The organism is Flagellimonas halotolerans (genome assembly GCF_035818535.1).
GTDB lineage: Bacteria > Bacteroidota > Bacteroidia > Flavobacteriales > Flavobacteriaceae > Flagellimonas > Flagellimonas halotolerans.
In genome coordinates this window covers 519,044-687,250 of sequence record NZ_JAYKYV010000001.1, presented here as the reverse complement: position 1 = coordinate 687,250, position 168,207 = coordinate 519,044, and the positions used below count along the sequence as shown (strand labels likewise).

Genomic DNA, 168,207 nt, shown 5'->3' with positions numbered 1-168,207 from the left:
GGGTTACGGTAAAAACACCGTCCGTGACAGCTCCGCCCCCATTTTCAGAACCAGCCGATGTCCCCGCTATGCTAACGGTAGCAGTATCATCATCGTTTATTGTAATGCTGGCGGTAAGGTTCGCAGGCGCAGGGTCCAACGTAGCAGACCCACTGGTGACACTCGTCAAGGTCACCTCCACGGTCTCATCGCCCTCGACCACAAAGTCCTCGAGAACGGGCACCGTTATGTCGGCACTGGTAAGACCAGCCGTTATCGTAACTGTGCCGCTCAATGCAGTATAATCAGCCCCGGAGGTGGCCGTGCCGCCAACCGTATAGGAGACCTCCGTATCGCTCGCCGATGGCGAAGTCTGGGTTACGGTAAAAACACCGTCCGTGACAGCTCCGCCCCCATTTTCAGAACCAGCCGATGTCCCCGCTATGCTAACGGTCTGCCCATACCCCACACCAATACCAAGCAGTAAAAAAAGAACAAACAATAGTCCACCACGAACTATGGCAGTCCTGGGTTTATTTGGGGCATTATTATATAAGGTTGACATCACCAGTTCAATCAGTTTCAGTTTGTCCAAAAGCTATATATAGGTCGGTGATTTGGGGCTACCAATATTACAAAAAAAGGCAAGGAATATCCTTGCCAATTAGTTTAAACCTCAATTTATTCGGATAAAGTGTTTTCCTTACCTATGAAACTGTCGCCGAACTGGTTTCGGCCTCGCGGTGGATTTTTTTAACCAAGCCTTGCAACACCTTGCCAGGCCCTACTTCCACAAAGGATGCAGCTCCATCTTTTACCATTTGTTGCACGCTTTGCGTCCACTTTACGGGAGCCGTTAATTGTAGTATTAAATTCTTCTTGATTTCCTCAGCATCGGACACGGCCGTGGTCGTCACATTTTGATAAATAGGGCAAGTAGGTGTTTTGAATTCCGTAGATTCAATCGCTGCCGCCAATTCTTCCCTAGCCGGTTCCATTAAAGGGGAATGAAATGCTCCTCCAACCGGCAACAACAAGGCTCTTCTTGCCCCGGCCTCCTTCATTTTTTCACAGGCTATGTTTACTGCATCCACCTCTCCAGAGATCACCAATTGCCCTGGACAATTATAGTTGGCGGGAACCACAATACCTTCCACTTCGGTACAGATTTTTTCCACCACCTCATCTTCCAAGCCCAAAACAGCGGCCATGGTACTGGGTTGAACTTCACAAGCCTTTTGCATGGCAAGGGCACGTTGTGAAACCAATTTTAGGCCATCTTCAAAATTTAAGGTTCCATTGGCTACCAAAGCGGAGAATTCCCCCAAAGAATGCCCGGCCACCATATCTGGTTTAAAAGCATCTCCCAACACCTTGCTCAAAATCACGGAGTGCAAAAAGATGGCGGGCTGGGTCACCTTGGTCTGTTTTAGATCTTCGGCAGTGCCCTCGAACATGATATCGGTTATGGAAAACCCTAGAATTTCGTTGGCTTTTTCAAAAAGTTCCTGTGCTTCGGAATGGTTTTCGTAGAGGTCCAAGCCCATACCTACAAATTGTGCTCCCTGTCCCGGAAAAATATATGCATTCATAGTTGTCGAATTTTTGAGTGGGACAAAAATAGGGATAATTTGTTTGCTTACCCTTCTTTAAACCAGCTGGAATACTTTACATAGTTGTTGGCGATTCTATCTATCTCTCCCTTGGAAAGCTCCGGACTGATGTCCTTTATCCTTTTAGCAGGCATACCCGCATAAATACTCCCGGCCTCTACATGTGTACCTTTGGTAACCACTGCTCCTGCAGCAATAATGGAATTGCTTTCCACCACGCAATCATCCATAATAATGCTCCCCATACCCACAAGCACATTGTCCTTAATGGTACAACCGTGCACTATGGCATTATGTCCAATGGAAACGTTATTTCCGATAGAGGTCGGGGATTTTTCATAGGTACAATGGATCACGGCGCCGTCCTGCACATTGACCTTGTTTCCCATTTTTATATAATGGACATCGCCCCTGATCACGGCATTGAACCAAACGCTGCACTGGTCGCCCATACATACCTCACCAACAATGGTGGCATTTTCAGCTATAAAACAATCTTTTCCTATTTCTGGGGATTTGCCCCTTACGGATTTAAGTATCATTCTTTTAAATTTTAAGAAGTAGAAACATCTCGACAGCTCAATATGCAAATTATTGAAAATGCGACAATAAATCGGCTTTTTTGGAAGCTGAAACGGAAAGTTCCTTGCCATTGGAAAGCACAACGCTTCCTCCTTTCCCCTTTTTGTACTTGACCACTTCCGCAACATTTACCAAATAGGATTTATGGATGCGGGCAAAGGAATAGGATTTCAATGCCTCTTCAAAATATTTTAGTGTTTTGCTCACCACTATTTTTTTCTTTTCCAGATAGATTTCGGTGTAGTTATCATCTGCTTTACAAAAATAGATATCCGATACATCCAACACTTGAAAGCCGTCTAGTTGGGGCAGGGTTATTTTTCCCTCTGCACGAACGGGCCATGCCTGCAGCACTTGTCCCTCCAAGGCATTTTCTTTCTCCTTGATGGCCCTAACGTAGTCCACTGCCTTGATCAATTCATCAATATTGATGGGTTTCATTAAATAATAGGCTGCATGGTGGTTCAGTGCATCCATGGCATATTGATTGTAGGCCGTAACAAAAATGGTCTCGAATGTACGGTCGGGAATTTGGTCCAGCAGGTCAAAAGCATTGCCAAAAGGCATTTCCACATCCAAAAATACCAAATCCGGGTTATGCTTTTTGATTTGGGCCAACCCCTCATCAATGGTTGCCCCCTCGCCCATCAAATCAATGTTTTTGCAGTATTTGGTCAAATAGTTCCGAAGTATTTCGCGGCTATTGGCTTCATCTTCAACTAGGATCGCTTTAAGGTCCATCACTATTTTTTGAGTTTTAAGGATACCCGTGTACCCGTTCGGTCGTTATTTAAATCAGAAATGGATACATCTACCCGGTTTTTGTACATATCGTTCAAAATTTGGATTCGCTTTTGGATATTGCCCATCCCTTTTGATTTCTGTTTCTTTTGATTGGTGGTCTTCAGGGCCGCCGATTTTTTCCTTCCAATACCGTTGTCCTCAATACAGATTTCGAGCAAATCATTGGTGACCTGCCTTACCTTTATTTTTAAGAATCCTTTTTCTTCTTTGTAGCGCAAACCATGCCATATAGCATTTTCAATATAAGGTTGAAGCAGCATGGGCGGAATCTGAAAGGCAGCTATGTCGATTTTGTCGTCTACCTCAATTTCATAATCAAACTTATCCGAAAATCGCGAATGTTCCAGTTTTACATAAAGTTTCAGCAACTCCAATTCTTTGGCCAACGGAATAAAGTCCTCTTCGGAATTTTCGAGTACGTTGCGCATCAATACGGAGAACTCGCTCAAAAAGCGGTTGGCACTTCGCTCGTCGCTCTTAGCAATGTAATTGTTCACGGAATTGAGCGCATTGAAGATAAAATGGGGATTCATTTGGGTTCGGAGCGATTTCAACGCCAAAAGGTTATTGGTCAATTTTTGCTGTTTGTTGCTCCGGTAATACAGAAATGCAGTGAGCGCCATAAGGGCTATCCCGAATATCAAGGAGTAAATGATCCATTTTTGGCGCTTGCTGGTCTCTTCGTACAACTGTTGCTCCGTAACGGCCAAACTGTACTTGCTTTGGCTGAGCTCCCGTTCCTGTTCCAAACTGGAAATGCGGTTTTGCGTGTTTGCTATCTCCCGATTAAAGCGGGCGGCCTGTGAAATTTCCTGCTCTTTTCGCACATACAAACTGTCCACCACAGCCACATAATCTTGGTAAGACTCCAATGCCTTGGTATAATTGCCCTTGTAGCGATACACTTCGGACAATTTCCGCGTAGCGTCCTTTTGCACGATCAAATCATCGTCCTTATCGGCCTCAACAATGCTTTTTTGCAGGTAAGGTATGGCCTCATCCAATTTATCCTGGGCGATATATGCATTGGCTATTTTATAATTGATGCGCTGTGAGGTAATGGTGTCCCCTGCAGAGACTCCCTCCTCATTTGAAGGAACATTGGATCGGGGCAACTGTTCCAGTTCGTCCAGGTTTTTTTTGCGCAACTGGATCTCGTCATCATACCGGTTTTTTCGATTGTAAAAATCCGCTACTTTCTCGCTTTCCTGAATCAACCGTTCGGGTGCCACTTGCTTGGATAGGTTCAAGGAATTTTGATAATAGCCTTCGGCCTCGACCACCCTGTTTTCACTGGCAAAGGCATCGGCAATTTTGGAACTTAAATCTATTTCCTTCGGAGAGATTTGGTTTTTTTCGGCAATGACAAGTCCTTGCCGGTAATAGTTTTGTGCATCTTTAAGGTTGGACAACTCCATGTTGGCATCTCCCAGCGCTTCAAAAAGTTCCACCCGCTGATAGGGCACCATGTTTTTTTCCCCGACCAAGGGTTCCAAAATGGAAATTGCGCTTTCGTGGTCACCGTTCAGCACATACGCCTGCCCCAATAGTAATTTTGTTTTGTTGGATTTCAGGGCGGTCAAGGCATCCTTAAAATTTGTAATGGCCAGATCGTACTGCTTGTGATACATGTAAATTTCTCCAAGAGTTCGAAGGGATGATGAAAACTCCCGCTTGTTTCCTATGCTCCCCAATGGCTCCATGGAACGGGCAATAAAATCGATACTTTTTTCAAGGTTCTTTTTCTTGTAGAAATTGGCCGAATCCAAAAAGCGTTGGTGATCCATCAGATCATTTCTTGAACTGGATACTTCACGCTTTTGCGTTTGGGAGGAGGTTGAACGGCCATAGCCCTCCACCAATACATCCACGTCTTCATTTGATTTAATGCGGTAACGGACCGTTTCCAATTCCGGCCCTTCAATGATCAACATATCCCCAATGGATGCCTTGATGGCAAACTCGCCCAAAGCATTGGTTCTGGTGTAAGCCCCCTTATCCGTGGAAACTTGGACCCCAGAAATGGGTACATAGTTCTCCTTGCCCTTTACGGAACCTTTGATTTCCATTTGCCCTTGCACATTTCCAACTTGCGCCAAACTGCTCAAGGAAGTCATCAACACCAATAATACTATGTATGCTTTGCGAATCATAACTTAGGTAAACATACTGCTTCCCAAGCATTTTAAAAAATAGGTTCTAGCTGGATTAGGTTGAAAAGCATCACAATTATCCTTGGTTACGAAGTGATCCGGTCCGGTCGCTCATTTTAAGTGCCGTGTTAATCATTCTGGATTTTTATTGATGAAAGATGCAAATACATTTACCTCAACTTTAAAAATTATTGCACCATGAAACATATAAATCATTTATTGGGCACGGCACTTTTGCTATTTATGACGGGTACAAGCTACGGTTGCAACCTTAAGGCCCAAAACAACGAAAAAACTACATTGGTCACTCAATATGCCGAGACAAATCCAAAGGAACAATATGTCAAAATCGCCTTGTTATTGGACACCAGCAATAGTATGGACGGACTTATCAACCAAGCCAAGGCTCAATTATGGGATATTGTAAACGAATTTACCCATGCCAAATGTGGCACCGGTGTTCGGCCATCCCTTCAAATTGCGCTTTATGAGTATGGGAATGACAAGCTTTCGTCCCGGGAAGGGTACATAAGACAGGTTTTGGGATTTAGCAATGACCTGGACGAGATTTCAGAAAAATTGTTCTCTTTAACCACCAACGGTGGCGAAGAATATTGCGGACAAGTAATCCATACCTCATTAAAACAATTGGATTGGGGCAATAACGCCGATGACCTTAAAATGATCTTTATTGCGGGCAACGAACCTTTTACGCAAGGGAAGTTGGATTATAGGGATGCAGCCGCCAATGCCAAGGAAAAAGACATTATTGTGAACACCATTTTTTGCGGCAACTACGACCAAGGCATTGCTATCATGTGGAAAAAAGGAGCCACACTTACCGGTGGCGAGTATATGGCAATCGACCACAATAGGCAGGTAGTCCATATAGATACGCCTTACGATGACATTATCATTCAGCTGAATTCCAAATTGAACGACACTTACATCTCCTATGGTTCCATTGGGAGGCAGAAAAAAGAGCTTCAATCCAGGCAAGATGGCAATGCAGCGGCCTTGGAAGAAGTGGTAGTGGTAAAACGTGCCGTGAGCAAAAGTTCAAGGTTGTACAAAAATTCACAATGGGACTTGGTGGATGCCGTAGCGGATGATGAAGCGGTCATATCCAAATTGAAAGACCAAGATTTGCCAAAAGAACTTCAGGGAAAAACCGAAAGTGAGGTCAAGGCTTATATAGAGCAAAAGAAAACGGAACGGGAAGAAATTCAAAAGAGGATACAGGAACTCAATACCAAACGTGAGGCCTTTATTGCCGAACATCAAAAAGAAGAAGCAGGAGAACTTGAAAATGCCATGCTTTCGGCCATTAAGGCCCAGGCTTCAAAGAAAAACTATACTTGGGATAAAAATTAGAATTGCCAATCAAAGGCACGTTGTCACATCGAGCGCAGTCGGGATGTCTTTAAAAGTTCTCGACTGCGCTCGAACCGACATTCATTCCCTTATCTCAACAACTAATTATTAGCCGCAGGGCAATAACAGTCGTAACGGTTGCCGTCATCACTCTGTCCAAAGTCGTACCCTAAGGTAATTTGGTGGAACCCTCCGTTATCAAAACGGATATCCCCGGATTGGTAGGAATAATTGTATGAGAACATGAATCTATTCACATTAACCCCGATAATCGGCGTAAACAATTGCAAGCGTTGTTCCCCGAAATTTCCGTTGGATTGAAATTGTGCCCCATCAAAACTACGTCGGTACGACAAACCGGCCCATACTGTACCAAAACTAACATCTCGATACACTTTAGCATTCAAATCTACAGTTTTCTCTTTGGTAAAATCCGTCATCTGGAACAAAATGGATGGTTCAATCCGTGTATTTTTTCCAAAAACATATCCAACGGAGAACAGGTAACGTCTCAAGTTGTCAAATTCAGCTGCCGTGTATAGGTCACGTCCACTGCCCAAAATATTTAAAATAGCAGCATGTGCATAAAACTCGAACAAATTGTAGGAAACACCCAAATCCACATTAAAATAGCTCGCCGTGTTCTTTACCCCGGTAACAACAGGGTCTGGAATCACGGACCTAAATTCCGTTTCATCCAAACTACTGAGTATAATGCCTGCACTCAAACCTAAAGAAAGCTGGTTGAGCGTTCTAAAATCGCCGCCCAATTGCAAATGGTGTGCGTAAGTCGCTTTGAAGCCCGTTTGGGAGTGGTACCCATTGGAGTCATTAAACAGTATGCCTCCTACCCCACTGCGCTCACCAACCCTGGAATTTATGTTCAGTGTCTGCAAGCTTGGTGCTTCATCAACATTAAACCACTGTTTCCTGGCTGTAAGGCGAACCTTGGTCCCCTCGGCGATACCTGCCATGGATGGATAGACCAAGTAATAATTGTCCGCCAAGTAATCAAAATACACGGGAATTCCTTCCTGTGCTTTGGCCACGGACCCAAAAAACAGGGTTAGGATAATTGAGGTTAAAATACGTCTCATGTGACGGTTGGGGCTAGAATGGTTGCTCAATACAATAAAACACTAAGATAACGGCAAGCAACACACATTATTATAATATTTTGCTGCGCATCCTAACTATTGGTACTTTTGCATCAAAGATTCAAGATGAAAGAATACAACATTACGGTTGTTCCTACCAACAACCCCAAGATAATCAAGTTGGAAGCCAACCATTTTTTGGTTAAGGGCAACTATGAATATAAAAACATAGACGAGGCCAAAAACTCCCCCTTGGCACAACAACTCTTCTATCTTCCATTTATCAAAACCGTGTACATTTCCAGTAATTTTGTGGCATTGGAGAGGTTTGATATTGTGGAGTGGAACGATGTTAAGGACGAAGTGGCCCAGCAATTGGTAGAGTACCTTAATGCTGGAGAACCTGTGGTAAACGAAGAAGATGTTAAAAAGAAGCAGCCCATTACCGTTTATGCGGAGGTGACCCCCAATCCTGCGGTGATGAAGTTTGTCTCCAACAAGCGTATTGTTCCCAGCACTTACGAATTCAAGAATATTGATGAAGCGAAAGATTCGCCTTTGGCCATAGAATTGTTCCATTTTCCCTTTGTAAAAGAGGTTTTTATGGACGAGAACTATGTTTCCGTCACCAAATATGAGGTTGCGGATTGGGAGGAAATCAATATGCAATTGCGTGAATTCATCCGGGATTACTTAGCAGATGGAAAAGATGTGGTTACGGCAGAAGCGATCCAAAAAAGCAAAGAGACCGTTGGGCAAAAAACCACGCAAACCCAATATGATGATACTTCCCAACAAATTATAGACATTTTGGAAGAATATGTAAAACCGGCCGTTGCCAGCGATGGCGGAAACATTCTTTTCCAATCTTATGAAGAGCAAAGTGGAACGGTTAGCGTAATCCTTCAAGGTGCCTGTAGTGGTTGTCCATCTTCTACATTTACCCTGAAAAATGGCATCGAGACCATGCTCAAGAACATGATGGGCGAAAAAATCAAGGAAGTAGTGGCTTTAAACGGCTAATTAACTTCATTTTACTGCCGGATTTCCATCAAAATTTGTTAAATTCAAGGGAATCTAAAAAATACATTGACCATGGCAGTTTTAAAAGTTATCGAAGTATTGGCGAATTCCAGCAAAAGCTGGGAAGATGCAACCAACAAAGCGTTGGACCAAGCATCAAAATCCGTCAAGAATATTCGTTCCATCTATATCAACGAGCAAAGTGCCACGGTAAAAGATGGAAAAATTGACGACTACAGGGTAAACGTAAAGATTACCTTTGAAGTTCAGTAGAAAATTTGAAGAAAAGAAAATGCGTCCCGCAACGGACGCATTTTTTTATGCTTAAAATGTTCAGTTAATGAAAAAAGTGCTTTTCTTCATAATAATTACAATCGCAACCCTAAGTTGCAAACAAAAACCTAAGGAAGTGACCCACGAACATACCAATGCACTCATCCATGAGACTAGTCCCTATCTTCTGCAACATGCCCACAATCCCGTAAATTGGGAAGCATGGCACCCCAATGTGTTGGAACGGGCAAAAAAAGAGGATAAGCTATTGCTTATCAGTATTGGCTATGCCGCTTGTCATTGGTGCCATGTGATGGAAAAGGAATGTTTTGAAGACGCGGAAGTGGCCGAGGTGATGAACGAAAACTTCATCAACATTAAAATTGACCGTGAGGAGCGTCCCGATGTGGACCAGATCTACATGGACGCCATCCAAATGATATCTGGACAAGGTGGGTGGCCCCTAAACATAGTTGCCCTACCCGATGGAAGGCCTTTTTGGGGTGCTACGTACGTACCCAAGGACAATTGGATAAAATCGTTGGAGCAGCTCGCAGAACTCTATAAAAAAGATAAACCACGGGTAACCCAATACGCCACGGATTTGGCCAATGGGCTCCAAGCCATCAATTTGGTGGAAAACGATAAGGACAGTGACCTGTATTCTTTGGACCAACTGAATGTGGCAATCCAAAATTGGACCCAATATTTTGATACATTTTTAGGTGGCCACAAGCGCGCCCCCAAATTTATGATGCCCAACAACTGGGACTTTTTATTGCACTATGCCACCGCCATGGACAAACCTGAAATTATGGGGTTTGTTGACACCACGTTAACCCGAATGGCCTACGGTGGTGTATACGACCATGTAGGAGGAGGGTTTTCCAGGTACGCCGTGGACACTAAATGGCATGTGCCTCATTTTGAAAAAATGCTGTATGACAATGGTCAGTTGACAAGCCTTTATGCCAAGGCCTATGCCGTAACCAAAAACGAATTGTACAAAAGCGTAGTGGAGGAAACCATCCACTTTGTTCAAGAAGAACTTTTGGATCGCAGTGGCGGTTTTTATTCCTCTTTGGATGCCGACAGTCTTGATGAAAACGGCGAATTGGCAGAAGGTGCCTATTATGTTTGGACCAAAGAAGAGCTTACCCGTTTATTGGGGGATGATTATGAGGTCTTTCAAGCGTATTTCAACATTAATTCCTATGGACATTGGGAAGAAGGCAACTATGTGCCCATTAGGGATAAAAATGATGAAGAAATAGCCGAAAAATTCAAGATTACAGTGCCAACACTGATAACAAAAATAAACGAGAGCTTGGCCATACTCAAAAAAGAAAGAAGCAAGCGTCCCAAACCCCGATTGGATGATAAAATTTTGACATCTTGGAATGGTTTGATGCTAAAAGGCCTGGTTGATGCATACCGTTATTTAGGCAATGACTCCTATCTAAAACTTGCGCAAAAAAATGCCGGGTTTATTGAGCGTGAAATGATCAAAAATGATGGCTCGCTTTACCGCAACCACAAAGCTGGTAAAAGCACCATCAATGGTTTTTTAGAGGATTATGCCTCGGTAATCGATGCCTATTTTTCGCTCTACGAGGTCACTTTTGACGAAAAATGGCTCGATTTGGCCAAAAACCTCCTTGATTATTCCAAAAAACACTTTTTTGATGAAGCTTCCGGCATGTTCTTTTATACTTCGGATGAAGATCAATCTTTGATCAGAAGAACCATAGAGGTGGACGATAATGTGATATCTTCCTCCAACTCCATCATGGCCATCAATTTGTATAAATTTCATAAGCTCTACCCTGGGGAAGGCTATGGTGCCTTGTCCGAGCAAATGCTGAAAAACGTCCAAAAGGATTTTGATCGCAGGGCACAAGGTTTTGCCAACTGGTTGCATTTGGTGCTGTTCCAGAATCAAGATTTTTATGAAATCGCCATACTTGGCGAGGACTACAAAAGTTTGGGGCAACAAATTGGCAAGGAATATGTACCCAACAGTATTTTGGCAGGTTCCAGAAAAGAGGGAAATTTGGAACTGTTAAAAAACAGGGAAAACCCTAACAAAACCCTAGTTTATGTTTGTATAGAAGGGGCCTGTAAACTCCCTGTAACAAAAGTGGAAGAGGCTTTAAAACAACTGTAGGCAACATTAACATTTGTTTAAAAACCTTTTCTTTTATATCAGTTGAATATTAACTACGTTGCCATTTTAACTAAAAAACCATTATGGAAGAACTAGAGAATTACCAAACATACATTGATCAGGCCATGGATTGGGCCGTGGGCATTTTACCAAGTCTTATAACGGCCATCATCACATTTTTCATAGGTCTTTGGGTCATCAAATTTTTCAATCGAATGGTCCGTCGCTTTTTTGTAAAAAAGGATTATGATAAAACCTTGGAATCCTTCTTACAGAGTTTTATTAGTATTACCCTAAAAGCATTACTCTTTGTTTTGGTGATTACGCAATTGGGCGTTAAGACCTCTTCCTTGGTCGCCATTGTGGGTGCCGCGGGCCTTGCTGTTGGTTTGGCATTACAGGGATCTTTGGCCAATTTTGCCGGTGGGGTACTTATCCTCATTTTTAAACCTTTCAAGGTAGGGGATTGGATTTCTGCACAAGGTGTGGATGGCACTGTAAAGGAAATTTCCATTTTCAACACTAAGTTGAGCACTTTTGGCAACCAAATTGCCATTATCCCGAATGGACAACTGTCCAACGGCAACATTGTAAACTATAACATGGAAAATACCCGAAGGGATAAATTTGATGTAGGTATCGGGTATGGGGCAAACATTAAGGAGGCCAAAGAAATCTTGTTACAGATTTGTGCAGACAATCCGGACATTAATACTGAACCCGCTCCAGAGGTTTATGTAGGTGCCTTGGGTGATAGTTCCGTAAACCTAACACTACGTTTTTGGGCCAATACCGATGTATTTTGGTCCGCACACTTTTATGTGATCGAGCAAACAAAATTACGTTTTGATGCCGCTGGAATCGAAATTCCATTCCCACAAAGGGTTATGCACAAGGCTTTGGAAGATTAATTTTTATTCTTTTTCTGCTGAAGGACAAAGTCTTTGAGGTAGTAAGGTTCAAAATAGGCCACATCCTCAAATTGACCGGCTTTGTATTTCCTGAATGCAATCGAGGCCATATCCTTGGCAGAAGGGACTATGGATTCATCAAAAACAAAATTGGGGTGTTGCAGGACACCCCTACATTTTTCTGCACCACTGCCCACTACATATACTTTGATATCCGAAACATAATCGGCAAAAGATTCCTCATTGACAATCTCTGCACGGGTCTCTCGTACTTCTTTATGATCAGAACCGTAGATACAGGAATAGACTTCCATGCGTCTGGCATCCAGTACAGGAATCACCAGTTCATCAGGTTTCAATTGCACCTGATGCGCCATACTTTGCAAAGTAGGCACGGAAATCAACGGTATGTCCAGAGAAAAGCACAGCCCTTTGGCAGCGGACACCCCTATCCGGAGTCCTGTGTACGAACCGGGTCCTTTACTTATAGAAATGGCATCCAGGTCCGAAAATGACAAAGAAGCCTCTTTCAAGGCTTCTTTTATAAATACATGCAATTGTTCCGAATGCGAATAGCTCGCTGCATTGTTCTCCTTTAGGACAACAATTTCATCATCCTTTGATATGCTCACGGAGCAATTGGTGGTCGCGGTTTCCAAATGTAGTAGTATAGCCATAGCGGCCACAAAGATACTAGTTTAATGCAATGGGTAACCCAAAGTAGAATTCCAATATTTTCAACCGGAAGATATAATCGTACTTGGCTCGAATCACATCGGCTTGGGCATTTTCCACTCTGGACTGTGCCTGACTAAAGTCAAAAGCGTTCATTAACCCAACATCAAAACGCTCTTTGGCATATTCGTAGGCCAAACGTCTGGCTTCCAAAGTTTTTTCTGCTGCGATATAAGCCTTTTCAAACGTACTTACATCCACATAGGCCTGTTGGATAGTGTTTTCCAAGTCCAGCTTATCCTGTTTAAATTGCAATTTTGCTTTTTCCAAACTAATCTTAGATCGCATCACGTTGTTACGAGTGCTCCACCCGTTAAATATGGGTATGTTCAATTGTGCCCCGTAACTTATACCATCAAAAATCCATAACTGGTCCGTTAGGTTCGGCGTATAGGGAATTCCGTCACCGTCAGGTATTTGGGTCACATCGGAATATCTAGTACCATATTGGAAAAATGCAGACAAGGTCGGCAAATAAGCACCTTTGGCAATCTTAAGGTCCTGTTCGGCCAAATCCACATTGGATTCGGAGAATTTGATATCGTTTCTAAAACCCAAGGCCTTATCAAAAATTACCTTTGGAGAGTTTTTAAGGATATCCGAAGGTGGAATTTCGAACTCCTCTTCTGCAATATCAAAGTTTTCGTAATCGGTTATCTGTAGCAATTGTGCCAAATTAACACGAGCGATCAAAACATTGCTTTCACCGTTCACGATCTGCTGTTCTTGATTGGCAGCGGTTGCCTCAATCTCCAAAAGATCGCCCCTTGGCACAACTCCAGATTCCACCAGCTCCTTGGTCCTTTTCAAGTCTTGTTCCGTAACGGCGTATTGCGCTTTAAAGGTTTTTAATTGCTCCTTGTTGGAAAGTACCTGTAAATAGGCATTGGCCACATTTAAACGAATATCGTCCTTTAAATTATCCAAACGATATTGGTTGGCAATGGCATTCATTTTTGCCCTGTTCAATTGGTGTATGTTCCTCAAGCCATCAAAAAGGGTTACATTGGAGCTAACACCAATGTTCATGTTATTTGCCGTACTGTTTGTGGGCAGGTTGTTTGTTGGGTTAATGGAGAAACCTGTATTACTCGATACCGATGTTGATCCATTTAAGCTAGGAAGCATATTTCCTAGGGCATCGGACTTATCTATTTTAGCGTTTTCCAGATCTAGTTCAAATTGTTCTACGGTCAAATTGTTCTCCACCGCGTATTCCACACACTCCAGAAGCGTCCATTGACGTACTTGGGCACTGGTCAAGGTAACGGCGAACAATAATAGTAGTAACGTTATGCTATTTTTCATTCGTTTCTTGATTTTGGTTTGTATAATGATGGTCAGCATAGATCAATCCTCTTCAGATTTCTTCTCGAGCTTGTTCCAGACTTTGATCTTATCATCTTCGCCAATGCCTGAAACAATTTCTACGTCTATACCATCACTGACGCCCAACTCAAGATCTTTGCGTTCGAATTCGTTTTCGCCTGTCTGTACTTCCACGTATGGTTTTTCGGTCTCCTTATCAAACTGAAGCAAAGCTTCTTTTATGGCCAACACATCCTTTTTCTCTTCCAAAACAATGGAAGCGTTTGCACTGTACCCGGCCCGCACATACGAAGTGCTATCGCTTTCCTTTACATCCAAATCACCTTCGATCTTAAACTGAACGGCACCTTCTTCTTCCACACCTTTAGGCGCAATGAATTTTAATTTGGCATCGAACTTTTGCTCTTCCAAGGCACCAAGGCTTATTTCCAATGGCATTCCCACTCTTAACTTCCCAACCTCGGCCTCGTCCACTTCACCTTCAAAGATCATTTTGGACATATCGGCGATGGTGGCGATGGTGGTCCCTTCGTTAAAGTTGTTGCTTTGTATCACCTGATCTCCTTCTTTTACAGGAATCTCAAGAATAGTTCCGGAAACAGTTGCCCTTATGTTGGTGTTTGCACTGGCGGAACCTCCCGCGGAGCCTTTTCTGATAATCTGATAATCGGCCTGGGCATTTTTTAATTCTTGCAATGCCTGGTCATAGGTCAACTTTAAGTTGTTAAAGTCCTGACTGGAGATAACACCTTTGTCAAACAGCGTTTTGTTCCTATCGTATTCTATTTTGGCATTGTTAAGGGCCAATTCCGCATTGCGGACCCTTCCTGCGGCTTGGTTCACGGATTGCTCGTTGGGAACCACTTTTATTACCGCGATAAGGTCACCGGACTTTACCTTGGCACCTTCTTCCAATAGGATTTTGTCTATAATCCCGGAAATTTGGGGTTTGATGTTGATTTCATCCTCAGGTATTACCTTCCCGGTAACGATTACTTTATTTACGATGTCCTTTCGTTCTGCTGTTTCAGTCTTATACAGCTCTACAGGAGTACTGTTCTGCTTTAAAAAGTAGACAACGGCGGCCAAAATACCAATGACCACTACCCCTATCAATCCGTATTTTACATACTTGTTCATTCTTGCTTATTTGATTCGTTATTTAATTGTATTGATGATTATTCCTCTCTTAGTGCATCTATGGGCTTAATTTTTACAGCACGGTTGGCAGGCAATAGGCCTATGAGCACACTTAGTCCTACCATTAAAATAAATGATACGATAAACTGTGGGATGCTTATCATGGGCTGCACGAAAGGGAAGTTCTCCCCGCTGCCAAACATGGCATCCAATATGGATAATATTCCCACTGCAACCGCAAATCCTACCAAACCAGCGAATGCCGTCAGAACAATGGCCTCCACAACAATTTGACGTTTTACGATGACCGGGGTTGCGCCCAAGGCCCTACGTACTCCTATCTCTTGTGTACGCTCCTTTACCGTAATCAACAGAATATTGCTGATGGCTATAACGCCCGCCAGTAATGTGAAGATTCCCACAAAAAAGGAAAATCCTTTTAGAACCGTTGTAAATGCCGTGATATTATTGAATATCTCCGACATATCGAAGCTTCCTATGGCACGCTCGTCATCTGGGTGGATATCGTACTTGGCCTTTAAAATGCTCTTAATCTGACTTTCTACAAAAGGTACTGGTGTATTCTCTTCGACCGCAATGGCCATCCATCCCATCCTATCGCCGGAATTAAAGGCTTTTTGAAAAGTGGTAAAGGGTATAAATACTGCATTTTCCCCATCAATATTAATGTTGTTGTTGGGCTTGTAAATTCCCACCACACTAAAATATACGCCGTTGATACGGATATCCTCGCCTATGGCCTTATCCCCTTTATCAAATAGAAGTTTATAGGTTTCTTCGCCAATAACACATACTTTTTTGGAATGTTCGATATCGGTCTGGTTCAAGAACCTGCCTTCCACCAGCTTCTTTTTGGTGATGTTGTCTATTTCCGGAAAGTCCCCGTACACTGCAGAACCACTTGTCTGTCCATTTCTGTAAACGGTTACGGTTCCCCTGTGATTGGCCAGCTCAATTCGTGGTGCCAGGACCTCAATCTCTGGAATCTGTCTCTTTAAGATGTCCGCGTCTTCGAGCTTGTAACGGATTCTTCGCCCACGTTCAAAACCCTTGTAGGGTTCGGAAGTGGATTGTCCCCAAACAAACAGGCTGTTCGAGGCAGTTCCGGCAAAAAGCTTGTTGAACCCGTTGCTCATTCCATTGGCCGACCCCAATAACAGCACCAAGATGATCATGGCGAAAATTACGCCCAACATAGTTAGGAAGGTTCTGAACATATTCTTGCCCAGCGTATGAAAAATCTCTATCCACAAATCCTTATCAAATAACCACATAACTATATATCACTTAGTGCAACAATGGGTTTAACATTTGCAGCTTTCATGGCGGGCAACAGCCCTGCCAATACTCCTGCAATTATCAAAATAATGGTGGCCGTAACCACGGTGGAAAGATTTACCGAGGGATTGCTAAAGGCAGGTGTCTCTATCATGGGGCCTACCGCGGCCAAAATCATCCAAGCGAACAACAATCCCACAAAACCAGAAATGGTGGTAATAAAAACGGATTCCAACAATACCAAGTTTATAATTTGACGTGGTCTTGCCCCAAGTGCTTTCCGAACCCCGATTTCCTTTGTCCTTTCCTTGATCGTAAATACCATAATATTTCCGATGCCAACGATTCCTGCAACGAGGATCAAAAAACCTACTCCGATACCGATACCTTTTAAAACCGACGTAAAACTGCTGATATTTTCAAAGGCTTCTGCATAGTTCCAAACATTAAGGCCTGCTTGATCGTCCGGAGCGATCTTATGGCGTCTTTTCATCAATATTTCCAATCTTTCGGAAAATGCCAATGCCTCTGTCAAATCATAATTGGGATTATAGGTCAAGGCAATACTGGCAATTTCGTTGGTGTTGCCATAAATGCGCTGATAGGTACTCACCGGTGCATAAATTCTTCTTTCCGCATTATCATCGCCATCATCGGTAAAAATCCCGATTACCCTAAAGGGCAAACCATTGAACTCTATAAACTTTCCAAGGGGGTCTTCTTTTTTGAACAGATCTTCGGCCACTTTTCTGCCGATGACTGCTACTTTGGCCTTATTGACAATATCTGCCTCATTAATATACCTACCGGCAACAACCAAGGTTTTTTCTATGGCCTGATGATCGGGATGGGTCGCTTGCACGGAATATGAGCCCGTTTCCTCTTTATATCTTGCCGCTGTATTGGCATAATATCGGGCGCTTATATATTCAATATCTTTAGAAAAGCTCTGCTTGATATACTCTAAATCATCATTTTTTAATTGAATGCGTCTGCCAGCTTCAAAACCACCATACGCCTTGGAAGTAGTTCCTGTCCGGACAAAGATGGAGTTGGTGGCATCATCGTTGAACTGACCGACAAAACCGTTTTGCATACCGTTTACCGAAGCGAGCAACATTACCAAAATAAAGATGGCCCAACCCACGGAGAAACCTGTCAAAAATGTTCTCAGTTTATTGGTTTTTAGCGTATTGAATATTTCCTGCCAAACGTCACGATCAAACATACTGTTCTGCTCTTACTTGTTCGATTTTCTTGTCCTCCACAATAATACCATCCTTAAGGTGTACTATACGTTTGCACATATGGGCTATATCTTCCTCGTGGGTAACCACCAAAATGGTATTTCCGTCATCGTTGATTTTTTGGATAAGGTCCATGACCTCATAGGAAGTTGTACTGTCCAGGGCACCCGTTGGCTCATCCGCCAAAAGAACTTTGGGTTCCGCAGCCATGGCTCGCGCAATGGCCACCCTTTGTTTTTGACCTCCGGAAAGTTCACTGGGCAAGTGGTCCGCCCATGGTTTTAAGCCAACTCGCTCCAAATACTTCATGGCCTTTTCTTGGCGTTCCTTTCTGGGCACTTTTTGATAATAGAGCGGAAGGGCCACATTCTCCAAGGCACTTTTATAATTGATCAAGTTGAAGGATTGAAAGATGAATCCCAAGAATTTGTTCCTATATTGGGCAGCCTTGGTTTCGCTCAGGTTTTTGATCGGCACACCATCCAAGGTATACTCACCGGAATCCGCTCCGTCCAACATTCCCAAAATGTTCAACAATGTGGATTTTCCAGATCCCGAAGACCCCATAATGGCCACAAGCTCCCCTTCTTTTACTTTAAAATTTATCCCCTTTAAAACATGGAGGGAATTACTCCCCATCTTATAGGATTTATGAAGATCTTTGATTTCAATCATGATTGATGATGTTAGCTATCTTACGTTTACCTCTGCAAGTAAGACAGTAATGTTGTTAAATTGTTACAAGATTTTTTACTTTTTTTTCCAAACGACGCATTTAATCACCCATTCCTTGGCAAAATCCAGGTAGGATTACCCAAATAGAGATGCCCGTGGCAACAGATAGTACGCTTAAAAAAATGTAGTTGATTCTTTATTGGGGTGCCAAATATTTTGGCCACTGTTCCAGGTCGAACAAGGTCGGCTATTTTGATCAATGAGCCACGCAGGCGTCTATCAATAAGACAATCAAACCCACTAAACATTACAGTCTAAGCTAAGACTTGAGCAGAAAAACTGTTTTAGCTTCTCATTTTTCTATAAATGAAGTAGAAAAGGCCAGCCACCAATACATAGGGCACGGCCATTAGGTAAACAATTCCGTTATTGATCGCCTCTGCAGTTTTTCCATCGGATTCACTTTCCACAACCGCACGGCACATGGCGCATTGGGCTTCCGACACAGTTGGGAAAACCAATATAACAAGTAGAATGAACAGCAATTTTGTTTTCATGGAAAAATCAATATTGATAATAGGGTGAAATCATAACATAGACCAAAACCCCGGTAACCGCAACATATAGCCATATCGGAAAGGTGTATTTTGCCCATTGCCTATGACCTTCAAAATCGTCCAAATACACTTTTGAATATGTGATCAACACCAAAGGAATTACCGATATGGACAAGACAATGTGCGTCATTAAAATAAAGTAATAAACAAATTTAATGGGACCTTCTCCACCAAAAACAGTCGTTTCAGAGGTCATATGGTAGGCTACATACATGATCAGAAACAATGCTGACAGTACAATATTGGTCGTCATCAACCTACGGTGTATCAATTGCCTGCCATTTTTAATGGCTATAAATGCAAGAATGAGCAAGATTGAGGTCAAACCATTGATTGCCGCATATATCGGTGGCAAAAAAGATAATGGTTTTGCATTTGGGATCTTGTACCTAAACAATACGGCAACCACTAAAGGTATTGCAATGGAAATTACGGTTATCAATCTATTATACCGTTTTTCCTTCAAAGAAATTTCATCGGTCATTCTGCCAATAGTTTTTTAATGTCCTCCTTTAATATCGTAATCTGTTGGGTTTCCCCGTCTGAGTTTACTCCTTGCTCTTCTGTAATGGTACCGCGATAATAGATCAAGGGGTTGCCAAACCCATCTTTACGCGAACGAATATATCCATTTTTATCCACCAATGCGAACATACCGGAATGCTCAAACCCGCCCGGGGCATCTTGGTCTTGGTTTGCAAAGATGTAAAATCCTTCTTGTGCCAATTGATAAATCTTGTCCTGATCACCTGTCAACAAGTGCCAATCCTTATCCGTAATCCCATATTTTTTGGCATACTTGGTCAGCACAGATGGTGTATCATACCGTGGGTTAATGGTAAAGGATGCCACCCCAAAATCCTCATCTCCCTTAAAGGTTTCCTGTAGTTCCACCAAGTTCTTGGTCATTACAGGGCAAATGGTCGGACAGGTGGTAAAGAAGAACTCCACCACATAGACCTTCCCCAAATAATCCTCGTTGGTAACAATTACGCTATCCTGATTGTAAAATGAAAAGTCGGGGACTCTGCGTTTTTCTCCCTGATTTACCACAAAACCTACTTTGGTGTTTTTGTTTGGAACACTCATACGGTCGTTTTCCACGACTGTGTTCCCTTTTATCCGTTTTGTGATCTCGTACACGGCAAAAATCCCAAAAATCAAGATGATTGCGGATACCCAAATGTAGGTGTACTTCTTTTTATTATTTGCTCCTGTCGGCATTGTTCTTTTTTAGGGCCAGACGGTATTCTGCCAAGATAATCTTGACATCGTCCACCATTTTATTGTTCAGTTCTGCAACGGAAGAGGTATCAAATCCATATTTGACGCCTTCATCTTCATCGTCGGTACGTCCGCGTAGGCTTAGGTCTTTGTCAACTATAAAAACATTGGGGGTAGCCAAATCATCGCCCAAATCAACATTGGTTTGCAATGATTCAAAAAGTGACTTGATTTCGTCTTCGGTACCAAAGGCAAAGTGCCATTTATCCACGTTGGACAATTTCCCCAATTCATTCTTCAACTCCCCCACTTGCCCTTCATTGCCTTGGGGAACGACCATGATCATTTGAAAATCGTTGAATTCTCCAAATCTTTTGTAAATCTTTTGATTTAGATTGAAAGCATTCCCTTGCATTTTTTCCACATTGTTTCCCAAAAAACCGAGAATGGTAATCTTGTCTTTAAACTGAACGTTGGGATCCATTTGGGAAACATCGGATATTTTTTCGGTAAGGATTGGCAAACGTCCAAAATTGTTTACCCCCGATGCAAAAAACAGATAGACCACGACAGGGAGCACAAAAAGGGTTGCTAATACGATTTTCTTTTTCATAGTGTTTTCAACCGTACAAAAATAAAAAAAGACGGTTGGAAAACCGTCTTTTAATTTTGTTAAATACTTTCTTAGAAGTCCCAGGTTATGAATCCCTCGGTATATACATTATAAATGTAATCTGCTTCGAACAGCAGAATGAATATTAAATAACATATCAGGAATATGGGGGTCCATACAATTACCCTTCTTAATGGTGTTTTTTCGTCCCTAAGGTGCATAAAGTCCCACGCAATGTAATAGGCTTTCACCAAAGTTAGGATGATAAAAATCCAATTGAGCAATTTCATCCCCAAAAAGTAGCCGTGGGTCAAAAATTTTGGTTTAACAATACCCAAAGCAACTTCAATAGTGGTGACTATTGTGAGGAAGATAAGCACGCCCCAAATTTTTTGGGTGTTCGACTTAAATTTTAAAAGTCCTCTAAAAATCTCAAGTTTATGTTCGTGTGCCATTTAGAATCAATGTTTTTATACCAAATAAAAGAATGTAAATACGAATACCCATACCAAATCCACAAAGTGCCAGTACAGCCCAACTTTCTCCACCATTTCGTAATGGCCCCTACGTTGGTATGTACCCAAAATCACATTAAAGAATATGATGATGTTGATCACTACACCCGAGAATACGTGGAATCCGTGGAATCCTGTGATAAAGAAGAAGAAATCCGCGAACAGTCTGTGACCGTATTCGTTGTGGACAAGGTTGGCACCTTCCACCACTTGATTGGCTTCCAATATTTTGGCCAAAGATTCTTTTCTGTCCAAAAGGGTCTTTTCCCCCTCTTCATTCAATTTCTCGGTACGGATCAAGATATTTGGTGTTGCCTTGAAACCTTCCACAACTTCATTTAGGGAGTAGGATGTTTTGTAACCTTCGCTCTCAAACCAAATTCCTTGGTTTGCTTGGTGCTTTATTCTTTCTTCCGGTAGGGTTTCGGCAAAATCGGCCAAGGCAGCTCTTTCCCCGGTTTCCGCATTCACAAACTGAAGAATTCTTCCTGAGTTTGTTTCTACAGCTCCGTAATCGCCCTTTATAAAAGTTGCCCATTCCCAAGCTTGCGAGCCAACAAAGATGGCACCACCGATAATGGTAAGGAACATGTAAAGGATAACGCTTTTCTGTTTCATTTTATGACCTGCATCCACGGCCAATACCATGGTCACGGAAGACATAATCAAAATAAAGGTCATAAAGGCCACATAGTACATGGGGTAGTTTCCATGGAAAAAAGGCACGTGGGTAAATACCTCATCGGCAATTGGCCATAGCTCTATAAACTTAAATCTTGAGAAACCGTATGCCACCAAAAAACCAGAAAAGGTCAAGGCATCCGACATGATAAAAAACCACATCATCATTTTTCCATAGCTAGCGCCGAGGGGTTTATTTCCACCTCCCCAAACGCTGTCTTCCGTACCGGTACTTACCGTTGCATCCATATAAAAGGTCGTTTTATTAAAACTTTCACAAATTTACATTTTTTGATGTATTGTAAAAGACAAACTTGATTGAAAACTGCACCAATCAAAATTTATTTCACGAAATACATAAATAGAATTAGATATACCCAAATAAAATCCAGAAAATGCCAAAAAGTGGCCCCTAATTCCATCCCCAACATGTTCTCCGGGGTATATTTACTTCTGAGTTGTTGCACCAAAACCACCGAAAGCGATATTAATCCTGCCACGACGTGGGCAATGTGCACCGCTGCCAACAAAAAGACGTAGGACATTTTTATGTTGCTCGTGGGACCTGTAAAATAATAGCCATCTTCCAACATTTGGGAAAACCCTACAAATTGTAAGGATATAAATGTTATCCCGAGCACCAATGTGATGAGCAAAAATACTGTCCCGTTCTTTTGATTGTTTTTGGCTACGGCTTTTTTGGCCACGAAATAGGTGATACTGCTCAAGATAATCATGGCGGTACTGATGAAAAATGCACTGGGCAGCTCCAAATCGCTTACCCAATCTTCCCGTTTACTACTTACAATGTAGGCACTAGTCCAACCGGCAAAGCCCATAATCAAACTCACAATACCGAACCAGAGCATCATTTTTTTTGCCCGCCTGTTCTTTTCTTCCGCTGTTCCTTGGGTTAAATCCATTTTAGTTTATAAACTTATCTATTACGTACACTACTTGAATCAATGATATATAGGTGACACTGGCCAACATCAATTTTCTTGCTGATGGATTGTCTCTTTTTTCATATAGTTTGAAGGCGAAAAACAACATGACCAATCCAGACAACAATACAATTGCAGCTGCTGGAATGGAAAGGTGCAATCTTCCCGTAAACCCAAACACTGGAATTATGGAGATAACGATCATCCAGATGGTATATAGGATTATCTGCAGGGCCGTACCCTTATCCTTTTTGCCCGTAGGCAACATTTTAAAGCCTGCTTGTTTGTAATCTTCATCCAACATCCAACCTAAGGCCCAAAAATGTGGGAACTGCCAAAAAAACTGGATCATGAACAACGTTCCTGGTTCAATGCCAAAATCATCGGTTGCCGCTACCCAACCCAACATAAAGGGTATGGCTCCTGGGAATGCCCCAACAAATACCGCGAGTGGCGACTTTGTTTTTAAAGGCGTATAAACACTTGTGTACAAAAATATGGAGATGGCGCCGAACATGGCTGTTTTGGGGCTAAGTGCAAAAAGGGCCAGCACTCCCAATACCGTTAAAAACACGGCAACTACCAAGGCAGTTTTTACCGACATTCTTCCCGAAGGAATCGGTCTGTTCTTGGTACGCTTCATTAAAGCGTCCAAATCTTTTTCTATGATTTGATTGTACGCGTTTGACGCCCCTACCATGCAGTACCCCCCAAACATCAACAATAACAAGGATACCACATCAATCTGATAGGCACCCAAAAAATAGCCCGCAACGGAGGAGAAAACCACACTAATGGCCAGTTTGGCCTTGGTAATCTCCTTAAAATCGGAAAATAATAAGGAAAAGGTATTGTTTTTTACGGAACCTACGGCAGATTTCATCCACATCTTTATTGGCTGGCAAAGATAACGCCAGTACGCATCTTTTGCAACCAAAGCTAAAGTTTTATGATTCTTGGAGTTAAATCCATAAAAAAAGCCCGAATGAAATTATCATTAGGGCTTTTCCATTCCTGCCTAGACAGGAATTATATAATTCTTATTACTGTAGCTTAAATGTAATTGGAATACTGAAAGGTACTTTTACGGGTCTACCCCTTTGCTTTCCAGGAGTCATTTTAGGCAATTTTTTGATAATTCTCATTGCCTCAGCTTCTAAGTTTTTATCCGGTCCGCGCATTCTAATGTTTCCGATACTTCCATCTTTCTGGATAACGAAAATTACGCTAACCCTACCCTGAACACCCATTTCTTGGGCTATTTCCGGATAACGGAAGTTATTACGGATGTGCTTCTGCATCATTTCCTGAAAACATGCTTTTTTATCGCTTGCATTTTCACAACCTGGGAAAACGGGAACGTCCTCAATTACGGCAAAAGGAACGGAAATATCTTCTTCTACCTCTTCCACTACAACTTCCTCGACTTCGATTACCTCTTCCTCTTGGCTAGTTTCAGTAGACTCGATTACGGTCTCTTCCACTTCCTCTTCATCTTCTACGACCTCGATTACTTCGGGGGCAGCAGGTGGCGGTGGTGGTGGTGGAGTTTTGATCTGCTCGGTCATTGGCACTTCTTCGTCCAATTGATCTTCAACATTCATAGAAATGTCGTAGTCAGCTACTTTATCATATTTTTTCCACTCCATGGCACCGTAGACCAATGCCAAAACAGCTGCCAATCCTATAACAAAATATAGCGTACTGTTTCTTCCTACGTCTGCTTTCGGGTTCTTTTTTGGTTCCATCCTTTTTCTCCTTTTCTAAATTTAGTGTTTGCTAATTTAATTATTAATTGGTTAAATAAACAATTAAAATTTCCATTTTAACGGGTTTTTCTTGGAAAAAACCCACATAATAAGCCCAATTCCTGCAAATGCGCCCAATGCATTGGCCAAAAAATCGCCAATTTCGGCCATTCGATCAGTTGTGACCGCATACTGTAATACTTCAATAATCATACCATATACGATTGCCAAGCCCACAACAATTTTTGTGGTCTTGCCCAGTCCAAGGCCTCCCTTGGTTCTTTCCCGAAAACTCAAACAACCTACAAATCCGAAGACCATATAAAATATGAAGTGTGTGATTTTATCGGCATAGGGAATGTTCAGGTTACCTGTATCCAAGTCCATATCCGAAAAAGAAAATAAGCTGAGCATCGTAATGACGATCACCCAGCTTACAAACAATAAGGTATATTTATTTTTTTTAAGCACCTATCAATGCCTTGTAATCGTCGGCACTCATAAGGTCATCCACCTCGGAGGGCTCGCTTATTTTGATTTTTACCATCCAACCATCGCCATAAGGGTCGGAGTTTACTTTCTCGGGCTCATCTTCCAAAGCTTCATTAAACTCAATAATCTCCCCGCTCAAGGGCAAAAACAGATCGGAAACCGTTTTTACGGCTTCCACGGTTCCGAAAACCTCTTCTTTATCCAATGTTTCGTCCAAAGTCTCCACTTCCACATAAACTATATCCCCTAGTTCACTCTGGGCGAAATCCGTAATTCCAACGGTTGCGATATCCCCATCTATTTTGACCCACTCATGGTCTTTCGTGTACTTTAATCCTGATGGTATGTTCATTACTATATATTTGAATTAGTCAATGGACAAATGTAACAGATTGCGGAAAGCTTTTCAAAGAAACTTTGCGACAAAATGGAAGAAAAGCGGATAACCTTATGTATTAGTTTCCAAAGTTGTACCGCAACGTAAAGCCCGCATTGATGGTTGTTTGTGGAAATGCCGTGGAAACCGCGAATTCCGAGAAGGAATGATCATAGAAGAACAGCGCGTTCAAACTTTTGCTCAGGGCGTAATCGGCAGTGAACTTGATGGACATTAATTTTTGCCCCGAGGTGATTTGGTTGTTGTCGACATCCAAATTACGGATTATGGTAATGTTATCGCGCAGTGAAAGATCCGCTTTCAGGTTCAGGTCCCCTTTCAACCGGGTTTTCTCACCTCCAATGTTGGTTACGAATTTTACATCCTTAAAACGATAACCAAGCCCCAGGGTGTATTCGTTTCCGTTGATTTCCGTCAACAAATTGTTATCAAAACTCAAGGACAAGGTTCTACTGGTTCGCACTTCGGCCAAGAAGCTGAAGGAGTTCTGCATTTCAAAATCCACGCGCATCAACGGACTGAACTCATCCGTAAGCACCACGTTATTAATTAGTGTTTTGGGAAGCAAATCCCCATTTTCAGCATCAAAAGTGGTATTCTGACGTTCCAAGTTGGTCTGAAATGAATTGACACTGTATGCTGCACGGTACCCATGACTCAAGGAAAAACGCTTGAATTTCTTTTTAAACCATCGGTTGTTCATCAATCCTGTATACTTAATGTTCCAGTTGGGGATTGGAATATCACGGAAGGCATCCATATTTACACGTTCTACATCCTGTCCGGTGTAGGCAGCGAAGAATGCGGGAAGCAATACTTCCTGCTGTGTTTTACCATAACGCTCCGGGAAACCATCCTCATCCAATTCCCCTGGACTCTCGCCTCTATCGGATACCAATCTGTTGGCAATGGCTATTCTATTTTGTTTGAATTGTTCAAAAGTCTCCGAATCGAACTCGTCGCTTTTATTGAAGACCGTTCCGATCATTACCGTGGAGATACTAAAGTTGCCCATTTCATTGATCAGTCCATCCTGCCCGTTCATCCATGCTTCTGGACTATAACTTTCTTGGGAAGAACTCATATAATTTCTATCGGCACTCAAATCTATGGTCAAATCTTGGGTGGGCTGTGCCGTAGCGGTAATGTTCAATTGCCTGTTGGTGTTTTGCATAAACTGACGGCTATACTCGGGATAATCGGTCAACCATCCGTTACGTGCAGCTTCAAACCTCACATCGGCCTGACTTCCGAACACAAAGCCCAAAGTTGGGCGAGTTGTACCAATGAATCCAATGGATTGGGTATACCCCGGGAGCACGGTACCGCGGTTTTCGCTATAGTTTACGTTAACGCGCTTTACCATGGTAACAATATCCACCAAGGTATTGAAACCCTTACTTGTTTTTCTTGGTGGATCGGCAGCAGTTTCGCCATTTGCGGGATTACCCGCTTTATCCCTTCTGATTGCAGCTTGGTTTGCCGTAACTTTGCCATCACGCTTCTTTAGACCCAAAAAGTCATAAAAACGCTGCATGCTCATATTGGCCGTTAAATTATGGGTACTGGCGTTCTGGACGGTGTTAATGTCTTCGTTGGCTACCTCGCGCAATGCATCGCCCCCGCGTTGCCAATCAAAATTACTGGTGTAGGTGTACTGTGCATTTATAAAATTGAGGAAGGGTATCTTGCTAAAGGGCAGTTCGTAGTTCAACTGCATTTGCTGTGCATGTCTGTTTGGCTCGCCTATATCAAAAAACCCATCCCAAAGGTCAAGCGCATCGTTTATACCGGAATCGGGATTTTCATCCACATTAAAATAATTGCGGACAATATTATTGTTGGACGCGGTCAGATTCAACCGCAACGATTTTGTAATGCTATAATTGAGGGCATATTGCCAGTTGAACAAGTAATTTCGTTGTTGCAGCAATGGCAATTCCAACGCATCTACGCCAGGCTCCAGCACATCCCGATATCGCTGTTGGTTAAAAGACCGGTTGTAATTTGCATTTACGGAAAGACTTGTTGGCAACGCATTAAAGTTCAAGTCCTTTAACCATTGCCAATATTTGCCCGTAAGCATGGAATCCTTTTTGGCAAAAGGTGCCACGGGAGCAGGTTTAAAGTTGTGGTTGTACACAAATCCGGTGGAAACATTCTGGTCACGAAGTTCCGCAATCTCAAAATCCCTGTGATCTGTTTCGTTATAGGAGTAATTAAAAGTAAGGTTTTCCACATCGAAGAAGTTTTCCTCGGCTTCCTCTCCCCTATTTTTCCGTACACCGATCAAGTTGATACTGGTTCGTTTCGTATAATCTTCGGCCTGCTCTTCTATATCCTCTGCCTCTTCTGCCGTTGAAGCCGCTGCAACCCTATCATCCAATCTTAAGTCGTCATAAACGGGGTCGAACTCTGGAGTAATGAGTGTTTCGGATATCCCATAATTGAACGGCAATTGCAGGTTCCATTTCTTTGGAAACAACTGCCCCACATTTACATTGGTCACCACATCGTAAGAAATGGCATCTTCCAAGGAACGCTCCGTAGGAGTTTGGTCAATGGAACCAAAGCCCGATGTGCTTCTGCTTCCTGTTGCCGTCACATTGGCAAAATCGGCCATGTTGGCGTCCAAAGCAGCGGTAGCGGCCCACCCTCCATTATTTTCAAGACCTGCCAAACGAAGCTCATTGAACCATACTTCCCCACGGGCCGGAATATCATCAATGTTTTTAATACCGACCATCATGCCACGAATACTGCCCAAAGATGGATTACCACGAATACCGATACGAACGGTGCCCGGGGTTCTTGGGGCAAACCCATCCACTGGCACGGCCTCACCGTCAACAATTTCGTAGTATTTGATTTCGTCCAAGGTCTGATCGGATATTCCTTTGGATTTAACTTTGCCCAAATCGCTCAATGCGACGTCAATTTCATTTACATCGGGCCAAATTTCATCTGCGGATGAAGCCCCAAATGGGGTAAATTGAAGCGGTAGCTCTATTTGATAGAAGTTTTCGGAGAAATCGGTACCTATCCTCAGAAAACCGACCAGTGGTGTATCACTATCCGAATAATCGGTATTGAATATTTTTTCGGCGTGCATGAACATTTTAAGGCGTTCGTACTGTCGTACATCAACATTTACATTTTTGAACACTCCTCGGGAATCCTGAGACTCCAAATTTTCAACAACAAAGGACAAGGATTGCTCATTCTGGCGGATAATGGTATTGTTATTGTTCAATTGTTCCCGCACAACGCCCGGTGGCAATACATAAGGTATGGGTTGCCTTCCGTAGTTTTCTTCAATATTCACGGTATTCACATCGGTTACCGTGCCATCATCCGAAGGATCGTTGTCCAGATTGGGCTGTAAGGAGTTGGTATAGGTCCTCCAATCACCACGCACCAAATCCAAGGTTGCAAAACGCAGTACCACATCATCCGAGAATCCGGTAAGGTACATCCTCATAAAGCTAATGGATCTAAAATCCGAGATTCCACCTATGGCATCGGTAAAATCGCTCAATGGTATTTTATATTGTATCCACCTACGGTTCAGTTGTGTTCCGTTGGGCAGTGTCGGGGTTTGTCCTTGGCGTATATCCGTTACATATTTGTCGTCGATGGTAGTGTTGGGCTTTATCTGAATACGGTATTCGTAGTAGCTGTTCACCGTGTTCATGGTCAAATCCCGGTCAATATCCTCCACATCGGGCAAAGTTGTGGAACCTCTATTGGTATTTGTTACGGAAACCGGGGAATTCCCTTGCGTATTGTTAAAGTCAAAATAACGGTCCAAGATGCCACCTTCCCTATCCAAGTAATATTGATAGTTATCCAAAGCAGGGTCTTCCGCCGGACCATTATAAATTGCAGCCTCTTGGGCGTCACCATAGCCATCCAGACCAAGGTCTTGAGCTGTTCTGTTGGCCTCATCGGCATCAAAGGCATACACCAAAGATTGGGTCGATGGCACTTGGCCCCAAGCGGTTTCCCTTGGCACTTCGTTGTTCGTGCTTGCGGGAAGTCCGTTTTCATATTGCTTACGACCATCTTTTAAAATGTCCTCGGAGATATTGCCCAAATTAAGCACCAATTCTCCCGCATTGGCATCGGTTGTTTCTCCATCAATATAGGGATCCAATACCCAAAACTGGACAAATTCCACATTGGATTGCTCAAAGTTGGTACTGCTCAATGGACGCATGATACCGCCCCACTTGGCATCCGGGGTTTCGGATTCAAAACTTGGATTGGCATTGTAGGGCCCTTTTTCGTTTGGGTAATACACAATATCCAGTGTGCTTTGCACCTGCGTTTGCCCTTGGGCAATATCGGTTTCGGTAAATACCTCATCAATAAATACCCTACGGGTGGAGTTCAGGGAAATATCGTTGTCCGACAATCCTGATGGCCTCTGATTGGTATAGAAAATAGGGTCTATGGTGTACCACGCCATTTTTGCACGCTCGTAGCCTACATCAATTCCCGTTTTATCATCCATAAACTCAACTGGCGGACTCGCCAAGGTCCATCCCAAAGAGGAACGGATATCGATTAAGGCCTGTGCTCCTTCAAAATCATCCAGGTAGGTGGTGGTTTCACCCCTAAAATCAGCATTTTTTGGTGAATTGGGCCGCAAAAAGGCCACTTCGCCCCTCAACGAGAGGTTGGAGGGCACATCGGTATCAATATTTGGCAATTTGTTTGCCAATCTGGTCAAAAAAGGGATTTCGGTACTGAAGTTTCCATTAAGTCCAAAAATGGTATTGTTAACAGGTTCTATCCCGTAATTTGATTTTTGGGTAAGGGGACGCTCGTTCAAATTGAGCAAGGTACCGCCCAAAACAAATTTATCGTTGAACTTATGTTCCACATTGACCCCTGCAAATCGACGTGTTTGTTGTCCAAATACGGCATTGTTCTCTACAGAAATATTGATGGGGGTATTGGATGCCTCTAAGCTTGGGTCCAAAAGTTGCACCGTTCCCGCTTGATAGTTCACCGTATAATCGATGCCTTCTTGCAATTGACGCCCCCCTGCGGTAACAGTAACGGAACCTTGTGGCACATTAAAAGCCCCGATGGGAATACCATTATTGGATTGGGAGGTGTACCTTCCCTTTATCTGAAAGCGGTTTTTTTCGGCGTTCTGCAACGAAGCCGCCTTGGTTTTTGCGTACATGTTGCGGAATACGTAACGCCTTTGGTTGGGGTTGTACCCTTGGTCGTTATCCACATCGTAAACCCCACCTCCCAATTTCTCAAAAAGGTATTCCCCAAAGGGTTCGACCTTTGTAAAAATAATCCGTCCGGATTGTGAGTCAACAGTGATTCCTTCCACATAGTCAAAAAATCCATCCCCGCCCGGTTGTACATCATTATAGGTATTCAAACGGTCTAAATTGAACACATTGAGCAATATCTGGTCCTCCAAGCCCGAGGGCCAACCTGCATTGGGGTCTACCGGCGTAATATAGTTTCGTGGTGTTGGGTCGGAATAAAGGATGTTCAACTTAAAATCCTCTTGGTTCAATTGATAGGCCCCTGTTGAGTAGATGTTCTTCATCATCAAATCCCAAATAGGGTCCTCCACATTGGTAATGTTGCTTTTCAGTAATTTTAAGACCAATGAATTATTTTCGACAAAACTTGTGTTGGCCGAAACCGATGTCGCATCAACCCCACCATTGGCAAATTCCCCCACCTGATAAACCTCGCCATTGTACGTATACTGAAAAGCCACACCCAGTACCTCATCATTGCTCAAGCTCTGGCTCAGGGAGATATATCCCAATTGGGAATCGAACTCATAATCCCTTCCCGCCTCCAATTTCCTGGCATTTTCAAGAATCGCATAATCAAAACCTTGGTTTACGGTATATCCCGGAACATTGAATCCGGAATCCACCGTAGCGATATCTCGAATGGACTCTGTCAGCGCCCCGCTTCCGATTTGATTGGGGTCATAGGCATTGGCCCCGTTCTGAGGAAGCCCACTTGCCACAGCAGAAGGATTAAAAAACCCTGCCGGGTCACCATTGTTGGCCCCAATTCGGGTATTATCCGAAATGGCCTCTCCCAAATCCTGAATGGCCACTACATTTCTAACATTTTGTGTTTGCTGGTTTCGGTTGGTCACCCAAACCTCCAAACGGGTAATTTGCACTTGCGTTTGTACAAAGGGATAAAATTCCAATGCACGATCATAATTATCGCGAAAATAATGGGCCAGGAAAAAGTGCCTGTCCTCATCGTAATCCAATGCGGTCAGGGAAAACTCGTTTACAGTACCCCCACCTTGGGCAACTACGGTATTGTTTTGTGATCGTTGTTCGGAAAAAACAGCGGTAACCGTTGTTTTTCCAAACTGGAGTTGTGTTTTTATCCCGAACAAACTCTGTGCGCCCGTAATCAAAGAACTGTTAAGGGGCATACTTACGTTACCCACTTCAATTTTTTGAAGAATATCATCCTCGGTCGGGCTATAATCGAGTTTTACCAAATTCTGGAAATCGAATGTGGCTTCGGTGTCATAATTTGCAGTTACCTGAAGACGCTCGCCCACTTTTCCCAATAAACTCAAACTGATGCGTTGGTCAAAATCAAAAGAAAGATTGGTTCTGTTCCTGGGGGATAGGGCGGGGTTGTCATTTTTTTGCCATAAAATCCCCAAATCCATGGCAACCGACCCTTGTGGGATCACCTCAATGCTGTTCCCTCCAAAAATGGTCTCAAAAAAGTTGCTGTTCACATAAAAGTTGGGCAACAGGTTTCTTCTTGCCTCTTCACTTCCTTCTTTCTTCCCTGCATAGGCATCTGCCTTTTGCTTAAAGTAGGATTTCATCTGCTCCTTTTCAACAAGGTCGTAATATTGTTCCGGGGTAAGGATTACAGGATAGTTCACGTTAAAATCCCCTATACTTTCCCTGTAAACGTACGTATTGGTTTTGGGGTCGTAGGTGTATTTTGCAACAATGCTATCGGGGTTTTCCATGATAAGACGGCCAAGCTCAACTCCCGTCTTGACAGAATCCTGAGCCTGCTCGTTGGTTTCCTGTGCCATCAGGTTGGTTATGGACAGCAAACAAACAACAAAGAATATGTACTTAAAGCGCGTTGGTTTAAGTATTGGTTTTGCCCCTTTTTTCAAACTAGTTACAAATTTTTCAGCGCCAGTTTAATAATGTTCTCTACGCTTAGCGAAGTATCTTGGGAAACTACCTTGTCCACCACCTTTTCAGATTGCTTTCTGGTATAACCAAGAACCTCTAATGCAGATAACGCTTCTTCTTTATTTGTATTGTTTGATTGTTGTGAAACTTCGCCTATGTCGTAGACTTTTAAAATCTTGTCTTTAAGATCCAAGATTACACGCTGGGCCGTTTTGGCGCCAATCCCTTTAACGGACTGGATTGTGGGCACATCCCCATTGGCTATGGCATCCCTTACATCGGACGGTGAAAGCGAGGATAACATGGTGCGCGCAGTACTGGCACCAACCCCTGAAACCGATATCAATAAACGGAACACTTCGCGCTCCGCTCGCTCCGCAAAACCGAACAGGGTATGGGAATCTTCCTTTACCAATAAATCGGTATAAATAAATATGTTTTCCTCATCCGGAAGCAGGGAAAAGGTGTGCAACGAAATGTTTAAAAAATACCCAACCCCATTGCACTCCACAATGGCATAGGTTGGATTTTTCTCTACTAGTTTTCCTTTTAAATGGGTAATCATTTTTCAACCACGGTTTTTGGTTATTCCCCTTGCATTTTCGCTATTTTTCTTTTCTCTCGTTCTTGGGCATCTATAACGGCCACCGCAGCCATGTTCACCATTTCGTCCACACTGGCTCCCAACTGTAAAATATGGGCGGCTCTTGTAAGCCCAACCATAATTGGCCCGATGGAATCGGCATTGTTGAGACCTTTCAACAATTTGTAAGTGATATTGGCGGATTCCAAGTTAGGAAAAACCAACGTATTCACTTTTTCACCCGATATTTTGGAGAACGGGAAGTTTTTGCTGCTCATCTCGGGATCTAATGCAAAGTCGGTCTGAATCTCTCCATCGACCACCAAATCCGGGTTTCTTTCGTGCAAGATTCTCACTGCCTCCCTCACTTTCTGTGCATTCGGGTGGCTGGATGAACCAAAGTTGGCGTAAGAAAGCAATGCCATTACTGGATTAAAACCAAAGGTCTTGGCTACATTGGCCGTCATTTGGGCAATTTCCGCCAACTCTTCGGCATTGGGATCAATATTGATGGAGGTATCGGCCAAAAAGAGGGGCCCTCTGTCGGTTATCATAATATTTACCGTACTCGCATTTTTCACATTTTTGGCACGCCCCAATACTTCAAAAACAGGACGAAGCACTTTGGGGTAAGATCTTGAGTAACCGGAGATCATACCATCGGCATCCCCTTCCTTGAGCATCATGGCGCCAAAATAATTACGTTTGCCCATGTTTACCCGAGCACTGTACTTGGTCTCGCCCTTTCTTTTTCTCAGTTCCCAAAGTTTCAAGGCATATTGGGTCCTCATCTCACTGAATTCATCGGAGCGAGGGTCTATAATGGGAACTTCAGCGTCAAATTCGAGTTCCGCCTTTAAATTTTCTATGGTTTCCTTATTTCCTAAAAGGATCGGGATACCTATACCCTCATCATGCACAATTTGGGCCGCCTTCATTACGTCCAAAAGTTCAGCTTCAGCAAAAACAATGCGTTTTGGATTCACTTTGGCCCTATTGTGAAGCAACCGGACAACCTTGTTGTCATTACCCGATCTTTGGTAGAGTTCCTCTTCATACTTTGCCCAATCCTGTATGGGGAATTTCGCCACGCCACTGTCCATGGCCGCTTTGGCCACAGCAGGTGGAATTTTGGTGATCAAACGGGGATCAAATGGTTTTGGAATGATGTAATCACGTCCAAAGGTCAACCTAGTGGCATCGTAAGCGATATTTACCTGTTCCGGCACGGGTTCACGGGTCAAATCGGCCAAGGCCCTTACTGCGGCCATCTTCATTTCCTCGTTGATCTTGGTTGCCCGCACATCCAAAGCCCCTCTAAAAATAAAAGGAAAGCCCAACACATTGTTCACCTGGTTAGGGTGGTCGGAACGGCCTGTTGCCATAATAATGTCGTCCCTGGTCTTCATGGCCAAATCGTACTCAATCTCGGGATTAGGATTTGCCATGGCAAAGACAATGGGATTTTCGGCCATGGAATTCAGCATTTGCGGGGAAACAATATCGGCAATGGAAAGTCCAATGAACACATCGGAATCTTTCATAGCCTCCTCCAAGGTATCTATCTTCCTATCGGTGGCAAACTCTTTTTTCTCCTCGCTCAGGGTTTCCCTATCACTTCGGATCACTCCCTTACTGTCCAGCATTACAATATTCTCTGTCCTGGCCCCAAAGGCTTTGTAGAGCTTTGTACAGGAAACCGCCGCCGCTCCCGCTCCACTTACTACAATTTTAACTTCTTCAATTCTTTTTTCGGCAATCTCCAAGGCATTCAGCAAAGCTGCGGCGGAAATGATCGCGGTCCCGTGCTGATCATCGTGCATTACGGGAATATCGAGTTCTTCTTTCAACCTACGTTCAATCTCGAATGCTTCGGGAGCCTTGATATCTTCCAAATTGATGCCCCCGAATGTCGGGGCAATCGTCTTAACGGTCTCTATGAACCTATCCACATCCTTGGTATCCAGTTCAATATCAATCCCGTCGATGTCGGCAAAGATCTTGAAAAGCAAGCTCTTCCCTTCCATAACGGGTTTAGAGGCTTCCGGCCCAATATCCCCCAAGCCCAAAACTGCGGTTCCGTTGGAGATTATGGCAACTATATTGCCTTTTGCGGTGTACTTGTACACATCGTCCTTGTTCTTTTCAATCTCCAAACAAGGTTCGGCCACCCCCGGGGAATAAGCCAATGCCAGGTCCCTTTGCGTAGAATAGGGTTTTGTTGGTACAATCTTGATCTTGCCCGGTTGTGGTTTTGCGTGGTAGAGTAACGCTTCCCTTCTTTGTTTTTCCTTGCTCATATTGTCGAAAATGAATGGGTAAAGTTAGGGTATTCCAAGGTTTTATAGGAAGATCTATGGCAATCAATTTTTTATTGGTGCTTTATGTACAAAACGAACGGTTTTTCAATTCGTTGATTTTGTTTTCAATATAAATATGAGCAAAGGATAAAATGAAGGTGTTCGTTTATTTTTTTAAGAAATCGACATTGCGTTTAAGGCCGGACAGTTTTGTTCTTTTTACCGCTGATTTTTTGAAGATTTTTTTAAAGACATCCTCTGTAATCTCTTCCCAGTCCTTTTTGGTGAAGGCCAATAATTCTGGGTTTGGATTAAAAAGAGGTTCGCTATGGGATTTGGAAAAGCGGTTCCATGGACACACATCTTGGCAAACATCGCAACCAAACATCCAATCATCCAATTTACCATCAAATTCGGAGGGGATTTCGTTCTTTAGTTCAATGGTCAGGTACGATATGCATTTGCTTCCATCCACCACATAGGGTTGCACAATGGCATCGGTTGGGCAAGCATCCATACAAGCAGTGCAGGTGCCGCAGTGGTCGGTTACGGGGGTATCGTATTCCAGGTCCAGGTCCACGATCAGTTCAGCTATAAAATAAAAGGAGCCTACTTGCTGGGTAAGCAGATTGCTGTGCTTACCAATCCACCCCAGACCACTTTTTGCGGCCCATGCTTTGTCCAGTACAGGCGCAGAATCTACAAAGGCCCGCCCATGCACCTCCCCGATTTCTTCTTGAATAAAGTGGAGCAGGCTTTTGAGTTTGTCCTTTATCACAAAGTGATAATCCATGCCATAGGCATATTTGGAAATTTTGTAGGAATCCGGATTTTGCTCTTCGGATGGGTAATAATTCAGCAATAGGGAAATAACGGATTTGGAACCCTCTACCAATTTTGTTGGATCAAGCCGTTTGTCAAAATAGTTTTCCATATACTGCATTTCGCCATGCATGTTCTGGTTGAGCCATTTCTCCAAACGGGGCGCTTCTTCTTCCAAAAATTCGGCCTTCGAAACACCGCACGACAAAAAACCGAGGCGCTTGGCTTCGGTTTTTATTAGTTCTGTATTTTTTTTCCTGTTAGGCATGTCCTTGTCTATGCAGGGAACGAATTTAACGGATTAATATCAATTTGCCGTTTGGGACCTATATCCGAGCCTGTTTCCTTAATTGGGGCAACGGGAAACCACCTTGTCGACCCATCCGGTATTCGCTGCCCAGCACAAACAATATACCTTATCGTCCACCACATAACTGTTCAAGCATTCAAAATCCGGCATTTTTTCAAGGACGGAGCAGGGTTTTTGGAGATTCCCTTGAGCCCATCTTGGGTGAGTTGGCCCGCATTTGGGATATCCCTCTCGATCAAATAGGCTTTTAATACACACTTGGGCTTGGTCGGATATTATATGTAAATACTCTTTTAAAAATGAAAAACCGAGGTGGTCTTCCCTCGGTCTTTGTCCACTAAAGACAAATTGATCACTGAGCTTCCTTAATATAGCCCCAGCCTTGTTTTTGCTTTATGACCAACTCATAAATGCCATCGGGCACGGAACCTACTCCGGGAATGAGGTCGTCCATGGTCATTTTATGCTTTTTCATGGTCTGTTCACAAATCACTATGGACACATTGTCCCTATTGACTATAGTTGACAAGGTTTCACCGGCCACAGATGACTTTTTATCCACCATTTTAAAGGCGCCACTGTAAACCACCAATTCAAACTCCGATTCTGGATAGGCTTCGGCCATTAATCTTAAATGCTTGGCCGCTGTTCTATGCACATCGGGATTACTGCTGGTTACATCAAATACTACTTTGATGGGTTCGTTTTGTGCCAAAATCAATCCTGACACCATCATCACTAAAAATAAAAGTATGTTTTTCATCTTTTAAATCGTATTTCCTGCAAAAATGTATCCACAGCCTTCCTCTTGGGCCCTGCCCAGTGCCCAAACGCCAGAGGGGACAATCTGAATTTCGGGCAGAACAGCTGCTTTCCACTCTTCGTAAACTTCATTGGGATCCTTGCCCATTTGTTGTGCAACTGCGCCACTGTATACATTTAGCGCCAGATTGCACACGCAGAACATAGCCCCTCTATCCATCAGATCTTTGATTCCTTGAATGACCGGCAGCGGAAAATCACCCTCCTGTGGTTCGTAGTATGGATTGCGATCGTATACTGTACCATCGGCTTTTTTTACATGGAACATTTCACCCAGTGGGTATGCTTTCCAAAGGTCATCGTGCAAAGCAAATGGAATGGCGTCATGCCTTAGAACGGTCATCGCCGTAATTTCATCATCGGTCGATCCCATTTCATTGTTTGATAGGTAATAGGCCCAGTTCCATATAATGGGAAAGCCGCTGTGTGGATACGAGCCATCATAAACAATACGGTGTTTCCCTTTTATTGATTTCATCCAAGCCTCGGCATCATTCATTTCTAAATGTGTAAAATCCGTCATTCCCGCAAAAGCAGGATTGGTAAAAGCCGACAATGTGGATGCCGTGGCACCCAGCATCATCGCTCCCATAAAATTCCGTCTTGATCTTGTTGTTTTCATTGTTACTAGTGTTTATTTGGATTTACTTAATTGATATTCTTTTTGGTAATACTCCATAATAGGCTGGAAAGGTCCTAACTGATGTTGTTCTTCAGAAAAAGGGTCCAAGTAGGGACCATAGGGAGTGGATACGGGCTTTTTGACCAAGTCTGGAAAGTCTGCCGCCCTATTGGGCTTTGTTGGTCGGAGTTTTTGGTTGATGTAACCTGCTACATCATAGGCCTCTTCATCGGTAAGTATGGGGTTGTCAAAGGTGACACCAAAAGGCATATTGCCCTTTATAAACTGGGCCGCAGTGATAACGCGGGTCATTCCGGCACCGTTATTGTAAGAATCGCCCCCCCATAAAGGAGGGTATAGGTATTGATCGTTTTCCGCCAAAAGCTGTCCTTGACCATCAGCACCATGGCATTCTACACAGGTATTTTCAAAAACCCTTTGCCCATGGACTAGATCAACGGCTCTATTGGGGATTTCAACTTTTAAAAAGCCTTGCCCTTCTATTTTACCGTTTGATGGAGCTGCTCTGCCCAACCAATCCATATAAGCAATAAGAGCTTGCATTTCAACGCTGGATTCCGGCATTGTCCTGCCATTCATGCTTCGTTCCATACATCCATTGATGCGTTCCTCAATGGTTCCCATTTTGTTTTCGCGCCCGCGAAACTGGGGAAAGCGTTTAACGACTCCGATCAAAGGAGCTGCATAGGGCTTGGTGCCGCCGTTTAAATGACAACTGGCACAGGCCAAATTATTTCGTGCAAATGCTTTTGAAGAATCCTTTTGTTTGGGGCCAATATGAAGCGATGTATTCCTGAAAATATCGAAACCCAACTTGATTTCTTCGTTTTTTCCGGAAAATGGAAGATTGTTCACATTATAGTCCATGTAATACACATCGTCGGGGAACTCCACGTAATGATTATTCGCTCCGAATCCAAACCCTGCCATAAGAACGGCAAATGCCAAAACAATGATCAACCCCATACAAATACCGATTTGCATGCACAACCTTCTTATTTGTAGAGATAAGGATTGGAAATCTCCCTTTTCGGGGACATTGTTTTTCTTAGAGTGTTTCTTCATGGTTCCCTATAATTTCACCACTAGCATACAGCTTTAATGGTAAATATTTGGGAAGTTCAGTGTATATGATCAGTGGTTATATTGGGCAGGACCATCTATCCAAAAAAAATAAAGCCATTATAATCAAAGAAGCCTATTAAAGTACAAAAAGTTATGGTATAACAGTTTCTTTTCACCAAGAATTTTTTTGTAGGTAAAAGGGGGTTAAAACAAACCTCCCTGAGTACCGCCCTTTACCTTTCCCAAATGGGTATAGGCGAGCTCGGTTACTTCACGGCCCCTTGGGGTGCGCATAATAAACCCTTGTTGAATCAGAAAGGGTTCGTACACTTCTTCCAAGGTTTCCGCACTTTCGGACACCGCCGTGGCAAGTGTAGTGATTCCTACAGGGCCTCCCTTGAACTTATCGATAATGGTCGTCAATATCTTGTTGTCCATTTCATCCAGACCATGGGCATCCACATTGAGGGCTTTTAGCCCGAATTGTGAGATTTCAAGGTCAATGTTTCCATTGCCCTTTATTTGGGCAAAATCCCGAACCCTGCGCAGTAGTGCGTTGCATATTCTGGGAGTTCCCCTGCTTCGTCCTGCAATCTCTATGGCTGCATCGTTTGTAATGGGTACCTGAAGTATTTCCGCACTACGTTCCACAATGGTGGACAACAGCTCGGTGTTGTAATATTCCAACCGGCTCTGAATTCCGAATCTTGCCCGCATGGGCGCGGTAAGCAATCCAGACCTAGTGGTGGCCCCTATCAAGGTAAACGGACTAAGGTTAATCTGGACGGTTCGGGCGTTGGGGCCCGATTCGATCATAATGTCGATCTTATAATCTTCCATGGCGGAATACAGATATTCCTCCACTATGGGACTCAACCTATGGATCTCATCAATAAAAAGGACGTCGCGTTCTTCCAGGTTGGTCAACAGTCCGGCCAAATCTCCCGGTTTGTCCAAAACAGGGCCAGAGGTAACTTTAATGTTCACACCAAGTTCGTTGGCCAAAATATGGGCCAAGGTGGTCTTTCCAAGCCCTGGAGGACCATGAAAAAGTGTATGATCCAAGGCTTCGCCCCTTAGGTTGGCCGCTTGCACAAAAATCTTGAGGTTTCCCAATACCCGGGCCTGCCCGGTAAAGTCATCAAAACTAACGGGCCGTAGAGCTCTTTCTATATCGAATTCTTCCGGGGAAAGATTTTCACCTGTTGGATCTAAATTCTCGTTCATAGTTCAACAAATATAACTGAAAACCCTATCCACCTAAAACTATATCCACAAAAATACCCGTAGGGATGGAACTTAAAAATCTAAACCTTACCTTGGAAAGGTATAATTGCATCAACACAACTTTATATGATTGCCACAGATTATTCCATAGGAATCTTACAATACATCCCTTTTTTCTATGTGATTTGGTCCGATGATTTGCTATCTGCTTCAGAAATCTCGGTCGTACAAAAAGTGATCCAACTGGATACATCTTTGAATGCGGATGAAAAACATCAATTACTGAGATGGTTAAAAAGAGATGCCCCTCCTTTTGATGATGAAATCAAGAACTGGAAACAGACCATTGCCAATTCCAAGGTAAAATTGATCGAAAGCGACACCTACCCGCTTTCTTCCCTTAGCCAACGCTTGGTCAATGGTGAAAATCTGAACGATCATTTAAAACATATTGAAGTCCATTTGGGCATTCAGCCCAATCACTACAATCATTTGTTTGATGTGGAAGTAGTACATGAAAAAACTTCCGATGAATATGAGGCCAACATTCTGGATGAAATTTTAAAGGGAGAACATGCTAATGTGGTTGATGATTTCAGGTGTTTTTTGGACAAGCCCGATTTTTCATGGCAGGTTTTAAGACACAAAGAAGATTTTAGGAACAGGGTTTTGCATCAAGTCCAGCTTTTGGGGGAAGCAGGGTATGGCGCCTTGGCCTACCCAGCTGAATATGGCGGAACCGGGAACATGCCTGCCTATGCGGCTATTTTTGAGCACTTAATGTTTGTGGATGGTAGTTTGGCCGTAAAATTTGGGGTGCAATTTGGTCTTTTTGGAGGAAGCATCCAGAAACTGGGCACAAAAAAACATCACGATCAATACTTGGCCCAAGCCGGGGAAACCAAGTTATTGGGCTGCTTTGCCATGACAGAAACCGGGCACGGCTCCAATGTGCGTGGCATTAAAACCACCGCTACGTATGAGAAATCTTCCGATTCGATTATTATACACACGCCCGGAAAAAATGACAACAAAGAATACATTGGCAATGCCTTACATTCCAAAATGGCCACCGTTTTCGCCCAATTGATCGTAAATGGCAAAAATGAAGGCGTTCACGCCATTTTGGTTCCACTCAGAAATGAAAACCATGATACTTTGAAAGGCATTACCGTTGAGGACAATGGGTACAAGTTGGGGTTAAATGGCGTTGATAATGGAAAAATCTGGTTCAACAACGTAAAGGTGCCGAGACAAAACCTGCTTGACAAATACGGGGAAATACGGGATGACGGTACTTACTTTTCCTCCATTAAAAATCCGAACAAGCGATTTTTCACCATGCTGGGAACATTGGTCGGCGGACGCATTTGTGTGGCCCGTGGTGCCCTTGGAGGTAGCAAAATGGCCTTGTCCATCGCTGTAAAGTACGCCCTGGACCGCAGGCAGTTCAATGATAATGTAAAGGTTCAAGAAGATTTGATCATGGACTATCCCACGCATCAACTAAGGCTTACTCCGGCGATTGCTGGCGCTTATGTGTACCATTTTACCCTGGAAGAGATGATGAAGCGTTACAGTGATGATTCCCAACCCGATAAAAGAAAAATTGAAACCCAAGTGGCGGGTTTAAAATCCATTATAACCTGGTTTGCCAATGAAACCATCCAAGAATGTCGAGAGGCATGCGGTGGGAAAGGGTATTTATTGGAGAACCGAATTGCCGATTTAAAAGGCGACGTGGATATTTTTACCACATTTGAAGGTGACAACACCGTATTACTGCAACTGGCGGCCAAGGGCATTCTTTCCGATTTTAGGGCCGAATTCAACAGTGCAGGTTTTGCATCGGTATTAAAACTTTTGCAGACACAGCTTTCGGATAAACTGACAGCCATTAATCCGTTGTACTCCAACAAAGTTGATGCGAAGCATCTGTACAATCCAAAGTTTCACAAGCACGCTTTTGACTATCGTACCCGAAGATTGACCTATAGCTTGGCGATGCGGATTCGAAACTATATAAAAAAAGGGATTCCTTCCTATCAAGCTTTCTTAAAGGTACAGACCCATTTATTGGCTTTGGGAAAAGCCTACAGTGTGGAATTGGCTTACAACATCTTCTGTGATCACTATCAACAACTGGAAGATTTAAAATACCGTGCATTACTGGAGAAGGTAGGGTGTCTCTATGCACTCGATCAAATTAACCAGGATGCCAAATGGTTTTTGGAACAGGGGTATGTAGGCGGAACAAAATCAAAAGCGATCCGACAACGGGTAGAGAGGTTATCAACTGAGCTCAGACCGCATATCGAAGTCTTGGTGGATGGTTTTGGCATTCCAGAACATTGCCTAACCGCCCCGATCACAAAGTAATTTTTATTCTTCCTTTTTGATTAGTTGGGAGGTATTCAAAAACTCCGATATGGTAATTTTTGGGGTTCCATAAAGGTATATTCCGGAATTTCCCGTGGCGTTGATATTAATATCGCCAAATGCATACACCCTGGCATTGGCATTTCCGGCAATCGTAAGTGTACAGGAGCCTATTTGCATACCTTCGCCCCTGTACTTGGCAGATTGCAGTAAATTTACCTGTAATCGTTCGGATGTGCCCTCCATGGTCAAGGAGGAATTGCCCTCGAGATCCAATGCTCCAGTATTGAGTTGGGCATAAACATAGGCTTGGGCCCTTTTGTTCAGGTCAATGTTCAAAGAATCTACTTCCACATGAAAATCCCCGCTGCTCGTATCTTCCAGATTTATATCCATTACTGCAGCATTGGCCTTTATGTCGAATTTGGTGTTGTTGAACCCATCCACAAACAATTCGTTGGATTGAATTACATCCTTGGAGAGAATACTGCCATTTTTTAAGGTGATTGCCTGCAGTTCGGTATAGTTAACGGTTATTTGCAATTCTTTTCTGGCCGTAATATTGTAATAAGAACTGATTACCAAAGTTCCATCTTCCACTTCAAATTTTAGTATGTCGACCAAATTATCATCCGCGATAAGGTGATAACCTGGACCCAATGCTCTATTGAGTGTGATTTCAAGGTCATCATTTAACATAATGGCAGTAAAGGGCGGAAGTTCCTCGCTTATTTCAGTAACGATTCTACTGCCTTTTATTTTGGGTTTACGTTGGGCAATGGAAAGTATCGGGGTCAATATCAACAGTAGGATTAGTAACTTTTTCATGACGGTTCTCTTTTTGATGAAGGGAAATGCTTTTTAAAGATATGCAATTCACTTCAAAATCTATTCCAACAAAAAAAGCCCATCCAAAAACGGACGGGCCTTCTCACTAATATAAATGTAATCTTAATGGTTGAGTTCTTCTTCGTTCTCTTGAAGCGGAACGTTTTGCGGAACAAAATCCTGCCCTGCAATAATGTACTCTCCATTTTCGTATGTTTTGCTATAATCGTAGGCCCAACGGTAAACATGTGGAATTTCTCCCGGCCAGTTACCGTGAATATGCTCTTGAGGGGTTGTCCATTCCAATGTATTGGCACCCCATGGATTAACAGGTCCTTTTTTACCATAGAAAATACTGGAGATAAAGTTGTAAACGAATATTAACTGGGCAAAACCAGCAATAATCGCAAACACGGTCATCAAAACCTGTACATTGGTCAGTTCATCGAACATTGGGAACGCCGTATTCTCATAGTAACGTCTTGGCACACCGGCCATACCCACAAAATGCATTGGGAAAAAGACACCGTAGGAACAAACTGCAGTAATCCAAAAGTGGACATAACCCAAATTTTTGTTCATCATTCTTCCATGGAACATTTTTGGGAACCAATGATAAATGCCCGCAAACATACCATACAGGGCGGATATACCCATTACCAAATGGAAGTGGGCAACAACGAAGTATGTATCGTGAACGTTGATATCGAGCGTACTGTCACCTAAAATGATACCTGTTAAACCACCTGTAATGAAAGTGGACACCATACCTATTGAAAAGAGCATTCCAGGATTGAGCTGGAGATTACCCTTCCATAAGGTGGTAATCCAGTTAAATGCCTTCACCGCAGAAGGAATAGCTATCAAAAGTGTCGTAAACGTAAATACTGACCCCAAAAACGGATTCATACCGGACACGAACATGTGGTGGCCCCATACTATAGTGGATAAAAATGCAATGGCCAGAACAGAGGCAATCATCGCCCGATATCCAAAAATTGGTTTACGTGCATTAACGGCCATTACCTCCGAAACTATTCCCATAGCAGGAAGAATAACGATATATACTTCCGGGTGACCCAAGAACCAGAACAAGTGTTCGTACAATACCGGGGACCCCCCTTGATAATGCAATACTTCACCTTGAATAAAGATATCCGACAAGAAGAACGATGTACCAAAACTTCTGTCCATAATCAACAACAAGGCTGCCGAAAGCAATACCGGGAACGAAACTACACCGATTATTGCGGTCACAAAAAATGTCCAAATTGTCAAAGGCAGACGTGTCATGGACATTCCCTTGGTCCTAAGATTGATAACGGTTACGATATAGTTCAATGACCCCAACAATGAAGATGCGATAAATATGGCCATGGATACCAGCCAAAGGGTCATACCCATACCAGAACCTGGCTGAGCCATGGGCAGTGCACTCAATGGTGGATAGATGGTCCAACCTGCTGCTGCAGGTCCAGCTTCCACGAACAATGAAATAATCATGATCACAGAGGATACGAAGAACATCCAGTAAGAAACCATGTTCATGAACCCAGATGCCATATCCCGTGCACCGATTTGCAATGGAATCAACAGGTTACTGAAAGTACCACTCAATCCCTGCGTTAATACAAAGAACACCATTAATGTACCGTGAATGGTAACCAATGCCAAATAGATATCGGCATCCATTACACCGTCTGGGGCCCATTTGCCCAAAACAGCTTCAAAAATACCGAAAGATTCGCCTGGCCAAGCCAATTGCATTCTAAACAACAATGACATGGCTATACCTATGAATCCCATGATCAGACCCGTAATGAGATATTGCTTGGATATCATCTTGTGGTCCTGACTGAAAATATATTTTGTTATGAAGGTTTCCTTATGGTGATGTCCGTGATCATCGTGGTGATCATCGTGATTTACATGGGCTACTTCAGACATATTCCAATTAATTTATTTCGTTATTCTCTTTTGTTTGTTATTCTACCGAAGCTGTTTCGCTCAATTCAATATCAGCGTCATCTTCCAAGTTATGTGCTTGCTCCGTTTCATCGACCATAACAGTTTCTTTAAAGGTTTTCTGTTCGGCAAGCCATTTATTGAACTCTTCCTCGGTTTCCACTATAATCTTCATCTGCATGTTATAATGGGATTTTCCGCATATTTTGTTGCACAGCAATACGTAATCGAACTCCCACGGTTCGTTATTTGGTATCCCTTCTGCTGCTTTTTGTGCCCTAATGGCATTGGTTCTTTTTACCTTGTCCACAACATCTGGGTTTAAACGCATTTCTTCTGTTGTAACTGTTGGTGTAAAAGAGAACTGGGTAATCATACCGGGCACACAGTTCATCTGCGCCCTAAAGTGGGGCATGTATGCAGAGTGCAGTACATCTTGTGACCTCATTTTAAAGTTCACTTTTCTTCCTACGGGCAAGTGCAATTCTTTTACAATAATGTCATCTTCTGCGTTGGGGTCGGACTCATCCAAACCGAGTACATTGGCATTGGCAATATCAATCAAACGAACATTGGCTTCACCAAGAACGTTGTCGTCTCCACCGTATCTAGCAGTCCAGTTAAATTGTTGTGCGTAAAGTTCCACAATCAACGGATCATCATCTTCGTTGATGTCCATGATATTGGTCCATGTGTACAATCCCCAAAGAATCAAACCAGCCAGTACAATTACTGGAATAATGGTCCAAATGAACTCCAATCTGTCATTATCCGCAAAAAAGAGTGCTTTTTTACCCTTTTGTCCCCTGTACTTATATCCAAAATAGTGGAGCAAAGCTTGTGTTATGGTTTGAACAAAGAATATAATTGCGAAAGAAACCCACATCAATTGGTCGTAATCTGCCCCGTGCTCGGATGCAGCCTCAGGCAAAAGCATCTTATAATACTTGGCAAAACTGAAAATAGTTATTCCGTAAATAAAAATCAGGAAGGCGAATAATAGGTAGCCGTTATTTTTATTATCGGAATCGTTCGCAATCTCATCGTGCTCTGTTTTTGTTTGCGATAATTCAAAAATTTTGGTCATCTGCCAAATTGCAATCGCAACCAGTACTAAAACAGTTAATGTTAATAATGCAGTCATCGTATATCTATCTAAGACTTAAATCGTCGTATTGTATTAATAATGAAAATGTCTACTCTCCTCAATAAATGGGTTTCGTTTGGGCTGTAATGGTGCCTTTGTCAAAGCAGTAAACACCCAGTAAACGAACAAACCTCCGAAGAACAAAATACCACCAATCTCTGGCAATCCAATAGACCATTGGTCACCAACCGTTGCAGGCATTATCATATTAAATATATCCAAATAGTGGCCAAATAGAACCACAATACCTGTCATGATCACAAACCAGTTGATTCTCTTGTAATCACTGTTCATAAGCACCAATAACGGGAACACAAAGTTCAAGACCAACATTCCAAAGAACGGCAGTTTATAATCTTGAATCCTCGCCACGAAATAGGTTACCTCTTCTGGTATATCAGCATACCAAATCAACATGAATTGGGCGAACCAAAGGTAGGTCCAGAAGATACTGATACCGAACATAAACTTGGCCAAATCGTGGATATGGCTGTCATTTACATCTTCCAAATATCCTTTTGACTTTAAGTAAACGGTTACCATTGCAATTACTGTAATGCCCGAAACGAACATACTGGCAAACACATACCATCCGAACAGGGTGCTGAACCAGTGTGGATCTACACTCATGATCCAGTCCCAGGACATCATGGATTCGGTTACCAAATAGAATACCAAGAAACCAGCGGACCATCTGAAGTTTTTCACAAAGTTGCTGTTATCATCGGACTCATCCTGTGCCAAGGACAGTTTTCTTGAATATTGGCGGTAAAAAATCCATCCACCCAAGTATATGGCCGCTCTTATCAAAAAGAAGGTCGGGTTCAAGTATCCGGCTTTACCTTGCAGCAATTTATCGTGTGCCACTACTTCGGGATCCATCCATACAAACATGTGGTTCATGTGCAATGTGGACAACAATAAAATCACAAATACGATGATTCCGCCCGGAACCAGATAAGCTGTAATTCCTTCCATGACCCTAAAGAGCAATGGGGACCAACCTGCTTGTGCGGCGCGCTGTATGGCATAAAATGCCAAGACACCCAATGATATCATAAAGAAAAAGAATGCAGCTACGTATAGTGCGGACCATGGCCTATTTTGCAATTGGTGCAATAAATGGGTGTCGTGGGATGTGTCGTGTGCTTCCCCATGCGAAGCTTCTGCACCGTGACCTTGTTCTTCACCATGGCCATCGGTTGCTTCCTCTGCATGCCCTCCACCATGACCATCGTCATGTACTGCTACCATGGCCTTGGCCTCTTCTACAGTTGATGGGGCAGACATAAAACCAATTACAAGGAATATAAATCCAAGCCCCATGGCTATGAAAGATCCTATTCTAAGTTTGTTTGAAAAGGTGTACATAGTTTCTTCTTATCCTATTATTTTGTTAGGTCTTCCTTTAACTTCATTACATATTCGGACACTTGCCACATCTCCTCCTCACTGGCAAACTGAGAGGCGTATGAGCCCATGGAGTTCAATCCGTAATAGATTGTGTGATATGTGGTTCCAACTGTAATATCCCTAGCTACGTCATCATAGCTGGGAACACCCAATATTTTTTCTCTCTTCACAAGATTGCCCTGCCCATCTCCTTTTGGCCCATGGCATACGGCACAATAAATTGCATAAAGCTCTGCTCCTTTTGCCAAGTTCTCTTCTTGTTTCAGGGAATCCAAAGGGCTTTTGTTCAATCTTGCTAGTTCCTTACCTTCCGGAGTGTTTTCAAACCCATAGGGCATGTATCCTCTGGAAATGGTACCCTCTGGTGGCAAAAGGGCCTCTGTCCCATCGGGGAACAACCCATTGTCCACACCTTGATAGGTCTCATATCCTACAGGTTCGTACATGTTTGGCATGAATTGGTAGTTTGGACTGTTCTTGTCCGCGCAAGAAGTTGCGAACATCACCAAGACCAAAGCAACACTTATTTTACCTAATTGCTTCATATTATTAAGACTCCTTTTCTGTAACTTTTACTTCTACCGCACCTGTTTCCCACAACAAATCGGCAAGTTCATTTTCGTTATCGTGCAACCCTATTTCCATTAAAAAGTGGTCGTCGGTTGTACGTTTATCGGGGTTTTCCGCTTTTTTGAACGGCCACATTCTACTTCTTAGGTAAAAGGTGATCACCATTAAGTGGGCTGCAAAGAAAACCGTAAGCTCGAACATGATCGGAACAAAGGCCGGCATGTTTTCCAAGTAACTAAAGCTTGGCTTGCCACCGATGTCCTGTGGCCAATCCTCGATCATGATATAGTTCATCATAACTACGGCAACCGTCAACCCCAAACATCCGTACAGGAAAGAGGTAATAGCTATCCGGGTATCCGCCAGTCCCATCGCCTTGTCCAGACCGTGAACAGGAAACGGAGTGTACACTTCCTCAATATGATGGTGCTCTGCCCTAACCCTTTTTACGGCATGCATCAACACATCGTCATCGTTGTAAAGTGCTTGTATAACTTTTGATGCCATAATTATTTTTTATCGTTTAACAACTTTGCTTGACCGGCCCAATCATCGCGCTGTGCACGACCTGGGAATCTTCCTGTAATGGAGTCCAGCAAATCATACTCTTTTTCTGTCATTCTAGCGACCTGTACATAGGTAAAAATACCTATCTCGTTCAAGGTACGTTCCATTTCAGGGCCCACACCTTTTATTTTTTTCAAATCGTCGGGGGTTTCTGTTGCCGAATCAAAAGTTCCGATAGCGCTCAACAGTTCAGAAACTCCTACTTTATCGCCAACCGTTGGTTTGGGCTCGCCCATCAAAACATCATCGGCAATAGGCTCATCGTAGCTGACCACCTTGTTTACACCTTGTGGCATTTGATACAAAGGTTTTCCCGCATCCCTTAGTTTTTTGTATTTCTCCCCCGATGATTTCAAGATTGATTTTACCTCAGCCTGTGCAATTACAGGAAATGTCCTTGAATACAACAGGAACAGTACAAAGAAGAATCCGATGGTTCCGACAAAGATTCCGATATCCACAAAAGTCGGGGAGAACATGGTCCAAGAAGACGGCAAGTAATCCCTGTGCAATGAGGTTACGATAATTACGAAACGCTCGAACCACATACCAATATTCACTACAATAGAGATAAAGAAAGAGAACATGATGCTGGTACGCAATTTTTTGAACCACATAAACTGTGGGGAGAACACGTTACAGGTCATCATGGACCAGTAAGCCCACCAGTAAGGTCCTGTAGCCCTGTTCAAGAAGGCGTACTGCTCGTACTCCACACCGGAGTACCATGCAATGAACAACTCCGTGATATAGGCACATCCTACGATGGATCCCGTAATCATGATTACAATGTTCATCAATTCGATATGCTGTACGGTGATATAGGCTTCAAGGCTGCACACTTTTCGCATAATGATCAAAAGTGTGTTCACCATGGCAAATCCAGAGAAAATCGCACCTGCAACAAAGTACGGTGGGAAAATCGTGGTGTGCCATCCTGGAATTACCGAGGTAGCAAAGTCAAAGGATACAATGGTGTGTACCGAAAGTACCAAAGGCGTGGCCAAACCGGCCAATACCAAGGAAACCTCCTCAAAACGCTGCCAATCCTTTGCGCGACCTGTCCAACCAAAGCTCAACAGGCTATATATTTTCTTTTGGAACGGTTTTACCGCTCTGTCGCGAATCATGGCAAAGTCAGGTAAAAGACCTGTCCACCAAAATACCAATGATACCGAAAGATAGGTTGATATCGCAAACACGTCCCAAAGCAAGGGCGAGTTAAAGTTCACCCAAAGCGAACCGAATTGGTTAGGAATGGGAAGTACCCAGTAACCCAACCATGGACGTCCCATGTGGATAATCGGGAACAAACCTGCCTGTACAACCGAGAAAATGGTCATCGCCTCTGCAGAACGGTTAATCGCCATTCTCCATTTTTGACGGAAAAGCAAGAGTACAGCCGAAATAAGTGTACCTGCGTGACCAATACCTACCCACCATACAAAGTTGGTGATATCCCAGGCCCAGTTAACGGTTCGGTTAAGACCCCAAACCCCAATACCCGTGGAAATGGTATAAATGATACATCCTAGACCCCAGAGGAATGCCACTAATGCAATGGAGAATACAATCCACCATTGTTTATTGGCCTTTCCCTCAACCGGACGGGCAATGTCCACTGTTACATCGTGGTATCCTTTGTCTCCGACCACTAAGGGCTTTCGAATAGGTGCTTCGTAATGCGACGCCATAATTTATCTTCTAGTTACTTCTTTTTTATTGATTAAGCCTCGTTGGTGTTTCTAACCTTCACATGGTAGAACACATTTGGTTTTGTTCCTACATGCTCCAACAAATGGTACATTCTATCATCTTCTTTCAAGGCTGCCACTTTACTGTCGTGGTCATTGATATCACCAAACACCATGGCTCCACTGCTACATGCTGCGGAACAGGCTGTTTGGAACTCACCATCCTTGATCACTCTTCCATCTCTCTTGGCATCCAAAATGGTTTTTTGGGTCATTTGAATACACATGGAGCATTTCTCCATAACACCCCTTGAACGTACATTAACATCTGGGTTAATAACCATTTTACCCAAGTCGTTGTTCATGTTAAAGTCAAACTCGTCGTTATCACTATATAAGAACCAGTTGAACCTACGAACTTTATATGGACAGTTGTTGGCACAATATCTAGTACCTACACATCTGTTATAAGCCATATGGTTTTGACCTTGCCTACTGTGCGATGTAGCAGCCACTGGACAAACCGTTTCACAAGGTGCATGGTTACAGTGCTGGCACATTACAGGTTGGAAAGCCACTTGTGGGTTGGCAGATGGATCTTCCATCTCCCTGAATCCGCCAAGAGAACCTTTTTCTCCCCAAAGACCATCCATGCTTTCCTTCTTCTCGTTATCCTCTTCAAAGGTCTCTTCGGAAGAATAATACCTGTCGATTCGCAACCAGTGCATATCCCTTGAACGACGCATTTCAGCTTTACCAACAACAGGAACGTTGTTCTCTGCATGACATGCTATAACACAAGCACCACATCCGGTACATGCATTTAAGTCGATGGACAAATTAAAGTGATGTCCAATGCTTCTATCAAATTCATCCCATAGATCCGCATCCGGCGAAGTCACTGGAATTTCTTGGTGATTCAATGATACGTGAGGCATTGGGTTCCACTCCGCATGGTCTTTGGTATTGAATATTTCCAAGGAGGTTTCCTTGATGATATCCCCTCTACCCATCAATGTTTTATGTGATTGGATACAAGCAAACTCGTGTACCCCGTCCGACTTTTCGACAGTTACGGACTGGACATTGGAGAAGTTTCCATACAAAGTATATGCGTTGACCCCAGTGGCCATCTCCTCTTGCATTCCAGCTTTTTTACCATAACCAAAAGATAGACCAACAGTACCTATTGCCTGACCTGGCTGGACAATTACCGGAACACTATCCAACACTTTACCATCCACGGTCAATTTCACGTAGCTACCATTAACACCACCGTCGGCCTCAATTGTATTTTCAAGTCCCCAAGATTCTGCATCAGCTTTGGAAACCGTTACATAATTGTCCCAAGACACCCTGGAAATAGGATCGGGGAACTCTTGCAACCAAGGGTTGTTGGCCTGACGGCCATCACCCATCCCAACTTTGGAGTAGAGCACCAACTCAGTGCCCGGGCTTGTTGAATTTACCAAAGAACGGATTGCTGAGGCTATCGGAACTATTTCAGGCTGACCTTCTTCAGATGCAGTAATAGTTGTTGCCTCAGTATCTTCAATAGCCACTGCAGGTGCGGCGAACACACCATCTTGCAATGCTTGGTTCCAAGATCCACCCTGAAGCACATCTGCACTCCAAGTTTCCTTTATGTACTCGTAGTATGTTTTCTCGACACCCATCCATGTCAAAAGTGCTGTTTGAAACTGTTTTGTATCAAACAACTCGCGAATGGCTGGTTGCATCAAGCTGTATTCTCCTTTTTTGAACTGGGCATCACCCCAAGACTCCAGATAATGTGAAGCTGCAGCCACATAACTGGACGCTTGTGCCGTTTCATCATTGATATATGCAAAGTCAACCGACACGTCCACTTGCTCAAGCCCGGAGAGGAACTCTTCAGCATTTGGCAATGTATACGCTGGGTTAACGCCGTCCATGATCAATGCCCCAACACGTCCTGCGTTCATATCGGCAACCAATTTGGCCACTTTTGCAGCATCACCTTGGCGTACATATTTTGGTTTTTCAGGATCAAAGGCTTCGCTGGCCAATAATTTGTTGATGGCCAACACAACAGTCTGTGCATTTTCGTCATTAAGACCGCTTACAACAACTGCTTTGCTACCTGCTTTTTTGATCTCGGCCGCAACTTTATCAACAGCTTGATCAACATCAGAGGTACCTCCACCAACACTACTGCCGTTCAACTTACCATACAATTTGGCAAGGGCAATTTTTTGCTGTGTAGGCGTCATCGGATATCGCTTGTCGGCATTGGCACCCGTCAAAGACATGTTAGCCTCCAACTGAACGTGTCTCGACATTTTTCCATTTTTTGGAACACGCCCTCTGGCATAGCCAGAGTCGTAACCCCCACCTTGCCAATCCCCAAGAAAATCCGCTCCGAAAGAAACGATCAAATCGGCCTTCTCAAAATCGTAATCGGCCAAGGCACGCTCACCATAAGCTTTTTGGTATGCATTCAATGCGGCATCTTCGGAAATGGCATCGTAAACCACATGGCTCACATTTTCTCCGTAAGTTGCCTTAAACTCAGATATTAATTTTGCAGTTGAGGGACTGGCGTGAGTCTGCGTCAACAAAACCACCTGCTTGCTTGAACCCTTCAAGGCATTCAACTTGGCCCTAACGGTTGCATCCAACACCTTCCATTCCACGGGCTCACCATTGGCCATTGGCCCCTGAACCCTTTTGCTATCGTACAAGGTCAAAACAGAAGCCTGCACCCTTGCATTGGCACCTCCGTTGACCTTGGCCTCGGCATTGTTTTCAATTTTGATGGGCCTTCCCTCCCTGGTCTTCACCAAGATGCTGGCAAAATCAAAACCGTCCGCAATGGTAGTGGCATAGTAATTGGCCACTCCGGGAACAATACTGTCCGGCTGCACCACATAGGGAATGGATTTATGAACAGGGCCCTCACAGGCCGCCACTGTAGCGGCTGCCGTACTAAAACCTACATATTTCAAGAAATCCCTACGGGATGTGTTCGAGGAAGACAGGTTTTCCTTGTCGCCCAAAAATTCATCAACGGGAATCTCTTCGGTAAACTCGTTGTTTTTTAGCGCCTCAACAATGGAATCGTTCGGATTCAGCTCCGCTTCACTTTTCCAATATTTTTTGTTTGATGCCATACGATATATCTGAGATTATCTTCTTTTAATTCTTAATAGTGACACTTTCCACATTCAAGACCACCCATCATGGCGGCGGTCAATTTCTCTACCCCATACTTCTTGGACAACTCCTCGTGAATCGCTTCGTAGTAAGCATTGCCCTGAACCTTGACATTGGTCTCGCGGTGACAATTGATACACCACCCCATGGTCAATGGAGCGAACTGCTCCACAACCTCCATTTCCTCGACCGGGCCGTGACAAGTCTGGCACTCGACACCGGCAACAGAAACGTGCTGGGAGTGGTTGAAATAGGCAAAATCGGGCAATTGGTGAATCCTGACCCACTCTACAGGTTGTGTCTCGCCCGTATAGCTTTGGTTTTCTTCATCCCAGCCTACTGCCTTGTATAATTTTTTGATTTCCCCGGTATAAAATTCATTGGTATGGCCTGCTGCCAAATCCTCTGCAGATGGACCTTCCGGATTACCGGTGTATTCGTATATGGATTTGTGACAGTTCATACAAACATTCAAAGATGGAATCCCTGAAGTTTTTGACACCCTAGCAGAAGAATGACAGTATTTACAGTCAATATTATTGTCACCAGCGTGAATTTTGTGCGAGAAATGGATTGGCTGCACAGGGGCATAACCTTGATCCACACCAATTTGCATCATCCAACCATAGGCGAAATAGGCACTGGCCAATAGCAAGAACACCACACTTACCAAAACCAAGAACTGGTTTTGGACAAATGCTTTCCAAAGAGGCAAACGCTTTTCTTTTTCCTTCTCAAGAACAACCCCATTGGCTTCGGCGATTCTTCGCAAGGTCTTGTTCACCAAGACCAACATGACCACCAAAAGACCGAATACCAAGGCCAAGGCCCCAAGAATCATCTCATTGGATATTCCCGAACTCGAACCAGTTGCCTCTCCTCCAGCCGTTGTTGCAGTTGCAGTAGCTGCAGGTGTAGATGGAGGTGCGGCTGTATAAGCCAAAATATCGTCAATATCCTCGTTCGACAATGTTGGAAATGGCGTCATTGCCGCCTGATTGTACTCTGCGTAAATCTTGTTTGCATAGGCATCGCCGGAAGATATAACAGCAGGACTGTTTTTTATCCACTCATAGATCCATTCTTTATCCAACCCCTCATCTTCCATCAACCTTGTTTCCACATTGGCCAATGCAGGACCGGTCATTTTCCTGTCCAAGGAGTGACATGCAGCACAGTTCTGGTTAAACAATTGCTTCCCCTTTACCGGGTCGCCCCCAACAGCATCGGCAGTTTGTTCCGCTGCAGCATCCGTAGCGACCTCAGCCTCTTCCTGTGCATAAAAAGATGATGAGAACAATAGGAAAGTTAAACCTAAAACTTTAGAAAATAGATGGCGGTATAAAACCTTTTTCATATTCGTGAAATTTCTATCGAAATCTTTGGCATGATTCTTTCTATTGAGTTTGAGAGCAATAGCTTTTTACCCTGCCAAGAATGGCAACAAAAGTAAGACATACAGTCATTTTTTGAAATGTTAAGGTATTTATAACTTATAATTTATAAGGATTCTAAATAACATTGCTCCCACATGATTAACCCATAATAATCTACATTTGCAACAAGCGTAAACGATACAACAAAGGAACAATATGAAAACCACTGTATTTGCAGCAATTTTAATTGGCTTAACAACGCATCTTTCGGCTCAGAACGCCCAAGTGAACATTCAACAAGACCCAAAGATCGATGAATTGGTAAAACTCTACACCAAGGTTAGCTCCAATACCGGATATTATCAGATTCAAGTAGGTTTTGGCAACTATAAAAAAGCATTGGATCTCTTGAACCAAGTGGAAGTTGATTTCCCGGACTGGTATTCCAAAATAGAGTTTGAATCCCCCACCTACCGAGTTAGACTGGGACGGTTCAAGACCAAATTGGAGGCCGAAAGGAAGTATTTGGAGGTGCGTAAAAAATATCCGCATGCCATGCTACTAAAACCGAAAGAAAAAGAATCTTAGCCATAAAAAAATCCCGCTTTAAAGGCGGGATTTTTTTTATTCGATCATCTCTTCCTACAGCTTTTTCTTCACTGCTACTTCTTGGAAGGCTTCTATAATATCACCCTCCCTAACATCATTGTAGTTTTTAACCTGTAGTCCACAATCATATCCTTTGGACACTTCCTTGACATCATCTTTAAATCGTTTCAACGAGGCCAATTCCCCAGTGTAGATCACTACACCGTCCCTGATCAACCTGATGCGTGAGTTCCTGAATATTTTACCACTGGTGACCATACAACCGGCAATGGTTCCGATCTTGGAAATCTTGAAGGTTTCCCTAACTTCGGCGTTACCCGTGATTTCTTCTTTCATCACTGGGGACAACATACCTTCCATGGCATCTTTAAGGTCGTTGATCGCATCATAAATGATGGAGTACGTCCTGATATCGATTTCCTCCTTATCCGCAATGGTCCTGGCATTGCCCATTGGCCGTACGTTAAATCCGATTATAATCGCATCGGAAGCACTTGCCAACAACACATCGGACTCTGTTATGGCCCCAACTCCTTTATGGATAATATTCACCTGTATCTCGTCGGTGGACAATTTTTGGAACGAATCCGTCAAGGCCTCCACCGAACCATCCACATCACCTTTAAGGATAATGTTCAATTCCTGGAAGTCGCCCAAGGCGATTCTACGTCCAATTTCATCCAAGGTGATATGGCGTTGTGTTCTTACGGATTGCTCACGTTGCAACTGCGAGCGTTTCGCTGCAATCTGTTTTGCCTCACGCTCATCTTCCAACACATGGAATCTATCACCTGCCTGTGGCGCTCCATCCAATCCCAAAATTGAAATTGGCGTGGATGGCCCGGCACTTTCTATGTTCTTACCTCTTTCATCGTGCATTGCCTTGACCTTACCACTACAGGTTCCGGCCAAAACGTAATCACCTATGTTCAAGGTACCGGTCTGCACCAAGATCGTGGCCACATACCCTCTACCTTTATCCAAGAAAGCTTCTACAACCGTACCGGATGCAAGCCTGTTCGGATTTGCTTTAAGTTCCAACAACTCGGCCTCCAACAGTACTTTCTCCAACAGTTCTTTAACCCCTTCCCCTGTTTTGGCAGAAATATCGTGGGACTGAACTTTTCCTCCCCAGTCTTCCACCAACAGGTTCATACTGGCCAAGCCCTCTTTGATCTTATCGGGGTTTGCTGTAGGTTTATCAACTTTGTTGATTGCAAATACAATCGGCACCCCCGCTGCCTGGGCATGGCTTATCGCCTCTTTGGTCTGAGGCATAATATCATCGTCCGCGGCAATTACAATAATGGCAATATCCGTTACTTGGGCGCCACGGGCTCGCATTGCGGTAAACGCCTCGTGACCCGGTGTATCCAAGAATGTTATTTTTTGTCCATCTTCCAACGAAACTCCGTAGGCTCCGATGTGCTGTGTAATTCCACCGCTCTCGCCAGCGATTACGTTTTCTTGACGAACATAATCCAACAAGGATGTTTTACCGTGGTCTACGTGCCCCATAACGGTAACTATGGGTGCACGGGATTTTAAATCCTCAGGGACATCCTCTACCTCTTCGATGGTTTCTTCGATTTCAGCGGTTACAAATTCAACTTCGTAACCAAATTCATCAGCCACGATGGAAAGGGTTTCGGCATCCAAACGCTGGTTCATCGTTACCATGATACCCAAGGACATACAGGCCGAAATAATCTGGGTCGTGGAAACATTCATCATGGTTGCAAGCTCATTGACCGTAACAAACTCGGTCACCTTGAGGATTTTGCTCTCCATTTCTTGTTTCTCAAGATCTTTCTCCGTTTGTTGACGGTGCTGATCTCTCTTTTCCCTACGATATTTGGCGCCTTTGCCCTTACTGGATTTGCCTTGAAGCTTCTCCAAGGTTTCCCGTACTTGTTTTTGTACTTCCTCCTCGGTTGGCTCTACTTTAGGCGCAGTTGAACGCTGTCCTTTTCTTGCAGCACCTCCTCTTATATTTCGGCCACCACCAGCTTGTGGGCCATTCTTCACAATTCTTCTTCGGCGTTTTTTACGCTCTCCGGCATCGGATGAACCGCCTTTGGCTTTTTGGCTATCCTCTTTCTTCTTTTTGGCAGGTTTCTTGAACTGGGAAAGGTCAATTTTATCCCCGGTTATCTTGGGGCCTGAAAGCTTTTGGTATTTTGTCTTTATGGTTCCGTTTTCGGCTCCTTCGGACTCTTCTTTGCTTTCGGCACTTTCTTCTTTGGCCTCAGCCTCTTTCTTTTCTGGGGCCTCAGCTTCCAACTTTTCAGTCTTTTCTTTGGCTGGCGCCACTTCTTTTACTTCTTCTTTGGCTTTTTCAGGCTCAGCTTTTGGCGCTTCTTCCTGTTTCGGCTCCTCTTCCTTGGGTTTATCTGGTTTTTTATCCAAATCAATTTTACCCACGGTCTTGGGCCCGGAAAGTTCGGCCTTGGCTTTTACAACTTGCTGTTCCGCTTCTTTTTTCTCTTTGGCCAATCTGCGCTCTTCTTGTTCTTTTTCCATTCGGATTCGGATGGCCTCCTTTTCCTTGCGCTTTTCTTCACCAACTTCCTTGGAAGCAACCTTTTTGCTCTTATCCGTTTGGAATTCATCCAACAGAACTTGATACACCTCATTGGATATTTTAGTGGTAGGACGCGCCTCTACCTCGTGCCCCTCCGAGGCTAGGTAATCGACTGCCCTATCCAGTGAAATGTTCAATTCTCTAAGAACTTTGTTAAGTCGTATTGTTGGATTTTCTGCCATAAATAATTTTACTTGCCCTAAATTTTCGCTGCTAATATAAGCCTAATCTTCAAATTCTTCCTTGAGGATGCGAACGACCTCTTGGATTGTTTCTTCTTCTAGATCGGTTCGCTTTGCCAAATCTTTTACATCTTGCTCCAAAACGCTACGTGCAGTGTCCAGTCCGATCTTCTTGAATTCTTCGATCACCCAGCTTTCTATCTCATCGGAAAACTCGGTCAACTCCACATCTTCCTCCACACCTTCGCGGAACACATCTATTTCGTAACCAGTCAATTGACCTGCCAATCGTATGTTATGCCCACCCCTACCAATGGCCTTGGAAACTTCCTCTGGCTTAAGGTATACTTGAGCTGTTTTTTTCTCGTCGTTCAATTTAACGGACGACACCCTAGCAGGACTAAGTGCCCGGGTCACCATTAATTGTGGGTTGTTGGTCCAGTTGATCACATCAATGTTTTCGTTGCCCAACTCACGCACAATTCCGTGGATTCGGGACCCTTTCATACCCACACAGGCTCCAACGGGGTCAATTCTATCATCGTAAGAATCCACTGCGACCTTAGCTTTTTCACCAGGGATACGAACCGCTTTTTTAATGGTGATCAATCCATCGAACACCTCAGGAATTTCCTGGAAGAACAATTGCTCCAAGAAAATCGGTGAGGTTCTGGACATGATAATGGTAGGCTTGTTCCCTTTAAGCTCCACACTCTCGATAATACCACGAACGTTGTCCCCTTTACGGAAAAAGTCGGAAGGAATCTGTTTTTCTTTTGGAAGGATGATCTCGTTTCCCTCATCATCCAACAAAATAACCGCACGATGCCTTATATGGTGCACCTCGGCCGTATAGATTTCACCTTCCAAGTCCTTAAATTGTTTGTAGATGGTGGTATTGTCGTGCTCATGGATTTTGGAGATCAGGTTCTGACGCAATGCCAAAATCGCCCTCCTACCCAAATCAATCAGCTTCACCTCTTCCGAAACGTCTTCGCCCACCTCAAAATCGGGTTCGATTTTTCTAGCTTCGGACAAGGATATTTCCTCGTTGGGTTCTTCTACTTCACCATCTTCAACAACCACACGGTTTCTCCATATCTCCAAATCCCCTTTATCGGGGTTGATAATAATATCAAAATTGTCGTCAGAACCAAATTTTTTCTTGAGCGCACTTCGGAACACTTCTTCCAAAATCGCCATAAGGGTAACCCTGTCAATAAACTTATCGTCCTTAAACTCCGAAAAGGATTCGATGAGCGCTAGGTTTTCCATTTTCTACTACAATTAAAATTTTAATTTAACTTTTGCCTCTTGAATATCAGAAAATGCGATTTCCTGCTTTTTCTGCACTGTAATCTTTCCTTTACCCACTGGTTTGGGCTCTCGCGCCTTCCATTCCAAGGTAATACTATCTGTCGAGGTTTCCACCAGTGTTCCCTCCAATTTCCCGGAGCTGGTCTTTACCTGTAATTTTCTTCCAATATTTTTGTTGTACTGACGCGGCAATTGCAAAGGCGATGTAGCTCCAGCCGATGTCACCTCCAAGGAAAAATCTTCCTCCTCACGATCCAAGTTATGTTCAATGGCCCGGCTAACGTTCATACAATCTTGCAGACTAACTCCTTGATCACCGTCCAAAACGACTTTGATGCTATTATCGCCGCCAACCGTAAAATCAACCAAGAACAAGGAAGAATGTTCTTCCAGTGCATTGTCCAACAATTGCCTCACTTTATCCTTCAACATAAGAAATCAGTAATAAAAGAGGGGACTCAAGGTCCCCTCATGAATACTTTTATATCCGTTCAGTTTTGCAAATATACAACAAATAATATCGCATTTGCAACTCATTCAACCACAAAAATAAAGCTTTTGCCATCTACTTTTCAGTGCATTACAATAATTTATAAATGACCGACTTCCCAATAATCCCATAGAACATGAATGCCATTTACAGGGGTAATTTACAAACGTAACAACAACAATCCCTACATTAATATAGGGTTAACATTCGTTTCACCCCCTTTCACAACAAATATTTTGAAGCTAGAGAACCCCCGCTAATTTTGCAGTACAATCAATTAAAGTACATGGGCACAACCTCTTTCTTCGATAAGAAGATGAATCATTTTCCGAATGGATGGATGCTGATCATTGCATTTTTCCTACTGGGAACATTTCTTTCATTTTCCCAAACCACTATTTGGAGCGAAAGCTTCTCCTATCCCGATGAAACTTCCAACGGAACGGCCACAGGCCCGTCCAATACAAATTGGTCTTCCAACAACCCCGGAAGGTTAAGGGTCATTGACAACGGACTTGAAGGCAAAAATCTGGGCACTGAAAGTATTTTTCAAACAGGGCCTATAAATATATATGGGTACACCGCCGTGGATTTTAGCATGAACGCTACGGTTTTTCAGGCCAATCGATTTGAAAACTCAGACTATTTTATTGGGGAATATCGTATTGATGGAGGTTCGTGGGTAAAGTTTGAAGATGCTTCCGGGGCTACTTCGGACCCATTGGACACCTCGTACACGGTTAACCTCCCCTCAACGGGCTCCACTTTGGAAATCAGGGTAAGAATGTACAATGATTCAGGCAACGAACGATATTATTTGGACAATTTGACCGTGAATGGAGTTTTGGACCTATGTAATGGTGAAATTGATTTTGAATTTTATGATAGTGCACCTTCCGGGTACACCACGGACAATATTCCCACAACGGGTTATCAGGGAGCCGGGACTTTTACCAGCTTTAATGTTGATGCACTACAAAACCAAGAAGACCCCGGAGATGCCGACGATTTCAGTATTCGATATTCGGGCTACATTCAAATCGATACGGAAGGTTCGTATACCTTTTTTACATCATCGGACGACGGCTCCAAGCTTTTTATTGATGGAACCGAAGTGGTTGACAATGACGGAAACCATGGCACACAGGAAAGGTCTGGCAACATTTCGCTGACCACTGGACTGCACGATATTACCATTCTTTTTTTTGAAAACGGGGGAGGTGAAACACTGAATGTACAATATCAAGGCCCTTCCTTGTCCAAACAAAATGTCCCATTTTCAAAACTATACTCAAATTGTAGTGTAGATGATACTTTTGAAGATAACGAACCACCATCCATTACTGCTACGGGAGACCAAATTTATTGTCCCGGCGATACGATTTCTGTTGTTGAAAGTATAGATATTTCTGACGCTGACAGCAGCACGTTGGACGGTGTTTATGTACAGGTTACTTCAAATTACGATGTTTCAGGCGATGTTCTGAGCTTAACGGGAACACACCCCAACATAACGGCCAGCTATGACACTTCCGAAGGAAGGTTGTTCTTGGAAGGACCGGCTACCTTGGCCGAATTTGAGGCAGCCATTGGCGCTGTAGTTTTCCAAACTACGGCCACCGTAAGCAGTGGAGACACAAGAACATTTTCCATAGTTATGAACGAGACCAACTATTTGGAATCGACAGGGCACTATTATGAGTATGTCCCTTCCATAGGAATTACTTGGACCGCTGCCCGAGATGCCGCAGCCTTAAGAACATTTTATGGGCTCCAAGGCTATTTGGCCACCATTTCCAGTCAAGACGAATCGGACCTGTTGGGTTCACAAGCACCGGGAGCGGGTTGGATCGGGGCAAGTGATGCCACAACCGAAGGAGATTGGTACTGGGTAACCGGCCCTGAAGCAGGAACCTTGTTCTGGAGGGGAACCCGCGGCGGAACCGCTTTTGGGTATGAATATTGGAATTCCGGTGAGCCCAATCAATCAGGAGACGAGGATTATGCCCACATCACCGCCCCAGGAGTTGGCTTGCCCGGGTCTTGGAACGACCTTTCCAACACAGGAGCTGCCAGCGGAGACTATCAACCAAAAGGATATTTGGTGGAATATGGAGGTATGCCCGGCGACCCCACTCATCCAGACTTGGCAGCTACGACAATGATCACTGTAGAGACAACAGCACCTACAGCAAGTGCCCCAGATCCAATAGCGGTAAATTGTTCGGCTGATATTCCTACACCGGATGTAACCGTAATAACAGATGAAGCTGATGATTGCGATCCAAATCCAACGGTGACTTTTGTGAGTGAGGTTAGCGATGGGGGAAGCAAGCCCGAAATCATTACTCGTACATATAGGATTACGGATAGGGCCGGAAACACCACCGATGTGGAGCAGACCATTACGATAACACCATTCACCATATCATCCCAACCCACAGATCAAACAGTTGTTATGGGCAATAATGGAGGTTTTTCGGTTACAGCTATCAACGTAGATACCTATCAATGGGAAGTAAGCACAGATGGAGGCAGTAATTTTACCCCTATAATGGATGGAACTGAATATTCGGGAACGCAAACAGCAAACCTCAGTGTAAACTCGCCGGACACCTCTAAAAATGGATATATCTTCCGCGTACTTGCCTCCAACAGTACCGGAAGCTGCAACCCAATTACTTCGGACGAGGCATCTTTAACCGTAAAAACAGGAAGAGTCATCACCAACCGAGGGGTAACTTACCGCGTGAACAGCAACTAGCGCATTGCCTAAAACCTCATAAATGTCCCTTGTAGGTAATTCACAATTGTTGTAATTGCTTCAAGTTGGAAGTTTTTCCATTGGTATTTCCCGCCACAAGGTGGCATCAAAAATTCAATTGAAAATATGCTGCCCATGTATCGAAATAAAACATACTTTCGGTAAAGAATAATGACACTGGAAAATAAAGTTCAATTGGTTGAAAAGTTATTTGATCAATTGGAGAAAGAAACCCTTCAATTTCAAGAAGCATCTGGAATTGGCTGTGTTTCGGGTTGTGGAAAATGTTGTACTTACCCTAATATTGAAGCTTCTCCTTTGGAGTTTTTACCTTGGGCATTTCATCTATTTTTATCTGGCAAAGCGGAGGATGCACTTACAAGCATCAATAAGTATCCGACCATGTCCTGCTTTATACTGACACCTGTTTCCATTATAGGTAAAGGCCATTGTGGGAGTTACCGCCATAGAGGCTTAATATGCAGATTATTTGGCTACGCCGCGAACAGGGACAAATATGGCAATTTACGATTGGTAACCTGTAAAACCATCAAAGAAGAGCAGACCGATAACTATCTGGTTGTATCCGAGGCTATTTTAAAAGAAATAATGCATATCCCCGTCTTTACAGACTATTACATGCAATTGAGCCAAATCGATTTTCAATTGGGCTCCAAAACAATGCCCATAAACAAAGCCCTTAAAATGGCTTTGGAGGAAGTTTTACAATATTATACATACAGACCTGTTCCCAGTTTGGACAGGGAGTGTGTTTAAAAGAATCCTGCATTAAAAAAACAAGCCCCTTAAATCATTGATTTAAGAGGCTTTCTGTTGGCCTACAAGGACTCGAACCTTGAACGACTGAACCAAAATCAGCTGTGTTACCAATTACACCATAGGCCAGTACCGTATTTGAGCGTGCAAATTTATAACAAACTTTGGTTTCAACAAATATTTTTCACAAGAATGCACCCTATTTTTCTTGAACAAGGGTGTTAAAGGTTTTCCAAAAAGGGTTAGGCATCTGTTCTAGATTTACTAAATTCGCCACAATTCGGTTAATAACCAACTCTATGTTTGCAAAAGACTTCAAAAAATGGGATACCATCCTTGGGTGGGTTTCCTTCGCCATCGCGTTTATAGTTTATGCCCTGACCGTTGAACCCACAGGAAGTTTTTGGGATGCAGGGGAATATATTTCCACTTCGGCAAAATTGCAGGTTGGCCACCCACCAGGGGCACCATTGTTGCAAATGATAGGGGCTTTCTTTGCCATGTTTGCCTTTGGCGATGTAACCAAAATAGCCCTTATGGTTAATGCAGTCTCCGTTGTTTCGAGTGCATTTGCCGTATTGTTCACTTTCTGGACCATTACCAGTTTGGTCGGGAAATTGGTTTCCAAAAAGAGTAAAATGACCAATAGCAAAGCCATTGCTGTTTTTGGAAGCGGACTTGTTGGGGCGCTTGCCTTTACTTTTTCAGATAGTTTTTGGTTCAATGCCGTAGAGACCGAAGTATACGCTATGGCCAGTTTAATTATGGCCCTGTTGCTCTGGCTGGGCTTAAAGTGGACCGACAACTTGGGCGACCCCAGGGGCCACCGTTGGCTTATGCTTATCTGTTTTGTGATCGGCCTTACCTTCGGAATCCAGTTTATGGGCTTTTTGGCCATTCCATCAATAGGTTTGCTCTATTACTTTAAAAAGTACAAGACCACAACGGTAAAGAACTTTTTATTGGCCAATATTGCAGTGGTGGCGGTGCTCATTCTGGTTTACAAATTCTCTTTGACCTATGTATTGGAGCTTTTTGGCTGGAGCGAGGTTTTCTTTATCAATCAGATTGGCCTCCCGTTCAACTCAGGTTCCATTATTATGGGACTCCTATTTGTTGCCGCCTTCTATTTTGGTTTGAAATATACCCGAAAACATAATTACTACAATGCAAACATCGTGGTACTTTGCCTCATGTTCCTTTTTCTTGGATTCTCGTCTTGGTTGATGCTTCCCATTCGTGCAAACGCCAAAACCGTGGTCAACGAAAACAACCCTGCCGATGCAAGGGCCCTTTTGGCCTACTACAACAGGGAACAATATCCCGGTGTGGACAGTCCCGTTTATGGCGCTTATTATTCGGATACCTTTGCTCCCGCTGGAGAAGATAGGGATGACAGTCCCAAATATGAAAAAGATCTGGAACTGGGCAAATATGTTATTGTAAACCACTACAAAGGTGCCTTGCCCGGGCCCAACGAAAAGCATGTGGGCATTTTGCCCAGAATGTGGAGCGACCAACATGCAGAAAATTACATGCGCTATTTTGGTGCGCTGGAATTTAGGATAAAATCGGAATACATCTCAAACAACGAACTCAGGGATGCCGTAAACCAATTTAAAACCGCATACTCCCAAGGGGAGCTGGACACTGAACAATACATCCGATTTTTACGGGAATTTGGCCAGTATATTGAGGTGGACCCTCCAACATTGGGGCAAAACCTAGAGTATCTTTTCGATTTCCAGTTCAGTTATATGTACATGCGCTACTTTATGTGGAATTTTGTCGGAAAGCAAAACGATGTACAGGGTAGGTACGATGAAAATGGAAACTGGCTCAGCGGTATCAATTTTATTGACAGCATTAGGTTGGGAAGCCAAGAAAACCTCCCCAGCGACTGGGAAAACAACAAAGGACGCAACACCTATTTCTTCCTTCCGTTGCTGCTCGGAATTTTGGGCATTGTGTTCCAGATATCCAAAAACCCGAAACAGTTCTGGGTATTGTTCGTATTCTTTATATTTACGGGTCTGGCGATTCAGTTTTACACCAACCCCTACATCTTCCAACCTAGGGAAAGGGATTATTCCTTAGTGGGATCTTTCTACATTTTCTGTATTTGGATTGGCATTGGGGTCTATGGACTCTTTGAAGAATTTAAAAAACTGATTTCTGCAAAAATTGCGGCACCAGCCATTACAACCTTGTGTCTATTGGCCGTACCCCTGTTGATGGCCTTCCAAAACTGGGACGATCACGATAGATCTGACCGATACACCGCCCCGGCCACTGCTAAAGCCTATCTCGACTCCTGCCAAGAGGATGCAGGGGCGATTCTGTTCACTATTGGGGACAACGATACCTTCCCGATTTGGTACGTGCAGGAGATTGAAAACTATAGAACCGATGTTCGTGTGGTAAACACCAGCCTTTTTGCCACCGATTGGTACATAGACCAAATGAAACGTAAAGCCTACGAAAGTGATCCCATCCCTTCACAATTGACCCATGACAAGTATAGCTATGGAACCCGGGATGCGGTTTACTATCAAGGCATTACCGAAAACCGATGGAACATCAAGGATTTTATGAACTGGATCGGGAGCGATAAGCCCCAAACCAAGTTCAGACATATTTTAACCAATCAAGGTGCCGATTTGAGCAACTACTCGGAAAGCACCTTGGACATTGTGTACTATCCCACCAATAAAATCAGGATTCCGGTCAACAAGAAAAATGTACTGGAAAGCGGCTTGGTCAAGGAAAAGGATTCCGCCCTTATTGTGGATTATATCGATATTGACCTGCCAAAGAGCGCACTTCCAAAAAACAGAATACTGATGTTGGATTTGATTGCCAACAACGATTGGAAACGTCCCATCTATTTCTCTGGAGGTAGTTTTGACAGCGCCGAGTACATTTGGATGAAGGATTATCTGCAACTGGATGGCCTGGTGTACAAATTGGTGCCCATCAAAACCCCGAACCGAAACTCCTTTGAAATGGGTCGCATCGATTCCGAATTGATGTACGACATTGTAAAGGATTGGGATTGGGGCAACGCCGGAAGCGATGAAATCTACCACGACCCACAAACGCGCTCCCAAGGGCTATCCTTTAGGAGCAATTTGGCCCGTTTGATGGAAACCCTTATCGAAGAAAACAAAATAGACAAGGCCAAGGACGTGATCAACATTGCCATGGACAATATGCCAGTAGATCATTATGGCTTTTATGCCTTTGTGGAACCATTTGTAGATGGGTACTACAAAGTTGGCGAGACCGAAAAGGCCCGTGCGTTGTTCGGCAAACTGAAAAAAGTATATCAAGAACATTTGGAGTACTATGCCAACATTCCTTTGGATGAGCAATATGATAAAATTGACGATATCCTATCCGATATGCAGGCATACCGCAGGAACATTGATATCCTAATCGAAAACAACGACAAGGAACTGGCCGAATCGGAAACAGTTATTTTTAACGAGTATATAGATAAGTTCTCCCAGTTTGTGGATGAAGAAGAAGAGAGTTTGGACGAACCACTTCCCCTTGACCCGGATATGGAAGATTCCATGCTGCTGGACACCATAGAAAGTGTTCCAGATTCTACACTTCCTGAAGAGTAAAAAACATAAAGAGGCTAAAAAGCTTGTTACCGGTCAGTTCGGGCGCCCGCCTGCCGGACGGGCAGTCGAGAACCTAAGTCAATTTGACGATCAATGGGTTTCGACTTTAGTTTATCCTGAACATAGTTAAAGGGCTCAACCTGACAAAATCAAAATTTTGTCGCTTTTAAGAATTCGCCCTCTTTCTTTATTGGATGTATTCGTTTAGGATACCTATGAGCGTATTGGCGTCCTGCTCACCGCTTTGGCGCCAAACCATCTCACCTTTTTTGTAGATCATTAAAGTAGGCAACCCCTTAATGCGGAGTGCTTGCGAAAGTTCCTTGTTTTTGTCCACATCAATTTTTATAACCTTTCCCTTATCACCAAGGGCAGCGGCCACATCACTCAAAACAGGGTGCATGGAAGTGGACTCCTCGTTCCATTCCGCATAAAAGTCTAACAATACGGGGACTTGTAAATCTATAAGTTCACCAAATTTGGACATGTATTCTAAGGTTTACAATCAAAAGTAAGAAAAAATGTGAATGTTTTTATAGCAGGTCAATGCTTTAGCTTACAGCCCATGGAAAATTCTCTTCGAACCATCCGGCATATAGCACCCTATTACCAAGTCCCATTCCAATATTTGTTCCAGCAAACAGTACAATTTAATCATCATACAACCATATTCCAAAAGCAGTTAATTTACATTTTTATGATTTTAAGTCACTGAAATTCAGTATATTTAATTAAGGACTTAAAAAATTGGATATGGGAATCAAGAATTATATAGAACCAAAAGTAAAGGAAATACCAAAAGAAATACCGCTAAAAGTGAGTGATTATATGACTCGGGACTTAATCACCTTCAGGCCGGACCAATCTATAGAGGAGGTCATCGAAGCTTTGATACGGCACAAAATTTCTGGAGGGCCCGTAGTGAACGAAAAGCACGAGCTAATAGGCATCATTTCAGAAGGGGATTGTATAAAGCACATTAGTGACAGCAGGTATTACAATTTGCCCATGGAACACAGCAAGGTAGAGCTTCGAATGATTAAAAATGTGGAGACCATTGATGGCAATATGAACATCTTTGATGCCGCAAAAATGTTCCTCGAAGTCAGAAGGCGCCGTTTCCCTATTTTGGAAAACGGAAAACTTGTTGGTCAAATATCCCAAAAAGACATTTTAAAAGCTACGATGGGAATAAAGGGCCAAAACTGGAAATGATAGCAATTCGTCAAAAACTTTCTGTAAACCTATAAAATCGGGTTTAAGCCGCCATACCTTTTTTCTTCAAGGTAATCACCGAAATCTCGGGCCAAATGCCAAAACGACCAGGGTAACCAATAAACCCAAACCCTCGGTTTACATTGATAAACTGGTCCAACTCCTTGTAAATGCCCGCCCAATATTTGTAACGCCACTTAACAGGGCTCCATTTAACCCACCCAGGAATCTCAACCCCAAACTGCATGCCATGGGTGTGCCCGCTCAAGGTCAGGTGAAAATGGTAATCATCGTGGATCACCACATCTTCCCAATGCGATGGGTCGTGGCTCAGCAATATTTTAAAATCATCTTGGGAAACGCCCGCTTTGGCCCTTTGTAGGTCGCCCGCTTTTTTAAATCCGCCGCGGCCCCAGTTCTCCACCCCGACCAAGGCAATTTTATCGCCATCTTTCTCCAAAAAACGATTGGAGTTCAAAATCAAATCAAAGCCCATTTCCTTTTGCATGGCTTTGAGGTCTTCCAAGTTTTGTGCCTTCTCTTCTTCCGTATCCCAAACGGCATAATCCCCATAATCGTGGTTGCCCAAAATGGAGAACACCCCATCCTTGGCATCCAACCGGGAAAACACCTCTTTCCACGGTTCCAACTCATCCGAACGGTTGTTTACGATATCACCGGTAAAGAAAATCACATCGCTCTTTTGTTCGTTGATAAGACTCACCCCATATTCCACTTTTTTATAATCGTCAAAACTACCACTGTGCACATCGGAAATCTGTGTAATCTGATAGTTGTGGAAGGCATCCGGAAGGTCATCGAACTCCAGTTCGTATTTTAAAACTTGATAATTGTATTTTCCACGGTACATGCCATACAGCAAAGCCCCAAAAGGCAAGGCAGCCAAGCCAAGGGCAATACCGCTAATAAATTTTCTTCGCGAAGGGAAGTAACCTGCATCAGTATCCGAAACCCCAACAATTTTGTTATACCCGTAGCCAATCACACGTACCACATCTTCCAACAAAAGGAAGAAGCCCAAGACCAAAGCCAATAAAAAGAATGAGGCAAATATGGTTCCCGCAATGGCAGCGGTACCTTTAAACCCATCGCCAGGATCGTATGTCATTACTTTGATGGTCAAAAAAACCAAGGCACCCAAAAAAAGTACAATATAAGCCCATTGCATCAACGGACTTTTGAACAGTGTACGGAATGCTTGAAAGCCATAAACGGCCAGCACCACATACAAGATTGCCAAAACAATAAATCGGGACATACAATTTTTTTACAAAATTAGTGCTAATCTCCTATTAAGCAGTGCTTTTTAATTTTATTTAACGGCTCGAACAATGCTGGCCAGGGTTTCCAAATTGGAAACTGCCACTTCATCTTCCCCCAAATGTTTTGCAGAGTTCATACTGATTTTACCTTCTAACGCCACATGATGTCCGAAGGAAGTCCCCGAGCAATGGATGGCACTAAGTCCGACATCCTTGAAATCCGATGCATTCTTGGGAGACACACCTCCACCTGCCATGATGGTCATGGTGGTATTTTGCTGCCATAACCTCAAGTGATTGATTCCTTTTTCCGCTGACATCTCCCCTCCGGAGGTTAAAATGGCCTGTACCCCAAGTCCATCAAGCTGTTTGATGGCCTCCAAAGGTTCCGCCACCCAATCAAACGCGCGATGAAAGGTAAAATGCATTGGCTTTGCCAAATCCACCAACGCTTTGGTTCTTTCCACATCCACAGAAAAATCTTCCATCAAAATTCCAGAGACAATACCCTGCGCACCCAAAGCCTTGCACGCCAAGATATCGGCTTTCATCACCTCGAACTCGGCATTGGAATAGGTAAAATGCCCGCTCCTTGGACGAATAAGCACATGAACGGGAATATTCAACTCCCTTTTAACCGATTGGATCAATCCAGCGGATGGCGTAATGCCCCCTACCCCGAGTTCCGAACAAAGTTCAATTCGATTCGCCCCTGCCCTTTCGGCATTCCTTGCCGATTCCAGGGAATTGGCACAAACTTCTACTAGCATATTGTATATTTATGGCCCTTAAAATTAAACATACCATCGCATGGAACGACGCAAATTTCTCAAAAATTCCAGCCTCTCCGCAGCCGGACTGGTTTCCGCCTCTACTTTGGTCGCCTGTAAAACCAAGCCAAAGCCCGAAGCAGCTTCCGCTGCGGCAATTCCAACTCCCAATCCCATAAAACCCATTGTGGTCTGTACTTGGAACTTTTTCAATGCTACGGAGAAGGCTTGGGAGGTCTTAAAGTCGGGCGGTAATGCCCTGGACGCCGTGGAACAGGGTGTAATGGTAGAAGAAGCCGACGAAACCAACGAAACGGTGGGCAAAGGTGGCCGACCGGACCGTGATGGCAATGTTACGCTGGATGCCTGCATTATGGACAAGGATGGCAATTGCGGCTCGGTGGTCTGCTTGCAAAATATTGTACACCCTGTTTCCGTGGCCAGAAAGGTGATGGAGGAAACCCCACACATTATCTTGGCGGGCAAAGGCGCGGAGAAATTTGCTTATGAGCAAGGCTTCAAAAAAGAAGATCTATTGACCGAAAGCACAAGAAAACAATACGAAGAGTGGTTGAAGACCTCCAAATATGAGACCACCATCAATATAGAAAACCACGATACCATTGGAATGCTCGCCATTGATGAAAATGGTGATATTTCCGGGGCTTGCACCACAAGTGGAATGGCCTACAAAGTAGCAGGACGCGTTGGGGACTCCCCCATTATTGGCGCCGGACTTTTTATTGATAACGAAGTGGGCGGCGCCACTGCGACAGGTGTAGGCGAAGAAGTGATACGTACCGTGGGCAGCTTTTTGATCGTGGAGCTCATGCGGCAAGGAAAAAGTCCGCAAAAAGCCTGCGAAGAAGGTGTAAAACGCATTATGCAAAAAAATAAGGCCCGAAAAGATTTCCAAATCGGGTTTTTGGCCATCAATAAAAATGGGGAAACGGGTGGCTACTGCGTGCATCCCGGATTTACCTATCGGGAGTATTCCGACAATGGGCACGAGAACCGAGAGGTGACCAGTTTTTATGAATAGCCTTTAAATCTGAGACTGCTGGACCGATAGATGTTAAATAAAAGACCGCTGCGCTTTTTAGATATTAAGAACAAAGACGTCTTGATTCTTGGCTCTTGATTCTTGGCTCATTTTAAACAGCAATTCGTACTTTTAATCCCCACCATTTTTGGTAACTGCTTATTGTTTATTGAACATTGATAATTGACAACTAAAAATACATGTCCGAACAAAAACGACTTTTTTTACTCGATGCCTACGCACTTATATTCCGTGGTTATTATGCCTTGATAAAAAACCCGAGAATCAACTCCAAAGGAATGGACACCTCTGCGATTATGGGGTTCATGAATTCCCTGTTTGATGTGATCAAACGCGAAGAGCCCGACCATTTAGCCGTGGCTTTTGACAAAGGGGGAAGTGTAGAGCGCACCGAAATGTTTGAAGCATACAAAGCTAACCGTGACGAAACTCCAGATGCCATCCGCATTGCGGTGCCATACATCCAACAAATTTTGGAGGCCATGAAGATTCCCGTGGTGGAATTGGAGGGCTATGAAGCCGATGACCTTATCGGAACCTTGGCCAAACAGGCCGAAAAAGAGAATTACAAAGTATTTATGGTAACGCCCGACAAAGATTTTGGGCAGTTGGTGAGCGAGAACATTTTTATGTACCGCCCCGCCAGAATGGGCAACGGTATCGAAATTTGGGGCATTCCCGAAGTACAAAAACGCTTCGGCGTAAAACGTCCAGAGCAGGTAATCGACTATTTGGGAATGATGGGCGATGCAAGTGACAATATTCCCGGACTGCCCGGTGTGGGCGATAAGACCGCCAAAAAGTTCTTGGATCAATTCGATTCCATGGAAGGGCTGTTGAGCAATACCGACCAGCTCAAGGGCAAAATGAAGGAAAAAGTGGAAGAAAATGCCGAACTGGGCCGACTTTCACGAAAATTGGCAGAGATCAAAACCGATTGCGAAGTGCAATTTCACGCGGAGGATTACGAAATGTGTCCGCCCGATGCGGAAAAAGTACAGGAAATCTTCGAAGAACTGGAATTCCGTAGGCTCAAAGACCAATTCATCAAAATATTTACGGGCGAGGCGGAAGCCAGCACCCAAGTGACCAATACCAAAACGGCCAAGGAAGAGGCCAAAGTGGCCGGAAGCGGTCAGTTTACGTTGTTTGGCGGCGATCCATCAGAAGCTGCGGCCACCATCAAGGATGTGAACAGCCGAAAAACCATTGCCGATGTCCCCCACTTTTATCAGCATGTGCAAGATGGATTGGGCATGGAACTGTTCCTTGAAACCTTGATGAAACAAACTTCCGTCTGTTTTGATACCGAGACCACTTCCCTGAATCCGTTGGAAGCAGAATTAGTGGGAGTTGCGTTTAGTTGGTCGCCAGGCAAAGGGTTTTATGTGCCTTTCCCCGATAATCAAAATGATGCAAAACCACTGATTGAAAAATTACGTCCCTTCTTTGAATCGGAAACCATTGAAAAAGTGGGGCAAAACCTGAAGTACGACATCAAAGTAATGCAAAACTATGGCGTGGAGGTGAAAGGCAAGTTGTTCGATACCATGTTGGCCCACTACCTCATCAACCCCGATATGCGCCACAATATGGATGTGCTCGCGGAAACCTACCTCAACTATACACCCATTTCCATTACGGAGCTCATTGGCAAAAAAGGCAAGAACCAGCTCAGCATGCGAGAGGTTCCTTTGGAAAAACAAACGGAGTATGCGGTGGAAGATGCCGATATCACTTTCCAACTGGGTTTAAAATTCACCCCAGAGCTAAAAGAGGCACATACCGATAAATTGTTTGATGACATCGAAATTCCGTTGGTTCGTGTGCTTGCTGATATGGAATTGGAAGGCATCAATTTGGATAAGGAATATCTAAATGACCTTTCGGTTGCCCTTGAAACGGATATTGCCGATTTGGAAAAGAAAATCTATGAAGATGCCGGTGAGGAATTCAATATTGCCTCCCCCAAACAATTGGGCGACATCCTTTTTGGCAAACTGAAGCTGGTGGACAAGCCCAAAAAGACCAAAACAGGACAGTTTTCCACTTCGGAAGATGTGCTCTCCTACCTGGCCAAGGATCACGATATTATTCAGAATGTGCTGGACTACCGTGGATTGGCCAAACTAAAAAGCACCTACGTGGATGCGTTGCCCAACGAGGTGCAACAAAAAACAGGTCGAGTACACACGGATTATATGCAGACCGTAGCCGCTACGGGCCGTTTGAGCAGTAACAATCCGAACTTACAGAATATCCCCATCCGGACGGAGCGTGGACGACAGGTACGAAAGGCTTTTATCCCACGGGATGAAAACTATGTATTGTTGGCTGCGGACTACTCCCAAATTGAATTGCGCATTATTGCAGCATTGAGCGAGGAGGACACCATGATCTCCGCCTTTAAAAATGGGGAGGACATTCACGCTTCCACCGCCTCCAAAGTGTTCAACGTACCGATTGACCAAGTAACCCGCGAGCAGCGTAGCAATGCCAAAACGGTAAATTTTGGGATCATCTACGGGGTTTCGGCCTTTGGGTTGAGCAACCAAACGGATTTGAGCCGGACCGAGGCCAAGGAGCTCATTGAAACCTATTACAAGACCTACCCGAAATTGCGCAATTACATGAGCGAGCAGATAGATTTTGCCCGGGAGCACGGTTATGTACAAACCGTCTTGGGTCGCCGCCGCTATTTAAAGGATATCAATGCAGGCAACCAAGTGGTGCGCGGTGCAGCGGAACGCAACGCGGTGAACGCCCCCATCCAAGGAAGTGCGGCGGACATTATTAAGATTGCGATGATCAACATCCATAAAAAACTTTCCGAAGGAAAATACAAGACCAAAATGTTGCTGCAGGTACATGATGAATTGGTGTTCGATTGCTACAAACCGGAGTTGGAGGAAATGAAAAAACTCATTAAATCCGAAATGGAGAACGCCTATAAACTCTCCGTGCCACTGGATGTGGAAGTGGGCATTGGTGAGAATTGGTTGGAGGCGCATTGATGATTGATAAATAAATTCTCGGATACCAAAATCGATTCATTTATGGTGTATATCTACACCAAATCATGACGGTCATGGCAAGACAGAGCATTTCCCTTACTGAACCCAATGATGAGTGGTTAAAATCCCAAGTGGACAGTAAAGAGTATTCCAGCAAAAGCGAATTGGTAAACGACCTTATCCGACAAGCACGGAACCAACAGGCTCAATTGTACTGGATACGGGCCAAACTCACCAAGGCCGAAAACAGCGGGTTCACTACGGATAGCAAGGATGGGTTTTAAAGCAATCCAAATCCTCTTTGGGTGGCCCGGTATAGGTTGAGCAACGAGGGCAAGGAAGATTTGATTCGCATTCACCACTACGGCGTTGTAAAATTGGGCATGGCACAGGCCGACACCTATTTTCATGCTTTTTTTGAACATTTTGATCGAATTGCCCAAAAACCGTTTTCCTTTGAATCCATAGATCATGGCAAAAAAGGGCATAGGCGCTGTGTCTGTGGTTTGGACAGTATATTTTTTAGATTGAACAATGATAGGGTTGAAATCATGGCCATTGTGGGAAGGCAAGATTTGGATAACTTGCTTTGATTACACGGAATTTCCTGTAATCAACTATCTTTAATCCATGGATTAAACCCATAGAAGACCAAAAGATCAAAATCCTGAACTCGGACGACCTGTACGGCATTATGCAGTGCATTCTCTTGCGGGAGGACAAAATAGACCAGAACCGGGAGCACTTTTGGGTCATTGGGCTGGAGAACAACAACCGCATTTTGTTCATTGAGCCGATCATCCCGGGCGCCGTAAACCGGACATTGGCCGAGCCCATGGAGGTGGACAAGGACATCACCGACCGCCTTGTACAAGTGGGCATTATTGTGAACACCCATCGTGGAGGAGGTAAAAAAACCGAGGGCGAAACGGAAGAAATAGTATAAACCATAAATGACTAATTGGTATCATATCGAAACAGGGCAAATTGGATATCCACAGCCAGAAGATAACTTTGGATATTTGAAAATAACCTATGAGCCAAACATTGGTTGCCCCAGCTGTCATATTGGAATTTCGCAAAACAATCCATTCAGGTTCAAAAGTGAGCCTAAGGCCAAGAACCTTCAATTTCTTGGACTGAATTGGGTTTTTGACCAAATTTTTGTTCATGAATCGGTGAAAATGGCATTTGAAAAAAACGGAATTACCGGAATTAGTTTTTCAAGGCCAATACTTCACAAATCCGAAAAGGAACTCGAAACGATTTATCAACTTCACGTTGATACAATATTGCCCGAAGCATTAATCACAGATAATCTTACAGCCGAAAAATGTAAATATCCAAAAGACAAAAAATCATTGAAATTTCTAAAGGAGATAGATAGTCAATTGATGAAGGGGCCATTTTGTGGGCAGAAAAAATATAATTTCCCGCAAGGCCAAAAAATGACATTCGATATTGATGCCTTTGTGAATTTACCCGACTTTGTTAGAACTTATGAATGGTTTGGTAGTGGAGGAGGTGCAAACCGACCGATTCTGATTTCGGAAAAGGTTAAAAATCTAATAGAGGTAAATAATTGGCGAGGAATATTTTTGGACCAAATAAAACTGAAAAAGAAGAAAGGTTTGTTCAACTCATTCTTGAATTACAGAATAGGTCAAAAATTCAGATAACATTTATTGATTGTTCATTGGAAGGCAGCCAATGACCTGAAAATTTTTTCCTTCAGCTTAATGAATGGGATTTTGGCATCAATTATATCAAGAATTGAAATGGAGTAGTTTGGACATATTTAAAAGATTTATTGAACTTATTTAAAACCCCTCAATGAAACCCTCCAAAACCATACTCCCAATCATCGTGTTGTCGCAATTTTGCTGTACCTCGCTTTGGTTTGCGGGCAATGGGGTAATGCGCGACTTGGTAGCCACTTTTGGGTTAAGTGAAAGTGCCGTGGGACATTTAACCTCCGTAGTTCAATTTGGATTTATAGTGGGCACCTTGCTATTCGCCATCCTATCTATTTCGGATAGGTTTTCGCCTTCCAAAGTATTTTTTTCCTGTGCTGTTTTAGGGGCACTTTTCAATTTGGGCGTGATTTGGGAGGGCAATGGGTTGGCAAGCATCCTTTTCTTTCGTTTTTTAACAGGTTTTTTTCTCGCAGGCATCTATCCCGTGGGAATGAAAATAGCGGCAGATTATTATGAAAAAGGCCTTGGAAAATCCCTTGGGTATTTGGTAGGGGCATTGGTGGTCGGCACGGCATTTCCACATTTATTAAAAGAGATGACACACACCTTGTCGTGGAAAACAGTGCTGATGGCCACTTCGTCCTTAGCGGTTTTGGGCGGAGCTTTAATGGTCAGTTTGGTTCCCGATGGCCCGTACCGGAAACGGGGTCAACAATTACAATTATCTGCTTTTTTAAAAGTGTTTGGGAATGGCAGCTTTCGCTCAGCGGCCTTTGGCTATTTTGGTCACATGTGGGAACTCTATGCGTTTTGGGCCTTTGTTCCCATCATGCTGCAAACCTATGCATTGGTTCACCCGGCAACAACATTCAACATACCCCTTTTGTCGTTCTTTATCATAGGAATCGGTGGTTTGGCCTGTGTATTTGGCGGATATGTAGCACAGGTTGCAGGAACTAAACGGGTGGCCTTTATGGTACTCTTACTTTCCTGTGCTTGCTGTTTGATGTCTCCGTTGCTTTTTGCCCAGCAATCTGAAGTGCTGTTTGTCTCCTTTCTTATGTTTTGGGGAATGGTGGTCATCGCAGATTCCCCCCTATTTTCAACATTGGTGGCTCAAAATGCATCGCCAGAAGTAAAGGGCACGGCCCTGACCATTGTAAACTGCTTTGGTTTTGCCATCACCATTGTCAGCATACAATTGCTCAATGAAATGAGGACCTTGACAAACTCCAATACGGTTTATATTATTCTGGCTTTGGGGCCTATTTTGGGCTTGGCCGCATTGGCTTCAAAGAACAAATTACAGAAAACCCAATAACCAATCATATGGTTTTAGCCGGCGAAACAGTCATCAAATAAATCCCTATCTTCAACCATTGTTTTTGATTCTACTTTTAGAACTCACTTAAACTGCACCTAAATATGAAAACTATCAAACTACTTTTGTTATTGCTTACAGTAGCATTGGCAAGCTGTGGCAATCCAAAGCCCGAAACCACTGCAACTCCCGAAACTCCCGAAACCGTACAAGATGAACGGGAGTTCTATCAACTAAAAATCTATTCTTTTAGTTCCGAAGACCAAATAGCTGCTACAGACAATTATTTGAAAAATGCCTTTATACCTGCGGTTAAGAAACAGGGCATTGATAAAGTGGGTGTTTTTAAATTTCGCACCAATGAAACAGACACGGTTCAAAAAACCTACGTGCTTCTTCCTCTTAAAGGTTTGCAACAGTTCACAGAACTGGACAACAAACTCTTGGAAGACGAGGAATATACCGCAGCAGGAAATGCGTACATCAATTCCAATTACGATAACCCGCCCTATGATCGCATCCAGTCCATCCTGATGCGATCCTTTCACGATATGCCAAAAATGAAAACCCCCAATTTGGATAGTCCAAGGTCGGAACGTGTGTACGAACTGAGAAGCTATGAATCCGCTACGGAAAAATACTATCGTAACAAGGTGGATATGTTCAATGCAGGAGGCGAAATCCCGCTTTTTGACCGATTGGGCTTCAACGCCGTGTTTTATGGCGAGGTACTTTCAGGGGCCAACATGCCCAATTTAATGTATATGACAACCCACAATGATATGGCCACAAGAGAGAAAAATTGGGAAGCTTTTGTGAATGCACCGGAATGGAAGGAACTCATCGCCATGCCCAAGTATGAAAACAATGTATCCCATGCCGATATTTGGTTCTTATACCCTACCGAATATTCGGATTATTAAAAGTCTCTTTTTTAAAAGTTTTTGGTAACCCTTTCCACAAAATTAAAAAAGGCACACAAACGGTGCCTTTTTCATTCCTTTTCATAGCATATTGATCAATTGCCAAAGCTATTGGCCAATCGTGGTTTTTGACTTTTGCTCCCAATAAACAAATCCGTAAGCGGTTTAAAGTGTCGCTTCCACTGGTAGGGAGCAAAGTCAAACCACAATTTAACTTCCGGGGCGTTGCCTTCCTCCACCGTAAAACCATCTTCAATCTGAAAATCCAGACGGTTGAACGAGTTGGCAGATTCGGCTGCCCCATCCCGATATACAAACTGGTTTCCCCATCCTGCCGTATAAAAACGCAATGCAGTGTATTTACCTTCGGGCAAGGAAAGTACGCTTTTGGAACGCATAAAGTTTCCGGAAGCTATACCTTTTAAGGTTACCGGGTTTTGACCGGGAAAATCTATAATAAAGTGCTCATTACCGTGCTCATCCATAGCCGAGAGCTTGGTAATGTTAAGGGTCATTTCTGAAACATGGAGCGCTGTAGCGGCCTCATTTTTCAAGATCAACTCGGCTCCTTTGGCTTCGGTCCCATACCAGTCTGCCATTACACTCGGGGTGTAAGCAGCTATTGACCATATTGTTGGATAAAAATTCGTCTTTTTCATAGCAATTGTACATCTAACTTATACAGGTACAAAGTTGCAGTGGTTTTCCTAACCGGACGTCCAACAGATTATCCATTTTATATGCTAGATTAACCCGAAACATGCTTTTTAAGATTTTTTTAGGTTAAAATGACATAAATTTAACTTCCATACAGCATACCGTACTATCTTTCGGAAGTATGAAGATCAACTACATTTTTTTATTGCTTGCACTGTTTGCCGAGATCATAGGAACCATTGGAGGTTTTGGCTCATCAGTGTTCTTTGTACCGCTGGGCAACTTTTATTTTGATTTTTATTCCGTGCTGGGCATGACGGCCATTTTCCACCTATCCAGCAACCTTAGTAAGATCTTTCTGTTCAAAAAAGGATTGGACAAAAAGCTGCTGCTTTACATAGGTGCCCCCTCGGTGCTCTTCGTGATTGTGGGTGGGTTTCTCTCTAAAATAGTAAACAGCAGTGCACTGGAAATTGTATTGGGCGTATTTCTGGTTGCCTTTAGTCTACTGTTTCTCATAAAAAGCGAGATCATTATACTTCCAAACAAAAAGAATTCTGTGATCGGAGGTGCATTATCAGGGTTCTCTGCCGGTCTTTTGGGCACAGGAGGCGCTATCCGCGGATTGACCATGGCTGCCTTCAATTTGGAAAAAAGTGCCTTTATTGCCACTTCCGCCTTTATTGATTTTATGATCGATTTCTCCCGCACCTTTGTGTACTACGGAAATGGCTACATCGGCAAACAAGAATTGACCTATCTTCCCTTTTTGTTCGTAATTGGTTTGGTGGGCACGTATTTGGGAAAAAGAATACTGCATTACATCCCACAAGAAAAGTTCCGTAAACTAAGTTTAATATTTATTCTGATTATTGGATTGGCCACCATCGCCGGTTTGGTATTGAATTATTGGGGCTCATTTTCTTCGTAATTCCCCCCTATTTTATCCAATACCCTTAAAAAGGTCTCAAACTCGGATGTATCCACATCCTTTATGGCCAGTTTTCGCAGTTGCAGTGCGCTGGGCAAGGTAGTGTCCAGAATTTCCTTTCCCTTTGGGGTGAGTTCCAGTTTAAAACGCTTTTGGTCACCTTCAAAACGGGTCTTGGAAATCCAACCTTTGCGCTCCAAGCCACCAATAACCCTGGAGGTAGTGGCGCGATTGCGAAAATTTTCATTCACAATATCACGCTGACTGGCATTTTCACCAAGTTGATGAATTTGATAGAGAATCACCCATTGCTCAATGGTCGTATCCACTCCAAGCTCATTAAAGGTGCGTAAATACGCCTTTTGGATTTTACGGAGCACCAAATCCAAGTGGAACCCCATCCCTTGTATTTCATCTATACGATTGAGCATATTTTTGAGAATAGCCACAAAAATAGGGATTCCGATTTAGTTGTTCGGCCATGCCTCACCACTGTATCAATTTTAACTCAAATTTCAACCAACAAAATCGTTTTCGTATCTCAAAATCATTATTTTTGTTGTTGATGCAACAATATAATACTAGACAATAAAAAATTTATAAAAGACCATGGAGACATCAACACTTCCAAAAGGAACAAATACATCTGAAGACTTTATGCCCATCAATGGGACGGATTACATCGAATTGTATGTAGGAAACTCCAAACAAGCGGCACATTATTACAAAACCGCCTTTGGTTTTCAATCCTACGCACAGGCTGGATTGGAAACTGGACTAAAAGACCGTGAAAGTTACGTAGTGGTTCAGGATAAAATTCGTTTGGTGCTTACCTCTCCCTTAAAGAGTGGAACAGAGATTGGAAAACACATCGACAAGCACGGCGATGGCGTAAAAGTTGTGGCCCTATGGGTGGATGATGCCACCCAAGCCTATAACAATGCAATGGAAAGAGGTGCTAAATCCTACATGGAGCCAAGGGTTGAAGAGGACAAGAATGGAAAAGTGGTGCGTTCCGGGATTTACACCTACGGAGAGACCGTGCATATTTTTGTGGAACGCAAGGATTATAATGGCACATTCCTTCCCGGATACAAAAAATGGGAAACCCCGGATTACAACCCAGAACCTACGGGCCTAAAATTTGTAGATCACATGGTAGGCAATGTAGGTTGGAACAAAATGAACCATTGGGTGAAGTTCTACGAGGATGTTATGGGGTTCAAAAACATCCTATCTTTTGATGACAAGGATATTTCCACGGACTACACGGCTTTGATGAGCAAGGTAATGAGCAATGGGAACGGACGCATCAAATTCCCGATCAATGAACCTGCAAAGGGAAAGAAAAAATCACAAGTGGAGGAATATCTGGATTTTTATGAAGACGAAGGCGTTCAGCATATTGCCGTTGCCACCGACGACATTATCCAAACCGTACGCGATTTAAGAAGCCGTGGCGTGGAGTTCCTTCGGGTTCCGACCACTTACTACGATGCCGTAACCGACCGTGTCGGTGAAATTGACGAGGATATTGCCCCATTGAAAGAATTGGGCATCTTGGTAGACCGTGACGACGAGGGGTACTTGCTGCAAATCTTTACCAAGCCAGTAGAGCCCAGACCAACCATGTTCTTCGAAATTATTCAAAGAAAGGGCGCACAATCATTTGGAAAGGGTAACTTTAAGGCACTGTTCGAGGCCATTGAGCGTGAGCAAGAGCTTCGAGGCACTTTGCACTAAAAATTGTAAATTATAGGTGTTAAGTTTTGGGTATTGATGTACGCCCATGACTTAACACTTATCACTTAAAACCAAAGCAATGCCTATTTATCATAAACTCGGAAAAATTCCGCCAAAGCGGCATACCCAATTCGAGAAACCGGACGGCAGCCTCTACTACGAGCAGCTTTTCGGCACTATCGGTTTTGATGGGATGTCCTCACTGTCCTACCACGTTCACCGACCCACTCAGGTCAAGGAAATTGGTAAGGCCTTGGACGTAAGCCCAAAGATTGCGGTGGCAAAGAACATCACCAGCCGAAAATTAATCGGTTTTGATGTAGCCCCAAAAGATGATTTTTTGGAAGCGCGCGAACCGCTATTGGTAAACAACGATGTTCACATAGGTTTGGCCTCACCCAGAAAATCCGTAACGGACTATTTTTATAAAAATGCCGATGCGGATGAAATGCTCTTTATCCACAAAGGATCGGGAACCTTAAAAACCTTTTTGGGGAACATCCCTTTTGAATATGGGGATTACCTCATCATTCCGCGTGGGATGATCTATCAAATAGAATTTGACACGGAGGACAACCGCATTTTATATGCCGAGTCCTTCCACCCAATTTATACCCCAAAACGGTATCGTAACTGGTTTGGGCAGCTTTTGGAACATTCCCCTTTCTGCGAACGCGATTACAAATTGCCGCAGGACCTTCAAACTTTTGATGAAAAAGGAGAATTTCTTTTGAAAATCAAAAAACAGGGTATGTTGCACCAACTCGTTTATGCCACGCATCCTTTTGATGTGGTTGGTTGGGACGGTTATAACTTCCCCTACGGATTTTCCATCCATAATTTTGAGCCGATTACAGGACGTGTGCATCAACCGCCACCTGTGCATCAAACTTTTGAGACGGGTGCCTTTGTGGTATGTTCGTTCTGTCCCAGATTGTACGATTATCACCCAAAATCCATACCCGCCCCATACAATCATTCCAATATAGATTCGGATGAAGTATTGTATTATGTAGATGGTGATTTTATGAGCAGGACCGGTATTGGCCCAGGTTATATTTCGTTGCATCCCGCAGGTATTCCGCACGGGCCGCACCCCGGAACTTATGAAGCCAGTATCGGCAAAAAAGAAACCGAGGAGTTGGCGGTGATGATAGATACCTTTAAACCTTTACAGGTGACTAAAAATGCCCTCAAAATTGATGATGGCAAGTATTATAAATCGTGGTTGGAGTAAATATTCGGACTCCTTTTCTTGCCTTCTGTCATTTCGAGCGCAGTCGAGAAAAGAAGGCGTTGTTTATCGCTCTCGACTGCGCTCGAGCCGACAGTTAGAAATGACAAAGAGATAAGGTTCCCGTTTTCACGGGAATGGCATATAAAAAGTTACATGATCATAGAAATACCCGAAAACTCAGATTTTTCGATTCACAATATTCCCTTTGGGATTTTTTCCACTAAAGGTAGAAGCCCGCGAATAGGCGTTGCCGTTGGTGAACATATTTTGGATTTGGCCGCCGTAGCCGAATTGGACGTTTTTGACTTCAACACGGCATTGTTGGAAAAGGACACCTTGAATGATTTTATTTCCCTCGGGAAAGAAATCACCACCCGGGTACGCAAAAAGATTCAGTATTGGCTAAAGAATGATGATTCTGTTTTGGCTGGAAAGCCCGAACTCTTTGTGAAGCAATCGGAAGCCCAAATGCACATGCCCGTTGCCGTTGGCGATTATACCGATTTTTATTCCAGCTTGGAACACGCCACCAATGTGGGGAAAATGTTCCGGGATCCGGAAAATGCCCTGTTGCCCAATTGGAAACATATTCCCGTTGGGTATCACGGTCGGGCAAGTTCCATTATCGTGAGCGGACAACCCATTTATCGGCCAAAAGGCCAAACACTTCCCAAGGGTGCAGAAGCTCCAATTTTTGGTCCTACGCAACGCTTGGATTTTGAACTGGAAATGGGTTTCATCTGCGGAAAAGACACCCAATTGGGCGAATCCGTTTCAACAAAAAAAGCCGAGAATCATATCTTCGGGCTGGTATTGTTCAACGATTGGTCGGCGCGTGATATTCAAAAATGGGAATATGTGCCACTCGGCCCATTTTTGGCCAAGAATTTCGCTTCATCCATTTCGCCTTGGGTGGTTACTTTGGAGGCCTTGGAACCCTTTAGAATAGATGGCCCCAAACAAGAGCCAGAAGTATTGCCTTATTTGCAATTTGAGGGTGCGAAGAATTACGATATTGATTTAGAAGTAAGCATTGCCCCAGAACAAGGTGAAGAAACCACAGTTTGCTTTAGCAACTTTAAATCCATGTACTGGAACATGACCCAACAATTGGCGCATCATACCGTAAATGGGTGCAACATCAATATTGGTGACATGATGGCTTCGGGAACCATTTCGGGCAAGGAAGAAAACAGTTTTGGCTCCATGCTCGAATTGTCCTGGGGAGGTACAAAATCCATCAAACTGAAAGATGGCAGCGAACGAAAATTTATACAGGATGGCGACACGGTGATTATGCGCGGTTTAGCCAAAAAGGGCGATATTAGAGTCGGATTTGGTGAAGTAAGCACAAAAGTGTTGCCTGCTAAATAATTTTGGTAGCTGGGCGAAGTCGAAGGAGCAGTCGAAATGTCATCTAAAAAATAACCATATCTCGACTGCCCTCGATATGACAAATCAGAAAAAAACGAATTAAAGATTCCTGCTTTCGCAGGAATGACATAGGAAACCAACTAGAGATTCCCACCTTTGTGGGAATGATAGAAGAATAGCATATGATCAAAACCATAGACCCAAATACAATACCACAACCCGAACTGTACAGTATTTTATCTACCGCGGTAGCTCCCAGACCGATTTGCTTTGCAAGTACGGTGGACGCGGCCGGCAATGTAAACCTGAGCCCGTTCAGTTTTTTTAATGTGTTCAGTTCCAATCCGCCTGTGATGGTATTTTCGCCAGCGAGGAGCGGTAGGGACAATTCCTTGAAACATACCCACCAAAATGTGGTGGAAGTGCCCGAAGTGGTCATCAACGTGGTAAACCATGCGATGGCAGAGCAAATGTCGCTTTCCAGCACGGCCTACGACAAGGGCGTTAATGAATTTGTGAAAGCTGGTTTTACCGAAGTGCCCAGTGTAAAAGTAAAACCGCCCCGAGTGGGCGAGGCTCCCGTTTCCTTTGAATGCACTGTTTTGGAAGTGGTTGAATTGGCGCAAACCCCTGGTGCGGGAAATTTGATCATTGCACAGGTTGATATGATCCATGTAAACGATCACTACTTTACCAATGGTGTGCTGGATACCGAAAAATTGGATTTGGTGGGCCGTATGGGGGGCAATTGGTATATCCGAGCCATCAAAGAGTCCTTGTTCGAGATTCCAAAGCCCATCCGCACCCACGGCATTGGGGTGGATGCATTGCCCAAAGGCATCCGTGAGAGCGATGTGCTCACAGGTAACAATTTGGGCCGCTTGGGAAATTTGGAAAATGTTCCTTCTTCGAAGGAAATTAAAGCGATTGTTGAGAACGAAGGAGTACAAAATGCCTCCAAAACCGAACTGCATACTTTGGCCAAACAGCTATTGGAAGATGGTGATGCTGTAAAGGCAATGGCTTATTTATTGTTTGCGGAGAGATTGTGATAGTTCAACTAAAACATTTAACCCACATCCATATTTACTAAATATAGACATGTTTCATAATTTTGAGTAATCAATAAGTTGTTTGTCATGAATGTCAGTTTTACCAAAAAACAGGAAGAATATATTACCGAACAAGTTGCCACTGGGGAATATCAAAATAATAGCGAAGTTATTCGTGACGCCTTACGTTTACACAAAATTTATAGGGACAAGGTCATTAATGACCATAGAAATGAAATAGAGAAAGGCTGGAAGGGACCCGACAGCCAAAGAACCATGGAGGAAATCATTGCTTCAAAAAGAAATGGATGATAAACGACTACGTTCTATCACAAGAAGCAGATGATGATATTGAGAATATTTTTGAATATGGGGAGCACAAATTCGTTGCCTCTAAAGCCATTGAATATCTAATTGGCATGAACAATCACTTTGAAGCAATTGCCAAAAATCCCGATATAGGAAAAGAAAGAAAGGAAATCAAGGATGGACTTTTTAGTTTCCCTTACGTTTCCCATATTATATTCTATCGTAAAATGGAGGGTTATGTACGCATAATAAGGGTACTGTACGGTGGTAGGGATTTGATAAAATTCTTATTCTAAAATTCAATCAGAAAAATGAAAAAAGACATCGATTCCATCTTCAAACCTCATTTGGTGCCGAAAGAGGTCTATAAAGGCGGAAAAAATATTCCCCCGTCCAACAAAAAAATATATAAGCTATCCTCCAACGAAAATCCATTGGGCGCTTCGCCCAAGGCCGTTGCCGCAATGAAAGCGGCTTTGGACAACATCAATATTTACCCCGACCAAACCGATATTCGTTTGCGTGAGGCTCTGGTTCAAGATTTTGATGGTCGGTTGAGTGCCGACCAATTCTTGTGCGGCAATAGCGGTTCGGAAGTTATCGACATTATTCTTCGGGCTTTTATCAATGAAGGGGACGAGGTGATTTTTTCCAATCCCTGCTTCCTGCCCTACTCCGTTTTTTCCAGATGGTATGGCGCCAACCAAGTGGATATTCCCCTTTTGGCCCCCAACTACGAACTGGATGTGGAGGGTATTTTGAATGCCATAAACGAGAAAACCAAGGTGATTTTCTTGACCAGTCCCAACAATCCTACGGGCACTTACATCCCAAAATCGGTAATGGATCATTTTATGGCCCGTGTTCCCAAAAACATAGTGGTGGTGTTCGATGAGGTCTATCGACATTTTGCGGATGCCGAAGATTATGTGACCGCATTGCCTTATGTGTTGGAAGGCCACAACGTGGTTGGACTCAACAGTTTTTCCAAAACATACGGTCTCGCAGGGCAGCGTATCGGATACGGTTACACCACGGCTACCATTGCCAACTACGTTCGCTTGATCCACAAGCCTTTTTTGCTTCCATTGACTTCCATTGAAGCAGCCATCGGAGCATTAAATGATACCGAATTTATTGCCGAAACCGTAAAAACCGTTTTGGAAGGCAGAACTTTTATTGCCAAGGCCTTTGATGAATTGGGCATCAAATATTGGCCAAGCCAAGCCAACTTTTTTATCATTGACCCGCCATTGTCCGAAATGGGGTTCACGGATAAAATGATGGAAGAGGGTATTATGGTTCGACCTGTTTCGCAATTTGGTGCCCCGGGCAAAGTACGGATTACCATAGGTGATGCCGAGGCGAATGAGGCTTTGGTACAGGCACTCCGGAAAACAACCGAAAGCGCATAACAACTTTCCGTTATCAGATACAGGACATGGAACAACAGCTATCTTAATAATTTTATGGTCACTACATTCCTGGGCCTTGGGCAATCAATAAGATTGAATTAGAAAAAAGTATAAAAATATTCCCGATCAACCGTTTGTAATTCAATCTAATAATTGTACATTTGCAGCCCGTTATTCGGGATAGGTTATTAAATCAATAATATTCGAGAAGTGGATACATTAAGTTATAAAACTATTTCCGCCAATAAATCTACTGTTGACAAACAATGGTTATTGGTTGATGCTGAAGGACAGACCTTAGGAAGATTGGCGTCTAAAGTAGCCAAAATACTTAGAGGGAAATATAAAACCAACTTTACCCCTCATGTTGATTGTGGAGACAATGTTATTGTCATCAATGCCGAAAAAATCGACATGTCAGGCAACAAGTGGGATGAAAAGGAATACCAAAGATATACTGGGTATCCAGGTGGACAACGTTCCGCTGCTGCCAGAGAAGTATTGGAAAAACATCCTGAGCGCATCATCGAGAGTTCTGTAAAAGGAATGCTTCCGAAAAACAAACTTGGAGCCGACCTGTTCAGAAACCTGAAGGTATATGCTGGTGCTGAGCACGGGCAAGAAGCGCAAAAACCAAAAGCAATAAACTTAAACGACTACAAATAATGGAAGTGGTTCATAAGATAGGTAGAAGAAAAACCGCCGTGGCCAGAGTATATGTTTCCGAAGGATCTGGGAACATCACGGTAAACAAAAGAGATCTTAACGATTACTTTACCACAGGTACATTGCAGTATAAAGTGAAACAGCCTTTCACTTTAACTGAAACTGACGGCAATTACGACGTAAAAGTAAATGTTTTCGGTGGCGGTATCACAGGTCAGGCAGAAGCTGTTCGTTTGGCTCTGTCCAGAGCAATGTGCGAAATAGACGCGGAAAATAGAGGGATTCTTAAGCCAGAAGGCCTATTGACAAGAGACCCAAGAATGGTGGAAAGAAAGAAATTCGGTCAGAAGAAAGCCCGTAAGAAATTCCAATTCTCCAAACGTTAATATACTTTGGGTGCTCCGGCATTCAATTATAGATAAGTTCATTGAAAACCCTGAAATTATGTACTATACTTTCAGGGTTAAATTTTTAACCAAGTTGTCGTTGTTCCAAAAGGGATTAACAATTCAACTTTTTGGAAACTAGTTTAGCATCTAAATGGGTTGGGCGAACAAAGTTTTGTGACCACCAATGCATTGCTACTACAACGGAACGTAAACTAAGTACAAAAAATGGCAAGTAAAATTGAAGTAAAAGACTTACTGGAAGCAGGTGTGCATTTTGGACACCTAACAAGAAAGTGGAATCCGAACATGGCTCCCTACATCTACATGGAGCGTAACGGAATTCACGTAATCAATCTCTACAAAACAGTTGCAAAACTTGAGGAAGCCAACGAAGCCCTTAAAAAAATTGCATCCTCAGGAAGAAAAATCCTATTTGTAGCCACAAAAAAACAAGCAAAGGACATTGTCGCGGACAAAGTATCCAAAGTAAACATGCCGTACATCACCGAGAGATGGCCAGGTGGTATGTTGACCAACTTTGTAACCATTCGTAAAGCTGTTAAAAAAATGGCAGCTATCGACCGCATGAAAAAAGACGGTACATTCAACACCCTTTCCAAAAAAGAAAGATTGCAGGTTGACCGTTTGCGTGCCAAGTTGGACAAGAACTTAGGTTCCATTGCCGACATGACCCGTTTGCCAGGCGCACTTTTCATTGTTGATACCATGCGTGAGCACATCGCAGTTAAAGAGGCCCAAAAATTGAACATTCCAATTTTTGCAATGGTAGACACCAACTCCGATCCTCGCGATGTTGATTACGCCATCCCATCCAATGACGATGCAGGTAAATCCATCGAAGCGATCATGGAATCCGTAACCCAAGCAGTGGCCGAAGGTTTGGAAGAGCGCAAGAGCGAGAAAAACAACGGAAAGGACAAAGAAGAAGACTCCCAGAAAGAGGAGAAAAAAGCTGAGGCCGCACCAAAAAAGGAAGAAAAGGCCGCTGAGGAAAAACCAGCCAAAAAAGCTGAGGCCGAAGCTCCCAAAAAAGAAGCAAAAGAAGAGGCAAAACCGGACGACCTTACCAAAATTGAAGGTATTGGACCAAAAGCTGCCGAAGCTCTTGTTGCCAACGGAGTAAATACTTACGCCGACCTAGCCGATGCCGATGCCGAAAAAGTTAAGGAAATCCTGACCGAGGCCAGCTCAACTTTAGCCCACTTGGATCCAACATCTTGGCCAAAACAAGCTAAAATGGCTGCCGATGGAAAATGGGACGAACTTAAAGAATGGCAAGACAACGTAAAAGGTGGTGTTGAATAAACCCGCTGATTTAACATTGTCCTAAACAAAAACACTATTACAGTGTTTTACTTTACGTAAAATTTAAAAAAGAAAAAAAATGGCAAAGATTACCGCCGCAGAAGTAAATAAATTAAGAAAGGCCACTGGAGCTGGAATGATGGATTGTAAAAAAGCTTTGGTCGAAGCCGAAGGTGATTTCGACCAAGCAATTGAGATCCTTAGAAAAAAAGGTCAAAAAGTTGCAGCAAAAAGAGCTGACAGGGAATCTTCAGAAGGTGCAGCCATCGCAAAAGTAAACAGCGATAGCACACAAGGTGTCGTTATCTCCTTGAACTGCGAAACCGACTTTGTTGCCAAGAACGATAGCTTTGTAAAACTTGCTAACGACTTAGCCGATTTGGCACTTGGTTTCGATAGCAAAGACGATTTCCTAGCCGCCTCTTTTGATGGAATGACCGTTGCCGATAAATTGACAGAGCAAACCGGTGTAATCGGTGAAAAAATCGAGATTGGAAGTTTTGAAAGATTGAACGCCCCTTTCGTAGGTTCTTACATCCATGCAGGTAACAAAATCGCCACTTTGGTAGGTTTGTCCGCCAATGTTGATGGCGCTGCGGAAGCTGCAAAAGACGTAGCTATGCAAGCTGCCGCTATGAATCCTGTTGCCTTGAACGAAGAAGGAGTTGATCAATCCATCATCGATAAGGAAATCGAGATAGCGAAAGATCAATTGCGCGAAGAAGGCAAACCAGAGGAAATGTTGGACAAAATTGCCCAAGGCAAATTACAGCGTTTCTTTAAAGACAACACTTTGGTGAACCAAGCTTTTATTAAAGATAGCAAACAAAGTGTTGCCCAATACGTTAAGTCGGTGGATTCCAGCTTGGAAGTCACCAGTTTTTCAAGAGTGGCATTGGGCTAATTCACCACAACAATAAATTCAAAAAACCGCTTCCCAACAGAAGCGGTTTTTTTATGTCCATATCAAACCCTTAATTCTTCATTTCCCATAAATAATTTTGATTATTTTTGTCCGGACTTCAAGAAACTCTCAATGCATTACAAAAGAATTTTATTAAAATTAAGTGGAGAAGCCTTAATGGGCGAACAACAATATGGCATTGATGCCAACCGGTTGGATGAATATGCCGAAGAAATAAAATCTGTAATCGATAAAGGTGTTGAAGTGGCCATCGTAATCGGTGGAGGAAACATTTTTAGGGGCCTCGCAGGAGCCAGCCAAGGCATGGATCGGGTACAAGGAGACCACATGGGCATGTTGGCCACGGTAATCAATGGTTTGGCATTGCAAAGCGCCCTAGAGATAAAAGGAGTGCAGACAAGGCTGCAATCGGCCATCAAAATAAATGAGGTTGCCGAGCCCTTTATCCGAAGAAGGGCCATCCGCCATTTGGAAAAAGGAAGAGTGGTCATCTTTGGAGGCGGAACGGGAAATCCATATTTCACCACGGATTCCGCTGCAGTTTTGAGAGCCATCGAAATAAAGGCAGATGTAATTTTAAAAGGCACCCGTGTTGACGGTATTTACACATCCGATCCCGAAAAAGACAAAAACGCCACTAAATTCGATTCCATTTCCTTTAACGAAGTGCTTTCCAAAGGACTTAAAGTGATGGATACGACAGCGTTCACATTAAGTCAGGAAAATGAGCTGCCCATTGTGGTGTTCGACATGAACACACGAGGTAACTTAATGAAAATAGTATCTGGGGAAAATATCGGAACCGTGGTCAATGTTTAAATTGGCATATACTTTGGTTTTAGTTTTATAAATTTGAAAGTTATGGACGAAGAGGTAAAATTTATTCTTGATAGCACAAAAGAAAGTATGGAGGCAAGTATTGAGCACTTGCAAAAGGCATTGACAAAGATTAGGGCAGGCAAAGCCAGTCCCATGATGCTTTCCACTGTAATGGTGGATTACTACGGTTCTCAAACCCCGCTTTCCCAAGTATCCAACATCAATACCCCCGATGCAAGAACGCTCTCCGTTCAACCTTGGGAAAAAAACCTGCTGGGGGAGATTGAAACTGCCATCATGAACGCCAATTTGGGCTTCAATCCCATGAACAATGGAGAAATGGTAATCATTAACGTACCCCCATTAACAGAGGAAAGGAGAGTACAGTTGACAAAACAGGCCAAGGCCGAAGCCGAAGACGCCAAAGTAAGTATCCGCAGTGCCAGACAAGAAGCCAACAAGGAATTAAAAGCATTGGACATTTCCGAAGACCTTTTAAAAAACGCCGAAGTTGATGTGCAAGAACTAACCAACAAGTACAGTGATAGAGTTGATGCCATCTTGACCACAAAAGAGGCTGAAATAATGAAGGTGTAAAATTTGGATTTTGACCAGCCCCTTTCCTAGGAACACAACATATCATTTTCTACCTTTGCGCCCAACAAAACCCAGATGGTAGCAAAGCTCACTAAAGGATTTTGGCCAAAGGTCGCAAGAATTATACTCCGCAATAGAATCTTGATTCTTTTGGCGGTTGCCGGCTTTACCGTTTTCTTGGCCATGCAATGGAAAAACATGCAATTTTCCAACACCGAGGCCAATATATTGCCCGATGACCATCCAGCTAGTATCCAGTACAATGCATTTACCAAAATTTTTGGCGAAGAAGGCAACGCCATAGTTTTGGCCATTAGGGATTCCTCACTGTTTACCCCAAAAAACTTTAACCGATGGAATACCTTGAGCAAACAACTCGATGCTTTTCCGGAAGTTGACTATGTAATCTCTTTGGAGAATTTAAAGGAGCTCATCAAGGATAACGACACCCAAACGTTCTCCATGGAGCCTTTAATAGCCCACCCTCCCAAGACCAAACAGGAAATAGATTCCCTTACCAACCATTTGTTCACAGAACTTCCTTTCTACGATAATTTGGTCTACAATCCCAAAAGCGGAACCATCCAAACCGTGATTTATTTGGATAAAGACATTATGAACACGGCGGTTAGAAACGAATTTATACTCAATGATCTTGCCGAGCTTGTAGAGGATTTTGAACAAGAAACCAATATGGACGTCCGTATTTCGGGAATGCCCTACATCCGTACTTGGAACACAAAATCCATTGTTGATGAAATCGGACTTTTTATCGTAGGTGCCCTACTTGTTACCTCCATCATCTTTTTCTTTTTCTTTAGAAGTTTCAGGGCTACTTTCATCTCCATGTGCGTAGTAATCATTGGAGTAATGTGGGCCTTTGGAATACTTGGGCTTTTACAATACGAAATTACGATTCTTACCGCTTTGATTCCGCCATTGATCATTGTAATCGGTATTCCCAATTGTATTTTCTTGATCAACAAATATCAGCAAGAAGTAAAAAAACACGGAAATCAAGCACTTTCCTTACAAAGGGTAATCTCCAAGATTGGCAATGCCACCTTAATGACGAACATTACCACCGCATCAGGCTTCGCTACCTTTATTATTTTGGACAGTGACCTCCTCAGGGAATTTGGTATCGTCGCCTCCATCAACATCATTGGGATTTTTATTCTTTCCCTGTTGATCATACCCATTATTTACAGCTTTATGCCGCTTCCAAAAACCAAGCACTTAAAGCACTTGAACAAAAAATGGATGGACTTGTTTGTCAACTGGATGGAAAACATGGTAAGAAACCACAGGATTGGCGTTTACATTACCACGGTCGCAGTTTTGGTATTGAGCATTATCGGGATTTACCAGATGCGAATCACTGGAAGTAGAATTGAAGACCTCCCAAAGAAAAGTCACTTTTACAAGGACATCCAGTTTTTTGAGGCTGAGTTTGACGGCATCATGCCGATGGAAATTGTAGTGGACACCAAACGCAAAAATGGGGTGGTAAAGCCTGCTACGCTTAAACGAATGGACCGATTGGGCGGCGTAATCGATGAAATTCCAGAACTATCGCGGCCCATCTCCATTGTTGATTTGGTCAAATACTCTAAACAGGCTTTTTACAACGGGATTCCAAAATACTATCAACTGCCCACCAGTCAAGAGAACACATTCATTATGAACGCTGTTCAAAAGTCATCAACTGATGGAACCAATGAACTGCTCCAAAGCTTTGTGGACAGTACGGGACAAACAGCCCGTTTAACGACTTATATGCGCGATGTAAAAATCGACCGTATGGAGGAAATTGAAAAAGACCTGCAAGAAGCGATCACAAAGCAATTTCCTTCGGGACGATACGATGTTTTTATGACCGGAAAAGCCCTCTTGTTCCTAAAGGGAACAAAGTACTTGGTCAAAAACCTATTATTGTCTCTGGCATTGGCCATTGGATTGATCTCGCTTTTTATGGCCTATCTGTTCCGATCCTATAAAATGGTCATCATATCCTTGGTGCCCAATTTGTTGCCCCTGGTTATTACAGCCGGTGTCATGGGTTATTTGGGGGTGCCCATAAAACCATCCACTATCCTGGTATTCAGTATTGCATTTGGCATATCGGTGGATGATACCATTCACTTTTTGGCCAAATACAGGCAAGAACTCACTGCCCATCGCTGGCACATCAAAAAATCGGTGTACGCTGCCTTGCGCGAGACCGGGGTGAGCATGTTTTACACTTCCATAGTCTTGTTCTTTGGATTCTCCGTCTTTATCATTTCCAGTTTTGGGGGTACCAAAGCATTGGGAGGGTTGGTTTCGGCCACCTTGTTGTTTGCCATGCTCTCTAACTTGATCTTGTTGCCGTCACTTCTCCTCTCCTTGGAAAGAAGCATTGCCAACAAGCAGGTACTCAAAAAACCTCAAATAGACATTTTGCCCAAGGACGAGGACAACCCAAAGGACAAATAGTGTTTGAAACGGCCATAAATTAGGCCATTCCATTGCCATCGTTTTTTATCAAAAACCTATCTTTACCAACTAAATCACTATAGTTTTAGAATGATGTCTTATTCCATAAAAGAATTGCTGGAAAAGCAACCCGTAGGAGATTCCGTTGAAGTAAATGGATGGGTAAAAACATTTAGGAGCAACCGATTTATCGCATTGAACGATGGTTCCACCATACATAACCTGCAATGTGTCGTGGACTTTGAAAATTTGGACGAAGCATTGCTAAAGCAGATTTCAACAGGTGCCGCCCTGAAAATCTCGGGGACTTTGGAAGAAAGCCAAGGCCGAGGGCAAAGCGTGGAAATCCAAGCTACGGATATATTCGTACACGGTACCGCAGACCCGGAGACCTACCCTATTCAACCCAAAAAGCACTCGTTGGAGTTTTTAAGGGAAAAAGCGCACCTTAGGGTACGGACCAATACTTTTTCCGCGGTAATGCGAGTTAGGTCGGCACTTTCTTTTGCCGTTCACAGCTACTTTCAGCAAAATGGGTTCTACTATATGCACGCACCCATCATCACAGGCTCCGACGCCGAGGGTGCCGGGGAAATGTTCCGTGTATCTACTTTGGATGCCAAGAACCCACCTTTGGAGAGCGATGGCGAAGTGGACTATTCCGAGGACTTTTTTGGAAAGGAGACCAATCTGACCGTATCAGGTCAGTTGGAAGCCGAGACCTACGCCATGGGCTTGGGCAAGGTGTACACTTTTGGGCCTACTTTTAGAGCTGAAAATTCCAATACATCACGTCATTTGGCCGAGTTCTGGATGATCGAGCCCGAGATGGCCTTTTATGATTTGGATGCCAACATGGATTTGGCAGAAGATTTTATCAAATACATTATCCAATACGTGCTGGACCATTGCCAAGATGACTTGGAATTTTTGGAAAAACGTTTGTTCGACGAAGAAAAGGGCAAACCTCAGAACGAGCGCTCTGAAATGGCCTTGATCGAAAAATTGAAATTCGTTGTAGAAAACAATTTCAAAAGGGTTTCCTATACCGAGGCCATTGATATTTTAAAGAACAGCAAGCCGAACAAAAAGAAAAAGTTCCAGTTCCCTATTGATGATTGGGGGGCAGACTTGCAAAGCGAGCACGAACGTTTCTTGGTGGAAAAACACTTTAAATGTCCCGTAATTCTTTTTGATTATCCAGCAAACATCAAGGCATTTTACATGCGCTTGAACGAGGATGGGAAAACCGTACGCGCCATGGATGTACTTTTTCCGGGTATCGGAGAAATTGTCGGAGGTTCCCAAAGGGAAGAACGTTTGGATGTACTGGAGCAAAAAATAAAGGAACTGGATATTGATGCCGAAGAACTTTGGTGGTATCTGGATTTGAGAAAATTTGGCACTGCGGTGCACAGTGGTTTTGGACTTGGCTTTGAGCGCATGGTGCAATTCGCCACCGGAATGGGCAATATCAGGGACGTAATCCCCTACCCTAGAACCCCACAAAATGCCGAGTTTTAATTTGAATTTATTATTTTAAGGAAAGTTACGATTGTAAATCATCAATCAATATGCTGAAACAACATCTACAGTTTAAGCTTTCACAAAAACTGTCTCCACAGCAGATTCAGCTCATGAAACTTATTCAATTGCCAACACAGGCTTTTGAACAAAGGTTAAAACAAGAGCTGGAAGAGAATCCTGCTTTGGAAAGTGGCAAGGAGGAAACCGATGCCCTGGATGATGTTTACGAGGATACCTACGATGATTCGGCGGACAATGAAAATATTGACACCGAAGAAATCAATATTGATGATTACCTGAGTGATGATGAAATTCCAGATTACCGCACCCAGGCGAATAATTATAGTGCCGACGATGAGGACAAAAGGGTGCCGTATGCCGCTGGAACATCATTCAACCAATACTTGATCAATCAGTTGAACACGACTTACTTGGATGATCAGGAGTGGGCCATTGCCGAGTTTTTGGTGGGCAGTGTGGACGAAAGCGGCTACATACGAAGACCGCTTCCAGATATTATGGACGACCTTGCCTTTACCCAGAACATTTATGTGGACGAGGATAAAATCGAGGAAATTCTAAAGGTTGTCCAAGATTTAGACCCTCCGGGGGTCGCCGCCCGATCTTTGGATGAATGTTTGATCATCCAACTAAAGCGCAAGGAAAAAAAACCTTCCGTTGAGCTGGCCATTAACATTTTGGAACGATCGTTCGATCACTTTACCAAAAAGCATTACTCCAAACTTATACAAAAACACCATGTTACCGAAGAACAGCTCAAGGAGGCTATTTCGGAAATAGAAAGACTCAATCCAAAACCGGGTGGTTCCTATTCCGGAAATACCCGTATGATCGAGCATATTGTCCCCGATTTCTCCATAAAAATAGTGGATGGCGAACTGGAACTTAGCCTGAACGGACGAAATGCCCCGGAGCTCCATGTTTCGAAAGACTACAGCAATATGCTGGAGGGATACAAAAATGCCAAGGAGAAATCCAAATCCCAGAAGGACACGGTCATGTTCATCAAACAAAAGTTGGATGCCGCAAAATGGTTTATAGACGCCATAAGACAGCGTCAGCAAACCCTTTTCATCACCATGAACACCATTATGGAATATCAAAAGGAATATTTTATGACGGGGGACGAAAGAAAATTGCGCCCCATGATCCTAAAGGATATTGCCGATAAAATCGATATGGACGTTTCCACCGTGTCTCGGGTAGCGAACAGCAAATACGTGGATACACCCTATGGCACCAAACTGATCAAGGATTTCTTTTCCGAATCCATGAAGAACGAACAAGGGGAAGATGTATCCACAAGGGAAATTAAAAAGATATTGGAGACCGTTATTCGTGATGAGGAGAAGAAAAAACCTTTGACCGATGCAAAATTGGCAAAAATATTAAAGGAAAGGGGCTATCCCATAGCCCGGCGGACCGTTGCCAAATATCGGGAGCAGCTCGGCATACCTGTAGCTCGATTAAGAAAAGAGATTTGATGCGCCACGTATACAACATTATCTCCTACCTCTTTCATCCGTTGTTTGTACCGATTGGAGGTACCATAGTGTATTTTTTGGTGGCTCCCTATAGCACTCTGCAAACCCAAAGCGGGAATATACTTCCCATTTTTATCCTTACGGTAATCATCCCCATTATCTTTTTCTTGATATTGAGGAACCTCGGGGTTATCAGCTCCATATTTCTGCCCACCATACAGGAACGCAAATACCCGCTTTATATAAGTTGTATCATCTTTTTAATGATATTGTACAAGGTAATACCCAATAATTACGTACACGAGCTTTTTTACTATTTTACAGGGCTTCTGACTGCGACCAGCGCGACCTTGATCCTGTTGTTCTTTAAATTTAAAACAAGTATGCACCTGTTGGGCATGGGAAGCATCTTAACCTTTATGGTGGCGTTGAGCATTCATTTTGAGACCAACATTACCATTGCCATAAGCTTGTTCACCCTTTTTACCGGACTGGTGGCCACCTCAAGATTATACCTGAAGGCACACACTAAAAATGAACTGTTGATAGGTTTTATTCTGGGATGTTGTTCCCAATTGATTATTCTGAAATACTGGCTATAGGATGTAAAAAATCAATCCAATACGCAGCACCCTAAAATCGATAGGATTTCCATTAAGTGCAGTCCCTTCTTTAAGCAATGGATGTAATGCATAGTAAGCGTGAATGTTCCAAGTATTATAGCCGAAGTTCAGCATAAGGCCATATTGGAATTTTTCAACATCATTATTGGAAAATGAATCATTGCCGCTATCTGTCACTAATTTTGACCTACCCGAGAACACATAGCCCAATTTGGCACCGGCGTATATCCGCCAAAACTTATATTCCTCCGCAGTTGATGTACGCCATCTTAATTCCAAGGGAAATTCTATGGAATGGGTTTCGAACTTGCTCCTATTAAAGTTGGAACTCTCCATTACTTGGTAAACAATAGTATTGGACTCTTTCGATGAAACGATGTTCGAATAATACGAGTTCACAGCATATCCCAGCCCTAAACCAACACCAAAATTCCTTTTTTGGTTCAAGGGAATGTCCTTTATAAAGCCTGCTTGTAGATTATAGGATAGATTTTGTTGGCCCACTTGGTCCGGGGTATCCAACAGTACATTATAGCCCACTCCAAAATAAAACTGATCCTCTAGATACCGACTATCGGATACAACGGTGGTATCCATCTTTGTTTGACCCAAAACAGATATCGAGAGCAATAAACAAACGGCGCTAACTATAAATTGAAGTAGGGTGCGGATCATGGTAGCAATTTAAAACAAAAAACGCCCCAAATTAAAAATTTGGAGCGTTTCCCACTAAATCTAAGCTATTGCCTACTGTAAATTGTTAAAAGCATCCCCTTCATAAGTGGTATAGTTCACTTTAAGGGCATTTACTTCTCTCAATTGTTGCTTAATATCAGTGATAAGACCCATATTGGCATCCTTATCAACTTTTAAAGCAGTAGTCAATACATTTTGAAGTTCTTGCGGTTTTTTTGCACGTTCTGCCAAAATAAATGAACCTACTTCGTCCACATTGGCAAATTTATCATTCAATTGAATTTTTGGTTCTGTACCAAAAACCTTTTGATATTCCTTTGTAGGTGTTCCTACATAAATGTAAATAACGCGGTCCTTCTTTTCCAACTTCTTAATTTCTGAAGCATTGGGAAGGGTATTGGCAACCATTAACGAACTATCTTTCATTGTGGTTACGGTCATAAAGAAGAACAGGAGCATAAAAACGATATCCGGCAACGAAGCTGTTGACACCGCTGGCAAATCTCCATCCTTCTTTTTGGTAAACTTAGCCATATTAAATAGTTTTTAATTGGTTGATGTTTCTGCCTCTGAAAGTTTTTGCGGGAACATATCCTGGATACGTTTCACTTTGTCTTTCAAGTCATCTCTTACGCTGGACGGGGTCTCTGGATTCAGGTATTCTGCCTCCATATCCGTAAAGTCCCTCCCGTACAGGCGTTGTGCTTCACGGTTACGCAACTCGTTATAGGCACCTACCAGTTCGTTTTGAACTGTAATGTATGTGCTATACTTGGTTTCTCTATCATTCTTTAAAGAGATAATGGCTTTTGACGGATTATCCGATGAAGCTGGGTCTTTCCTACCTTTACAGTAATCACAAGTCCCGTCCGCACCATTCTCGAGGAATTTGATAGCCGCTTCCCTAAGGTCCTTAATATCCATTAAGCTCTCCTCAACCAAAAGTTGCCCTTTTCTGTTGATATTGACAGTGAAAATATTCTTCTGCTTGATTATGGGCGGCTCTTCATTTGGCGGTTCAGCTGGCGGCAACATACGATCCAGTCCTGCATCCGTTTCTATGGTGGTGGTCACCAAGAAAAAGATAAGCAAGAGGAAAGCGATATCCGCCATGGAACCGGCATTTACTTCCGGTGCTCCTTTTCTTCTAGGCATAATTCAACTTTTTACTTAACAAACATTCTTTTCAAGCCTGGTACTATCATTAGAATTACCGCAATTAGCGTAAGGATAAAAAATACATTCAATCCCATTCCAATGTTTTTCACAGTTCCTTCCGTAGTCTCGATGCCTCTTTCAGACATTGTTTCCACCACAGACATGTTATCTGAAGAAAGCCCGTAGGATATAGCCACTACTATGGCCAATCCGCCAATGGCGAAAAGAGCTTTCTTAATACTTCCCTTTGTGGTAAACAATTTTGCAAATCCGAAAACTACTGTAGTTACAACTGCAATAGCCAACAAGATGTACATAATGATGAACATAAAGTTCATTGCCCCACTATTTATGGCACTTGGATCATCGGCGGACGGAAGGGAGAACCAAAGAACTGCGGCAACCAATCCGATGACGATGAGCAATATTTTTACTATTTTATTCATGATTCTCGATAGTTTTTAATTCGTAATTACTTTTTGTGGGCAGCCAACATGTCAATCAATGCGATTGAGCTGTCTTCCATGTCATTTACGATACTATCGATTTTAGCAATAATATAGTTATAGAAAATCTGAAGGATAATCGCCGTGATCAAACCAAATACGGTTGTCAACAACGCCACCTGGATATCACCTGCGATCAAGGAAGCACTCAAGTTACCTACAGCTGCAATTTTTTGGAAGGCCTGAATCATACCGATTACCGTACCCATAAATCCAAGCATCGGAGCAATCGCGATAAACAGGGACAACCAAGATACGTTTTTCTCCAACTGGCCCATTTGCACACCTCCGTAGGAAACAACAGCTTTTTCAGCAGATTCCAAACCTTCGTCAGCTCTATCCAAACCTTGGTAGTAGATAGAGGCAACAGGTCCCTTAGTGTTTCTACATACTTCTTTGGCTGCTTCTACACCTCCTGAAGCCAAAGCGTCCTCAACTTGTTGCTTCAATTTGGTGGAATTTGTAGTGGCCAAATTCAAATAAATGATTCTTTCGATGGCAACTGCCAATCCCAAGATCAAACATAGCAATACAATTCCCATGAAGGCAGGGCCCCCTTGGATAAATTGCTCTTTCAATACCTGGGTGAAACCTTTGCTGGCTTCAGCTTCTTCTTGCAACATTGCTGCAGATACAGTTGTAGTTCCCATCACAAACATTCCGGCAGCAGCCAGAGTAAAGGATATTTTTTTCATTTTACTTAAACTTAAATTTAGTTAGTTAATAATGTTAAAGATATAAAAATTTTATAATAGAAAAACTAAAATACCTTGCAGAGAGGAAGGGATTCGAACCCTCGATACACTTTTGGTGTATACACACTTTCCAGGCGTGCGCCTTCGACCACTCGGCCACCTCTCTATTGTTTCATTTAGGGCGACCAATAAACAAAAAAATAATTAGTTATAGAAATTTGAAGCGTTAATTTTACACCATTTCACCACGGAGTGGTGTCTCAAAAATTGTCTTGAACAATTTGTCGGGAACCCCTGTCCCCAAAAGGTACATCGCCTTTGTTACTGCAGCTTCGGTCGTAATATCCTTGCCGTTAACCAGTTGCATCGCCTTAAGTTTTTCACTGGTCTCATAATGGCCCATGGAAACACTCCCGCCAGAGCATTGTGTTACGTTAATAATATGCAATCCATTTTCCACGGCTTTTTTTACGACACCTAAAAACCATTTGTCCATCGGAGCGTTCCCTGCGCCGTAGGTTTCCAGGATCAATGCCTTTAAATCGGGAATGTTCAAGACCGATTGCAGCACATTTTGGTTCAATCCCGGAAACAATTTGAGAATCGCCACTCGATCATCCATTTTTTTATGCACCTGAAGTGACTTGTTTTTGGTCACTTTTTTGATCAAGTAATTCTGGTGTACTTTTAAATGCACTCCCGATTCCACCAAAGGCGGATAATTTAATGAGGCAAAAGCCTCAAAATGTTCCGCATTTATCTTGGTGGTTCGGTTACCCCGGTAGAGTTTATATTCAAAATACAGACCTACCTCACGCACCACGGGTTTTCCTTTTTCATGGAGCGCAGCAATCTCGATGGAGGTAATCAGATTTTCCTTGGCATCGGTACGCAAATCCCCGATCGGCAATTGAGACCCCGTGAAAATGACCGGCTTTTCCAAATTTTCCAACATAAAGCTGAGTGCCGATGCGGAATAACTCATGGTATCGCTACCATGCAGCACCACAAAACCATCATTATCCACATAATGCTCTTCAATAATGGAAGCAATTACGGCCCAATAATCAGGGTTCATGTTGGAAGAATCAATGGGCTCATCGAATGAAACCCCTCTCAGGTTACAGTCCAATTGTTTCAACTCCGGAATATTTTTAACGAGTTCCTCAAAATTGAATGCCTTGAGTGCACCCGTTTTGTAATCCTTCACCATCCCGATGGTCCCCCCGGTATAGATCAGTAATATGTTGGTCTTTTTTTTCATAGATCAAATTCCGAATATGTCTTTGGAGTTTTCCGTGGTGATTGCCGCGATTTCCTCCTCGGGCATACCATAAAGGGATGAAAGTTTTTCCAACACCTTAACTATATAAGAGCTTTCATTTCGTTTTCCACGATATGGGGCGGGTGCCAAATAAGGCGCATCGGTTTCCAAAACAATATGTTTTAGGTCGATTTGATTCAAAAATTGGTCGATTTTTCCATTTTTGAAGGTAGCCACTCCCCCAATACCCAGTTTCATATTATAAGACATAGCTTGATGGGCCTGTTCCAAGCTTCCAGTAAAGCAATGGAAAATCCCAAAGAGCCCCTCCCCTTTTTCTTGTTCCAACACTTCGAACACCTCATCAAAAGCATCGCGACAATGGATCACTATCGGCAATTGATGCTTTTTCGCCAACCGAATCTGATAAGCAAAAGCCTCTTGTTGTTCTTTCAAAAGGGTTTTGTCCCAATACAGGTCCACCCCAATTTCACCCACGGCATAGAATTTTCGTTTGGACAGCCACTCTTCCACTTGGGCCAACTCTTCCTTATAGTTTTCCTTGACATGGGTGGGATGCAGGCCCATCATCAAAAAAACATTATTGGGATAATTGGCCTCCAAATCCAGCATGGACTGCGTATACGTGGAATCAATAGCCGGAATAAAAAAACGTTCCACTCCCGCATTCAGGGCACGTTGCATCATTTCACTTCTATCCTCGTCAAAGGCTTCACTATATAAATGGGTATGGGTATCCGTAATAATCATATCGCAAAAATAGGTTTATCTTAGATGTCCCAAAACTTTGTTTCCAAATATACACATAGATGCTTCGACGGAGCCAGTCTTGAGCGAAGTCGAAAGGCTCAGCATGACATCTCTCAATTAATAATATGGCATCACTAAAAAAATTCCTCAAAAACAAGGATTACATTACAATACCTTTGGTATTGACCGAAACCAACCACTTTGAACTCGCAGCAACCATCAATGGTGTTACGGGCAAGTTTATTTTGGACACGGGCGCCTCCAATACCTGCGTGGGGATGGACAAAATCGAATTTTTTGAAATGGCCTCGGAAGCTACGGACATTAAAGCGGCCGGCGCCGGGGCCACGGAAATGGAAACTCTGATCTCAAACAAAAACAAAATCCAGATTGGGGATTGGAAAAAGAAAAAGCAGAAAGTCGTACTTTTTGACCTCTCCCATGTGAACCAAGCCCTGACAAGCCATAACGCAATGCCCGTGGATGGCATTATTGGTGCCGATGTGCTCAAAAAAGGAAAGGCCGTAATCGATTACAATAAAAAATGCCTCTACTTAAAAAAGTAAAGGCATTTGTGTCAGTTCGAGCGTAGTCGAGAACCTCTCGATTGCAAATTATTTTACAATTCCAACGCTTTTTTCACGTTTCCGTCCATCAACAATTCTTCTGGACTTTCCAAAGCTTCTTTTACAGCGACCAAGAATCCTACGGATTCCTTACCATCGATAATTCTGTGGTCGTAAGAAAGCGCAACGTACATTACAGGTGCAATGGCAATGGCACCGTCCCTAACAATGGCACGTTCCACAATGTTGTGCATCCCCAAAATACCGCTTTGTGGTGGGTTGATGATCGGAGTGGACAACATGGAACCGAATACACCCCCGTTGGTTATGGTAAAGGTACCTCCTGTCATTTCATCCACGGTGATCTCACCTTCCCTGGCACGGATGGCCAATCGTTTTACTTCGGATTCGACACCTCTGAAGGTCAAGTTCTCCGCATTTCGGATTACGGGAACCATCAAACCTTTTGGTCCTGAAACCGCAATACTGATATCGCAGAATTCGTAGGTGATCATTTCCTTACCATCGATCATGGAGTTAACGGCAGGGTACATTTGCAAGGCACGAATTACTGCTTTCGTAAAGAAAGACATAAATCCAAGACTTACCCCGTGCTTTTCCTTGAACGCTTCTTTGTACTGTTTACGCAGTTCGAAGATGGCGGACATATCCACTTCGTTGAAGGTAGTCAGCATCGCGGTCTCGTTCTTTGCAGACACCAAGCGCTCGGCCACTTTTCTACGCAACATGGACAATTTGGAACGGCTTTCGCCACGGTTGCCGCCTGTTGGGGTTCCCATGGATGGCTTAGCTTTTACAGCATCATCCTTGGTGATGCGTCCATCACGCCCACTACCGGAAACGGATGAGGGCTCGATTCCTTTTTCGTCCAATATTTTCTTGGCCGCTGGGGATGGAGTCCCGGAAGCATAGGTTTCCTTTTTGGGCTCCTCTTTCTTAGATGCTTCTTCTTTAGGCGCTTCCTTTTTGGATTCCTCTTTTTTATCAGAACCACCAGATGAACCTTCAGGCTTTTCCGCACTTGTATCAATGAGGCAAACCACCTCGCCAACAGCTACTGCGTCTCCCACTTCGGCCTTAAGGGTAATAATACCGCTCGCCTCCGCAGGAAGCTCCAATGTTGCCTTATCCGAGTCCACCTCGGCTATGGCTTGGTCCTTCTCTACATAGTCCCCATCCTCAACCAACCAATCGGCGATTTCTACTTCTGTAATGGATTCCCCTGGTGAGGGAACTTTCATTTCTAAAACCATCTTATTGTAGTTTATACTTGTATTATCTTATTTGCATATTATCCTTACTCCTGTCAAAAACGTAGTCCAACACTTGGGCATGACGTCTTTTTGAACGCACGGCACTACCTGCGGCAGGCGCACCGTAGAATCTGCGTGATGCCACCCTAAATTGTTTGGCTTCATCCAAATGCATCAACATGTGGCTCCAAGCTCCCATGTTCCTTGGTTCTTCCTGGGCCCAAACGATATCGTCTGCATTTTTATATTTTTTGATGATGCTTCGCATTTCCTTGGCCGGCAATGGGAACAATTGTTCCACGCGCACCAAAGCCACATCATCTCTTTCAAGCTCTTCTCGTTTATCCAAAAGGTCATAGTAGAATTTACCCGTACAGAACACCAATGTCTTTACTTTGGCTGTTTTAGCTTCGGCATCGTCAATCACCATCTGGAAACTTCCATTGGCCATCTCCTCCTTGGTGGAAACCACCTTGGGATGCCTCAACAAACTCTTGGGCGTAAATACCACCAATGGCTTACGGAACTTGGCCTTCATTTGTCTACGGAACAAGTGGAACAGGTTCGCCGGGGTGGTCACATCTGCCACGTACATATTATCCTTGGCACAAAGTTGCAGGTACCGTTCCATACGCGCCGAAGAGTGTTCCGCTCCCTGACCTTCGTAACCATGTGGCAACAAAAGGACCAAGCCGTTCTGCAGTTTCCATTTGTCTTCCGCTGATGACAGATATTGGTCTATTATGATCTGGGCTCCATTACTGAAATCCCCAAACTGTGCTTCCCAAATGGTCAATGTCTTAGGGCTTGCCATGGCGTAACCATAATCAAATCCCATTACAGCGTATTCCGATAGCAGTGAGTTATAGATGTGGAACTTTCCATTTTGGTTGCCCCCCATCTCATTCAATAACACCACCTCTTCCTCGTGCATTTCCGTTTTGATGACGGCATGCCTGTGGGAGAAGGTTCCCCTTTCCACATCTTGGCCCGTCATGCGAACATCGTACCCTTCCTCGATCAATGACCCATAGGCCAAAAGTTCTCCCATGGCCCAATCGAGCTTGTTGTCCTCAAAATACATTTTATGGCGGCCTTCCACCAATCGTTCCAATTTTCTCAGGAATTTTTTATCCTCTGGAAGCTTGGTAATGCTTTGGGCAACCTCATCCAACTTTTTAAGGTCGTAGGTGGTGTCCATGGGTTTGAGCATCACCTCTTCGGTCACCTGCTCAAACCCTTCCCATTCATCTTGCATGAAAGGGGTTATTCTGGTCTTTTCGATTTTGCGGGAATCCAAAAGGTCCTCCTCAAGATCGTTCTTATATTTTTCTTCGAGTTCTTTTACGTAGTTCTCATCGATGACTCCTTCGGCAATCAATTTCTCTGCGTAAATATCCCTCGGGTTTTTATGCTTGGAAATGGATTTGTACAACAAGGGCTGTGTAAACTTGGGTTCATCACCTTCATTGTGGCCATACTTTCTATAGCCCAACAAATCCAAGAAAATATCACGCTTGTATCGCATCCTGTATTCCAGCGCAAAGGTCGTGGCATGCACCACAGCTTCGGCATCATCGGCATTTACATGGAGTACCGGCGAAAGGGTGACTTTCCCAACATCGGTACAATAGGTGGAGGATCTAGCATCCAAATAGTTGGTGGTAAACCCGATTTGGTTGTTCACAACAATGTGGATGGTACCGCCTGTGGTATACCCATCCAAACGGGCCATTTGAATCACTTCGTACACCACTCCCTGTGCAGCAAAAGCAGCATCTCCATGGATTAAAATCGGCAGTACTTCAGAGATTTCATCACTGTGATCACGATCTTGCTTGGCTCTGGCTATACCTTCAACAATGGAGTTTACGGTTTCCAGGTGCGAAGGGTTCGGGGCAATGTTCATATTGACCATTTTCCCTGAATCCGTCTCACGTTTAGAGGTCCATCCCAAGTGATATTTTACATCACCATCAAAGATGGTTTCCTCGTAATCCTTACCATCGAACTCGCTAAAGATATCCTTTGGCGATTTCCCGAAAATATTGGTCAGAACGTTCAAGCGCCCTCGGTGGGCCATACCCACCACAAATTGCTTTACGCCTTTGTCCGCCGCTTTTTCTACGATTACATCCAAAGCGGGAATCAATGATTCGCCACCTTCCAACGAAAATCGTTTTTGCCCCACATATTTGGTATGCAAAAAGCTCTCAAAAGAAACGGCCTCGTTTAATTTTCTAAGGATGTTTTTCTTTTCTTCCGCAGTATAATTGGGGTGGTTGTCGTTTTTGTTGAGCCAATCCTGAATCCATTGAATACGTTCCGGGGTACGGATATACATGTACTCCACTCCTATCGCATCACAATAAATACTCTCGAGGTGACGTATAATTTCCTTTAGGGGGGTTGGACCTATTCCAAGAATTTTTCCAGCATCAAAAACAGTCTCCAAGTCCCCTTCGGTCAGGCCAAAGTTGGCTATATCCAAGGTAGGGACATACTTTCTCCTTTCCCTTACAGGGTTTGTTTCGGTAAAAAGGTGTCCGCGGGAACGGTAACCATCAATAAGGCGTATAACCTGAAATTCCTTTTGAAGGGCTTCGGGCATTTCCACTTTCCTTCCATTGGAAAGCACCACCATTCCCCCTTTATCGGATTCAATCCCCAAATCTTCGAGGGAACCTTCCAAACCAAAATCAAATCCTTGAAAAAAAGCCCTCCAACTGGGCTCTATGGTATCTGGATTCGTTAGATATTTTTCGTATTGCTCCGCAAAAAACGAAGTGTGCGCAGCATTTAAAAATGAATATTTGTCCATTCTTTATGTTTCTCCAAAACTTTATGGAAAATTTTGTCAAAAATACGGGTTTTAGCATTTATATGCTTGCATTCCCCTTAATTTCTTATTCAAATTTACAACTAAATCACAGAATGGACAGGAAAGCGATAAAAATGAAATTTTTAACTGAATTTAACAGTAGAAACTAAAAATAATTTAACTTGAACGCCCAGTTAAACCAACCAAACATGTCCAAACTTAAAAACAGATATCTTTCCTTGGATGTTTTCAGGGGTCTGGATGTCGCCTTGATGATCATTGTTAACTCACCAGGCAATGGATCCACCACTTTTGCGCCATTATTGCACGCCGACTGGAACGGATTTACATTGACCGACCTTGTTTTTCCCACTTTTTTGTTTGTGGTGGGAAATTCCATGAGTTTTAGCATGAAAAAGTATGAAAGCATGGGCAACCCTGCATTTTTTAAGAAGGTCCTGAAGCGAACTGCCATCATTTTTCTTTTGGGCTTTTTAATGTACTGGTACCCATTTTTTGATGACGGACAGTTAAAACCATTTTCGGAGACCAGGGTTTTCGGGGTTTTGCAACGTATTGCCTTGTGCTATATGTTCGCATCCATAATCCTTCACTTTGTAAAGGCCAAAACCGCTATATGGCTGAGCGCTGTCTTTTTAGTGGGCTACCATCTTATTTTAATTGGTTTTGGCGACCTTACCTTATCGGGAAATGCCGTTCTTAAACTGGATGAGTGGCTTATTGGAGCCGACCATATGTACCATGGCGAAGGCATTGCTTTTGATCCCGAGGGATTGTTGAGCACCCTTCCCGCCATTGTAAATGTGATTATTGGTTACCTGGCTGGTCGATTCATCCAAAACAACGGTCAAAATTTTGAGACCGTCGCCAAATTGATGATGTTCGGTTTTGCCCTGGTATTTGCGGGCTTGGCATGGGACCTTATTTTGCCCATCAACAAAAAATTGTGGACGAGTTCCTTTGTATTGCTCACTTGCGGTATTGACCTTTTTGCCATCGCTACGCTTATTTATATCTTGGATATGAAAAAGGCGAAAAGCTGGAGCTACTTTTTTGAAGTCTTCGGTAAAAACACCTTGTTTATTTATTTATTGTCGGAGTTATTTATAATTACTCTTTTTGCCATTGACCTCAACGGGGAATCGCTGTACCGATGGATTGCCGACAACATATTTATATCATGGTCAGGTGGCCACACGGGCTCATTATTATTTGCCCTTTGGATTATGCTGACTTGTTGGCTCGTGGGTTACTTTATGGACAAAAGAGGCATTTACGTGAAGGTCTGACCAAAGGTCAGCTGCTATATTTGGCTTTGTACCATACTTTTTGCCATTCCCTTTTCAATAATAAAAAAGATACCTCCGCCGAAATATCAACGACATCCGACGGAGTTATTTTTTTTACCTCGCTCTCTGCAATATCAACTACATATAATAGGTTGAGATACTCTGGGAATTTTTCCACGATCAAGTAATAAATCTTTTCGTGGATGGTGCTTTTTAGTTCTTCGGGAGATATATCCAAAGGGATATTGATGGGCACATTGGCCAATTCAAAATCTTTTTTGAGTTGTAGCAGTAGGTTTTGATAAAGTTGCTCCCGCTCTACGCCTTCGAGCAACTCCAAACTGTTGTTAAAATTGGGCAGCATACTCTATTTACGACCAAAATATACTTTAGGATTTTTTCAGTTTGAACTTCTTACGATTTTCTCCCATTCCCAAGCGGATTTCATGGCATCATCAAGGCTGGATTTAGCCTTCCAACCCAAAACTTTATTTGCCTTTTGGGTATCGGCATAGGCTTGGATCACGTCCCCTGGCCTTCTACCAACTATTTTGTAGTTCAACCTTTCTCCAGAAACGCGCTCAAAACTTTGGATAACTTCCAAAACGGAACTTCCTTTTCCGGTACCCAAGTTGAACACCTCGTAATTACTTTCGTTCCTGTCTTCCAAAAGACGTTGCAATGCTGCTACATGGGCCTTGGCCAAATCCACTACATGGATATAGTCCCTAATGCAAGTCCCATCTTCGGTTGGATAATCATCTCCAAAGACAGACAACTGTTCACGCAGACCGACACCTGTTTGCGTGATAAAGGGCACCAAATTCTGGGGCACTCCAATGGGAAGCTCTCCAATTTTACCGGAGGGATGAGCCCCAATAGGATTAAAGTATCGTAACGCGATGGCTTTCAACCCTGGATTTACCTTGCAGGTATCCCGAATAATTTCCTCGCCTACTTGCTTGGTGTTCCCATAGGGAGATTCTGCCGGCTTTACTGGAGCAGCCTCGGTAATGGGCATTTGATCCGCTTGGCCATAAACGGTGCATGAACTACTGAAGATAAAGTTTGACCCCCCTTTTTTCTTGAGCTCCTGAAGGATATAAACCAATACCCCAAGATTATTCTCATAATACAACAATGGTTCGGCCACACTCTCCCCGACCGCTTTGGAGGCCGCAAAATGAATTACTCCGGCAATATCGGCGTGCTTTTGAAAGAAATCTTGGACTTTTGGCTTGTCCCGAAGATCAAATTCTTCAAAAATGGGTCTTTTGCCCCTTATGGCTTCAATGCCATCCAAAACATCAATGGATGAGTTGGATAGGTTGTCCACCACCACTACCTCAAAACCTTCATTCTGCAATTCAACAACGGTATGGGATCCAATAAAGCCCAAACCACCAGTTACGAGTATTTTCATTATTATTTGTTTACGAAATCAATCACCAACTTGGTTATAAAATCAATTTGTTCATCATCCAACTCCGTGTGCATGGGGAGCGAAATAACCTCTTCCACCAATTGATTGGTCACAGGAAAATCTTCTTCATTGTAACGGTCATCCGCATAGGCTTTTTGCTTATGCAATGGAACTGGATAATATACACCACAAGGAACGTTGTTATCGTTTAGATGTTGTGCCAGACCGTCCCTCTTACCATTTGTAATCCGCAAAGTGTACTGATGGAACACATGGCAATCGCAAACACTTTTATCCGTTTCACAGCCGCAAGATATCTTTGGCGATATGATATGCTCCTGCCCTTTAAATGCCTTTGAATATTTTGATGCTGCCTCCCATCGTTTCTGGTTGTAAAAGTCCAATTTGGGCAGCTTTGCCCTTAAAACAGCAGCTTGAATGGAGTCCAACCTGGAGTTCACACCCACCACATCATGGTAATATCTTTTGTACATACCGTGGTTCACGATACCGCGAATGGTATGCGCCAAATCATCATCGTTGGTAAAAATGGCTCCACCATCGCCATAACAGCCCAAGTTTTTGGACGGAAAGAAAGAAGTGGCCCCTACATGCCCAATAGTCCCTGCCTTTTGTTTGGAACCATCTTTTGAGAAGTAGGATCCCCCAATGGCCTGTGCATTATCTTCAATCACATACAGATTGTGCTTTTTGGCCAAGGCCATGATCTCATCCATATCGGCGCACTGTCCAAATAAATGTACGGGCACGATGGCCTTTGTTTTTGGCGTAATGGCTTTTTCCATGGCTTTTACATCAATATTGAAAGTATCGGGTTCCACATCCACCAAAACTGGAGTCAATTGTAAAAGACCTATCACCTCAACCGTGGCGGCAAAAGTAAAGTCGGCCGTAATTACCTCATCTCCTGGTTTCAACCCGAGCCCCATCATGCAAATTTGAAGGGCATCGGTTCCGTTGGCACAGGGGATAACATGTTTTACGTCCAAATATTCCTCTAATTCATTTTGAAAAGCGTGCACGTGGGGCCCATTTATAAATGCCGAAGAATCCAAGATTTCCGAAATGGCATCGTTGACCTCGGTTTTTATACCTTCATATTGACCTTTTAGGTCAACCATCTGTATTTTTTTCATCCAAATAAATTAATACGTCAAAATTAAGAAATTAAGATGCTATAATGGTCTCTGACCGAAAGAATGTATTTTAGCGAAAAATGATGCCCTTGCGTTTTCTTTACAACATCCTGATCAACATAGCTTGGCTTGGCCTAAATGTAATTGCCCTTTTCAATGCCAAGATCAAATTGTTCGTTCAGGGCAGAAAGTTAACTTTTCCCACCCTTGAGGATAAGTTCGATTCCGAAGACAGAACTATTTGGATGCATGTGGCCTCCCTGGGCGAATTTGAACAAGGGCTGCCCATTTTGGAAAGATTACGCTCCAAATATCCCGACCACAAACTGGTTCTGAGCTTTTTCTCCCCTTCTGGTTATGAGGTGAAAAAGAATTCTTTGGCTGCAGATCTGGTGGTGTATCTGCCCATGGACAGCAACTCCAAGGTAAAGCGATTTTTAAACCTTGTAAATCCAGAGTTGGCCATTTTTGTAAAGTACGAGGTTTGGCCCAATTATCTGTATCACCTTAAAAAAAGGAACATTCCCACTATTTTGGTATCGGCCATTTTTTCGGGTAGACAGATTTATTTTAAGCCTTATGGCGGGTTTATGCGAAAGAGCCTCGGGAAATTCGACCATTATTTTGTTCAAGATAAAAACTCCAAAAAGCTGTTGGAATCCATCGGATTTACAACTAGTAGCATTAGCGGGGACACTCGTTTGGACCGGGTTTCAGAAATTTTGGAACGCAACAATCAATTGGATTTCATGGATCGTTTCAAAAACAACCAACTTTGCTTGGTAGCGGGCAGTACTTGGCCCGAAGATGAAGAGATACTCATCAACTACATCAACAACAGTAAGGAAAAGGTGAAATTTGTAATCGCCCCTCACGAAATAAAACCTGCCCATATTGAGAAAATCACCTCGTCCCTTCAAAAAAGGACGGTACTTTATTCCACGATGGGCAATCAAAATTTAAAGGAGTTCGATGTACTTGTGGTGGACACCATTGGCCTGTTGACCAAAATATACAGTTATGCCAACATTGCCTACGTAGGGGGCGGTTTTGCCACGGGACTCCACAACACCATGGAACCTGCTGTTTTTGGAATTCCCATCATCATCGGGCCACAATTTGAAGGCTTTAAGGAAGCAGAGGATCTTGTTAACGAAGGTGGTATACTGCCCATTTCGAGCAAAGATAGTTTTGACGATTTGGTGATCGACCTTTTGAACAACCCCGTTTCCATTAAAAATATTGGAGCAATCAACTCCAATTATATCAATTCCAACAGAGGTGCTGCCGATTTGATCATGAAACACATTTCCAAGATTATGTAAATTTTGGTTAGCTTTAGCAAAATTCACCTTTTATATGGACAAGCGTATTTTTAGAATTTCATTGACAGCAGCCCTAGCGGGCTTTTTGTTTGGGTTTGATACCGTTGTTATTTCCGGTGCCAACCAGCCCATAAAGGAAATATGGGACACCAACTGGTTTTTGGGCGATTCCATTTTTACTTTCCACGGCATCTTTATAATGTCCATGGCGCTTTGGGGAACCGTTCTGGGTTCGCTTTTTGGAGGTATCCCAACCGACCGTTTGGGAAGAAAAAAGACCTTGTTCTGGATAGGTGTACTTTATTTTGTATCGGCGATGGGTTCGGCCTTTGCTCCCGAACCTTATAGTTTTTCACTCTTTAGGTTTATTGGGGGGATCGGCGTAGGGGCCTCATCGGTGGCCGCACCGGTTTATATCTCCGAGATTTCCACGGCCCAAACACGGGGTAGGTTAACGGCCATGTACCAGTTCAATATTGTTTTTGGCATCTTGATCGCCTTTATATCCAACTATTTTATCGGGATTGTTTTTGATGAAAGCATAGCTTGGCGATGGATGTTGGGCATTGAAGGGCTTCCCGCTTTGATCTACACCTTTATGGTGTTCAAAATACCGAACAGCCCACGGTGGTTGTTAATGAAGGACCGAGCAGACGCTGTGGTCATCGAATCCATTACTTTATTGGGCATTGCAAAAGACAAGGCCTCCATTCATCTGGAACAAATTAAAGTTGCCTTAGTGGAAACCACGGAAAAACAAAAGGAAAGTTTATTCTCTGGAAAGTACAACAAACCGCTGGCCCTAGCTTTTCTGATTGCTTTCTTCAATCAACTTTCGGGAATCAACTTTGTACTGTACTACGCCCCTGAAATTTTGGAACGTGCAGGTCTCGCTTCCGGTGAATCGCTCTTTAGTTCCATATCCATCGGCATCATTAACCTGATATTCACCTTTGTGGGCATATCCCTGATCGATAAATTGGGGCGAAAGCAATTAATGTACATTGGTTCCATTGGTTATATTGTGAGTTTGGCCATGGTGGGCTGGTGTTTCTATTCGGGAGCCAGTTCCGTGCTGCTGCTCACCTTTATCTTAGTTTTTATCGCCTCACATGCCATTGGCCAAGGTGCGGTGATTTGGGTGTTCATCTCGGAAATATTCCCGAACAAGGTTAGGTCTTACGGACAATCTTGGGGCACTGGGACCCATTGGGTATTCGCTGCACTTATTACTTTGCTCACCCCTACCTTTTTAGATGCCGAAATTGGGATTTTCAAGGATAACCCTTGGCCCATTTTCATCTTCTTTGCCTTTATGATGGTACTTCAATTAATATGGGTAGCATTCATGATGCCAGAGACCAAGGGAATCTCTTTGGAGGAGTTGGGAAAACTCCTCAGTCGAAAGAAACAAAGGCCCAATTGATTGGTTTACAGCATACGGCTAAAAACAATCCGTTAATCGAATAGTGAGCCAGCCAATAAAGGAAATACGCAAATAATTCCTTAAATTGATGGAAATTACACTATTATGGCAGATGAAATTAGTTTTGGAAATAAACTTATAGTCGGTTTTTTACGAATTATGGTCTTTGTGTTGATTGTAATATTGATAGCGATTCCTATTTTGATCGCATTGGACTTTTTGGGAGTCTTGGATGCGATAGGCCTATCTTCTTAAAATATTACATCTTCCTCCCCCATTGATTTTGTCACCAACTTTATGTAAGAGTCTATGGTCCTGTCTATATTTTTGGGTTCTGTGACATCCACTTCGCCCCTCCAAATCAATTCTATCTCTTTTCCAATGCATATACAGTAGAGAGAGGTCTCTGAATGGTATATATTGAAAGTATCATAGTATTCGGGGTCGTAATAGATTTCTTGATGTTCCAAATAATCCGTACTGAACCTTACAAACATTTTATCCACTTCGTTGATGTGCTCCCTAAATGTTCGTCGATTCTCTGTCCCAACAACCTTGGTGACCAGAATGGCATCGAACCCCTTATCCAATAATTGCTGTTCTACCTCGGCCAATTCCTCTTCCGACCTTTTGGAAGAGGTGAATTCCACATCAAAAAGATCAATACTACGCACGGCATCCACTCCCTGATCCTTCAACGCTTCGGCAAATCTGGTTTCAAACTCCATTCTGGTATTATCGTCTTGTGACATGCCCACCACCAGTACTTGGTATGCGTCAAAAAGCACTATATCCGGGTTCTTCCAAGTGCTGACCAACCGGGTTGAGGAGCACCCCATTAGAAGCAATAAACTGATGCCGATTAATTTAAGTTTCATTTTGGTGTTTTTTAAAAGATCTGGATGCAACAAAGATCTTGATTTCTATTAACGGGTATCGAAGGTAGCTTGCCTTTTTTCAAGTTGCCTTCTTAAATCCTCAACGGTTTGGGACATGGATTTCTCAAAATCGTCGGTATCCGATTTGGCAAATATTCTCGGGCCAGGAGCACTCAGTTCAATTTCACAGATCTTGCCTTCTCCAGTTTTATCGTTTTCCGTTTTAAACAATACATTGGCCTTGATCAACCAACTGTATTTTTGCTCCAAACTTTCCAGTTTTTTCATTAATAGTTGGGTCAACGACTCACTGGTCTTCATCTTTTGATATTGAACATGTACTTCCATGATTACTGTTTTGATTATACTCAAATCTATGACTACTATCGATAAAATTTAATGACAATTGTCAGTTAAAAACCAATTCTTATCCCAAGAAAAATGGTTGACCTGTGCTTTGCAGTACAGAGAACCAGAACTCGCCTTCCAAATCAATTTTTTTTCTCTTTTTTGTGACTTCGGCAACAGGCAAGTACACATAACGGTTGTTTATCCTACTGGCGACAAACTTGGTTTTTCCTGCCATGGCTCCATGAACGGCATGATAGGCCAGTCCACTGCAATAAACACTATCGCTGGAGTTGGCAGGGGCACACCGCACAATATAGCTAGGATCGATGTACTTAATGGTCACTGGACTTTTTCCTTTAAAATATGCTGTGATTTTTTCCTTTAGGAAAACACCGATATCCTCGTGCTGTACATTGCCCGATGCATCCTTCACCATCTTTCTGTCTTTAAAAAGTTGTTGTCCCGCGCCTTCGGCCACCACAATAACGGCATGTTTTTTTTCTTGTAGGCGCTTTTCCAAAACCTTTAAGAAACCTTCTTCACCCTCAAGGGAAAAATCCATTTCCGGAACCAGTACAAAATTAACTACGGGCATGGCCAAAGCGGCCGAAGCAGCAATAAAACCACTATCCCTGCCCATTAATTTGATAATGGAGATTCCATTGTAAGCCCCTGTAGCTTCATTATGGGCATCGCGCAAAATGGGACTCGCTACGTCAAAAGCGGTCTGAAAGCCAAAGGATTCATCAATTAGGTCAATATCGTTGTCTATGGTCTTTGGAATTCCCACTACACTGATTTTGCCATTTCTTTTGGCAATTTCCCCACCAATGGCATTTACACCTTTCAAAGTTCCATCCCCTCCGATGGCAAATAGCATATCCACATGGTTTTTCTCAAGGGTATCCACCATTACAGACACGTCTTGTCCGCCTCTGGACGACCCTAAAAAGGTGCCCCCAAATTGATGGATATCCTTTACCTTGTCCGGTGTCAATTCCACAAACCCGTGTCCTTTTTCAGGGTTTAGGCCTTCATAGCCATAGGGGATCCCAATAATTTTTTTAATCCCATAAAAATAGTGCAAGGCCATTACCAATCCACGGATCACATTGTTGATCCCCGGGCAAAGACCACCACAGGTAACTATTGCAGCAGTAGTGGTTTTGGCATCAAAAAAGATGTTTTGTCTTGGACCTGCTTTTTCCATACAAATAGGTGACTCCCCGTCATTTAAACATTGGTTGTAATATTGTACCGATGGGTCAAAAACCAATCTATCCGATTCACTTACAAAGTTGAATATGCGGTCTCCCTTAACGGTACTGAGCTCAAGGGGAGATGAATACTGAGGGGCCCCCAAACTTTCTATATCAAATCTATTGTTATCGTTCACTTTTATTGAATCTTAAAGATGTTCGGACAAACTGTAATGCAAACCTATCGGCAGCGACAGCATCTTCAAAGGTAAGGGTTTAATCCAGGGCCAATACCGGTATCTCGGAGTGCAGGGTCAACAATTTTGTCAATCTTCCTTCCGAAGGTGAGCTTTTTTCGGCATGGTTACGGGGCAATATGGCTAACAGATCAATGTTTTTTTCGTTGATGTAATCCAAAATACCTTGTTCCACATCTTCATTTTTAGTGAAGGTATGATCGGCATAAAAGTGTTCCAAATAGTATTCCAACAGATTTTCATTGGAGTCTTTAATGGCTTCTTCATCAAAAACGGAATCCTTATAAATGGTAAGCACATGGACACGGGCATCAAAATCCCTGGCAATGTCCAATAGTGTTCCCAAGACGTTCTTGTCATCTATTTTTTCGCCACCCATTACCAAGGCAATGTTTTTGGGCTCTTTAATGGCGGTTCCATAAGGGATTGATATTACAGGGCAATTGGCCTCCAACACCAATTTCGATGTGTTTGTAATGGCCTCATCCGTAATTTTATCGCCCATAGTGCCCATCATGATCAAATCTGCGTTACTCTTTTCTTGGGCAGAAAGAATAGTGCCGATCACTTCGCCCGTATCGGTAGTGAATTCAGGATTCACTTTCAATTTTACATTGAAAGAGTCCAACACTTTTAAAAAATCCCTCTTTAATTTTTCACTATCGGATTCACTCATGGGCATAACACCTACATAAAGGCCCAAGATATTTATAGCTCTCTCTGTACCTACAAAATTGACCACATACTCCAAGGCGTTTACAGATGCCTCGGAAAAATCAAACGGAATTAATATTTTATTTAAACTGCTCATACCTATTTTATTTAATGATTTCAATTCTTGAACTCAAAAGTAGAACCGTGGCATGATTTAAAACATGACAGAAGTCAGGGTTTTCAAATTTTCCCTGATATTAGCAAAAAATCAGCGGTCATAAAAGTCAAGGAGGTTATTTTATTGCCTTCATAATAGTTATATTTAAAAGCCGTAAAATAATGTGACTTTAAATATGGATTTAGTAATCGGAATAGATATTGGTGGAACCAAAACCAAAATCGGATTGGTAGATGAAACTGGTGAATGCCACGAAAAAACCTTTTTTAGAACCAAGGAATTCCCAAACTTGGATGCTTACCTTGATAAAATAAAAGCTACTTCCGATGAGCTTTTGGCGCAGTTTGGAGAGCGTGCCAATGTAATAGGCTGCGGTATCGGCGCCCCTAATGCTTCCAGTAAAAACGGAACTATAGAGAATGCCAGTAACTTAGTGTGGAAAGGCAGCGTTCCCTTGGTTAAACTCCTAAAACAAAGAATGGACATGCCCATTCGCATAATGAACGACGCCAGTGCCGCCGCATTGGGCGAAATGCTATTTGGAGGTGCAAAAAACATGACCGATTTTATTGTAATTACACTTGGCACAGGTTTTGGCGCCGGAATAGTGGCCAATGGCCAACTTATTGATGGATATGATGGATTCGCAGGCGAATTGGGCCATGTGGACATGACCATGGGAGATGGCAGGTTGACCGGACTAGGCGTAAAAGGCGGGCTGGAGGCTTATGTATCCGCAACCGGATTAAAGCGAACCGTTATGTATATGCAGAGCAAATATTTGGTGGATAGTAGGTTTAGGAGTATCGCCTATAACGACCTCCACGGGGAGGACATTACCCAAGCCGCGGAAGAAGGGGACGAAATTGCCCTTAAAGCTTTTGACTATACGGCTCGAATTATGGCACAGGCGTTGGCCAACTTTACGGCATTTACACAACCCGAGGCATTTATTTTAATGGGCGGCCTCACCAATAGTGGCAAATGGATGATGACCCCTTTGGAAAAATACTTTAACGGTTTCCTTTTGGATGTGTACAAAGGAAAGGTGAAACTCCTACACTCCAGCATGGAGGGAAAAACCGCCGCTATTTGTGGGGCGGCTGCCCTTATCTGGGAAAACCAAAAAAAGAAAATTGTTTAAAAAACTAGCTTTTATTGAAAAAAAGGGGGGGGGGGATCAATGACAAGCACCATGCTGCCAAAAAATGATTTAGCCCATAATACCTACCTAATACAAATATCAGTCATTCGGAAAACAAAGCAGTTTCAACCCGTATCCAAACCTGACCATTGTCATATTTTCTGATTTTGGAGAACGCTACCTTTAACATAGTTAAATAGTAGCAGTCATGAAACCAAAAAAGAACCCAAACGCAGAAATTGGACGCAACAGCAGTCTATATTTCATGATAGGACTTACTTCTGTGTTGTTCATGACATGGCAATCCTTTGAAGTAAAGTTCTATGAAGAGGAATCCAAAGTCTCGGAAGTTGTGCAGGTAACCGACGAACTTAAGGAAGATGTACCCATTACCGAAATAATCAGGACCGCACCACCCCCTCCCCCACCATCTGCACCTGATGTAATTGAAATTGTGGAGGATGTGGAAGATGTGAAAGAAACCGTGATTGAAAGTACCGAAAGTAGTCAAGAAACCTATATCGAGGATGTTGTGGTAAAAATAGAGGATGTTGAGGTTGAGGAAGTTGAGGAAGAAGTTGTAGTGCCCTTTGCAGTAATTGAATATGTTCCAGTATTCCCTGGATGCGAACATCTACAAACTCAAACAGAACGTAAAAATTGCTTTAACCAAAAAGTCCAGGAGCATATCAAAGCTAATTTCAATTATCCGCCATCGGCTTTGGAAATGGGTATAACGGGCAGGGTCCACGTACAGTTTGTAATCGATTCAAACGGCAGGGTAACCGGCATACAAAAAAGAGGCCCGGATAAGCTATTGGAAAAAGAAGCCGAACGCATTATTGCATCTTTGCCCAAAGTAAAACCGGGGGAACAACGCGGAAAAAAAGTAAGCGTAAAGTATAGCATACCTATAAACTTTGTAATGCAAAACTGAAACCCGAAGATAGGTTCAAGTCAATTTCTTGGGCCTTTTTTATTTTTTGAACCAAGCCGCACCCTTATATTCCCCAGATTTTGATGCGCTCTCCCTATTTTTGGCCACTAAATGGTTTTTATCCAATTTTCTTGCCCTGTAACCCAACAAGTGAAAAAAGGATTTGGTGAAAAAACGGGCCACCCTTTGGTCAACCATCAGGGTGTCTTTCTTATCCGTTTCCCATTCCACACCGGGCAATTTCACTAAAATATGGTCTACTTTGAACCTTCTTATTTTTTTGGACAACCACAACCAAAATTTAGGTATGGGTCTAATAAAATAAAAGCCCTCATTCCCTTGTTTTTGGTATAGGGGCATAAAAATCTGTCGTTTTTTGGTCGTTTTTAACACAACGGCATCAACAAGTGCCAAACTCTCGCCCTTTGGCACTATTTGAAAATTGACAAAGCCCGGAAACATTTTAAAGGCAGTTTGCGAACCAATATCATACTGATGGTATATTTCGTAAAACTTATGCGATACCGTTCCCCATGCCGCTATTTTATTCCTTAATCGTTCCTTCTGCTGTTCCGAAAAATCAACGGACTGGGTCAATGCCAAGGAATAGCGAATAAACTCAATGCTGTTTTGTATGGCTACGCCATCATTATGTTGTCCACTTTCAAAACCAAGAGAAACATAGCCCAATTCATTGATATAGCTCAATAAAGCCCCTTTAAGATACTCCTCAATCCCCAGGATAATGGGCAATGGATAGTTGGATGCATACGTACGGTTGAGCAAACTATCGTTGAGTACCATAAAAGGAGGGGTATGGCTTGATGTTGTATGAAGATCCAAAAAATAAAAGGGAGGATTACTGTTTTTTAGGATGTCCTGTATCAACCGATAAAGCTGGTTCAGTTCGTTATCCTCGTTATGATGGGTTTCTTTATTCCCTACTATACGTTCTATCCGTTCTGGAAACCAAATCCTGTTCAGGTCCTCATCTTGAAAACGCTGCTTACTTTCCAGAGCGCCCAAGTTTCCAGAAATGGCATAAACTTCGCCGCTTATGCCAATTTTTTTTGTTCTGATTTCATTAAAAACAGCTTTTAAGGCAAAAACACCTGCTGTTTCGTTCCCATGAATACCTCCAAAAAAAACTACGGTCGGGCCACTCTTTATACCTTTGATATGATCTATGATTCTATCAACCCTTATTGTTTCATCCCATGCTATATTGTGAACTAAAGTCATAGCTACAAATCTACTTTACTTATGATTCCCACGATATGGGTGTCCACACAAATCGGCAAACATCCTATTTGGTGATCGTGCATCATTTTTCTTGCGGTTTCTATTTCAGTTCTGGGCTCTACGGTAATTACATCTTTGACCATAATATCCGACACCTTAGCTTCTTTCTTGTCCAGTTTTTCGAACTTTTCGATATGGCTCCAGGTGAGCAGCCCCACCAATTCCCCTTTTCCATTTTCTACAGGAATATGGTGTATGTTGTTCCATTGCATAATGGCTATGGCCAAATTGGCATAATCATCTTCGTATAGCTTCATGAGCTTTGTGGACATGACCTGCCTTACCCATTGAAACGATTCCTTTGTTTTGGCCATTCCACTTATTGGTCTCCATTGATGGACGGGAGTTTGGGTCTCTTGGTTATTGTACATGGATTTGGTCAATTGTACAATGGCGCTGTCCAGCTTCATCTGTTTTTTAAGTTCCCTAAAATTTTTGATTTGCCACTCGGCCCCTGTGCCACTTTTCGTTCTTGCTTCAATTACGCCCAAAAGCCTATTAATATCCTTTTCATCAATATCGAATTTCCGCAATCCGTTGTAAGCTATGGGCAACAATACTTTTTTGACAATTTCTTTTGCCGTCATAGTCTTGTCCAACCATGAAAACACCGTGTGCCTTCCACTCATGGCGGCTCTAAAAAAGTTGAGCTTCGCCACCCTAAAGTCCATAACGTTGGGCATATCGTCATACGTTTCCGGCCTTCCCGCCATAAGCCCTACCCAAAATGCAAAATTGGCCATTTCATCGATTACTGTTGGGCCAGAGGGGATGTACCGGTTTTCAATTCGCAAATGCGGCTTTCCATTGCCCACTCCGTAGCATGGGCGGTTCCATCGGTACACTGTACTATTGAACAGGCTCAGTGCTTCCAATTTTGGGGTTTTTCCGTCCCGCAACACATGTAACGAACCTTTTGTTATGGGTTTTGTGAGTAAAATTCGGTGCGAGGAAATGTCTTGTTTAAAAATCTCGGCCACAGAATCCCTTTGCCAGTGCTCTCCAAAGCCTACCCTTGCCACTTGTTCCTTAACTGCCTTTGTCCAAACCCTGGTATCCAAACTTTGTTGGAACAGGGCTATTCTGGTCTCTCTCCAAAGTTCTTTTCCCAAAAGCAAAGGAGAATTGCAGCAAACTCCCAAAACAGGGCCCGAAATGGCCTGTGCCCAATTGTAACTTTTGATAAAGTCATCGGGGGGTATCTGCAAATGGAGTTGAAAACTGGTAGTACAGGCTTCAAAAAGTACCGAGTCGTGATGCAGTGAAAGTTCATCTGCCCCTTTGATCCTGAGCGAAAAATCATTCCCTCTCCAAGCCTTTAAAACTTCATTTATTCGGTAATACCGAGGTATCGGTGTCATAAAATCCATACCAAGCTCTTCCTTGCTTATGGTTGGGAGAATACCGGTCAAAATAATCATTACACCATGTTCATTTGCAGTTTCTTTCACCTTGTCCATCAATTTTCGTAGCTGCTGTTCCATTTTGGCAAAACAATCCTTCTCCAACGTATACGGATCGAGATTGGCCTCAATATTATATGTTGCAAATTCGGTGGTAAAGTGGTCGTCGTTAACCTCTTTGATGATTTCCATGGATTTGGGGGATGGCCTAAAATCACCATTTACAAGGCACATTTCCTGTTCGGCTCCAATCCTAACAATATCATTTTCGATCATACCTTCTGCAATCATTTGCTCCAAGGATTGGACGTCATCGATAAGATGTTGGACAAACGCTTTCCGTTCCTCTTCACTAAACGTACTTTTTCCGATATGTTCTCCCATTGAACTTAAGTTAATTGTAAGTCAACAATCCTTTAAAGGTACTATGCTGGGATAACGAAAAATATGATACTCATCAGGCCTAAAAACTCATTTTTCGCGATTCCATACACCAATCCTGACAATTATCATGTTCTATGCAACTTGACTAAGGTAATTTTGAACTATAATGTAATGATATATACAACGATGTGTGGATTAGTTCAAAAATACAATGTTCCCGGACCCCGATATACCAGTTACCCAACCGTACCCTATTGGGATCTGGACAGTTTTTCTGGAAAAAAATGGAATTCCAGTGTACTAAAAGCATATCGAGAAAGCCAACAGGAAGGAATAAGTTTATACATACACCTCCCATTTTGTGAAAATCTGTGCACTTTTTGCGGATGCCACAAACGTATTACCAAAAGACATGAGGTTGAACTACCCTACATAAAGGCAGTTTTAAAGGAATGGGAACTGTATTGCGACTTGTTGGGTTCCAAGCCCCTGATAAAGGAACTCCATTTGGGTGGTGGCACCCCTACCTTTTTTTCTCCGGAAAATTTAAAAATGCTCATCGAGGGCATTGTGCGTCTTGGAAACAAGGCGGACGAAGTTGAGTTTAGTTTTGAGGGCCATCCCAACAACACCACAAAAGAACATTTACAAGCGCTTTACGATGTAGGGTTTAGAAGGGTTTCTTTTGGCGTACAGGATTATAACCTCACCGTTCAGCGCGCCATCAACCGAATACAGCCTTTTGAGAACGTGAAAAATGTTACCGAATGGGCCAGGGAAATTGGATACACCTCGGTTGGACACGACATCATCTATGGATTGCCATTTCAAGATTGTGCCGATGTAGAGAATACCATGATAAAAACCAATGCCATAAAACCCGATAGAATCGCTTTTTATAGTTACGCTCACGTGCCTTGGATAAAAGGCAACGGACAACGTGGCTATAAAGATGAAGACCTACCATCGTCCGTGGAGAAAAAAACACAGTACGAAATGGGTAAAAAGATGCTCACGGGGTTCGGTTACAAAGATGTTGGCATGGATCATTTTGCTCTTCCCACCGATAGTTTGTACAAAGCACTGGGAAATGGAACCCTGCACCGAAACTTTATGGGTTATACCGCATCAAAAACCAAACTTATGATCGGTTTGGGAGCATCGAGCATTAGCGATAGCTGGTATGGATTTGCCCAAAATGTAAAGAACGTGGAAGAATATCAGAATTTGGTTTCGCACGGAGTTATCCCTATTTTTAGAGGACACATCCTAAATACGGAAGATGAAATCTTGAGAAAGCATATTCTTAATATAATGTGCCAATTCGAAACTACTTGGAACACCGAGGAAAAAGAAGTGGTGGATTTTGGAAATATCTTGGGCAACCTATCCGAATTGGAAGCCGATGGACTTGTAGAAATAAATGACACTAAAATCAAGGTAACCGACAAAGGGAGGCCTTTTGTAAGAAACATTAGTATGGCATTTGATCTTAAACTGCACCGACAAAAACCAAATACCCGAATATTTTCCATGACCGTTTAACCTTAAAAAAGCAACAAAATGAACAGTATAATCGTACCGGTTGATTTTTCAAATCAATCCGAAAAAGCCCTTAAAATTGCGGCTTCCTTAGCAAAGGAACACAAGGCAGAACTATATGTTTTGCACATGCTGGAACTTTCTCCCGCCATTATGGGGGAATCTGGATATATTTCCCAAGAACAAGTGGTACATCTTATAAAATTAGGAGAGCAAAGGTTTGCCGACTTTTTGGACAAACCTTATTTAAAAGAACTAAAGGTAATTCCCATTATAAAGCACTACAAAGTCTTCAGTGAAGTGGCCGAAGTGGCGGAAAAACACAAAGCCGATCTTATTGTTATGGGATCCAATGGTGCAGATGGCCTTCAGGAAATTTTTATTGGTTCCAACACCGAAAGAGTAGTAAGAACTTCCGATGTCCCTGTTTTGGTCATCAAAGGAAATGAGGTCAATGGCTTTAACCCAAAGCATTTTGTTTTTGCCTGTGATTTTGAGGAAGAGAGTGTTCCTGCCCTAAAAAAAGCCAAGAAAATGGCCGGCCTTTTAAAGGCCAAGTTGCACCTTGTTTATATAAACACTCCGGGAGACGAGTTTTTAAGCACCGATGATGCCTCTGAAAAAATCTCCAAATTCCTGGACGAGGCCAAAATAAACGTTGGAGTGGAGATATTCAACGACTATACCGTCGAAAAAGGTATTATCAATTACAGCGACAAAATATCCGCTGACCTGATCGGTATTCCAACACACGGCAGAAAGGGTCTATCCCACTTCTTTATGGGAAGTATTGGCGAGGATATTGTCAACCATTCCGAAGCTCCTGTAATAACCTTTAAAATTTAATGGATTGTATTTTTTGATTGGTTTCATACAATTCAAAAAAAGGGGCGATTTTAAAATTGCCCCTTTTTTTTGTGATTAACTATGATTGACCCTAACCATGAAATCTTTCATAGGCTGCTTTTTCCAACTCCTCCCTATGATCAGGGTGTGCAATGGAAATTAAAGCTTTGGCCCGTTGTTGCAGATTTTTCCCAAAAAGATTCACCACACCATATTCCGTGGCCACATAGTGCATGTGGGCCCGTGTGGTGGTGACTCCGGCTCCTTGCTTTAAAAAGGGTGTTATTTTGGAAACCCCTTTTTTGGTGGTGGCAGACATGGCTATGATGGGTTTACCTCCTTTGGAAAGCGATGCCCCCCGCATAAAATCCATTTGTCCGCCTACTCCAGAAAACTGATATCCTCCAATGGTATCCGCACAAACTTGGCCGGTAAGGTCAATTTCTATGGCACTGTTAATGGCCGTTGCTTTCGGATTTCTACGGATTCTGGCCGTGTCGTTGGTATACCCCGAGTCCCTAAAATCACATATAGGGTTGTCGTCTATAAAATCATATAGTTTTTGAGAGCCCACAGCAAAACAACTAACAATTTTACCTCGTTTCACCGCCTTTTCCTTTCCGTTGATGACCCTGCTTTCCAATAAGGGCAATACCCCGTCAGAGAACATCTCGGTATGGATCCCAAGGTTTTTATGGTTTGCTAAGTTGGACAGAACCGCATTGGGGATGTTCCCAATTCCCATTTGTAGGGTTGCGCCATCATCAATAAGTGATGCTACGTGCCTACCAATTTCGTGCTCTACTTCCGACGGTTCGGTGGGAAGGTGTGCGTGAATGGGCCTATTGACCTCCGTGGCAAATGCAATCTCATCCACGTGAACGATACCTGTACCGTGGGTTCTGGGTACCTGTGGATTTATCTGCGCCACGATTTTTTTGGCCGTTCTAATGGCCGGCAATGCTACATCCACCGATACTCCCAAGGAACAATAGCCATGCTTGTCCGGTGGCGACACTTGTACAAAGGCCACATCCAACGGAAGATATTCGTCGGCGAACAACCATGGTATTTCACTCAAAAAAACCGGAATATAGTCGCCCATATACGTATTTACAAATGTCCGAACGTTGCCCCCCACAAAACAGGCATTCAAGGTAAAGGCATCACAATAGGGCTTTCTGGTATACTTTGCATCCCCTTCGGTATGGATGGAAATAATCTCTATATCCTTCAATTCATCGTGACGCTCACAGAGTGCGTCGATCAACTCGTTTGGGGTCATGGCCGCTCCTTGGAAAAAGACCCGGTCGCCTGATTTTACAATTCCTACCGCTTCTTCCGCTGATGTTATTTTCATTTTGGATTATAATTTTAGGGTTGATGGCATTCAATGGTCGCCGATACCGAATCTGCAGGTGCAGCTTTAGGGGAAACATAGGGTATTCCCAATCCCAGCCCACGTACAATAAACAATATACCAATGATGACCACAAATACCGGTATCAATTTCTGTATTTTGGATTTAATGGATGTACTGAACATTCCTTTGGAATAGACCACCAAGGACATCAGTGGCACGGTTCCCAGACCAAAAATCATCATGTAAAAACCGCCCTCCAAAGGACTGCCCATGGCAATGGCCCCCAAAAGGGCCATATACACCAGACCACAGGGCAAAAAGCCGTTCAAAAAGCCAATGGTCAAAAAGGTATCGGGTGTCTTTTTTTTAAGTTCAGCACCGAGTCTGGACTTTACCTTGCCAATGATCGAGTAAATGGGCGACAACAATTTATGACCGTTCAGATATCTTCCAGGGATCAACACCAGAATAATCATAAGCACCCCTATTCCAATGGATAGCTTTTGCTGAATGCCAAATAGAGACAATCCCTTGCCCAAAAGTCCAAACAACACGCCAATAACACCATAGGCAAACAGCCTTCCAAAGTGGTAGATGGACAGTTGTGCTGTCTTTTTTATACCATTGTTTTGGTCCAGAGGCAGCATAAAGGCTATTGGCCCGCACATGCCCAAGCAGTGCAGGCTTCCCAAAAGTCCCAGAACCAATGCAGAGATCAACATGATCAGTACACCAATTTTTCTTTATGTAAAAAGGAATTACCTTCGTATTCCCAGTTTATGGAAATGTCCCAGCGACCGTCTACCAAGCGATTGTCAGGTATGAGCAAATGTGTATTGGACAAACTTAAAGGAAAGTTTGTGTCCAAGTGCTTGTTAGACGGTCTGTATAGGGACACTGTTCCACTTATTTTTTTGGGGTCGAAACGCTCTGGAAAATAAACCAACAAGCCTTCATCTGTTTTTTCAACCTTTAGGTTGGCATTCATTTCCGTGGCCTTTTTTGATGCATCTATCTCCTGCTGATAGGACAATTCTTTTTTATAATATTCCTCTGTCACCAAATCGTGGTTGGCACTATCATCCGTGCTCATCCTGAAGACAAAGTATAGGATGAAGGTGATAAAACCTATAAATGCCAATACTATTCCCGTTCCCCAATTAATTTTCATTGTTGTCTTATTTAATTATAGCTCCTCGGTGCCAAAAACTGGGTCACCGTGGTTTCTATGAGCTTATCGCCACTGTACACCCCGATCTTCAATTTATCCTTGTCGCCGTTCAATGCCGATGCATTTATTTCGATGAACAAGGTACCTTCTGTCAACTCTTCTGCCGGAACCGTAAAACTTTCTTGGGATACCATTTTGATTTCGCCCTTGTGCGACATCAGTTCAAAAGAAACGTTTTCGATATCATTTGTGGTTTTGTTCACTATTTTATAGGTGTACACATTACTGATGATATTATTTGCCTTTCGCTCGTACAACTGGCCCGGTAAGCGCAGCACATTGGCCTCGACCTCGTTTCTCATAAACAACATTCCAATAAGGACACCCGTTAGCACAACAAGTACTGCCGTATAGCCCTTCAAACGAGCGGTAAACTTAAACTTGTTCTTGTTGGTGATCTCATCCTCGCTGGCGTACCTGATCAAACCTTTGGGTTTATTGATACTTTCCATAATGTGATCGCACTCATCAATACAAGCGGTACAGTTTACACATTCCAATTGGGTCCCGTTACGGATATCTATCCCTGTCGGGCAAACGTTCACGCATTGGAAGCAATCAATACAATCCCCATGTCCCAGCGCTTCCCGATCTTCATTCTTCCTGAACTTTTTACGTCCGTTTTCACCTTCACCACGTTCATGATCATAGGCCACAACTATGGATTTATTGTCCAAAAGCACTCCCTGTAATCTACCATAAGGACAGGCAATGATGCAGACTTGTTCCCTAAACCACGCGAAGATGAAATAAAACACCCCTGTGAAAATCAGCAACGGAACCATGGTGCCCAAATGGGCCATAGGGCCATCGGTAATATATGATAGAAGCTGATCACTTCCGATCAAGTATGCCAAGAACACATTGGCAATAAAAAAGGAGATGATGAAGAAAATGATCCACTTCAACACTCTTTTCCTGATTTTTTTGCCGGTCCATGGTGCTTTGGCCAAACGCATCTGTGCACCTCGATCACCATCTATCCAATATTCGATACGACGGAATACCATTTCCAAAAAAATGGTCTGTGGGCACATCCACCCACAGAAAATACGGCCATAAGCGACTGTAAAGAGTGCTATAAAAACAACTCCTATGATCAAAGACACCACAATCAGGTGAAAATCCTGGGGCCAAAACGGAAGTCCAAAAATATTGAACCGTCTGTCCAACACATTGAACAGCAAAAATTGGTGCCCATTGATCTTGACAAAAGGAGCTGCAATCAAGAAAATCAGCAGAATGTAACTTACGTACTTTCGGTAATCATAATACCGTCCACTGGGTTTCTTGGGGAAAATCCAATTTCTTTTCCCTTCTTCTGTAATTGTGCCTATGGAATCCCTAAAATTCTCTTCCATCACATTTGTCGTTTGTGGATAAATGTTTTGATGCTACTTATCCGGAACCTGAACCCGGCCCAAATTCTCGGGACACAGCTTTTCGTATCAGGTTTGATTTGCTTAATTTTCATCAGGAGCATCTGGGTCTACCCAAATATCCCCTTCAGGTTCCTTTGGGTTGGCCGGTGTGGTTCCACCCAAAGTAATTATGTAACTGGCCACCTGGGCCATTTCGACCGGTTTTAAGGTTTGTTTCCATGCAATCATCCCTTTGCCATCGCGACCACCTTCGGAAATTGTGGAAAACACATTTTTGATACCTCCGCCCAAAATCCAATACTCATCGGTCAGGTTTGGTCCAATTCCTCCTCCTCCATCGGCCATATGGCAAGCAACACAATTGGTCTGGAATATTTTCTCTCCTGCGGCCAAGTCGGATTCATCCGAAAGGAATTCCACAGTACTGGCATCCACCAAGTCTTTGGCAGTTCTTTTATACTCCTCAATAGCTGCTTGGGCAGCGGCCACCTCTTGTTCGTATTCCTGTTCTTGTGTATAATCTCCAATAACGTGAAAGCGCACTAAATAAACAATTGCAAAAACAATGGTCGCGTAGAAAAGGTACACCCACCAAGGCGGGAGCACATTGTCCAGCTCCCGGATACCATCATAATTGTGATCTAAGACAATTTCACCTTCCTTTTCAATGGCTCGGCTCTTGGTCAATTTTTTCATGAGGTTTTTGGCCCAAGTCCATTCAAATTTCTTGCTTTTGGTCTCCAAGTAACGTTCCTTGCCTTCTTCGGAAAGGGTTTGGAACATAATGTTCTCTATAGAATTCAAAATCAATTCAATGGCAATAAGGATCATCAATACCAACAGCATAAAAAACTGCGTGATGGGATATTCAAGTATTGCGGGTTTGTCACCGGAGTCTATAAAAAATTCCATCAATCCGAAGATCAAAAAGAATAAAACCGGGACTCGTATCCACCAAGGTGTTTTAGTACTCATAATGTTATAGTTTGTGTTGTTGATCATCGTTATCCAATGGCAGTTCGGACATCTCCCTTATGTGTTCCTTGGTAGCGGTAAATACCCACCAGAACAAGAGAACGAAAAAGACAAAGAAGATGAGCAGGGAAACCATGGGGTAGTTGGCTATCCCATCGATGGTTTCCATATGTTCTTTTACAAATTTCAACATGGTTATATTAGATTTTAGATGCAAGAATCAAGATGCAAGACTTTGAAATCTTAAATTGCCTATGTCTTGGCTCCTGAATCTTGGTTCATTATTTTTATTTTATTCTTCTGTTCCCTCAAGCTTAATATCGGTACCCAATCGTTGCAGATAAGCAATCAAGGCAACGATTTCGCGATCGCGCATTTCCACAAACTCCAATCCGTTTTCCTCTGCGTATTTTTTATCCGCTTCGTAGGTTTTTTCAAATTCCGGGTCTGTGTACAGGCTCTTCTCTATTTGGGCCGCTTGCTCTGCCATGGATTGCGGAGCGTTGACAATGTCATCATCAGTATATGGTACACCCAATTTTACCATAGCCTCCATTTTAGCTTGAACATCGCTACGGTCGTGTTCGTCCGTCACCAACCACTCATACGATGGCATTATGGAACCTGCCGAGGTACTTTGGGGATCGTACATGTGGTTCAGGTGCCAACTATCGGAATATTTGCCTCCCACACGTAACAAGTCGGGACCTGTACGCTTACTGCCCCACAGGAATGGGTGGTCATACACAAATTCTCCTGCCTTGGCATATTCGCCATAGCGTTCCACCTCACTACGGAACGGTCTGACCATTTGTGAGTGACAACCCACACAACCTTCTCGAATGTAAAGGTCCCTACCTTCCAATTCCAGCGGAGTATACGGTTTAACACTTGTAATGGTCGGAATGTTGGATTTTACCAAAATCGTTGGGACAATCTGAACAATACCTCCAATCAAAATAGCGATGGTGGCCAAGATGGTCAACTGAACCGGTTTCCTTTCCAACCAATTGTGGAAGGTTTCGCCAGCCACTCTTCGTTTTGCAACGCGTTCCAAGGCCGGAGCTTCTGCTGCTTCATCTTCAACTTTGCTACCAGACCTAATGGTCATCACGATATTGTAAAGCAACACGAACATACCGAGGATGTACAACGAACCTCCGATGGCCCTCATCCAATACATGGGGATGATTTGGGTGACAGTTTCCAAGAAGTTACCATAAACCAAGGTACCATCTGGGTTAAATTCTTTCCACATCAAGGCTTGGGTAAATCCAGCTACGTACATGGGAAGGGCATACAATACAATACCCAAGGTGCCAATCCAGAAGTGGAAATTGGCCAATCCTTTGGAGTACAAATTTGTTTTGAACATTCGTGGCACCAACCAGTAGATCATACCAAAGGTCAAGAATCCGTTCCAGGCCAAGGCACCTACGTGAACGTGGGCAATGATCCAGTCACTAAAGTGAGCAATAGCGTTTACGTTTTTTAGGGAAAGCATGGGGCCTTCGAAGGTGGCCATACCATACCCCGTAATAGCTACCACCATAAATTTTAATGTAGCATCGGTGCGAACCTTATCCCAACCACCACGGAGGGTCAACAACCCGTTGATCATACCTCCCCAAGATGGAGCCAGCAACATTATGGAGAATACGACACCAAGATTCTGTGCCCAATCTGGCAAGGAAGAATACAACAAGTGGTGTGGACCAGCCCAGATATAAATGAATATCAACGACCAAAAATGGACGATGGACAATCTATAGGAATAGATGGGCCTATTGGCCGCCTTGGGAACAAAGTAGTACATCAACCCCAAGAAAGGCGTGGTCAAAAAGAATGCCACCGCATTATGCCCGTACCACCATTGTACCAATGCATCTTGCACACCAGCATATACGGAATAACTCTTCAGTGCGGATACCGGCAGCTCCAAGCTATTAAAAATGTGCAGCACGGCCACGGTAACAAACGTGGCCAAGTAAAACCAGATGGCCACGTACAAGTGCCTTTGTCGCCTTTTGAGGATGGTACCGATCATGTTCCATCCAAAGACCACCCATACTATTGTAATGGCAATATCTATGGGCCATTCCAACTCGGCATATTCCTTGGTAGTGGTATACCCCAATGGAAGTGTGATCGCTGCGGAGACAATGATCAATTGCCAGCCCCAGAAGTTGATATTGCTCAAGGCGTCACTGAACATTCGTGCCTTAAGCAAGCGTTGCAAGGAGTAATACACCCCTGCAAAAATGGCGTTCCCCACAAATGCAAAGATCACGGCGTTGGTGTGCAATGGACGCAAACGCCCAAAACTCAACCATGAGATACCCTCTGTAACATTGGGGAACAAAAACATAAAGGCCAATAAAAGGCCTACCGACATACCCACTACGCCCCATAAAATGGTGGCGTATAAAAACTTTTGTACGATTTTGTTATCGTAACGGAACTGTTGTATTTCCATATTTATTGGTTTGTACTTTTAGCTTGTTTGATTTCCTTTTTATTTGGGTTTGATTTTTCCTTGTCCTTAACCACCTCATCCTCGAACAACATTCTTACCGATGGGGTATAGGTGTCATCGTATTGTCCGCTTTTTACCGAGAAAACAAAGGCTACAAAAAAGATTACGGCCACCGTTATGCTAATGGCCAACAACACATAAATAACACTCATACCTGCCTGAATTTAGGGGTAAAACTACTGTGATGGTATTCCTCAAAAAATGACATATATCAGCTTTCTAAAATTTTTAAATCTTTACCGAGGTAATTTGTCGCCAAGGTGGTGAACACCACAATACTGATAGAGCTCAACGGCATCAGAATAGCGGCGATAACGGGCTGTAACTGACCTGTGACGGCAAAATACAATCCCACGACATTGTAACAGAGCGATAACAAAAAGCTCATTTTTATAATGCGAATGGATTTTTTGGACAGTTGTATGAACTTTGGCAGCATTCGCAACTTGCTCGCATCCAGAATGCCATCACAAGCTGGTGAAAACACATTGATGTTTTCCGAAACAGCCAATCCTACATCACTTTGGGCCAGGGCCCCCGCATCGTTCAAACCGTCGCCCACCATCAAAACTTTATGTTTTTCCTGCAACTGTTTGATGTATTCCAACTTGTCCTCAGGTTTTTGATCAAATAGCATTCTTGTCTTTTCCGGAAGCACTTTTTCCAACTGCGCTTTTTCTCCATCATTATCCCCCGAAAGAATGCCCAGTTCCAAATCGGCGGACAGCTCATCAAAAATTTGGCCCATCCCTTCGCGATAGGTGTTCTTGAACACGAACCGTCCCTTAAAATCTTCATCGGCACTTACGTAGACCGAAGTATTGGTCAATGCATTGGATATGCTTTCACCCACATAGGATGCCGAACCCACTTTTATGGAGTGCTCCTTATATTTGCCCTCGATACCTTTTCCGGTATGTTCTTGGAATTCTCCAAGGGTCATGATGGCATTGGATTTTAAAATAGCATAGAGAGATCGGCTCAAGGGGTGGTTGGATGCCCTCAAGGTAGTTTTCAAAAGTGCGGTTTCCTCCTCCGTAAGTTCCATTCCTTCATAATGGATGGTATCCTTTTGATTTGTGGTGAGCGTTCCGGTTTTATCAAAAATAGCGGTGTCTATTTTGGACAAGCGTTCGATCACATTGGTATTCTTCAAATAGAATTTATGTTTCCCGAAAATGCGTAGCATATTTCCCAAGGTAAATGGGGCCGCCAACGCAATGGCGCACGGACAGGCGATGATCAATACCGAAGTGAACACATTCAGGGCCAAACTTGGGTCAAAAATCAACCAAAAAGCGGTCGCCAAGGTGGCAATGCTCAAAACGGCAATGGTGAATCGTTTTCCGATGCTATCCGTAAGGGTCTGGAATTGACTTGCCTTGTCCTTGGAAAATATGGAGTTGCCCCACAACTGGGTCAAATAACTTTGGGAGACGGATTTGAGCACCTCAACCTCCAAAACCCCTGAAAGTTGTTTGCCGCCCGCAAACAATTTTTCTCCCGATTCCTTAAAAACCGCTTCAGATTCGCCCGTTACAAAACTGTAATCAATCTCGGCAGTTCCTTTGATCAGAATACAGTCCACTGGGATAATTTCGTGGCTTCGGATAAGGACCCTATCCCCTACTTCGATATTATAAATTTGGATGTTTTCTTCTTCCCCATTTTTCTTCAAACGGGTAACGGCTATGGGAAAATAGGATTTGTAATCGCGTTCAAACGAGAGATAAGCGTAGGTTTTCTGCTGAAAGAACTTGCCCAACAACAAAAAGAACACCAAGCCAGTAAGACTATCAAAAAAGCCTGAGCCCAAATCAAACGCTATATCGACGGTGCTTCGTAAAAAGAGGACTAAAATCCCCAAGGCGATGGGCACATCAATATTCAATAATTTGGAACGGATGCCCTTGTAGGCCGAGATAAAGTAATCCTGCGAGGCATAAAATACCACGGGCAGGGAAAAAGCAAACATCAACCACCGAAAAACCTGCTTGTATTGGTCCAACCAAAATTCTTCCACCTCAAAATACTCGGGAAAGGAGAACAGCATCACATTTCCAAAGGCAAAACCCGCAACACCCAACTTATAGATTAGGGAACGGTCTACTTTCTTTGCTTTTTTGTTGTATTCCTCAAGGGAGATATAGGGTTCGTAACCGATGCTGCCCAACAAAAGTACCAATGCTTTCAGGGAAAAGTCCTCTGTTTTATAGGTAACCCGGATGGTTTTCTTTGGGAAATCGACCTGGGAAACTTTAATGGCCGAATGTAGCTTGTTCAGGTTTTCCAACACCCAAATGCAGGAACTGCAATGAATGGCAGGAATACTCAAACTGACCACTTGCACACCCTCTTCATTAAATTCCACGAGTTTCTGTACAATTTCTAGGTTGTCCAAAAAATCGTATTTCTGACGGATTTCGTTAGGTGTGGTTCCTGCCTTGCCCTCTATTTCGTAATAGGTGGACAGGCCGTTGGACGTAAAAATCTCGTAAACGGTTTTACAACCATTGCAACAAAAATCCTTATCATCAAGCTTAACATAACCTTTACCGCACTCGTCTCCACAATGATAACAGGTCGAGTCTGCCATTTTACATTTGCTTTACCTGGTGCAAATTTGTAATACTATTCTTCCTAAAAATATGATATTTATCAGTAATTCGTAAATGTTTAACCCTTAAGTTTGCCAAATCAGGTAAGCAAAACATTATGGAAAGTAGATGTGAAAATTGTATCATCCGACAGTTCAACTCGCTCCGTGCCATGAGCAAGGAGGAATTGAAACAAGTTTCCGATACCAAAACCACCAAGATCATAAAAAAGGGTGAATCTTTATTTGCGGAGGGTGATAAACTCAACGGGGTTTATTGTGTAAGGAACGGAGTATCCAAACTTTCCAAGTTGAGCGCCAACGGAAAAGATCAGATCGTGAAATTGGCCAGTAAGGGCGAAGTTCTGGGCCAACGCTCGGTGATTTCCCAAGAAATCACCAATCTTTCCGCTGTTGCTGTAAACGATATGGAGGTTTGTTTTATTCCAAAAGACGCTATCACAAATACACTCCAAAAGAACCCTAATTTTACTTTAGAGGTTTTGCGGCACATGGCCCACGATTTAAAGGAGGCCGACGATGTAATCGTCAATATTTCCCAAAAAACCGTAAAGCAACGCATGGCCGAGGCATTTCTGTACCTCCAGAACAATTTTGGCGAAGATACCGATGGTTTTTTGGCCCTTACTTTGTCCAGAGAGGACATTTCCAACGTGGTGGGCACTGCAACCGAATCCGCCATTAGAATCATTTCGGAATTCAAAAAGAAAGGTTTGATTCATACTTCTGGCAAAAAAATCGGAATTAAGGATGAACGTAAACTTTTGGAAGTGGTCGAGGGTTTTTAATTCACTTTCCAAAACCTGACAATTGTCATAGTATCCCCTAGCCCTTAGGTCTAATTTTATCGCATCGAAAATCTTAGTCAGATGCAAAAGATATTAATACCTACGGATTTTTCGGAAAACGCGTGGAACGCCATTGATTATGCCATGCAATTGTTCCGCAACAGGCGCTGTACTTTTTATTTGCTCAACACCTATACCCCTGTTATTCCCAGTAGCCGATTTATGGCAAAAATGATTGATGGGGTTCGGATTGTGGATGCAGTCCGGGAAAATTCTGAACGGGAATTGAACAAAACAGTGGAACGGATAAAAACCAGATATGGCAACCCCAACCACAGTTTCGAGACCATTTCTTCTTTTAACCTATTGGTGGATGAGGTAAAAGATATTGTGGAAACTTTTGGCATACATATGGTAGTTACCGGCACAAAAGGGGCATCTGGAGTGGATGAGGTATTTATGGGAAGTAACACGGTACGGATTATAAAAAGCACTAAAAAATGTCCTGTTTTGGCCATTCCCCATCATTTTGAATATGTTACTCCTTCGGAGATTGCTTTTGCCACGGATTTTAATAGATTTTACACTACATCCGAACTATCACCACTATTGGAAATGGCAAAGATGTTCAAAGCCACCATTCGGATTGTGCATGTACAATATGGCATAAAGGCATTGACGGAACTACAACAGTTCAACCTTAACATGCTGCGGCGCTATCTGAACGATGTAGAGCACTATGTGCATACCGTTTCGGAACTCAATTCCGTTTCCCATACCTTGGAAACCTTTTCCAAGGAATTAGGCATTCATCTGTTGGCGATGCTCAATTACCAGCACAGCTATATGGAAAAAATGACTCGTGAGCCTATTATCAAAAGAACGGCATTCCATACCCAAATACCATTGTTGGTGATACCTGAACTGGGTATGGAGGGTATTTCGGCAAAAGCCAAGGAAGAAGAGGAAGAAGTGGAGTCGCGCAATTAATATCCCATTGTTATCTTTACCACGATTTAATTGCTACAAAAATCGGTACAAGGTAATTTTATGGACAAACAAGAACTAATCGACTGCCACGAACGGATAAAACCTTTTATCCACAATACGCCCGTTCTTACTTCCCGCCTCATTGACGAGATGGCGGGTGCCCATTTGTTTTTTAAGTGTGAAAACTTTCAGCGTATGGGTGCATTTAAAATGCGTGGGGCAGCCAATGCCATAATACAACTTACGGACGAACAAAAGAAGAACGGTGTAGTCACACATTCTTCGGGCAATTTTGCCCAAGCCTTGTCCCTTTCCGCACAAAGTTTAGGGGTTAAGGCATATATTGTGATGCCGAGATCGGCTCCCCAGGTAAAAAAAGAAGCGGTGAGGGGATACGGTGGGTTTTTGATTGAATGCGAACCCACCTTGGCGGCTAGGGAACATGAATCTGAACGGATTGTAAACGAGCATGGGGCTACTTTTATTCACCCTTCCAATGATGACCATGTGATTTTAGGACAGGGAACTGCCTGTAAAGAATTACTGGAACTACATCCGAACATTGATTACGTTATTGCCCCAGTAGGCGGTGGCGGTTTGATTGCAGGTTCAGCCCTTTCGGCGCATTATTTTGGAAACCATTGTAAAACCATTGGAGGCGAACCTTTTGAGGTGGATGATGCCTATCGTTCCCTACAAAGCGGAAAAATAGAAACCAATACCACCACAGACACTATTGCCGACGGTTTAAAAACGCAGTTGGGTGACCGAAACTTTCCCGTTATCCAGAAGCATGTGAAAGAAATTGTCCGCGTGTCCGAAGAAGAAATTATTGCATCCATGCGATTGATTTGGGAGCGACTCAAAATTGTATGCGAACCTTCCAGCGCCGTAGCCTTGGCTGCTGTTTTTAAAAGAAAGGGGGTACTCTCCAATAAAAAAGTAGGTATTATTATCTCTGGGGGCAATGTGGACTTGGAGCGTTTGCCCTTTTAGGTTACTGTATCTTGTTGGGAAGTGTTATGGTGAATGTACTCCCTGCCCCTTTCTCACTTTCTACCTCTATTTTCCCATCCATGGCTTCCACTTGGGTCTTTACCAAGTAAAGTCCAAAGCCTTTACCTTCGGTTGCTCCACTGAGCCTTCCATACATATCAAATATTTTTCGTTCCTTTTCGGGCGTGAGCTCCATTCCAATACCATTGTCGGTAAATTTTAATATTACCGTTTCCTTGGTTTGATAGGTAGATATATTTATTATGGCAGGAACACCATCCTTTGCGTAATGTATCGCATTAAGAATAAGGTTGTAAAAAATGTTTACCACATAGCTTTTGGCCCCGAACACGGTATCCGTTTGCGAAAAATCGGTTCGAATCGACGCCTTTTGCTTCATGACCTCCTCTGTTAACAACCCGTTCACATCTTTCATCACATCTTTGAGGCACACCTCTCTGAATTTTTTCTTGTCAGCAGACTTTAATGATAGGGAAAGGTGGAGGTCTTTAATGGTCTGATCAAGTGCCTCGGTTGTATGTTCAATCTTTTTAACAATGTCGTCGTTTATTTCATCTTTACCCCATTCATAAATTTTGGACAACATTAAAAGGTTGGATATGGGCCCTCGTAGATTGTGCGATATGATTCTAACAAAATTCTGAAGCTCTTGGTTTTGCTGTACTATTTGATGATTGGACAATACCTCTTTGGTCACATCTTGTGCAGTACCGGACATGTATTTTGGTTTGCCGTGCTCATCGTAATAAGCCCTACCCTTTTGGTGCACATAACGTATTTCTCCATTGCCCAAAACAATTCTATGGGTAATGTCGTGCATTTTGTTTTCCTCAATACTAGTTTGAACATCATCAATAAACGCTTGGCGGTCATCTGGATGGATAATTTCCGATAATGCATCAAAGGTTGCCTTAAATTTCCAAGGGTCTTGTTCAAAGATTCGAAACAATTGGTTGGACCAAACAATTTTGTCATCCTTCATATCCCAGCCCCAATGCCCAACATTCGCAACTTCTTGGGCTTCACGATACTTTCTTTCGCTTTCGAGCAAACGATTATTATTGTCCACTTCCTGCGTTATATCCTTTTGCCAAATACAACAACCGATAACCTTTCCCGAGCTGTTCATAAAAGGTTGAAACGAAAACTCATGCACCACTACTTCCCCATTTTGTTCAAAAGTGTGTTTAGAAGTGGTTGCGAACCGGTCAAAGGCCCGTTCGCATCCCTGTTCGCATGGTTTAAAAAAACTTACCGACCGATATACAGCTCTTAGATCCATACCCCGGTCGACTTTGTCCCACCCCTCACATTTGAGTCTTGTTTTAAACGATGGATTAAAAGCGGTCAGCCGATAGTTTAAATCCATCGCCCACACAGCGTCATCCCTATCCTCTACGATTTCAACCTTGTTAAGAATAAGTGTCTGTTTCCTTTTCAAAAGTCAAAATTTAATCAGAATGGGCCGTTTAAAACTCAGGTCTTAAAAGGGAAACCAAATACTTTCTAGTTGTAGGGCACTAAAAACTATTTATTGGCGCTTTGTAGATAATCTTCCAAATGCTCAATTCTCAAAGGCTTTGTAATAAATTCCTTAACATATTTCTCATACTTCTTTGCTTCTTCTTTATCCGCATCGGACTCGGAAGAAGTTACCAAAAGTACTTCGTTGGTTACCGGAAAATCTTCTAGCATCATGAATTCCAAAAATTCGAAACCGCTCATCTCGGGCATGTTTATATCCAATAGTATGAGCGTCTTAGTTTGAGGATTATCTCTAAATCTAAGGTCATCTAATGCCAATTCGGGATTGGTAAAGCTCTTAACCCTATCTTCCATTCCCATTCTTCTGAAGTGAATCGCATTAACCGTATTCACTAGGTCTTCGTCATCGACCAAGTATATTTCCTTGTACATAGCGTAGTTGGTCTTTTACTTTGTTAGTTTTGGTTTGGTTTTGTTCTACTGTAAAAAATATTGACAAATATCAATATTCTGTATTTAAGTAGAACTAAAATCGGAAAACTTTATTATAAAAATAATTTACACGGATTGCTTATTGCGTTTTTTTAAAGCTTGACCTGGTTATTTTCCTCTCTTAAACGATTTCAATTTAGTAATATCCCCTCGTTTTAACAAAATCTTATGGATAATTTCAAAAATCAACTTTTGATTTTTGATTTTTATCATCATCCCAAATACATTAATCATGAGTAGCGTTTCTTGACCAGTGCGCAAATAAGCAGGTTAAAAGTAATATAAGTTACTCCCCATAATACAATCGTGCTTTAAATGATTTAGGGATACTATTTATCAATTCCGAAGGTTTTTTAAAACAGGAAAGGATCTGGCAAATTCTTGAATAATAACGCTTGAAAAGAATCTGATTTCAAAATGGGAAATACGTGACAGGATTTTTAACACAAAAAAAGCCCCTCAATTGCTGAAGAGCTTTTTTGTGCGGGTGAAGGGAGTCGAACCCCCACGCCTTGCGGCACTAGATCCTAAGTCTAGCGTGTCTACCAATTCCACCACACCCGCGAAATGGAGTGCAAATATAAATCAATTTTCCGATTTGCAAATCCACTGCCCCGAAAAACTTGTTTTTTGTACTTTTAGGGTCCTTTTTAATTCATATATGAAAGACATACATAATTACATCAGTACCAACAAGGACAGATTTATCAACGAGTTGATCGACCTCTTAAAAATCCCCTCTATTAGTGCCGATAAAGCATATTCCCAAGATGTTTTGGAAGCGGCCAAGGCCGTAAAAAAATCTTTGGACGAAGCAGGTTGCGAAAACACCGAAATTTGCAAAACTAATGGGTATCCCGTGGTTTATGGTGACAAAATCATAGACCCAAATCTGCCAACAGTATTGGTTTACGGCCATTACGATGTGCAACCCCCGGACCCTATAAATTTGTGGGATTCCCCCCCGTTCGAACCCGTGATCAAAAAAACGGAACTGCATCCCGATGGTGCCATTTTTGCCCGTGGGGCCTGCGATGACAAAGGCCAGTTTTTTATGCATGTAAAGGCAGTGGAGTTTATGATCAAAAACAATACGTTGCCCTGCAACGTAAAGTTCATGATCGAAGGCGAGGAAGAAGTAGGGAGTGATAATTTGGAAGATTTCCTAAAGGAGAACAGCGAAAAATTTAAAAATGACATTATCCTGATCTCCGACACAGGAATGATTTCCAACGATACTCCTTCCATAACAACAGGCCTACGCGGACTTAGTTATGTTGAAGTGGAAGTGACCGGAGCGAACAGGGACCTGCATTCTGGAATTTACGGAGGAGCCGCTCCGAACCCCATCAACGTACTTTCTAAAATGATTGCTGGATTGCATGACGAGAACAACCACATCACCATACCCGGTTTTTATGACAAGGTTGAGATCATATCCGATGAAGAACGGGCAGAAATGGCCAAAGCACCATTTGATTTGGAAGCCTATAAAAAATCATTGGACATTGATGATGTCCATGGTGAAAAGGGATATTCCACACCAGAACGTTTTGGAATACGACCAACCTTGGATGTGAACGGTATTTGGGGCGGTTACACAGGTGAGGGTGCAAAAACCGTAATTGCCAGTAAGGCCTACGCCAAAATTTCCATGCGATTGGTGCCCGATCAAGATTGGCACGAGATCACCGATCTGTTTACCAAGCATTTCAAATCCCTTGCCCCCAAGAGCGTAAAAGTAAAAGTGACTCCCCACCACGGAGGTCAAGCTTATGTTACTCCAATTGATAGTATTGGCTACCAAGCCGCTTCCAAGGCGATGGAAACAACCTTTGGAAAAACTCCTGTGCCACAACGAACCGGAGGGAGTATTCCAATTGTGGCCCTTTTTGAAAATGTTTTTGACAGTAAAACAATTCTTTTAGGATTTGGTTTGGACAGCGATGCCATCCACTCCCCCAACGAACATTTTGGGGTCTGGAACTTTTTAAAGGGCATTGAGACCATCCCTTACTTCTACAAATATTATACGGAGATGAAAGCTTAAATCTTTTTGACGTATTTGGTGATGATCACAATTTGTTGACCATCTACCTTGCCTTCAATATACTCGGCATTTTCGTGATCCAGGGAAATCCGTCGTACGGCGGTTCCCTGTTTTGCGACCATGCTGGAACCTTTCACTTTAAGATCCTTTACCAGCACAACGCTATCACCGTTCTCCAATATATTGCCGTTCACATCCCTATGGATGATTTTTTCACTTTCTTCTTCTCCTTCACCCGTAGCTTTGGCCCACTCCAATGTTTCATCTTCCAAATACATCATATCCAACAAATCTTGCGGCCATCCTTCAGACTTTAAACGGTTCAGCATTCGCCAAGCCACAACTTTAACCGCATCGTGCTCGCTCCACATGCTATCATTCATACAACGCCAATGATTGGCATCTGTGGTATCGGGATTTTCTATCTGACCAATGCAGAGGGAACACCCTAAAAGGCTACCATCCATACCACCAGTGGAAACCGGAGGAACTTCATACACCTGTAAGTTTTCTGTTGACCCGCATAGTTCGCAGGTATTTCCGCTTCTGTTTTGTAAGTCCTCCAATAATCCCATGATATTCAAATTTGACGGCAAACTTAACATTTTAGGATATTAAAATGACTTCTTATAATCACAAACAAACTCTACATTTGTAGAATTAAAATTTTTATTCTATGTTTGTAGAGCAATAATTGTAAAAAATTGGAAATGCAGTTGTCAAAATCCGAAGAAGAGTTAATGAACATTGTTTGGAATTTAAATAAGGCCTATATGAAGGACATATTGGATGCCTACCCCGAACCCAAACCAGCGACCACTACTGTAGCAACCCTCTTAAAACGGGTAGCGGACAAAGGTTTTATAGCCTACAACAGTATAGGAAGAAGCAGGGAGTACTTTCCTTTGGTGAAGAAGAAGGATTATTTTTCCAAGCATGTGAACGGGCTCATTAAAAATTTCTTTAACGACAGTGCCAGTCAATTTGCTTCCTTTTTTGCCCAAGAGACGAATTTGAGCAAAACAGAGTTGGAAGAATTGAAGAAATTAATCGACAATGAAATTAAAAAGAAGTAAATATGTTAGTCTTCCTTTTAAAATCGACCACATGTCTCGCCATTTTCTGGGTCTTCTACAAAGTAGTGCTGGAAAGGGAAAGCATACATCATTTTAAACGATTCTTTCTTTTGGGAGCTCTTATCGCCTCCTTTTTGATTCCCAATATTGTCTTTGTTGAATATGTGGAGATAGCGCAAAATTCAGTTGCTCAAGACTTCCCAATTACCGATGAATTTTTAGAGGTTGGTACTGATCATTTAGTCGCCGAAGAGCATGGCTTTGACTGGGAAGTTTTGTTGTGGAGCGTTTATATACTTGGGGTTATTGCATTTGGATTCCGTTTTATGAGACATCTTACACAAATTTGGTCTCGTATCCGAAGGAATCCAAAGTTCAAGGAGAATTTCGTCACTAAGGTTCTTTTGCGACAATCACTTCCACCCCATACTTTTTTCAACTATATCTTTTTGAACCAACAGCAATTTGAGGAAAAAAACATTCCACAGGAAGTACTTGTACATGAGGAAACCCATGCGAAGCAGCGACATAGCCTGGATATTCTCTTTATTGAACTGGCCCAAGTCATATTTTGGTTCAATCCCATTATCTACTTATTTAAATCGTCCATTAAACTGAACCATGAATTTTTGGCGGATAGGGCCGTGATTGACAAGAACAACGATCATTTGCATTATCAAAACACAATCCTATCATACTTATCACATGATAGTTTTAATACACATCAGTCGACCGGCATTGCAAATGCCCTTAATTATTCATCAATCAAAAAACGTTTTACAGTCATGAAAACAAACACATCAAAAAAATCATTTCTATTCAGAAGTCTATTGCTTTTGCCACTTACGGCCTTATTGTTATTTGGGTTTAGCGAGCATCGTGAAATTGCAAGGGAAATTCCAACATACCATATCATTACAATGGAGCTTTTAGGTATTGAAACTGTGCAAATTCAGGATGAGGTTATACATATCAATGAAGTCGCTCAAGTTTTAAATCAGGAATACCTATCGACCTATAATTCTAAAAAAACCAAGGTTGAGATAAATGCTGTCCAACCTGTATATCTAAATACCATAAACGATTTGTCCAAAGAAATAAGAACCACTGGTATTGATTTGATCGAGATATTTGCCAATGAGGTCATAATGGAAGAAGGTCAGTTTAAAGAAAATGTTCCGATTACGCCAAGCACAACACTTTTGAATGCAAAACAAATGACAGTGGCTGGAATGGACGAGGGGCAAAAAGAATTTGCTGGGTCTTCTCCAGCTTCCATCTCTCAAAATGCTGACCAAAAAACCATCAACCCGATCAATATTAAAATCAACAAGAGCGGTCAGATATTGTTTCAAAAAGATTTGGTGCCCTTGAGTGATTTAAAAGAAACCCTTTTAAAAATAAACAATCATCTCTCTTTTGATGAACGTAAAAAAACACTGCGTTCAGTCATTCAGGTTGACCAAAACACCTCAAAAAATATTATCGCTCAGGTAGATAAAATCCTCGCCGAGTACGGTTCTGCCACCATTACTATTGTAGGTCCAAAAGTGCTTCATCAAGAGAGCGCTACCCGAGAAGAAATGAAAAAGTACAACGCCTTGGCCAAAAAGTACAATGAAATGGACCGAAACCACATGTTCATTAAAAAGAAAGAGGTAATGCACCTAAAAACCATTTATGGCAAAATGTCCAAAAAACAGCGGGCAGATGCAGAACCTTTTCCCAATTTTCCACCGCCACCGCCAGCACCACCGGCTCCCGGAGCTACAAAACCTCCAATGCCTCCTTCAGCCATTACAAACGTAAAAGAAATAAAACCTGTGGCGCCACCCAGTCCACCAGCACCACCTAAGCCACCAAAACCCATTGAGCATATCAAAAAAATGGCGGCCAAGGGAGCAACCTTCACCTTGAACGGAAAAGAAATATCTAGTGAAAAAGCCCTCGAAGTGGTTCAAAAAAAACAATATGTAGCCATGCTTACCATGGGAGCCAATGAATCCAACCCCGTTGTTGAACTATCCACCGGAACCCAAAATCATCGATAACTAAGTTCGTGTTATGAAAATTGTTAAAAGCCCCTTAATTGGGGCTTTTTATGTAACAAATCCACAAAAGTTGCGTTCTAATACCCTATCAATCAAAGAGAACACCTTATGTTACAACGCTTTTTTATTTTCTGCTCGGGTGCGGACACCCAAATTTTAGAAACTTGTTCCAACGGGGAACGCAACAAATACGCAGGCATCGGTGCCACCGTATTTTTTACCGCTGTAATGGCATTTATAGCTTCTGGTTATGCGCTTTATACAGTTTTCGACAATATTTATACGGCCATTTTCTTTGGTTTGATTTGGGGACTGCTCATTTTCAATTTGGACAGATACATCGTTTCCACCATAAAAAAGAGGGACAATTTCAAAAGTGAACTGCTCCAGGCCGCACCACGGATTGTACTGGCATTGATCATTGCCGTAGTGATTTCCAAACCTTTGGAGATGAAGATTTTTGAAAAAGAGATTAACCAAGTGCTCTTGGAAGAGAAAAACGCCATGACCTTGGACAACAAGGAACAATTGGCGCTCCAGTACACCCCAAAGATTGAGAGCCTTAACCTAGACATTGCCAAGCTGAAGAATGAAATAGCGACCAAAGAAGCAGAAACCAATGCCCTTTACGATACTTACATTTCCGAAGCGGAAGGCACCGCTGGAACCGGTCTGTTGGGCAAGGGACCCGTGTACAAGGAAAAACGAGAAAAACACGATGCTGCATTGGCCGAACTCAATACCCTAAAAGAGGCCAATGCCGGGAAAATCGAAACCATTGAAGCGCAAATTGCAGCTTTGCAAACCGATTACGATACCGCTGTGGCCAATTCCCAGCCCATTATTGATGGGTTTGATGGATTGATGGCCCGCATCAATGCCCTGGGCAAATTGCCGTGGTTTCCATCCTTCTTTATCTTTTTATTGTTCTTGGCCATTGAAACAGCTCCTATTATTGCCAAGTTATTAGCTCCCAAAGGCGAGTATGATTACAAGTTTGAAGAACAAGAAAGTGTCGTAGCTACCTGGGTAACCCAAAAAGTGGAACAGCGTAAATTATTGTTGTCCACTGATGGCGAGATCAATCAGCAAATCTATGCCGATATCAAAAACGAAGAAGAACTTTACCGCTACAAAAAAGAAAAAGCAGAGGAATTGCTCCGATTGCAGGCAGATTCCTTCCACAATGTCCAAGTTAAAGGGCTTTGATATAAAACGGTTAGACCATAGACCACTTCGCTGAAAGAACCAAGAAACAAGATATGCTGGTAGTCAATTGACAAGCTCTTTGGTCTTTGTTTATGTTTCAAAAAAGAAAGCCATGTACCGTATTTTCAAAAGTAAGGCCTATAAACCAACTACCCCTTTAACGTATGTTGCTATTGGGTTTACAAAGCGTTGTAAAAAGTTTTCTGGACACTAATGGTAAAAAATCAATCTACAATACCCATATTCTTTAGTAAGAAAGAGGCATTCATATTTTGGCAAACCCCTTCTTTGAATTTGTAATCGAAGAAGAGTTCCCCATTTATGATTTGGGCATCAAAATAACGGTTTTCCACCTCTGGAAGTTGGTCTGCGAGGGTACAAAGGCTTAAATCGTGGGTGGCCACCATTCCCGTGGACCCATTCCGTACCAAACGTTCCACAAATTTTTTGGAGCCTTCGGCCTTGTCCACGCTGTTGGTGCCCTTCAGGATTTCATCCAAAATCACAAAACAGTCGCCTTTTTTAAGCTCTTCCACAATGTATTTTAAGCGTTTGAGCTCGGCATAAAAATAAGAGGTCTCATCCGTCAGGGAATCCGAAGAACGCATACTGGTAAGCAAACGAACAGGATTGTACAGCACATCCCTCCCTTTTACGGGCAATCCCATGTTGGCCATCACTATTTGCAAAGCAACGGCTCGTAAAAAAGTGCTTTTCCCAGCCATATTGGCCCCTGTCACAATACAGAAACGGCCTTTTCCAATTTCAAAATCGTTCAAAACGTTCTTTTCAGGGTCTACCAAGGGGTGCCCCACTTCTTTCGCACTCAAAACGATATCCCCCTGCACTAAACTTGGATAGGTATGATCGGGATGATTAAAGGCATAAGTTCCCAAGGTGATGTAGGCATCAAATTGCGCAATGGCAGCAAACCACCCTGCCACATCGGCACCATATTTTTTGATCCAAGAGTCGACTTTAAAAGCATAAAACAGACTGTACAAACCAAGACCCTGACCAAAAAATGATACGATCAAGTTGAACTGCTGTTCCAACATCGTGGTACTTTGGGAGAAGCGTTTTAATATTTTAGAGGTCTTTTCTGCATTGACCTCCAATTTCTGCTGAATCTCTTGAAGCAATTCCGAGCTAAAAGTGTGTTCCTCCAATTCAGAAATCAATCGTTGATGCTGTTGAATGGTCTCTTGCGCCTCGGATACTTTGGCAGTAAACCCGATAATATTCTTGGCGTATCGACCCACGATTGCCAAGCCCGAAAAATACCAAAACAAGATCAGACTTTCTGGTACCATGCCCATAAAAGCCAAGCCAATCATTGCAATTGATAACACACTAAAAATAGGAGGAACGGTTCCCGCCCATTTAGGTATAAAAGATTGGTGGTTTTTCATCCAATCGGAGACCAAATCCGACGATATTTTGGGTTGGGTTTCCCCGGCCAGTGCCGAAAAATGTTGTCGCCACTCGGGCAGCTTGGCCAACTCTAGAATCGCCTCTTGTTTTTTGGCTATATCCTTTGGATATCCATCCAGCAAAAGGTCCGAAAACATTTCCCGCCCTTGTTGCAATTTGGTTCTATTGGCGTATTGATAAAAAGAACCCCTTCCAAATATATCCAAATCCTGTGCATACGGATGGTCGGGTCTTAAAAACTCCTTCCCATCTGGCAAATGGTGGAAACGACGGACCAAGATATCCAACTCCGTAGTGTTTATGGCAATGAGCCTCTGCAAATACTCCTTGTGTCGCTTTATATTGCTAAAACGCAGAACGAGATACAAAAACAGCACAACACCAAGGGGCAATAATGCAAAAAGCAAGGTGGTTCCCCATAGAAAATAAACTCCAAGGGCCAAACCCACAAAAACGGACAAACGTAAAGTGGCCAAAAGGCCCAATCGTTTTTTTACTTGCTGAAGTTCTTGCTGGTGCTTTTCTCGTTGGGATGTGTAAAAACGTTTTAAGTCCGTCATCTAATGTCAACCTAAATTTTTAAGCTCTTGCTGTAGCTTTTTGGTGAGACTGGATACCACCAGTTCGTAGGAATGGTCGACCAAGTCTTTGATCAATTGCGGTGGGAGTTGTTCCAAAAACAAAGTGTTCCAATGGGTTTTGCTCATGTGATAGCCCGGCGCAATGTTTCCGTCATATTCTTCACGGAGTTCTTCTGCCCTTTCCGGGTCGCACTTTAGGTTGCACTGCGCAGGAAGACGTTCCAAGGGAACCAAGGCAAACATTTTGCCCATAACCTTGAACACCAAGGTGCTGTCATCAAACGGAAATTCTTCAGTTACACCTTTTTTGGATATGCAAAGCTCCCTAAGTTCCTCTACATTCATTGTTCGATTCCCTGCGAGTCGTAAACGATCACTTTTTCCCATAGGTCCTCGCACTCCTCAATAAACACCAAGTGTGGAGGCTCTTCTTGATAGGCAGCCTGATCTTCGGCGGATTCAAAAGATAAAATCAAGGAATAGGTAAATGAATCATCCACTACATCGCGAATCGCCTTTGGCGGTTTACCTATAAATTTGGTTTTGGCGTACTTGGAATTGTTCAAAAATTTGGTCAAAGACGCTTCAAAAGTAGCTCGGTCGGCTTGGTTATCTGGGTTTTTAAACCAGAAATAAACCACATGTGCAAACGTGTGGTCAAAAGTAGTTTTGTTGGATTCTTGTGCATTGCTCATAACTGATATTGTACCTACCAGAAGTAGGGTCAAAATTTTGGTTTTCATATTCACTCTTTTATAGATTGTTTTTCTCTGTTTGATATTTCCAAGGCGGAATAATCCAATGTCCACCCAATGGTCTCTACGATTTTCTCCACGACCAAAACGGCCTGTAAAGCTTCATTTTTTGCGGTTTCCATAAGTCCGCTTTCTGGTATTTTCTGTTTTATGTGCTCCTTAGCCTCTTGGTTTAAATTCGTTAGGTCCGTGGGCGAAAAGCTGTTAAAAATACCATTTTTAATGTCATAAAATTGCAAGTCGGGCTCAATGGACAGTACTTCTGGCTCTGGAAAATGGCTCAAGATGATTTTCTTTTTATCATTGTCCGCTTTCATATCAAGTTTGTTCAGATCATACCCGATATGGGCCTTGGCCTTGATAACGATCAATGCCTTTTTCTTGCTTCGGAACAGACTCATAAAACTGTCCTTGGTATTCTCGTAGTGATAGATTTCGGCAAAATCACCTTCAACGGAAACCAGTTTGCACACGCTGCGTATCTTGTTCAAGATTACGGTGGATTGCTGCTCCGTTATTTCCTTGTTCCTTTTTTTTCGGAACACAGAGTACAACCAATACATGAGTATTGCTCCTAGTACAAGCCCCAGAAAAGTGTCGAAAATTTCACCCATTAGTATTACCTATTTCACCCAAATGGGTAAACTTGAATCCTTTGTCATATTTTAAGCCGTAGCCCAATATTCGATCGAAAGCCGAATGCGTAAACAAAATTACACCGATCAGCTGACATAAAGGTATTGAAAAGTAGACACCAGCAAGATAAATTAGTAGGGCAACTCCTTTATGATGGGACAAATTATAGAAAAAAGCTCCCGCTTTGTTTCCGAAAAGATACCCTAACATGCCAATGTCGGGCGTTAAAATAAGCACCAAAAACCACCACCAGGCATAATCCAACAAACTGAAAAAATAGATGCCCAATGCGAACATCATCAGCTCTTCAAGCTTTAATACCGTCTTCATTTTTCAAGAATTTTATACAAGACCGGCCTGCTGGGGCTGGCATCGTTCTCAAAAGGCGCCACTTGAAGGTTTAAAAAATAGGTGCCGTCCTCCACGGGATTGGGTACATAAATAAATTCTGTGATGGTCGCTTTTGTGCGGGGCTTACCGTTCATGTTCCAAAAGGCCTTGTGTGCCAAAAGTCCGCCCCCGTCCCTTTCCTTGTCCACCGATGGAAGGTCTATAAGCAAATGCTCAACCCCTTTTTTCACCAAATGTTTGGCCGCTGCCTCCGTTAAATAAGTTGGGTTGGTATCCGAATATTTTTTGGAACGCTTATACCCCAAATTGGGCATGGTCCTGATGACCACGGCCTGTCTTTTTTTGTTGCCCAGAGCGTATTTTATTTGCTTTTCGGATATGACGAAGTCCTCTCCCATCTGTTCGGGCGCCACGGTAATCAACTCGGCCAAAAAGAAAAACTTCTTCAGCTTTTTGTTGATGGAGTTGAACTCCTCCGATATATGCCCCAAACATTCCGTGTGTGTTACATGTGAATGTGGATTGAACCAAATATCATTGAAATTGGTGGATCCGCCCTCGGATACCTTGCCTATAAACCCATCTTGCTCGTGCGGGGCAATTTTTGGCGGGTCCAAATACCAGGCGTTCACATTGTTGTCGCCCCCTTTAAGCGGTATGGAAATATCGAGCGGTTCGGTTAAATCTATTCTGTAGTTTCGCGAGTTGTGTTTTATGGTTGCGATCAAATTCTATTCCTTTTTTAACTTCCCAGTGTTTTTTGGGATTCAATTCTACTTCATGGATTCCTGCCTTGGCAGGAGTGACAATTTACTACTTTAAATTAACCATAAAAAGGTCTGCGGCAATTCCATCGGTTAAAAACTTGCCTTTTTGGGTCGTGAGCAGTTTTCCATCTTCCAGAACCAGAAAATCTTGCTCCAGAAATTTAACCGCTTGTTGCTTGAGATACTTTTGGTAGTTTTCACCAAATTCCGAGGCTATCCTATCCAAATCCACACCCCAAACAGTTCGCAAGCCAGTCATCACATATTCGTTGTACCTGTCCGTTTTGGAAAGGGTCTCAATTTCCAAGGGCAAAGTACCTTTAGTTATTTTTTTAATGTAGGTCGGATTGTTTCGAATATTCCAACCTCTGTGTTTTCCATCAAAAGAGTGTGCCGATGGCCCCACTCCCAGATATTTTTTGCCCAGCCAGTATGCTGTGTTGTTCTTGGAGAAGAAACCGGGCTTCCCAAAATTGGAAATCTCATAGTTCACAAAACCCTGAGCTTCCAACATATCCACCAAAATATGAAACTGTTCTTGAGCCTGTTCATCATCCACATCGGGGACAACGCCTTTTTCAATGAATTTCTTCAGGGCGGTTCGGGGCTCCACGGTCAAAGCATAGCTTGAAATATGGGGCAGGCCAAAATCCAATGCCTTTTGGATGTTCGATTTCCAACGTTTGTTATCCATTCCCGGGATTCCGTAGATCAAATCAATGGTGATGTTATCAAAATACCCAATGGCTTCTTGGATGCACTGTTCAGCTTCTCCTGCGTTGTGGGCACGGTTCATCAGCTTTAAATCTTCATCAAAAAAAGATTGAATGCCGATGCTAAGGCGGTTTACTGGACTGTTGGACAATTGGATGATTCGATTGCTGGTTAAGTCATCTGGGTTGGCCTCTAACGTAATTTCAGGCTCGTCAATTACATTGTAATGCTCATAAACCGTCTGAATCAATCTTTCAATTTCTTCATTGGAAAGAACCGATGGTGTTCCTCCTCCAAAATAGATGGTCTCAACGGCATCATCCACCTCCGATTTGCGCAAAACAAGTTCTTTGGCAATGGCATTGACCATGACCTCCTTTTTTTCCAGTTGGGTGGAAAAATGGAAATCACAATAATGGCAAGCTTGCTTGCAAAATGGAATGTGGATGTAAATTCCGCTCACTCGATTGTTATTTGATCTTATCCGGGTTCTGTTTGATGAAGGCCTCCCAACCCGTATAACTTTTTCCTACTTCCATCCTGCCCTCGTTGTAAAAATGGCAAACGGCTGCGGCCAATCCATCGGTACTGTCCAAATTTTTGGGCAAGGACTTCAGCTTTAAAACACTTTGAAGCATTCTAGCCACTTGTTCCTTACTGGCATTTCCATTGCCCGTGATGGCCATTTTTATCTTTTTGGGCATATATTCCGTTATCGGGACTTCTCTAGACAAACCAGCGGCCATCGCCACCCCTTGTGCACGGCCCAATTTTAGCATCGACTGTACATTTTTGCCATAAAAAGGGGCTTCAATGGCAATTTCATCTGGGTGATAGGTGTCGATGAGCTCCAAGGTACGCTCAAAAATAAGTTTGAGTTTGGTGTAGGGGTCATCATATTTTCGCAGCATCAGCTCGTTCATTTGCACAAAATGCATCTGTTTGTTAATGACTTTGATGATTCCAAAACCCATGATGGTGGTTCCAGGGTCTATTCCCAATATGATTTTTTCTGTAGCCAAGTTAGTTGGTGTTTAGTACCAGTGGGAGCCTAAAACGTAGGCTTACCGGGTTTCCTCTTTTTAATGCGGGCGCCACGGTGGTCAAATCGTTCAAATGTTCGGAAATTTTGCTGTTGAAATCGGATATCTCATTCAATACGGAGGTCTTTTCTTCGACGCCCAACACGGAGATAAAACCGTGTTCATCAATCAAGAAATCGATATAAACCGTGTCGTTCATATCGTTCCGAACCTGAAACTTGAGTCCTGCCAAAGCTTCGGAAAAATATTCGGTAATCACATTCTGGAAGCACTCCTGTTGGGCGTCCTTGGGGGCGGTTTCGTCGCAATCCTCAAAAAGTGGGTATTGGTCCACATCGTTCCAATCGATGGCCAAAAGTTCCTCATTGACCAGTTTTTGGGCCTTGTCCTCCTTGGACTCGAACAGCTCGCAGGATACGAGAAAACCCATAAAAATGATCAATAAAACATACTTCTGCATGACAGCCCTGATAATTTGGCTGAAATTACGACATTTTGAAGAAATCAGTTGCTGCCAAAATGGATTTCCTCCTTTATCTCAGTGATGCGGTTTCTGACCCGTTCCTTGAGCCAAGGAACTAAATCAGGATACATTTCAAGTAACTTTTCGTAATAGTTCAATCGGGTTTTGGAATCCTTGTAGTATTGGTCCGCCAAAACACAGACTTGATAATAATTGTAATAATTCTCCTTGTTCTCTTCCCATGCTTTTACATAGTAATCTATGGATTTTTTGGTTTGCCCTTTGAGGCGAGCTATACGGCCAAGGCTCGCATATTCCTTCGGAAACGAGATCATTCGCTCCTCAATGGATTTTTTGATGTAGTATTGCGCACTATCCAACGCTTTTTCCTTAAAATATACCTCTCCCAATCCTGCATAGGCAACTGCCAATTTATCCGGAAAAGATGTTAACTTGTGATAGGTTTCCAGTGCTTTTTCCGGCTCCCAGTTTCGGAAATAACAATAGGCCAATTTCTCATAAACAAAGGGTTTTTCCTCACCCAATTCCAATAATCGTTCAAAATGAGGGAAAGCAGGTTGAAATTGTCCATTGTTAAAAAAAGCCAAGGCCTTTAAATTGATCATGGCAACGTCATTCCCATAAAATCGAAGGCCTTGATCAATATAAACCAGTGCGGAATCCTTTATTTCTTGGCCTACGTAATATTTACCGAGCGCATAGAGGCTTCTCAAATGGGTGCTGTCCATGGCCACAGCAGTTTTGAATGCCTTGTTGGCCTTGTCTGCTTCTTTCACAGATTCGTAGGTTCTACCCAAATAATAGTAATACTCGGGATTCTCTTGTTCTGATGAAACCAAAACATTAAACATTTCCATAGCAGGTTTAAAGTTTTTGGTTTTCAACAACAACTTGCCAAGCTCGAACCGTGCAAGGTCAAATTTAGGATTCTTGTCCAAAACAACTGTGTATTGGGCAATGGACTTATCATAATTGCCTATGGCATTGTAGGCCCGTGCTATCTGCAGATTCGATTTTTTGTCCCCAACCTTTGCATATTCGTTGATGGCCGCTGCATAGTTGCCCAAAGCGTACAAACTATCGGCAACGGACAAAGCCGATGTTTGTGCACTGGCTTTGGATAAAAAGAAAATCAAAAATGTAACGTAAATGTATTTTGTTTTACGCATCAACAGCCTTGATTTAGTTCTTTTGATTACTAATTGGACACTTCCACCCTTTTATCAGGAAGGCCTACGTACTGGAACTTCACAACATCCCCTTTGTCCACTTCTATTGAAAAAACTCCGTTGAAATCTGACACAACTCCTGATGATTCACCTTCAATGGAAATAGTAACACCTGCCAACCCCAAAGATTCTTTATCGGTCACCGTACCCTCATAAAACATTTTCCCCTGCTTTTCCATGATACTGGCACTTACTAGCATATAGTCTTTCAAGCCATTGACCGTTGTATCCTCTGGTTGTTTTTTTAACCTAAAGGTTATTGGAATCGAGAATGGTACTTTTACCTCTTTCCCTTCATGCTTGCCTGGCTGCATCTTGGGCAAACGTTCTATGATTCTGACAGCTTCATTTTCCAACAACTCGTGTGGGCCACGTTTCCCTATGTCAGTAATTATTCCATCTTTCCCAATCACAAAAATCACACTCACCCTACCTTGAACACCCAGATCTTGGGCTTTTTTAGGGTAATTAAAATGTTTTTTTATATGCTTCACAATCTGTTCATTGAAGCAAGCTCTTTTATCCTCAGCGTCTTCGCATCCCGGAAAGACTGGAACCTCATCGACGTTCGCGAAGGGAACCCCAAGTCTCTCCCCCCTTTGCTTACTGACTTCCTGTTCATCATTTCCTTGGAGCCGGAAAGTTATTGGAATGGAGAAAGGAACATTTACCACTTCTCCTTCATGTTTTCCTGGTTGCATTCGTGGCAATTTTGATAAAATCCTTTCGGTTTCCTTTTCCAAAAGTTCGTGCGGTCCTCTCATTTTGATGTCCACTATGCTTCCTTCTGGATTTATTCTAAAAATCGCACTCACCCTCCCTTGAATACCTTGTTCTTGAGCCGCTTCGGGATAATGAAAGTTTTTACGAATATGTGCTTGCATTTTCTCCTGAAAACAAGCTCTTTTATCGTCAGCGTCTTCGCAACCTGGAAAAACTGGTACTTCATCAATGGCGCCGAATGGGATTTCATTAGCAACGGCCAGAGATACTCCTTCCACCGATTCAAGACCATTATCTTCCTTGTTTGTCTCGCAAGAGGTGTAGACCAACATCCCCAGAACAAGGGGCAACAACAATACATACTTTAACTGCCATACGGCTTTGGATTTGTTTTTTTGTAACATGACTATTCGTTTTTTGATTAATGATCTATTGAAAAATTGATTGACAAAACTGATGTTCTGCGTATGGAACGCTTCGGACAATAGCATTTCAAAATGTGCGGCCTTATTGTGTTTTACCGCCTTTTCATCGGCAATAAATTCATGAAGCTCGGCAACCCTGTTCTGGTAGATGTAAGCTAATGGGCTGAACCAGAAGACGATTCGGGCCAGCTCAAAAAAGAGCAGGTCTAAGGTGTGCCATTGCTTTACGTGCACCAACTCGTGGGCCAGTATGTTGGCTTCTTTGTCCTTTTGGATTTCTTCTCCCATAAAAATGTTTCGGAAAAAGGAGAAGGCAGAAGTGCTTTTTGGCACTGTGACTTTTGTGAATTCTTGGTAATGATACACTGAACCCTTATTACGAAGTTGCCTTATTTGAATCAGCTTGTAGGCAAACCAGATGGAAGCCAAAACACTTCCAGCTCCTAAAACCCAATACGGCCAAGGGATGTTTGCCAAGAAACTGATTTCCTCTGCTCTCGGTCCAAGTACCACGCCATCCAATTGTGTCAGAAAAATTGTGACACCCCCCAATTCTTGCGGCATAGAGGCTTGTAACGCCTCAATCTTTACCCAAGGCAACAGGATAGAAAGTGCAAACGTACCCAAGAGATATACTCGGTTCCATTGAAAAAAAGTTTCTTTTTTCAGAAAGAGATCATAGGCCAACAAAAAGACCAGTTGAAACGCCAAGCTTTCCAATATATAAGTAATCATTGCTCCTCGTCTTTAATGTTTTTCATAATCTCTTCGAGTTCCTTCAGGCTGATATCGTTCTTCTTCATAAAAAAGGATACCATGCTGGAGAAAGATCCTTGGAAATACCCATCCATCAATTTATTGAGGCTCTGATTGCTGTACTCTTCCTTTTTCACCAAAGGAAAATACACATGCCCCTTGCCCACTTTTTCGTGGGACACAAAACCTTTGTCCTCCAAAATCCGAACAATGGTGGAAACGGTATTGTAGGCTGGCTTGGGCTCTGGCAATTCCTCTAAAATTGCAGCTACGTTCCCTTTTTTAATTTTCCAAAGGAGCTGCATTACCTCTTCTTCTGCCTTGGTGAGCTGTTTCATTTGACCCATTTTATTTTTCATTCCCGAGAAATCGGGAATCTTATTAATGTTCCTTAAAATCTGAGTTGAACCCTTGAAAATTAGTTCAGGTTTCTCATCTTGACTTCGACTCCACTCAGTCTGACAATTCGAAAATGAGCTGTGCAATTGCAACTCCTAAACCAAAAAATGGTTTGATGTTTCTCACATTCGCCACGCTCAGTTCGAAATGACACTGCTAATATAACTAAATATTTAGTTTAAACTAATTTTTTAGTTAAAAAAAGAAGAAATTCCGCCAGTGTATTATTCTGGCGGATACTTATTTAGAAAATTACGGTCACCTTACCTCTTAGGTAAAAAGGTGTACCTGGGGTAAAATGGATTTCCTCAAAGGAGTTCGGTTCATTGAACAAACGGCTTTCGGTGGCAAATTGTGTTTCGTTCCATTCAGTGTCGAACAGGTTTTCCACAATCAGGCCAAAGGTCCAGTTGTTTACACTATAATTGAGTGTCGCATCGGTAACAAAATAGCCTTCCGCCACAATGGAGTTGTCCTCGTTGGCAGGTCTATCATCAATATATCGATAGTTCAATCCTCCCGAAAATCCCTGATCACCTCCCAAAGTCACACCACCGGCCATGGTGAAATCGGGTGCCAATGGAATATAATCTTCCCCATCGGCAGCTTCGATACTACGAGCGTGGGTATAATTGGCATCAGTATACAGGTAAAGCCAGTCCAAGGGTTGGTGCCTCGCTCCCACTTCAAGCCCCATTCTTCGGGTTTTTCCGCTGGGCTCCACAATACCTGCATCACCTACATATACAAACTCTTGATCTAGGAACAAAGTCCATAAAGTGGCGTTCAAGACCAATTTGTCCGCAGGTTTTATGATGGTTCCCAAATCCACTCCGTAAGCGGCAGGTAGAATTTCTTCGCCACCATTGGCTACTACCACTCGGGTGTCGTTGGAGTGAAACCCTATGCCCGTTTTCAAGAACAGTTGAGTATTTTGGGTTGGGCTGTAAATGGTATTGAACTTTGGGCTAAAAGCCACCTTTTCCTCGCTTCGGCTATCGTATAGCTCGCTCATCTTATTTATGTAGTCAAACCTAAAATAATCCAATCGAGCAGCTGGCTCAAACATGAATTTACCTGATTTGAATTCAGCGCCCGCAAAGGCGTAGCTGTTCACCTCATCCACATCACCATAGGCCAAACGTTCCAATAATTCCTGACGATTCAGAGTGCGGGACAATTGGTTGTCATCCACATTATCGTACCTGAAACCAATCCCAGCATTGTATTTGAAATCCATACCGCCCAAATTGGCCGAATTATCCTGAAAAACCGTTTTGGCTCCAGCCATCAGTCGGTTTTCAAATTGCCTGATCTGATCTCCGTTCACGGGGTCTTCCAAGAAAAAGGTAAAGTTGGAATACAGTTCAAAATCATAATGGGAAACAAAAGCCATGGAATTCAAGGATGTTCCAGTACCCAAATTTTTGTTATAGTCCAAAACGAAGTTGGTTCGGCTCGTCTGTCCGCCCTCGGTATCGTCAATGGCACCAAAACGACTGATCAAACCCTGGTCCACGGCTCGTTGTGGTATTTGGCCCGATGCATCCCATTTGCTTGAGAAGTGTGATGCGGTCAATAACAATTCTTGATTACCCGGCAAAGCATACCGATATCTTCCCAAGATATTGATGCGATTGAAGTTCTGTGGCGACTCGAATGGACCATCTGTCAAATACAATTCGGAAGCCAAATAAGCATTGCTGTTTTGGTTGTTCATCACATTGAAAATCCCCGTAAACCTACGGGACCCGAACTGTCCCACTTCGGTCGACAACATGCTCTTGTCCAAGCTTTTTCTCAACTTTAGATTGACGTAGCCCGCCGTATTAAAATTGCCTTGATCAGCATAGTAAGGCCCTTTTCCAAAGTTTACATTTTCAATGGTTTCCGGAATCACAAAGTGAAGATCGGCATATCCCTGCCCATGGGCATGGGACACCATATTCACCGGCATACCATCCACGTTGATGGCCACATCGGTGCCGTGATCCACATCAAAACCGCGCAAAAAAATCTGCTCGGCCTTTCCGCCTCCAGCGTGCTGACCGATGATCAGTCCTGGTACCTTCCTTAAAATTCCCTGTGATGATTTTACGGGATTTGTTTTCACATCCACATCCACCACTCTGCTCAAAGCGTCCACCTTTGACACCAAAACCACTTGGTCCAAAGAAATGGAGCTTTCCACAAGAATAACGGTAATCGGATTCTGTAAATCAGCTTGGTTGACCACTCTGGTCTGTGTGGCATATCCCAATCTGGAAAAGTAAATCGTATCGTTGACTGAGGTCCTATCCAGAACAAAATGCCCTGTACCATCGGTATGGCTGTGTTGGCCGCTGGTCTTGTTAAAAATTCCAGCATCTTCAATGGAAGAACCAGATTCATCCACCAGTTTTCCCTTTACGTTTTGTGCAGCAATAGTGCCCATGAACAGCATGGACAATGCCGCCATAAAATATTTCATGTCGTTGTCTTTTAATTTGATTTGTGTAAAAAAGTCTGAACAATAGCATCCCTAGACCTTGGTTCATCGAAGTATTGATGAAGCCTGTTCCTTAAAATTTTGGTCTAGTTTATTTCAGCTATGCTGGGGAGGAGGCGTGGTTAACCCTTGGCACCAAAAAGAAGTTATGTCTTGGTATGCCCAAAGACGATTGCTGTCCATTAAAGTATTGATTTCAGATGCAATTTGAATTTCTTCAACGAAATGTTTATCCAATTTTAGGCTGATGTTATCATTGGATTCGTGCTCATCTGGTTGATTGGCCTCCAACAAATCCTTTAAGGCTTCCAAAGCTTCGTGCGAGTGACCTGCCATAGCCTCCAATGAAGAATAATCAATAGCTTCGTGGTCCGAGGCAAAGTTATGGTGGTGTGCTTTTGGGGCCATCACGTGCGATACTTCGTGCAGGGTTTCCAACACCAATCCATTAAAAAGTCCTAACAAATAAAACATTGCTATAAGGGCGCACTCTACTTGAATGAACCTTGGTTTAGTATGTGTTTTATTTGTTTCCACGACAGTTTCGTAATTGGTTTCAAATTTACCTACGAAATTTTTAGGGGTAGGGTTTTATTTTGATTTTGTTTGTAACAATTGTAGGCTACATTTGTCTAACAGAAAAACACAACCATGGACATTGCTTTGCTCATTTTAGGGTTTCTCCTGATGCTCGTTGGGATACTGGGTAGTTTTTTGCCCGTATTGCCCGGTCCGCCTATAAGTTGGGTCGGACTGCTACTGCTTTATCTAACCAAAGCCGTACCCGATAATTGGTGGGTCTTGGGGGTTACCTTTGTGATAGCCATAACCATAACAGTTTTGGATTATGTGATCCCTGCCATGGGCACCAAACGGTTTGGTGGCAGCAAAGCTGGAATGTGGGGCACCATTGTAGGATTACTTGTGGCTATCTTTGTTCCTATTTTTGGCCCATTCGGAATTATTATTTGGCCCTTTATTGGGGCCTTGGTCGGCGAATTGCTGAACAAAGCCAACAAAGAAACCGCCATGAAGGCGGCTTTCGGTTCGTTTTTAGGTTTTTTGACCGGTACCTTTATGAAATTGTTGGTCACCATTGTGTATGCCATCTTCTACGTGTACATTTCCATCAAATATGCGGGCGACCTGTTCACCTTTAGTTAGTCCAGCCACTCCACTTTGTCAGCCATGGGAGTTCTGGCGGATGGGATTACCTCGCCATCAAAATAACCCATATAGAAAAAGCCCAAGCATTTTTCCCCTTCCTTCAAATCGAAAAACTCATCCATGTACTTAATGAGGCCGGGGGAAGACCAATAACTGCCAATGCCGAGTTCGGTGCAGCACAACCACATATTTTGCACCGCCATGGCCACTGAAGCAATCTCTTCCCACTCGGGCAGGCTTTCCTTAGGGTCCCGTTGCATGCAGATAGCGATTACAGCACCCGAATTTGACGGGTTAAATTGTAATTTTTTAATCTTCATCTGCTTTGGCTTGGGGTCAACCTCTTCATATTTATTGGAAAGGAAAATCCCCAGTTCCTGTTTCTTTTCACCCGTCAACACCTTAAAGCGCCAAGGTTCTGTTTTTTTATGGGTAGGGGCCCAATTGGCCGCTTCCAAAATCTTTTCAATGGTTTCTTTGGCGATGGGCTTATCAATATATTGCGGAGGAAAAATGCTTCTTCTCTCCTTGATCAAGTCAAAAATCATAGTTGTATATTAAGTTGAATTCCAAAGTTACACTCGAAAACATTGCCGTCATAATTCCATGAGCAAATCCATACATTTCTGTAGCGCAGGATTCCGATTATCGGTTTTCCAGACCATGCTCAATACGGCACGTTGTTTTATGTTTTTCATTTCGATGAACTTTACTTTCATCTGAAACCCATATTGAAGGGTAGTTGGCACAATGGCAATACCCAGTTTGTTTTCCACCAGTTTAAAAATGGTCTGTGCATGTACCGATTTATGCGAAACATGAGGTACAAACCCACTATCCTCACAAATACTGAGCACCGTATCGTAATACATAGGGCTATAATCCTGGGAAAAAAGGATAAAATCCTCATCCGCCACTTGATTGATGTTCTTAAAGTTTTCCCCATTCAAAGGATGCTCCGCTGGCAGCACCAAGGAAAAGGTGTCCTCAAAAACGGGCTTCACATCCAATCCTTTAGGTACGCGAGACAATCGCACAAAACCAAGGTCCAAACGGTCGGCCAATATCGCATTGATCTGTGCTCGGTTGGAAAGTTCTTCCAAAGTAGTGTGGACCGTTGGATACTTTTCCTTCAAGCCCAACAGCAAATTGGGCACCACATTTTGCATGGCCGAACCCAAAAACCCAATGCGTACCTCGCCCAATTGTCCCTCTCCGATAAGTTTTACCTGTTTTTTCGTCTGCTCCAAATGGTTCAAGATAAATTCCACCTCCTTCTTTAAAAACTCCCCCGCAGGAGTAAGGCTAACCTTTTTCTTGTCCCTAACAAACAGTTGAGTATCCAATATTTCTTCCATCTGTTTGATTTGCGTACTCAATCCCGGTTGGGAAATAAAGAGCTTTTCAGCCGCCTTTCGATAGTGAAGCTCTTCGGCCACGGCCAAAAAATAAATGAAATGTCGTAGTTCTATATGATAATTCATACTTATTGATTATTACAAAAATAAGTATTGGCAATTATTAAACCTAATCGGTAACTTTGAATAGCCGTAATCAATCATGACGCACTGTCACTTCGAGCGCAGTCGAGAAGTTTTTGAACTCAGGGCCCTAAAAAAGATCTCAACTTAAGTTTATCTTGAGCGCAGTCGAAAGACCAGACCTGACATCTTTTAATTCATGGGGTTATTACGGACAATCAGTTAGTAAATTAATTAAACACATGGCGATAAACCGAACATTTCAATTTGGCGAAGACCATTTAACCACAAGCATAGCTTTGGGCATGGCCCAGGGCACCATAAGAGGTATTTTCTCCAATGAATGCTTAAAAAATGTAAATGCCAGTTACGAACGTGTGCAACGCATCGTGGAAAAAGGCGATACGGTGTATGGCATCAATACGGGATTTGGTCCCTTGTGCAATACCAAGATTTCCAAAGCCGATACCAAAATCCTTCAATCCAACATATTGAAAAGCCACAGCGTAGGAGTGGGCGAACCCATTTCCACCGAATTGGCCAAAATCATGTTGATCCTGAAAATCCATGCCTTGGCGAAGGGCTATTCCGGAATTGCCGAAACTACTTTGCAACGTATGCTTTGGCATTTGGAAAACAGTGCCATCCCCGTGGTTCCCTCGCAAGGTTCGGTTGGTGCATCAGGTGATTTGGCTCCGCTATCCCATTTGTTTTTGCCTTTAATTGGTTTGGGAAAAGTGGAATATCAGGGAAAGACCATCCCGACCCAAGCGTTATTTGAACAAACAGGATTACAACCCTTGGAATTGGGCCCAAAAGAAGGACTTGCCCTGATCAATGGCACCCAATTTATCGCCGCACATGGGGTAATGGTGGTCCACAAATTGCAGCATTGCCTTCGACATGCGGATATAATCGGCGCCATGATGCTCGAAGGCCTGCAAGGTTCCATGAAGCCTTTTTTTGAAGAGTTACACGAATTACGACCCTTCAAAGGGAACCAACACGTGGCGGGCAGAATCCGTACCCTTCTTCAAGGTTCTGAGATTTTGGAAGATCATATCGATTGCGAACGGGTGCAAGACCCCTACTCTTTGCGCTGTATGCCACAAGTGCACGGGGCATCCCGAAATGCGTGGCTCCACCTTAAGGAATTGTTGGAAATTGAGCTCAATTCGGTAACGGACAATCCTGTCATCATAAATGATGAACTCACCATCAGCGGAGGAAATTTTCATGGTCAGCCTTTGGCCATGGCCTTGGATTATGCTGCCTTGGCCACATCAGAAATTGGAAACATATCCGACCGACGCATTTACCTAGCCCTGGAAGGCAACAGCCCCGGTGTACCCAAATTATTGATGAAAGATACGGGTATCAATTCCGGCTATATGATCCTACAGTACACTTCGGCCGCATTGGCCAGCGAGAACAAAAGCCTGTGCTTCCCCGCCAGCGCCGATAGCATTCCTACCTCTTTGGGGCAGGAAGACCATGTGAGCATGGGTTCCATCAGCGGTAGAAAAGCACTCAACATTATTGAGAATGTGGAGAAAATCCTCGCCATTGAACTATTGACCTCAGCGCAGGCCTTCGAGTATAGAAAACCCTTAAAATCGGGCATTCTGTTGGATGAAATCCATACATTCCTGAGGACAAAGGTTGCTTTTGCCGAAAACGACCGTGTTTTTGCAGACGATATCGAAAAAGGAATCGAAATTATCCAAAACGGGGAAATCATCAATTTGGTAGACCGTATTATGGAGGAGAAACAACTGAAGTGGAACACACCACACCTTCAAGAATTTGAAACATATTAACATGAGCAGACCACTATTAATAGGACCATTCACCCAATTGCTCCCGATGACGGGACTCCCGCTAAAAGGAGCGCTCAAAGATGAGCAACTCCCCATCATTCAAAATGGCGGCATTTTGGTTTCCGAAGGAAAAATTCTCAAAGTTGGTGTTTTTGACGAGTTGAAATCCGATGAGGTGGACATCCACCCTATCGAAGGAGCACAGGTTTGCCTGCCCGGATTTGTAGACTCGCACACCCATATTTGTTTTGGAGGTACCCGCGCTCGGGATTACGCATATCGAAATGCTGGAAAAACCTATTTGGAAATCGCCAAGGCTGGCGGTGGTATCTGGGATACAGTGACCCAAACCCGGAAAGCATCACAAGAAGAGCTGGTGGAAGGGATTATTTCCAGAAGTAAAAAACATCTCAAAAACGGAGTCACCACCATCGAAGTGAAAAGTGGTTACGGTCTTTCCGTGGATGAAGAATTGAAAATGCTACGCGCCATCAAGCAGGCCAATGAAACTTCGAATGTTACATTGGTTCCGACCTGTTTGGCAGCCCATATGAAGCCTAAAGATTGGAGTCAGGACAAAGATTATTTGGACGTAATCATAAATGAATTGTTCCCCATCATCAAAACCGAAAATTTGGCCCATCGTGTGGATGCCTTTGTGGAAGAAAGTGCCTTTTCTCCCGGGGAAATCAAGCCTTACTTCCAAAAAGCGAAGGAAATGGGATTTGACATTACCGTACACGCCGACCAATTTACTGCGGGTGGCAGTCAAGTTGCAGTGGATTTTGATGCGGTAAGTGCCGACCATTTAGAAGCCAGCACCGAAAAGGAAATTCAACTCTTGGCCAAGAGCAACACCATAGCCACGGCATTGCCAGGTGCATCCATCGGTTTGGGATGCGCCTACACGCCAGCACGGAAAATTTTGGATGCCGGTGGCGCATTGTCCATTGCCAGCGACCATAACCCCGGATCCGCTCCCATGGGCGATTTGCTCACCCAAGCCAGTATTTTGGGAACCTTTGAAAAACTGTCCAACACCGAGGTTTTGGCAGGTATCACCTCAAGAGCTGCCGCTGCTTTACGTTTGACCGACCGAGGAAAACTGGAAACTGGAGCACAAGCTGACTTTGTCATTTTCCCAACGGATAACTATCAGGAAGTCACTTACCATCAAGGGCAATTGAAGCCAAGTGAGGTTTGGAAAAAAGGAACGCCCATCCATTAAACATTGCATCATGACTGAATTTCAGCAACAAATAGTACAAGGCATCCCCCAACAACTTCCTGCTAAAAAGCCATATCCGAAAAACGGGAACCCGGCCCCAAAACGAAAGGACATTCTCTCCAAGGAAGAGAAAAAATTGGCCGTACAGAATGCGCTACGATATTTTCCCGAGGCTTGGCACAAGGAACTTGCCCTTGAATTTGCAGAGGAACTCAAAATCTATGGCCGTATCTATATGCATCGGTTTAAGCCCGATTATGAGATGTACGCGCGGCCTATTTCGGAATATCCCGCCAAAACACATCAGGCTGCGGCGATTATGCTGATGATTCAAAACAATTTAGATCCTACCGTGGCACAGCATCCCGAAGAATTGATTACCTACGGCGGCAATGGGGCGGTTTTCCAAAATTGGGCGCAATACCTGCTTACCATGAAATATTTGGCGGAGATGACCGAGGAACAGACCCTTAATATGTATTCCGGGCATCCGATGGGACTTTTTCCATCATCCAAGGAAGCACCAAGAGTGGTGGTCACCAACGGGATGATGATTCCCAATTACTCCAAACCCGATGATTGGGAAAAACACAACGCCCTTGGCGTAACACAATACGGACAGATGACTGCTGGTTCCTATATGTACATTGGTCCACAAGGCATTGTCCACGGAACGGCCATTACGGTAATGAACGCCTTTCGCAAAGTGTTACAGAAAAACGAATCGCCCGAAGGCAAGATTTTCTTGACCGCTGGATTGGGAGGCATGAGCGGCGCACAGCCCAAAGCAGGAAACATCGCGGGGGGCATTACCATTTGTGCCGAAGTCAACCCCGAAGCTGCGAAAAAACGCCACGACCAAGGTTGGGTGGATGAATTGTTGGTGGATTTGGACCTACTGGTCGTCCGAACCAAAGAAGCTGTTGAAAACAAGGAAGTGGTTTCCTTGGCGTACATTGGCAATGTGGTGGACGTTTGGGAACGCTTTTTTGAAGAGGACATCTTTGTTGATTTGGGTTCTGATCAAACCTCTTTGCACAACCCTTGGGCGGGTGGTTATTATCCGGTCGGACTTTCTTTTGAGGAATCGAATGCCTTAATGGTGGAAAATCCAGAGGATTTCAAGGAAAAAGTGCAGGAATCATTAAGAAGGCAAATCAACGCCATCAATAAACACACCGCAAAGGGCACCTACTTTTTTGATTATGGCAATGCCTTTTTACTAGAAGTTTCGCGAGCGGGTGGCGAGGTGATGGCCGAAAACAACATCGACTTCAGGTATCCATCCTATGTCCAAGATATTTTGGGTCCGATGTGTTTTGACTACGGTTTTGGTCCGTTCCGATGGGTTTGCACATCGGGCGACCCCAAAGACCTTCAAAAAACCGATGCCATTGCCTTGGAAGTGATGAAAAAAATCAAATCCCAAGCACCGGAAGAAATCCAACAGCAGATGCAAGACAACATCAAATGGATCTCGGAGGCAGAACAAAACAAATTGGTGGTGGGTTCGCAAGCACGAATCCTCTATGCCGATGCCGAGGGACGAAGCAAGATTGCCGATGCCTTCAACACAGCCATTGCCATTGGAGAAATTAGTGCACCCGTGGTCTTGGGCAGAGATCACCACGATGTTAGCGGCACGGATTCTCCCTTTAGGGAGACCAGCAATATTTATGATGGTAGCAAATTCACCGCTGATATGGCAATTCAAAATGTGATTGGCGATAGTTTTAGGGGTGCCACTTGGGTTTCCATCCATAATGGTGGAGGCGTTGGCTGGGGCGAAGTCATCAACGGCGGATTTGGAATGGTGCTCGATGGTTCCGAAGAAGCCTCCAACCGATTGAAGAAAATGTTGTTTTTTGATGTGAACAATGGAATTTCACGAAGAAGTTGGGCCAGAAACAAGGAAGCCCGCTTTGCCATTGAACGGGAAATGGAACGCTCTCCAAATTTAAAAGTAACTTTGCCCCATCTGGTGGAATCCGATATTTTGGATAATCTTTTTTAATGTGATGAAACACTACGAACTCCCGAAACAAAACCTCTGGACAG

152 protein-coding genes and 3 tRNA genes (1 of these 155 running past the window's edge) are annotated in these 168,207 nt (G+C 43.1%); 58 read left to right on the top strand and 97 right to left on the bottom strand.

Features of this window, described 5'->3' with window-relative positions; translation table 11 throughout:
- The 5 genes from VM932_RS03140 to VM932_RS03120 form a co-directional block, all read right to left on the bottom strand.
- On the bottom strand, positions 1–574 hold a 574-nt coding region (locus tag VM932_RS03140; RefSeq protein WP_326277106.1), incomplete at its 3' end, for a Calx-beta domain-containing protein.
- Between the two features lie 112 nt (positions 575–686).
- Positions 687–1,571 carry an ACP S-malonyltransferase gene (gene fabD / locus VM932_RS03135; protein WP_326277105.1) on the bottom strand — a complete coding sequence of 295 codons (885 nt, stop codon included), beginning with the start codon at positions 1,569–1,571 and terminating at the stop codon, positions 687–689.
- Positions 1,572–1,618: 47 nt separating this feature from the next.
- Positions 1,619–2,134: a gamma carbonic anhydrase family protein gene (locus VM932_RS03130; RefSeq protein ID WP_326277104.1), complete on the bottom strand. Its 516-nt coding sequence runs from the start codon at positions 2,132–2,134 to the stop codon at positions 1,619–1,621.
- A gap of 49 nt (positions 2,135–2,183) precedes the next feature.
- Positions 2,184–2,915 carry a LytR/AlgR family response regulator transcription factor gene (locus tag VM932_RS03125; protein WP_326277103.1) on the bottom strand — a complete coding sequence of 244 codons (732 nt, stop codon included), beginning with the start codon at positions 2,913–2,915 and terminating at the stop codon, positions 2,184–2,186.
- 2 nt (positions 2,916–2,917) lie between these two features.
- A complete protein-coding gene (locus VM932_RS03120; protein WP_326277102.1) occupies positions 2,918–5,131 on the bottom strand; it encodes a tetratricopeptide repeat-containing sensor histidine kinase in 2,214 nt (737 codons plus the stop codon).
- A gap of 198 nt (positions 5,132–5,329) precedes the next feature.
- On the opposite strand from VM932_RS03120, the gene VM932_RS03115 reads away from it, so the two are divergent.
- On the top strand, positions 5,330–6,505 hold the full coding sequence (locus tag VM932_RS03115) for a VWA domain-containing protein (protein WP_326277101.1): 1,176 nt from the start codon (positions 5,330–5,332) through the stop codon (positions 6,503–6,505).
- Positions 6,506–6,606: 101 nt separating this feature from the next.
- Here the strand turns inward: VM932_RS03115 and VM932_RS03110 are convergent, their stop codons facing one another.
- Positions 6,607–7,602 (bottom strand): PorP/SprF family type IX secretion system membrane protein, encoded by a 996-nt coding sequence (locus VM932_RS03110; RefSeq protein ID WP_326277100.1) that lies wholly within the window; start codon positions 7,600–7,602, stop codon positions 6,607–6,609.
- 126 nt (positions 7,603–7,728) lie between these two features.
- Between VM932_RS03110 and VM932_RS03105 the strand changes: the two genes are divergently transcribed.
- From VM932_RS03105 to VM932_RS03090, 4 genes are all read left to right on the top strand, one after another.
- On the top strand, positions 7,729–8,625 hold the full coding sequence (locus tag VM932_RS03105) for a NifU family protein (RefSeq protein WP_326277099.1): 897 nt from the start codon (positions 7,729–7,731) through the stop codon (positions 8,623–8,625).
- A gap of 72 nt (positions 8,626–8,697) precedes the next feature.
- Positions 8,698–8,898 (top strand): dodecin family protein, encoded by a 201-nt coding sequence (locus tag VM932_RS03100; RefSeq protein ID WP_163625329.1) that lies wholly within the window; start codon positions 8,698–8,700, stop codon positions 8,896–8,898.
- Between the two features lie 67 nt (positions 8,899–8,965).
- The gene (locus tag VM932_RS03095) at positions 8,966–11,065 is read left to right on the top strand and encodes a thioredoxin domain-containing protein (protein ID WP_326277098.1); all 2,100 of its coding nucleotides are present in this window, start codon (positions 8,966–8,968) and stop codon (positions 11,063–11,065) included.
- Positions 11,066–11,148: 83 nt separating this feature from the next.
- Positions 11,149–11,976, top strand: a complete 828-nt coding sequence (locus VM932_RS03090; protein WP_326277097.1) for a mechanosensitive ion channel family protein — start codon at positions 11,149–11,151, stop codon at positions 11,974–11,976.
- Here the strand turns inward: VM932_RS03090 and tsaB are convergent.
- The 25 genes from tsaB to ruvB form a co-directional block, all read right to left on the bottom strand.
- The gene (gene tsaB / locus VM932_RS03085) at positions 11,973–12,653 is read right to left on the bottom strand and encodes a tRNA (adenosine(37)-N6)-threonylcarbamoyltransferase complex dimerization subunit type 1 TsaB (protein ID WP_326277096.1); all 681 of its coding nucleotides are present in this window, start codon (positions 12,651–12,653) and stop codon (positions 11,973–11,975) included. The two genes, VM932_RS03090 and tsaB, sit on opposite strands and share 4 nt — an antisense overlap.
- A 16-nt stretch (positions 12,654–12,669) precedes the next feature.
- On the bottom strand, positions 12,670–14,019 hold the full coding sequence (locus VM932_RS03080) for a TolC family protein (RefSeq protein ID WP_326277095.1): 1,350 nt from the start codon (positions 14,017–14,019) through the stop codon (positions 12,670–12,672).
- A 42-nt stretch (positions 14,020–14,061) separates the two neighbouring features.
- Positions 14,062–15,180 carry an efflux RND transporter periplasmic adaptor subunit gene (locus VM932_RS03075; protein ID WP_326277094.1) on the bottom strand — a complete coding sequence of 373 codons (1,119 nt, stop codon included), beginning with the start codon at positions 15,178–15,180 and terminating at the stop codon, positions 14,062–14,064.
- A gap of 38 nt (positions 15,181–15,218) precedes the next feature.
- On the bottom strand, positions 15,219–16,397 hold the full coding sequence (locus VM932_RS03070; RefSeq protein ID WP_326277093.1) for an ABC transporter permease: 1,179 nt from the start codon (positions 16,395–16,397) through the stop codon (positions 15,219–15,221).
- An 80-nt stretch (positions 16,398–16,477) separates the two neighbouring features.
- On the bottom strand, positions 16,478–17,707 hold the full coding sequence (locus VM932_RS03065; protein WP_326277092.1) for an ABC transporter permease: 1,230 nt from the start codon (positions 17,705–17,707) through the stop codon (positions 16,478–16,480).
- Positions 17,700–18,401: an ABC transporter ATP-binding protein gene (locus VM932_RS03060; RefSeq protein WP_326277091.1), complete on the bottom strand. Its 702-nt coding sequence runs from the start codon at positions 18,399–18,401 to the stop codon at positions 17,700–17,702. Before VM932_RS03060 ends, VM932_RS03065 begins: the two co-directional genes overlap by 8 nt.
- A gap of 344 nt (positions 18,402–18,745) precedes the next feature.
- Positions 18,746–18,958 (bottom strand): hypothetical protein, encoded by a 213-nt coding sequence (locus tag VM932_RS03055; protein ID WP_014033200.1) that lies wholly within the window; start codon positions 18,956–18,958, stop codon positions 18,746–18,748.
- A gap of 7 nt (positions 18,959–18,965) precedes the next feature.
- Positions 18,966–19,502, bottom strand: a complete 537-nt coding sequence (locus VM932_RS03050) for a DUF420 domain-containing protein (RefSeq protein WP_326277090.1) — start codon at positions 19,500–19,502, stop codon at positions 18,966–18,968.
- On the bottom strand, positions 19,499–20,242 hold the full coding sequence (locus VM932_RS03045) for an SCO family protein (RefSeq protein ID WP_326277089.1): 744 nt from the start codon (positions 20,240–20,242) through the stop codon (positions 19,499–19,501). Before VM932_RS03045 ends, VM932_RS03050 begins: the two co-directional genes overlap by 4 nt.
- The gene (locus VM932_RS03040; RefSeq protein WP_326277088.1) at positions 20,223–20,855 is read right to left on the bottom strand and encodes a hypothetical protein; all 633 of its coding nucleotides are present in this window, start codon (positions 20,853–20,855) and stop codon (positions 20,223–20,225) included. Before VM932_RS03040 ends, VM932_RS03045 begins: the two co-directional genes overlap by 20 nt.
- A 71-nt stretch (positions 20,856–20,926) precedes the next feature.
- On the bottom strand, positions 20,927–21,310 hold the full coding sequence (locus tag VM932_RS03035; protein ID WP_326277087.1) for a cytochrome C oxidase subunit IV family protein: 384 nt from the start codon (positions 21,308–21,310) through the stop codon (positions 20,927–20,929).
- Positions 21,311–21,325: 15 nt separating this feature from the next.
- Positions 21,326–22,300: a cytochrome c oxidase subunit 3 gene (locus tag VM932_RS03030; protein ID WP_326277086.1), complete on the bottom strand. Its 975-nt coding sequence runs from the start codon at positions 22,298–22,300 to the stop codon at positions 21,326–21,328.
- Between the two features lie 92 nt (positions 22,301–22,392).
- Complete coding sequence (locus VM932_RS03025) at positions 22,393–22,974, bottom strand: cytochrome c oxidase subunit 3 (protein ID WP_326277085.1); 582 nt, start codon at positions 22,972–22,974, stop codon at positions 22,393–22,395.
- Position 22,975: 1 nt separating this feature from the next.
- Entirely contained in the window at positions 22,976–23,878 is a 903-nt protein-coding gene (cyoE, locus tag VM932_RS03020; RefSeq protein WP_326277084.1) for a heme o synthase, read from the bottom strand.
- 160 nt (positions 23,879–24,038) lie between these two features.
- On the bottom strand, positions 24,039–24,743 hold the full coding sequence (locus tag VM932_RS03015; protein WP_326277083.1) for an energy transducer TonB: 705 nt from the start codon (positions 24,741–24,743) through the stop codon (positions 24,039–24,041).
- Between the two features lie 63 nt (positions 24,744–24,806).
- The gene (locus tag VM932_RS03010) at positions 24,807–25,187 is read right to left on the bottom strand and encodes a VanZ family protein (protein ID WP_326277082.1); all 381 of its coding nucleotides are present in this window, start codon (positions 25,185–25,187) and stop codon (positions 24,807–24,809) included.
- A 19-nt stretch (positions 25,188–25,206) separates the two neighbouring features.
- Entirely contained in the window at positions 25,207–25,587 is a 381-nt protein-coding gene (gene gcvH / locus VM932_RS03005; protein WP_326277081.1) for a glycine cleavage system protein GcvH, read from the bottom strand.
- 103 nt (positions 25,588–25,690) lie between these two features.
- Entirely contained in the window at positions 25,691–32,797 is a 7,107-nt protein-coding gene (gene sov, locus VM932_RS03000; RefSeq protein ID WP_428979715.1) for a T9SS outer membrane translocon Sov/SprA, read from the bottom strand.
- 5 nt (positions 32,798–32,802) lie between these two features.
- Entirely contained in the window at positions 32,803–33,384 is a 582-nt protein-coding gene (ruvA, locus tag VM932_RS02995) for a Holliday junction branch migration protein RuvA (RefSeq protein WP_326277079.1), read from the bottom strand.
- A 20-nt stretch (positions 33,385–33,404) separates the two neighbouring features.
- Complete coding sequence (locus VM932_RS02990) at positions 33,405–35,702, bottom strand: NADP-dependent malic enzyme (RefSeq protein WP_326277078.1); 2,298 nt, start codon at positions 35,700–35,702, stop codon at positions 33,405–33,407.
- 166 nt (positions 35,703–35,868) lie between these two features.
- Complete coding sequence (gene queG / locus VM932_RS02985; RefSeq protein WP_326277077.1) at positions 35,869–36,792, bottom strand: tRNA epoxyqueuosine(34) reductase QueG; 924 nt, start codon at positions 36,790–36,792, stop codon at positions 35,869–35,871.
- A 394-nt stretch (positions 36,793–37,186) separates the two neighbouring features.
- A complete protein-coding gene (locus tag VM932_RS02980; protein WP_326277076.1) occupies positions 37,187–37,597 on the bottom strand; it encodes a DsrE family protein in 411 nt (136 codons plus the stop codon).
- 3 nt (positions 37,598–37,600) lie between these two features.
- Positions 37,601–38,278, bottom strand: a complete 678-nt coding sequence (locus VM932_RS02975; RefSeq protein WP_326277075.1) for a Tat (twin-arginine translocation) pathway signal sequence containing protein — start codon at positions 38,276–38,278, stop codon at positions 37,601–37,603.
- A gap of 12 nt (positions 38,279–38,290) precedes the next feature.
- Positions 38,291–39,364: a c-type cytochrome gene (locus VM932_RS02970; protein ID WP_326277074.1), complete on the bottom strand. Its 1,074-nt coding sequence runs from the start codon at positions 39,362–39,364 to the stop codon at positions 38,291–38,293.
- A 204-nt stretch (positions 39,365–39,568) separates the two neighbouring features.
- Positions 39,569–40,591: a Holliday junction branch migration DNA helicase RuvB gene (gene ruvB, locus VM932_RS02965; protein WP_326277073.1), complete on the bottom strand. Its 1,023-nt coding sequence runs from the start codon at positions 40,589–40,591 to the stop codon at positions 39,569–39,571.
- Positions 40,592–40,717: 126 nt separating this feature from the next.
- On the opposite strand from ruvB, the gene VM932_RS02960 reads away from it, so the two are divergent.
- Entirely contained in the window at positions 40,718–42,970 is a 2,253-nt protein-coding gene (locus VM932_RS02960; RefSeq protein WP_326277072.1) for an acyl-CoA dehydrogenase family protein, read from the top strand.
- Positions 42,971–42,973: 3 nt separating this feature from the next.
- Here VM932_RS02960 and VM932_RS02955 read toward each other — a convergent pair whose 3' ends face one another.
- From VM932_RS02955 to VM932_RS02915, 9 genes are all read right to left on the bottom strand, one after another.
- On the bottom strand, positions 42,974–43,798 hold the full coding sequence (locus VM932_RS02955) for a GIN domain-containing protein (protein WP_326277071.1): 825 nt from the start codon (positions 43,796–43,798) through the stop codon (positions 42,974–42,976).
- A gap of 123 nt (positions 43,799–43,921) precedes the next feature.
- A complete protein-coding gene (locus VM932_RS02950) occupies positions 43,922–45,745 on the bottom strand; it encodes a cytochrome c oxidase subunit I (protein ID WP_163625358.1) in 1,824 nt (607 codons plus the stop codon).
- 37 nt (positions 45,746–45,782) lie between these two features.
- Positions 45,783–46,907, bottom strand: coding sequence for a cytochrome c oxidase subunit II (locus VM932_RS02945; RefSeq protein ID WP_293167213.1), 1,125 nt, complete (start codon positions 46,905–46,907; stop codon positions 45,783–45,785).
- Positions 46,908–46,943: 36 nt separating this feature from the next.
- Positions 46,944–48,281, bottom strand: a complete 1,338-nt coding sequence (locus VM932_RS02940) for a quinol:cytochrome C oxidoreductase (RefSeq protein ID WP_326277070.1) — start codon at positions 48,279–48,281, stop codon at positions 46,944–46,946.
- Between the two features lie 17 nt (positions 48,282–48,298).
- Entirely contained in the window at positions 48,299–48,868 is a 570-nt protein-coding gene (locus tag VM932_RS02935; RefSeq protein WP_326277069.1) for a c-type cytochrome, read from the bottom strand.
- Positions 48,869–48,872: 4 nt separating this feature from the next.
- Entirely contained in the window at positions 48,873–49,400 is a 528-nt protein-coding gene (locus VM932_RS02930; RefSeq protein ID WP_326277068.1) for a DUF3341 domain-containing protein, read from the bottom strand.
- A 2-nt stretch (positions 49,401–49,402) separates the two neighbouring features.
- Positions 49,403–51,154: an NrfD/PsrC family molybdoenzyme membrane anchor subunit gene (gene nrfD / locus VM932_RS02925; RefSeq protein WP_326277067.1), complete on the bottom strand. Its 1,752-nt coding sequence runs from the start codon at positions 51,152–51,154 to the stop codon at positions 49,403–49,405.
- A gap of 32 nt (positions 51,155–51,186) precedes the next feature.
- Positions 51,187–54,306 carry a TAT-variant-translocated molybdopterin oxidoreductase gene (locus VM932_RS02920; protein ID WP_326277066.1) on the bottom strand — a complete coding sequence of 1,040 codons (3,120 nt, stop codon included), beginning with the start codon at positions 54,304–54,306 and terminating at the stop codon, positions 51,187–51,189.
- A gap of 32 nt (positions 54,307–54,338) precedes the next feature.
- A complete protein-coding gene (locus VM932_RS02915) occupies positions 54,339–55,706 on the bottom strand; it encodes a cytochrome c3 family protein (protein WP_326277065.1) in 1,368 nt (455 codons plus the stop codon).
- A gap of 235 nt (positions 55,707–55,941) precedes the next feature.
- Between VM932_RS02915 and VM932_RS02910 the strand changes: the two genes are divergently transcribed.
- Positions 55,942–56,313 (top strand): SPOR domain-containing protein, encoded by a 372-nt coding sequence (locus tag VM932_RS02910; protein WP_326277064.1) that lies wholly within the window; start codon positions 55,942–55,944, stop codon positions 56,311–56,313.
- 54 nt (positions 56,314–56,367) lie between these two features.
- Here the strand turns inward: VM932_RS02910 and infB are convergent, their stop codons facing one another.
- The 3 genes from infB to rimP are packed head-to-tail and all read right to left on the bottom strand — an operon-like array spanning position 56,368 to position 60,849.
- Complete coding sequence (gene infB, locus VM932_RS02905; protein WP_326277063.1) at positions 56,368–59,100, bottom strand: translation initiation factor IF-2; 2,733 nt, start codon at positions 59,098–59,100, stop codon at positions 56,368–56,370.
- Positions 59,101–59,142: 42 nt separating this feature from the next.
- The gene (gene nusA / locus VM932_RS02900) at positions 59,143–60,375 is read right to left on the bottom strand and encodes a transcription termination factor NusA (protein ID WP_293167206.1); all 1,233 of its coding nucleotides are present in this window, start codon (positions 60,373–60,375) and stop codon (positions 59,143–59,145) included.
- A 12-nt stretch (positions 60,376–60,387) separates the two neighbouring features.
- Positions 60,388–60,849 (bottom strand): ribosome assembly cofactor RimP, encoded by a 462-nt coding sequence (gene rimP / locus VM932_RS02895; protein ID WP_326277062.1) that lies wholly within the window; start codon positions 60,847–60,849, stop codon positions 60,388–60,390.
- Between the two features lie 344 nt (positions 60,850–61,193).
- Here rimP and VM932_RS02890 point away from each other — a divergent pair, with 344 nt between their 5' ends.
- Both VM932_RS02890 and VM932_RS02885 read left to right on the top strand, forming a co-directional pair.
- Entirely contained in the window at positions 61,194–63,671 is a 2,478-nt protein-coding gene (locus VM932_RS02890) for a PA14 domain-containing protein (RefSeq protein WP_326277061.1), read from the top strand.
- Positions 63,672–63,842: 171 nt separating this feature from the next.
- Positions 63,843–64,448, top strand: coding sequence for a YkgJ family cysteine cluster protein (locus VM932_RS02885; RefSeq protein ID WP_326277060.1), 606 nt, complete (start codon positions 63,843–63,845; stop codon positions 64,446–64,448).
- Positions 64,449–64,505: 57 nt separating this feature from the next.
- Here the strand turns inward: VM932_RS02885 and VM932_RS02880 are convergent.
- Positions 64,506–64,577, bottom strand: a tRNA-Gln gene (locus tag VM932_RS02880).
- A 170-nt stretch (positions 64,578–64,747) separates the two neighbouring features.
- Between VM932_RS02880 and VM932_RS02875 the strand changes: the two genes are divergently transcribed.
- A complete protein-coding gene (locus VM932_RS02875) occupies positions 64,748–68,080 on the top strand; it encodes a glycosyltransferase family 117 protein (RefSeq protein WP_326277059.1) in 3,333 nt (1,110 codons plus the stop codon).
- A 187-nt stretch (positions 68,081–68,267) separates the two neighbouring features.
- On the opposite strand, the gene VM932_RS02870 is transcribed toward VM932_RS02875, so the two are convergent.
- A complete protein-coding gene (locus VM932_RS02870) occupies positions 68,268–68,567 on the bottom strand; it encodes a thioredoxin family protein (RefSeq protein ID WP_163625372.1) in 300 nt (99 codons plus the stop codon).
- 266 nt (positions 68,568–68,833) lie between these two features.
- Here VM932_RS02870 and VM932_RS02865 point away from each other — a divergent pair, with 266 nt between their 5' ends.
- Positions 68,834–69,295 (top strand): CBS domain-containing protein, encoded by a 462-nt coding sequence (locus VM932_RS02865; RefSeq protein WP_326277058.1) that lies wholly within the window; start codon positions 68,834–68,836, stop codon positions 69,293–69,295.
- Positions 69,296–69,338: 43 nt separating this feature from the next.
- On the opposite strand, the gene VM932_RS02860 is transcribed toward VM932_RS02865, so the two are convergent.
- Both VM932_RS02860 and VM932_RS02855 read right to left on the bottom strand, forming a co-directional pair.
- Positions 69,339–70,574: a metallophosphoesterase gene (locus VM932_RS02860; protein ID WP_326277057.1), complete on the bottom strand. Its 1,236-nt coding sequence runs from the start codon at positions 70,572–70,574 to the stop codon at positions 69,339–69,341.
- Between the two features lie 54 nt (positions 70,575–70,628).
- Positions 70,629–71,348 carry a copper homeostasis protein CutC gene (locus VM932_RS02855; protein ID WP_326277056.1) on the bottom strand — a complete coding sequence of 240 codons (720 nt, stop codon included), beginning with the start codon at positions 71,346–71,348 and terminating at the stop codon, positions 70,629–70,631.
- 40 nt (positions 71,349–71,388) lie between these two features.
- Here VM932_RS02855 and VM932_RS02850 point away from each other — a divergent pair, with 40 nt between their 5' ends.
- The 8 genes from VM932_RS02850 (at position 71,389) to VM932_RS02815 (ending at position 79,366) form a co-directional block, all read left to right on the top strand.
- Positions 71,389–72,390: an isoaspartyl peptidase/L-asparaginase family protein gene (locus VM932_RS02850; RefSeq protein WP_326277055.1), complete on the top strand. Its 1,002-nt coding sequence runs from the start codon at positions 71,389–71,391 to the stop codon at positions 72,388–72,390.
- Between the two features lie 200 nt (positions 72,391–72,590).
- On the top strand, positions 72,591–75,425 hold the full coding sequence (polA, locus tag VM932_RS02845; protein WP_326277054.1) for a DNA polymerase I: 2,835 nt from the start codon (positions 72,591–72,593) through the stop codon (positions 75,423–75,425).
- A gap of 74 nt (positions 75,426–75,499) precedes the next feature.
- Positions 75,500–75,709 carry a ribbon-helix-helix domain-containing protein gene (locus VM932_RS02840; RefSeq protein WP_326277053.1) on the top strand — a complete coding sequence of 70 codons (210 nt, stop codon included), beginning with the start codon at positions 75,500–75,502 and terminating at the stop codon, positions 75,707–75,709.
- Positions 75,710–75,730: 21 nt separating this feature from the next.
- Positions 75,731–76,018: a type II toxin-antitoxin system RelE/ParE family toxin gene (locus tag VM932_RS02835; RefSeq protein WP_326277052.1), complete on the top strand. Its 288-nt coding sequence runs from the start codon at positions 75,731–75,733 to the stop codon at positions 76,016–76,018.
- Positions 76,019–76,119: 101 nt separating this feature from the next.
- Positions 76,120–76,371: a JAB domain-containing protein gene (locus VM932_RS02830; RefSeq protein WP_326277051.1), complete on the top strand. Its 252-nt coding sequence runs from the start codon at positions 76,120–76,122 to the stop codon at positions 76,369–76,371.
- Positions 76,372–76,378: 7 nt separating this feature from the next.
- Entirely contained in the window at positions 76,379–77,104 is a 726-nt protein-coding gene (locus VM932_RS02825; protein ID WP_326277050.1) for a hypothetical protein, read from the top strand.
- A 154-nt stretch (positions 77,105–77,258) separates the two neighbouring features.
- Positions 77,259–78,443, top strand: coding sequence for an MFS transporter (locus VM932_RS02820; RefSeq protein ID WP_326277049.1), 1,185 nt, complete (start codon positions 77,259–77,261; stop codon positions 78,441–78,443).
- A 104-nt stretch (positions 78,444–78,547) separates the two neighbouring features.
- Positions 78,548–79,366 carry an NIPSNAP family protein gene (locus VM932_RS02815; RefSeq protein WP_326277048.1) on the top strand — a complete coding sequence of 273 codons (819 nt, stop codon included), beginning with the start codon at positions 78,548–78,550 and terminating at the stop codon, positions 79,364–79,366.
- A gap of 95 nt (positions 79,367–79,461) precedes the next feature.
- On the opposite strand, the gene VM932_RS02810 is transcribed toward VM932_RS02815, so the two are convergent.
- Positions 79,462–80,025, bottom strand: coding sequence for a hypothetical protein (locus VM932_RS02810; protein ID WP_326277047.1), 564 nt, complete (start codon positions 80,023–80,025; stop codon positions 79,462–79,464).
- A gap of 179 nt (positions 80,026–80,204) precedes the next feature.
- Between VM932_RS02810 and VM932_RS02805 the strand changes: the two genes are divergently transcribed.
- The gene (locus tag VM932_RS02805) at positions 80,205–80,954 is read left to right on the top strand and encodes a sulfite exporter TauE/SafE family protein (RefSeq protein ID WP_326277046.1); all 750 of its coding nucleotides are present in this window, start codon (positions 80,205–80,207) and stop codon (positions 80,952–80,954) included.
- Here the strand turns inward: VM932_RS02805 and VM932_RS02800 are convergent.
- Complete coding sequence (locus VM932_RS02800) at positions 80,930–81,385, bottom strand: MarR family winged helix-turn-helix transcriptional regulator (RefSeq protein ID WP_326277045.1); 456 nt, start codon at positions 81,383–81,385, stop codon at positions 80,930–80,932. The two genes, VM932_RS02805 and VM932_RS02800, sit on opposite strands and share 25 nt — an antisense overlap.
- A 178-nt stretch (positions 81,386–81,563) precedes the next feature.
- Here VM932_RS02800 and hppD point away from each other — a divergent pair, with 178 nt between their 5' ends.
- From hppD to VM932_RS02715, 17 genes are all read left to right on the top strand, one after another.
- Positions 81,564–82,697 carry a 4-hydroxyphenylpyruvate dioxygenase gene (gene hppD / locus VM932_RS02795; RefSeq protein ID WP_326277044.1) on the top strand — a complete coding sequence of 378 codons (1,134 nt, stop codon included), beginning with the start codon at positions 81,564–81,566 and terminating at the stop codon, positions 82,695–82,697.
- A 79-nt stretch (positions 82,698–82,776) separates the two neighbouring features.
- Complete coding sequence (locus VM932_RS02790) at positions 82,777–83,934, top strand: homogentisate 1,2-dioxygenase (protein ID WP_326277043.1); 1,158 nt, start codon at positions 82,777–82,779, stop codon at positions 83,932–83,934.
- A gap of 153 nt (positions 83,935–84,087) precedes the next feature.
- A complete protein-coding gene (gene fahA / locus VM932_RS02785) occupies positions 84,088–85,308 on the top strand; it encodes a fumarylacetoacetase (protein ID WP_326277042.1) in 1,221 nt (406 codons plus the stop codon).
- A gap of 182 nt (positions 85,309–85,490) precedes the next feature.
- Complete coding sequence (locus VM932_RS02780) at positions 85,491–86,360, top strand: flavin reductase family protein (protein ID WP_326277041.1); 870 nt, start codon at positions 85,491–85,493, stop codon at positions 86,358–86,360.
- A gap of 87 nt (positions 86,361–86,447) precedes the next feature.
- Positions 86,448–86,672: a type II toxin-antitoxin system ParD family antitoxin gene (locus VM932_RS02775; protein WP_326277040.1), complete on the top strand. Its 225-nt coding sequence runs from the start codon at positions 86,448–86,450 to the stop codon at positions 86,670–86,672.
- Positions 86,669–86,965, top strand: coding sequence for a type II toxin-antitoxin system RelE/ParE family toxin (locus VM932_RS02770; protein ID WP_326277039.1), 297 nt, complete (start codon positions 86,669–86,671; stop codon positions 86,963–86,965). Before VM932_RS02775 ends, VM932_RS02770 begins: the two co-directional genes overlap by 4 nt.
- Positions 86,966–86,980: 15 nt before the next feature.
- The gene (locus VM932_RS02765) at positions 86,981–88,084 is read left to right on the top strand and encodes a pyridoxal phosphate-dependent aminotransferase (protein ID WP_326277038.1); all 1,104 of its coding nucleotides are present in this window, start codon (positions 86,981–86,983) and stop codon (positions 88,082–88,084) included.
- Positions 88,085–88,294: 210 nt separating this feature from the next.
- On the top strand, positions 88,295–88,750 hold the full coding sequence (rplM, locus tag VM932_RS02760; protein ID WP_326277037.1) for a 50S ribosomal protein L13: 456 nt from the start codon (positions 88,295–88,297) through the stop codon (positions 88,748–88,750).
- The gene (rpsI, locus tag VM932_RS02755; protein ID WP_014033140.1) at positions 88,750–89,136 is read left to right on the top strand and encodes a 30S ribosomal protein S9; all 387 of its coding nucleotides are present in this window, start codon (positions 88,750–88,752) and stop codon (positions 89,134–89,136) included. The genes rplM and rpsI overlap by 1 nt, the downstream gene beginning before the upstream one ends.
- A gap of 228 nt (positions 89,137–89,364) precedes the next feature.
- Positions 89,365–90,465 (top strand): 30S ribosomal protein S2, encoded by a 1,101-nt coding sequence (gene rpsB, locus VM932_RS02750; RefSeq protein WP_326277036.1) that lies wholly within the window; start codon positions 89,365–89,367, stop codon positions 90,463–90,465.
- 79 nt (positions 90,466–90,544) lie between these two features.
- Positions 90,545–91,369: a translation elongation factor Ts gene (gene tsf / locus VM932_RS02745; protein WP_163625397.1), complete on the top strand. Its 825-nt coding sequence runs from the start codon at positions 90,545–90,547 to the stop codon at positions 91,367–91,369.
- Positions 91,370–91,501: 132 nt separating this feature from the next.
- Positions 91,502–92,209, top strand: coding sequence for a UMP kinase (gene pyrH, locus VM932_RS02740; RefSeq protein ID WP_014033137.1), 708 nt, complete (start codon positions 91,502–91,504; stop codon positions 92,207–92,209).
- Between the two features lie 42 nt (positions 92,210–92,251).
- Positions 92,252–92,806 carry a ribosome recycling factor gene (gene frr, locus VM932_RS02735; protein WP_293167177.1) on the top strand — a complete coding sequence of 185 codons (555 nt, stop codon included), beginning with the start codon at positions 92,252–92,254 and terminating at the stop codon, positions 92,804–92,806.
- Positions 92,807–92,881: 75 nt separating this feature from the next.
- Positions 92,882–95,284: an efflux RND transporter permease subunit gene (locus tag VM932_RS02730; RefSeq protein ID WP_326277035.1), complete on the top strand. Its 2,403-nt coding sequence runs from the start codon at positions 92,882–92,884 to the stop codon at positions 95,282–95,284.
- Positions 95,285–95,374: 90 nt separating this feature from the next.
- Entirely contained in the window at positions 95,375–96,808 is a 1,434-nt protein-coding gene (asnS, locus tag VM932_RS02725) for an asparagine--tRNA ligase (RefSeq protein ID WP_326277034.1), read from the top strand.
- A 50-nt stretch (positions 96,809–96,858) separates the two neighbouring features.
- Positions 96,859–98,316, top strand: coding sequence for an RNA polymerase factor sigma-54 (gene rpoN / locus VM932_RS02720; RefSeq protein WP_326277033.1), 1,458 nt, complete (start codon positions 96,859–96,861; stop codon positions 98,314–98,316).
- Positions 98,316–98,918, top strand: coding sequence for a hypothetical protein (locus tag VM932_RS02715; protein ID WP_326277032.1), 603 nt, complete (start codon positions 98,316–98,318; stop codon positions 98,916–98,918). Before rpoN ends, VM932_RS02715 begins: the two co-directional genes overlap by 1 nt.
- On the opposite strand, the gene VM932_RS02710 is transcribed toward VM932_RS02715, so the two are convergent.
- The 8 genes from VM932_RS02710 to VM932_RS02675 form a co-directional block, all read right to left on the bottom strand.
- The gene (locus tag VM932_RS02710; protein ID WP_326277031.1) at positions 98,913–99,536 is read right to left on the bottom strand and encodes a porin family protein; all 624 of its coding nucleotides are present in this window, start codon (positions 99,534–99,536) and stop codon (positions 98,913–98,915) included. The genes VM932_RS02715 and VM932_RS02710 overlap by 6 nt on opposite strands.
- A 150-nt stretch (positions 99,537–99,686) precedes the next feature.
- The gene (locus VM932_RS02705) at positions 99,687–100,169 is read right to left on the bottom strand and encodes an ExbD/TolR family protein (RefSeq protein ID WP_326277030.1); all 483 of its coding nucleotides are present in this window, start codon (positions 100,167–100,169) and stop codon (positions 99,687–99,689) included.
- 12 nt (positions 100,170–100,181) lie between these two features.
- A complete protein-coding gene (locus VM932_RS02700) occupies positions 100,182–100,790 on the bottom strand; it encodes an ExbD/TolR family protein (protein ID WP_326277029.1) in 609 nt (202 codons plus the stop codon).
- 11 nt (positions 100,791–100,801) lie between these two features.
- Entirely contained in the window at positions 100,802–101,239 is a 438-nt protein-coding gene (locus VM932_RS02695; protein ID WP_293167170.1) for a hypothetical protein, read from the bottom strand.
- A gap of 26 nt (positions 101,240–101,265) precedes the next feature.
- Entirely contained in the window at positions 101,266–101,994 is a 729-nt protein-coding gene (locus VM932_RS02690) for a MotA/TolQ/ExbB proton channel family protein (protein WP_326277028.1), read from the bottom strand.
- A 78-nt stretch (positions 101,995–102,072) separates the two neighbouring features.
- Positions 102,073–102,160 (bottom strand) — tRNA-Ser (locus tag VM932_RS02685).
- Positions 102,161–102,226: 66 nt separating this feature from the next.
- Positions 102,227–103,258, bottom strand: a complete 1,032-nt coding sequence (locus VM932_RS02680; RefSeq protein WP_326277027.1) for an asparaginase — start codon at positions 103,256–103,258, stop codon at positions 102,227–102,229.
- A gap of 3 nt (positions 103,259–103,261) precedes the next feature.
- Positions 103,262–104,029: a TatD family hydrolase gene (locus VM932_RS02675; protein ID WP_326277026.1), complete on the bottom strand. Its 768-nt coding sequence runs from the start codon at positions 104,027–104,029 to the stop codon at positions 103,262–103,264.
- A gap of 125 nt (positions 104,030–104,154) precedes the next feature.
- On the opposite strand from VM932_RS02675, the gene VM932_RS02670 reads away from it, so the two are divergent.
- A complete protein-coding gene (locus tag VM932_RS02670) occupies positions 104,155–104,595 on the top strand; it encodes a retropepsin-like aspartic protease (protein WP_326277025.1) in 441 nt (146 codons plus the stop codon).
- 53 nt (positions 104,596–104,648) lie between these two features.
- Here VM932_RS02670 and odhB read toward each other — a convergent pair whose 3' ends face one another.
- A complete protein-coding gene (odhB, locus tag VM932_RS02665; RefSeq protein WP_326277024.1) occupies positions 104,649–105,869 on the bottom strand; it encodes a 2-oxoglutarate dehydrogenase complex dihydrolipoyllysine-residue succinyltransferase in 1,221 nt (406 codons plus the stop codon).
- Between the two features lie 22 nt (positions 105,870–105,891).
- Entirely contained in the window at positions 105,892–108,690 is a 2,799-nt protein-coding gene (locus VM932_RS02660; protein ID WP_326277023.1) for a 2-oxoglutarate dehydrogenase E1 component, read from the bottom strand.
- A gap of 209 nt (positions 108,691–108,899) precedes the next feature.
- Here VM932_RS02660 and VM932_RS02655 point away from each other — a divergent pair, with 209 nt between their 5' ends.
- Entirely contained in the window at positions 108,900–110,000 is a 1,101-nt protein-coding gene (locus VM932_RS02655) for an acyltransferase family protein (protein WP_326277022.1), read from the top strand.
- A 7-nt stretch (positions 110,001–110,007) separates the two neighbouring features.
- Here the strand turns inward: VM932_RS02655 and VM932_RS02650 are convergent, their stop codons facing one another.
- From VM932_RS02650 to VM932_RS02640, 3 genes are read right to left on the bottom strand one after another with little or no spacing between them, the layout of a single operon-like run.
- Positions 110,008–110,364 carry a hypothetical protein gene (locus VM932_RS02650; RefSeq protein WP_326277021.1) on the bottom strand — a complete coding sequence of 119 codons (357 nt, stop codon included), beginning with the start codon at positions 110,362–110,364 and terminating at the stop codon, positions 110,008–110,010.
- A 36-nt stretch (positions 110,365–110,400) separates the two neighbouring features.
- A complete protein-coding gene (galE, locus tag VM932_RS02645) occupies positions 110,401–111,423 on the bottom strand; it encodes a UDP-glucose 4-epimerase GalE (RefSeq protein WP_326277020.1) in 1,023 nt (340 codons plus the stop codon).
- Between the two features lie 2 nt (positions 111,424–111,425).
- On the bottom strand, positions 111,426–112,580 hold the full coding sequence (locus VM932_RS02640) for a DegT/DnrJ/EryC1/StrS family aminotransferase (RefSeq protein ID WP_326277019.1): 1,155 nt from the start codon (positions 112,578–112,580) through the stop codon (positions 111,426–111,428).
- An 83-nt stretch (positions 112,581–112,663) separates the two neighbouring features.
- Here VM932_RS02640 and VM932_RS02635 point away from each other — a divergent pair, with 83 nt between their 5' ends.
- From VM932_RS02635 to VM932_RS02625, 3 genes are all read left to right on the top strand, one after another.
- The gene (locus VM932_RS02635; protein ID WP_326277126.1) at positions 112,664–113,905 is read left to right on the top strand and encodes a 3-deoxy-D-manno-octulosonic acid transferase; all 1,242 of its coding nucleotides are present in this window, start codon (positions 112,664–112,666) and stop codon (positions 113,903–113,905) included.
- Between the two features lie 34 nt (positions 113,906–113,939).
- A complete protein-coding gene (locus tag VM932_RS02630) occupies positions 113,940–115,331 on the top strand; it encodes a sugar porter family MFS transporter (RefSeq protein ID WP_326277018.1) in 1,392 nt (463 codons plus the stop codon).
- A 105-nt stretch (positions 115,332–115,436) separates the two neighbouring features.
- Positions 115,437–115,586, top strand: coding sequence for a hypothetical protein (locus tag VM932_RS02625; RefSeq protein ID WP_326277017.1), 150 nt, complete (start codon positions 115,437–115,439; stop codon positions 115,584–115,586).
- On the opposite strand, the gene VM932_RS02620 is transcribed toward VM932_RS02625, so the two are convergent.
- The 4 genes from VM932_RS02620 to VM932_RS02605 form a co-directional block, all read right to left on the bottom strand.
- Entirely contained in the window at positions 115,583–116,209 is a 627-nt protein-coding gene (locus VM932_RS02620) for a hypothetical protein (RefSeq protein ID WP_326277016.1), read from the bottom strand. The two genes, VM932_RS02625 and VM932_RS02620, sit on opposite strands and share 4 nt — an antisense overlap.
- A 48-nt stretch (positions 116,210–116,257) precedes the next feature.
- Entirely contained in the window at positions 116,258–116,557 is a 300-nt protein-coding gene (locus VM932_RS02615; protein ID WP_293167158.1) for an HPF/RaiA family ribosome-associated protein, read from the bottom strand.
- Positions 116,558–116,636: 79 nt separating this feature from the next.
- Positions 116,637–117,956, bottom strand: coding sequence for an ATP-dependent 6-phosphofructokinase (locus VM932_RS02610; RefSeq protein WP_326277015.1), 1,320 nt, complete (start codon positions 117,954–117,956; stop codon positions 116,637–116,639).
- A 79-nt stretch (positions 117,957–118,035) separates the two neighbouring features.
- On the bottom strand, positions 118,036–118,827 hold the full coding sequence (locus VM932_RS02605; RefSeq protein ID WP_326277014.1) for a universal stress protein: 792 nt from the start codon (positions 118,825–118,827) through the stop codon (positions 118,036–118,038).
- 196 nt (positions 118,828–119,023) lie between these two features.
- On the opposite strand from VM932_RS02605, the gene VM932_RS02600 reads away from it, so the two are divergent.
- Together VM932_RS02600 and VM932_RS02595 are read left to right on the top strand one after the other, a co-directional pair.
- The gene (locus VM932_RS02600; RefSeq protein WP_326277013.1) at positions 119,024–119,992 is read left to right on the top strand and encodes an ROK family protein; all 969 of its coding nucleotides are present in this window, start codon (positions 119,024–119,026) and stop codon (positions 119,990–119,992) included.
- A gap of 208 nt (positions 119,993–120,200) precedes the next feature.
- A complete protein-coding gene (locus VM932_RS02595) occupies positions 120,201–120,929 on the top strand; it encodes an energy transducer TonB (RefSeq protein WP_326277012.1) in 729 nt (242 codons plus the stop codon).
- A 39-nt stretch (positions 120,930–120,968) separates the two neighbouring features.
- Here the strand turns inward: VM932_RS02595 and VM932_RS02590 are convergent, their stop codons facing one another.
- Both VM932_RS02590 and VM932_RS02585 read right to left on the bottom strand, forming a co-directional pair.
- On the bottom strand, positions 120,969–122,171 hold the full coding sequence (locus VM932_RS02590) for a succinylglutamate desuccinylase/aspartoacylase family protein (protein WP_326277011.1): 1,203 nt from the start codon (positions 122,169–122,171) through the stop codon (positions 120,969–120,971).
- Positions 122,172–122,173: 2 nt separating this feature from the next.
- Positions 122,174–124,018, bottom strand: coding sequence for a glutamate-cysteine ligase family protein (locus VM932_RS02585; protein ID WP_326277010.1), 1,845 nt, complete (start codon positions 124,016–124,018; stop codon positions 122,174–122,176).
- A 186-nt stretch (positions 124,019–124,204) separates the two neighbouring features.
- Here VM932_RS02585 and hemN point away from each other — a divergent pair, with 186 nt between their 5' ends.
- On the top strand, positions 124,205–125,563 hold the full coding sequence (gene hemN / locus VM932_RS02580) for an oxygen-independent coproporphyrinogen III oxidase (RefSeq protein ID WP_326277009.1): 1,359 nt from the start codon (positions 124,205–124,207) through the stop codon (positions 125,561–125,563).
- Between the two features lie 18 nt (positions 125,564–125,581).
- The gene (locus VM932_RS02575; protein WP_326277008.1) at positions 125,582–126,406 is read left to right on the top strand and encodes a universal stress protein; all 825 of its coding nucleotides are present in this window, start codon (positions 125,582–125,584) and stop codon (positions 126,404–126,406) included.
- A 91-nt stretch (positions 126,407–126,497) separates the two neighbouring features.
- Here VM932_RS02575 and VM932_RS02570 read toward each other — a convergent pair whose 3' ends face one another.
- From VM932_RS02570 to VM932_RS02530, 9 genes are all read right to left on the bottom strand, one after another.
- Entirely contained in the window at positions 126,498–127,766 is a 1,269-nt protein-coding gene (locus VM932_RS02570) for an acetyl-CoA hydrolase/transferase family protein (protein ID WP_326277007.1), read from the bottom strand.
- 14 nt (positions 127,767–127,780) lie between these two features.
- The gene (locus tag VM932_RS02565) at positions 127,781–128,491 is read right to left on the bottom strand and encodes a sulfite exporter TauE/SafE family protein (protein WP_326277006.1); all 711 of its coding nucleotides are present in this window, start codon (positions 128,489–128,491) and stop codon (positions 127,781–127,783) included.
- Between the two features lie 2 nt (positions 128,492–128,493).
- A complete protein-coding gene (locus VM932_RS02560; RefSeq protein WP_326277005.1) occupies positions 128,494–128,940 on the bottom strand; it encodes a FixH family protein in 447 nt (148 codons plus the stop codon).
- An 11-nt stretch (positions 128,941–128,951) separates the two neighbouring features.
- The gene (gene ccoG, locus VM932_RS02555) at positions 128,952–130,361 is read right to left on the bottom strand and encodes a cytochrome c oxidase accessory protein CcoG (RefSeq protein ID WP_326277004.1); all 1,410 of its coding nucleotides are present in this window, start codon (positions 130,359–130,361) and stop codon (positions 128,952–128,954) included.
- A gap of 102 nt (positions 130,362–130,463) precedes the next feature.
- Positions 130,464–131,357, bottom strand: coding sequence for a cbb3-type cytochrome c oxidase N-terminal domain-containing protein (locus tag VM932_RS02550; protein WP_326277003.1), 894 nt, complete (start codon positions 131,355–131,357; stop codon positions 130,464–130,466).
- 4 nt (positions 131,358–131,361) lie between these two features.
- A complete protein-coding gene (locus VM932_RS02545; protein ID WP_014033099.1) occupies positions 131,362–131,550 on the bottom strand; it encodes a hypothetical protein in 189 nt (62 codons plus the stop codon).
- A gap of 99 nt (positions 131,551–131,649) precedes the next feature.
- Entirely contained in the window at positions 131,650–133,833 is a 2,184-nt protein-coding gene (ccoN, locus tag VM932_RS02540; protein WP_326277002.1) for a cytochrome-c oxidase, cbb3-type subunit I, read from the bottom strand.
- A gap of 2 nt (positions 133,834–133,835) precedes the next feature.
- Positions 133,836–134,045: a cbb3-type cytochrome oxidase assembly protein CcoS gene (ccoS, locus tag VM932_RS02535; RefSeq protein ID WP_326277001.1), complete on the bottom strand. Its 210-nt coding sequence runs from the start codon at positions 134,043–134,045 to the stop codon at positions 133,836–133,838.
- A 59-nt stretch (positions 134,046–134,104) separates the two neighbouring features.
- On the bottom strand, positions 134,105–136,489 hold the full coding sequence (locus VM932_RS02530) for a heavy metal translocating P-type ATPase (protein ID WP_326277000.1): 2,385 nt from the start codon (positions 136,487–136,489) through the stop codon (positions 134,105–134,107).
- A gap of 119 nt (positions 136,490–136,608) precedes the next feature.
- On the opposite strand from VM932_RS02530, the gene VM932_RS02525 reads away from it, so the two are divergent.
- The 3 genes from VM932_RS02525 (at position 136,609) to VM932_RS02515 (ending at position 139,284) form a co-directional block, all read left to right on the top strand.
- Complete coding sequence (locus VM932_RS02525; protein WP_326276999.1) at positions 136,609–137,298, top strand: Crp/Fnr family transcriptional regulator; 690 nt, start codon at positions 136,609–136,611, stop codon at positions 137,296–137,298.
- Between the two features lie 81 nt (positions 137,299–137,379).
- Positions 137,380–138,288 (top strand): universal stress protein, encoded by a 909-nt coding sequence (locus VM932_RS02520; RefSeq protein ID WP_326276998.1) that lies wholly within the window; start codon positions 137,380–137,382, stop codon positions 138,286–138,288.
- 60 nt (positions 138,289–138,348) lie between these two features.
- A complete protein-coding gene (locus VM932_RS02515; RefSeq protein WP_326276997.1) occupies positions 138,349–139,284 on the top strand; it encodes a threonine ammonia-lyase in 936 nt (311 codons plus the stop codon).
- Between the two features lies 1 nt (position 139,285).
- Here VM932_RS02515 and VM932_RS02510 read toward each other — a convergent pair whose 3' ends face one another.
- The 3 genes from VM932_RS02510 to VM932_RS02500 form a co-directional block, all read right to left on the bottom strand.
- Positions 139,286–140,746 carry a sensor histidine kinase gene (locus VM932_RS02510; protein WP_326276996.1) on the bottom strand — a complete coding sequence of 487 codons (1,461 nt, stop codon included), beginning with the start codon at positions 140,744–140,746 and terminating at the stop codon, positions 139,286–139,288.
- Positions 140,747–140,832: 86 nt separating this feature from the next.
- A complete protein-coding gene (locus VM932_RS02505; RefSeq protein WP_326276995.1) occupies positions 140,833–141,222 on the bottom strand; it encodes a response regulator in 390 nt (129 codons plus the stop codon).
- 542 nt (positions 141,223–141,764) lie between these two features.
- A tRNA-Leu gene (locus VM932_RS02500) sits at positions 141,765–141,846 on the bottom strand.
- Between the two features lie 97 nt (positions 141,847–141,943).
- Here VM932_RS02500 and VM932_RS02495 point away from each other — a divergent pair.
- Positions 141,944–143,332: a dipeptidase gene (locus VM932_RS02495; RefSeq protein ID WP_326276994.1), complete on the top strand. Its 1,389-nt coding sequence runs from the start codon at positions 141,944–141,946 to the stop codon at positions 143,330–143,332.
- Here VM932_RS02495 and VM932_RS02490 read toward each other — a convergent pair.
- Positions 143,329–143,907: a PhnA domain-containing protein gene (locus VM932_RS02490; protein ID WP_326276993.1), complete on the bottom strand. Its 579-nt coding sequence runs from the start codon at positions 143,905–143,907 to the stop codon at positions 143,329–143,331. The two genes, VM932_RS02495 and VM932_RS02490, sit on opposite strands and share 4 nt — an antisense overlap.
- A gap of 135 nt (positions 143,908–144,042) precedes the next feature.
- Here VM932_RS02490 and VM932_RS02485 point away from each other — a divergent pair, with 135 nt between their 5' ends.
- The 3 genes from VM932_RS02485 to VM932_RS02475 all read left to right on the top strand — a co-directional run bounded on the left by VM932_RS02485 (position 144,043) and on the right by VM932_RS02475 (position 147,668).
- Entirely contained in the window at positions 144,043–144,408 is a 366-nt protein-coding gene (locus tag VM932_RS02485) for a BlaI/MecI/CopY family transcriptional regulator (RefSeq protein ID WP_326276992.1), read from the top strand.
- 2 nt (positions 144,409–144,410) lie between these two features.
- Positions 144,411–146,459: a M56 family metallopeptidase gene (locus VM932_RS02480; RefSeq protein ID WP_326276991.1), complete on the top strand. Its 2,049-nt coding sequence runs from the start codon at positions 144,411–144,413 to the stop codon at positions 146,457–146,459.
- 108 nt (positions 146,460–146,567) lie between these two features.
- Positions 146,568–147,668, top strand: coding sequence for a DUF4407 domain-containing protein (locus tag VM932_RS02475; RefSeq protein WP_326276990.1), 1,101 nt, complete (start codon positions 146,568–146,570; stop codon positions 147,666–147,668).
- A 224-nt stretch (positions 147,669–147,892) separates the two neighbouring features.
- Here the strand turns inward: VM932_RS02475 and VM932_RS02470 are convergent, their stop codons facing one another.
- The 14 genes from VM932_RS02470 to VM932_RS02405 form a co-directional block, all read right to left on the bottom strand.
- The gene (locus VM932_RS02470; protein WP_326276989.1) at positions 147,893–149,662 is read right to left on the bottom strand and encodes a MutS-related protein; all 1,770 of its coding nucleotides are present in this window, start codon (positions 149,660–149,662) and stop codon (positions 147,893–147,895) included.
- A 6-nt stretch (positions 149,663–149,668) separates the two neighbouring features.
- Positions 149,669–150,028 (bottom strand): MmcQ/YjbR family DNA-binding protein, encoded by a 360-nt coding sequence (locus tag VM932_RS02465; RefSeq protein WP_326276988.1) that lies wholly within the window; start codon positions 150,026–150,028, stop codon positions 149,669–149,671.
- The gene (locus VM932_RS02460; protein ID WP_293167131.1) at positions 150,025–150,426 is read right to left on the bottom strand and encodes a Dabb family protein; all 402 of its coding nucleotides are present in this window, start codon (positions 150,424–150,426) and stop codon (positions 150,025–150,027) included. The genes VM932_RS02465 and VM932_RS02460 overlap by 4 nt, the downstream gene beginning before the upstream one ends.
- 2 nt (positions 150,427–150,428) lie before the next feature.
- Positions 150,429–151,052 (bottom strand): DUF4230 domain-containing protein, encoded by a 624-nt coding sequence (locus VM932_RS02455; RefSeq protein ID WP_326276987.1) that lies wholly within the window; start codon positions 151,050–151,052, stop codon positions 150,429–150,431.
- Positions 151,045–151,404, bottom strand: a complete 360-nt coding sequence (locus VM932_RS02450; RefSeq protein WP_326276986.1) for a DUF4260 domain-containing protein — start codon at positions 151,402–151,404, stop codon at positions 151,045–151,047. Before VM932_RS02450 ends, VM932_RS02455 begins: the two co-directional genes overlap by 8 nt.
- Complete coding sequence (locus VM932_RS02445; protein WP_326276985.1) at positions 151,401–152,153, bottom strand: cyclase family protein; 753 nt, start codon at positions 152,151–152,153, stop codon at positions 151,401–151,403. The genes VM932_RS02450 and VM932_RS02445 overlap by 4 nt, the downstream gene beginning before the upstream one ends.
- Before the next feature lie 85 nt (positions 152,154–152,238).
- Positions 152,239–153,369, bottom strand: a complete 1,131-nt coding sequence (gene hemW, locus VM932_RS02440; protein WP_326276984.1) for a radical SAM family heme chaperone HemW — start codon at positions 153,367–153,369, stop codon at positions 152,239–152,241.
- A 7-nt stretch (positions 153,370–153,376) separates the two neighbouring features.
- Entirely contained in the window at positions 153,377–153,928 is a 552-nt protein-coding gene (gene ruvC / locus VM932_RS02435; protein WP_326276983.1) for a crossover junction endodeoxyribonuclease RuvC, read from the bottom strand.
- 1 nt (position 153,929) lies between these two features.
- On the bottom strand, positions 153,930–154,409 hold the full coding sequence (locus VM932_RS02430; RefSeq protein WP_326276982.1) for a hypothetical protein: 480 nt from the start codon (positions 154,407–154,409) through the stop codon (positions 153,930–153,932).
- Between the two features lie 44 nt (positions 154,410–154,453).
- Positions 154,454–155,602 (bottom strand): tetratricopeptide repeat protein, encoded by a 1,149-nt coding sequence (locus VM932_RS02425; protein ID WP_326276981.1) that lies wholly within the window; start codon positions 155,600–155,602, stop codon positions 154,454–154,456.
- A gap of 29 nt (positions 155,603–155,631) precedes the next feature.
- Positions 155,632–157,545, bottom strand: coding sequence for a TonB family protein (locus tag VM932_RS02420; protein ID WP_326276980.1), 1,914 nt, complete (start codon positions 157,543–157,545; stop codon positions 155,632–155,634).
- A complete protein-coding gene (locus tag VM932_RS02415) occupies positions 157,542–157,904 on the bottom strand; it encodes a BlaI/MecI/CopY family transcriptional regulator (protein WP_326276979.1) in 363 nt (120 codons plus the stop codon). The genes VM932_RS02420 and VM932_RS02415 overlap by 4 nt, the downstream gene beginning before the upstream one ends.
- Before the next feature lie 305 nt (positions 157,905–158,209).
- Positions 158,210–160,435, bottom strand: coding sequence for a TonB-dependent receptor (locus tag VM932_RS02410; RefSeq protein WP_326276978.1), 2,226 nt, complete (start codon positions 160,433–160,435; stop codon positions 158,210–158,212).
- A gap of 114 nt (positions 160,436–160,549) precedes the next feature.
- Complete coding sequence (locus tag VM932_RS02405; protein WP_326276977.1) at positions 160,550–160,927, bottom strand: hypothetical protein; 378 nt, start codon at positions 160,925–160,927, stop codon at positions 160,550–160,552.
- Between the two features lie 177 nt (positions 160,928–161,104).
- On the opposite strand from VM932_RS02405, the gene VM932_RS02400 reads away from it, so the two are divergent.
- Positions 161,105–161,617: a DUF456 domain-containing protein gene (locus tag VM932_RS02400; protein WP_326276976.1), complete on the top strand. Its 513-nt coding sequence runs from the start codon at positions 161,105–161,107 to the stop codon at positions 161,615–161,617.
- Here the strand turns inward: VM932_RS02400 and VM932_RS02395 are convergent.
- Positions 161,614–162,168 (bottom strand): nitroreductase family protein, encoded by a 555-nt coding sequence (locus tag VM932_RS02395; RefSeq protein ID WP_326276975.1) that lies wholly within the window; start codon positions 162,166–162,168, stop codon positions 161,614–161,616. The genes VM932_RS02400 and VM932_RS02395 overlap by 4 nt on opposite strands.
- A gap of 48 nt (positions 162,169–162,216) precedes the next feature.
- Positions 162,217–163,104, bottom strand: coding sequence for a LysR substrate-binding domain-containing protein (locus VM932_RS02390; RefSeq protein ID WP_326276974.1), 888 nt, complete (start codon positions 163,102–163,104; stop codon positions 162,217–162,219).
- 239 nt (positions 163,105–163,343) lie between these two features.
- Here VM932_RS02390 and hutH point away from each other — a divergent pair, with 239 nt between their 5' ends.
- The 4 genes in view from hutH to hutG are tightly spaced (at most 10 nt apart) and all read left to right on the top strand, a layout consistent with a single transcriptional unit that may run on beyond the window.
- Positions 163,344–164,921 carry a histidine ammonia-lyase gene (gene hutH / locus VM932_RS02385; protein ID WP_326276973.1) on the top strand — a complete coding sequence of 526 codons (1,578 nt, stop codon included), beginning with the start codon at positions 163,344–163,346 and terminating at the stop codon, positions 164,919–164,921.
- Position 164,922: 1 nt separating this feature from the next.
- Positions 164,923–166,149 (top strand): imidazolonepropionase, encoded by a 1,227-nt coding sequence (gene hutI, locus VM932_RS02380; protein ID WP_326276972.1) that lies wholly within the window; start codon positions 164,923–164,925, stop codon positions 166,147–166,149.
- A 10-nt stretch (positions 166,150–166,159) separates the two neighbouring features.
- Positions 166,160–168,163 carry a urocanate hydratase gene (gene hutU / locus VM932_RS02375; protein WP_326276971.1) on the top strand — a complete coding sequence of 668 codons (2,004 nt, stop codon included), beginning with the start codon at positions 166,160–166,162 and terminating at the stop codon, positions 168,161–168,163.
- Positions 168,164–168,167: 4 nt separating this feature from the next.
- Positions 168,168–168,207, top strand: the beginning of a protein-coding gene (gene hutG / locus VM932_RS02370) for a formimidoylglutamase (RefSeq protein WP_326276970.1). 932 nt of this gene lie beyond the right edge of the window; 40 of the gene's 972 nt are visible here — the first part of the coding sequence; the start codon lies at positions 168,168–168,170; its stop codon lies off the right edge, out of view.

Excerpts from the sequence above, each read along its gene's own strand:
- fabD (WP_326277105.1), bottom strand. The coding sequence starts at position 1,571 with ATGAATGCATATATTTTTCCGGGACAGGGAGCACAATTTGTAGGTATG.
- VM932_RS03130 (WP_326277104.1), bottom strand. The coding sequence starts at position 2,134 with ATGATACTTAAATCCGTAAGGGGCAAATCCCCAGAAATAGGAAAAGAT.
- VM932_RS03125 (WP_326277103.1), bottom strand. The coding sequence starts at position 2,915 with ATGGACCTTAAAGCGATCCTAGTTGAAGATGAAGCCAATAGCCGCGAA.
- VM932_RS03120 (WP_326277102.1), bottom strand. The coding sequence starts at position 5,131 with ATGATTCGCAAAGCATACATAGTATTATTGGTGTTGATGACTTCCTTG.
- VM932_RS03115 (WP_326277101.1), top strand. The coding sequence starts at position 5,330 with ATGAAACATATAAATCATTTATTGGGCACGGCACTTTTGCTATTTATG.
- VM932_RS03110 (WP_326277100.1), bottom strand. The coding sequence starts at position 7,602 with ATGAGACGTATTTTAACCTCAATTATCCTAACCCTGTTTTTTGGGTCC.
- VM932_RS03105 (WP_326277099.1), top strand. The coding sequence starts at position 7,729 with ATGAAAGAATACAACATTACGGTTGTTCCTACCAACAACCCCAAGATA.
- VM932_RS03100 (WP_163625329.1), top strand. The coding sequence starts at position 8,698 with ATGGCAGTTTTAAAAGTTATCGAAGTATTGGCGAATTCCAGCAAAAGC.
- VM932_RS03095 (WP_326277098.1), top strand. The coding sequence starts at position 8,966 with ATGAAAAAAGTGCTTTTCTTCATAATAATTACAATCGCAACCCTAAGT.
- VM932_RS03090 (WP_326277097.1), top strand. The coding sequence starts at position 11,149 with ATGGAAGAACTAGAGAATTACCAAACATACATTGATCAGGCCATGGAT.
- tsaB (WP_326277096.1), bottom strand. The coding sequence starts at position 12,653 with ATGGCTATACTACTACATTTGGAAACCGCGACCACCAATTGCTCCGTG.
- VM932_RS03080 (WP_326277095.1), bottom strand. The coding sequence starts at position 14,019 with ATGAAAAATAGCATAACGTTACTACTATTATTGTTCGCCGTTACCTTG.
- VM932_RS03075 (WP_326277094.1), bottom strand. The coding sequence starts at position 15,180 with ATGAACAAGTATGTAAAATACGGATTGATAGGGGTAGTGGTCATTGGT.
- VM932_RS03070 (WP_326277093.1), bottom strand. The coding sequence starts at position 16,397 with ATGTTGGGCGTAATTTTCGCCATGATCATCTTGGTGCTGTTATTGGGG.
- VM932_RS03065 (WP_326277092.1), bottom strand. The coding sequence starts at position 17,707 with ATGTTTGATCGTGACGTTTGGCAGGAAATATTCAATACGCTAAAAACC.
- VM932_RS03060 (WP_326277091.1), bottom strand. The coding sequence starts at position 18,401 with ATGATTGAAATCAAAGATCTTCATAAATCCTATAAGATGGGGAGTAAT.
- VM932_RS03055 (WP_014033200.1), bottom strand. The coding sequence starts at position 18,958 with ATGAAAACAAAATTGCTGTTCATTCTACTTGTTATATTGGTTTTCCCA.
- VM932_RS03050 (WP_326277090.1), bottom strand. The coding sequence starts at position 19,502 with ATGACCGATGAAATTTCTTTGAAGGAAAAACGGTATAATAGATTGATA.
- VM932_RS03045 (WP_326277089.1), bottom strand. The coding sequence starts at position 20,242 with ATGCCGACAGGAGCAAATAATAAAAAGAAGTACACCTACATTTGGGTA.
- VM932_RS03040 (WP_326277088.1), bottom strand. The coding sequence starts at position 20,855 with ATGAAAAAGAAAATCGTATTAGCAACCCTTTTTGTGCTCCCTGTCGTG.
- VM932_RS03035 (WP_326277087.1), bottom strand. The coding sequence starts at position 21,310 with ATGGCACACGAACATAAACTTGAGATTTTTAGAGGACTTTTAAAATTT.
- VM932_RS03030 (WP_326277086.1), bottom strand. The coding sequence starts at position 22,300 with ATGGATGCAACGGTAAGTACCGGTACGGAAGACAGCGTTTGGGGAGGT.
- VM932_RS03025 (WP_326277085.1), bottom strand. The coding sequence starts at position 22,974 with ATGGATTTAACCCAAGGAACAGCGGAAGAAAAGAACAGGCGGGCAAAA.
- cyoE (WP_326277084.1), bottom strand. The coding sequence starts at position 23,878 with ATGAAATCTGCCGTAGGTTCCGTAAAAAACAATACCTTTTCCTTATTA.
- VM932_RS03015 (WP_326277083.1), bottom strand. The coding sequence starts at position 24,743 with ATGGAACCAAAAAAGAACCCGAAAGCAGACGTAGGAAGAAACAGTACG.
- gcvH (WP_326277081.1), bottom strand. The coding sequence starts at position 25,587 with ATGAACATACCATCAGGATTAAAGTACACGAAAGACCATGAGTGGGTC.
- ruvA (WP_326277079.1), bottom strand. The coding sequence starts at position 33,384 with ATGATTACCCATTTAAAAGGAAAACTAGTAGAGAAAAATCCAACCTAT.
- VM932_RS02990 (WP_326277078.1), bottom strand. The coding sequence starts at position 35,702 with ATGAGCAAGGAAAAACAAAGAAGGGAAGCGTTACTCTACCACGCAAAA.
- queG (WP_326277077.1), bottom strand. The coding sequence starts at position 36,792 with ATGCCTAACAGGAAAAAAAATACAGAACTAATAAAAACCGAAGCCAAG.
- VM932_RS02980 (WP_326277076.1), bottom strand. The coding sequence starts at position 37,597 with ATGAAAAACATACTTTTATTTTTAGTGATGATGGTGTCAGGATTGATT.
- VM932_RS02975 (WP_326277075.1), bottom strand. The coding sequence starts at position 38,278 with ATGAAAACAACAAGATCAAGACGGAATTTTATGGGAGCGATGATGCTG.
- VM932_RS02970 (WP_326277074.1), bottom strand. The coding sequence starts at position 39,364 with ATGAAGAAACACTCTAAGAAAAACAATGTCCCCGAAAAGGGAGATTTC.
- ruvB (WP_326277073.1), bottom strand. The coding sequence starts at position 40,591 with ATGAACGAGAATTTAGATCCAACAGGTGAAAATCTTTCCCCGGAAGAA.
- VM932_RS02960 (WP_326277072.1), top strand. The coding sequence starts at position 40,718 with ATGATTGCCACAGATTATTCCATAGGAATCTTACAATACATCCCTTTT.
- VM932_RS02955 (WP_326277071.1), bottom strand. The coding sequence starts at position 43,798 with ATGAAAAAGTTACTAATCCTACTGTTGATATTGACCCCGATACTTTCC.
- VM932_RS02950 (WP_163625358.1), bottom strand. The coding sequence starts at position 45,745 with ATGTCTGAAGTAGCCCATGTAAATCACGATGATCACCACGATGATCAC.
- VM932_RS02945 (WP_293167213.1), bottom strand. The coding sequence starts at position 46,907 with ATGACTGCATTATTAACATTAACTGTTTTAGTACTGGTTGCGATTGCA.
- VM932_RS02940 (WP_326277070.1), bottom strand. The coding sequence starts at position 48,281 with ATGTACACCTTTTCAAACAAACTTAGAATAGGATCTTTCATAGCCATG.
- VM932_RS02935 (WP_326277069.1), bottom strand. The coding sequence starts at position 48,868 with ATGAAGCAATTAGGTAAAATAAGTGTTGCTTTGGTCTTGGTGATGTTC.
- VM932_RS02930 (WP_326277068.1), bottom strand. The coding sequence starts at position 49,400 with ATGGCATCAAAAGTTATACAAGCACTTTACAACGATGACGATGTGTTG.
- nrfD (WP_326277067.1), bottom strand. The coding sequence starts at position 51,154 with ATGGCGTCGCATTACGAAGCACCTATTCGAAAGCCCTTAGTGGTCGGA.
- VM932_RS02920 (WP_326277066.1), bottom strand. The coding sequence starts at position 54,306 with ATGGCATCAAACAAAAAATATTGGAAAAGTGAAGCGGAGCTGAATCCG.
- VM932_RS02915 (WP_326277065.1), bottom strand. The coding sequence starts at position 55,706 with ATGAAAAAGGTTTTATACCGCCATCTATTTTCTAAAGTTTTAGGTTTA.
- VM932_RS02910 (WP_326277064.1), top strand. The coding sequence starts at position 55,942 with ATGAAAACCACTGTATTTGCAGCAATTTTAATTGGCTTAACAACGCAT.
- infB (WP_326277063.1), bottom strand. The coding sequence starts at position 59,100 with ATGGCAGAAAATCCAACAATACGACTTAACAAAGTTCTTAGAGAATTG.
- nusA (WP_293167206.1), bottom strand. The coding sequence starts at position 60,375 with ATGGAAAACCTAGCGCTCATCGAATCCTTTTCGGAGTTTAAGGACGAT.
- rimP (WP_326277062.1), bottom strand. The coding sequence starts at position 60,849 with ATGTTGAAGGATAAAGTGAGGCAATTGTTGGACAATGCACTGGAAGAA.
- VM932_RS02890 (WP_326277061.1), top strand. The coding sequence starts at position 61,194 with ATGGGCACAACCTCTTTCTTCGATAAGAAGATGAATCATTTTCCGAAT.
- VM932_RS02885 (WP_326277060.1), top strand. The coding sequence starts at position 63,843 with ATGACACTGGAAAATAAAGTTCAATTGGTTGAAAAGTTATTTGATCAA.
- VM932_RS02875 (WP_326277059.1), top strand. The coding sequence starts at position 64,748 with ATGTTTGCAAAAGACTTCAAAAAATGGGATACCATCCTTGGGTGGGTT.
- VM932_RS02870 (WP_163625372.1), bottom strand. The coding sequence starts at position 68,567 with ATGTCCAAATTTGGTGAACTTATAGATTTACAAGTCCCCGTATTGTTA.
- VM932_RS02865 (WP_326277058.1), top strand. The coding sequence starts at position 68,834 with ATGGGAATCAAGAATTATATAGAACCAAAAGTAAAGGAAATACCAAAA.
- VM932_RS02860 (WP_326277057.1), bottom strand. The coding sequence starts at position 70,574 with ATGTCCCGATTTATTGTTTTGGCAATCTTGTATGTGGTGCTGGCCGTT.
- VM932_RS02855 (WP_326277056.1), bottom strand. The coding sequence starts at position 71,348 with ATGCTAGTAGAAGTTTGTGCCAATTCCCTGGAATCGGCAAGGAATGCC.
- VM932_RS02850 (WP_326277055.1), top strand. The coding sequence starts at position 71,389 with ATGGAACGACGCAAATTTCTCAAAAATTCCAGCCTCTCCGCAGCCGGA.
- polA (WP_326277054.1), top strand. The coding sequence starts at position 72,591 with ATGTCCGAACAAAAACGACTTTTTTTACTCGATGCCTACGCACTTATA.
- VM932_RS02840 (WP_326277053.1), top strand. The coding sequence starts at position 75,500 with ATGGCAAGACAGAGCATTTCCCTTACTGAACCCAATGATGAGTGGTTA.
- VM932_RS02830 (WP_326277051.1), top strand. The coding sequence starts at position 76,120 with ATGCAGTGCATTCTCTTGCGGGAGGACAAAATAGACCAGAACCGGGAG.
- VM932_RS02825 (WP_326277050.1), top strand. The coding sequence starts at position 76,379 with ATGACTAATTGGTATCATATCGAAACAGGGCAAATTGGATATCCACAG.
- VM932_RS02820 (WP_326277049.1), top strand. The coding sequence starts at position 77,259 with ATGAAACCCTCCAAAACCATACTCCCAATCATCGTGTTGTCGCAATTT.
- VM932_RS02815 (WP_326277048.1), top strand. The coding sequence starts at position 78,548 with ATGAAAACTATCAAACTACTTTTGTTATTGCTTACAGTAGCATTGGCA.
- VM932_RS02810 (WP_326277047.1), bottom strand. The coding sequence starts at position 80,025 with ATGAAAAAGACGAATTTTTATCCAACAATATGGTCAATAGCTGCTTAC.
- VM932_RS02805 (WP_326277046.1), top strand. The coding sequence starts at position 80,205 with ATGAAGATCAACTACATTTTTTTATTGCTTGCACTGTTTGCCGAGATC.
- VM932_RS02800 (WP_326277045.1), bottom strand. The coding sequence starts at position 81,385 with ATGCTCAATCGTATAGATGAAATACAAGGGATGGGGTTCCACTTGGAT.
- hppD (WP_326277044.1), top strand. The coding sequence starts at position 81,564 with ATGGAGACATCAACACTTCCAAAAGGAACAAATACATCTGAAGACTTT.
- VM932_RS02790 (WP_326277043.1), top strand. The coding sequence starts at position 82,777 with ATGCCTATTTATCATAAACTCGGAAAAATTCCGCCAAAGCGGCATACC.
- fahA (WP_326277042.1), top strand. The coding sequence starts at position 84,088 with ATGATCATAGAAATACCCGAAAACTCAGATTTTTCGATTCACAATATT.
- VM932_RS02780 (WP_326277041.1), top strand. The coding sequence starts at position 85,491 with ATGATCAAAACCATAGACCCAAATACAATACCACAACCCGAACTGTAC.
- VM932_RS02775 (WP_326277040.1), top strand. The coding sequence starts at position 86,448 with ATGAATGTCAGTTTTACCAAAAAACAGGAAGAATATATTACCGAACAA.
- VM932_RS02770 (WP_326277039.1), top strand. The coding sequence starts at position 86,669 with ATGATAAACGACTACGTTCTATCACAAGAAGCAGATGATGATATTGAG.
- VM932_RS02765 (WP_326277038.1), top strand. The coding sequence starts at position 86,981 with ATGAAAAAAGACATCGATTCCATCTTCAAACCTCATTTGGTGCCGAAA.
- rpsI (WP_014033140.1), top strand. The coding sequence starts at position 88,750 with ATGGAAGTGGTTCATAAGATAGGTAGAAGAAAAACCGCCGTGGCCAGA.
- rpsB (WP_326277036.1), top strand. The coding sequence starts at position 89,365 with ATGGCAAGTAAAATTGAAGTAAAAGACTTACTGGAAGCAGGTGTGCAT.
- tsf (WP_163625397.1), top strand. The coding sequence starts at position 90,545 with ATGGCAAAGATTACCGCCGCAGAAGTAAATAAATTAAGAAAGGCCACT.
- pyrH (WP_014033137.1), top strand. The coding sequence starts at position 91,502 with ATGCATTACAAAAGAATTTTATTAAAATTAAGTGGAGAAGCCTTAATG.
- frr (WP_293167177.1), top strand. The coding sequence starts at position 92,252 with ATGGACGAAGAGGTAAAATTTATTCTTGATAGCACAAAAGAAAGTATG.
- VM932_RS02730 (WP_326277035.1), top strand. The coding sequence starts at position 92,882 with ATGGTAGCAAAGCTCACTAAAGGATTTTGGCCAAAGGTCGCAAGAATT.
- asnS (WP_326277034.1), top strand. The coding sequence starts at position 95,375 with ATGATGTCTTATTCCATAAAAGAATTGCTGGAAAAGCAACCCGTAGGA.
- rpoN (WP_326277033.1), top strand. The coding sequence starts at position 96,859 with ATGCTGAAACAACATCTACAGTTTAAGCTTTCACAAAAACTGTCTCCA.
- VM932_RS02715 (WP_326277032.1), top strand. The coding sequence starts at position 98,316 with ATGCGCCACGTATACAACATTATCTCCTACCTCTTTCATCCGTTGTTT.
- VM932_RS02710 (WP_326277031.1), bottom strand. The coding sequence starts at position 99,536 with ATGGATACCACCGTTGTATCCGATAGTCGGTATCTAGAGGATCAGTTT.
- VM932_RS02705 (WP_326277030.1), bottom strand. The coding sequence starts at position 100,169 with ATGGCTAAGTTTACCAAAAAGAAGGATGGAGATTTGCCAGCGGTGTCA.
- VM932_RS02700 (WP_326277029.1), bottom strand. The coding sequence starts at position 100,790 with ATGCCTAGAAGAAAAGGAGCACCGGAAGTAAATGCCGGTTCCATGGCG.
- VM932_RS02695 (WP_293167170.1), bottom strand. The coding sequence starts at position 101,239 with ATGAATAAAATAGTAAAAATATTGCTCATCGTCATCGGATTGGTTGCC.
- VM932_RS02690 (WP_326277028.1), bottom strand. The coding sequence starts at position 101,994 with ATGAAAAAAATATCCTTTACTCTGGCTGCTGCCGGAATGTTTGTGATG.
- VM932_RS02680 (WP_326277027.1), bottom strand. The coding sequence starts at position 103,258 with ATGAAAAAAAAGACCAACATATTACTGATCTATACCGGGGGGACCATC.
- VM932_RS02675 (WP_326277026.1), bottom strand. The coding sequence starts at position 104,029 with ATGATTATTACGGATACCCATACCCATTTATATAGTGAAGCCTTTGAC.
- VM932_RS02670 (WP_326277025.1), top strand. The coding sequence starts at position 104,155 with ATGGCATCACTAAAAAAATTCCTCAAAAACAAGGATTACATTACAATA.
- odhB (WP_326277024.1), bottom strand. The coding sequence starts at position 105,869 with ATGGTTTTAGAAATGAAAGTTCCCTCACCAGGGGAATCCATTACAGAA.
- VM932_RS02660 (WP_326277023.1), bottom strand. The coding sequence starts at position 108,690 with ATGGACAAATATTCATTTTTAAATGCTGCGCACACTTCGTTTTTTGCG.
- VM932_RS02655 (WP_326277022.1), top strand. The coding sequence starts at position 108,900 with ATGTCCAAACTTAAAAACAGATATCTTTCCTTGGATGTTTTCAGGGGT.
- VM932_RS02650 (WP_326277021.1), bottom strand. The coding sequence starts at position 110,364 with ATGCTGCCCAATTTTAACAACAGTTTGGAGTTGCTCGAAGGCGTAGAG.
- galE (WP_326277020.1), bottom strand. The coding sequence starts at position 111,423 with ATGAAAATACTCGTAACTGGTGGTTTGGGCTTTATTGGATCCCATACC.
- VM932_RS02640 (WP_326277019.1), bottom strand. The coding sequence starts at position 112,580 with ATGAAAAAAATACAGATGGTTGACCTAAAAGGTCAATATGAAGGTATA.
- VM932_RS02635 (WP_326277126.1), top strand. The coding sequence starts at position 112,664 with ATGCCCTTGCGTTTTCTTTACAACATCCTGATCAACATAGCTTGGCTT.
- VM932_RS02630 (WP_326277018.1), top strand. The coding sequence starts at position 113,940 with ATGGACAAGCGTATTTTTAGAATTTCATTGACAGCAGCCCTAGCGGGC.
- VM932_RS02625 (WP_326277017.1), top strand. The coding sequence starts at position 115,437 with ATGGCAGATGAAATTAGTTTTGGAAATAAACTTATAGTCGGTTTTTTA.
- VM932_RS02620 (WP_326277016.1), bottom strand. The coding sequence starts at position 116,209 with ATGAAACTTAAATTAATCGGCATCAGTTTATTGCTTCTAATGGGGTGC.
- VM932_RS02615 (WP_293167158.1), bottom strand. The coding sequence starts at position 116,557 with ATGGAAGTACATGTTCAATATCAAAAGATGAAGACCAGTGAGTCGTTG.
- VM932_RS02605 (WP_326277014.1), bottom strand. The coding sequence starts at position 118,827 with ATGAGCAGTTTAAATAAAATATTAATTCCGTTTGATTTTTCCGAGGCA.
- VM932_RS02600 (WP_326277013.1), top strand. The coding sequence starts at position 119,024 with ATGGATTTAGTAATCGGAATAGATATTGGTGGAACCAAAACCAAAATC.
- VM932_RS02595 (WP_326277012.1), top strand. The coding sequence starts at position 120,201 with ATGAAACCAAAAAAGAACCCAAACGCAGAAATTGGACGCAACAGCAGT.
- VM932_RS02590 (WP_326277011.1), bottom strand. The coding sequence starts at position 122,171 with ATGACTTTAGTTCACAATATAGCATGGGATGAAACAATAAGGGTTGAT.
- VM932_RS02585 (WP_326277010.1), bottom strand. The coding sequence starts at position 124,018 with ATGGGAGAACATATCGGAAAAAGTACGTTTAGTGAAGAGGAACGGAAA.
- hemN (WP_326277009.1), top strand. The coding sequence starts at position 124,205 with ATGTGTGGATTAGTTCAAAAATACAATGTTCCCGGACCCCGATATACC.
- VM932_RS02575 (WP_326277008.1), top strand. The coding sequence starts at position 125,582 with ATGAACAGTATAATCGTACCGGTTGATTTTTCAAATCAATCCGAAAAA.
- VM932_RS02570 (WP_326277007.1), bottom strand. The coding sequence starts at position 127,766 with ATGAAAATAACATCAGCGGAAGAAGCGGTAGGAATTGTAAAATCAGGC.
- VM932_RS02565 (WP_326277006.1), bottom strand. The coding sequence starts at position 128,491 with ATGTTGATCTCTGCATTGGTTCTGGGACTTTTGGGAAGCCTGCACTGC.
- VM932_RS02560 (WP_326277005.1), bottom strand. The coding sequence starts at position 128,940 with ATGAAAATTAATTGGGGAACGGGAATAGTATTGGCATTTATAGGTTTT.
- ccoG (WP_326277004.1), bottom strand. The coding sequence starts at position 130,361 with ATGGAAGAGAATTTTAGGGATTCCATAGGCACAATTACAGAAGAAGGG.
- VM932_RS02550 (WP_326277003.1), bottom strand. The coding sequence starts at position 131,357 with ATGAGTACTAAAACACCTTGGTGGATACGAGTCCCGGTTTTATTCTTT.
- VM932_RS02545 (WP_014033099.1), bottom strand. The coding sequence starts at position 131,550 with ATGTTGAAATTTGTAAAAGAACATATGGAAACCATCGATGGGATAGCC.
- ccoN (WP_326277002.1), bottom strand. The coding sequence starts at position 133,833 with ATGGAAATACAACAGTTCCGTTACGATAACAAAATCGTACAAAAGTTT.
- ccoS (WP_326277001.1), bottom strand. The coding sequence starts at position 134,045 with ATGAGTGTTATTTATGTGTTGTTGGCCATTAGCATAACGGTGGCCGTA.
- VM932_RS02530 (WP_326277000.1), bottom strand. The coding sequence starts at position 136,489 with ATGGCAGACTCGACCTGTTATCATTGTGGAGACGAGTGCGGTAAAGGT.
- VM932_RS02525 (WP_326276999.1), top strand. The coding sequence starts at position 136,609 with ATGGAAAGTAGATGTGAAAATTGTATCATCCGACAGTTCAACTCGCTC.
- VM932_RS02520 (WP_326276998.1), top strand. The coding sequence starts at position 137,380 with ATGCAAAAGATATTAATACCTACGGATTTTTCGGAAAACGCGTGGAAC.
- VM932_RS02515 (WP_326276997.1), top strand. The coding sequence starts at position 138,349 with ATGGACAAACAAGAACTAATCGACTGCCACGAACGGATAAAACCTTTT.
- VM932_RS02505 (WP_326276995.1), bottom strand. The coding sequence starts at position 141,222 with ATGTACAAGGAAATATACTTGGTCGATGACGAAGACCTAGTGAATACG.
- VM932_RS02495 (WP_326276994.1), top strand. The coding sequence starts at position 141,944 with ATGAAAGACATACATAATTACATCAGTACCAACAAGGACAGATTTATC.
- VM932_RS02490 (WP_326276993.1), bottom strand. The coding sequence starts at position 143,907 with ATGGGATTATTGGAGGACTTACAAAACAGAAGCGGAAATACCTGCGAA.
- VM932_RS02485 (WP_326276992.1), top strand. The coding sequence starts at position 144,043 with ATGCAGTTGTCAAAATCCGAAGAAGAGTTAATGAACATTGTTTGGAAT.
- VM932_RS02480 (WP_326276991.1), top strand. The coding sequence starts at position 144,411 with ATGTTAGTCTTCCTTTTAAAATCGACCACATGTCTCGCCATTTTCTGG.
- VM932_RS02475 (WP_326276990.1), top strand. The coding sequence starts at position 146,568 with ATGTTACAACGCTTTTTTATTTTCTGCTCGGGTGCGGACACCCAAATT.
- VM932_RS02470 (WP_326276989.1), bottom strand. The coding sequence starts at position 149,662 with ATGACGGACTTAAAACGTTTTTACACATCCCAACGAGAAAAGCACCAG.
- VM932_RS02465 (WP_326276988.1), bottom strand. The coding sequence starts at position 150,028 with ATGAATGTAGAGGAACTTAGGGAGCTTTGCATATCCAAAAAAGGTGTA.
- VM932_RS02460 (WP_293167131.1), bottom strand. The coding sequence starts at position 150,426 with ATGAAAACCAAAATTTTGACCCTACTTCTGGTAGGTACAATATCAGTT.
- VM932_RS02455 (WP_326276987.1), bottom strand. The coding sequence starts at position 151,052 with ATGGGTGAAATTTTCGACACTTTTCTGGGGCTTGTACTAGGAGCAATA.
- VM932_RS02450 (WP_326276986.1), bottom strand. The coding sequence starts at position 151,404 with ATGAAGACGGTATTAAAGCTTGAAGAGCTGATGATGTTCGCATTGGGC.
- VM932_RS02430 (WP_326276982.1), bottom strand. The coding sequence starts at position 154,409 with ATGCAGAAGTATGTTTTATTGATCATTTTTATGGGTTTTCTCGTATCC.
- VM932_RS02425 (WP_326276981.1), bottom strand. The coding sequence starts at position 155,602 with ATGCGTAAAACAAAATACATTTACGTTACATTTTTGATTTTCTTTTTA.
- VM932_RS02420 (WP_326276980.1), bottom strand. The coding sequence starts at position 157,545 with ATGATTACTTATATATTGGAAAGCTTGGCGTTTCAACTGGTCTTTTTG.
- VM932_RS02415 (WP_326276979.1), bottom strand. The coding sequence starts at position 157,904 with ATGAAACAGCTCACCAAGGCAGAAGAAGAGGTAATGCAGCTCCTTTGG.
- VM932_RS02410 (WP_326276978.1), bottom strand. The coding sequence starts at position 160,435 with ATGAAATATTTTATGGCGGCATTGTCCATGCTGTTCATGGGCACTATT.
- VM932_RS02405 (WP_326276977.1), bottom strand. The coding sequence starts at position 160,927 with ATGTTTTATTTGTTAGGACTTTTTAATGGATTGGTGTTGGAAACCCTG.
- VM932_RS02400 (WP_326276976.1), top strand. The coding sequence starts at position 161,105 with ATGGACATTGCTTTGCTCATTTTAGGGTTTCTCCTGATGCTCGTTGGG.
- VM932_RS02395 (WP_326276975.1), bottom strand. The coding sequence starts at position 162,168 with ATGATTTTTGACTTGATCAAGGAGAGAAGAAGCATTTTTCCTCCGCAA.
- VM932_RS02390 (WP_326276974.1), bottom strand. The coding sequence starts at position 163,104 with ATGAATTATCATATAGAACTACGACATTTCATTTATTTTTTGGCCGTG.
- hutH (WP_326276973.1), top strand. The coding sequence starts at position 163,344 with ATGGCGATAAACCGAACATTTCAATTTGGCGAAGACCATTTAACCACA.
- hutI (WP_326276972.1), top strand. The coding sequence starts at position 164,923 with ATGAGCAGACCACTATTAATAGGACCATTCACCCAATTGCTCCCGATG.
- hutU (WP_326276971.1), top strand. The coding sequence starts at position 166,160 with ATGACTGAATTTCAGCAACAAATAGTACAAGGCATCCCCCAACAACTT.